Origin of the sequence: Curtobacterium poinsettiae (genome assembly GCF_047226435.1) — a bacterium.
GTDB lineage: Bacteria > Actinomycetota > Actinomycetes > Actinomycetales > Microbacteriaceae > Curtobacterium > Curtobacterium poinsettiae.
Genome location: NZ_CP178434.1, coordinates 1,703,523 through 1,931,629, shown reverse-complemented (window position 1 = coordinate 1,931,629; position 228,107 = coordinate 1,703,523). Strand labels below are relative to the sequence as shown.

Here is a 228,107-nt window from a genome sequence, read left to right as displayed (position 1 = left end):
CCGCGGTCGGCCGTTCCGGGGGCTGCGGCGTTGACGACGCTGCGGATCACCGCGCCGTGCGTCGCGACCGCCACGACGCCTCCGTCGAAGCGCACCGCGATCTCGCCGAGGGTCTCGGTGATCCGCGCGAGCAGGGCGGAGCGGGACTCCCGACCGGGGATGTCGTCGTGCGGGTACCGGGCGGACACCTCGTCGTCGGTCAGACCCTCGGCCTCGCCGTAGGACCGCTCGGCCAGGCCCGGGTACGTCGTCGGGGCGTCGAGTCCCAGGTGATCGGCGATGATCGCACCCGTCTCGGCGGCGCGGGACAGCGGGGAGGCGACCACGGCGTCGAACGGCCGGCGGGTCAGGAGTTCGGCGGCCTCGGCGGCCTGCCGTCGTCCGGTGTCGTTGAGCGGGATGTCGGTGGAGCCCTGGATGCGGCGCTGCGCGTTCCAGTCGGTCTCGCCGTGGCGGACGAGGTACAGGAGGGTCGTCACTCGTCGATCTTCGCAGACGCGACCGGCGGGCCCGTCCGGCTACTCGGACGAGCGCGAGTCCTCGCGCGACGCTGCGGGTGAGGCTGCGGGTGACGCCGCGGGTGACTCCGCGGGCGACTCCGCGCGCGACGCCCCCGCCGCACTGAGCCGCTCCGCCAGGTGCACGAGCGTCTCGGTGGTGCCGGCGTCGAGCTTCACGGCCGCCCGGCGGTCGCTGCGGGTCTCACCGCGGTTCACGATGACCACCGGGTTCTTCCGGCGTGCCGCGTGGTCGACCAGCCGCACGCCCGAGTTCACGGTGAGGGAGGACCCGACCACGAGCAGCGCGTCGGCGTCGGCGACGATCGACACGGCCTCGCGGAACTTCTCGGCCGGCACGAACTCGCCGAAGAAGACGACGTCGGGCTTCAGGTCGCCGCCGCAGACGGAGCACGCGGGCACGACGAACCGTTCGACCTCGGTGATCTCGACGTCACCGTCGGGCTGCAGCTGCACGGACCCGGGCTCGTCGATCCAGGGGTTCGCCCGGTCGATGGTGGTGGCGAGGTCGGAGCGGGAGAACACCTGCCCGCACCGCAGGCACACGGCGCGGTCCATCGACCCGTGGATCTCGACGACGCGACGGGACCCGGCGCGCAGGTGCAGGCCGTCGACGTTCTGCGTGATGACACCGGCGACGATCCCGGCGTCCTCGAGCGCGGCGAGCGCCCGGTGCCCGTCGTTCGGCGTGGCGGCCGCGAAGCTCCGCCAGCCCAGGTGCGATCCGGCCCAGTACCGCTGGCGCTTCGCGGGGTCGGCGAGGAACTCCTGGAACGTCATGGGCTTCCGCACGACGCGTCCGGCTCCGCGGTAGTCGGGGATGCCGGAGTCGGTGCTGAGACCGGCGCCGGAGAGCACGGCGATGCGCTTGCCCGCGAGCAGCTCGACGACACGGTCGAGGTCGTCGGCGCTCACCGACCCGGAGGTGGCCCCGGAGGCCGCTCCGGTGGTCGGTCCGGTCGTCGACGCAGCATCATCCAGCACCCTGTTCACGGTACCCTCAACACCCGACCGTCCCGGTCACTTCCCGAGCGGAGCACCGGGGACGCCATCGCCGCACCACACCGAAACGAGCCCCGTGCACCCCGTCCGCATCGACTCCCTCGACGATCCCCGCCTCGACGACTTCGCCCGGCTCACCGACGTGGCGCTCCGTCGGGTCTCGGAGCCCGAGGGCGGCCTGTACATCGCCGAGTCGAACACGGTCATCGAGCGGGCGGTCCGCGCCGGTCACGTGCCGCGCAGCATCCTGGTGCAGGAGAAGTGGCTCGACACCGTCCTGCCGCTGGTCGCGGAGCACGACGGTCCTGTCTTCGTCGGTGCGGACGCCCTGCTCGAGGAGCTCACCGGTTTCCGCATGCACCGCGGTGCGATCGCTGCGATGCAGCGTCCCGAGCTGCCGAGCGTCGCCGACGTGGTGCGGGACGCGAAGGTCGTCGTCGTGCTCGAGGACATCGTCGACCACACGAACGTCGGTGCCGTGTTCCGCAGCGTCGCCGGTCTCGGCGCCGACGCGGTGCTCGTCAGCCCGCGCTGCGCCGACCCGCTGTACCGCCGGAGCGTCCGGGTGAGCATGGGCACCGTCCTGCAGGTGCCGTGGACCCGCATCGGCGACTGGCCCGCGGCGGGTGAGGAACTCCGCGCACAGGGCTTCCACCTGGCCGCGATGGCACTGACGGACGAGTCCGTCGACCTCGACGCCTTCGTGGCGGACCTGCCCGACAGGGTCGCGCTCGTGATGGGGACCGAGGGGCAGGGACTGACGCCGGCCGCGATCGCGTCGGCTGACACGACCGTCCGCATCCCGATGGCACACGGCGTCGACTCGCTCAACGTGGCCGCGGCGAGCGCCGTCGGTCTGTGGGCGGTCACCCACGCCCGGCGGCTCGCCTCCTAGCGCACCACCGAGACGGTCGGGAGGCCCGGGGCGGGCTGGTCCGGCAGCATGCGCCCGGCACGGATCACGAGGGCACGGTCGGTGTCCGGTCCGCCGACCAGGCACACACCGACGGGAGCGCCGGCCACGGTCATCGCCGGTGCGCTCACCGCGGGGAGCCCGCCGACGCTCGCGAGCGCGGTGATCGCCGTGGTGGCGGTCCGCGTGCGCTCGAGTGCTCGGACGTCCGCGCCCAGCAGCGGTGCGGGCCCGGGGACGGTCGGGAACAGCAGGGTCCGACCGGCGAGGGCACCGCGGATCGTCGTGCGCACGGCGTCCAGGGCGGTGACGGCGTCGGCGGTCGCGTCGGGGTCGTTCGCCCCGGCCGCGCGGAACCGGTCACCGACCACGGCGCTCAGCGCTCCGGGGTGCGCGTCGATCCAGGGGCCGTGTGCTGCCAGGGCCTCGGCGGCCTGGACGAGCCGCAGCTGCTCCTGCAGGGCTCGGGGCTCCGGCATGCCGAGGTCGCGCAGTCGGACGGTGGCGACGGGTTCGTCGAGGGTCTCGACGAAGGCCGTGAAGGCCCGGGCGGTGTCCGGTTCGACGAGCGCGACGAGTTCCTCGGGGACGACGAGCACCGTCGCGTCGACCGCCTCGTCCGGCCCGGGCATCGGCGGGACGGTGGCGTCGAGGGCGGCGAGCAGCACCTCAGGGCTGCGGGTGAGCCACCCGACGGTGTCGAACGACGGCGCCAGGGGGAGCAGCCCGTCGCGGGACACCGTGCCGTGGGTCGTCCGGAGGCCCCAGAGTCCCTGGTACGAGGCGGGGACCCGCACCGAGCCCGCGGTGTCCGTGCCGATCCCGATCTCGACCATCCCGAGGCCGACGGCCGATGCGGATCCGCTGGACGAGCCTCCCGGCAGTCGGGTGGGGGCCGCGCTGTTCGGCGGTGTGCCGTGGTGCGCGTTCCGGCCGGTCAGGTTGTAGGCGAACTCGTCGGTGCGTGCGATCCCGCGGATCGACGCGCCGGCGGCGAGGAGCGCGGCGACCGCGGGGGCGGCCGTCGTCTCGACCGGTGCCTCGTGCAGGTACGTCGGGTTGCCCGCGCCGACCGGCTGGCCGGGCACGGCGTAGAGGTCCTTGACGGCGATGGTCAGGCCGTCGAGCGGCCCCACGGCGGTGGGTGCGACGAGCGGGTCGCCGACGGCCCGCCAGACGGTGGTGTCGACGGCTTTCGGGCGGCCGGTGACGTGGGCCGCTTCGATGCGCCAGCGGGGTCCGGCGCCGGGGTCGGTGTCGGTGTCGCCTTCGCCGTCGCGGCGCCAGAGCTGGGTCTGGAGGCCCTGCCCACCCGCGGCGAACCGGGACACCGACACGACGAGGGCGCGGTCCTCGGTCAGGGGGCGGACCTCGACGTGCGTCAGCGACCGGGTCGCGACCCCACCCCGTGCCCCGCGGAACGCGCTGATCGCGTCGTGCCCGACGAGCAGGCCGCGGTCGTCGCCGCGCATCGTGCCGGGGGAGTCGACGAAGGCGGCGTCGAGGGCGTCGAGGTCGTTCGCCAGCAGTGCCGTCTCGTAGGCGTGGATGGCTGCGAGCAGGCCGGCCGGGGCCTCGGGCGCGTCCGGCGTGGCCGGGGTGTGCGTCTTGGTCGACGTTCCGGGCGTGGTCATCGGGCAGGCTCCTCGAAGTCGGCCTTGCGGATGCGGGCGTGGACACCGGTCACCAGGTCCACCACCTGCGAGATGTTGAAGTCGGTCGCGGCGGACAGGTACGCGTACGCCAGGTGGCGTTCCATGCCCCAGCGGGCACCGAGGATCGCGACGGCGTGCCGGACGCACTGCCGGACGGCCTCGTCGAGGTCGGGGTCCATGCCGGTGGGCACCAGGAACTCCTGCGTCTCGGCGACGGGCCAGACCAGGTCGCCGAAGCGGGCGGCGGCCTCGGCTGCCGGGGTCAGGTCGAAGCGGATCGTGGCGCGGAGCGAGGCCTCCATCGCGGTGAGCGCCACCTCGCCGTCGCCCTGGGCGAAGTGCGGGTCGCCGACGTGGGCCAGCGCACCGGGGACGAGCACCGGCAGGTGCAGATGCGAACCGACCTGCAGCAGGTTGACGTCGATGTTCCCGCCGTGACGACCGGGCGGGACGGAGTGCAGCCGCTCGCCGGGGGTCGCGACGCCCATGATCCCGAGGAACGGTGCCAGGGGGAAGTGCGCGAAGCGGTCGCCCGCGGCGGTGAGCGGGATGCGGCCCCGTCGCCCCTGGGCGGTGTCGACGACGTCGGCGAAGACGCTCACCGTCGTGCCGTCGACCGGGAACTCGCCGTGCAGGGCACCGCGGCCGTGCCGGTTCGAGACCACGCCGTAGTGCACCCGGGGCAGGGTCTCGAGCACCGTCATGGTCAGGACGTCACCGGGGCGGGCGCCGCGCACCGCGATCGGACCGGACACCACGTGGGGGCCGTCCGCCGTGGGGTCGCGGTGTCCGGAGCGGGCGATCGCGACGGCGTCGGCGAGGACGTGCTCCGGGGCGACACCGTGGTCGCCGAACCAGGCGACGGGGTCGCTGCCCTGGTCGGGCAGGATCCCCTCGTGGCTGACGGTGTCGATGGTGACGGACTCCCCGGCACCGATCGTCAGGGCGGGGACGTCACCGTCGCTCGGCAGCCGACCCCACAGGACGGTCTCCGGGTCGACGTGCAGGGAGTGGTCGCCGCGGACGGGCCCGGCGCCGGGCTGCAGGGTCGGGACCGCGGGGGCGGTGTTCTGGTGTGCGGTGGTGCGGTGTGCGGTGGTGCGGTGTGCGCTGGTGTGGTGTGCGGTGGTCATCGGTCCGTCCTCCGTTCGACCAGGTGGGCCACGTCGGCGAGGTGGTCGGCCATCGCCCGGGCCGCGCCGTCGACGTCGTGCTGCCGGATCCGCTCGAGGATCCGCTCGTGCCACTCGAACGACGACCGCCGCCCCTCGCTGGTGCTGTGCGACCGGGCGCGGACGTCCTGCACCCATCCGCTGCTGAGCTCGCACAGGGACACGAGCAGGGGGTTGCCCGAGGTACGGGCGACCTGCACGTGGAAGGCGACGTCCTGCGCGAGCGACTCCTCCGGGCTGAGGCCCGCGTGCGTGGCGGCGAGGATGCGTTCCAGGGTGAGCAGGTCGGCCGCACCCGCCCGCGCCGCCGCGAGTCCCGCGACCTGCGGCTCCACGACCGTCCGGAACTCGGCGACGTGCTCGGCCCGGTGGTCCAGGTCGTCGCGGTGGTGGTCGAGCAGGGCCGACGCCTCCTCCGGCCTCGGCAGCACGACGGTGCCACGACCAGGGGTCCGGGAGACCAGGCGACGGCGCTCCAGCTCCTGCAACGCCTCGCGGATCGTCGTGCGGGACACGGCGAGGTCCTCGGCGAGGGTGCGTTCCGGCGGCAGCTTGTCGCCGGGCTGCAGGTCGTCGAGCACGAGCGTGCCGAGGTGGGCGGCGGTCGCCGCACTCAGGGTCCGTCCACGGTGCATGCCATCGACCGTAGGGCCCGTTGGTCTGCTTGGTTCATTGGTACGACCAACTTTTACACGGCCGTCACATCCGGCGTCGGAACCCGAAACACGGTGGGCGAATGGTGGAGCACACCCCGCCAGCACCGACCGGAAGAGAGGTCCGACGTGGACCTGGTCCTCACCAATGCACGGCTGACCGACGGCCGTTCCGTCGACCTCGTGATCACCGACGGCCTGATCGCCAGCATCTCCGACACGCTCCCCGGTGCCGCCGCTCCCGCTGGTTCCGCCCGCGTGGTCGACTGCGCCGGCCGCGTCGTCATCCCCGGACTCATCGAAGCGCACCTGCACGTCGACAAGGCCCTGCTCGACCGGGAACGCCCGAACCCCGACGGCACCCTCGCCGGAGCCATCGCCGTCACGGGCGAGCTCAAGCGCGGCTTCACCCACGCCACCGTCCGCGACCGCGCCCGCACCCTGCTCGACCAGGCCATCACGAACGGCACGACCCTCGTCCGCGCACACCCCGACGTCGACCCGATCGTCGGGCTCACCGGCGTCGAGGTCCTGCTCGACCTGCGCGACGAGTACCGGGACGCCCTCGACCTGCAGATCGTCGCCTTCCCCCAGGAGGGCATCGCGAAGGCACCGGGCACGCTGGCCCTGCTCCGCCGGGCGCTCGCCGCAGGGGCAGACGTCATCGGCGGCTGCACCTACAACGAGCGCACCCTCGCCGCGTGCCACGAGCACGTCGAGACCGTCCTGGACCTCGCCGAGGAGTTCGGCGTGCCGGCGGACCTGCACGCCGACTTCGCCGACGACACCTCCGACCCGCGGTACGCGCTCGCCGGCCACATCGCCGACCGTGTGGCCGCCCGCGGGCTGCAGGGGCGGGTGGCGCTCGGCCACGTGACCTCGGTCGCCAGCCTGCCCCGCGGCGAGCGCCGGGTGCTGTTCGACCGCCTGGCCGCCGCCGGGGTCGCCGTCGTGCCGCTGCCCGCGACCGACCTGCACCTCGGCGGCCGGTCCGACGACCACGATGTCCGCCGCGGGGTCGTGCCGGTCCGTGAGCTCTGGGACGCCGGCGTCACGAGCGCGTACGCGTCGAACAACGTCCGGAACGCCTTCACCCCGTTCGGGAACGCCGACCTGCTCGACGTCGGGCTCCTGCTGGCCCAGACCGGGCACCTGTCCGGACCGGACGACCTGCGACGGGTGCTCGCGATGGCCACCACCGGTGCCGCGCAGGTCGTCGGCGTCGCGGACACCCACGGCATCCGGCCCGGTGCCGCCGCCGACCTCGTCGTGCTCTCCACCACGGACCCGGACGGCGTGCTGCTCGACCGGCCGGACCGCGCCCTCGTCGTCAAGCGCGGCCGGGTCGTCGCCGAGACCACCAGGACCACCCGACTCACCACCAGCCGCACCACGAACCGATCGAAGGAACTCAGCCATGCGTGAACGGATCCCGCACGAGATCGTCGCCTCCGTCCTGGCCGGTGCCACGGCGTTCATCGGGGGCAACGCCCTGCACCTGCCGACCTGGGCGATCTTCATCAGCTGGGCGGGGATGTTCCTGCTCGGCAGCAAGCCGACGCTGCGGAACGCCACCCGGCTCTGGGCCGCGATGCCGATCGGGTCGGCGTTCGGTCTGGTCATCGTCCTGCTCGACCAGCGGTTCGGCACGCTCTTCGGCGAGGGGCAGGCGGCGCAGAACACCGTGCTGGCGCTGCTCATCCTCGTCGTGAACTGCGCGCTGATGTACACCGGTCGCACGAAGCTGTTCGGGCTCGTCCCCGGGATGTTCCTCGGGTTCGCCTCGTTCTTCGCGACGTGCTTCGGCGGGTTCGGCTTCGACCCGGGGAACGCCTGGGCCGCCTGGGTCTCGGTCGTGCTGATGAACGCGCTCGGCCCGGTGTTCGCGTACCTGTCCCGTCGCCTGACCTTCGCGCGGCCCGAGACGACCGGCGCGGCCGATGTGGCCGACCCGGCCGTGGGTGCGCACCCCGCCAGCCCGGCCGCCCAGGCCCCTGCTCCGGAACGGCAGCCCGACCAGCCGGTCGCAGCCTCGGCCTAGGAGCGGACCGGTACGCTCGGGTCCCGTGTCACGAGTCGTCCGCCGCCCCCGCTCCGCCGTCCGGAGGCCGGTCACGATCTCGGTGGTCGCCGTGCTGCTCCTGGTGGCCGGGTACCTCGTCGCCGCGGCCGTCGTGCCGTTCGGTCCGGCGAGCGCCAGCACCACCACCTACTCGGCACCGAGGACGACTGCCCCGGCACTGAGCTTCCCGGGCTACGGCGCGACCGCGGTCGAAGCGACTGACTTCCCCGAGAGCCTGCGTACCAGTGGCGACACGAAGCCCCGGTCCATCGCGAGCATTACGAAGGTCGTCACGGCGCTCGTGGTGCTCGACGAGAAGCCGATGGCGCCCGGACAGTCGGGCCCGGCCATCCGCTTCACGAAGCAGATGGAGGGCCTGTACGCGAAGTACGCGGCGCAGAACGGCGAGGTCGCCCCGATGCCGGCCGGCCTGAAGCTCACCGAGCACCAGGCGTTCCAGGTGATGCTCATGAAGTCGGCCAACAACTACGCCGGCGCGCTCGCCATCTGGGCCTTCGGATCCCTCGACGCCTACGAGCGAGCGGCCGCGAAGTGGCTCGACGAGCAGGGCCTCGACGACACGACGATCCACGAGCCGACCGGCCTCGACCCGGACAACACCTCGACCGCGACCGACCTGGTCGAGCTCGGGCAGCTGGCGCTCGCGAACCCGGTCGTCAAGGACATCGTCGGCACGCAGGACGTCACGATCCCGACGGTCGGCGCGATCGAGAACTCGAACAAGCTCCTCGGGCTCGACGGCGTCGAGGGGATCAAGACCGGCACGCTCGACGAGGCCGGGGCCTGCCTGCTGTTCGCGGCGACGTACGAGCGTGGCGGCAGGCAGGTCACCGTCGTCGGCGTGATGCTCGGTGGCGTGGACCACGACTCCCTCGACAACGACGTGCAGCGGTTGCTGCGGTCCGTCGCGGACAACTTCCAGGTGGTGACGCTCACCCACCAGGGGCAGACCTTCGGCACCTTCTCGACCCCGTGGCAGGACGAGGCGGACGCGGTCACGACGAAGGCCGCCGAGGTGCTCGTGTGGGGGAAGACCACGGTCACCGCGAAGGCGACGCTCGAGCGGGTGACCTTCGGCACGAAGGGCGAGCGGGTCGGGCAGGTCCGGTTCCGCATCTCCGACCACGACCCGGTCACGGTGCCGCTCGCGCTCGCGCGGACGATCGACGACCCCGGCGTCTGGTGGCGTTGGACGAACCCGTTCCAGGGGGCGTGACGCTCGTCGGTGCCCGACCGTAGAGTCGGTCGGGTGACGACGATGACGACGTTCCCCCGGACCACCCCCTCCGCCCTCGACGTCGACGCCCGCGGAGTCCTCGCGTTCGTCGACGCCCTCGAGTCGACACCCGGCGTCGAGCCGCACAGCTTCATGCTGCTCCGGCACGGCCAGGTCGCTGCCGGGGGGTGGTGGCAGCCGTACTCGGCCGACCGCGTGCACCTGCTCTACTCGCTGAGCAAGAGCTTCACCGCAGCGGCCGTCGGCATCGCCGTGCGCCAGGGACTGGTCGACCTCGACGCGACCGTGCTGTCGTACTTCCCGGAGCTCGACGCCGACGTCACCGATGAGCGCAGCCGCCGGATGCGGGTGCGGCACCTGCTCGCGATGGCGAGCGGGCACCGCGAGGAGACGCTCGAACGGGCGGAGGCCCTCGATCCGACGAACACGGTGCGCGGGTTCCTGCTGCTCCCGCCGGACGAGGAGCCCGGCTCGGTCTTCGCGTACAACCAGCCGTGCACGTACACGCTCGCGAGCATCGTCCGGCGCGTGACCGGCGGGTCGCTCGTGGCCTGGCTCCGCCCGCACCTGCTCGACCCGCTCGGCATCGACGACCTCGCGTGGCGCCGCGACGACACCGGCGCGGAGTTCGGGTTCAGCGGGTGCTACGCCACGACCGACGCGGTCGCGAAGCTCGGCCAGCTGTACCTGCAGGACGGCGTCTGGGACGGCGAGCGGATCCTCGACGCCGACTGGGTCGAACAGGCCACGAGCACGCAGGTCGCCAACCCGGACGAGGCCAACCCGGACTGGTCGAAGGGGTACGGCTTCCAGTTCTGGATGGCCCGCCACGGTTTCCGCGGCGACGGCGCCTACGGTCAGTTCTGCGTCGTCCTGCCGGAGCAGGACGTCGTGCTCGCGATCACCGGTCAGACCGTCGACATGCAGGCGGTCCTCGACGCGGCCTGGCAGCACCTCCTGCCCGCCGTCGACGGCACGACCGACACGGATGCGGACACCGCACTGGAGGCCCGGCTCGCCTCCCTCGGGCTGCCACCGGTGCAGGGTGGTCGCCTTCCGGAGCACCTCGCCGACGTCGAGCTGCGGTCGCGTCCCGGCGGGATCCTCGATGCCGCCACGTTCGCGCGCGGTGCAGACGGTGTCCGCCTGACGATCACCGACGACGGCCGGTCGGAGTCCGTGCCGCTCGGCGAAGGACGGTGGGCCGTCGAGGGCGCCCTCGCGGCGAGTGCGGCGACCGAGCCAGAGGGCACCGTGCTCGTCGCGGTCCGCTTCCTGGAGACCCCGCACCTGCTGCACCTGCGCGTCGACCTCGACGCGGGCACGGTCGGGGCGAAGTGGAAGACCGAGCCGCTGCACGACGGTCCGATGACGCTCCGTCGCCCCGCGGACTGACCGGTGCCGACGACGGGGTGCGCACGACCCCGTTCGCGGCGCGCACGACGCTGTTCGCGCCCCCGTGCCGTCATCGCGCCCCGGTGAGCCGGGGCGCGATGACCGTGGTGTGGCGCGGCTGCGGAGGCGTGCGGACTCGAAGGGGCGTCGTCGGCTACGGGGTGTCGGAAGGGTGCTCGGTGACGATCTGCAGCTCGGGCCGCTTCGCCGTCACCCCGTCGCCGGACGAGGTGTGCTTGATGCGGCGGACCACCCACGGCACCAGGTACTCCCTGGCCCACCCGAGGTCCTCGGCGCGGGCCTCGCGCCACGGCCGTGCCTCGAGCGGGTCCGGGTTGAACGGTTCGAGCCCGTGCGGCACACCGAGGGCGTCGAGCACCGCGGCGGCGATCGTGGAGTGGCCCATCGGGGAGTGGTGCAGCCGGTCCGGAGCCCACATCCGCGGGTCCCGGAGCACGCGGAGTGCCCACATGTTGGCCACCAGGGCACCGTGCTTCAGGGCGATGGCGTGCAGGTTCTCGTTGTAGATCGCCGTCTTGCCGCGGACCATCCCGAGCACCGGGGTCATCCCGACGTCCGGGCCGGTGAACAGCACGACGGTGGCTCCATCGCGGCGCAGGTCGGCGACGAGCCGGTCCACCCGTTCGGCGAGCTCGTCCGGGTCCGAGCCCGGGCGGATGATGTCGTTGCCGCCGGCCGACACCGTGATGAGGTCCGGGTGCAGGGCGACGGCGGCCTCGGCCTGCTCGTCGATGATCTGCTGGAGCAGCCGCCCGCGGATCGCGAGGTTGGCGTACGCGAAGTCGTCCGTCTGGTGTGCCAGCACCTCGGCGACGCGGTCCGCCCAGCCGCGGTTGCCGCCCGGGACGGTCGGGTCGGGGTCCCCGATCCCCTCGGTGAACGAGTCACCGATCGCGACGTACCTGGTCCAAGGATGACGATCTGACACGTCCCGGACCCTAGTCTCGTGGCATGACGAAGGCCAACACGGACGCCGTCGGCTGGTCGGTGCCCGACGAACTGCTCGACCGCATCGCCGGGCGCGCCTCCGGGTACGACGCCGCGAACGCGTTCTGCACCGAGGACCTCGACGAGCTCCGCGCCGCTGGCTACCTGCGGATCGGTGTCCCCGTCGAGCAGGGCGGGGCGGGCCTCGGCCTCCGCGCCACCGCCGGCGTGCAGCGCGCCCTCGCCCAGGCCGCGCCGGCGACGGCGCTCGGCCTCGGCATGCACCAGGTGTGGGTGCAGGCGGCGCGCGCCGTCCGTGCGCGAGGTGAGTCGTTCCTCCAGGCCGTCACCGACCACGCGGCGGACGACCAGCTGCTCGCCTTCGGGGTGAGCGAACCCGGCAACGACGCGGTGCTGTTCGACTCGTCGACGACGGCGGAGCCGGACGGCGACGGCGGGTACCGGTTCACCGGCACGAAGGTGTTCACCTCCCTCGCTCCGGCGTGGGACGTCATGAGCGTCTTCGGCAAGGACACCTCGGGGGCGGAACCCCGGCTCGTGCACGGCTTCGTGCTGCGGTCGGACGGCGACGTGGAACACCTGGACGACTGGGACACGCTCGGGATGCGCGCGACGCAGAGCCGCACCACGAACCTGCACGGCGTGCACGTCCCGGCGGGCCGCATCGTCCGGTCACTGCCGGTCGGGCCGAACCAGGACCCGCTCGTGTTCGGGATCTTCGCCTCGTTCGAGCTCCTCATCGCGTCGGTGTACGTCGGGATCGCCGAGCGGGGGGTCGCGCTCGCGGCGACCGCCGTGGCGCACCGCACCGCGGCCGACGGCACTCGGCGGTCGGAGGACCCCGACGTGCGCCGGGCGATCGCGGACCTGCGCGGCGCGGTCGACGCGATCACGCTGCAGGTCGACTCGTTGGCGCGGTCGGTCGACGAGGTCGACGACCTCGGAGCCCGGTGGTTCCCGCTGCTCGTCGGCACGAAGGCGCGGGCCGTGGACACGGCGCAGCACGTCGTGGACGAGGCCATGCGCGTCGTCGGTGGCTCGGCGTTCCGGGCGTCGAGTGAGCTGGCGCGGCTGGCGCGTGACGTCCGGGCGGGGCAGTACCACCCGTCGTCGCGCGACTCCGCGGCGCGGACGATCGCCGCGTCGGTGCTCGGCCCGCTCGGCTGAGCGCTGCGCTCCGGGGCGCTTCCGGTGCGCTTCCGGTGCGAGGGTGGCGTGGCCGCGCTCGGTGCCGAGTCCGTCGGCCGGTGCGGGGTTGGCGCGGCGGCGCACCGTGCGGGGTCCGTCGGCGGGTGCGGGGTTGGCGTGGCGGCGCTCGGTGCGGGGTCCGTCGGCCGGTGCGAGGTTGGCCGATCGGTGTTGCCTTGCGGCGCCGCACCGTGCGACCAACCCGGCACCGAGTTGCGAAGGGCGCGCGGTGCCGCGGGCGATGGCGTGGCGGCGCACCGTGCGGGGTCCGTCGGCGGGTGCGGGGTTGGCCGCTCGGTGCTGCCTTGTGGCGTCGCACCGTGCAACCAACCCGGCACCGAGTTGCGAAGGGCGCACGGTGCGATGACGGGCGAGCAACCGCGCACGACGGGACGAACCTCGCACCGTGCGGCCGTCGGCACGCCCGGCACGGCGATGTCGGTGGCGCCTGGCATCATCTCGGTGTGAGCAAGCAGGACGGACGGAACCGCCTCGTCTCCGACGCACCGGTGGACGACGTCTCGGCGACCGTGCTGCACGTCGACATGGACGCCTTCTTCGCCTCCGTCGAACTGCTCGACCGCCCCGACCTGCAGGGCCTGCCGGTCATCGTGGGCCACGACTCCGACCGCTCCGTCGTCACGGCGGCCACCTACGAAGCCCGTCGGTACGGCGTGAACTCCGCCATGCCGATGGCCGTCGCCAAACGCCGCTGCCCGAACGCCGTGATCGTCGAACCGCACTTCGAGAAGTACCGGGCGAAGTCCGCGGCGGTGATGGCGATCTTCGACCGGTTCACCCCGCGGGTCGAGCGGCTCGGCATCGACGAGGCGTTCCTCGACGTCGCCGGCGCGCTCCGGCTCTACGGCACGCCGTGGCAGATCGGCCAGGCGATCCGCCGCACGGTCTTCGCCGAGACCGGGCTGCACTGCTCGGTCGGTGCGGCATCGACCAAGTTCGTGGCGAAGCTCGCCTCCAGCCGGTCGAAGCCGGACGGCCTCCTCGTCGTGCCCGAAGCGGACACCGTGGCGTTCCTGCACCCGCAGCCGGTCTCCGCGCTCTGGGGCGTGGGCGGCAAGACGCAGGAGACGCTCGAACGCCGGGGCATCCGCACCGTCGGCGACCTGGCGAACACCCCGCTCGGCTCGCTCGTCTCGGCACTCGGCCCGGCTGGCGGGCAGCGGCTGCACGACCTGTCCTGGGGTCGCGACCCGCGCGTGGTCGACACCGGCGTCGGCGAGAAGTCGATCGGGCACGAGGTCACCTTCGGCCGCGACCTGACCGAGCGCGACGACGTCGCTCGCGAACTCCTCCGCCTGGCCGACAAGGTCGCGGTCCGCCTGCGCCAGGCCGACGTGCAGGCCCGGACGGTGGCGCTCAAGGTCCGCTACACCGACTTCACCACGCTGACCCGGTCGCGCACCTTGGCGGAACCGACCGACGTCGCGAAGCGCCTGCACCGCGAAGCCGTCGAGCTGTACGACGTGCTGCACCGACCCGGCAACCAGATCCGGCTGATCGGCGTGCGCGGCGAGAACCTCGTGCCCACGGCTGCCAGCAACGCCCTGTGGGACGACGACGCGCCGTGGCGTGACACCGAGACCACCGTGGACGCGGTCGCCGCTCGCTTCGGCGCCGGCGTCCTGCGACCGGCATCCCTGGTCCGTCGGACCCCTGACGGGGGCGTCCCGCACGCTCGGCAGGACTGACGGTGGCGGTAGAATCGGGTTCAGTGAGCGCAGCGGAGTACGAAGACCAGCAGCCCGCCACGCTGTGGGCGGAGTCGGGTGACGACCAGTCCGGCGCCGGCGGCACATCGCCGACGCTCGACACGGCGCAGGCCGACGGTGACGCCGCCCGTGACGAAGCCGACGCCGCGGCCCTGGCCGAAGCGGCCGGCAACTCGGCGGTCCAGCACCTGTCGCCGGCGTTCCCGGACCGGGCCGCGTGGGGCACGGCATCGAAGCTCCGTGCCTGGCAGATCGAAGCGCTCACGAAGTACTTCGAGAAGGAACCCCGCGACTTCCTGACGGCAGCGACCCCGGGTGCCGGCAAGACCACCTTCGCGCTCCGACTGGCGACCGAGCTCCTGGCCCGCGGCACCGTCGACCGCATCGTCGTCGTCGCACCGACCGAGCACCTGAAGCGCCAGTGGGCCGACTCCGCCGACCGCGTGGGCATCCGGATCGACCCGATGTTCAAGAACGGCGACGGCATGTTCGGCCGGCACTACCAGGGCGTCGCGATCACCTACGCCCAGGTCGGCATGAACCCCGAAGTGCACAAGCGCATCACCGAGGGCGGGCGCACCCTGGTCGTCCTCGACGAGGTCCACCACGGCGGCGACGCCCTGACGTGGGGCGACGGCATCAGGGAAGCGTTCTCCGGTGCCACCCGACGGCTCTCGCTGTCGGGGACCCCGTTCCGGTCCGACACCGCACCGATCCCGTTCGTGCAGTACGCCCCCGACGAGCAGGGCATCCGCACCTCGATCTCCGACTACAACTACGGCTACGGCCGCGCACTCAAGGACGGCGTCGTCCGCCCGGTGCTGTTCATGGCCTACGCCGGCCAGATGCGCTGGAAGACCCGGATGGGCGACGAGATGTCGGCCTCGTTGGGTGAGCAGGTCACGAAGGACATCACGGCCCAGGCCTGGCGCACCGCACTGTCGCCCGAGGGCGAGTGGATGCCGGCCGTGCTCTCCGCCGCCGACAAGCGCCTGACCGAGGTCCGCCGTGGTGTGCCCGACGCCGGCGGTCTGGTCATCGCCACGGACACCACCACGGCCCGCGCCTACGCCCGGATCCTGCAGCAGATCACGGGGGAGCGCCCGACCGTGGTGCTGTCCGACGAAGCCGCGGGGTCGAGCCGCATCAGCGCCTTCGCCGAGGACACCTCGCGCTGGATGGTCGCCGTCCGCATGGTCTCCGAAGGCGTCGACGTCCCACGGCTCTGCGTCGGCGTCTACGCCACGAGCGCGAGCACGCCGCTGTTCTTCGCACAGGTCATCGGCCGCTTCGTCCGTGCCCGTCGTCGTGGTGAGACCGCGAGTGTCTTCCTGCCGAGCGTCCCCGGCCTGATGGCCCTCGCCGCCACCCTCGAGCTCGAGCGCGACCACGCCCTCGACCGCCCGAAGGACGCCGACGACGGGATGTACAACCCCGAAGACGCCATGGTCGCCGAGGCCAACAAGGAAGACCGTGCGTCCGAGAGCCTGCTCGAGGTCCAGCCGTTCGAGGCGCTCGACTCGCAGGCGTCCTTCGACCGCGTCCTCTACGACGGCGGCGAGTTCGGTACCGGCGGCGAGGTCGGTTCCCTCGAAGAGCTCGACTTCATCGGCATCCCGGGGCTCCTCGAACCCGACCAGGTGCGCGACCTCCTGCGCGCCCGGCAGGCGACCCAGGCCAAGCGGTCCAAGGGCCGGACGGCCAAGGACGGCCTGCCCAAGGCGCCCGAGCCGGACCGCCCGATGTACATGACGATCAAGGAACAGCGGACCGAGCTCGCCCGGCTGGTGTCGATCTGGTCCCGTCACTCGAACGAGCCGCACGGATCGATCCACGCCGAACTCCGGCGCATCAGCGGTGGCCCGGCCGTGGCACAGGCGAGCATCGAGCAGATCCAGAAGCGCATCGACATCCTGCGCTCCCGCATCGGCGGACGTCGGTGACGGCCGCGTGATCGATCCGGTCGACGATCGCACCTGGTACGTCAAACGCGACCCCGAGGCGTCGCCCGAGGCGATCATCGACCGCTTCGGCGGCGGCTACCGGCTGCGCCGCTTCTCGCTCACCGAGTCCCGCCGCACCCCGCACGGAGTGTTCACGGGCCCCGAACTCGCCGAGACCGCGTGGTGGCGGCTCCGCGACAGGCCGCGGAACTCATGACGCGCCAAGCCAAAGTCCGGTAGACCGGAGGAATGGCAGACTCGACCCCTCACGTCCTCGTCCTCGGCGGCGGCTCCGCTGGCTACGCCACGGTCAAGCAGCTCCAGAAGCACGCGGCCACGGTGCCCATGCGGATCACGCTGGTGGACCAGAACACCTACTACACGTACCTGCCGTTCCTGCCCGAGGTCGCCGGTGGCCACATCGCGCCGAAGGACGTCACCGTTGAGCTGCGCCGTGCGCTGCGCAAGACCCGCGTGATCCAGGGCAAGGTCACCGCGATCTCCTCGGCCGACAAGACCGTGTCGATCGCGACCGCCGGCGGCGACGACCGCACCCTCGGCTACGACCAGCTCGTCGTCGCCCTCGGCTCCGTCACCCGCACGTTCCCGACCCCCGGACTCGAGGAGTACGGCGTCGGCTTCAAGAGCGTGGAAGAGGCCGCCTACGTGCGCGCCAAGCTCCTCGACAACATCGCGAAGGCTGCTGCCACGCGGGACGAGGACGAGCGCCGTCGTCTGCTGACCAGCGTGTTCGTCGGCGGTGGCTACACCGGCGTCGAGGCGATCGGTGAGCTGTTCGACGTGTCGCAGGCCGCCATCAAGACCTACCCGTCGCTCGCCGGCGAGCAGCCCCGCTGGGTGCTCATCGACGCGCTCGACCGCGTCGCGCCCGAGGTCGGCCCGGAGCTGTCCAAGTGGACGCTCGAGTCGCTCCGTGCCCGCGGCATCGACGTCCGCCTGAAGACCACCATGCCGAGCGCCGAGGGTGGTGTCGTCAAGTTCTCCGACGGCGACGAGTTCGCCACCGGACTGCTCGTCTGGACCGCAGGCGTCAAGCCGAACCCGCTCCTCGACGCCTCCGACCTGCCGCGCGGGCCGAAGGGCCACCTCGCCGCGAACGCGAAGCTCCAGGTCGAGGCCGAGGACACCCACCAGGTCGTCGAGGGCGTCTGGGGCCTGGGCGACGTCGCGCAGGTGCCCGACCTGACCGCCGACAAGCAGCCGGCGTTCTACCCGCCGAACGCGCAGAACGCCGTCCGTCAGGCCGTGGTCGCCGCCGACAACATCGTCGCGACCATCACCGGCAAGCCGCTCGAGGAGTACCGCCACCCCTCCATCGGCACCGTCGCGTCGTACGGTGTGGGCAAGGGTGCCGCGAACATCAAGGGCATCAAGATGACCAACCTGTTCGCGTGGCTCGCGCACCGCGCCTACCACGTGTACGCGATGCCGACCCTGAACCGGAAGGCGCGCATCATCATCGGCTGGATCACGGGCGCCGTGTCCGGTCGCGACGCGACCTCCCTGATCAAGGAGACCGACCCGCGACGCAACTTCGTCGAGGCGTCGAAGAGCTAGACGCACCCACGGACGCACGGGAGGCGCGGTGCCAGCTGGCACCGCGCCTCCCGTGCGTACGTGCTGCGTTCGCACCGTGCTGTGTTCACGATCTGGTGCGGTGTTGCGTGTTCGGTGCGCGCTTGCAGCGCCGCACGGAGCGCGGAACCTCGCACGGGTTGGGGAGGTGTGCGCGGAGGACGCCCTGAGCGCAGCGATGGCGGCACTCGCCGGGAAGACGCAACAGAAAATGCCCCCCGACCGAAAGGTCAGGGGGCACGCATTTCCTGTGTCCGAGAGGGGACTTGAACCCCTACGCCCTAATACGGGCACTAGCACCTCAAGCTAGCGCGTCTACCAATTCCGCCACCCGGACAGGGTGTCTGGTGTCTGTTTCCCGGGGCGAACCCGGCGTTCCTGCCGAGAGAAGACACTAGCACGGGTCTGAACGCGCGATGAACACGGGAGCGCATCCCGGGCGAGTCCTCGGTGTGCCGTCCCGGCGTCGGGGTCGGTGTCGACCGATACCGTGGAGCCATGACGAACCCGGAGCCGTCCGAGCACCAGTCCGTGTCCGAGCTCGAGGCGACCGCGGCGATCGCCCGCGACCTCATCCGCATCGACACGACGAACTGGGGCGAGGGGAAGTCGCGCGGCGAGGCCGAGGCGGCCCACTACGTCGAGGACAGGCTCCGAGCGCTGGGTCTCGAGCCGCAGTTGTTCGAGTCGGAGCCGGACCGGGTGAGCGTGGTTGCGCGTGTCCCCGGGCGGAACCGTGACAAGCCGGCGCTCGTGGTGCACGGGCACCTCGACGTGGTGCCGGCGGATCCGGCGAACTGGTCGGTCGACCCGTTCGGCGGCGTCGTCAAGGACGGTTCGCTGTGGGGCCGCGGTGCCGTGGACATGAAGAACATGGACGCGATGATGCTGACGTCGCTGGCCGACGTCATCGAGCAGCACGGTGCGCCCGAGCGTGACCTGGTCATCGCGTACTTCGCCGACGAAGAGGCCGGGGGAGTCCTGGGTTCGCACCACGTGGTCGACCAGCATCCGGAGGTCTTCGCGGGAGCGTCGGCGGCGATCAGCGAGGTCGGCGGGTACTCGATCACGCTCGGTGACCGTCGCGCCTACCTGCTGCAGACCGGTGAGAAGGCGCTGATGTGGGTGAAGCTCGTCGCGCGGGGCACTGCGGCGCACGGCTCGCACGTGATCCGCGACAACGCCGTCACGAAGCTCGCGGCGGCGGTCGCGCGGATCGGCAGCGAGGAGTGGCCGGTCCGGCTCTCGGCGACGACGGACGCGATGGTCGCCGAGGTGGCGCGGTTCCTCGGCGTCGACCCGACGGTGACCGGTCCGGACGAGGTCGCGCTGGCCACCGGGTCGGCGTCGCGGTTCATCCACGCCGCGCTGCACACCACGTCGAACCCGACCGTGCTGACCGCGGGCTACAAGCACAACGTCATCCCCGACACCGCCGAGGCGCTGGTCGACATCCGTTGCCTGCCGGGCGATGAGGAGTCCGTGCTGGAACGGGTGCGGGAGCTCGCCGGACCCGAGGTCGAGGTGGTCATGTCGTTCCGCGACATCGGCCTCGAGCAGGACTTCGGCGGCCCCCTGGTCGACGCGGTCCGCGATGTCCTGGGGCGGCACGACCCGGGAGCCCCGGTCCTGCCGTACCTGCTGTCCGGCGGCACCGACAACAAGGCGCTCTCGACGCTCGGCATCGCCGGGTACGGGTTCGTGCCGTTGCAGCTGCCCGCCGGTGTGGACTTCCCGGCGATGTTCCACGGGGTCGACGAGCGGGTGCCGCTCGACTCGCTCGCGTTCGGCCGGCGGGTGCTGGGCGACCTGCTCGCGACGTACTGATATTGTTCGTGGTCGCCGTCGTGGCGGTGCCCTGACCGACCTCCCCCCGAAAGGCCCGTGCGATGCACATCCTCGAGGCGATCTTCCTCGGCTTCGTCCAGGGGCTCACCGAGTTCCTGCCCGTGTCCTCCAGCGCGCACCTGCGCATCGTCGGGCTGTTCCTGCCCGACGCGAAGGACCCGGGTGCGGCCTTCACCGCCGTGACGCAGCTCGGCACCGAGACCGCGGTGCTCATCTACTTCTGGAAGGACATCACCCGGATCATCGGGCGGTGGTTCCGGTCGGTGGTCAAGCGTGACGTGCCGAAGGGCGACCCCGACGTCCGCGTCGGCTGGCTGGTGATCCTCGGAACGATCCCGATCGGGGTCGCCGGGCTCCTGCTCAAGGACTCCATCGAGACGACGTTCCGGTCGCTCTGGATCGTCGCGATCGTCCTCATCGTGTTCGGTGTCGTCCTCGGGGTGCTCGACCGGGTCGGCCGCAAGGAGCGCCGGATCGAGCAGATGACGTTCCGCGGCGGTCTGCTCATCGGCCTGGCGCAGATGCTCGCCCTGGTGCCCGGGGTGTCCCGTTCCGGTGCGACGGTGTCGATGGGGCTCGCCCTCGGCTACACCCGTCCGGCGGCCGCTCGGTTCGCGTTCCTGCTGGCGATCCCGGCGGTGTTCCTGTCCGGGTTCTACGAGGCCGCGACGAGCCTCGGTGACCACGGATCGCCGTTCGGACTCGCCGACACGCTCATCGCCACGGTCGTCGCGTTCGTGGTCGGGTTCGTCGTGATCGCAGCGTTCATGAACTACATCAGCAAGCGCAGCTTCATGCCCTTCGTCGTTTACCGGATCGCACTCGGTATCGTGCTCATCGTGTTGTTGTCGCTCGGAGTGATCCAGCCGTGAGGGCCTGGCAGGCCCCATCCGTCCCCGACGTCCCCGGCGCCGCGCCCAGACCGGTCGTCCACGACACCGCCACGGGCAAGCCGGTGGACCCCGCCCGCGACGAGGACCGTGCCGCGCTGTACGTCTGCGGCATCACACCGTACGACGCCACGCACCTCGGTCACGCGGCGACGTACCTGGCGTTCGACACCCTCGGCCGCGCCTGGCGCGACGCCGGACTCGACGTCGAGTACGCGCAGAACGTCACCGACGTCGACGACCCGCTGCTCGAGCGCGCCGCTCGCGACGGTGTCGACTGGCGCGAGCTCGCTGCGTCCCAGGTCGACCTGTTCCGTCGCGACATGGAGTCGCTGCGGATCCTGCCGCCGGACGACTTCGTGGCCGTGACCGACGAGGTCGAGCGGGTCGCCGAGGCCGTGTCGTTCCTGCAGGAGACCGGCTACGCGTACGAGGTCCCGACCGACGACGCCGAGGGCGACGACCTGTACTTCGACGTCAGCCGGCCCACCGACGCGTGGACCCTCGGCGACGAGAGCGGCCTCGACCGCGAGACCATGCTGACCCTCGCCGCCGAACGCGGCGGTGACCCCGACCGTCCGGGCAAGCGCGACCCGCTCGACCCGTTGCTGTGGCGCGCCGCGCGGGACGGCGAGCCGGCCTGGGACACCGAGATCGGCCCCGGACGCCCCGGCTGGCACATCGAGTGCAGCGTCATCGCCGGCGACCGCCTCGGGCTGCCGATCAGCGTGCAGGGCGGCGGGAGCGACCTCGTGTTCCCGCACCACGAGATGAGTGCCGGGCACGCTGCGGCCCTCGCCCACCAGCCCCTCGCGAACGCGTTCGTGCACACGGGGATGATCGCCTACCAGGGCACGAAGATCTCGAAGTCGCTCGGCAACCTGGTCACCGTGCGTGGCCTGCTCGACGACGGCGCCGACCCCCGGGCGATCCGGCTGGCGCTGCTGTCGCACAAGTACTCCGACGACTGGGAGTGGTTCGCCACCGAGCTGACGAGTGCCGAGACGCGGCTCGCGGGCTGGGACGCCTGGGCCTCCGGCGCCTCGGCCGGGCACGCCGACGACGCGGCCGACGTCGCCACGCGCATCCGTGCGCGGGTGTCGGACGACCTCGACACGCCGGGGGCGGTCGCAGCGGTGGACACGGCGATCGCGGGCGGCACGGCGTGCACTCCCGAGCTCGTCGACCTGATCGACGCGCTGCTCGGCATCCGCCTGGCCTGAGCTCGGTCGTCTGGCCGGCCGTCGGCCTGCGGCGCGTGGTCGCGACGCGACGCGTCGCGTGCGCGCCGCCGAGGGGTCAGGAACCGTCGCCGAGGCGGGCCGCAGCCGACAGTTCGCGACCAGTCGCCGGAGGTGAGTGGTGTGTCGTGACCGTTCGCGGCCGCCGGACGGGAGGCTCGTGGCGGGTCAGCCCCGTGCCTCCCGTCCGCGGAGTGGTCGCGACGCGTCGCGTGCGCGCCGCCGAGGGGTCAGGAACCGTCCCCCAGGCGGGCCGCAGCCGACAGTTCGCGACCACCCGGCGGACGCGAGCGGCGTGTCGTGACCGCACACCCCACGACGGACAGGAGGCACGGTGCCAGCCGGCACCGTGCCTCCTGTCCGTCAGCGGGTGACGGCTACTGCTGGGGTCGCCAGGGCCCCTCACCACCGGCGGTGCCGCCGTCCTTGCCGTCCTTGCGCTCCCGGCGACGGAGGTACTGCTCGAACTCCTGCGCGATGGCGTCGCCGGAGGCCTCGGGGGAGTCGACGGTGTCGCGTGCCTGCTCGAGCTGCCCGATGTACGACGCCATGTCCTCGTCGTCGGCGGCGAGGGCGTCGATGCCCTCCTCCCACTCGGTGGCGTCGTCGAGCAGCGACCCGCGGGGCACCGTGACGTCCGTGAGCTCCTCGATCTTGTCGAGCAGCGAGAGCGTGGCCTTCGGCGAGGGGGAGTTGTGCACGTAGTGCGGCACGGACGCCCAGAGCGAGAGCGTGGTCAGCCCCGCCTTGTCCATCGCGTCGGCGAGGACACCGAGGATGCCGGTCGGCCCCTCGTACGAGGACTTGTCGACGTCGAAGGCAGCGCGGACGCCGGCGTTCTCACTCGACACAAAGACCGAGATCGGTCGGGTGTGCGGGACGTCGGCGAGCATGGCGCCGACGAAGACGACGGCGTCGATCGAGTAGACGTCCGCCAGGTCGATGATCTCCGAGCAGAAGCCACGCCAGGTGCGCGAGGGCTCGGGGCCGACCAGCACGAACACGTCGCGGTCGGTGGGGGAGCCGGTGGCGCCGATGACCGGACGCCCTTCGGCTCCGGGGCCGTGCAGCACGATCCGGGGCCACTGCACGCCGCGGTTGCCGTCGTCGTCGGTGCCGACGGTGGGCCGGTTGAACTGGTAGTCGACGTACCGCTCGCCGTCGAGCTCGCGGAGTTCGTCGAGGCCGAGCGACTCGACGATGCGACGCGCCAGACCGCTCGCGGCCTCGCCGGCGTCGTTCCAGCCCTCGAAGGCGACGACGAGCAAGCGGCCGTCGCTGAAGGGGGAGTGCTGTGGCACGGAGCGGACCTCCTGGTGGTGGAGCGGAGCGGGGCGGGAGCGATGCCCCCGGCCGGACACGATTCAGGCATCCACTGTAGGCCCAGGGGGTGCCGGCGGACGTGCGCGTCCGCGCCCAGCGGAACGGCCCCGGTAGACTCGTCGCCCGTGACCGCGCATCCTCCTGCCCTCGTCCCGCCCGCAGCCGTGCTGTGGGACATGGACGGCACGATCATCGACACCGAGCCGATCTGGCAGCGGTCCCAGGTGGACCTGACGACCCGGTACGGCGCCGAGTGGACGGAAGCGGACGGCCTGTCCCTGGTGGGCAGCGGCCTCGAGCGCTCCGGCGAGCTCCTGCGCGCCAAGGGCGTCGACATGGAGGTCGAGGAGATCATCCAGTGGATGACCGACTACGTGATGGAGCACCTGCGCGACGGCGAGCTGCCGTGGCGTCCGGGTGCCCGTGAGCTCATCGAGGAGCTGCACGCCCGCGGCATCCCCACCGCCCTGGTGACGATGTCCCGGCGCAAGATGGCGCTCGTCGCCGCCGAGGCCCTGGGCGAGCGCGGCTTCCGCGTCGTCGTGGCCGGTGACGACGTCGACCGCCCGAAGCCGTTCCCCGACGCCTACCTGTCCGCCGCCGCGCAGCTCGGCGTCGAGCCCACCGCGTGCGTCGCGATCGAGGACTCCGCCACCGGAGTCGCGTCGGCCGTCGCCTCCGGCGCCGTCACGGTCGCCGTCGAGCACATCGTCCCGCTGTCCGAGATCGCCGGCGGCGACGTGCACCTGACCACCCTGGCGGGCGTCGACGTCGACCGGCTGGTCGAGTTGACGACGCCGGCACTGGCCGCACGGGCTGGAGGCGCGGTGCCGGACCCGGCGCACGCTGCGGACACCGAAGGGGTCACCCGATGAGCCACACCGACGACGCACGCGACTTAGCGGACGCGAGCAGCGCCTCCAGTCCGACTGCGGACCCGACCGCAGCCCTCCCGCACACCGCGGGCGGGGCACCACACACGCCGCCGCGCGGCCCGTTCCGGGCCGGCGACCGCGTGCAGCTCACCGGTCCGAAGGGCAAGCTCACGACGCTGTCCCTCGAGACCGCCGGTGAGTACCACACGCACCGCGGGGTGCTCCGGCACGACGACGTCATCGGCCAGCCCGACGGCTCGGTCATCCGGGCGAGCACCGGCGACGAGTACCTCGCGCTCCGTCCGCTGCTCAACGACTACGTGATGTCGATGCCGCGTGGTGCGGCGATCGTCTACCCGAAGGACGCCGCGCAGATCGTGGCCTTCGCGGACGTCTTCCCCGGGGCCCGCGTGGTCGAGGCCGGTGTCGGCTCGGGGGCGCTGTCGCTGTTCCTGCTCCGCGCGATCGGCCCGACCGGGCAGCTGCAGTCGTTCGAGCGCCGCGAGGAGTTCGCCGCGATCGCCAAGGGCAACGTCGGCACCTTCCTGGGTGCTGTCCCGGACAACTGGTCCGTCACCGTCGGTGACCTGGTCGAGTCGCTGCCCGACGCGACCGAGCCGCAGAGCGTCGACCGCGTCGTGCTCGACATGCTCGCGCCGTGGGAGTGCGTGGACGCCGCAGCCGACGCCCTCGTGCCCGGCGGACTCATCGTCTGCTACGTCGCGACCGTCACGCAGCTGTCCCGCACGGCCGAGGCGCTGCGCGACACCGGACGCTTCACCGACCCGATGCCGAGCGAGACCCTGGTGCGCACCTGGCACGTCGAGGGGCTCGCCGTCCGCCCGGACCACCGCATGGTCGGGCACACCGGGTTCCTGATCACGGCACGACGCCTGGCCGACGGCACGGTCCTGCCGAACCTGAAGCGCCGAGCGGGCAAGGCCGAGTTCTCGGACGAGGACATCGAGGCGTGGACCCCGGGAGCCGTGGGCGAGCGGGCGACGAGCGACAAGAAGCTCCGCAAGGTGGCCCGGCAGTCGGCGGCGCAGGCGCGCAAGGTCGCGGCGGCCGAGGCATCGTCGGCGGTGGTTCCGTCGGATGCCGCCGTGGCTCCGTCGGGGGCCGACGGGGTTCCGTCGGATGCCGCTGGGGCTCTGTCCGGGGCCGTCGAGGACGAACGGTAGGCTGACGGCGTGCCCGTCCTGCATCGAACGGAAAGAGGGTCCGTGCGCACCATCCCCGCACTCCTGGTCACCATCGGTCTCGCGGTGTCCCTCACCGCCTGCGCCTCGAACGGTGCCGGCACCACGCCCGCGAGCTGTGCCGCTCCCGGTGCCGCTTCCGAAGCGGTGACCGCCACCGGCAAGTTCGGCTCGGAGCCGAAGGTCACCGTGCCGAAGGGCCTCACCACCAAGGGCACCCAGGTGTCCGTGCTGAAGCAGGGCACCGGTCGCACCATCGACGACGGCACCCCCGTCCTGGTCGAGTACACCCTGGTCGACGGTTCCACCGGCCAGGTCGCCCAGACGAGCGGCTACTCGGGCCAGACCGCGCCGATCACCGCGGGCGCGAGCAACTACGGGGCCCTCGGCGACTCGCTGCAGTGCGCCCACGTCGGCGACCGCCTGGCGGTGGCCCTGCCGAAGAGCGCCCTGAGCAGCACCGGCGGCGCCGCTGGTACCGACTCGTCCAAGAAGACCGAGGACGCCGTGATCGCCGTCATCGACGTCAAGCGGGCGTTCGACGCCCGAGCCACCGGCACCCCGCAGCTCGCCGGCGACAAGATGCCCGCCGTCGTGCTCGCACCGTCCGGTGCCCCCGGCATCACGATCCCGTCGTGGAGCGCCCCGAAGTCGAACGAGACGCACCTGCTCCGCAAGGGCGACGGCCGCGAGCTCACCGCGAAGGACACCGCGGTCATCAAGTACACCGCCGTCACCTGGGGTGCCGACCCGTCCGTCGTCGGCTCCAGCTGGACCGACGGTTCCGGCGCACAGGCGGTCCCGCTCACCAAGGGCCAGGTCGACGAGGGCGTCCGGAACGCGATCGTCGGGCACCGCGTCGGTGACCAGGTCCTGGCGATCGTCAACCAGCAGGGGACCGCGAACGCCTACGTGATCGACGTCCTCGGAGCGATCTCGAACTGACCTCCTCCGACCGTCCACGGACCGCGGCGCGGGTGCACTCCGGTGCACCCGCGCTGCCGTAGGATCGGCTCGTGCCAGCGACCCGTGTGCCCCGTGTGCCCGCCGAGGAGCGGCTGTTCAGCCTCGTGCTCGCGCTGCTCTCGACGGAGTCCGGGCTGACCAAGGCCGAGATCCTGGCCAACGTGCAGGGGTACCGGCAGCGGTTCTCGACCGGTGGCGACAACGCCTCGCTCGAGCGTCAGTTCGAACGCGACAAGGACGACGTCCGCGAGCTCGGCATCCCGCTCGAGACCATCGAGACGCCGGGTGCCGCGGGCAACAACCAGACGCTCCGCTACCGGATCCCGAAGGGCGAGTACGACCTGCCCGTCGACGTCCGGTTCACCCCGGACGAATCCGCGCTGCTGTCCCTGGCCGCGATGGCGTGGCGCGAGGGCGCACTGTCCGCCGACTCCCGCCGCGGCCTGCTGAAGGTGCGCTCGGCGGGTGCCGAGGACGACGACGGTGCCCTGCAGCTCGGGGTCGACGCCTACGCCCCGCGGCTCCGCGCCCGGGACGCCTCGTTCGAACCGCTCCGCTCCGCGCTCGACCGCGGCGCAGCCGTCCGCTTCGACTACATCACGCCCGGGCAGCACGACGCCCGCCGGCGTGAGGTCGCCCCGCTCGCCCTCGTGCAGCACGGCGGTCGGTGGATGCTCGCCGCCCACGAGTTCGCGACCGACTCCGACAAGAACTACCTGCTGTCCCGGATCGTCGGACCCGTCACCCAGTACGCGGTCGGACAGCACACCGCGCCCGTCGGCGCGGGGGAGCGCACCCTCGCCGAGCTCGAGCGGATCTGGGCCGAGCGCACCGCACGCATCGCCGTGGCACCCGGGTCCGACGCCGAACGCCGACTCACCCGTCGCCGCGACACCGAGACCGACGCCGACGGCGGGCTCGTGCTGCACCACGTCGACCCACAGATCCTGGCCGAGGAACTCGCAGCATTCGGTCCCGAGGTCCGGGTGCTCGAGCCGGCCGACCTGCGGGCACGGGTCGAAGAGCGCCTCCGCGCGCTCGTGCGCGACCACACCGCCGACGACCGTGCCGCAGCCCCCGGAGAGGACCCCGTTCGTGGCTGACGCCCAACCCCTGCAGGCGCAGGACAAGCTCGCCTTCCTGCTCGCCCTGGTGCCGTACCTGATCGACCGCGAGCGTGTCTCGGTGGCCGAGGCCGCTCGGCACTTCGGGGTGCCAGAAGCCCGCATCCGCCGCGCCGTCGAACTCATCGCGGTGTCGGGGGTCCCGGGCGAGACGATGCAGTACCAGCACGGTGACCTGTTCGACATCGCGTGGGACGACTTCGACCAGAACGACATGATCGTCCTGACCAACCTGGTGGCGATCGACGACTCGCCCCGACTGTCCGCTCGCGAGGCCTCGGCACTCATCGCCGGCTTGCAGTACCTGTCCGCGCTGCCCGAGGCCGCAGACCGCGACGCCATCCGCGCCCTCATGGCCAAGCTGTCCCGCGGTGCCGGGGGAGCGGCGTCGACCGTCGCCGTCGGGCAGGACCTGCACGACGTCGCCCTCGCCACCATCCGCCGGGCCATGTCGGACGGCCGCGGTCTGGTCTTCGAGTACGCCGGACCGCGCACGCAGGGCAGCACCCGACGGGTCGACCCGCTCCGCGTCGAGTCGATCGACACCGACTGGTACCTGCGCGCGTGGGACCTCGACCGGCAGGCGCTCCGGACGTTCCGGCTCGACCGGATGTCCGAGGCCCGTGTCGACGACCGTCCCGCCGAGAAGACGATCGACCAGGTCGTCATCCCGGACACGCTCTTCCAGCAGGCCGCCGACGACGTCATCGTCACCGTGGAACTCGACTCCACGTCGCTGCCGTTGGTCGCCGACTTCCTGGCCGACACCGCCGACGCGCCCGACACCGACGGGCGTGTGCGCATCCGGCTCGCGGCGTCGCACGGGTTCGACGGGGTGGTCCGGCTCGTCGCGGGGTTGCCCGGCCGCGCGGTGGTGCTCGACCCGCCCGCTGCCCGTGACGCCGTGCGCGACTTCGCCGCCGCGGCCCTCGCCGCCGGCTGACGTCCGCCCCGGGGTCTCCGTCGGTCGCTTCTCGCCCGATCTCGCCAGGTGTGCCCGTTCCCGCTCGGTGGGCCGCGGGTGCCTGGTCGTTCCGGGCGTACCTGGTGCGTTGATCCGACCAGGTACGTCCGATCTCGCCAGGTACGCCCCGTTGCGCCCGCCCAACCGGCCACCCGCCGAACCCGCTCGGCCCGCCCGCACCCCGCCCACGCCGACCCCCGGCGGACTGTCGGTCCCGACCCCGTAAGATCGACCACATGGCTTCGACGACCGCGCGCGGGCGAGCGAAGCGGCAGGGGCGCCAGAAGACCGACGCCGAAGGCCGCATGTCGCTCGGGCAGCACCTCATCGAGCTGCGCAACCGCCTCTTCCGCGCAGTGGTGGCGATCGTCATCGGCGCGGTCGGTGGATGGTTCCTCACCCCGTGGGTGCTCGACTCGCTGCGGGCACCGGTGACCGAGCTCGCCAAGGTCGGCGGGCACACCGCCGAGCTGAACTTCCCGATGATCACCGGGGCGTTCGACCTCAAGCTGCAGATCGCGATCACCATCGGTGTCGTCATCGCGAGCCCCGTCTGGCTGTACCAGATCTGGGCGTTCATCGTGCCGGCGCTGATCCGGCGTGAGCGGCAGTACGTGTGGGGCTTCCTCGGCACCGCCATCCCGCTGTTCTTCGCCGGGTGCTACTTCGGGTGGTACATCCTGCCGCACGTGGTCGGCATCCTCGGCAGCTTCGTGTCCAGCCAGGACACCTCGATCGTCGATGCGAAGGCGTACTACGACTTCGTCATCAAGCTCATCGTCGCGGTGGGCATCGCCTTCGTCCTGCCGGTGTTCATCGTCCTGCTGAACTTCGTCGGCGTTCTGTCGGCCGCCGCGATCATCAAGAGCTGGCGCGTCGCGATCCTCTGCATCCTGGTCTTCTGCGCCATCGTGACCCCGAGCGCCGACGTCATCTCGATGTTCCTGCTCGCCGTCCCGATGGTGGTGCTCTACATCGCAGCGTGCTTCGTCGCCTGGATCCACGACCGCCGCGTGGCCAAGCGGCAGGCGAAGCTCGACGAGGAGTACGGCCTGTGAGCGGCACGAGCGCAGCCGAGCGCTTCGCCGCGGCCAAGGTGCGCAACCGGTCGCGCAACCTCGAGCTCTTCCGGACCGACCTGCGGTTCGACCTCGACCCGTTCCAGTTCGCGGCCTGTGACGCGCTCGACCAGGGCCGCAGCGTGCTGGTCGCCGCCCCGACCGGTGCAGGCAAGACGATCATCGCCGAGTTCGCCATCTGGCTCGCCATGCGGCAGCCGACGGCGAAGGTGTTCTACACGACCCCGATGAAGGCGCTCAGCAACCAGAAGTACGCCGAGCTCGTCGACGTCTACGGCGAGTCCGAGGTCGGCCTGCTCACCGGCGACACCAACGTCAACCCCCGCGCCCGCGTCGTCGTGATGACGACCGAGGTGCTGCGGAACATGATCTACGCCGATTCGGACCTGCTCGACGACCTCGCCTGGGTGGTCCTCGACGAGGTGCACTACCTGGCCGACCGGTTCCGCGGTGCCGTGTGGGAAGAAGTGATCCTGCACCTGCCGACCGAGGTCCGCCTGGTCTCGCTCAGTGCCACGGTGTCCAACGCCGAGGAGTTCGGCGACTGGCTGCAGACCGTCCGTGGCGACACCGACGTCATCGTCTCCGAAGACCGCCCGGTCCCGCTCGAGCAGCACGTCCTGGTCGGCTCGAAGATGGTCGACCTGTTCGACTCGAGCGGCGCAGCGGCGACGAACCGTGTCAACCCCGAACTGCTCCGCATGGTCGGCGGCGGCGCACGGAGCGAGCGGAACGGCGGCGGACACCGCGGTCGTCGTGGTCGCGGGGGCTACCCCGAGCGCCGTGGGCCGCGCACCGAGAAGGTGCACCGCGAGCAGATCGCGCACATGCTCGACGAGCGGATGCTGCTGCCCGCGATCTTCTTCGTGTTCAGCCGCAACGGTTGCGACCAAGGCGTCCGGAACGTCCTGCGGTCAGGGCTGTCGCTGACGACGGTGCCGGAGCGCAACGAGATCCGCGAGACCGCGGAGTACCACTGCCGCACCCTGCCGGACGAGGACCTCGCAGTGCTCGGCTACTGGGAGTTCCTGGAAGGCCTCGAGCGCGGGGTCGCGGCGCACCACGCCGGCATGCTCCCCGCATTCAAGGAGGTCGTGGAGAACCTCTTCCAGCGCAAGCTGCTGAAGGTCGTCTTCGCCACCGAGACCCTGGCGCTCGGCGTGAACATGCCGGCGCGCACCGTCGTGCTCGAGAAGCTCGAGAAGTTCAACGGCGAAGCGCGTGTGCCGATCACCCCGGGGGAGTACACCCAGCTCACCGGTCGTGCCGGTCGTCGCGGGATCGACGTCGAGGGGCACTCGGTCATCCAGTGGACCGACGGACTCGACCCGCAGGCCGTGGCGTCGCTGGCCAGCCGTCGCACGTACCCGCTCAACTCGTCGTTCAAGCCGACCTACAACATGGCGGTCAACCTGATCGACCAGTTCGGCCGGCAGCGCACGCGCGAGGTCCTCGAGACGTCGTTCGCCCAGTTCCAGGCCGACCGGTCGGTGGTCGACCTCGCCCGCAAGGTCCGCTCGCAGCAGGAGTCGCTCGACGGCTACCAGCAGGCGATGCAGTGCCACCTCGGCGACTTCACCGAGTACTCGGCGCTCCGCCGAGAACTCTCCGACCTCGAGCGCACGAACGTCCCTGGGGGTCGAGAGGCATCGCACGGCGCCCGCCAGGAACGCCAGGCCGCGATCACCGCGGTCCGCCGTCAGCTGCAGCGCCACCCCTGTCACACCTGCCCGGAACGCGAGGCCCACGCCCGCTGGTCCGAGCGCTGGTGGAAGCTCAAGCGCGCCAACGACAAGCTCGTCCAGCAGATCCGGTCCCGCACGGGCGCCGTCGCGACGACGTTCGACCGGGTCACCGAGGTCCTGCTCGAGCTCGGCTACCTGGTGGACGGCGGCAACGGTGAAGCCACCGTGGCAGCCGGCGGCCGTCGTCTGCAGCGGATCTACGGCGACCGCGACCTGCTCGTGGCCGAGTGCCTCGAGGCGGGTGTCTGGAAGGACCTCACCCCGGCGCAGCTCGCCGCCATGGCCGCGACGATCATCTACCAGCCCCGTCGCGAGGACGCGCCCGGCACCGAGCACGCGCTGCCCCGTGGTGCGTTCCGCCCGGCGCTCGACGAGACCCTGACGATCTGGTCACGCCTCGACGACATCGAGCGTGCGGCACGTCTGGCCGGCTCGCAGCCGCCCACCCCGGCGATGGCGGTCGGCATGTTCCGCTGGGCCTCGGGCTCGGCGCTCGACGACGTCCTCCGGACCCTCGACCTGCCCGCCGGCGACTTCGTGCGCTGGTCGAAGCAAGTCATCGACCTGCTCGACCAGATCCGGAACGCCGGCGACGACGACCTGGCCCAGACCGCGAGACGTGCGACGGACGCGGTCCGCCGCGGCATCGTCGCCTACGCAGCGGTCTGACAGGAGGCACGGTGCGGGTTCCGGAGACGACTGTGCGCGGGCTGCCCACGCGCGTCGGCCGCGGGGCGGCCGCGATCGGCCCGTTCGCCGCGTTGCCGCTGGGCACCGCGCTACCACTGGCCGTCATCGGCGGGATCCTGTTCGCCCTCGCGTTCCCGTCGCCCGGGTGGTGGTTCCTGGCCTACCCGGCGCTCGCCTGCATGCTGCTCGCGGTGATGGGGCAGCGTGCACGGCGCGCGGCGTGGATCGGCTACCTCGCCGGTGCGGCGTTCTGGATCCCCGCGATCTCGTGGGCCGGCCGCTACCTGGGCCCGGTCCCGTGGTTCGCGCTGGCGCTGTTGGAGGCCGCGTTCTTCGCCCTCGGCAGCGTGGCCATCGCCCTGGCGTACCGCTGGGTCGCGCGCGTGGTGCCGTCGACCGCCGGACGCGTGTGGGGCCTCCCGGCCGTCGTCGCCGCACTCTGGACCGGACGCGAGTGGTTCTCGGGGAGCTGGCCGTACGGCGGATTCGCCTGGGGGCGGGTCGGGCTGTCGCAGTCGCAGGGGCCGTTCGCGCACCTGGCCGCGTACGTCGGCGTCCTCGGACTCACCTTCGTCGTCGTGTACTGCGTCGCGGTCGTCGTGTCGCTCGCGCTCGTGGCGCCCCGCGCGCCGGGCGTCACCCTCCGCCTGCCCGTGCGGGTGGCGACGGCGGGCCTGCTCGTCGCGGCGGTCCTGGCGGTGCCGGCGTGGCCGACGGCGACGAGCGGCACCATCCGGGTCGAGTCGGTGCAGGGCAACGGACCGGCTGGCTACTTCGACCGCGCGCAGCCAGGCGACGTCCTGGCGGCGCAGGTCGCGGCGACGGACGTGGACGCGAAGGGTGTGGACCTGGTCGTCTGGCCCGAGGCAGGTGCGGAGTACGACCCGCGCCAGCAGCCCGTCATCGCCTCGGCGCTCGACTCCGTGGTCGACTCGCTCCACGCTCCGATCGTCGCGGGCGCCATCACGCAGACGCCGTCGGGGGTCCTGCACAACACGTCGTTCGTGTGGACCGCGGACGGTTGGCAGTCCTCGTACGACAAGAAGCGCCCGGTGCCGTTCGGTGAGTACGTGCCCGATCGCTGGTTCTTCTCGAAGCTCGCGCCGTCGCTCATCGGTCTGCTGCAGCGCGACTACACGCCGGGGACGAAGCCGAACGTGCTGTCCGTGGCGGGGGTCCGTGCCGGCATCTCGATCTGCTTCGACATCGTCGACGACTCTCTGACCGCCGACATGGTGCGCGGGGGAGCGCAGGTGATCCTCGCGCAGACGAACAACGCCGACTTCTCCGGCACCGACGAGAACCTGCAGCAGCTCGAGATCGCGCGGATGCGGGCCATCGAGACCGGACGCTCGCTCGTGAACATCTCGACCGTCGGAGCGTCGCAGGTCATCGACCCGAGCGGCCGCACGATCGACCGGGTTCCTGAGTACACCGCGACCTCGATGGTGACCGACGTGCCGCTCGGGACGTCCACCACCCCGGCATCGATCCTGTCCGGGTCGATCACACTCCTGCTCGCCCTCGGCGGGCTGCTCGTGCTCCTGGCCTGCGCCCCCTGGGGTCGTCGCGCTCGCTCCTGATCCGACCCGCCGCGCCCAGCCACTGGGAACGGACTGTGAATGCGCCGGTACGGGATTGATGGGGCGTGGGACAGTGTTGTGGAGGGCAGACGAGCGAGAGGAGCACACACATGGCTGATCGGAGTCTCCGCGGCATGCGGCTCGGGAGTCAGAGTCTCCAGAGCGAAGAGGGCGTCGAGCTCTCGGATCGCAAGCGCGCGGTCTACCAGACGGATTCGGGTGAGACGTTCGACATCGTCTTCTCGGCTGATGCGGACGTCCCCCAGACCTGGTCGGAGCCCCGCTCCGGCCGCGAGGGCCGACTGCTCGGCGACGACGGGATCCCCGTCGAGGTCGCCGAAGAGGACGTGAAGGCACCCCGCACCCACTGGGACATGCTGCTCGAGCGCCGCTCGCGCGAGGAACTCGAGGAGCTCCTCGAAGAGCGCCTGCAGGTCCTCCGCGCACGACGCGGCGCCTGACACCCCACGCACGAACGACGACGCCCGCCTCGGTTCCCCGGGGCGGGCGTCGTCGTTCGTTCGTGCCGACGTGTCAGCGCCGACCGGAGCCGTCGCTCGTCCGGTGACCGGAAGCGTCGTCGCCCGGCGTCGTCGGAGTGTCCTCGACCTGCTCGGCGGTCGCGTCATCGGCGGCCGCGATGTGGGCGTCGACGCTGCGGTTCGACTCGGCCAGACGCGCGTCGAGCTCGGACTCGGGGACGATGTCGGCGGCGGTGGCGTCCGCGCGCGGCATCGTCGTGTCGGCGGATCCGCCCGCGGCGGTGTTCGCCAGGCTCTCGTTCGCGAGCTTCGAGATACGGGACAGGAAGTCCGCGCCACCGGCAGCACCTGCAGCACCGGCGACCGGTCCGGCGCCGCCACCACCGCGGCTGGCGCTGAAGCCCTTGGCGATGCCGGACAGGGCCTCGGTGAACTCGCTCGGGATCATCCAGAGCTTGTTCGACGTGCCCTCCGCGATCTTCGGCAGGGTCTGCAGGTACTGGTAGGACAGCAGCTTCTCGTCGGGGTCACCGGTGTGGATCGCCTCGAACACGGTCGCGATGGCCTGGGCTTCACCTTCGGCACGCAGGACCTGCGCCTTGGCGTCACCCTCGGCCGCCAGGATCGCGGCCTGCCGCTGGCCCTCGGCCTCGAGGATCTGGGACTGCTTGGTGCCCTCGGCCTGCAGGATCGCGGCACGACGGCTGCGCTCGGCACGGAGCTGCTGTTCCATGGCGTCCTGGATGGACACGGGCGGCTCGATCGCCTTGAGCTCGACTCGGCCGACGCGGATGCCCCACTTGCCGGTCGCTTCGTCGAGGACGACGCGCAGCTGGCCGTTGATGTTGTCGCGGCTGGTCAGGGCCTCTTCGAGGTTCAGGCCACCGACCACGTTGCGGAGCGTCGTGGTGGTGAGCTGCTCGACGGCGCCGAGGTAGTTCGCGATCTCGTAGGTCGCCGCACGGGCGTCGGTCACCTGGAAGTAGACGACCGTGTCGATCGAGACCACCAGGTTGTCCTCGGTGATCACGGGCTGCGGCGGGAACGAGACGACCTGCTCGCGCATGTCGAGCAGCGGCCGCAGACGGTCGATGAACGGCACCAGGAGGTTCAACCCCGGATTGAGGGTCTTGTGGTACTTGCCGAGACGTTCGACGACGCCCGCGGTGGCCTGGGGGACGATGCGGATCGCCTTCGCCAGGACGACGATCACGAAGATGACGACGACGAGGATGAGGACGAGCAGTGCGATCGTCCCCGGGGAGATGCTGGTCACGAGGTGGCCCTTTCTGCGAGGCGTACGACCGCGGTCGACCCCTCAATCGACTCGACGACCACAGGGGTCCCGAGTGGCGGTGTGCGGTCGACGGAGTCCGCGGCGAACCGCGCGCTCCAGGTCTCGCCGTTGGCCAGGCGGACCTGGCCAGGGCTGGAAGCGGTGAAGGCGACCGCGACCGTGCCGGCGAGCCCGATGAGGCCCTCGACGTTGGTGCGGTGCGGGTCGGCGCCACGGCCGAGGGCGACGAGCAGTCGAGGTCGGACGAGCGACAGCAGCACCAGGGCGGCCACCGCGGCGACGATGGCGGACAGCCACCACGGTGCGCCCAGGAGCGCGGCGACCAACCCGCCGGCGGCGCCCGCCGCGAGCATGATGAAGATGAAGTCGAGAGTGAAGATCTCGACCACGCCCAGGAGCAACACCAGGCCGATCCAGACGATGCTCTGGATCCAATCGATTCCGTTCACGCGATCTCCCTCCCTCGGTCGCGCGCGGCGGCTCGCTGCGTCGCGACAGCCGGTACAACTCCGTTCAACATATCAAGGACGTCCGACGACCGTGCAGGCGATTGGTAGGCTCGGTGCGCCCGACCGGCCGGAACCAGACCTGGAGAACACGACTGTGAGCAACCCCCTCGCCCCCGGATCCCTCACCGACAAGCGCGCCGTCGTCACCGGTTCGTCCCGTGGCATCGGCGCCGACACCGTCGGGTACCTGGCCGAGGCCGGCGCGAAGGTCGTCGTGAACTACCGCAACAAGGCCAGGCGGGCCGAGCAGATCGCCGAGAAGATCGTCGAGTCCGGTGGCTCCGCCCTGGCCGTCGGCGCCGACCTCACCGAGCACGACTCCGTGCAGGCCCTGGTCGACACGGTCGTGCGGGAGTGGGGCGGCATCGACCTGCTCGTGCTCAACGCTTCGGGCGGCATGGAGTCCGGTGTCGGCGAGGACTACGCGCTCCGCCTGAACCGCGACGCCCAGGTCGACATGCTGCAGACCGCCGTGCCGCACATGCCTGCCGGGTCGCGCGTGGTCTTCGTCACGAGCCACCAGGCGCACTTCGTCGAGACCGCCGAGACGATGGACGAGTACGTCCCGGTCGCCAAGAGCAAGCGTGCCGGGGAACTCGCCCTCCGTGCGCTCATCCCGCAGCTCGAGGCCGCGGGCATCGAGTTCGTCGTCGTCTCCGGCGACATGATCGAGGGCACGATCACCGCGACGCTCCTGAACCGCCTGAACCCCGGCGCGATCGAGGGCCGTCGGCAAGAGGTCGGCAAACTATACAGCGTCTCCGAGTTCGCGGCCGAGATCGCCCTGGCCGCCGTCGAGCCGATCCCCGCCGACCACACCAAGCTGGTCGGCGACGTCAGCGGATTCGTCGGCTAACGTCGGGCGGGTGACCGCCAAGCCCGGCCTGCGCCGCACCTCCCGCATCCTGCTGCTCGACCCCCGGGGTCGCGTGTTCCTGATGGACACGAAGTCGCCCTCGTCCGACGGTGCGCACCGCTGGATCACGCCGGGTGGCGGCGTCGACCCGGGGGAGTCCCACCGCGACGCCGCGATCCGCGAGCTGCGCGAGGAGACCGGGATCGTCATCGACGAACCCGGCGAACCGGTCTGGTCGTGGGATTTCACCGTCGACTGGGACCTCGCTGACCACGACCGTGGGCACGCCGAGTTCTACGTCGTCCGCACGCCGGGCTTCGAGTTGTCCGACGCCGAGTGGACCGACGACGAACGCGTCGACATCCTCGCCTCGCGCTGGTGGACGGCGGACGAGCTCGAAGCGACCGACGAGGCGTTCGAACCCGCAGAGCTGCCGGACCTGGTGCGCCGTCACGGCGCCTGAGCACCCCACCACGGCCTGACGGCCGACCCATCAGCGGACGGGAGGCCCGTGGCGGCCCCGCCACGGGCCTCCCGTCGGTACGCTGACCCGCATGGACACCGATCCGGTCGACGACGACCCCGCCGGTCCCGTCGTGCACCCTGCCGACCGGCACGACCGGATCCGCGTGCGCGGAGCGCGCGCCAACAACCTGCGCGACGTCGACGTGGACCTGCCGAAGCGCCGGCTCACGGTGTTCACCGGGGTCTCCGGCTCGGGCAAGAGCTCGCTCGTGTTCGGCACCGTCGCCGCCGAGTCGCAGCGGATGATCAACGAGACCTACAGCGCGTTCGTGCAGGGGTTCATGCCCTCGCTCGCGCGTCCCGACGTCGACCTGCTCGACGGCCTGACCACCGCGATCGTCGTCGACCAGGAGCGCATCGGCGCCGACCCGCGCTCCACCGTCGGCACCGCGACGGACGCGAACGCGATGCTGCGCGTGCTGTTCAGCCGACTCGGTCAGCCGCACGTCGGCGGACCGAACGCGTTCTCGTTCAACCTCGCCACCGTGACGGCCGGGGGAGCGATCACGGTGCAGAAGGGTGCGGACGCGAAGGCCCAGAAGGTCTCGTTCACGCGGCTCGGCGGCATGTGCGCGGACTGCGAGGGTCGGGGCCTGGTGAACGACATCGACCTGACGCAGCTGTTCGACGAGACGAAGTCGCTCGGGGACGGCGCGCTCACGATCCCCGGGTACGGGACCGACGGGTGGAACGTGCGGCTGTACGCCGAGTCGGGCTACTTCGACCGGGACACCCCGATCCGCGACTTCACCGAGCAGGAGCGGCAGGACTTCCTGTACCGCGAGCCGACGAAGCAGAAGATCGCCGGCATCAACATGACCTACGAGGGGCTCGTGCACCGGGTCCGCAGATCGTTCCTGCAGAAGGACCGCGAGGCGATGCAGCCGCACATCCGGGCCTTCGTCGACCGTGCGGTGACCTTCACGACGTGTCCGGCCTGCGACGGCACCCGGTTGAACGACACCGCCCGCTCGTCGAAGGTCGCGGGCCGCAGCATCGCCGACGTCTGCGCGATGCAGGTCACCGACACCGTCACCTGGCTGCGGGGTCTGGACGACCCGGGGGTCGGGCCGTTGCTCGAGGGGCTCCGTGACCTGCTCGAGTCCTTCGTCGAGATCGGACTCGGCTACCTGTCGCTCGACCGTCCGACCGGCACGTTGTCCGGGGGAGAAGGGCAGCGCGTGAAGATGGTGAAGCACCTCGGCTCCTCACTCAGCGACGTCACGTACGTCTTCGACGAGCCGAGCACGGGGCTGCACCCGCACGACATCGAGCGGATGAACGAGCTGCTCGTCCGGTTGCGCGACAAGGGCAACACCGTCCTGGTCGTCGAGCACAAGCCCGAGGTCATCGCGATCGCCGACCACGTCGTCGACCTCGGACCCGGTGCCGGTTCCGGCGGTGGGACGCTCTGCTACCAGGGGTCCGTCGACGGGCTGCGCGCCAGCGGGACCGTGACCGGTCAGCACCTGGACGACCGCGTCACCGTGAAGTCCGACGTCCGTCGTCCGGACGGAGCGATCGCGATCCGCGGCGCGTCGGCCCACAACCTGCACGACGTCGACGTGGACGTCCCCACCGGGGTGCTCACCGTCGTCACTGGGGTCGCCGGTTCCGGCAAGAGCACACTCATCCACGGGTCGCTGGCTCGGCGCGACGACGTGGTCGCCATCGACCAGAGCGGTATCCGGGGCTCACGACGGAGCAACCCGGCGACCTACACCGGCCTGCTCGAACCGATCCGCAAGGCGTTCGCGAAGGCCAACGGCGTCAAGCCCGCACTGTTCAGCGCCAACTCCGAGGGCGCCTGCCCGGCGTGCAACGGTGCCGGTGTCGTGTACACCGACCTCGGCATGATGGCGGGCGTCGCGAGCCCCTGCGTCGAGTGCGACGGCAAGCGGTTCGACCAGGCCGTGCTCGGCTACCACCTGGGCGGGAAGGACATCAGCGAGGTGCTCGGCATGTCCGTCGCCGACGCGTTGGCGTTCTTCGCGGCGGGGGCGTCCGCACTGCCAGCCGCCCACACGATCCTCGCCCGGCTCGCAGACGTGGGGCTCGGCTACCTGACGATCGGACAGCCGCTCACCACGTTGTCCGGGGGAGAGCGGCAGCGGCTCAAGCTCGCGACGCACCTCGGTGACCGGGGCGGTGTGGTGGTGCTCGACGAGCCGACCGCGGGCCTGCACCTGGCCGACGTCGAGCAGCTGCTCGGCCTGCTCGACCGGCTCGTCGACGCCGGCCGTACGGTCGTCGTGATCGAGCACCACCAGGCCGTGATGGCGCACGCTGACTGGATCATCGACCTCGGGCCGGGCGCCGGGCACGACGGCGGGCGCATCGTGTTCGAGGGGACGCCCGCTGCACTCGTGGCGGCCCGGTCGACGCTGACCGGGCAGCACCTGGCGGCGTACGTCGGAACCTGAGCCGGGGGACAGGTTCGGACGGTGAATCTGGGCACCAGCCGTGTGCGAGGACTACTGTTCTGACCGACGCTCACGATCGGCTACCCGGCCTGGATCAGCGTCCTGACCAGAAGGAGCTCCACCATGTCCAACCCCGGCAACGCACCCGCGACCAACAGCGGCAACGGAATCGCCGTCGGTTCGCTCGTCCTCGGCATCGTCGGCGTCGTCTTCTCGTTCCTCTTCGTGTGGGTCGGACTCATCGCCAGCATCATCGGCCTGGTCCTGGGCTTCGTCGCCCGTCGTCGCAACGCCGGTACCCGAGGCATGGTGCTCGCCGGCATCATCCTGAGTGTCATCGGCCTCGTGCTCTCGATCATCTTCATCATCGTCGCTCTGACGATCGTCGTTCCCGCGATGAACAACTGAGGCTGATCGCCGCATGACAGCGGGCGCGTGGCGGAGTCGCCACGCGCCCGCTGTCGATCTCCGGCGCCGCTGGTACGTGTCCAGGAACCCGGGCGTACCGTCCGGCGCATGAGCTACAGCCAGCCTGACCCAGCCGAAGAGACCACCCAGAGCGAGTCGCCGGAGCAGCCCGACACCGACCAGGGGAACCTGGAGGAACAGGGCGGCGAGCCGGCAGCGCTCGAGATCGACGCCGACGACGTCCCGACGAAGCCCGCCGACTGACGCCGTCGTCATCCAGTGAGCAGAAGAGGTCGAGTCCGGAGAACGGACCCGACCTTTTCTGCTCACTCAGCGCCGATCGGGTGTCCATGTGCGCGCCGATAATGCATATTATGTCAACTCAGGTGGACCGGACTCCAGAACGCCCCGCCTCCACCGGTCACAGTTCCCGACAGACGGATGCGGCAAGGACCAGCATGTTGACCTTCGCATCCGGGTCGTCACCGGCGTAGCTGACGTACACGGTCGGCGAGGTCCGGCCTCCTGAGAACCGCACCTGGGTCCACGTGCTCCGGCCCCGGTCGTCGCCACGGCGGCTGATGTCGTACCGCGTCCAAACCCGCTCGGCGTTGTCGAGCACTGTCCGTGGCGTCACTGCAGACGTGCTCGACAGGTTCACTTCCCGGCGGATCCCAGCATCACCGGTGGTGAAGCCGAGGACGTCGGTGTTCGAGCAGACGGAGTCGCCGGTCAGTTCCCCGAACGGCGCAGGCCGGGACTCCCCCTCGTCGTAGTAGTCCTTCCACTGCGACAAGCCACCGTTCGCCTCCATGAACGCGTTCACGACAGCGACGGTCCGTTCGTCCTGCTGGGTGGCGACGGCATCGGACGCGATGTACGGCCGGTGGCCTTGGCAGGCGGCAACGATGAGCACGAACACCGTCATGAAGACCGTACCGATCACCAGGTTCTTCACGGTCCGTCGACGACGAGCGGCGCGTCCCTCGAGCGTGTCGTCTTCCATGGCGCCCCTTCCCCCGCGGTTCAGCATGCCAGACAGGACGCGGGGCCGGCGCACCGTCAGAACGTCGCGACGGTCATCCCCGGAGAAGTGGCTGGCCGGTCCATCGCGACGAGCGCCTCGGGCAGGTCGTCGAAGCCGATGGTGCGGCCGATCGTCTCCTCCGGCCGGAGCCGCCCACTGACGACGGCGTCGAGCATCGCGCCGTACTCCCCGACCGCTGCGCCGTGACTGCCGAGCAGTTCGAGCTCGTCGGCGATGACCCGTCCCATCGGGATCGCCGGCGTTGCTTCGTCGTCGAGCAGCAGCCCGACCTGCACGTGTCGGCCGCGCGGACGCAGGGATGCAACCGCCGCGACCGAGGTGGCACGGCTGCCGTAGGCGTCGATCGACAGGTGCGCTCCCCCGGCGGTGCGGGAGCGAACCGTGGTCACCGCACCGGCGTCCATCAGCACCGTGTCGGCACCCAGTGCTGCGGCCCGTTCGAGCGCCGCCGCGGAGACGTCCACGGCGAGCACGTGCGCGCCGGCGGCCACGGCGACCATGATCGCCGACAGCCCGACTCCCCCGCAGCCGTAGACCACGACCCACTCCCCTGCGCTCACCCGCCCGCGGGCGTGCAGGGCGTGGAACGCGGTGCCGAAGCGGCAGCCCAGTGCCGCTGCCACCGTGAACTCCACGGCATCGGGCAGGGCGACGAGGTTCAGATCGGCGTGCGGGACCACCAGTGACTCCGCGTAGGACCCCTGCAGGTCGAAGCCGGGCTGCTGCTGGGCGGTGCACACCTGGGTCGCGCCGTCGAGGCACTCGGCGCAGGTGCCGCAGGCGAACACGAACGGGGCCGTGACCCGGTCGCCGACGGCGAAGCGCTGCACGTCGGTGCCGATCGACGCGACGACGCCGGCGAACTCGTGGCCGGGCACGTGCGGCAGCCGGACCGAGTCGTCGTGGCCCTTCCACGCGTGCCAGTCACTTCGGCAGACACCGGTGGCAGCCACCCGCACGACGACACCGTGGTCCGGGGCGACGGGCTCCGGCAGGTCGACGATCGAGGGGACGGAACCGAACTGGGCGTACTGGACGGCGCGCATGCCGCCATCCTGACAGACGGCGTCGAAGGACGACGGAGCCCCGACCCCGGAGGTCAGGACTCCGCCGCATCGTCGTGCTGCCGGTGACGGATCAGCGCTGTCGCCGCTGGTTCCGGTTCGTTCCGAGCATCGCGGCCCCGAGCGCCAGCAGCAGGAGTGCGACGCCGAGGACGAGCGGCGTCCCCGACGTGCCGGTGAAGGCGAGCCCCTGGACGCCCCCGCGCGCTCCGGGCGACGGCGCCACAGTCGGAACGGCCGTCGATCCGGACCCGCCCCCGGGCCCGGAGCCGGGGCCCGTGCCGGCGCCGGGAACCGTTCCGGGGTCGGGCCCGGGTTCCGGTTCGGGATCCGACGGCGAGTCACCGAGCAGCAGCCCGGCATCGACGGTGCGGTCGCGGGTGATGGATTCCTTCGCGCCTTCGTCGGAGCGTTCCCACGCGATCGAGACCGCGGGCGTCTCGCCGTCCTGGCCGGCGTCCGAGTCGATGGTGCCGTCGGTGCCGACGTGCTCCTTCGTGAACCGACGGCCGTCCGGAGCCGTGAAGGCCACGACGTAGTCCCCCGGGCGGAGTCCGTCGAAGGAGTACTCCCCATCGGGTCCGGACCTGGTCGCGCGTGCGACGTCGGTTCCGCGGTCGTCGACGCCGGACAGTCGGATCGGCACGCCGTCGATGCCCGGTTCGTCGGAACCCTGGAGGCCGTCGTCGTTGCTGTCCGTCCACACCCGGTTTCCGATGCTGCCGGCGACCACCCGCACGGTGGCGCGGTTCGACAGCGCGGCGAGTTCGAGGTTCGAGGCGCGGAGCCCGAAGCGGTTCGTGTAGGTGTCGCCGTCCCGCTCCCCGTGGGTCCGCAGCACGACGTGGTGTCGGACCGTCTGTCCAGGCGCGACACCGCCGGTCCGTTCGATCCGCACGGCGGTGACGTCGGCGAGTTCCGCGGATCCGCACGCGGGGTCGCCGAGGTCTGCCGCCGCGCACCAGAGCGTGCTGCCGCCCGGCTGGTTGGACGCTGCCGTGCCGTCGAGCGAGATCGAGGCCGGATCGCTGGTGGTGTAGCGCACGGTCTCACCGGCGCCGGGCGCGACGTCGACGCGGTCGGCCAGCGAGACGGTCCCGTGGAAGGCGGAGCCCTGGGGGTCGCCTCGGTGCGGCAGGACGTCGATGACGTCGAGCCCGCTGATGCTCCGGGCGTCGCGGTTCGTGTAGAGCAGGTCCCACTCGAGCTGGTCCCCCGTCGCGACGACCGGTTCGGTCGCCACCTTCTCCACGCCGACACCGACTGCGGCGACGACCTGCACCGCTCGTTGGGTGTCGCGGCGGAACGCTTCGGAGCGGTCCGTCGGCGAGGCGATGGTCGCGTAGTTCTGCACCGGTCCGGCAGGCGCGAGACTCGACACCTGCAGCTCGTAGGTGATCGGCGGGATCCTCGTGTTCGGCTGCAGGCCGTCGAGCGTCCACGTGAGGCGCTGGCGGAGGTTGCCGGCGTTGTCCGTGATCGTGTCGCGCTCGGCCGGCCTGGACGCACTCTCGGGGATGTAGTCGGTGTGCATCGGCAGCACGTCGCGGACCGTCACGGTGGTCGCTTGCCCACCGGAGTGGCCGTTGGTGAGTGTCGGGTAGAGGGCGTACTCGAGGGTGCTCCCGGACCCGACGAAGCTCGTCTTGTCCGGTGTGTCCTCCGCGGTCGTGCCCGGGTCGACGATCTTCTTCCTGATGCGTGCCAGGTTCTCCGTGATCACGACGCTGTCGGCCATCGCTCCGGCACCGTTCTCCGGCCGGGCCGTGTCGTGGGTCCAGACGTCGGTGTGTTCGCCGAGCAGGGCGTGTCCGAAGTCGTACGCGCGGGTCCCCGAGGGTGCGTCGGCCACTGCGACGTACGTGTGCAGCACCGCTCTCGCCCCACCGTCGACGTCGCCGAGCGCGCGCACGGCGCCGACCGCGGCGCGACCGCCCGGAACCTCGTCCGGGCTGGCGAACCACGGTCCGTCGTCATCGCCGCACGTGTGGTCCTGCCCGGCCGCGGGGTTCGTCATGTCGTAGGCCGCGTACTCGATGCGCGGCCTGCTCAACCCGCTGGTCCACGCCGTCGCGCCCGGGGTGCCCCCGCGGGCGAGGCGCTGGGTCCCGCGATCGAAGGTGTCGCAGAGGATCGTGCCGGTCCAGCGGCTGTACCCGTCGTTGAGGACGGTGACGTCGCTCCGCAGGACCTGCCCCTGCGTCACCCATGGATCGCCCGCGCGGGCGGAACCCTCGACGGTGGTGCCGGCGCTGTCGATCACGCGCCAGAGTCGCTTGCCGGCGGTGCCGGACCCGACACCCACCAGGTTGCGCGACGTGCTGTTGTCGGCGAGGGGCTCCTCGCTGCCGGGGTAGTTCTGTGCGCCACTCGCCGACGTGGTCTGCAGAGCCGAGTACCGGTTGGTCGACAGGACCGAGCCCGGCGGGTAGGGCAGCCAGAGGCTCAGGTAGCCCGAGACGAAGTACGCCCTGGTGCCACCCGTGACCGGGCCGCCGCTGAGCGACTGGGTGGGGATGCGGCCCGGGTCGGTGACGGTGTCCGTGATCGTCACGTCGACGTCCGCGCCGGGCGAGGACTGCGCGCAGACGATGGTCCCCGAGTCGACCACGCTGCGCGGCCCGCCACCCCGTCCGCCCGGCAGGCCGTCGAAGCGCCAGGCGTTCGTTGCGTTCACGCCGCAGGCAGGCGCGGTCCCGTTCCACAGCACGGCGGTCGACGGCAGGTCGCCGAGGATCTCGGACACGTCGTCGGTGAAGGTCATCGGGCCGGTGCTCGCTTCGAACCCGAGCAGGCCCTGTCCGGCGACGACGGGCTCCCAGTTGACCGCGATCGGGTAGACGAGACGCAGGCCTCGCTCGCCGTCGGGACCGATGACGTCAGGGGTGAGCGAGGACCCGACGACGTCCTTGCTCAGGTTGTAGCGCGCGGCTGCCGAGACCGTCACGGTCGGCGCGACTGCCGTCACGACGCCGTTGTCCGCGTTGTCCGCCGTGGCTTCGACCGTGACCTCGATCTCGTCGCCGTGCCGCATGGTGCCGGAGACGTCGAGCACGACGGGGACCTCGACGAGGTTGCCCTCGGTCAGGTCACCGACCGAGCAGGTGAGTCGCTGCCCGTCGATGCGCGACGCTGGCCCGGTGCACGGCTTCGGCAGCCCCGCCCAGGTCGTGCCGGCCGGAGCGGTCACGACGAACCGTTGGTTGACGCTGTCGCCGTCGTTCACGCTCATCTCGACGCTGTACGTGATCGCGTCGAGTGTCCGCACGATGCCGTTCGTTCCGCTCGAGTCGCCCCCGGGCCGGTCGTCCGGGGTGAACGGGCCGTTGCCGTCCTTGGCGACCTTCGCAGCGAGACCGACCGTCCCTGCCGGACGGACGGTCGACGTCGCAGGGTCCGTCGTGGCCGTGCCCACCGCTCCCCCGGCCGGGGTCGCGCCCGCGGGGGCGGCGGCGGTGAGCGGGAGCGTCAGCGACAACGCCGTGGCGACGACAGCTCGGATCGGGATGCGTGTTCGCATGGGACTCCTCGTGCGGGCGGGTGCAGGGTGCACCCACTGCCCAGGAGTGTAGGAATCCATCTGGAATGCTGCAATGAATATTTCGTATTCGTTTTGGATCAGACTCGGGCGGCATCGAGGACCGGTCCACCGGATCCCGATCGGACGTCGCCCCGCGGCCGCGTCTCCGGTTGACTGGGACGATGACGGATCTGCGCTTCTCCACCGACCCCGCCGACCTCGACGTGGACCGCGTGCACCGCTGGCTCAGCGAGGAGTCGTACTGGGCGCGCGGGCGCGACCGGGCGACCCAGGACGCGATCATCGCCGGTTCCCGGAACTTCGGCGTCTACGACGCGGTGACCGGCGAGCAGCTCGGCTACGCGCGGGTGGTCACCGACGGTGTCACGTTCGGCTGGCTCTCGGACGTCTTCGTCGCCCCAGGGGCCCGGGGTCGGGGCGTCGGGGTCGCCCTGGTGCGCGGGGTGACCGAGGCGGTCGAGGCCCTCGGACTGAAGCGCTTCGCCCTGTTCACCGCGGACGCCCACGGCCTGTACGAGCGGTTCGGGTTCCGGCCGCTGCCCGATCCGGAGGGGTGGATGATGCGGCCCGGCCCGGGCTTCGGCGACGACGTGCACGACTGACGGAGCGCCGCCCTCAGTACTCGATGCGTCCCTCGCGGTTGTGGAACTCCCCCGTCGGCCCCTCGGTGCCGATCGTCGCGAGCGCGACCGTGGCGTCGGTGCCCTCGGTGATCGTCTGGTGCCCGCCGAACCCGTTGAACGCCGTCGCGGTGTAGCCCGGGTCGCTCGCGTTCACCCGGAACCCGGGCAGGTTCTTCGCGTACTGCACGGTCAACGCGATCACGGCCGCCTTCGACGCCGCGTACGGCACGGCCGGCACCCCGTACTCGTCGTGCCCGGGCGTGGTGAGCCAGCGTGGGAAGCCGACCCCCGACGCGACGTTCACGATGACGGGTGCTGCCGAGCGTCGCAGCAGGGGCAGCGCGGCCTGGGTCACCCGGACGATGCCGGTGACGTTGGTGTCGAGGACGGTCGCCATCGCGTCCGCGTCGAGGTCGTCGACCCCGAACGAGTCGCCGAGGATCCCGGCGTTGTTCACCAGCACGTCCAAGGACGGGATCGTGGCGATCGCCTCGTCGATGCTGGCCTGGTCGGTCACGTCCAGCTGCACGACGTGGGCGCCGAGCGCCCGGGCGTCGTCGCCGCTGGCCGGGTCGCGCATGCCGGCGTGGACGGTGTGGCCGGCTTCGATCAGTCGGCGTGCGGTCTCGAGTCCGAGGCTGCGGTTGGCCCCGGTGATCAGTGTCGTCGTCATGTGCCCAGCCTGCCCCAGCCGGCCCGGCTGCCCCAGGCACGGTGCGACGGTGGGACCGGCAGTACCAGGACGGACTGGAGGCGCGGGGCGATGATGGTGGACATGAGCGAGTTCGCGAACGTGTTGCGTTCCTGGCGTGACCGGGTGCGTCCCGAGGCGGTCGGCCTGCCGGCCGGCCCCGGCAGACGGACCCCGGGCCTCCGCCGCGAGGAACTCGCCGCCCTGGCGGGCGTGAGCGTGGACTACGTCGTCCGCCTCGAGCAAGGCCGGGCGACGAACCCGTCGCCGCAGCTGCTCGCGTCGCTCGCGACGGCGCTCCGGCTGTCGTCCGAGGAGCGGGACCACCTGTGCCGGGTGGCCGGCGTCGCCCCGCCGTCCCGTCAGGTGGTGCCGCGGCACGTCACGCCCGGCGTGCAGCGTCTGGTGGACCGACTCGGCGACGTGCCGCTCGCGGTGTTCACGGCGACGCACGACATCGCGCTCTGGAACGACCTGTGGGCCGCGGTGAACGGCGATCCGACGCGGTACGTCGGCCTCGACCGCAACCTGGTCTGGCGGCACTTCACCAAGGCGCGCGACGGGGTGGACTGGGACGAGGAGCACCAGGAGGAGTTCTCGAGTGACCTCGCCGCCGATCTGCGGCAGGCGTACGGGCGCTACCCCGGCGACCGTGACCTGGCAGCACTCGTCGACCGGCTGCTGCGGGAGTCGCCGGAGTTCGCCCGCCGGTGGGAGACCGGCCGGATCGCCGAGCACCGTGCGAGCCGCAAGGTCGTGCACACGCCGGTCGGTCCGGTGGAGATCGACTGCGACGTGCTGACCGTGCCGGGTGGCGACCTGCGCATCGTCGTCTACACGGTCGTACCGGGCTCCGAGTCGGCCGCGAAGCTCGACCTGCTCCGGGTCACCGGCCTGCAGGAGCTCACGCCGCGGTGAACACCAGCGACGCGTTCTGACCGCCGAACCCGAACGAGTTGTTCAACGCCGCACCGAGCGGAGCCGTCCGCGCGGTGCCGGAGACGACGTCGAGGTCCACCGCGGGGTCGAGCTGGTCGAGGTTCAGGGTCGGCGGCACGGTCCCGGTCTCGAGTGCCCGCAGGGTCAGGATCGCCTCGACCGCCCCGGCCGCGCCGAACATGTGCCCGATCGCGCTCTTCGGTGCGGTGACCAGCGCTCCGGTGCCCACCGCACGGCTGATCGCGGTCGCCTCGCCGACGTCGCCGACCGGGGTGCCGGTCGCGTGCGCGTTCACGTGGTCGATGTCGCCCCCGGTGAGGCCCGCCATCCGGATCGCGGACCGCATGGCCCGTTCCTGCTCGCTGCCGTCGGTGCGCGGCGCGGTGATGTGGTGCGCGTCCGAGGTGATCCCCCACCCGGCGAGCGTGCCGTGCGACCGCTGCCCGCGTGCGGCGGCGTGGTCGGCACGCTCGAGCACGACGATGCCGGCGCCCTCGCCGAGGACGAAGCCGCGGCGGTCGGCGTCGAACGGCCTGGACAGGGTCGTCGGGTCGTCGCCGTCGGGCTTCGCGAGCGCCTGCGACTGCGCGAACGACGCCATGGTCACCGGGCTCACCGCGGCCTCGGTGCCGCCCGTGATGACGACGTCGGCCTCACCGGTCACGATGAGTCGCGCGGCGGTCGCGATGGCCTCGGCACCGGAGGCGCACGCCGACACCGTCGTGTATGCACCGCCCCGCGCCCCGTACGCGATGCTGATCTGCGCCGCGGCGCCGTTCGCCATGAGCATCGGCACCGTGCGCGGGGAGACCCGTCGGGCACCGGATGCTCCGAGCACGTCGTGCGCGTCGAGGAGCGTCTCCACGCCCCCGATCCCGGTGCCGATCACCACGGCGAGGCGGTCGCCCTCGACCGCGGGGGCACCCGCGTCCGTCCATGCTTCCTCCGCGGCGACGAGCGCGAGCTGCTGACTGCGGTCGAGGCGGTTCGCGCGGACCCGGCCCAGTGCCCCGTCGGCGTCGAGTGCCGCCTCGGCACCGACCCGGATCGGCACCTGTCCCCAGAGCGCTCCGTCGCGGTGCAGGGAGCGGACGCCGGAGCGACCGGCCACCAGGGCGTCCCAGAGCGGTGCGACGCCGTGGCCGAAGGGTGAGACCGTGCCGTAGCCGGTGATGACGATGTCCACGGGAACTCCTCTTGTACGTTGAACAAGTTGAGTTGTACCACGTACAATTCGGACATGGCAACCACTGTGGACGGCTCCGGCACGGCACGCGGCGCGGCGACGCGGGCGAGGATCCTCGCGGCGACGGCCGGACTGCTCAGCGCGGGCGCACGCACCGTCACCGTCAGCGAGGTCGCTCGGGCCGCGGGCGTGTACCCGAACCAGATCACGCACCACTACGGCTCGAAGGACCGCCTGGTGCTCGACGCCGCGTTCGCGCTGTTCCTCCGCGACACGACTCGGCTGCAGGTGGCCGGTCGTCGCGCTCGGTCGTCGGAGTCGTTCCGCCAGGTCCTCGCCCGCACCGCCCTCGCGATGCCGTCGACACCCCTCGTGGTCCGCGCGCTGGCGGCTGCGGGTGACGACACCGCCCAGCGGGAGCGCGTCCGACTGCTGCTCGCGGTGCTGTTCCGGCAGTCCGAACGCTACCTGGAGCGCGTCGTCGCCGACCAGGGATGGACGAGCCCCGGCGGCGTCGCCCGTGACGCCCGCACGTTCTGGAGCGCCGTGTTCGGTGCCACCCTGCTCGCCGACGCCGGGGTCACCGGCGGTCCCTCGGACCTCGACCTGGCGGGCACGGTCTCGATCCGGTGACCGGGGCGCGCACCGCCGCCGGGGACTCCCCCGGCGGCGGTGTCACTCGCCGAAGCCGGACCGGACCAGTTCGACCAGGGCGTCGACCGCGGCCTGCGCGTCCTGACCGGTCGCGTCGATCGACACCGTCGCGCCCTTCGGCAGCGCCAGGGCCATGATCGCGAGCAGGCTCTTCGCGTCCACACCGTTGACGTGCACGCTCGCGTCGTACTTCGCCGCCGTCTTGACGAACTCCGCGGCGGGCCGGGCGTGCAGCCCGGTCTCGTTCACCAGCTCGACCGACGCGCTGACGCGGTCTGCGCCGGCTGCGTCGCCGACGGGACCTGCCCCGTCGGCCGGCCCCGTGCCTCCAGGCTGGTCACCGGACGGACGGGAGGCGGTGCTCGCGTCCGCCTCGGAACCCGCGGCTGACGCCGCAGCGGCCAGGACCGCGTCGGCGTCCCCGCCCGTCTGGGCGGCGACCGCCGCGGCGACCGTGCCCTCGACCAGCGGGGCCGGCGACACGTGCACCCGTGCGCGGACGTCGTCGTCGAGGAAGTCGAGCGCGGTGTCGGTCGTCAGGTAGGCGGAGCCGAGGTCGCACAGCACCACGACGCCGTCGGCCCCGGCGAGTTCCTCGATGCCGGCGGTGATCGCCTCGAACGAGGTGCCGATGCCGCCGTCGTCGGTGCCGCCCGCGGCGACGAGTGGCACGTCCGCGGCCATCTGCCGGGCGAGCTCGACGGTGCCCGTCGCGATCGCAGCGCTGTGCGAGACGACGAGGATGCCGACGGTCACGCGGCGTCCACAGCTGCGCGCAGGATGTACGCGGTCGACTGCGCACCGGGGTCTCGGTACCCGATCGCGCGGTCGCCGAGGTAGCTCGCGCGGCCCTTGTGCGCCACGAGCGGCTCGGTGTCGGCGGCCCCCTGCGCTGCGGCGTCGGCTGCGGCGGCGAGCACGGCCTCCGGGTCGGCGCCGGCGCCGGCAGCCGCTGCGGCGGCGTCGACCGCAGGGCTCCACGCGTCGACCATCGTCTTGTCGCCGACGGCGGCCTTGCCGCGGGAGACCACACCGTCACGCGCGGCGGTCAGGACCGCGACCAGCGTGTCCGCGTCGAGCTCGGACGCGTCCCCTGCAGCCTGCGCGGCCTTCAGGTAGGCGGTGCCGAACAGCGGACCGGCCGCGCCGCCCACCGTCGAGATGAGCTTCGTCGCGACGGCCTTGAGGACGGCGCCCGGGGTGTCGAAGGAGCCGGCGTCGACGGCTTCGAGCACGGCGCGGAAGCCGCGGTCGAGGTTCTCGCCGTGGTCACCGTCCCCGATCTCGCGGTCGAGCGTGACCAGCTCGGCACGGTGTTCGTCGATCGTCGCGGCGGTGCGACGGACCCAGTCGATGGCCCATGCGGTGTCGAGCGCCAATGCGGTTCCCTTCGTGTGTCCGGCCCGGTGGGGTCCGGTGTCGTGGTCCGGTGGTCGAGCGTCCGTGGTCGGTTGCGGTTGCGGTTGCGGTCGCAGGCGCGGTCGCTCAGCGTCCCCAGCGCAGGGCCGGGGTCTCCACCGGGGCGTCCCAGAGGGCCGTGAGTTCGTCGTCGAGCACCGTGACGGTGAGCGAGAACCCCTGCATCTCGAGGGACGTGACGTAGTCGCCGACCAAACTACGCGTGACCCGGTAGCCGCGGTCGGAGAGCACCTCGGCGGCGCGTCGGTAGGCGATGTACAGCTCGGAGAGCGGTGTGCCGCCCATGCCGTTGACCAGCAGCAGCAGTGCCGATCCGGCCGGGGCGTCCAGGTCCGTCAGGATCGGTTCGAGCACGCGGTCGACCAGCTGGTCCGCCGGCGCCATCGCGATCCGCTCGCGGCCCGGCTCGCCGTGGATGCCGATGCCGAGCTCGACCTCGTCGTCAGCGAGTACGAAGGACGGCTCCCCCGCGTGCGGGACGGTGCCCGAGGCGAGCGCGAGCCCCATCGAGCGCGTGACGTCGTTGACGTGCCGGGCCACGGCGGCGACCGCGTCCAGATCGTCCCCGCGTTCCGCGGCGGCACCGGCGCACTTCTCCACCACGACGGTCCCGGCGACACCGCGACGACCGGCGGTGAACAGGGAGTCCTGCACGGCGACGTCGTCGTCCACCACAACGGACTCGACCCGGACGTCGTCCATCGCGGCCAGCTCTGCGGCGGTCTCGAAGTTCAGCACGTCGCCGGTGTAGTTCTTCACGATGTGCAGCACGCCGGCACCGCCGTCGACGGCCTTCGTCGCGGCGACGATCGGGTCGGGGGTCGGGCTCGTGAACACCGGACCGGGGACGGCGGCGTCGAGCATGCCGTACCCGACGAAGCCGGCGTGCAGTGGCTCGTGCCCGCTGCCACCACCGCTGACGATGCCGACCTTGCCGGCCACGGGGGCGTCGGCGCGGTGCAGGTGGATCGGGTCCTCGACCAGCACGACGTGTCCGGCGTGTGCCCGGGCGAACCCCCGGACGGTCTCCTCGACCACGGCCTGCGGGTCGTTGATGAGCTTCTTCATGCGGTGCCTCCACGGGTACGGGGTCGAGCCGTGGCGGTCACACCGCGCGTCGTCGACCGGAGTGCGCCCAATCTACATCGGCGGCACGGCCAGCCGTCCGGCGGGGATGCACGTTCGTGCAGCACACCGAGGACGCGTCACCGGCTCCGGATCGTGCTGGGGACACTCGCCCTGCACGTTCGTGCACGATCCCGCTCTCCGCTCACGAATTCACCACCCGGCCGTGAGCGTCGTCACTATGGTTGGCCTCAATCACTCAACGGGGAGTGCGGCGCAGCACGGCCGGACCCCCACCTCACGCACTGGAGGTCACCGATGGACGACATCGGCGTCAAGTTCCTGTCCGAGCTCGTCGGTACGGCGATGCTCATCATCCTGGGTGGCGGCGTCGTCGCCGCCGTCTCGCTGGCGAAGTCCAAGGGCTTCGGAGCCGGCTTCCTCATGGTCACGATCGGCTGGGGCTTCGCGGTCTTCGCCGGTGCCACCGTCGCCTACAAGTCCGGTGGCCAGCTCAATCCGGCCGTCAGCCTCGCGCAGGCGATCCTCGGCAAGATCACCGTCGGCGAGATGTTCCTCTTCTGGATCGCCCAGGTGATCGGTGCGGTCATCGGTGCCGTCATCGTCTGGCTCGCGTACAAGCAGCACTTCGACGAGGAGCCCGACGCGGCCGCCAAGCTCGGTGTCTTCTCGACCGGCCCCGCGATCCGCTCGTACGGCTGGAACCTCGTCACCGAGATCATCGGCACCTTCGTCCTGGTCTTCGTCGTCCTCGCCTTCACCAACGGCGGGACCCCCACGGACCTCGGCGCCATCCCCGTCGCCTTCCTCGTGATCGCGATCGGTGTCAGCCTCGGTGGCCCCACCGGCTACGCCATCAACCCGGCCCGTGACCTCGGCCCGCGCATCGCGCACGCCTTCCTGCCCATCAAGGGCAAGGGCTCGAGCGACTGGGCCTACGCCTGGGTGCCGGTCGTCGGACCCCTGATCGGTGGCGCCCTCGCTGCCGGCCTGTCCGTCGCCCTGCTGCCCGTCGTCAGCTGACCCACCCCCACCCCGAAGGCGTGAGCGGCCGTTCCGCACGACCGACCACGCAACCGCACCGAACACACCCGTAAGGAGCACCAATGGCCGACTACATCGTCGCCATCGACCAGGGCACGACCTCGACCCGAGCAATCGTGTTCGACCACTCCGGTTCGATCATCTCGACCGGGCAGAAGGAACACGAGCAGATCTTCCCGCGCGCCGGGTGGGTCGAGCACGACCCCGCCGAGATCTGGGACAACACCCGCGAGGTGATCGGTCAGGCACTGTCGCGTGCCGACATCACGCGCCACGACGTCGCAGCCGTCGGCATCACCAACCAGCGCGAGACCGCCGTCGTCTGGGACAAGACCACCGGCAAGCCGATCTACAACGCGATCGTCTGGCAGGACACCCGCACGCAGGCCCTCGTCGACAAGCTCGCCGACGGCGACACGGACAAGTACAAGGCCATCGTCGGCCTGCCGCTCGCGACCTACTTCGCCGGCACCAAGATCATGTGGATCCTCGAGAACGTCGAGGGTGCGCGTGAGAAGGCCGAAGCGGGCGACCTGCTCTTCGGCACCACCGACACCTGGGTCCTCTGGAACCTGACCGGTGGCGTCGACGGCGGCGTGCACAAGACCGACGTCACGAACGCGTCCCGCACGCTCTTCATGGACCTTGAGACGCTGCAGTGGCGCGACGACATCCTCGCCGACTTCGGTGTGCCGAAGTCGATGCTCCCCGAGATCGTCAGCTCCTCCGAGGTCTACGGCCACGTCGAGTCCTCGAGCCTGCTGCGCGAGGTCCCGATCGCCGGCATCCTCGGCGACCAGCAGGCCGCGACCTTCGGCCAGGCCGCGTTCGACCAGGGCGAGTCGAAGAACACCTACGGCACCGGCAACTTCCTGATCTTCAACACCGGTACCGAGATCGTCCGCTCCGAGAACGGCCTGCTCACCACCGTCGGCTACAAGCTCGGCGACCAGGAGACGCACTACGCCCTCGAGGGTTCGATCGCCGTCACGGGCTCGCTCATCCAGTGGCTCCGCGACAACCTCGGCCTGATCGGCAGCGCCCCGGAGGTCGAGGCCCTGGCCAAGACCGTCGAGGACAACGGCGGCGTGTACTTCGTGCCCGCGTTCTCCGGGCTCTTCGCGCCGTACTGGCGTCCCGATGCCCGCGGCGCGATCGTCGGCCTGACCCGCTTCGTCAACAAGGGCCACATCGCGCGTGCTGCCCTCGAGGCGACGGCGCTGCAGACCCGCGAGGTGCTCGACGCGGTCAACGCCGACTCCGGTGTGGACCTGACCGAGCTCAAGGTCGACGGCGGCATGACCGCGAACAGCGAGCTCATGCAGTTCCAGGCCGACATGCTCAACGTGCCGGTCGTCCGCCCGGTCGTCGCGGAGACGACGGCGCTCGGTGCGGCCTACGCCGCCGGTCTCGCGGTCGGCTTCTGGGCCAACCTCGACGAGCTCCGTGCCAACTGGCAGGAGGACAAGCGCTGGGAGCCGCAGCTCGACGCCGCCGAGCGCGAGCGGACGCTCCGCCTGTGGAAGAAGGCCGTCACGAAGACCTTCGACTGGGTCGACGAGGACGTGCAGTAACACCGCACGCGCACGCTGACCGCGTGCACTGATCGCACCGACGGGAGGCCCGGTGCCGGTTCCAGGAACCGGCACCGGGCCTCCTGTGCGTTGCGTCTCCTGCGGGTCGGTCGCGGTCGGCCTGCCGGCCCGTCGGCCCGTCGGCCCGTCGGCGCGTCGTCGGGTGGTTGCCGGTACGGCACGGTGCGGGTTTGTCCACCGGGTGCAGCGGTGACCGCCGGGTGCGCGCTCGTGGCGCAGCACCGAGCCGCCAGGCTCGCACCGGCTGGCGCACCGCGCACGGTGCGGCTCTCGCGGAAGCGGCACGGGATCGCGGACCGCGCACGGTGCGGACTGGAGGCGCGGGGCGGGCACACCACGGCCCTCCGGTCCGGCGTGGGGTCGCCGGTACGGCACGGTGCGGGTTTGCTCACCGGGTGCAGCGGTGACCGCCGGGTGCGCGCTCGTGGCGCAGCACCGAGCCGTCAGGCTCGCACCGGCTGGCGCACCGCGCACGGTGCGGCTCTCGCGGAAGCGGCACGGGATCGCGGACCGCGCACGGTGCGGACTGGAGGCGCGGGGCGGGCACACCACGGCCCTCCGGTCCGGCGTGGGGTCGCCGGTACGGCACGGTGCGGGTTTGCTCACCGGGTGCAGCGGTGACCGTCAGGTGCGCGCTCATGGCGCAGCACCGAGCCGTCAGGCTCGCACCGGGTGACGCACCGCGCACGGTGCGCGGGGCGGCGTGGACTACGCGGCGGGAGCTGCGCCGACCCAATCAGCCAGTTTGCGCGCACCGGCGCCGGAGTCGATCGCCTCGGCGGCGACGACGAGCTGCTCGCGGAAGCGCTGCAGGATCGGGCGGTCGGCCTCGTTCGGGTCCTGTGCCAGTCGGAACGAGACGAGCCCGGCCGCGGCGTTCAGCAGGACGATGTCGCGGACGGGTCCGGTCTCCCCCGCCAGCAGTCGGTGGACGACGGCGGCGTTGTGCTCGGGGTCGCCACCGAGCAGGTCCTCCGTCCGGGCGCGGGCGATGCCGAGGTCCCGTGGGTCGAGGTCGTGTTCGGTCACACGGCCGCCGGTGACCTCCCAGATGTGGCTGTGCCCGGTGGTGGTCAGCTCGTCGAGTCCGTCGTCGCCTCGGAACACGAGTGCGGTCGCCCCGCGCGTCTGGAACACGCCCGTGATGATCGGCACGAGTTCGAGCTGGGCGACGCCGACGGCGTTGGCCTCGCACCGTGCGGGGTTGACGAGCGGACCGAGGAAGTTGAACACCGTCGGGACGCCGATCTCCCGCCGCACGGGGCCTGCGTGGGCGAAACCGGGGTGGAACGCGTTGGCGAAGGCGAAGGTCAGCCCGACACGCCGGAACGTGTCCGCGACACGCGCGGCGTCCATCGTGAGATCGAGTCCGAGGGCGGCGAGCACGTCGCTCGACCCGGACTTCGACGAGCTGGCCTTGTTGCCGTGCTTGACGACGGGGACCCCGGCAGCGGCGATCACGATCGCCGCCATCGTCGAGACGTTCACGGTGCCGACCACGTCGCCGCCGGTACCGACGATGTCGAGCGCCATCGGGTCGACGTCGAGCGGAACCGCGGCGTCGAGGATCGCGTCACGGAATCCGACGACCTCGTCGACGGTCTCGCCCTTCGCGCGGAGCGTCACGGCGAAGGCCGCGATCTGGGCCTGGGTGGCACGCCCGTGGACGATCTCCTCCATGGCCCATGTGGATTGCCTGATCGTCAGGTCCTCGCGCGCCATGAGCGCGCTGATCACTGCTGGCCAAGAAAGTGCGTCAGGCATGGATCGATCGTAGTGAATTCGAGAGACCCGCCAGTCTCCTGCGAAAACACTGTCGGGGGTTTCGGCCATAATGGAGGACGTGACTAGCACCTCTCTCTCCAGATCAGCCAGCGGTCCGGCCCTCAACAGGCCGAACGCCGTGGCCGTGGGGACGATCGTGTGGCTGGGCAGCGAGGTCATGTTCTTCGCCGGCCTGTTCGCGATCTACTTCACGCTCCGCAGCACGTCCCCTGAGCTCTGGGCGACCGAGACCACGAAGCTCGAGGTGCCCTTCGCCTCCGTGAACACGATCATCCTGGTGCTGTCCAGCTTCGCCTGCCAGTTCGCCGTGTTCGCCGCGGAGCGCTTCCAGGTGCACCGGACGAGCTGGAACCCGCGCCACTGGGGCATGACGGAGTGGTTCTTCGTCACCTACGCGATGGGTGCGATCTTCGTCTGCGGCCAGATCTTCGAATACGCCAACCTGTGGCACGAGGGCGTCACGCTCTCCTCCAGCGCGTACGGCTCGGCGTTCTACATGACCACCGGGTTCCACGGCCTCCACGTGACCGGTGGCCTCATCGCCTTCCTGCTGACGCTCGGCCGCGGCTTCGCCGCCAAGAACTTCGGCCACAAGGAAGCGACCACCGCCATCGTCGTGTCGTACTACTGGCACTTCGTCGACGTCGTGTGGATCTTCCTCTTCGCCGTCATCTACCTTCTCAAGTAGGAACTGGACACCCCCCAGCACATGTTCAACAGAACCAAGTCCAAGAAGGGCCGCCGTTCACCGATGGCGACCGTGTCGCTCATCGTCGTTGGTCTCATGACCACCGGTGGCGCGTACGCACTGTTCAGCTCCACGGCGAACGCCGACGACAGCACGAGCACCCTCGCCACCTCGAGCCAGTCGCAGGTGAACGAGGGCGAGAAGCTCTTCGCGTCGAACTGCGCCACCTGCCACGGTCTCTCCGCGCAGGGCACGAGCGAGGGTCCGTCCCTCATCGGTGTCGGCGCCGCGTCGGTCGACTTCCAGGTCGGCACCGGCCGCATGCCGATGGCCGCACAGGGTCCGCAGGCAGAAGAGAAGCCCGCGCAGTTCACGGACGAGCAGGTCGACGCGCTCGCGCAGTACGTCGCTTCCCTCGGCCCCGGCCCGTCGGTCCCGTCCACCGAACTCACCAACGGTGAGGACGGCGACGCCGCCGAAGGTGCCGAGCTGTTCCGCATCAACTGCGCCATGTGCCACAACGTGGCCGGCGCCGGCGGTGCCCTGACCGAGGGCAAGTACGCCCCGAACCTCGAGACGGTCTCCGGCAAGCACATCTACGAGGCCATGCTCACCGGCCCGCAGAACATGCCGGTCTTCAACGACCTGAACCTGACGCCGGAGCAGAAGGCCGACATCATCACGTACCTCAAGTACGTGCAGGACAACAAGTCCCCCGGTGGCTTCGCACTCGGCTCCCTGGGGCCGGTCGCCGAGGGTCTGTTCATCTGGATCTTCGGACTCGGGGCGGTCGTCGCGATGACCGTCTGGCTGACCGCGAAGTCCAACTGATCGTCCGTGTCGAACGACACTGAAGGGAACACCATGGCAGAGCACGACGACGAGACGCTGAACTCGTCCTCGGCTGTCGAGAAGCACGGCACGACCACCTCCCCCGGGATCGCGGTCCTCCCCGTCGACCCGTTCGAGAACCCGGGCGAGCCGCCGCACCGTCCGCGTCGCACCGACGTCGACCCGAAGAAGCAGCGTCTGGCCGAGCGCCAGGTCGCCGCCTACTTCTACCTGTCGATCGTCGGCAGCGTCCTGTCGATCGCCGCGTACATCGCCTTCCCGATCGACCCGAGCGACTTCGGGACGGTCCGCACCGCGAACCTCTTCCTTGGCCTGTCGATCGCCCTCGCGCTCCTCGCCCTCGGTCTCGGTGCCGTCTACTGGTCGAAGTCGCTCGTCGTCGACCGTGAGATCACGGAGCTCCGCCACGGCACCCGCGGCACCGACGAGACCCGCGCCAAGGCGGTCGAGGCGTTCCAGCTCGCCGACAAGGAGTCGGGCTTCAGCCGTCGCAAGCTGATCCGCAACTCGATGATCGGTGCTCTGGCCGCGTTCCCGCTCCCCGGTATCGTCCTGGTCCGTGACCTCGCTCCGGCCGAGGACCCGAACGAGCTGCTCCGTCACACCTTCTGGAAGCAGGGCCTGCGCCTGACGAAGGACCCGACGGGTCTTCCGATCAAGGCCTCCGACGTCACCATCGGTTCGGTGTTCCACGTCATCCCCGAGGGCATGCTCGAGTCCGAGCACATGCTCGAGGAGAAGGCGAAGGCCTCCGTTCTCCTGATGCGTCTCGACCCGAAGGACCTCAACCCGTCCAAGGGCCACGAGAACTGGGGCTACGACGGCATCGTCGCGTACTCCAAGATCTGCACCCACGTCGGGTGCCCTGTCGCGCTCTACGAACAGCAGACGCACCACCTGCTGTGCCCGTGCCACCAGTCCACCTTCGATGTCTCGAACAACTGCGAGGTCATCTTCGGTCCGGCAGCACGCCCCCTCCCCCAACTTCCTATCGCGATCGACGACGACGGCTACCTGGTTGCCCAGAGCGACTTCCACGAGCCGGTCGGACCGTCCTTCTGGGAGCGTGAACGCTGATGACCAGCACCACCACCACCGCACCGAACACGTCGACGAACAAGCCGGCACCGGAGCGCGGATCCCGCATCATCGGCGGGGTCTCGAACTACATCGACGAGCGCACCAGCATCTCGGGCCTCGTCAAGGAAGTCGGCCGGAAGATCTTCCCGGACCACTGGAGCTTCATGCTCGGCGAGGTGGCGCTGTACAGCTTCGTCGTCGTGCTGCTCTCCGGGACCTTCCTGACGTTCTTCTTCCAGGCGTCCATGACCGAGGTCATCTACAACGGCTCGTACGTCCCGCTCAAGGGTGTTGCGATGTCGACGGCGCTGCAGTCCACGCTCGACATCTCGTTCGACATCCGTGGCGGGCTCTTCGTCCGTCAGGTCCACCACTGGGCAGCCCTGCTGTTCGTGGCGTCGATCATGCTGCACATGGCCCGCGTGTTCTTCACCGGTGCCTTCCGCAAGCCGCGTGAGCTCAACTGGGTCTTCGGCTTCCTGCTCTGGGTCCTCGCCATGGCCGAGGGCTTCACCGGATACTCGCTCCCCGACGACCTGCTCTCCGGAAACGGCCTGCGGATCATCGTCGGCATGATCGAGGGTGTCCCGGTCATCGGCGTGTGGATCGCCTACCTGCTCTTCGGTGGCGAGTTCCCGGGTACCGACATCGTCGGCCGCCTGTACACGCTGCACATCCTGCTGCTGCCGGCGATCCTCGTCGCGGTGCTCGGTGTCCACCTCGTGCTCGTCGTGATCAACAAGCACACCCAGTTCGCCGGTCCGGGCAAGACCAACGAGAACGTCGTCGGCGTCCCGATCCTCCCGGCGTTCGCCGCGAAGGCCGGTGGCTTCTTCTTCATCGTCGCGGGCATCCTGGCCCTCATCGCGTCGCTGTTCACGATCAACCCGATCTGGAACTACGGCCCGTACGACCCCTCCCCGGTGTCCGCCGGTACCCAGCCCGACTGGTACATCGGCTTCGCCGACGGCGCGCTGCGTCTGGTGCCGCCGCACTGGGAGGTCGTGTGGTTCGGCTACACGGTGTCGTTCAACATCCTGGCGCCGATCGCGGTCCTGGTGCTGCTCATCCTGGCGATCCTGCTCTACCCCTTCATCGAGGCGTGGGTCACGGGCGACAAGCGTGAGCACCACATCCTCGATCGTCCGCGCAACGCCCCGACGCGCACCGCGTTCGGTGCCGCTGGCATCACGCTCTACGCGAGCCTCTGGGCAGCAGCCTCGTCGGACATCATCGCGACGCACTTCCTGGTGTCGATCGAACACGTGATCCACGTGATCCAGGCGACGACGGTCCTCGGTCCGTTCATCGCCTTCTGGATCACGAAGCGTGTCTGCCTCGCCCTCCAGAAGAAGGACCGCGAGATCGTCCTGCACGGGTACGAGTCGGGCCGCATCGTCCGACTCCCCCACGGTGAGTACATCGAGGTGCACGAGCAGCTCGACGAGTACGAGCGGTGGAAGCTCCTGCAGTTCAACGAGTACAAGCCGCTGATGATCCGCCCGAACGCCAAGGGCAAGATCACGGGTCTGCAGAAGGTCCGCGCCGGCGTCTCCCGCTTCTTCTTCGAGGACCGCATCGAGCCGGTCTCGAAGGCCGAGCTCGAGGCAGCGCACGCCGCGCACCACGGCCCGAACCTCGAGGGTGGCCACCAGGCTCCCCAGGTCGGCCCCGGGGATCACTGATCCGAGGCACACGAAGCAACCCCCGTCACCAAGTGGCGGGGGTTTCTTCGTGCACAGGGCAACACGCCGCCCCCAGTTCACGGCTGGTTCACCGTCACGTGCTGGACTCGTCCAGGACGGTGTGGCAACGTGTTGCACCACGCATCCGCCAACGGAATGAGACCCCGATGGACAGCCGGACGGCCGAACACCCCAGGCCGAACCACTTCCTCCTCCACCTCAGCGACACGCACCTCGTATCCGGGGATCGTGATCTCTACGGCGATGTCGACTCCGCCGCGCGGCTCACGCAGATCGTCGCGGACATCGAAGCCTCGGGCACGCGTCCCGAAGCGATCGTCGTCACCGGCGACGTCGCCGACAAGGGCGAGCCGGGTGCGTACGCCCGCGTCCGCGCTATCCTGGAGCCGGCGGCCGAGCGCATCGGTGCGCAGGTGATCTGGGCGATGGGCAACCACGACGAGCGCGGCGCCTTCCGCCAGGAGCTCTTCGGCCTGCAGCCCACCGACCGCCCGGTCGACTTCGTGTACGACGTCAACGGTCTCCGTGTGATCACCCTCGACACGAGTGTGCCCGGTCACCACCACGGCGAGGTCTCCCCCGAGCAGCTCGACTGGCTCGCCGAGGTCCTGTCCGAGGCGGCACCGCACGGCACCATCCTGGCGATGCACCACCCGCCCGTGCCGAGCGTGCAGGACCTCACCGTCCTCGTCGAACTGCGCGACCAGCAGGCCCTGGCCGAGGTCGTCGAGGGCAGTGACGTCCTCGCCATCATCGCCGGGCACCTGCACTACTCCACCAGCGCCGTGTTCGCCGGCATCCCGGTGTCCGTCGCCAGTGCGACCTGCTACACGCAGGACCTCACGGAGTACCAGGGCGGCACCCGCGGCCGGGACGGCGCGCAGTCGTTCAACCTCGTGCACGTGTACGGCCACAACGTCGTCCACTCCGTCGTGCCGATCGGGCACTACGCCACCGTCGGGCAGCCCGTCTCCGCTCTCGAGACCGAGGCGAAGCTCGCGGCACACGGCGTGACGATCCCCGCAGCCGTGGAGCCCGCACCGGTCACCTCGAGCATCCCGGTCTTCACGCTCGACTCGGTGCCCGTCTCCCCCGTGCACCGGTAGCACTCCGCACTTCGCGTGCAGAAGAGGTCGGGTCCGTCACGCGGACCCGACCTCTTCTGCTCACGAAGCGTGGGTGGGCGTGGGCGGTCATGACTCCCCGCGGGTGGTGCGTCGCGTGGTCACGTTCCGTCGTCTGGCGGCCCGGCAAGCGACGGGTCGTGACCGGTGGGCGGGCGGCCGACGGGGTCTCCTGACCGCGCGCGGGCACGCACGTCCGGACGGCACGCCGGACGGACTGGAGGCCCGTGGCGGGCGCGCCACGGGCCTCCAGGCTCGCGGGTGGTCGCGACCCACCGCACGTGGTGCGTCGCGTGGTCACGTTCCGTCGCGTGGTGGTCTCGCAAGCGACGGTTCGTGACCGCTGGGCGGGCGGCCGACGGGGTGTCCCGACCGCGCGCCACGGACGGGCTGGAGGCCCGTGGCGGGCGCGCCACGGGCCTCCAGGCTCGCGGGATGGTCGCGACCCACCGCACGTGGTGCGTCGCGTGGTCACGTTCCGTCGGCTGCCAACGGCGAGGCCGACGGCTAGTGACCAGTCGGCGCGCAGGTCGCGGGGTGTCGTGACCGGTCGGCGTGCGGCTGCGGCCGACACTCGTGGCCGGGTGTTCCGGCGCCGGGCTCGCAGGCTCGCCTGGAGCGCCCCAGCAGGCCGCTGGCGCGTCCTACGCGCACCGTGGGACCGGGCTCGCAGGCTCGCCCGGAGCGCCCCAGCAGGCCGCTGGCGCGTCCTACGCGCTGGGGCGCTCCCACGGCGCGGGGAACGGGAAGTACCGCTCCAGGAAGTCCGTCACGCGCTGCGTGCGCTCCTCGTCGCTGACCTCCGGGAAGCTGCCGTCGTTGAGGCAGAAGAAGTCCACGTTCCGCTTCTTCAGCAGGTCGTCGAGGGCCTTGAGTCCGGAGACCATGGTCGTGTCGATGTACCCGACGGAGGAGTTCTCCTGGATGATCGCCCGGCCGGTGAGCAGCGAGTAGTAGTGGTAGAGCGAGTTCGTCACCGAGATGTTGTCGGCGGCGCGGAAGCGTGACGCTGCAGTGGCCGCGAACTCGTCGGCGAACTCGTGCTCCATCTCGGTCATGATCGACGCACGCAGGGGCGTCGGCGCGTGCTCGAGGTGGCGGGTCGTCACCGCGCCGAAGCGCTGCTGCAGGAGGCCGCGGTTGACCCGGGCGGAGTTCTCGAAGCCGCTGCGTGCCGGGTTGTTGGAACCGAGGCCGATCCGGGTCGACGCGAGGATGAACTTCGTGACCGACCCCGGGCTGTAGAACACCGAGGGGTCGACCAGCCGGCCGAAGAACATGTCGTCGTTCGAGTAGATGAAGTGCTCGCTGATGCCCGGGATGTGGTGCAGCTGCGACTCGACGGCCTGCGAGTTGTGCGTCGGCAGCACGGACGGGTCGGCGAAGAACTCCTCGCTGCGGACGATCCGGACCTTCGGGTGGTCGGCGAGCCAGTGCGGCGCAGGCGAGTCCGTGGCGATGTAGATCTGGCGGATCCACGGCGCGAAGGTGTGGACCGAGCGCAGCGCGTACTTCAGTTCGTCGATCTGGCGGAAGCGGGCGGGAGCGTCGTCGCCCTCGCCCAGGACAGCGTTCGACTGTGCGGCCTGGCGGGCGCGCTGGTACTCGATGGCGTTGCCGTCGACCCACGAGAAGACGATGTCGATCGGGAACCGGATGTCCGAGACGTGGTCGTCGAACATGTGCTCGACGGTGCGCCAGGTGCGGCCGTAGCGCTCGATGTCGACGAGGACGAACTCGTCGATCGGCAGGCTGCGACGCATCAGGGCGTTCTCGACGGGTGCGAGGACCTCGGTGTCGGTGACGCGCCAGAACTCGAGCTGGACGCTGGTCTCGGCGCCGTAGCGCAGGCGTCCGAGGGGCTCGAGGCGCGGGCGGAACACACGGAGCACGGGTTCCTCGACGGAGCCGAGTCCGTCGTCCTGCACGAGCACTGCCGGCTTGCCCGGGGGCTTCGCGTAGAACGGCTCGTTGACGGCGGCCGACATCACGGCGCTCTCGGCTCGCTGGCGGTCACGCTCGTCCAGCGCGATCACCGGACGCTGGTCGTTCCCGCGGATGAGCAGGTGGTCGACGTCAGCCGCGGTGAGCGCGTCGTCGAGGAACAGCAGGTCCTCGATCATCGACTGCTGCGGCGTGAGGTGTCCGTTGATCAGGGTCAGTCGTCCCTTGCGGACGACGACGTCGGATCGGTCGAGACCGCCGGAGGACGGTCGAGGGTTCAGCAGAGGACTCTCGGTCACCGGCTCGGTCTCGTCGTTCATCCATGCCCTTCGGGTCGTGCGGCCGGGTCCTGTACCCGACCTGCCGATCCTACCGTCCGTCGGTCTCGCGGGGCACCTTGACCACGATGCCCACCACGATGAACAGCGCGGCGGCCACCAGCTGCAGGCCCGCCCACACCTGCCCCGGGATCGGCACCGTGACGAGCGGGTTCCAGCAGACCGCGACCGCGGCCATGAGCAGCGCGGCCCACCAGACCTTCCCCCGCACCGTGAAGACGAGCACGATCAACGCGAGGACGGTGACGCCCCAGCGGGCGAAGACGAACCCCGACGAGTCCACGATGGCGACGCACGCCAGGAGCACGATCGCAGCGATCAACCCGGGCGCCAGCGCCGGCCGGGTGAACGGCGGCGTCTCGCGTGCGCGGGCGGCCGGTGCGGCGGCCGCGGGTCGCGAGGATCCCGCGGGCACGCCGTGTTGCGACGACCCCACCGGGGGCCGCCCCTTGCGTGCGGCCATCAGTCCGAGTCGCCGTCGATGGTGATCGCCTGGATCGACCGCGACATCGGCGGCAGCTCACGGACCCGCTCGAGGGCCGGCACGAGTTCACCGACGAACGCGCGGTAGCCGTCCTCGGTCAGGTGCAGGCCGTCCTCGGTGAAGCGGGCGTCCAGGTGGTCGCCGTCTGCCAGGGCGGGCCAGGCGTCGAGGTACTGGGCGTGGCAGGTGGCGACGAACTGGCGCAGGTGCCGGTTCGCCTGCTCGATCTTCGCGGCGTACTCGGCCTGCCGCGGCAGGATCGAGACGAGCAGCAGGCGGACACCCGGCAGTTCACGGCGGAGCGTGACGAGCGCGGTCTCGACGTTGCGGACCACGTGCTCGGCGCTGGCGCGGTGGCCGCCGAAGTCGTTCGTGCCGATGAGCAGCACGATCACCTCGGGCTGCTCGGCGACGACGGCGTCGAGTCGCGTCAGCACGCCGTCGGTCGTGTCGCCACCGATGCCCTGGTTCAGCGTGTGCTCGTCGGGGAGCCAGGTGTCCCAGTCGCCCTGTTCGGTGATGCTGTCCCCCAGGAAGAGGACGGGGCTGCGGTCGTCGGTCATGCTGCCTCCTCGTGCGCCGGCTCGGGGGTCCCGGTCTGCTGCGTCCGGTTGCGCTGCGTGGACTCGGTCTGGTCGGACTCCCGCTCGGCGGCGGCGGTGATGCGCTCGACCATACCGGGGAAGATGATGCCGTGGAACGGCAGGATGCCGTACCAGTACAGGCGTCCGGCGAGTCCCTGCGGGAAGTAGATCGCCCGCTGGCGGTAGTCGCTGCCGCCTTCGGGGTTCGGCGTGACGGTCATCTCGAGCCACGCGCGGCCCGGCGACTTGAACTCGGCACGGAGCCGCAGGTACCGGCCGCGCTCGAGCCGTTCGACGCGCCACCAGTCGAGCGCGTCGCCCTGCTCGAGGCGCTGTTGGTCGCGACGGCCACGGTTCAGTCCGACGCCACCGGCGATCTTGTCCATCCAGCCGCGGGCGACCCAGGCGAGCGGGAACGAGTACCAGCCGTTGTCGCCACCGATCGACTCGACGACACGCCAGACGTCCGCGGCGGAGGCACTCGAGTGCCGCTTGCGGTCGTCGACGTAGACGGTGTGCCCGGCCCAGTCGGGGTCGTTCGGCATCGGGTCGGCGGAGGCGCTGGAGAGCGTCGCGCTCCGCCAGCTGGTCTGCACCTGGCCGGTGCGCATCTTGTTGAGCGCGAGGCGGACGGCCCGACGGTACGAGGTGAGCCCGCCCTCGGGCTTCGGTACGACGTCGTCGATGTCGTGCTCGCGCTGGACGCACTCGAACTGCAGCGACTCGATGATGGGCGTCGCGAGCTTGCGCGGGATCGGGGTGACGACGTTGAACCAGTGCGCGGCGAGCCGCGGGGTGAGCACCGGCAGCACGGTGATCGGGCGCTGCGGCAGCTTCGCCTCGACCGCGTAGCCGTTCAGCATCTGGCCGTACCGCAGGACGTCGGGGCCACCGATGTCGAAGGTGCGGTTGACGTCGGCGGGGACGTCCAGGGCGGCCACCAGGTAGTAGAGGACGTCGCGCACCGCGATCGGCTGGATGCGGTTGCGGACCCAGCGCGGCGCAGGCATCCACGGCAGGACGTCGGTGAGGTGCCGGATCATCTCGAACGAGGTGCTGCCCGAGCCGATCACGACGCCGGCCTGGTACGCCACGGTGGGCACACCGGAGCCGAGGAGGATCTCCCCCACCTCCTTGCGGCTGCGGAGGTGCTTGGACAGCTCGCCGTCGGGGTGCAGCCCGCCCAGGTAGACGAACCGGCTGACCCCCGCCGTCTTCGCCTCGTGCGCCATGGTCTCGGCGGCCTCGTGTTCGGCCGACTCGAAGTCGCCGTCGGCGCCCATCGCGTGGGCCAGGTAGTAGACCGCCTCGACCCCGTCGACGGCGGCGCGGACCGCGTCGGCGTCCTGGAGGTCGCCTTCCGCGACGTCCACGTCGCTGCTCCACGGGACGTCCTGGAGCTTCCGGGGGTTGCGCACGAACACCCGGACGGAGTGGCCGGCTTCGAGGAGACGAGGGACGAGACGACCACCGATGTACCCGGTGGCGCCGGTGACGAGGACCTGCATGCCCTGCACGCTACGCGGCACGCCTGACGGGTAGGCTTGCCGGGTGGACAACGCAGCCTTCCCCGTCACCGCCGATGCCGTCCGCGGCCTCATCGACCACGCGATCCTGAAGCCCGAACTCACCCGCGCGGACGTCGACGCCCAGCTCGACGAAGCCGCCGCCCACCGCGTCTTCAGCGTCTGTGTCCGTCCGAGCGACGTTGCGCACGCCGTCGAGCGCCTGACGGGCACCGGCGTCGGTGTCGGCACCGTGATCGGGTTCCCGCACGGCACCACGTCGACCGCGGCGAAGGTCGCCGAGTCGCTGCAGGCCCTGGCCGACGGCGCCTTCGAGCTGGACATGGTGCAGAACATCGGCGCCGCGAAGTCGGGCGACTGGCAGCGCGTCGAGCAGGACGTCCGCGCGGTCGTCGACGCCGCCGGGGACACCGTCGTCAAGGTGATCCTCGAGACCGCCTTCCTGACCGACGACGAGATCGTCGCTGCCTCGCGTGCGGCGCAGACCGCCGGTGCCGCGTTCGTGAAGACCTCGACCGGGTTCGCCGGCGGCGGCGCGACCGCAGAGCACATCGCCCTGATGCGCCGCACGGTCGGTGCCGACACCGGCGTGAAGGCCTCCGGCGGCGTCCGCGGCCTCGACACCCTGCTCGAGATGGTCGAGGCGGGCGCGAACCGCATCGGCACGAGCGCCTCGGCCCGCATCCTCGACGAGGTCGCGCACCGCGCCGAGACGGGCGCCGCGTCGGCGCTCGGCGACGACACGACGTCCTACTGAGCGGACACGGCTGAGCCCACCCGGCTGAGTCCATCCCACCCAGCCCGACCCACCACGACCAGGCCGGCGCCCACCGGACGCGACGACGCGTCGGTGACGCGCACCGGGCCTCCAGACCGCCGCATCGGAGCGCGCATGTCCAGCACCGCACCCCAGTCCCCCGCCCTCGCCCTGGCCGTCGACCTCGGCGGCACGAAGGTCGAGGCCGCGCTCGTCACCGACCAGGGGGTCGTGCTGCCCGCGACGCGGTTCCGCAGCCCCACGGGGCCGCAGCGCACCTCGGACGAGCTGCAGGCCGCCGTCGACGAGGTCGTCACGGCCGCGCTCGGCGCACTGCCCGCGGACACGACGCTCGTCGGCGTCGGCGTCGGCTCCGCCGGCCCGGTCGACGAGGAACACGGTCTGGTCTCGCCGCTCAACATGCCCGTGTGGCGGGGCCACCCGCTGCGCGACCGGATCGCGGCCCTCGTGCCGGAGAACGTGCCGGTGACGCTCCGCATGGACGGCCTGGCGATCACGCTCGCCGAGCACTGGGTCGGGGCTGCCCAGGGCTCCGACCACGTGATGGGCATGATCGTCTCCACCGGTGTCGGCGGCGGGCTCATCCTGCACGGCCGCACGGTCAGCGGCCCGACGGGGAACGCCGGGCACATCGGCCACGTCGAGTGTGGCGGCTACGACGACCCCTGCGCCTGCGGCGGGACCGGCTGCCTCGAGGCGATCGCCAGCGGCCCCAAGACCGTGGCCTGGGCTCGTCGGCAGGGCTTCGCGGGCACCACCGGCGAAGAGCTCTCGGCCGCGTACGCCGCCGGCGACGAGATCGCGGTCGCCGCGGTCAAGCGCAGCGGCCGTGCCCTGGGCCAGGCCATCGCCGCCGCCACCAGCCTGGTCGACCTCGAGGTCGTCGCGATCGGTGGCGGGTTCTCGCACGTCACGCCCGACCTGTTCGAGTACGCCCGGCAGGCCGTGGCGGAGCGTGTCGAGTTCGGCTTCGTCACGAAGGTGCGGATCGTGCCGACGGGACTGTCGCAGGACGGCCCGCTCATCGGCGCCGCGGCGCTCGTTCACCGCGCCGACGTCCTGCGCTGAGCGCGCACGCCGCGTCGCGGCCTCCCGGCAGGCTGCCGTCAGGTGGCAGCGTCATCGACGCGCTTCGCGCTCTTGACGTGACCGGTGACCGCCTGGAGGCGCGGTGCGGGCCCGCCATGGGCCTCCCGGCCGGTCCGGGGCTTGTCCACAGGCCTGTCGGTCGCGACCGCAGGTCGGGCAGGATGTGCGGGTGCCCCGCCCGCGACTGCTGACCAGTGACGACTGGCCGGAACACGAACTGCGCGCGGCGGTCCTGGCCGGCGAACTGGTTGCCATCGGGCCGTGCTGGGCCTCCCCCGCCGAACCGCAGACGCCGTCGTTGCGTGCCGCCGCGGCTGGCTGGGTGCTGCGCGACGCACGCTTGATCGCCTGCACGCTGACCGCCGCGTGGATCTGGGGTGCGGTGTCCCGTCCGCCGGCGCCGCTCGAGGCGTGCATCCCGCCGCAGGTCCGCGTGCACGTCGGCCCGGAGGTGCGCCTGCGCGAGGTCCGGATCGACGTCGACGACACCGTCGTCCTGGCGCGGCTCCGGGTCGCACTGCCGGCGCGGACCGCGATCGACCTGCTGCGGATGCCGGGGCCGACTGCGGGTGCGTTCGGCGCCGCTGAAGCGTCGGCCGTCCACGGGTTGCTCGCGATCGGAGCGGTCAGCGCCGCCGAGCTGCGGACACGCCTGACCGCTCTTGGCACGATCCCCATGGTGCGACAGGCCGAGCGGCGGTTGCGTGCGGTGCAGGACGGTGCCGGGGGTGCTGGGGGTGCTGTCCGGTAGTGCGTGGGGGTGGGGTCGTCGGTGGCGGGTGCAGGTGGTCAGGACACCCCGCTCACGTCCGCCGAGTGGTCACGGACTGTCGGTTGGCAGGGCCGCAATCGACGGTTCGTGACCGGTGGACGGTGCCCGCGCGACGAGTCGTGACCGGCGATGGGCGGAAGGAGCGGGTCGGGGCTGCCGCGGGCCTCCGGTCCGGCGGGTGCGGGCGGTCAGGACACCCCGCTCACGTTCGCCGAGTGGTCAAGGACTGTCGGTTGGCGGGGCCGCAGTCGACGAGTCGTGACCGGTCGACGGTGCCCGCGCGACGAGTCGTGACCGGCGATGGGCGGAAGGAGCGGGTCGGTGCCGCCGCGCGCCTCCGGTCCGGTGCCTGCGGGCGGTCAGGACGCCCCGCTCGCGTCCGCCGAGTGGTCACGATCTGTCGGTCGGCAGGGCCGCAATCGACGAGTCGTGACCGACCGAGAAACGGACCGGGAGGCGCTGGGCCCTGCTCCGGTACTAGCCGGCGCTGACGCGGTAGACGTCGTAGACGGCGTCGATGCGACGCACCGCGTTGAGCACACGGTCGAGGTGGATGGTGTCCCCCATCTCGAAAACGAACCGGCTGAGCGCCAGGCGGTCGGACGAGGTCGACACCGTCGCGGACAGTATGTTCACGTGGTGATCCGTCAGCACTCGGGTGACGTCGCTGAGCAGGCCAGACCGATCGAGCGCCTCGATCTGGATCTGCACCAGGAACACCGACTTCGACGACGGGGCCCACTCGACCTCGATCATCCGGTCGGGCTCGTTCATGAGCGACTTCACGTTGGTGCACGACGACTGGTGCACGGAGACGCCCTGGCCACGGGTGATGAAGCCCACGATCTGGTCGCCCGGCACCGGGGTGCAGCACTTCGCGAGCTTGACGAGGATGTCGGGCGCCCCGCGGACCAGCACGCCGCTGTCGCTGGTGCGCAGCTGGCGACTGGTGACCTGGCGGGGGAACGCGAGTTCGGGTTCGTCGGCCTCGGTCTCGGTCTGGACGTTCCCGAGGACCTTCTCGATCACCGACTGGGTCGAGACGTGGCCCTCGCCGATGGCGGCGTACAGCGCGGAGACGTCCTCGTAGCGCATCGACGAGGCGACCTCGGCGATGCTGTCCTGGCTCATGATGCGCTGGAGCGGCAGGTTCTGCTTGCGCATCGCACGCGCGATGGCGTCGCGGCCCTGCTCGATCGCCTCTTCGCGGCGCTCCTTGGTGAACCACTGCTTGATCTTGTTGCGCGCGCGGGGGCTGCGGACGAACTGCAGCCAGTCCTGCGAGGGGCCGGAGTCGGGGTTCTTCGACGTGAAGATCTCGACCACGTCACCGCTGGAGAGCTGGCTCTCGAGCGGGACCAGGCGACCGTTGACCTTCGCACCCATCGTGCGGTGGCCGATCTCGGTGTGGACGGCGTAGGCGAAGTCGACCGGGGTGGCTCCGGCGGGCAGACCGATGACCTTGCCCTGCGGCGTGAAGACGTACGTCTCCTTGGCGCCGATCTCGTACCGGAGCGAATCGAGGAACTCGCCCGGATCGCTGGTCTCTGCCTGCCAGTCGGTGATGTGGGCGAGCCACGCCATGTCCTGGTCGTCCGTCGTGGACGAGGTGCCGGCGTCACGGCCGGCAGCGCGCTGCTTGTACTTCCAGTGGGCGGCGACACCGAACTCGGCACGCTGGTGCATCTCGTGCGTGCGGATCTGGATCTCGACCGCGCGGCCCTGCGGTCCGAGCACCGTGGTGTGCAGCGACTGGTACAGGTTGAACTTGGGGGTCGCGATGTAGTCCTTGAAGCGACCGGGCAGCGGGGTCCACCGCGCGTGCACCGAGCCGAGCATGGCGTAGCAGTCGCGGACGGTCGGCACGAGGACGCGGATGCCGACGAGGTCGTAGATCTCGTCGAACTCACGACCCCGCACGATCATCTTCTGGTAGATCGAGTAGTACTGCTTCGGCCGACCCATCACGTCACCGCGGACCTTGGCGGCCTTCAGGTCCTTCTTGAGGGTGCCGATGACGTTCTGGACGAACTGCTCGCGCTTCGGTTGGCGTTCCTTGACCAGGCTGTCGATCTCGACGTAGAGCTTCGGGTGCAGGACCGCGAACGACAGGTCCTCGAGCTCGAGCTTGATCATCTGGATGCCGAGCCGGTGCGCGAGGGGCGCGTAGATCTCGAGCGTCTCCTTCGCCTTGCGCGTGGCAGACGCGGACTCGACGAAGCCCCAGGTGCGGGCGTTGTGCAGGCGGTCGGCGAGCTTGATGACGAGGACTCGGATGTCCTTCGACATCGCGATGACCATCTTGCGGACGGTCTCGGCCTGTGCGCTGTCGCCGTACTTGACCTTGTCGAGCTTGGTGACGCCGTCGACGAGCATCGCGATCTCGTCGCCGAAGTCCACCCGCAGCTGGTCGAGCTGGTAGTCGGTGTCCTCGACGGTGTCGTGCAGGAGCGCTGCAGCGATGGTGATCGTCCCGATGCCGAGGTCGGCCAGGATCTGCGCGACCGCGACGGGGTGCGTGATGTACGGCTCACCGGACTTGCGCTTCTGCCCGTCGTGCGCGCGCTCGGCGACCGAGTAGGCGCGCTCGATGAGGGTCACGTCGGCCTTGGGGTGGTGCGACCGGACCGTGCGGATCAGGGTGTCCACCGCACCGGCCGGCTGCGCGCGCGAGAACAGGCGTGGCAGCAGTGAGCGGAGGGAACCGAGGTTGCCGGTGGTGTTCGGACCGATCGGGCTCGCGGGCTGCGGGGCGGAGCCCGGGCGGCTCGGCGCGGACGGCTCTTCGCGGGTGTCCGTCATGATGCGCCTCCCAGGACTCGGTCCGAGAGCTCGATCCGAGCTCGATCCGACAAGACTACGCGTCCCCGGTCAGTGCCCGTGACGAGGTTCGCCCTGGGCGTCGCGCTCCACCGGTGCCCCCGCCTGCTCCCAGGCGAGCATGCCGCCGGACAGGTTGACGGCCGGGACACCCGACTGCTCGAGCGCCGCGACGATGCGCGAGGACCGGCCGCCGGAGTGGCAGACGATGATGGCCGGCTGGTCGCCGCCGTCGATCTCCTGCCAGCGGTCCACGAACTCGGACATCGGCACGAGCGTGGCCTGCGGAGCGTGGACCTCGTCCCACTCCCCCTGCTCACGCACGTCGTAGAGCCGGGCCCCGGCGTCGATGCGGCGCTGGGCCTCGGCGACGTCGATCTGCTGGATCTCGATGGGCATCAGGCGTTCGCCTCTGCCGCGTCGACCTCGCGCCGGCGCTTCTCGGCCGCCGCGGTCTTCTTGGCGTCGGACTCCTTGATCTTCGGCTCGTTCTCGCGCAGCTGCGCGTACATCGGCGACGCGATGAAGATCGTCGAGTAGGTGCCGACGATGATGCCGATGAACAGTGCGAGCGAGATGTCACGCAGGGTGCCGGCGCCGAGCACGTACGACCCGATGAAGAGGATCGCCGCCACCGGCAGCAGTGCCACGACCGAGGTGTTGATCGATCGGACGAGCGTCTGGTTGACCGCGAGGTTGACCGACTGCTTGAAGGTGCGGATCGACTCCTGCGCGGTGTTCTCGCGCACCTTGTCGAAGACCACCACGGTGTCGTAGAGCGAGTACCCGAGGATCGTCAGGAAGCCGATCACCGCCGCGGGCGTCACCTCGAGCCCGACGATGCCGTACACGCCCGCCGTGATGAGCAGGTCGTGCAGCAGCGCCGCCATCGCGGAGAGTGACATCTTCCAGGTGCGGAAGTACAGCGTCATGAAGACCGCGGCGAGGGCCAGGAAGATCACCAGACCACGGATGGCCTGCGCGAGGACGTCGGCACCCCACGTCGCGCCGATGAAGGTCGCGGCGACCTGGCGCTCCGGGACGTCGTAGGCCTTGGCCAGGGCGTCCTGCACGTCGGTCGTCTGGGCGTCGGTGAGCTGCCCGGTCTGCACGCGGATGCCGTGCGTGCCGAGCTGCGAGACACGAGGGATGGTGTCGGCGACGACGCTCTCGACCGTGTCGGTCGCGATGCTCTGGTCGAGCGACTTGACGTCGGAGATCGTGAACTCCGAGCCGCCGGTGAACTCGATGCCGAGCTGGTACCCGCCACGCAGCCACGGCGTGACGAGCGAGATCACGATCATCGCCAGGGCGATGAGGTACCAGGTCTTCCGGCGCCCGATGATGTCGTACGACCGCTTCCCCGTGTAGAGGTCGCTGCCGAACTGGCTGAAGCTGGCCATCAGTCGTCCTTCCCGTCCGGCGTCGAGCCGTTGTCGCCGGAGGCCTGCTGGGCCTTCCGCTCCGCGATCGTCTGTCGGCGCTGCGCCTCACCGGCACTGCGCTGGCGCTTGCCGTCCACGACGGGTGCGCGGAACTGCGCACGCCCCCGGTAGACGGCACCGAGTGCTGCCGGGTCGAGCCCGCTGAACCGGTGGCCGTCCCCGAAGAACCGGGTCCGGGCGATGAGCTGCATCATCGGGTGGGTGAAGAGTGCGACCACCACGATGTCGATGAGGGTCGTGAGGAGCAGCGTGAACGCGAAGCCCTTCACGTCGGCGACCGCGAGCACGTACAGCGTGACGGCGGCGAGGAAGTTCACCGCGTCGGACGCCAGGATCGTGCGCAGCGCGCGCTTCCAGCCGGACTCGACCGCGCTCTCGAGGGCACGGCCGTCACGGAGTTCGTCACGGATGCGCTCGAAGTAGACGATGAACGAGTCCGCCGTGATGCCGATCGCGACGATCAGGCCCGCCACACCTGCCAACGACAGACGGTAGTCGACGCGCCACGACATGATCGCGATCACGAGGTACGTGATCACGGCGGCGATCCCGAGCGACAGCACGGTGACGAACGCCAGGGCGCGGTACTGGATCACGGAGTAGATGATCACGAGGATCAGACCGATCAGACCGGCGACGAGGCCACCGATGAGCTGCGCGGTACCGAGTGTCGCCGAGATGTTCTCGTTCGACTGCACCTGGAAGTTGATCGGCAGCGCACCGTACTTGAGCTGGTCGGCGAGGGTCTTGGCGGACTCGGCGGTGAAGTTGCCGCTGATCTGCGCCTTGCCGTTCGTGATCGCGGAGTTCGTCGTCGGTGCGGTGATGACCGAACCGTCGAGCACGATCGCGAACTGGTTCTGCGGCTGCTGGAGCGAGACGAGACGGTTGGTGACCGTGCGGAAGTCCTTCGAGCCCTCACCGTTGAAGGTCAGGTTGACGGCCCACTGGCCGGTCGACGTGCCCTGCGAGTCGGTGGCGAGCCCCGAGGTGGCGTTGCTGATGTCGGCGCCGGACACCTCGACCGGGCCGAGGATGTACTTGCCAGCGCCGTCCTGGTCGCAGGTGACCAGGGGCTCGTCGTCGGGCGCGGTGGTGACGTCGCCCGGTGCTGCGCAGTTGTAGTTGGTGTACAGGTCCTGCAGCTTCGGCGTGACCCAGTTCAGGTCGCTCGCGTTCGTGGGCTTCGCGCTGGGCGTCGCCGCGAGCGAGGCGGGCGGCGAGTACGGCGTCGGCGATGCGGTGCCCTTGCCGTCGTCACCGACAGCGGAGTTGGTCGCAGCCTCGGTGTACAGGACGGGCCGGAACGTCAGCTTGGCCGCGGCCTCGATGCGGTCGATGGTGGCCTTGTCGGGGCGACCCGGGATCGAGACGACGATGTTGTTCGCGCCCTGCGTGTTGATCTCCGACTCGGAGACACCGGTGGCGTCGATGCGCTGGCGGATGATGTTCACCGCCTGCTGCAGCTGCTGCGAGGTGACGGAGTCGCCCTCGGTGTTCTGCGCCGCGAGGGTCAGCTGCGTGCCGCCCTGCAGGTCCAGAGCCAGCTCGGGTACCCAGCTCGCGCCCTGGTACCACTTGTCGGTGTCGTCCTTCGAAGAGCCGGCGAGGATCGACGCGGCGGTGTTCAGGCCGGCGAGGATCGCCATCAGGATCACCAACCAGGTGAGCGAGCGCAGCGCCTTCTTGACGGGTGTCGATCGTGCCACCGGTCGTCTCGTCTTTCTGTTCAGGACCGTCGGCACACCGTGCGACGGCAAGAGGAAGCCGCCGGATCAGACGACCCGGCGGCCGAGGGCGTCAGTCGTCGGACTTGCGCTTCGTGGCGTCGGTCTCGTCGGCACGCTCGCCGTAGACCGGCTCACCGTTGAGTTCGGCCACGGGCTTCGGCTCGTCCTCGGTGGTCGTGGTGGTCTCGACGTCGGACGCGTTGTCGTCGACGACGCGCGACAGGGTCTGACGGTGCACGGTGACGACGGTCCCCGGTGCGATCTCGACGTCAGCGGTGACCTTCTCCTCGTTCACGGAGAGGAGCGTGCCGTACAGGCCGAAGGACAGCATGACCTTGGCGCCGGGGACCATCTTGTCCACGAGCTCGGCCTGCTGCTTCTTACGCTTGCGGCTGTTGTAGAACATGAAGGCTGCGAACGCCACGACGATGACGATGAGGATGACTTCTTGACCCATGATGCGTTGCCTTCTCTGGTTGCTCGGTTTCGGGCCGTAGCAGTCTAGGGCACGCCGGTGTCCGTGGCATGTCACTCGACTGATCGGCGTTCAGTCGTCGGTGTCCGGGTCGTCGAAGAGCCCCGGCTGCCCGCCGTCGGCCTGCCCCGGGGTGAGGCCGAGGTGCCGCCAGGCACGTGGTGTGGCGATGCGCCCACGGGGCGTGCGGGTCACGAGACCGACCCGGACCAGGAACGGTTCGACGACCGACTCGATCGTCTCGGACTCCTCGCCGACGGAGACGGCGAGGGTGTTCAGACCGACCGGTCCGCCGTCGAACCGGGTCAGCATGGTCTCGACCACGGCGCGGTCGAGCCGGTCGAGCCCGAGTTCGTCGACGTCGTACAGGTCGAGGGCGCCCTGGACCGCCGCCATGCCGTCGGTGGTGCGGTGCACGAGCGCGTAGTCGCGCACCCGACGGAGCAGGCGGTTCGCGATGCGCGGGGTGCCGCGGGAACGCCCGGCGATCTCGCGCAGGGCGGTCCGGTCGATGTCGAGCTCGAGCAGGTGCGCCGCGCGGATCAGGACCTGTTCGAGCTCGTCCTTCTCGTAGAACTCCAGGTGGGCGGTGAACCCGAAGCGGTCCCGCAGCGGGTTCGGCAGCAGGCCGGCCCGGGTGGTGGCCCCGACGAGCGTGAAGGGCGCGAGGTCGAGCGGGATGCTCGTGGCACCCGCGCCCTTGCCCACCATCACGTCGATGCGGAAGTCCTCCATCGCCAGGTAGAGCATCTCTTCTGCCGAGCGGGCCATCCGGTGGATCTCGTCGATGAACAGGACCTCGCCGGGGACGAGCGACGAGAGCACGGCCGCCAGGTCACCGGCGTGCTGGATCGCCGGGCCGCTCGACATCCGCAGCGGGCGCCCCGTCTCGTGCGCGACGATCATCGCGAGCGTGGTCTTGCCGAGGCCGGGAGGACCCGCCATCAGGATGTGGTCGGGCGTGCGCTCCTGCATGCCGGCGGCCTTGAGGAGCAGGTCGAGTTGCCCGCGGACCTTGCGCTGCCCGACGAACTCGTCGAGCGAGCGCGGACGGAGCGCGCCTTCGAACGCGAGTTCCTCCTGCGACTCGGCACCGGCGGACGTGATGCCGCTCATCGGCCGGCTGCCGCGGGTCGCAGGGCGCCGAGTGCGGCGCGGAGCAGCGCCTGGGTGCCCATCGCGGCGGCGCCTGGCTCGTTGGCGACGGCGTCGTCGACGGCGGCCTGTGCAGCGTCTTCACGCCAGCCGAGGCCGATGAGCGCCGAGACGACGTCGACCGCTGCGGGGTGCACTGCGGTCCCTCGCGCCGCGGCGACGACGGCGGCCTGTTCGAAGGCCACGAGCTTGCCGGAGAGCGCGACGATGATGAGCTTGGCGGTCTTCGGGCCGATGCCGGAGACCTTGCGGAACGCGCCGTCGTCCTCGTTCGCGACGGCGTTCGCGATCTGCGCCGGGTCCATGTGGGCCAGGACGCCCATCGCGGACTTCGGGCCGACGCCGGACACCCCGCGGAGCAGGTCGAACACCTGCAACGCGTCGGTCGACTCGAAGCCGAAGAGCAGGTGCTCGTCTTCGCGCACGATCATCGCGGTCCGCACGAACACCTCGGACCCGTGGCGCATGGTCAGTGCGTGCGCAGGGGTCACGGTGACGGCGTACCCGACTCCCCCGACCTCGACCACCACGGCCGAGCCGGCGATGTCGATGCAGGTGCCCCGGAGACTCGCGATCATGCTCCGAGCCTAGGGCCGCCCACCGACGACGCGGACCTGCCACGCTGCGGGCGGGCCGCGGCTGCGGCCGCGCGGGCGAGCGGCGAGTCGGTGGTGCCGCCCTGGGCGTCCCGCCAGGCACGCTGTGCCGGGGTGAGGTTCGTGGCACGCGAGCCGGCGGCGTCGGGTGATCCGAGCCTCCAGGCATGGCACACGGCCAACGCGAGCGCATCGGCGGCGTCGGCCGGCTTCGGGGCCTCGTCGAGTCCGAGCACGCGCGCGATCATCGTCTGGACCTGCCGCTTGTCGGCGTTGCCGTAGCCGGTGACGGCGGCCTTGACCTCGGACGGGGTGTGCAGCCCGACGGGCAGGCCGCGGGCCGCCGCGGCGTGCAGCGCCAGGCCGGCCGCCTGCGCGGTGCCCATCACCGTGCGGACGTTCGCCTGCGCGAACACCCGCTCGACCGCGACCGCGTCGGGGTGGTGCTCGTCGATCTCGGCGGCGATGCCGTCAGCGATCCGGAGCAGCCGCTGCTCGAGCGGCATGTCCGGCGGGGTGCGCACGACCGTCACGTGGACGAGTCGTGCGCGCCGGTTCGGTGCGACCTCGACGACGCCGACGCCGCACCGGGTGAGCCCGGGGTCCACCCCGAGCACACGGAGCACGGCTACTCGCCCTCGTCCTCGTCGAGCTCGGCCTGGACGTCCGCGGGGATGTCGAAGTTCGAGTAGACGTTCTGCACGTCGTCCGAGTCCTCGAGCGCGTCGATCAGACGGAACACCTTGCGGGCGGTCTCGGCGTCGACCGGGACCTTCAGGCCGGGCACGAACTCGGCGTCGGCGGAGTCGTAGTCGATCCCGGCGTCCTGCAGTGCCGTGCGGGCTGCGACCAGGTCGCTCGCCTCGGTGATGATCTCGAAGCCACCGCCCTGGTCGATGACGTCCTCGACGCCGGCGTCCAGCACCGCGGTCATCACGGTGTCCTCGTCCAGGCCGTCGGTCTTCGTGACCGAGATGACGCCCTTGCGCGAGAAGTTGTAGGCGACGCTGCCCGGGTCGGCCATGGTGCCGCCGTTGCGCGACATCGCGGTCCGGACCTCGGCCGCCGCACGGTTCTTGTTGTCCGTGAGGCACTCGATCAGCATCGCGACGCCGTTCGGACCGTAGCCCTCGTACATGATCGTCGTGTACTCGATGGTCTCGCCCGTGAGACCCGCACCGCGCTTGACGGCGCGGTCGATGTTGTCGTTGGGGACCGAGGTCTTCTTCGCCTTCTGCACGGCGTCGACCAGGGTCGGGTTGCCGGACATGTCGGCACCGCCCATCTTCGCGGCGACCTCGATGTTCTTGATCAGCTTGGCGAACGACTTGGCACGGCGCTGGTCGATGACGGCCTTCTTGTGCTTGGTCGTTGCCCACTTGGAATGCCCGGACACGGTTCTCCTTGCGTATTGCGGAAAGTCCCGCTCAGTTTAGCGGCCCACCGGCCGTCCACCGGCCTGGAGGCACGGCGCGGCTCCGTCATGCCGGCGCGGATCCGGTGGGCGGTCGCGTCCACCGCCCTACGATGGTCCGGCAGGGAACGAACCACCAGGGGGACGCATGACCGATCCGTTGTCCGCACTCGCCGCGGCCGTCACCGCGCTGCCCGAGGACCGCGCGCTGCGCCTGCGGTACGCCGAACTGCTCGCCGACGCCGGGCGGCACGGCGAGGCGATCGAGCAGGCGGGTACCGTGCTGCAGCAGGCACCGGACGACGAGCAGGCCGCCGGGATCGTGCGGGCGTCTGCCCTCGCCGCCGCGGCCTCACCAGCTGTCGGTCCGCAGAGCCCCGGCGAGGACGGGAGCGGCGAGGACGGCGGGGGCGAGGACGGCAGCGGCGAGCCGACGGCAGCCCCGGCGACACCGACGCACGGCGACGGGATCGACTGGTCGGCGCTGGAGCGGTCGATCGCCGACCCGACCGAAGCGCCGTTCCTCGAGCGGGCGGTGACCGAGGACGGCGAGACGGTCGCGGCCGTGCCCGAGGACGCCGACCCCGTGGTCGAGGTCCGGCGCGAGACCGTCCGACTCGCCGACGTCGGTGGACTCGAGGCCGTGAAGCGCCGGATCGACGAGTCCTTCCTGCAGCCGATGGCGCACCCGGAGATCGCGGCCGCGTTCGGCAAGCATCTCCGCGGGGGCCTGCTCCTGTACGGGCCGCCCGGGTGCGGCAAGACGTTCCTGGCCCGCGCGATCGCCGGCGAGCTCGGTGCGCACTTCCTGTCCGTGACGCTGACGGACGTGCTCGACAAGTTCATCGGCGAGAGCGAGAAGAACGTCCACCGCGTCTTCCGTGAGGCACGGCGCCACGCCCCCGCGGTGCTGTTCTTCGACGAGATGGACGCGATCGGCGGGAAGCGCAGCGGCAACACGTCGTCGTCGTTCCGGAACGTGGTGAACCAGCTCCTCGTCGAGATGGACGGCGTCGACTCGCAGAACGACGGCGTCTACGTGCTCGCCGCGACGAACCACCCGTGGGACGTCGACGCCGCGCTGAAGCGCCCCGGCCGGTTCGACCGGATGGTCCTGGTCCGCCCACCGGACCAGGACGCCCGCGAGGCGATCCTCCGTGGACACCTGCAGAAGCGCCCGATCGAGGGCATCGACCTCCAGGACCTCGTCCGACGGACCCGTGGATTCTCCGGCGCCGACCTCGAGCACCTCGTCACGACCGCTGCCGAGAAGGCGATGACCGACTCGATCCGGTCCGGTGCCGTGCGACCGGTGCGGATGCCCGACCTGCGCGACGCCCTCAAGGAGGTCAAGCCCTCCATCGGCCCCTGGGTGCAGGCCGCCCGGAACGTGGCCGAGTACTCGAACAGCAGCGGCGAGTACGACGACATGGCCGAGTGGTTGCGCGAGGAGCGCGAGCTCTGATGGTGGACGCCGTCGACGTCGTCGTCGAACGCGCGGACGCCCTGCTCGGGTTCGGGCGTCCCGACGAGGCCAGGACGGTGCTCACGGCGGCGGTCGCCGACGCACCGGACGACGTGCGGCTCTGGGCGAGCCTCGCCCGAGCCGAACGGGCGCGGCACGACCACGCGTCCAGCCGGGTCGCGGCGGAACGCGCGCTGGCGATCGACCCCGAGCACGCCGGCGCGATGTGGACCCGGATCAACGCACTCCTCGAGACCAAGGAGCGGGTCGAGGCCAAGCGCGCCGCCGACCGCCTGCTCGAACGCAGCCCCGACTGGGCGCAGGCGCACCTGCTCTGGGCCTTCGCGTACACCCGGTGGTCCCGGGCCAAACGCACCATCACCGAGGAGCAGATCTGGCCCCTCGCCGACGTGCCGCGGGCCGCGGCCGCCCTCGACCGGGCACTCGAACTGGCCCCGCACGACGCCGTTCTCCTCGCTGACGCCGCCGGTTGTTACCGTGCCCTGGCCTGGACGGACGAGACCTACCGGGCGCGGGCGACCGCCGCACTGGATCGCGCCCTCGAACTCGATCCGAACGACGAGTGGGTGATGCTCGCGGCGGGATCGGTGCTGTCTGCGCCGGGGCGGGTCGCCAACGCGGCGCAGGTGCTCGCGCAGCACCCGAGGTCGTGGGAGGCCCTCCGCCGCGTGGACCACGGGGTCTGGAACCTCGTGTCCATCCCGGTGGCGGTCGTCACCTGGCTGCTGCTCGCCTCGGTCCTCGGCGCCCACGTCGCGGCGGGCGGCGGCGCGAACGTCGTGACGAAGACGCTCGGCTGGGGCGTGACCGGAGTCGGGGCCCTCTGGGTGCTGGTGGTCGAGGTGGGCTCGTTCGTGGCGTTCCCCCGCGGCCTCCTCCGCCGGACCGTGCGCCGCATCCCGCTCGTCCCGGTCGTCCTCGTGCTGACGGCCGTCACCTGGATCGTCGGCACCGTCGTCGCGGTGGTGCTGCTCACCGGCACCGTGCCACCGGACGGCGACGCTGCCGCCGCGCTCGTCGCGGTCCTCGCCGTCGCCCTCCTGCTCGAGTCGGCCGCGCGGAGCGCGATCACGATCGCCCTGCGGCGGACGCAGGTGCGATCGGGGCTGTGGGCCGGACCGGTCGCCGATCGGGGACGCCGCAGAGAAGACGACAGCGACCGGACCGGAGCGCTCCTCGGGGGCCTGGCTGCCCTCGCCGCCTGGCTCCACGTCGCACTGTCGGCGCCGTCCGTCGCCACCTGGGCAGCCTGGTCGGTACCGCTCCTGCTCGCCGCGCGGGTGTTCGTGTTCCGGTACTCGGCGGAGCTCCTGCGCGCGGACGACGGACGACGCCGACCGCGGGCCGTGGTGGATGCCGTGCTCGCGGGCGTGTTCGCCACCGGGGCGGTGGGCGCCGTCGGCCTGCAGGTCGCGACGGCACTCGGCGTCGTCTGACCGACGGGCAGGGTTCTTCGCTCGGTGCTCCGTGGTCGGTGCTCGGCGTCGCCGTGCTCCGACGTCGCCGTGCTCCGACGTCGCCGTGCCCCGCGGTCAGGCGGTGCGGACCAGGTCCAGGAACCGGCGGTGGAAGCGGTCCTCGCCAGCGACCTCGGGGTGGAACGCACTCGCGATGACGTTGCCCTGCTGCACTGCGACGACCTGCCCGTCCGGCAGGGCGCCGAGGACGTGGACGTCGTCACCGCGCTGCTCGACCACCGGGGCGCGGATGAACACCGCGTGCACCGGTGCCTCGCCCAGGTCGGGCATCGGGATGTCGATCTCGAACGAGTCGTTCTGCGCACCGAACGCGTTGCGCCGCACCGTGGTGTCGAGCACGTCGAGAGTTTGCTGCCCGCTGATGCCGTCGGTGATCCGCGACGACAGCATGATCATCCCGGCGCAGGTGCCGTAGGTGGGAAGCCCGGCACGGATCGCGTCGGCGAGGGGCTCGGCGACCCCGAAGGCGCGGGACAGCTTGTCCATCACGCTCGACTCGCCGCCGGGGATCACGACACCGTCGAGGGTCTCGATCTCCTCCGGACGACGGAGTGGCACCACGTCGGCGCCGAGCTCGGTCAGCGAGGCGATGTGCTCCCGGAAGTCACCCTGCAGCGCCAGGACCCCGACGCGGGGCCGAGCACCGCTCGTCGGACTACCAGCCACGCTCGGCGAGGCGGTGCGGTGCGGGGACGTCGGCGACGTTGATGCCGACCATCGCCTCGCCCAGACCTCGGGAGACCTCGGCGATGACCTTCGGGTCGTCGTGGAAGGTCGTGGCCTTGACGATCGCAGCGGCACGGGCCGCCGGGTCGCCGGACTTGAAGATGCCGGAACCGACGAACACGCCGTCGGCGCCGAGCTGCATCATCATCGCGGCGTCGGCCGGGGTGGCGACACCACCGGCGGTGAACAGGACGACGGGGAGCTTGCCGGTGCGGGCGACTTCCTGCACGACGTCGATCGGGGCCTGGAGCTCCTTGGCGGCGACGTAGAGCTCGTCGTCGCGCAGGTTGCGGAGCGCCGCGATCTCCTTGGTGATGGTGCGGATGTGCTTGGTGGCCTCGGACACGTCACCCGTGCCGGCCTCGCCCTTGGAGCGGATCATGGCTGCGCCCTCGGTGATGCGGCGGAGCGCTTCGCCCAGGTTGGTGGCACCACAGACGAAGGGGGTGGTGAACTTCCACTTGTCGATGTGGTTGACGTAGTCGGCCGGGGACAGCACCTCGGACTCGTCGATGTAGTCGACGCCGAGCTCCTGCAGCACCTGCGCCTCGACGAAGTGGCCGATGCGGGCCTTCGCCATGACGGGGATCGACACCGCGGCGATGATCTCCTCGATCATCGAGGGGTCGGACATGCGGGCGACGCCGCCCTGCGCACGGATGTCCGCGGGGACGCGCTCGAGGGCCATGACGGCGGTCGCACCGGCTTCTTCCGCGATGCGGGCCTGCTCGGCGTCGACGACGTCCATGATCACGCCGCCCTTGAGCATCTCGGCCAGGCCGCGCTTGACGCGGTCGGAGCCGGTGATCGAGGTGCCAGGGGTGCCGGAGGTGCTGGTGCTGTCGCTCATGATGCCGACCAGTCTAGTGCGCCCCGGGCCACCCGTCGGCGACGAGTCGACGGGTCTCGCCGAGCATCTGCGACATCGACTTCGTCCGGGCGATGATCGGGAAGAAGTTCGCGTCGGACTGCCACCGCGGAACGATGTGCTGGTGCAGGTGTGCGGCCACCCCGGCGCCGGCGACCTCGCCCTGGTTCATGCCGATGTTGAAGCCGTCGCAGTGCGAGACCTCGCGCAGGACCCGCATCGCGGTCTGGGTCAGCTCGCCGATCTCGCGCAGTTCGTCCGGCGTCGCCTCGTCGTAGAGCGGGACGTGCCGGTACGGGCAGACCAGCAGGTGCCCGTTGTTGTACGGGAACAGGTTGAGCAGCACGTAGGCGTGCTCACCCCGGGCGACGATCAGGGCGTCCTCGTCGGACTTCCGCGTGGCTTCGCAGAACGGGCAGTCGTCGTCGTGCCCGCGACCCCGGCCCTCGCGGCCGGCGTCGATGTACGCCATCCGGTGCGGGTTCCACAGCCGCTGGAAGGCGTCCGGGACGGCCGCGCCGGTCGCGGCGTCCCGGATGACGAGCGGATCGTCGTCGGACCCGGAACCCGCTGCACCGGAACCCGCGGCACCGGACCCGAGCGGGCCCGAGGAGCCGGCCACGTCGTCGACGTGACCGATCCCCGCGAGGCGATCCGGGCCTCCCGGCAGATCCGTCTGCTCCCGCTGGTCCGTCATCAGACCTGCGTGCGCTCGCGGATCGCGGTGAGGATGCGGTCCACGGCCTCGTCGACGGGCACCGCGTTGTCCTGGCGACCGTCGCGGAAGCGGAAGCTGACGGCGCCGGCGTCGCGGTCGTCGCCACCGGCGATGAGCTGGAACGGCACCTTCGCCTTGGTGTGCGTGCGGATCTTCTTCTGCATGCGGTCGTCCGAGTGGTCGACCTCGGCGCGGACGCCCTGCGTGCGGAGCTTCGCGATGACCTCGTCGAGGTAGTCGCCGTACTCGGCCGCGACCGGGATGCCGACGACCTGGACGGGCGACAGCCACGCCGGGAACGCACCCGCGTAGTGCTCGGTGAGGACACCGAAGAAGCGCTCGATCGAGCCGAACAGCGCGCGGTGGATCATCACCGGACGCTGGCGCGAGCCGTCGGCGGCGGTGTAGTCGATGCCGAACCGCTCGGGCAGGTTGAAGTCGAGCTGCACGGTCGACATCTGCCAGGTGCGGCCGATGGCGTCACGCGCCTGCACGGAGATCTTCGGGCCGTAGAACGCCGCACCCGCCGGGTCCGGCACGAGCTCGAGCCCGGACTCCTCGGCGACCTGGCGCAGGGTCTCCGTCGCGACGTCCCAGACCTCGTCGTCACCGACGTACTTCTCCGGGTCCTTCGTGGAGAGCTCGAGGTAGAAGTCGTCGAGGCCGTAGTCGCGCAGGAGCGAGAGCACGAACGCGAGGGTCGTGGTCAGCTCCTCCTTCATCTTCTCCTGCGTGGTGAAGATGTGCGCGTCGTCCTGGGTCAGGCCGCGCACGCGGGTGAGGCCGTGGATGACGCCGGACTTCTCGTTGCGATACACCGTGCCGAACTCGAACATCCGGAGCGGCAGGTCGCGGTAGGAGCGGGGCTGCGACCGGTACGCCAGGATGTGCATCGGGCAGTTCATCGGCTTGAGGTAGTAGTCGGCGCCCTGGCGGGTGACGTTGCCGTCCTCGTCGCGTGCCTCGTCCATGTGCATGGCCGGGAACATGCCGTCCTTGTACCAGCCGAGGTGCCCGGAGGTCTCGAACAGGTCGCCCTTGGTGATGTGGGGCGTGTAGACGAACGAGTAGCCGTTCTCCTCGTGCCGACGGCGCGAGTAGTCCTCCATCTCGCGACGGATGATGCCGCCCTTCGGGTGGAAGATCGCCAGGCCGGAACCGATCTCGTCGGGAAACGAGAACAGGTCGAGTTCGGCGCCGAGCTTGCGGTGGTCACGCTTGGCGGCTTCTTCGAGGCGCACCAGGTACGCCTTGAGCTGGTCCTTGTCGGGCCAGGCGGTGCCGTAGATGCGCTGCAGCTGCGGGTTCTTCTCGGAGCCGCGCCAGTAGGCAGCGGCGACGCGCATGAGCTTCGCGGCGTTGCCGATCCAACGGGTGTGCGGGACGTGCGGGCCGCGGCAGAGGTCCTGCCACAGCACCTCGCCCGACTTCGGGTCGACGTTCTCGTACACCGTCAGCTCGCCGGCACCGACCTCGACGCTCTCGCCGGAGTCGCCGTCGCTCGCTGCGCCCTTGAGGCCGATGAGCTCCTGCTTGTACGGCTCCCCCGCCATCAGCTCGCGTGCCTGCTCGTCGGTGACGACGACGCGACGGAAGCGCTGGGCCTGCTTGACGATGCGGTCCATGCCCTTCTCGATCGCCTTGAGGTCTTCGGGGGTGAACGGCTCGGCGACGTCGAAGTCGTAGTAGAAGCCGTCGGTGACGGGCGGACCGATGCCGAGCTTGGCGTCCGGGTTGATCTGCTGCACGGCCTGCGCCAGCACGTGGGCGGCCGAGTGGCGGAGGATGTCGAGCCCGTCCTGCTCCTGCAGGGTGACGGGCTCGGCCGTCTCGCCCGCCTGCACGTCCGCCGCGAGGTCCTTCAGGACTCCGTCGACGCGGATGGCGACGATGCCGCGCTCACCGTCGAAGAGCTCGGTGCCGGTCGTGGTCGTCGTCGCGGTCCGGGGCTCGGGTGCCTGGGGAAGCTCGGCGGGCGCGGGTGCGACTGACTCGGTCACGATGATGGGACTCCTCGATCGAAATGGTGCGTCAAGACTAGTGCGAGACGTGCTCGCGTGCGGACGGCCGCGGGCGCTGCTCGGCCGTCGGCGCTCAGGCTGGGACGGCGCCGAGCGTCGCGACGGGCAGCCGCGGCTCGAGGCGCTCGCGTCCGTTCAGGCCGTCGAGCTCGAGCAGCGCTGCGAAGCCGATCGCCTGGTAGCCGGCGCGCTCGAGCAGCGTGATGGTCGCGGCTCCGGTCCCCCCGGTGGCCAGGACGTCGTCGACGACGAGCACCCGCGTGCCTGCGGGCAGCTGACCCGGTCGCAGTTCGAGTTCGGCCTCGCCGTACTCGAGCGCGTACTGCTCGCTCAGGACCTCGCCGGGGAGCTTGCCCGCCTTGCGCACCGTGAGCACACCGACCTGGTGCTGGGCGGCGATGCCCCCGGCCAGTGCGAAGCCACGGGCCTCGATGCCGGCGACGGCGTCGAAGCCGGCCCCGACCGCGAACGGTGCCGCGAGTGCTTCACACACCCGACCGAAGGCGACGGCGTCCGAGAACACCGGCGTCACGTCGCGGAACAGCACCCCCGGCTTCGGGAAGTCCGGCACGAGGGCGGTGAGGCGTTCGACGAGTGCAGCTGCGGTTTCGGTCACCCGCCAACGGTACGGGAGGCCCGGGCTGCGTCCGACACGTCGGCGCATGGTGCGAGGCTGGTCGCCTCGTGCGGGCCCCACCGTTCGCTGCACGGCGTGGGTCCCGTCGGACGGTTCACCGAAGATGGCTCGGTGCGAGGTTGTTTCCTCGCACCGAGCCGTTCAGGCCGCACGGGCTCCGGAAGGACGCACCGTGCGTGCGTGACGCCGACGACAGTGCCGACGACAGTGCTGGCGACAGCGCCTGCGGTCAGCGCCACATCCGCATCGCGGCGCCCTGGGTGATCCAGTCGGTCTCGCGCTGTCGGCGTTCCCGCTCGAGGCGGGCCAGCGTGGCGAGGTCGATCTCGGGCCGCTCCTTGCGGGTGCGTCGGCTCCAGATGATGAGCGACATCCCGACGCGGAGTGCGATGCGGTCGGCGAGTGAGACCCGGCGGCGCACCGCGCGGGTATCGGGTGGACGGGTGGTGGTCTTCGTGGACACGGTGATCCCCTTCAGGGCATGGCAGAGCTGCCCGGGTGCCGGGCATGACGAAACCGCCCGGATCGCGGGCAGCGAGAATTGAATGCGTGAGAATGCACTCCGGGATGGTCCGGAAATGTACGGACAACGATCGCGGAATGCGCGTCGACACCGAGAGCGTCGCACTGCCCACCGACATTCTTCCGGCGTCGTCCGTACAGATCGGACGGGACGCATCGACGTGCCGTCGAGCCGTTCGGTGGACGAACGAACCGGTGCTGCACGAGCCAGATCGGCTCAGCGCAGGGTGCCCGGAGGCACAGATGTCAGGAGAGTGGGACGCTCCGGGTCAGCGGACGCGGGACGGGGAACCGACGCGTCCACGGATTCCACGGAACGGAGTGGTCGTTGCGATCATCATGGTCGGCCCCCTTTCGGTCTCGAGCTGGTGGAGTCGTCCGGGTCGAATGTTCGACCCTTCGCGACGAGTGAACACTATCGGCACCGCAAATCGGAGCGCAACCCCTTTGTCGGAAAACGTCTGGAATTGCATTCCCGAACAGGCCGATCACGGTGCGAGGTTCGTGTTCTCGTGGCGACTCGCCGGCTGCGTGCAGAGTTCCCGTCGTGCACCGGAGACGGGCCTGTCGGCTGCACCGTGCGCTTTCGGCGGACCGGTGGCAGCCTGCGCGCTCGGTGCGGGATCGCAGGCCTGCACGGTGCCGGCAACCTCGCACCGTGTGACGGAGCACGCACGGAGCACGTACGGAGCACGCCGGAGGCCCGGTACCGAATCGGTACCGGGCCTCCGGCGTGCGTGCGAGCGGACTAGACCGCGGCGTGCTCCGCGACGCTCGCCGTCAGGGAGTCACCCTCGACGTCGATCCGCACGGTGTCACCCGCGGTCACCCCGCCCTCGACCACGAGTGTCGCGATGCGGTCGTCGACCTCGCGCTGGATGAGCCGACGGAGCGGACGGGCGCCGTACTCCGGCTCGTACCCGTGCTCGGCGAGCCAGGCGACCGCGGCGTCGGACACCGACAGGACCATGTCCTGTGCGACCAGCCGGAGCGCCGTGTCCTGCAGCAGCAGGGACACGATCGACGCGATCTGGGACCGGTCGAGCTTGCGGAACAGCACGATCTCGTCGATGCGGTTGATGAACTCGGGCCGCATCGCCTCGCGCAGCTTGCCCATGACGCGGGCCCGCAGGTCGTCCTCGGCGAAGCCGTCCGTGGCACCGACCGGGGAGAACCCGAGCGCTCCCGAGCGGGAGGCCAGGAACTCCGAGCCGATGTTCGACGTCATGATGACGACGGTGTTCCGGAAGTCGACCGTCCGTCCCTGCCCGTCGGTGAGCCGGCCGTCGTCGAGCACCTGCAGCAGCAGGTTGAAGACGTCCGGGTGGGCCTTCTCGACCTCGTCGAGCAGGATCACCGAGTACGGGTTGCGACGGACACGCTCGGTGAGCTGGCCGGCCTCGTCGTGGCCGACGTACCCGGGAGGGGCACCGACCAGGCGCGACACGGTGTGGCGTTCGCCGAACTCGCTCATGTCGAAGCGGAGCATGGCGGACTCGTCACCGAACAGCGACGACGCCAGGGCCTTCGCGAGTTCGGTCTTGCCGACGCCGGTCGGTCCGAGGAACAGGAAGCTGCCCACCGGACGACGCGGGTCGCCCATGCCGGTCCGGCTGCGCCGAACCGCCTTGGCGATCGCCCGCACGGCGTCGTCCTGGCCGACGACGCGGTCGTGCAGCTCGGACTCGAGCGCGGCGAGCCGCGTCTTGTCGGCCGAGCCGAGTCGGGTCACCGGGATCCCGGTGGCACGGGACACCACGGCGGCGATGTCGGCTTCCGTAATCGACGTGTCCGCGGATTCCGGACGGGAGGTCTGGCTGGCGTCCGCCGACGAGGCGGCGGTGATCCGGGCCTCCAGTCCGACGATCTCGTCACGCAGGTCGGACGCTTCCTCGTAGTGCTCCTCCGCGACCGCGCTGTCCTTGCGGGCGGTCAGGTCGGCGACCTGGGCCCGCAGTGCCTCGACGTCGACGTCGCCCGACAGGGCGAGGCGGCGGCGTGCACCGGCCTGGTCGACGAGGTCGATGGCCTTGTCCGGCAGGTGCCGGTCGGTCACGTAGCGGTGCGAGAGCTCGACCGCGGCGCGGAGTGCCTCGGGCGTGTAGGCGACGCCGTGGTGCTCCTCGTAGCGCGGGGCGAGGCCGGTTAGGATCGCGACGGCGTCCTCGACGTTCGGCTCCCCCACCGTGACGGGCTGGAACCGGCGCTCGAGCGCGGCGTCCTTCTCGATCCGGCGGTACTCGTCGAGCGTCGTCGCGCCGACCAGGTGCAGGTCGCCGCGGGCGAGCCGGGGCTTGAGGATGTTGCCGGCGTCCATCGAGCCGCCCTCGCCGCCGCCACCGGCGCCGACGACGGTGTGGAGTTCGTCGACGAAGACGATGAGCTCGTCGGCGTACGCCGCGATCTCGTCCATCGCCGTGGTGAGGCGCTCCTCGAAGTCGCCGCGGTACCGGGTGCCGGAGAGCATGCCGGGCAGGTCGAGCGCGACGACCCGCTTGCCCTGCAGCAGGGCGGGGACGTCGCCGTCGACGATGCGCTGGGCGAGGCCCTCGACGATCGCGGTCTTGCCGACGCCGGGCGCACCGATCAGCACCGGGTTGTTCTTGGTGCGGCGGAGCAGGATCTCGACGGTCTGCTCGATCTCGTCGGCGCGGCCGATCACCGGGTCGACGTGCCCGTCACGGGCGCGCTCGGTCAGGTCGGTGCCGAATTGGTCGAGCGTCGGGGTGTCGCTGTCGGAACCGGACTCGGCCGTTCCGGTCGTCGCAGCGGTTCCTGGCATGGAGCGCCCCGCTCGTGCTGCTGCCGCGGCCTGCTGGGCGTAGTCCTGCATGACCTGCGGGGTGATCCCGGCGCTGGCGAGCAGCTGGCCGGTCACGGTTTCCTGGTCCGTCACGAGCGCGAAGAAGACGTGCTCGGGGTCGGTGTAGGTGCTGCCGAAGCCCCGCGCAGCCTGCGTCGCCTCGACGAGGATGCGCTGGGCGGTGCCGGTCAGTGCCGGGCGGCCGGGCTGCTCGGCGAGCGGTTCGTGCGCCATCGGCAGGCGCTGCTCGATCTCGTCGGCGAGGCGCTGGGGGTCGACCCCGGCAGAACGCACGACGGCGTCGAACGGTTCGGTGCGGACGAGCACGTGCAGGATGTGCAGTGCGTCGATCTCGCGCTGCCCCTGCGCGAGCGCGAACTCGGCGGTGTGCTGGAGCAGCTCGTGGGTCCGGCGGCTGAGCAGCCGGGTGATGTCGACCGGTCGACCGAACGCGCGGACGCGCTGCTGGTCACCGGTGCGTTGTGCCGCAAGCAGGCGGGCGAGGAACTCGTCGAACGAGTCGTTGCCGCCGGTCGGGCCGAACGTCTCTGGCAAAGGGACCTCCTGGGAACTTGAGTGCCTTCGACTCAATGCAACGCAGGAGGGCCCGGGTCATTCCCGGTTCCGGAATGAACTTGCGGCGACTCGACTCAGGTCCGCGCGATGGGTGCGGAGACCGCCTCGGTGATCCGCGCGAGGTCCGTCGGCGCCACCTCGACGTCGAAGCCGCGACGTCCGCCGGACACGAAGATGCTCGCGTACGACAGTGCTGACTCGTCGAGCACGGTGCGGAGCCGGGTCTTCTGGCCGACCGGACTGATGCCGCCGACCACGTAGCCCGTGCGCTTCTCGGCGAGGGCGGGATCGGCCAACGTCGCCTTCTTGCCCCCGACCGCCGCGGCGATGGCCTTGAGGTCGAGCCGGTTCGCCACCGGCACGATCGCCACCGCCAGTGCGCCGTCGACCGAGACGACCAGGGTCTTGAAGACCTGCTCCTCGCGGAGGCCGAGGGCGGCGGCCGCCTCTTCGCCGAAGTTGGTGGCACTCTCGTGGTGCTCGTACACGTGCGGCGTGTACGGGACCCCGGCCGCCTCGAGCGCGACGGTCGCTGGGGTGCTCGGCGAACCTGCGGTCATGCCGTGATCCTCCCCCGCCGCACCTTCCGGTCCTCGACGGCACGCGGGCGTTACGCTGAACGGACCATGACCGCCGTCCTGCTCGTGCTCCGCGCCACCGCCGCGCTGGTGCTCGGTGACCCCGCCGCGGGGGTCCTGCCCCTGCTGGCGGTGGCGGCGCTCGGACTGACCGCGGTCGCCGTGACCGTGGTGGTCGCGCGCCTGCTCGTCGCGGTGCTGGCGGCCGTCCTCGGCGTCGGATCGACGTCGATGTCCGATCGGACCGCCGTGCCCGACCTGGTCACCCGCATCGGGTGGAGCCACCCCGACGCCGACGGACACGTCCGCTCGCGGGCACCGGGGGCCGCGACCCCGGCCTGACCACCGACCGGTGGCCGGGCCGCACGCGCACCCCGCTGACCCACCACCGATCGGAACCGTCATGGACCTGTCCACCCTGCCCCTCGTCGGCCCGCTGCTGCACGGCGGCGCGGACCTCGTCGCCGCGCTCACCGCGGCGCTGTCCCCCGTCGCCGGCTCGTTCGCCGCGGCGATCGCCGTCGTGCTCCTCACCCTCGCCTCCCGCCTGGTGCTCGTGCCGCTGTCCGTGCTGCAGGTGCGGGCCGAACGGGACCGCCGGCGTCTCGCGCCACAGCTCGCGGCGCTCCGGGAGCGGTACGGCCGCGACACCCAGCGCCTGCAGCGGGCGATGCAGCAGCTCTACACCGACGAGAAGGTCTCGCCGCTGGCCGGCTGCCTGCCGGTCCTCGCGCAGGCACCCGTGGTGTCGCTCGTCTACGCCCTGTTCACGCACGCCTCGATCGGCGGCACCGCGAACGCCCTGCTGGACGCCACCTTCGTCGGGGTCCCGCTCGGGCACTCCCTGATCGTCACGCTCACGTCGCCGCTGTGGGTGCACGCCTGGGTGGTGCTGGTGTTGTTGGCGGTGCTCGCGGTCGTCGTCGAACTGAGCCGCCGGTCGAACCTGCACTGGAACCCGGTGGCGGCGCCGGAGCCCGGCACGCCCGGGGCCGCCGCGACGGTCGCCGTCGGCCGGTACGTGCCGTTCGTCACGGTCGTGTTCGCGGCGATCGCACCGCTCGCCGCCGCGCTCTACGTCGTGACGAGTGCGGCCTGGACGTACGGGGAACGCGCCGTACTGCGCCGGGTGGTCCGCTAGCCGCCCTGGCCCTCCTGCTGCGGACCCTGGTCGACCGGGTCGTACTCGGTGCCGCGACCCTGTTCCTCGTCGGCGGTCGGCACGTGGCGTTCCGTGCCGGTCCCGCCGGGGCTGGTCGCGATGTAGTCGGCCTCGCCGGACTGGGTGTCGTGGCTCAGCGGCTCGAGGGTCTCGGCGTCGGCGTCGTGCTGCGGCGTGGGGTCGGTGCTCATGCACCACGCCTACTCCCTCGTTCTGGGTGCGCGCGCACGGCCGGCCGGTGCCACGATGGACCTGTCCACGCGACCGGCAGAGCGGGAGTGCGCATGGCCCACGACGACGTGGCAGCGGAACGGGCACGGCTCGAAGCCGTCGCCTGGGGAGCAGGGTCGAGCCCGGCGGACGCGGCGCGCGCCCGGATCGCGCTGCAGGACCTGGAGCGCGGACAGCGACCGCGCAGGCGCCCGGTCGCGACGGCACGGGATCCACTGCCGGGAGGCCCGGGACCGGCCCGCACGTCGGCCCCGTCCGCAGCGCGGTCGGGTCCAGGGCCCGTGGCCGGGCCAGTGCCGGCGGCCGTGCCCGCGCCCGCCGGCGCGCCGGAGCCGACCGACGGCGGTGGGGGCGACCACGTCGACGAGGCGCGGGGTGACGGCGGAGGCGAGCCGGGCCTCCAGGCCGTGCCGACCGCTCGCACCCGGTGGCGTCGGTGGCTGTGGACGGAGCGACCACGCGCCTGGATCGCCGGCGGCGCGGCGGCGGCGGTGGGCGTGGCGTTCGCGGCCGGGACACTCGTCGGGACCGCGCAGCCCGACGTCGCAGCCGCGCCGAGCGTCACGCCGACGCCGGGGACGGTGACCCTCGAGCAGCTGCTCGACGTGCCGCAGACGTACGCCGACCAGCTGCCGGGGCCGGTCGCGGCGCCCGTGAGCCTGCACACGACGCGACTGGTCTTCACGAACCGGGCGCTCGACGGCGGGACCGCCGAGACCCCATGGAACGTCTGGGCCGGCATCGGGACGGACCGGTCGACGATCTGCCTGGTGGCGACGGCGGACCGCATCGAGTCGTCGACGGCGTGCTTCCCGCGGCAGGCGGCGTTGCACGGTTCAGTGTCGATGTCGGCGCAGTCCAGGAGCGGCACGTTGACGATCGAGCTGCGCGGGGGCGGGGTCCAGGGTCGGGTGACGAACGAGTACTGAGCGAGCGGTCGGGAGCTGAGTGTTTCGTTGGAGCGCTCCGACAAATGTGCTGGATGCCCTCGCGAGAGACGTTCCATCGTGCAACACTGGGTGAGCGCACTCGTCGTGGAGTCGTACCCACATCATCCACATCCGCCAGCGAGCGCGCCCCGCAGACCCTCCAGGTCACCGCCGTCAGAACGATCGGCACCGTCGCGCGCTCCACCGTGCCTCGGAGGAGGTCAGCAGCGTGTCCACCAACACCACCACCTCGGCCGTGTCGACCCACACGCGGCCGATCACCGTCACCAGCCAGTCGATCGTCGGCATCGCCGTCCTCGGACTGGCCACGTTCTTCGCCATCACCACCGAGCTCATGCCCGTCGGGCTGCTCGGCACGATGAGCGCCGACCTCGGCGTCAGCGAGGCCACCATGGGCATCGTCATCACCGTGTACGCCGCCGCCGTCGCGATCCTCGCGCTGCCGCTCACCGCGTTCACCGCGAAGCTGCCGCGCAAGACCGTGCTCGTCGCCACGCTCGTCGGCTACACCGTGTCGAACCTGATGGTCGCGCTCGCCCCGTCCTTCGCCGTGGTGTGCGCCGGACGCGTCGTCGGCGGCATCGCGCACGCGCTGTTCTTCTCGGTCGCCTCGGCGTACGCCACCCGGATCGTGCCGCCGCGGCTGGCCGGCCGCGCGATCGCGTTCGTGTACTCCGGTAGCTCGCTCGGGTTCGTGCTCGGCGTGCCCCTCGCGACCTGGGTCGCGCAGCACATCGGCTGGCGCCAGGCCGTGTTCTCCGTCGGGGTCGCCGCAGCGGCACTCGCGATCGTCGCCCTGCTGTTCCTGCCCGCCGTCCGCGGTGCCTCGTCGCCGCACATCGGATCGCCGAAGGCCTGGGCACGCACCGGGCTGCTGTCCGTCGTGATCGCCGACATGCTGCTCTTCGCCGGGCACTACGTCGTCTACACCTACATCGGGCCGTACGCGATCGACGCCGGGCTCGATGCCGGCATGGTGAGCGGGGCGCTGCTCGTGCTCGGTGGCACCGGTGTCGTCGGGCTCTGGCTCGCCGGCATGTTCGTGGACCGTGCGCCCCGGCAGACCCTGATCGCCTCGGTCGCCGTGATGGCCGTGGCCTTCGCGACGATGCCGTTCGTGCACGGCTCCCTGATCGGGACGATGGTCGTCGCGGGCGTCTGGATGGCCGCGAACGGCACCACGGGCACGCTCTTCATGGCCGCGGCGATCCGCGCCGGAGGCGTCTCCCCCGACATCGCCGGCGCACTGGTCAACGGCGCGTCCAACATCGGCATCGCCGGTGGTGCGGCGTTCGGCGGGCAGGCGCTCGGGATCGTCGGGCTGCAGTACCTGCCGTTCGCCGGCGCCGCGGTGCTGGTCGGGGCGCTCGGGGTCGTCGTGCTGGCTCGGCGTGGGTTCCCGGTGCACTCGCACGCGCAGGAGCACCTGTCGACCTCGTCCATCGAGGCCATCACGTCGTCGCTCGCGGTCGTCACCACGTCGGTGCCGGTCGTCGGGCGGGCGATCCAGACGGTCACGGGATCGATCGGCGTCGTCACCGGGTCGGTGCAGCGGCAGCGGACGCGTTAGGGGCTGGCGCGGGCGGCGGGCGGTCGGCGCCCGAGCGGCGTGTCGGCCCGCCGAGTGGTCACGACATGCCGCGCGCCGATCGTCGAGTGGTCGAGAAGTGTCGGCTGGAGGCTCGGCGGGCGACGGTTTGCGACCACTCGGTGGACGCCGGCGGCGTGTTGTGCGACCGCTGCGACGGCGGAAGGCCTGGCGCCGAGTGGTCACGACATGCCGTTGGTGGGGCGTCGGGGGTGCTTGAACTGTCGTCTTGCGGGTCGGCGGGCGACGGTTTGCGACCACTCGGTGGACGCCGGCGGCGTGTTGTGCGGCCACCGCCACCGCCACCGCCACTGCGCCCGCCGCTCGGTCAGTCCAGCAGGTGGTCCGTGCGGCGGCGGTTGCGCACCGCGCGGTAGACCAGCAGCGCCGCACCGAGCAGCACCAGCACCCCGGCGGCGATGAGTCCCGGACCGAGGTCCGCCCCCGTGTACGCCAACGGTCCACCGTCCCCCGCGTCGCCCTGGCCCGACACCGGTGCCGAGCCCGATCCGGCAGCGGGGCCGGTCGGAGCCGCTGAAGGAGCGCCACTCGGCGACGGTGACGGCGACGGAGCGGGAGCCGGACCCACCGCGGCCCGCACGACGAACGCCAGCGGCGTCGCGGCCCCGGACTCCGGGGTGACGACGGTCGCCGCCTCGGCCCCCTCGACGTCGACCGAGACGACGTACTCGGTCGTGGGCTCCAGGCCGGTCAGGTCGAACGCACCGTCGTCGTCCGTGACGACCGACACGGGATCGCCGGACTGCGTGTCCGTCGGAGCCGCGACGACCTCGACGTCCGGAACGGGCTCGCCGTTCGTGTCGACGACCGTGCCGGGCTGGTCGGTCGTGACCTCGGCTGCGGTTGCTGCGGCGGCGAACGGCAGGTCGGACGAAGCACGCTCGCCGGCGACGGCCGTCACACCGGTGTTCGACGTCGCCCCGGTCGCCCCCGGCTCGGGACGTTCGGTCCGGACGGTGTACGTGCCCGCTGCGGTGGCGAAGACGTAGCGACCGTCGGCATCGGTCTCCGTCGATGCGACCACGGCGCCCGTGCCGTCGACGAGCTCGACCACCGCGCCGGCGGGCACGGATGCACCGTCGAGCGAGACCGCACCCGCTACCGTCGCGACGACGGCGGCCGGCACATCGATCTCGTCGGGGACTGCCGGTGCCGCGTCGACGTCGCCGGTCGTGATGGTCACGGGCGGCTCGTCGGCGACGGACACGTCGAGGTCGGTGTCCGCCGGCAGGTCCGAGCCGATGTAGACGCCGTCGCTGTTCGTCGTGGTGTCGACGAGGACGTCCCCGGAGTCCGGGTCGGTGATGACGACCTCGAGGTTCGAGACCGGTCGGCCGTCCTCGTCGACCACGGTGCCGATGACCGACACGGTGTCCTCCGGCGACGTGAACGCGAAGTCGGCCTGCTGGTCCACGCCGCCCGGCGAGCCTGCCTGGGCGAGGGAGACCCTGGTCGGCTGGTCCGGGCCCTCGGCGCCGTCCGGCGGGGTGATCTCGACGCGGTAGTTCGCGATGACCGGCAGCTGCGGGAACGCGTAGGTGCCGTCGGGGTCGGTGGTCGTCGTGGAGACGGTGCCGCGCGGAGCGGTGACGCGGACGATCGCCCCGGGGATGGGGGCGCCGTCGAGGGTCGCCGTGCCGGTGATCGCGGCGGTGCGGTTGGCGAACCAGGTCTGGTACACGGGGAACCCGCTGCGCTGCTGGTACGTGATCGTCCGGCTGGTGAGTGACACGGTCGGCGTGAACCAGGTCGTGGCACCGGCGGTGTCGACCGCGCCGGTGTTGCCCCTCAGGGTCCGGGTGGCCGGGTCCCAGGTGGGCCGGTCCTGGCCGGTCGTGCCGTCGGGGTCGGCGGTGCACGACGGCCCTCCGGCGACGGCGGCCGAGCACGAGTTGTAGGAGCTCACGTAGCCGAGCTGCTCCGCGGTCGCGGCGCCACCCCCGGAGACGGTGGCCGAGATGGTCGCCCGATCGGCGTCGACGTCGCCGAGCACGAACGACCAGCTCTGGGCACCCGGCGTCGGCTCGGCGAACGTGTAGGTGGTCGTCGATGCCCCGGTCGTGGGCGAGTCGACGTTCGGCCGCTGGTTCATGTAGGTCGTGCCGCGGCTCGTCCCGTAGACCGCGCCCGACGGGGTCGACGCTGACTGCCAGGTCGATGCCCCGCTGACGACGGTCGACTGCCGGGAGTCCGACGTGAAGGTCGTCTCGGGGAACCCGGCGAGCGTCATCGTGCCGGTGTAGGCCCGGCTCGCTCCGCTGAGGGTGAAGGTCCCCCAGTTGCCGACCGGCTCCGCCGACGCACTGGTCGCGCCGCCGATCGCGAGTCCTGTTCCGAGTGCGAGGGCCGTCAGCCCTGCCGTGACCGCGCGCCAGCGCCGCATGTGTGCTCCCCCGCTGTGGCGCCGGAGAACCCGACACCCCCTCAGACTATCCAGCGGGCGCGGCTCGTGTCCGGGGCACGACACAAGCAAGAAGGTCCCGCCGAGTGGTCACGACATGCCGCGCGCCGATCGTCGAGTGGCCGAGAAGTGTCGGCTGGAGGCCCGCCGGACGACGGTTCGTGACCCCTCGACGAACACGAGCGGCGCGTCAGGAACCGAGCTCCACGAGGGCGTCGAGCGCCGGCACCTGCCCGGCCACCACGAGCTCCCGCGCCTGGTCGACACCGACCCACCGCGCGTCGTCCACCTCGGGCACCTCGACGAACCGCCCCGACCCGCGCGGCAGTTCGAGCCGCACGGTGTTGCTCCGCACGGTGTCGACCGAGAACCCCGACGCCGCGGCCGCGAAGACGCGCACGCGCTTGCCGGATGCCTGCCGGAACTCCCCCAGGTCGGTCAGGTCTGCGGCGCCCACCGGTGCGGGCACGCCGATCTCCTCGGCGAACTCGCGCAACGCGGTCACGTCGGGCTGCTCACTGACCTCGACCAGGCCCTTCGGGATCGACCAGGCACGCGGCCGGTTCCGCCAGAACGGCCCACCCATGTGGGCGAGGAAGACCTCGGGCCCGGACGGACCGGTCCGGTGCAGCAACAGTCCGGCGCTCACGACCACGGCCCGAGACTACGCAAGGACCTGCCGGGAGGCCCGGGTCACCGCCGCCGCGCCGCGCACCACCCGGCGTGGCCGGGCCCACCGCCGGTTTCCCCGGCCCGCGCCGGGAGTACCGTGTGGCGCACGGAGCGCCGTGTGACGCCCCCGGAGGACCTGCGATGGAGGAGGCCGATCGGGATGGACGAACGATGGACGACGGTGACGCTGGCCGCGGACGCCGCGATGCCGCACGACGAGGCCCTGCGGTGGATCGCGTCGCGTGCGGGCAACGGCATCGAGCGGATCCGGATCATCGGTGCGGACCCGGCGATCGAGGGACCTCGACCGGTCGCCGACCGTCTGGCCGAGGCCGCCCGCGCCGCCCTGCCCGGGGTCACCGTCGAGGTGCACCGGCACGCGGGGCCGTTCGCCACCGCCCTGGTCGAGGAGTCGGACGGGGGCGACCTCCTGGTCATCGGCACGTTCCGGAGCCGGCGGGGTTCGACCGCCGGTGGCGACCCGGCACGCGTGGCGGTCCGGGCCGCCGTGCCGACGGTGATCGTCCCCGAGGGGCCGCACCCGATCGACGGCGACGTGGTGCTGGCCGTCGAGGAACCGATCGACGAACGCGCCGTCTCGATCGCCGTCGGCGAGGCCGTCCGGCTGCACCGCCGACTGACGCTGCTGCGGGCGTGGGAGATGCCCGTGCTGACCAGGACCGGGCTCACAGACTTCGCTGAGGACCCCCTGCGGTGGCGCGCCCGGAACGCCGAACTGCTGCAGCGGGTCACCGAGGACCTGACCGCGCGGTTCCCGGCGGTGCGGATCCGGCCGCTGCTCGTCGAGGGACACCCGGGGCACGCCATCGCATCGCGCACCCGGCGGGCGTCGCTCGTGGTGCTCGGACGGGGGCACGTGCGGGTGCTGTCCGGCGCACTGCTGCACGACGTGGTGCGTGAGACGGCCGCACCGGTCTGCGTCGTCCCGCCGGCCGCGCACCCGGACAGCGCGGTGCCGGAAGGGGTCAGCCGACGAGTTCCCGGATCGCGTCGGCCATCTGGTCGGTGAGGTACGCGACTCCACGGCCGTTCGGGTGCAGGGCGCCGGCCCGCAGGTCGATGCGTCGCAGGTCGCTCGAGCCGGTCAGGCTGACACCGGCGACGTAGCGCTCGTCCCGCGGGGCGCAGGCCGAGTGGGCCTCGGTGCGGTCGAGGACGTCGACGAACCGGACTCCGGCGGCGTCCGCGGCGGAAGCGGAAACGGTGTCGAGCTCCTCCTGCACGCCGTGCAGGTACGCGACGTCGTCGTCGGTGAAGGGGAAGGTGTCCGACGGGAAGGACCCGGCGAGGGTGCCGAGGTCGAGCGCCGAGCGGAAGCAGCCCTTCGCCGGGGTGTGCTCGGTGTCCGGGAAGATCGCCGGGTACCCGAGGAACACCACGACGGCGTTCGGTGCTGCCCGTTTCACTGCTGCCAGGGTGTCGGCGATCCCGAGCGCGACCCGGGACTGGATCTTGGCGCTGAGTTGGTCCTCACCGTCCTGCACGAGCGTGCTCTCGCACGACGGCGCGTCACGTCCGGAGAACACCGGGCCGTCGGCCGAGATCGCCAGGCACGACGCGGCGGTGCCGAACAGGTCGGCGTCGTTGCCGCCGATCGTCAGGGTCACGAGCCGGGTGCGCGACGACAGTGACTCGATCTGCGGTGGGACGCCGTTGAACTGGTGCCCGGTCGTGACGTCCTCGCTCGTGGCGCCGGCGCACGTGACGTCGGTCAGGTCGAGGCCGAACCGTGCCGCGAGCCGGTGCGGGTAGTCGCGGGCCGACTGCACGCACGCGCTCGTGGGCAGCCGGGTGCGATCGCCGAGCCCGTACCCGGCGGAGTAGGAGTCACCGAGCGCGACGTACTCGCTGCCGGGCGGCAGGTCGGCAAGCGATTCGGCGGGGTCGTCCGGCACCGGGTAGGGCTGCGGGACGGGCCACATCGGGGCAGCCGAGGCGGGCTGCACCGAGCCCGGAGCTGCGACCCCCGCCACCACCAGCCCGACGACGGCCACCGCTGCCAGGGCGGCGAGCAGCGTCGTACGGGCGGTGCGGAGCAGTTGCGGCCTCCGGGCGGGTGCGGCGGATCGGTCGGTCGGGTCGGGCGGTGGCGCGGGACGGTGTCAGCGGCGTCCGAGTCGGCGTTCGCCACCGCTGCCGGTGCGGTACTCCAGCCCGTAGTGCTGGAACAGCACCGGCTCGGTGGCGGCGTCGAGCTCCCCGTCGGTCGGGATCGACGGTGCGTCCTTGACGAGCTTCTTCGGGAACGTCACGCGCAGGTGCTTCGGGGCGACGGTCGCGCCGAACAGCGGGACGAAGACGAGCTTGTGGAACCCGACCATGCCGGTCGTGAGTGCTCCGAACGCCGGCTCGGACGTGGCGGTGTCGTAGTAGATGCTCTCGAGCGTGCCGACCTTGTCGTCGGCCTCGTCGACGACGGGCAGACCGATCCAGTCACGGATGTTCGCGGCTTCGAACACGAAGGACTCCCTCCGAGCAACCGGCAGGTCCGGGTGGCTCTCGGTCGACGCTACCGCTCGGTCGCCTGAGCGGTCACCCGGAGCCGGTCGACTGCGCCGAGCACGTCGTCCGCGGTGACGGCGAGGATGGCCGGGTCCGGGTCCTCGGCGAAGACGTCGCCGCGGCGCACCGATGCGTCGGTGAGCACGATGTGCGGGCCGGTTGCCGGCGGACCCCACGCCTCGGGCGGTGCCGGTCCGAACAGCACCACCGAGGGCACCCCGTACGCGGTCGCCAGGTGCGCAGCACCGGTGTCGACCGTGACGACGAGCCGCGCCGCGGCGATCACCGCGGCGAACGCCTGCAGGTCCAGCGTGCCGGCCAGGACCGCCTCCGGCGCCAGGCCGGCCGCGTCGGCGACGGCACGGGCGCGCACGACGTCGTCCGAGCCTCCCGTCAGGACCACGTCGGCACCGCGCGCCCGGAGCCCGCGCACCACGTCGGCGAAGCGGTCGGTCGGCCAGTGCCGCGCACCGTGGAAGGCCCCCACGTGCACGACGGCCGCGCCGGCGACCACCGGGGGCGCGGCGGGGCGGTCGATGTGCACCTCGGTCGCGTCCGCGGGGATGCCGTGCCACGTGAGCAGGTCCGCCCAGCGGTCGCGCTCGTGCACGCCGTCGGGCCACTCCGGGCCCTCGTAGTCGTGGGTGCGGTCGGCGTGTCCGATCACCCGGCGCGGGCCGAGCGCGGCGACGAGGTCCGAGGACTCCGGGCCGGCGCCGTGCAGGTTGACGGCGACGTCGACGGCTCCGTGCGGCACCCCGATCGGGTGGTCGAGACCGTGCTGGGCCAGGTGCACGTCCACCGCCGGGACGAGTTCGACGACCGGCGCCAGCCACGCCGTGGTGGCCAGGGTGATGCGGTGGTCGGGGAAGGCCCGGCGGAGCGCGTGCAGTGCGGGGACGGCGACGAGCAGGTCGCCGAGCTTGATGGCACGGAGGACGAGCAGTTCCGGGCGTCCGTCGGAGTCGGGCAGGCGTTCGAGGGCGGTCACCGCCGTGACGGTAGACCCGCCACGCTGACGGGCCTGCCGGGACCGCGCTCCGTGGCGCTTCCTGGGGCGGTGCCCGGCCGTCGACCGGTAGTCACGGAGCATGCCCCTCGCACCGGACCGCGTCATCCGCGGCCTGCTCCTCGACCGCGACGACACCCTCGTGGTGGACGTCCCGTACAACGCCGACCCGCACCTGGTCGTCCCCGTCCCCGGAGCCCGCCGCGCCGTCGAACGGGCACGCGCCGCCGGGATGCTGCTCGGGGTCGTCACGAACCAGTCGGTGATCGCCAAGGGCATGGCCACCCGCGAGCAGGTCGACGCCACCAACGCCCGGGTCGACGAGCTCGTCGGCCCGTTCGACGTCTGGTGCGTCTGCCCGCACGACGCCGGCGACGACTGCGCCTGCCGGAAGCCCCGGCCCGGGATGGTCCTCGACGCCGCCGACCGGCTCGGCATCCCGCCGGAGTCGATCGTCGTCGTCGGCGACATCGGTGCCGACGTGCAGGCCGGCCGGAACGCCGGTGCGCAGGGCATCCTCGTGCCCACCCCGCGCACCCGCCGCCAGGAAGTGGACGCCGCCGAGACCGTCGCCGCCGACCTGGACGAGGCCGTCACCCTGGTGCTCGAACACGTCGGCAGCGTGGCGGACCGGGCGTGAGCGCCGCTCGACGCGTCCTCGTCGCCCGGCTCGACTCGTTCGGCGACGTCCTGGTCGCCGGGCCCGCGGTCCGCGCGGTCGCCGCCGGGGCCGCGCACGTGACGATGCTGTGCGGACCGCAGGGTGCCCCGGCCGCCGACCTGCTGCCCGGCATCGACCGGGTGCGGGTGTGGGCGGCGCCGTGGGTGACCGAGACCGCACGCCCGATCGACGACACCCTGCTCGCCGGGTTCCGCGCGTTGATCGCCGAGGAACAGCCCGACGAGGCCGTCGTCCTGACGTCCTTCCACCAGTCGCCCCTGCCCCTCGCGCTGCTCCTGCGCCTGGCCGGGGTCCCCCGGGTCTCCGGGGCCTCGGTCGACCACCCCGGGTCCCTGCTCGACGTGCGGCTGCGCCCCGGCGAGGACCTGCCCGAGGACCTCCCCGAACCCGAGCGCGCGCTGCGGATCGCCCAGGCGGCCGGGTTCCGGCTGCCGCCGGACGACGACGGGAGGCTCGCGGTGCGCCACGACGCCGTCCTGCCCCCGCCCGTGGCCGGCCTCGACCGCTACGTGGTCGTCCACCCCGGAGCCAGCGTCCCGGCACGGTCGTGGCCGGAGTCGCACCACCGTGCGCTCGTCGCCGCCTACGCCGAGCGCGGCGTGCCCGTCCTCGTCACCGGCTCCCCCGGCGAACGCACGCTCACCGCAGCCGTGGCGGGCGACACCGGCATCGACCTCGGCGGACGCACCACGCCGGCCGAACTCGCCGCCGTGCTGGCCGGAGCCGAGGTCGTCGTGGTCGGGAACACCGGCCCGGCACACCTCGCCGCCGCCGTCGGGGCGCCCATCGTCAGCCTGTTCTCGCCCGTCGTCCCCGCCGTCAAGTGGGCGCCGTACGCACCGCTCGTCGAACTGCTCGGCGACCAGGCCGCACCGTGCCGTCTGAGCCGTGCCCGGGAGTGCCCCGTCCCCGGCCACCCCTGCCTGTCCGGAGTGCGCATCGAGGACGTCCTGGCGGCCCACGAACGGCTGCTCGACCGCGTTTCGCGGACTGATCGGAGAAGTCTGCGGTGCGGCCCAGAAGGCGCTGCGTAGCGTGCGCCACTGCTTCTCCTGCTCCTTCTGCTGCTGCTCCGGCAGCGGCCCGGAGTGACCTGTTCGACCCGACCGGAAGGCCCCGCATGCGGATCCTCGTGTGGCACGTGCACGGCGGCTGGATGGACGCCTTCGTCCGCGGCCAGCACGAGTACCTCATCCCGACCACCCCGGCGCGCGACGCCTGGGGACTCGGCCGCGGCGGGCGCGCCTGGCCGGACTCCGCGATCGAGATCGACCCGGCCGAGGTCGCCGAGGCAGAGGTCGACGTGGTCGTCCTGCAGCGCACCGAGGAGCTCGAGGAAGCCCGCCGCCTGCTCGGTGGCCGCGACGTCCCGATTGTCTTCTTGGAGCACAACGCGCCCCGGGCCGACGTGCCGGACAGCCTGCACCCGATGCGCGACCGCGACGACCTGACGATCGCGCACGTGACGCACTGGAACGCCCTGATGTGGGACTGCGGCACCACCCGGACCACCGTCGTCGAGCACGGCGTCGTCGACCCCGGCCCGCTGTACACCGGATCGCTCGAACGGCTCGGCGTCGTCATCAACGAACCCGTCCGGCGCAACCGTGTCGTCGGCACCGACCTGCTCCCCCGCTTCGCCGAGGTCGCCCCGGTCGACGTCTGGGGCATCGGCACCGAACGGCTGCTGGAGCTCGGCTTCGGTGACCGTGTGGTCGCGCGGGGCGACGTCCAAGCCGACCCCATGCACGCGGCCCTGGCCGAACGGCGGGCCTACGTGCACCCGAACCGCTGGACCTCGCTCGGCCTGTCGCTCATCGAGTCGATGCACATGGCCATGCCGGTCCTGGTGCTGGCGACGACGGACGCGGCCCGCACTGTCCCTGGTGAGGCCGGGGCGATCGCGACCGACGTCGAGGAGCTGGTGCGGGCCTCCAGGCTGCTGCTGGAGGACCCGGACGAAGCGCGTCGACGGGGACTCGTGGCGCGGGAGGCCGTGCTCGCACGGCACGCGCTCGGTCGGTTCCTCGCCGACTGGGACGACCTGCTCGACGACGCCGTCGCGCGCGGTGCGCGACGGGACCGTGCGGCGGCAGCCGCGCTCGAAGGGAGCCTCGGATGAAGATCGCCATGGTGTCCGAGCACGCGAGTCCACTCGCCGTGCTCGGCGGGGTCGACGCCGGTGGACAGAACGTCCACGTCGCCGAACTGTCCGCTGCGTTGGCCGACCGCGGCCAACACGTGACCGTCTACACGCGGCGCGACGACCCGTCGCAGCCGGTCCGCGTGCCCCTGCGTCCCGGCGTGGACGTCGTGCACGTCGACGCCGGGCCCGCCCGAGCCGTCCCGAAGGACGAGCTGTTCCCGTTCATGGGGACGTTCGCGTCGGTGCTCGCCGCCGAGTGGTTCCTCGACCGTCCCGACGTGGTGCACGCGCACTTCTGGATGTCGGGCCACGCCGCGCTCGACGCGGTGACCCAGGTGCAGGCGCGGACCGGCGGGGTGCGGATCCCGGTGGTGCAGACCTTCCACGCCCTGGGCGTCGTGAAGCGCCGGCACCAGGGCGCCGCGGACACCAGCCCGACCGAGCGCGAATGGGTCGAACCCGCCGTCGGGCGCAGCGTCGACCAGGTCGTCGCCACCTGCTCGGACGAGGCGTTCGAACTCAAGACCCTCGGCGTCCCGCTGCACCGCATCTCCGTCGTGCCGTGCGGGGTCGACGTGTCGCTCTTCCGTCCGGACGGCCCCGTCGAGGAGCGCGACCGTCCGCTCCGGGTGCTCACCGCGTCACGACTCGTGCAGCGGAAGGGCGTCGGGACGACGATCGCCGCACTCGCAGCGCTGGTCGAACAGGGCCGTAACGTCGAACTGGTCGTCGTCGGCGGGGCCGGTGTCGCCGGTGCCGACCTGGTGGACGACCCCGAGTACCAGCGCCTCGACGCGCTCGCCCGGTCACTCGGCGTGCGCGACCACGTCACGTTCCGCGGGCAGCTCGGGCAGCAGGACATGCCGCCCGTCTACCGGAGCGCCGACGTCGTCGTCTGCGCCCCCTGGTACGAGCCGTTCGGCATCGTGCCGCTCGAGGCGATGGCCTGCGGCCGCCCCGTGGTCGCGTCGAGTGTCGGTGGGCTCATCGACACCGTCGTCGAGGACGCCACCGGTCTGCACGTGCCGCCGCGCGACGAGCGCGCGGTCGCCGAGGCCGTCGGTGCCCTGCTCGACGACCCCGAGCGCCGCGAGGGGTACGGCCGCGCCGGACGGCAGCGCGCCGAGTCCCGCTACACGTGGCAGAAGGTCGCGGCCGACAGCGAGCGCGTCTACGAGCGGCTGCTCGCGGGTGCGACGTCGTCCGCCAGTACCACCGGGCCCGCCGCCGCCCGCTCGCGCACCACCCACGCCGGCCGGGTCACCCGTGCCGCGCAGCCGACGGAGAGGACCGCACGATGACCATCGACCAGCAGACCGGGGTCGAGGACCGCGCGGTCACCGACAGCGCACGCGTCGTCGTCGACCACGTCGCGGCGTCGGTCCCCGTGATCGCCTCCCTCGTCGACCACAAGGACCACGTCGCCGCCTGGGCGGACGACATCGCCGGGCGGCTCGTCGCCGGTCGACGGTTGCTCGCCGCGGGCAACGGCGGCTCGGCTGCCGAGGCCCAGCACCTGACGTCCGAGCTCACCGGCCGGTTCGAGGGCGACCGGCCCGCGTACTCGGCCATCTCGCTGCACGCCGAGACCTCGGCCGTGACGGCGATCGGGAACGACTACGGCTACGACCAGGTCTTCGCACGCCAGGTGTCAGCGCACGCCCGGGCCGGTGACGTCCTCGTCCTGCTGTCGACGAGCGGCAAGAGCCCGAACCTGCTCCGCGCCGTCGAGGCCGCACGGGCCGTCGGCGCGCGGTCACTCGCACTGACCGGATCCGGGCCGAACCCGCTCGCCGACCTGGTCGACGACGCGATCTGCATCGAGGGGCCGTCCGCCAACGTGCAGGAGGCGCAGCTCGTCCTGGTGCACGCGCTGTGCAAGGCGATGGAGCCGGCGCTGCGTCGCGGGGGTCGTCGATGAGCGGGGCCGCTCCACCCGTCGGCGGTCGGGGTGCCGGCGGTGCCGCTGGCCGTGCCGCCGCCCCGCGGTTCCGCATCGCCGTCGTCGGGGACACCCTGCTCGACGTCGACGTGTCCGGCACGAGCGAGCGGCTGAGCCCGGACGCGCCCGTGCCCGTCGTGGACGTCGCCACCGACGACCGCCGCGCCGGTGGCGCAGGACTCGTCGCGACGATGCTCGCCCGCGACGGCCACGACGTCACCCTGGTCACCGTCCTGAGCGACGACGGTCGTGCCCAGGAGATCCGCGACCTGCTGCCCGACGTCACGATCGTCGCCGGGCCGTCGGGTGTCCCCACCCCCGTGAAGACCCGCGTGCGCGTCGTCGACCATGCCCTCGTGCGCATCGACGAGGGCTGCGCGACCCCGCCCGTCCCCGGGGCCACCGAGACGATGACCGCCGCGCTCGACGGTGTCGACGCGATCGTCGTCGCCGACTACGGCCGCGGGGTCGCCGCCGCGCCGGCCCTCCGCGATGCGCTCACCCGTGCGGCCGAGCACCTACCGGTGGTCTGGGACCCGCACCCCAAGGGCGCAGCCCCCGTCCCCGGCACCACCGTCGCCACCCCCAACGCGGCCGAGGCGCGACGCTTCACCGACGTCGAGGGACACGGTGTGCCCTTCGCGACCGTCGCCGCCGCCCGGCTCGTCGAACAGTGGCAGGCCGGTGCCGTCGCCGTGACGATGGGTGACCGCGGTGCGCTCCTCGCCGACGCCCAGGGCGACAGCCGCTTCGTGCCCGCGCCGTCCGTCAGCGCCGGGGACCCCTGCGGAGCCGGCGACCGGCTCGCCGCGGGCGTCGCCGTCGCACTGGCCTCGGGGGCGGACGTCCCCGACGCGGTCTCCGCCGGTGTGGTCGCCGCGTCCGAGTACCTGGCAGCCGGTGGCGTCACCGCGCTCTTCGCCGATGACGGCCCCGCGCCGCTCGCCGTGCCCGGGGCCGACCGGGACGCGATGCGCCTGGTGCACGACGTCCGGAGTGCCGGTGGCACCGTCGTCGCGACCGGAGGCTGCTTCGACCTGCTGCACGCCGGGCACGCCCGCACCCTGTCGGCCGCCCGTGCACTCGGCGACTGCCTGGTCGTGTGCCTCAACTCGGACTCGTCGGTCCGCGGTCTGAAGGGCCCCGACCGGCCGATCATGACCCAGGACGACCGGGTCGAGCTGCTCCTGGCGCTCGACTGCGTCGACGCCGTCGTCGTGTTCGACGAGTCGACCCCCGACGAGGCACTGCGCCGCTTCCGCCCGGACGTCTGGGCGAAGGGCGGCGACTACACCGCGAGCGAACTGCCCGAGACGGCGACCCTCGCCGAGTGGGGTGGCCGCGTCGTCACCGTGCCGTTCCACCCGGGCCGGTCGACCACCCGACTCGCCGCCGCGATCGAACGCGTCGGCTGAGCGTCCGCTCGCCTTCCCGCACCTGCTCGACCACTTCCCGCTCCACTACGCAAAGGACATCCATGCCCGTCCCCACCACCCCCATCGGCCGCGTCCTCGTCACCGGCGGCGCCTCCGGACTCGGCGCCGCCGTCGTGGCCGCCGTCACCGAGGCCGGCGGCACCCCGATCGTCCTCGACCTGCGGATCGACGCGGTGCCCGAGGGCGTCGACGCCGTCGCCGTGGACGTCTCGGACACCGACGCCGTCGAGCAGGCGGTCCGTGACGCCGCCGAGCGGCACGGCGGCCTCGACGCCGTCGTCACCGCCGCGGGCATCGACACCCCCGCCCCGATCGACGCGATCTCGTCCGGCAAGTGGGAGCAGATCGTCGGCGTCAACCTGATCGGCACCGCCTCGACCGTTCGCGCCGCCCTGCCCGCCCTCGAGGCCACGCACGGCCGCGTCGTCACCATCTCCTCATCGCTCGCCCTGCGCGGCGTCGGCGACGGCACCGCGTACTCGGCGTCGAAGTTCGGCGTCCGCGGGTTCTCGCAGGCGCTGGCCGCCGAGACCGCCGGTCGCATCGGCGTCACCAACATCATCCCCGCCGGGATGCGCACGAACTTCTTCGCCGACCGCACCGAGCAGTACAAGCCCGGTCCGGACGCGCAGCTCATCGAGCCGGAGTACGTCGCGAACTCGATCGTCTTCGCGCTGTCGCAGCCGGCCGGCTGCGAGATCCGCGAGCTGTCGATCATGCCGGCGACGGAGCCGAGCTGGCCGTAGCCGCTTGCCGACGGTCGCGGGTGCCGGGTTCTGTGTTCCGGGTCCTGTGCGCGGTGCGTCGCCTGGTGCAGCGTTGACGGCTGGGTGCGCGCTTGCAGCGCCGCACGCAGCGGGCAACCGCGCACGGGGTGACGGCGCGCGCACGGTGCGGCCGGGAGGCGCGTTGCGGGCTGGCAGCGGGCCTCCCGTCCGGCGTCCGGTCGCGTTCCGTGCACGGTGCACGGTGCGCGGTGCGTCGCGTGGTGCAGCGTTGACGGCTGGGTGCGCGCTTGCAGCGCCGCACGCAGCGGGCAACCGCGCACGGGGTGACGGCGCGCGCACGGTGCGGCCGGGAGGCGCGTTGCGGGCTGGCAGCCGGCCTCCCGTCCGACGTCCGGTCGCGTTCCGTGCACCGTGCGCGGTGCGTCGCCTGGTGCAGCGTTGACGGCGGGGTGCGCGCTTCCAGCGCCGCACGCAGCGGTGAACCGCGCACGGGGCGACGGCGTGCGCACGGTGCGGCCGGGAGGCGCGTTGCGGGCTGGCAGCGGGCCTCCCGTCCGGCGTCCGGTCGCGTTCCGTGCACGGTGCGCGGTGCGTCGCCTGGTGCAGCGTTGACGGCTGGGTGCGCGCTTGCAGCGCCGCACGCAGCGGGCAACCGCGCACGGGGCGACGGCGTGCGCACGGTGCGGCCGGGAGGCGCGTTGCGGGCTGGCAGCGGGCCTCCCGTCCGGCGTCCGGTCGCGTTCCGTGCACGGTGCACGGTGCACGGTGCACGGTGCGCGGTGCGTCGCCTGGTGCAGCGTTGACGGCTGGGTGCGCGCTTCCAGCGCCGCACGCAGCGGGCAACCGCGCACGGGGCGACGGCGTGCGCACGGGACCGAAGCTCGCACGGTGCGAGGCTCGTCAGGTCGTGCGGAGCAGGTCCTCCACGTCGGCGAGGACGGCCTCGGGCTCGACCTGGTCGACGTAGGACGGGTCGTGCTCGCACCGCTCGGCGGTCCAGCCGACCTGCGTGACGTCGATGCCGCACACCGGGCACCGCGTCACGAAGGACAGGTGCACCCGGTGCCGACCGCGGTCGAAGGGTCCGGCGTTGATGACGTTGCCGAACCAGAACACCCCGACGGTCGGCGTGCCGACGGCCACGGCGAGGTGGCGCGGACCGGAGTCGTCGCCGACCATGACGTCGGCGGCGGCCAGGACGTCGGGGAGTTCCCGCAGCGGCAGTGACCCGGTGCGGTCGTGGACGCGCTCCCGAAGCTCCAGCGGCAGCGACGCGACGATGGCGGACGACGCCGGCACGTCCGAGTCGTCACCCATGAGCACCACGTCGTCCCCGGCGGCGAGCCGGGCACGGGCGACCTCGGCGAAGCGCGAGGGGCTCCAGCGGCGACGTGGGTCGGTGGCGCCGGGGTGGATCGCGACGAGTCGTGCCCCGCTCCCGACGCCGAGGCGCTGCCGAACGTCGGCCCGTGCGGCTCCGGAAACGTGCAGTCGCGGGTCGAGGGTGACCGGCTCGGCGCCCGCGAGCGAGGCCACCTCGAGCGCCCGGACGACCTCGTGCTGGTAGTACACGTAGCGGACCCAGCGCTCCAGCACCCGTGCGTCCTCGGTGGCGGTGCCCACGGTGTGACGCGCACCGAGCCGGAGCAGGAACGGGTTCGAGTTCCGACCGCCGCCGTGCAGCTGCACCGCGAGGTCGAAGCGCCCGTGCATTCGGTCGAAGAAGTCCTGCTCGGTCGGCGCTCCCCGGCCCGAGTCCCGGACACCGGGCACGACGGGGAGCTCCTCGAAGGCGTGGACCGCGTCGGTGCGTCCCTCGAGCACCGGGCGCGCCGACGGTGCCCCGAGCAGCGTGATCCGGGCCCCGGGGTAGGCGGCGGCGAGGGCCTCGACCGCCGGCAGGGCGAACATCAGGTCGCCCAGTCCCCCGCCGCGGAGCACCGCGATCTCGCCGACACCGTCGAACCGTTCTCCGCCCACACCGATCTGTTGCACGGCTCCACGTCTACCGGTCGGACCCGGTCGGACGTCCAGCAGCGACCCCGGATGGACGAGAAGCGCGATGCCGTGACCGCACACAGCGGAGCCCGAGCACCGTGTGAGGCCCCGCCCGCTCCGGAAGGACCCCATGACGATCGCACCCCCCGCCGCCGACGACCTCGTGGTGACCGACCCCGTCAACGGGTCGATCGCGTCCACCGTGCGCCGCTCGACCGAGGACGACGTCCGCAACGCCGTCGCTCGCGCCCGAGCCGCTGCCGGCGCGTGGGCCCGGACGGCACCGGCCGAGCGTGGCGCCCTGCTGCACGCTGCGGCCGAGCACCTCCGTGCCCACGCGCAGGAGCTGGCGGACCTGAACACCCGCGAGACCGGCAAGGTGCCCGGCGACGCGATCGGCGGGGTCGAGGCCGGCATCGGGACGCTCGTGCAGTACGCCGAGCTCGGGCCGGTGCACCGCGGCGAAGCGCTGCGCGGGCAGTTCGGTGCTGCCGACTGGTCGGTGCCGCACCCGCGCGGCGTGGTGCTCGCGCTGACGCCGTGGAACGACCCGGTCGCCGTGGCGTGCGGGATGCTCGGTGCGGCGATCGTGACCGGCAACACCGTCGTGCACAAGGGCAGCGAGCGGTGCCCGGCGACCTTCGCCCGCCTGAACGCCCTGTTCGCCGAGGTCCTGCCGGACGGCGTGCTCATCGGTGTCGACGGCGACGCGACCACCGGCGAGCTGCTCCTGGCGCAGGAGGGCATCGACGTCTACGCGCACGTCGGCTCGACCGCGACCGGTGACCGCCTGAGCGAGGTGGCCGCGACCACCCGCGCCCACGTCATCCGTGAGAACGGCGGCAACGACCCGGTGATCGTCGACGCCGACGTCGACCCGGAGTGGGCCGCCGCACAGGTGGCCCTCGGCGCCTTCGCGAACACCGGCCAGATCTGCACCAGCGTCGAGCGGGTGTACGTGCACCAGGACGTCGCCGAGCCCTTCGTCGCAGCGCTCGTCGCCGAGGCGGAGCGCCGCACCGCAGCACCCGCCGCCGAGTTCGGGCCGCTCGTGGACGACCGGCTGCGCGAGCTCGTCCAGACCCACGTGGACGACGCGATCGCCCGCGGTGCCTCCGCACGAACGGGCGGTGTCACGCCCGGCGGGCTCGGCTCGTTCTACCCGGCGACCGTCCTGACCGGCTGCACGGACGACATGCTCGTGCTGACCGAGGAGACCTTCGGCCCGATCGCCCCGGTGCGCATCGTGTCGGACTTCGCGGAGGGGCTCCGGCTCGCCGCGACCGACCGCTACGGGCTCGCCGCCACCGTCCTGACGAACGACACCGCGCACGCGCTCCGTGCCGCGGCCGAGCTGCCCGTCGGCACCGTGAAGGTGAACGCGGTGTTCGGTGGTGCTCCGGGCGGCAGCGCCCAGCCCCGCGGTGCCTCGGGTGCCGGGTTCGGCTACGGCCCGCACCTGCTCGACGAGATGACGACCACGACGGTCGTGCACCTGGAGGCAGCCCCGCCGCGGCGCACCGTCGAGCCGGCGACCGCAGCAGCCGGCAGCACCGCAGCAGCCGGCAACACCGCAGCCACCAGCAGCACCACCGCCGACACCGGCGCCGCCGCAGGTGCCACCGGCCCCGCAGCCGCTGCCGGCGCCACCGCCGGCAGCGCCGACACCGTGGGAGGCACCCGATGACCGCCGACGTCCGCCTGGTGCGCGACCTCGTCGCCACCGTCGACGACCGCGAACCCCTGGTCGTCGTCATCGGCGACTGCATCCTGGACCGCTGGACCGTCGGCGAGGCCGAGCGGGTCTCGCGCGAGGCCCCGGCCCCCGTCGTCCGCGTGACCGAGACCATCGCGGTGCCCGGTGGTGCTGCGAACACCGCCGTGAACGCCCGCGCCCTCGGCGCCCGGGTCCGCATGGTCGGGCTCATCGGCGACGACGAGGCCGGCGACGTCCTGCGCCAGCGGCTCGAGGCAGCAGGCGTCGACACGTCGTTCCTGGTCGAGATCCCCGGCGCCCGCACCACGACGAAGTCGCGCGTCGTCGGCGGTGACCGCGTCGTGGTCCGGGTCGACGAACTGGCTGCGACCCCGACCGCCGAACACGGCGAACGCCTCGCCCGCTCGGTCGCCCGAGCCGTCCGGTGCGCCGACGCCGCCGTGGTGTGCGACTACGGTCTGGGCGTCCGCGCCGAGGACGTCGTGCCGATGCTCGACCGCGACCGCCCCGGTGCCGTCGTGGTGGACGCGCACGACCTGACACGGTGGGCCGCACTGCACCCGGACCTCGTCACACCGAACGCCGGCGAGACGGCCGCGCTGCTCGGCACGGACCTCGGCACCGGTGCCGACCGGGTCGGCACCGTCGTCGCCGCGCGCGCCGACGTGCTCGCCCGCAGCGGTGCGCGCGCCGCCGTGGTGACGCTCGACCGTGACGGTACCGTGCTGCTCGAGCCCGGCTCCGACCAGGGCTTCCGCACGCGTGCGACGCCCGCCTCGGAGCAGCAGGCCTCCGGCGCCGGAGACACCTTCTGCGCCGCCGCGACGGTCGCCCTCGCCGTGCAGGCGCCCCTGCGCGACGCCGTGGCGGTCGCGCAGGCCGCCGCCGACGTCGTCGTCCGCGAGGCCGGCACATCGGTCTGCACCGCCGCCGCCCTGCTGGACTCGGTGACCGCACCGGCGGCGACCGTGGTGGACCACGACGAACTCGCCACCGCGGTCGAGGCTGCACGGCAGGCCGGGCGTCGGGTGGTCTTCACGAACGGTTGCTTCGACGTCGTGCACCGCGGCCACACCACCTACCTGCGGCAGGCCCGGGATCTGGGCGACCTGCTCGTCGTCGCGCTGAACGACGACGACTCGGTGCGCCGCTTGAAGGGCCCGGAGCGGCCGATCATCCCGGCCGAGGACCGCGCCGGCGTGCTCGCCGCACTCGCCTGCGTCGACCTGGTCACGGTGTTCGCGACGGACACCCCGATCCCGCTCATCGAACGGCTGCGCCCCGAGGTCTACGTCAAGGGTGGCGACTACTCCCCCGAGATGCTGTCCGAGACCGAGGTCGTCCGCGGCTACGGCGGCGAGGTCGTCATGGTCGACTACGTTCCCGAGCACTCCACCAGCGCCGTGGTGCGCCGGATCCGCGAAGCCGCCGCGCGGCCCGAACCGGACCCCGCACCGTGACCGCCCGCTGGTCCGGGTCCTGGGCGAAGGCCCCCGATCCAGCGGACACGAGCACGGTCGACGTCGACGTGCTCATCCCGACCGTCGGCCGGCCGGCCGAGCTCGCCACGACGCTCGCCGGCCTCGCCGCCCAGACCGACGTGGACATGCGCGTCGTGCTGAGCGACCAGTCCGCAAACGGGGACGCCGCCAGCGCGCCGGCGGTCGCCGCGATGCTCCGCGTCCTGGAGGCCCAGGGCCGGCCCGTCACGCTCCTCACCCACCCGGAACGGCGTGGCCTGGCCGAGCACCGGCAGTTCCTGCTCGACCACGCCGAGGCAGCCGCGGTGCTGTTCCTCGACGACGACGTCTGGCTCGAACCGGGCTCGGTCGCGCGGATGCTCGACGCGCTGCGGACCCTGGGTTGCGGGTTCGTCGGCAGCGCCGTGCAGGGGCTGTCGTACTGCAGGACCGTCGCCCGCACGAGACCGCCGTGTTCGAGCGGTGGGACGGCCCCGTGGTGCCCGAAGTGGTGCGCCGAGGGACCCCGGGGTTCGACCGGTGGTCGCTCCACAACGCCGCGAACCCGACGCACGTCGCCGCGGAGCTCGACCTGCACCACGGCGAGTGGGTGCCCTACCGGGTCGCCTGGGTCGGCGCGTGCGCCCTGTACGACCGCCGTGCACTCGAGGAGGTCGGCGGCTTCCGGTTCTGGGACGCCCTGCCGCCCGAGCACGCCGGCGAGGACGTCGTCGCCCAGTGGCGGGTGATGGAGCGGTTCGGCGGCGCCGGCATCCTGCCCTCCGGCGCGGTGCACCTGGAGGCACCGACCACCGTCGTCGACCGTCGGGTGGACGCGCCCGACGTGCTGTTCGACCACGGTGGAGTCATACCGCGGTAGGGGGTGGTCGAGACCGCAGCGGGATGGCAGCGGCGCCGCGGCTCCGTAGCGTCGTCCTCGTCGACGAACGCCGTCGGCGGGAGGGAACACCCCGTGTTCGACCAGATCACCCCGCTCGTCGTCGAGTTGGCCGCGAGTCCGCTCGTCTACGTCATCTTGTTCGCCCTGTGCCTGCTCGACGGCTTCTTCCCGCCGGTGCCGAGCGAGTCCGCCCTGGTCGCGGTCGCCGCGATCGCTGCGACGTCGGGGCAGCCCGTGCTCGCGGTGGTGCTCGTCGCCGCCGCCCTCGGTGCGATCGCGGGGGACTCGATCGCGTACTGGATCGGCCGCCGGATCGGGTTCGCCCGGTTGGCCCGGTCGAAGCGACCACGGATCGCGGCGGCGTTCGCCTTCGCGGAACGGCAGATGCAGCGCCGGTCCGCCAGCCTCATCCTGACCGGTCGTTTCATCCCGGTCGGCCGGGTCGCGGTCAACATGACGGCCGGTGCCACCGGCCTGCCCTACCGCCGGTTCCTCGCGATCAGCGCGATCGCGGGGCTCGCGTGGTCGGCGGTGTCGATCGGGATCGCGCTGGCCGCATCGAGCGTGCTGCACGAACCGATCGTCGCGGCCCTGGTGTCGATGGTGGTCGCCGCCGGGCTCGGGGTCGTCGTCGACCGGTTGCTCGGGAGCATCAGCCGCAGGCGCGACGCACGTGCCGAAGCCCGAGCAGCAGCCCCGAGCACCCCGAGCACCCCGACGGCGACGAAGCCTGCCACGATGGCTTCGACGAAGGCCGTCACGAAGGCCGTGCAGTCGTCGTCCCCCTCCCCCGCACCTCGCCTCGCCCGAACCGGAGAGATCGCCCGCCCGTGACCATCGTCCCCGATCCACCCCGGCCCGACGGACCGACCCGGGGCACCCTGGCGCTCCGGATCGGGTTCGTGCTCGTCGCGGTCTCCCTGTTCGCCGTCGCGGCCCCGGTCACCGCCGTGCACGACGGCGTCCCGGTGCCGCTCGCCCTGCTCGTCACCGCCGTGCTGTCGGCGAGCATCGGCCTCGCGCCCCTCTTCCCCCGGACCGCGTCGGTCGTGCACCTCGCCGCCCTCGCCGGCCTCGGGGTCCTGACGGCGGACGGGTCCGTCGGACCCTGGCCGATCTCGGTGACGAGCATCATCGGACTCAGCCTGTTGCTCGTGGTGCTGGGCGTCCGCACCACCTGGCGGCTGACCGCCGTGGTCTGGGTCGCGGCGACGCTGCTCCCCCTGGTGCTCATCGGTGTGACGCCCGGCCGGTGGGGTCAGGTCGACGTCTGGGCGACGAGCTTCGTGGTGAGCGCCGGCGACACCCTCGTCCTGGCCGCCGCGGCGGTCGTCATCGGACAGCGCCGGTCCGTGCGCGAGGAACTCGCAGCGGCCCGCCGTGACACCGAGCTCGAGCAGGCGCGACGCCGGACGGTCGAGGAGCGCTCCCGGATCGCCCGTGAACTGCACGACGTCGTCGCACACAGCATGTCCGTCGTGCACATGCAGGCCGAGTCCGCCCCGTACCGCCTGGCCGACCTGCCGCCGGCGGCCCGGGCGGAGTTCGCGGCGATCGCCGAGACGTCGCGCACGGCCCTGCGGGAGATGCGGCAGCTGCTCGGCACCCTGCGCGGCGACGCGGACGCCGAGCGTGCGCCGCAGCCGCGGCTCGCCGACCTGCCGGCACTGGTGCAGGCCACCCGCGCGGCCGGCATCCCCGTCGAGCTCCTGCTCGGCGACGACCTCAGCCTCGCCGACGACGACGACATCGACCACGTCGGGCGGCTCGCGCAGCTCACCGTGTACCGGGTCGTGCAGGAGGCGCTCGGCAACGTGGCCCGGCACGCGCCCGGTGCGGCAACCGTCGTGACGGTCGACAGGCACGGGTCGGCCCTCACGGTCGAGGTCGCCAACACCGCACCCCCGGCCGGCAGCGTGGCCGGTGCGCCGCCGGACGACGGCGGCTTCGGTCTGGCGGGCATGCGCGAGCGGGTCGCCGCGCTGGGCGGCACCATCGACCACGGACCGGACCCGGACGGCGGCTTCCACGTCGCGGTCAGCCTGCCCGCCCAGCCCACCGCGACCACGTCGCAGCCGACGGCCGAAGGAGGATCGCGATGACGCGGGTGATGGTGGTGGACGACCAGCAGATGTTCCGTGTCGGACTGCGGGCGATCCTCCAGGCCCAGGACGACGTCGACGTCGTCGGCGAGGCAGCGAACGGCGCCGAAGCGGTCGCGATGGTGACCGTGCTGCGGCCCGACGTGATCCTGATGGACGTGCGGATGCCGGAACTCGACGGCATCGAGGCGACCCGCCGGATCACCGCGGCGCCCACGGCGTCGCCGGTCCGCGTGGTGATGCTCACGACGTTCGACATCGACGACTACGTGTTCGACGCGCTCCGTGCCGGGGCGAGCGGGTTCCTGCTCAAGGACGCCAGCGCCGAGGAGCTCGTGCAGGCCGTCCGGACCGTGGCGGCCGGCGACTCCCTGCTCGCTCCGCGGGTGACCCGGCACCTGGTGGAGGCGTTCGTCGCCGGTCCGCAGCCGGCGGCACCCCGGACCGAGGTGCTCGACGTGCTGACCGACCGTGAGCGTGACGTGTTCCTGCTGATGGCGCGGGGGCGGTCGAACGGCGAGATCGCGGCGGAGCTGTTCATCGCCGAGCAGACCGTGAAGACCCACGTCGGTCGGGTCCTGGCGAAGCTGCAGCTGCGGGACCGGGTGCACGCCGTCGTGCTGGCCTACGAGAGCGGGTTGGTCACGCCGTCGGCGTGATGTGCGGGCGCGGGACGCGACCGCAGACGGACGGGAGGCCCGGTGCCAGCTGGCACCGGGCCTCCCGTCAGCGCTGTGGTCGCGACTCAGGCGGCGAGGTGCGCCTGCAGGAACCAGCGGTCCTTGGTCAGTGCGCGCTCGATCTCGATCGCGACGTCCTGGCTGTTGAGGTCGACCTCGTCGAGGCCGTCGACGGCACGGCGGACCTGCAGCAGTGCCGCGTCGATCTGGGCGATCACCTCGGTGACGGTGACGTCGGAGTTCTGGAAGCCCTGCGACAGCGGCGGCAGGGTGGTGTTCGCTGCGACGGTCGCGATGCGCGAGTCGACCGGCAGGCCGAGGGCGACGATGCGCTCCGCAGCCTTGTCCGCGTAGTCCTGCGCGTGCTCGACGATCTCGTCGAGGAGCTCGTGCACGCCGACGAAGTTGCGGCCACGGACGTGCCAGTGCGCCTGCTTGCCGTTGACGACGAGTGCCTCGAGGTCGATGACGACGGGGGCGAGGAACTGGGCGACCCCGGCAGCGAGCTCCGGCGTGGTCGAGAACGGGGACGTGGTGCTCGTGGTGGTCGTGCTCTGCGTGGTCATGGGACAACCATGCCCCCGTCTTTTGCACACCGCAAGGAAGAGCAGGCTGCCCTTACCCGCCGTACTCGACCTGGACCTGCTGGCCGGCGTCGGTGAGTTCGAGCTGCACCATGGACCGTGCGCGCTCGATCCACGGGCTGTCGGCGCACCCGATCCAGACCGAGGTGCGGGGCTCGCAGTCCGTCACGCACCACTCGGCGGCCCACCCGGTCAGGGCGTGTGCCAGCGCTTCACCGTGGTCGGCGAAGACCAGCGGGGCGACGGCCGAGCTGCGGGCGCTCCGGACCAGCCACGTCACGGTGACGCGCGGCGGGGCCGGCAGCAGGCGGATCTGCTCGGCGAGGGCGACCTCGACGAAGACCTGTCCGTACGCGTTCTCGGGGAGTTCCGCGAGCTGGCGGTGGATCTCGACCAGGTCTTCGGCACCGCCCGCGATGAGGATGCGTTCGCTGGGCTGTCGCCGGGTCCGTGCCATGTGCCCACGGTAAGGGAAGCCTTACCTCATCACAAGGGGGAACGGCCGGTTCCGGCGATGTCCACAGCGGGCACACCGAGTTCGTGCGACAGGAACCGCCACATCCACGACAGGGCGACCGTGTTGGTGAGGCCAGGCACGCCCTGGGCGATCTGCGTCGCGACGCCGTCGCTGTACGCGGCGAGCTGCAGCGCGACGGTGTCGGCGTCGACCGGGTCGGCGCTGCCCGTGCTGTCGCGCGCGCCCCCGAACACGCCGGCGTCCACCCCGCGCCGGATGACCCGCACCAGGCAGGCCTCCCAGACGCGGATCCGTTCGGCGTACTCGGCGGCGACCTCGGGCCGACGCACCACCGCGGTCCAGTAGTCGGACCAGATCCGCCAGTGCTGCCGGACCTGCTCGGTGTCGCCGAACAGCGGCGCCACGAGCATCCGGAGTCCCACCAGCACGTCGGGTTCGGCGTCGACGGCCGTGACGATCGCGCCGTAGAAGCGCTCCGTCTCGAGCACCACGACCTCGTTGAGGATCTCCGCCACACTGCCGAAGTGGTACGTCACGGTGCCGACCGAGACCCCTGCCTCGGCCGCGATGTCCCGGAGTCCCGTGGCACCGACGCCGTTCCGGACGATCACCGCGCGGGCGGCCTCGACGATCATCGCGCGTCGGACCTCCGGCCGCTGCCGGACCCGTGCTGCCGCGGTCACGCCGAGGTCCTCGGCACGTCGTCGACGAAGGTGCGCTCGGTGACGAGCACCTCGGGTTCGTCGGGTCCGCCGTCGCGGGCCCAGGCGCGCACGGCGTTGACGACGTGGAAGGCGTCGGCGTCGGCGGTGACCTCGGACGTGGTCTCGAGGCGCGCGGCCCACGCGGGCTTCATCAGCCCGATCGCCCAGCGGGAACTCGCCCGTGCGCTGGTCGGGTCGTCGGAGCGGATCCGGTAGGTCTCACGGGCGTCCTCGGTGAACACCAGGCCGTCCGGGTAGACGCGCCCGCCGCCGTACCCGGGGTCGACGTCGAGCGTCCACTCCCCCGTCTCCACGTCGTGCGTCACCGTGCGCTGCGGCAGCGGATCGGCGGGGGCGACGCGCTCGATCACCAGGGGCTCGGACCGTTCGGGCTCGGCGAAGGCCACGCCGTCGTCGGTCGTCCGGGTCCAGGTGGGCAGGGTGACGCTCGAGGCGGTCGGGTCGATCGTCACCGTGGCCTCGACGCCGTGCGGCCACACCCACGGCCAGTAGGACGACGAGACGGCGATGCGCAGCCGGTGTCCGGCGGCGAACCGGTGGCCGGTCGAGACCAGGCGCACGGGCAGCTCGGCCGGCGTCCCGGGCACGAGCACGTCGTCGCGGTCCATGCCGTCGCGTTTCGCGGCGTTCAGCACCCCGCGGGTGACGAGCGTCGACGAGCCGTCCGGGGCGACGTCGCAGAGCCGGACGGTCAGGGTGGCCCGGGGCTGGTCGCTCGTGACCGACAACCGCACGAGCACGTTGCCGAGCAGGTCGAACGCCTTGCCGACGGGCAGGTCGAACGTGACCGACCGGCCGTCCTCGGCGCGCTGGTCCGGCGGCAGGTCGGTGGCGTTGCCGAACGGGAAGAACCGGCCTGCGTCCATCCCGGTGTGCTGCGGGGACCGCACGACGACGGGCCCGAGGTCCCCGCCCCGGAGTGCGGCGAGGGGCAGGACGCGCTCGTGGGTCGCGGCGGAGGGCCATGCCTCGGCACCGATCCAGCGACCGCGGCGACCGGCGTAGTACGGCGCGGGGGCCTCGCCCTCGTTGATCCAGGCCCGCAGCGCGGGGTCGTCCTCGACACCGGTGTCCACCCCGAGCAGCCAGCGGTCCCACCAGCGCAGGGTCTCCTGCAGGAACCCGATCGACGGACCCGGCGCCAGCCCACGGTCCGGGTACTGGTGCGACCACGGGCCGACGATGCCCTTCACGGGGGCGCTGACGTGGTCGACGAGCCGGAGCACGGCGTCCCGGTAGGGGTCCGCCCAGCCACCGACGGCGAGCACCGCGGCGCGGATGCCGTCGTAGTCCTCGGCCGCGCTGCCGTGCCGCCAGTAGTCGTCGCGCTCCTGGTGCGCCAGCCACACCGGCGTCATCGGTCGGTTCGCCTCGAGCCGTTCCCGCCAGCGGTCGACCCAGCCGGAGCCGACGACCTCGGGCCGGGGCGGGCGAGAGTTGAAGGCGAACATCGTCGCACCCCAGGCCGCCATGTCGATGCCGAGCACGGCGCCGCCGACGTAGTGCACGTCGTTGTCGTACCGGTCGTCGGTCGAGCAGACGGTCACGATGGCTTTGAGCGCGGCGGGTGCCCGGGCCGCGAGCTGCAGCGCGTTGAAGCCGCCCCACGAGATGCCGAACATGCCGACCGCACCGGTCGACCAGGGTTGCTCAGCGAGCCACGCGATCACGGACTCGCCGTCGAGCAGCTCCTGCTCGCTGTACTCGTCGTCGAAGAACCCGTCGGACGAGCCGGTCCCGCGGATGTCCACGCGGACCGAGGCGTACCCGTGCTGGGCGTACCAGGGGTGCCGCTCCGAGTCGCGCGGCGCGGTCCAGTCGTCGAGCCGGTACGGCAGGTACTCGAGCAGCACCGGGGTCGGGTCGCTCGGCGCCCCGGGCTGCGACTGCGCCGGCGCCCAGATCCGGGCGTGCAGCCGCACGCCGTCGGGCATCGGGATCCACTCGTCGCGGACCGTCACGCCCGCGGGCAGCGAGCCGGGGTCGCCGATGGCGGTGAAGGTGGCGGCGGCGGTGCCGTGGTGGGTGCCGTCGTCGGTGGTCATGCGTCCTCCCAGTTGCGGGTGCGGTGTCCGTCGCCGTGGTCGGTCCAGCCGTCGGCGTGCCGCCAGCGCGGCACGCCGTCACCGACGTCGGGCAGGGTCGTGCTGCCGGGTTCGAGCGTCGCCGCGAGCAACGTCGACGTGTACGGGTGGTTCGGGCCGGTGAACACCCGCTCGGTCGGTCCGATCTCGACGATCCGGCCACCGGTCATCACCGCGACCCGGTCCGCCACGCCCCGCACCACGGCGAGGTCGTGGCTGATGAACAGGCAGGCGAGGCCCCGCTCGCGCTGCAGGTCGGCCAGCAGCGCGAGGATCCCCGCCTGCACCTGCACGTCGAGCGCGGTGGTGATCTCGTCGGCGATCACGAGCGACGGCTCCGCTGCCAGTGCGCGCGCGATCCCGACGCGCTGCCGCTGCCCGCCGGACAGCTGCGCGGGCAGTCGGTCGGCGAACTCCGGCCCGAGCCCGACCTGCGTCAGGAGCGTCCCGACCCGCTCTCGAGAGGACGAGCCGCTGAACAACCGGAGTGGCCGTGCGATCGCGGCGCCCACGGTGCGCCGCGGGTTGAGCGACGTGTCCGCGTTCTGGAACACGAGCTGCACCGCGCGCCGCAGGTCGGCCGTACGACCGGCGATCGGCACGCGCAGGTCGCCGTGGGTCGTGCCGTCGTCGTAGGTGAAGGTCCCCGACTCGGCGGGCACCAGCCCGGCCAGCGCCGTTGCCAGTGTCGACTTGCCGCTGCCGGACTCGCCGACGACGGCGAGCGTCTCGTGCGCGGCGATCGTGAACGAGACGCCGTCGACGGCGGCCGGCAGGCCGCGGCCGTAGCGGATCACCAGGTCGTCCGCGGTCACCACGGGGCGGGCTGCACGCTCGGGAGGCGCGGTGCGGGTCGCCGTGGAGCCGACCGTCCCCGGGACGGTCGCGTCGTCGGGCACGTGGCCCGCTCCTCCCGGCCGTCGCCCGTCCGGCACCGCGGCCAGCAGGGCGCGCGTGTAGTCGTGCTGCGGCGCGGCGAAGAGCGCCGCCGTGGCGGCGTGCTCGACGACCTCGCCGTCGCGCATCACGGCGATCTCGTCCGCCATGGCGGACACGACCCCGAGGTCGTGGCTGACGAGCAGGACGGCCATGCCGAGCTGCTCGCCGAGGTCGGCGACCAGGTCGAGGACCGCAGCCTGCGTGACGACGTCGAGGGCGGTGGTCGGTTCGTCGAGGACGAGCACGCGCGGCCGGGCGGCGACGGCCATCGCGATGGCGATGCGCTGCTGCTGCCCACCGGACAGCTGGTGCGGGTACCGGCGGACGATCGCGTCGGGGTCCGGCAGCCGGACCAGCCGGACCAGCTCGGCGACGCGTTCGGGCCCGTCGGGCTCGCCGTGCGCGCGGAGGGCTTCGCGGATCTGCTCCCCGACGCGCATCGACGGGGTGAGCGCCTGGCCGGCGTTCTGGGCGACGACCGAGGCGGTGCCGCCGCGGAGCGCCCGGCGGCCGGCCGGCGACAGGGCGAACACGTCGGCGCCGTCGACGCGGACCGTCCCGCCGTCGATCGCCGACCCGGCCCGCAGGTGCGCGAGCAGCGTCCGCGCGACGGTGGACTTGCCGCTGCCGGACTCGCCGACCAGGCCCAGGGTGCGACCGGCCTCGATCACGAACGAGACTCCCCGGACGACGGAGACGCGTCGCTTGCCGGCGGCGTACGAGATGGACAGGTCGTCCACGCGGACGATCGCGTCGGGCACGGTCGCTGTCGCTGCGGACGTCGAACCGGTGTCGGTGCGGGTCATGCGCTGACTCCCTGCTTGGCGCGGTCGACACCGAGCGACTTGCTCAGGCCGTCGGCCGCGAGGTTCAGTCCGATCACCAGCGTGGCGAGTGCCACGATCGGGGCGAGGGTGCCGAGCGGCACCACGGTGAGCGCGGTGCGGTTCTCCTGCACCATCAGGCCCCAGTCCGGGGTCGGGGGGTTCGCGCCGAAGCCCAGGAAGGACAGCGACGCGACGAGCAGCACGATCCACGAGGCCCGCATCGCGTACTCGACGAGCACGACGTCGAGCACGTTCGGCAGGATCTCGCGGAACACGATCGACAGCGATCGCTCGCCCCGGGCACGTGCCGCGGTGACGTAGTCCTGGGTGATCACGGTGCGGGCGGCGCCGCGGACGACCCGGGTCACCGCGGGGGCGTAGACGACGGTGACGGCGAGGACGATGACCCACAGGCCGGCGTCGAACACCGTGACGACGACCAGGAGCGCCAGGATCGACGGCACACTGAGCAGGGCGTCGACGACGCGCATGACGACCTCGTCGAACCAGTTGTCGGCGTACGCCGTGACGCAGCCGAGCACGGTGCCGACCGCGACGGCGATCGTGGTGGCGAGGAACGTCACCGACAGCGCGTACCGGCCGCCGTTCAGGGTGCGGGAGAGCACGTCGCGCCCGTACTGGTCGGTGCCGAGCCAGTGCGTCCACGTCGGACCGGCGAGCACGTCGCCGGCGTTCGTGGCGACCGGGTCGTGCCCGGCGATGACCGGTGCGAGCAGGGCGAGGACGACGTGCAGGGCGATGAGGCCGAGCCCGATGCTCAGCGCCGTCGACCCGCGCAGGGGTGCGAGCGCGCCGGCGAGGACGTCGCGTCCGGTGCGGCGGCGGGGTGCGGTGGCGGTCATGCGGCGGCCTTCCTGGTGCTGCGGGCGCTGCGGGTGCGCGTGCGCGGGCGCCGCTGGCGGGTCCGCAGCTTCGGGTCGAGTGCGAGCGCGACGAGGTCGGCGGCCAGGTTGCACACGACGTAGATCAGGGCGCTCAGCAGGGCGATCGCCTCGATCGTGGGCAGGTCGCGGTTGAACACCGACTCGAGCATGAGCTTGCCCATGCCCGGGTAGTTGAAGACGTTCTCGACCACCACGACACCGCCGAGCAGCCACGCGACGTTGAGCGCGACGACGTTGAGTGTCGGCAGCAGGGCGCTCGGCACCGCGTGCTTCCAGACCACTCGGCGCATGGTCAGGCCCTTGAGCTCGGCCGTCGTGACGAACTCCGACGCCATCACGTCGATGGTCGACGAGCGGGCCGTCCGCACGATGTAGGCGGCCATCGCGAGCGTCAGCACGATGATCGGCAGCCAGATCGTGGGCAGCAGCTCGGCGACGGTGGCGTCGCTCCCCCGCAGCACGACGGCGGGGAAGACCGGCAGGCCGATCGCGAACAGCAGCACCAGGACGGTGGCGACCATGAACTCCGGCACGCTCATCACGACCAGGCTGACGATCGAGATGACCCTGTCGCTCGGACGGCCGCGGCGGACACCGGCGACGACACCGAGCGTCAGGGACACCGTGACGCCGACGAGCATCGCGGGCACGGCGATGAGCATGCTGTTCCGGAACGCCGTGAACAGGGTCGGGGCGACCGGTTCGCCGCTGACGAGCGAGGTGCCGAAGTCGCCGTGCACGGCGCCGCCGAGCCACTGCAGGTAGCGGAGCCAGACGTTCTGGTCGAGGCCGAGCGTCTCGCGGAGTTGCTTGACGGCGTCGGGGGTGGCGTTCTGGCCGAGCAGCTGCTGGGCGACGTCACCGGGGAGGGCCTGCACCGCCAGGAACACGAAGAGCGAGGCGAGCACCACGGTCAGCAGGGCGATGCCGACGCGGCGGAGGACGGGGACGAGGACGTCCGACGGTGTGTTCGTGGTCGTCATCGGCGCAGTCCGATCCGCAGGTAGTCGAACTCGAAGCCGTACTCCGAGTAGTTCACGACGTCGCGGGACAACCCCACGAGCCGGTCGCCGAACATCGGCGTCATGTCCGCTCCCTGCTCGACGACGAGCCGCTGGGCGTCCTGGTACAGGGTGAGCCGCTTGGCGTTGTCCATCTCGGCTCGGGCGTCGTCGAGCAGCCCGTCGAAGGTCTCGTTCGACCACGCGCTCTCGTTGTACGACGAGCCCGAGCGGAAGATCTGGTTGAGCAGCTGGTCGATCGGCCGCCCCGTGAACCAGTAGCTCACCATGAGCGGCTTCTGCATCCAGATCTGCGTGTAGTACGAGTCGGAGCTCGCGTTGCGGACGGTCAGGCGGATGCCCGCGTCGGCGACAGCGTCGCGGTAGGCCACGGCCATCGGGGTGAACACCGACTCGTAGCTCGACGTGTAGATCTCGGCGCGGAAGTCCGCACGCCCGGCCTGCTTGAGCAGCGCCCGGGCCTTGTCCGGGTCGTACTCGCGGTGGTCGTCGACGAACGCGGCGAGCTGCGGCGGCACGGGGTTGTCCCAGCCCGCCGAACCGGTCCCCTGCAGCGCGGTGTCGACGATCTTCCGGGGGTCGTAGGCGAGCTTCATCGCCTGCCGCACCCGTGGGTCGCGGAACTCGTCGCTCGTGGCGAGCATCGGGATCGTGTACCACTGGGCGTTCTTCGACCGGGCGACGGTGGCCCGGCCGGACGCCGACACCACCCGGGCGGTCGCGAAGTCCAGGTTCGTCTGCGAGATGAGGTCGATCTGCCCGGCGAGCAGGGCGTTCACCCGCGCCGTGGTGTCCTGGATCGAGTAGAAGTCGATGCCGTCGAGTGCCGGGCGGCCGGCGAAGTGGTCCGCGAAGGCCTCGACGCTGCCCGCGCCGGCCGGGGTGAAGGACGACAGCCGGAACGGCCCCGTCCCGATCCCGGTGCGGCCGATGTCGGCGACGGCGTCTGCCGGCACGATGTAGCACTGGTACGCGGTGAGCAGCGAGGGGAACTCGGCGTTCGGCTTCGTCAGCGAGAAGCGGAGCGTGTACGGGTCGACGGCGCGCATCGAGTCGGCGTCCATGACCTCGCCGAGCACCCCGGCCTGCGGGCTGCCGGTCTTCTCGTCGAGGATGTGCCGGATGCTCGCGATGGCGTCGTCGGCGGTGAACCGGGACCCGTCGTGGAAGACCACGCCCCGGCGGAGCGCGAAGGTCCACTCGGTGCCGTCGGCGTTCGCGGACCACTCCTCGGCCAGGTCCGGCACCGGTGTGCCCTGCTGGTCGAGCTTGACGAGCCGGTTGTACAGCGCACCGAGGTACTCGTAGGCCGACAGCGAGCTGGCGGAGTCGAGGGTCTCGGCGGCCGAGGCCGCCGGCCGGGCGATGCGCAGGCGCCCGCCGCGGCGTGCGACACCGGTGGCTGCGGTCTCGGGGATCGTGGGGGTGCCGGCGGACGCGCCGGAGCTGCACCCGGCGAGCGTGAGCAGGCCGAGGCCGGCCAGACCGGCGGCGCCGGTGATGAGCGCCCGACGGCTCGGACCGTGGGCTCCTCGGGGTTCGGGGACGATGGGCTGCATTCGGGGTGACCCCTCCTGTAATCGTTCCGGTGAACGATAGAGGTCCCCGGCCGATCCCCCAAGCCCGCTCCCGGCGGTCGACGCGGGACCAGGGGCGCCGGGAACGGCGGACCGGTGCGGATCCGCCCCCGAGGACGACCGTTCCGTGCACGGGTGGAACGTTTACCAACCCGTTACACGGCGCGCTCCGGCACGCGGCATGATCGGGAACGCACCGACGTCCCCGAGGAGGACCATGGCCACGTTCACCCGCGGGTTCGGCGGTCGCCGTGCCGACCGCGACGACACCCGCATCCCGCCCGGGCAGACCCTGGTCCGTGACTGGCCCGTCCTGTCCGCCGGCGCGACGCCCGACATCGAGCCGACCGACTGGGCCTTCTCGATCCGCACCGAGTCCGGCCTGCACCAGTGGACCTGGGACGAGGTGCACGCGCTCGGCGTCGAGGACGTCACCGTCGACATCCACTGCGTCACGCACTGGACCAAGCTCGACATGCCGTGGCGGGGCGTCCCGCTGGACCGCCTGTTCGCGGAGGTCGAGACCGAACTCGACTACTGCATGGTGCACAGCCACGGCGGCTACACGACCAACGTGCCGCTCGACGAGCTGCTCGACGGCAAGTCCTGGATCGCGTTCGAGGCCGACGGTGCGCCCCTGACGCCCGAGCACGGCGGGCCGGCCCGCCTGCTGGTCCCCCACCTGTACTTCTGGAAGAGCGCCAAGTGGGTACGCGGCATCGTCATGCAGTCCGACGACGAGCCCGGCTTCTGGGAGAACGCGGGCTACAACCTGCACGGCGACCCGTGGAAGGAAGAGCGGTACTGGTGACGCTCCCCGACACCGGCCTGGAGGCACGGATCACCCCCGCCACGCGACCCGCCGCACGCAGGCGGCCGGCCTGGCACGCCGCCACCGTCGCGTCCGTCGTCCGCGAGACGACGAACGCGCGCCGGATCGTCCTCGACGTCCCCACCTGGCCGGGCAACGACCCCGGGCAGCACCTGGACCTGCGGCTGACCGCCGAGGACGGCTACCAGGCCCAGCGCTCGTACTCCATCGCGTCGGCCGGCCCCACGACCGATGTCGTGCTCGCGGTCGACCGCGTGGACGGCGGCGAGGTCTCCCCGTTCCTCGTCGACGCCGTCGAGGTCGGCGACGCGCTCGATGTCCACGGACCCCTGGGCGGCTGGTTCGTCTGGCGGCCGGGCGAGTCCACCAGGCCCGTGCAGCTCATCGCCGGCGGCTCCGGCATCGTGCCGCTCGTCGCGATGGTGACCGCCCACGCCGAGGCGGACGACCCGGCGCCCTTCCGGCTCCTCGCAGCCGTCCGCACACCGGACGACGTGTTCTTCCGCACGGAACTCGACCAGGCGCTCACGAGCCGGGCACCGCTCGAGGTGACCCACGTCTACAGCCGCAGCGCGCCTCCAGGCTCGACCGTGCCGGCCGGACGGCTGACGCGGGACGCGCTCGCTGCGGCGGTGTTCCCGCCGGACGCGGGTGCCCTGGTCTACGTGTGCGGGTCGACGCCGTTCGTCGAGCAGGTGCTGCGCTGGCTCACCGAGCTCGGGCACGACACCGGTGACGTCCGCGCCGAACGGTTCGGGGGCAACTGATGGTCGTCGTGGACGGCAACGCGCTGGCGGGGATGCTGGCCGACAGTCTGGGGCCCGAGCCGACCGTGGTCGCCCTGCGCTGCGCCGGGTGCGGGTCGCTCGGGGTGCTCGGGCAGACCACCGTCCACCGCACCGCGATGGGGGCGGTGGCGCGCTGCCGCGGGTGCGACGCGGTGCTCGTCACGGTCGTCGAGTCCGGTGCCCGGCGGTGGGTGGGGTTGCCCGGTGCTCGCACGATGTCGGCGTCGCTACCGGACGGCATCGAGTAGCACAAGGCTCGCGCGGCGGGTCGTGCGGGGTTCTTGCGGGTTCCCGCAACCCTGGATCCGGTCCCCACCCGAACGGGGGTCGGCTCCGGATACATCCTCGGAACTGCGCCGGGCCACCCACCCGGTGCGTGCCGGTGGGGGCAGGGTCGCCTCCGCGCCCGGTGGGCGCGGGTGCCCGAAGCCTGCGCCCACTGGGCCCCCACGCCTTCGGCCACGGTGATCCCGCCCGCCTTCGGTGCTGCGCCGCCCCGCGACGACGGAACCCCCGCCGCTCTTCCGAGCGACGGGGGTTCCGGTCTTCCTGTTCTGAGCGGATGACGAGATTCGAACTCGCGACCCTCACCTTGGCAAGGTGATGCGCTACCACTGCGCCACATCCGCATTCCACACGCCGTGCTGGCCGTGCGGAGATGACTCTACCCGATGACGGGCGGCATCACCGGTTCCACCCTGGTTCCCGGCGTGTCCGGCGCGGCGCGGGCGGTCCGTCAGGTCGACGGAGTTCGATCAGACCATGAGCTACGTGCACGACAACCCGGGCGGGACCGAGGCCCACGGCGTCGACCTGGTCGACGGCGACGCCCCCGCCATCCGGATCCTGGTGCACGGCGACCTGCCGACCACGATCGAGCACGAGGGCCGCACCTGGCTCGCCACGGGTGACGCCCACGACGCCGGCACCGACGACACCCCGCCGATCGCGATCTACCGCCCGGTCTGAACCGACCCAGGGCGGCCCGGTCAGTGACCGCGGACGTCGCCCGTCAGGATCGCGTGCTCGACACCCGCTGACAGCTCGTCGTGCAGGGCGTCCGCGAAGAACTCGCCGGCACCCAGGCTGATGAGGTGCGCGACCGCGGCCTCCGCCGCCGGGAACCCGGGCTCCCACTCGTCGTGCAGGAACGCGCGGACGTGTCCGGACTCGTGCACGACGACCACGCCAATGTGCTCGTGCCGGGTCCCGTCCTCGAGTACGGCGTCGAAGACGATGGGTTCGGTGTCCTCGCCGAGTTCCTCGAGCAGGACGGTGCCGGTGCCCGGCCACTCCGTCCGGTACGGCGGCAGGTCGGGGGCGTGCAGGTGCCCGGCGAGCTCGTCCGACGCCGACTCGATGTGCCCGGTGGACAGGTACTCGTCGACGACGTCGTGGATGCGGGCGTGCAGGTCCGGCTCGTACTGCCACCAGCGCTGGTGCACGGTGCGGAGCCACTCCTGGGTCGCGGGGTCGGCCGATGCCGAGATCCCCACGAGCTGCGGTGCGGTGCCCGGCGAACCGACGACCTCGAGCTGTTCGTCGTGGGTCTCGACCGTGATCGACCCCGTGGTCTCGTCGGGGTGCACGCCGTGGACGTCCTCGGGCGCGGCGGCCCAGATGCTGGCGGGGAGCTTCGGTGGCAGGTCGAAGGGCACCGCGATCGCCGGCTGCGTCATCGCATGGTCGATGGCGTCGCCGAGGTGCACCTCGTCCGCCCGGGACCCCATCACGATGCCCCCGGCCGGTGGCACCAGCGACAGGCGTTCCAGGTCGTCCGGCGCCGCGTTCATCGACGTGAACACCACGGTGTCCGCCCACTGGACGAACGCACCGGCCGACCGGTCGTCCTCGCCGAACGGCACGTCCCACGCCGTCGGGTCGGCGAGCACCCACGATGCGGTGCGGCCGGCCGGTCCGTGGCGGACGGCGTCGACGATCGCCGGCACCAGTCCGGGCAGCTGCCGGTACGCCGGGCGGACCGTGAGCCGGTCGACGGCGAGCAGGTCGGGCTTGCCGAGCATCTCGGCTGCGTGGGTCTGCAGCGAGAAGAACGTCTCCCCCGTCGCGTCCTGCGCAGCGACGGCAGAGGCGAACGCCCCGGCGACGTCGGAGACCTGGTAGCCGAGCACCAGCGCCTCGAGCGACTCCGGCGCCCGGCTCGTGAACGCGGTGACCTCGGCGACGGAGACCGCCTCGGTCTCGTCGTCGTCGGTGATCGGGACGCGGACGTCGATCACCCACCGGTCGACGTCCTGCCCGGGGTAGGCGTCACCGTCCTCGTCCGAGATCGTGATGTGCACCACGCGCAGGGAACCGTCCCAGGCGTCGTGGACGTGCTGGGCGATGGCGGCATCGGGGTCGTCGTTCACGGATGCAACGGTACCGGTGCGATCGGCAGCGCCACGCGGACGGCGACCAGCGGCATCGACCCGCAGCCTCGCCGTCGGGGGCTGGCGAGGGGGGCGATGCGCACCACGTTGCCGACGGCCGCAGTGCTCGCTGCGGCGACGCTGCTCACGGCGACGGGCTGTTCTTCGTCGTTCTTCGAGCCGATGGCCGACCCGGTCGGGACCTGGACCCTGACGCCGGACGGGGGCAGCACCATCGTCCTGCGGCGGCAGGAGCCTCGGCTTCCGGGTCGGGGATCGTGAACGCCCCGACCCGACGTACGAGTACCGGCACGACTGAAGCGTCCGAGGACCCTGAGCGAGCGCGGGCAGCGTCGGGCACTGACGGTGCGGCTCTGCGACGCGACCCCGGGACGGACGGGAGGCCCGGTGCCGGCTGGAACCGGGCCTCCCGTCCGTCTCGCTGCCGTCACCTGCCACAGCACTCCGATCGGTCGGTCGTCAGCCCGGAGCGCTCGGCGCGCTCGGCGCGTTCGGCGCGCTTCGCGACGAACACCGCGACCTCGTCGGCCACCGCGACGGGCGCGTCGATAACCGGGAGCCGCGGCCTTCACCGGCGACCGACATCCCCGCCGTTGAACGGTCAGCGCATCACGGACAATCCCGGGACGGCGCCAGGGAGGCCACGCTCATCGTGGATCGACAGGAGCGACTCCGCGACCCGACCGGCACGATCGCGCGGTCGTCGCTCCCGTCCCGTGATCCGCACCGATGCGACTCAAGGAGGCCGCGATGGAACACACGAACCCCCGGCGGTGGGGCGCGAACGCGCCCGCTGCTGACCGACTCTTCGCTGGGACACCACGATGAGGGCCCGGAACCTCGCCGCCGCTGCGATGGTGACGGCTGCTGTCGGCATCGTGGTCTCGCGCCGCCGACGCGGCGCACCCGGGCCCGCACGGAAGGTGCTGGCCGAACCGCGTTCCGGCTGGCACGCGGTCACGGTGAACCGCGGTCGGGACGCGGTGCTGCCAGGCGGACGAGTCCCCGCGCCGCTCACGGCGTTCGGGCAGGACGTCGAGGTGGAGGCCCGTCCCGCGCCCGGCGATCGCGGCACCGAGCTCCGTGCCCGGTTCCGAGGCGGCGCCCCGGATGCACGAGGCCGGTTGCGGGCCGCGCTGCGCGAGGCGAAGCAACTCATCGAGGTCGGCGAGGTGCTCCGGGTGGATCCGGTCCCCCACGGCCGACGGAAGGCCACACCCACCGGCGCGTTGGTGGACGTGGCGACGAGACGGAGCAACGAGGAGGGTGTGCTGTGAAGGCGCTCTGTTGGACCGGGGTCAACGAGACCGCGGTGGAGACGGTGGAGGACCCGAAGATCCTCAACGATCACGACGTGATCCTGAAGGTGCGTCTGAGCACCACCTGCGGGTCGGACCTGCACCTGCTCGGCGGGTACATCCCGACCATGCGATCCGGTGACGTCCTGGGGCACGAGTTCATGGGCGAGGTCGTCGAGACGGGATCGGCCGTCACGAAGCACAAGGTGGGCGACCGGGTCGTCGTCTGCTCGTTCATCGCCTGCGGGCAGTGCTGGTACTGCACCCACGGGCAGTTCTCACTCTGCGACGACGGCAACCCGAACCCGGGCTTGACCGAGGCGATGTGGGGATCGTCGATCGGCGGATGCTTCGCCTACAGCCACGCGCTCGGCGGGTTCGCGGGCAGCCACGCCGAGTACGTCCGCGTGCCCTACGCCGATCAGGGGGCGTTCACGGTCCCCGACGGCGTGTCCGACACGGCCGCCCTGTTCGCCTCCGATGCCGCACCCACCGGGTGGACCGGAGCCGACCTGGCCGGGATCACCCCGGGTGACACCGTCGCAGTGTGGGGCGCCGGAGGTGTGGGCCAGATGGCCGCTCGTGCGGCGATGCTCCTCGGCGTCGAGCAGGTGATCGTGATCGACCGCCTGCCCGAACGGCTGCGACAGGTGCGCGAGCACATCGGTGCCGAGATGCTCGACTACACGAGCGACGCCGTGCTCCCGGAACTCAAGGAACGCACCGGCGGTCGGGGTCCCGACGTCTGCATCGAGGCCGTCGGCATGGAAGCGCACGGTACCGGACCGCTGTACCTGTCCGACCAGGCCAAGCAGCAGCTTCGGTTGCAGACCGACCGGCCGACCGCCCTGCGCGAGGCGATCTACGCCTGCCGGAAGGGCGGCAGCCTGTTCTCGCTCGGGGTCTTCGGTGGGCTCGTCGACAAGTTCCCGTTCGGCGCGATCATGAACAAGGGCATGACGGTCCGCGGCGCCCAGCAGCACGGGCACCGCTACATCCCGATGATCCTCGACCGCATCGCCGCGGGAGAGCTCAGCACCGAGCACCTCGCCACGCACGTGATGCCACTGTCGCAAGGGCCGCGCGGGTACGAGATGTTCAAGAACAAGGACGACGGTTGCGTCCGCGCCGTCTTCACCCCCGGCATGTGATGACCGACCACGCAACGGAGCGGAGGAAGGAACGATCATGAGGGCACGACGATGAACGATCGGATTCTCTCCACGCGCCGGGCGCTCGTCACCGTGGGGATCGGGGTCCTGGTCGGGGTCGCGTTGACCCTCACCGGGACTCCGTCCCTCGGGCCGCTCGCGGCCTGGTGCACGGCCGGCCTGATCGCGCTGGTCCAGGTCTGGCACAAGTGCTGGCGCCAGGACGCCGACGGCACCGAGCGTCTCGCCCGCGAGGAGTCCGAGACACGGGTCAGTGACAACGCGATCATCGTGGCCTGTTTCGCGAGTCTCGCCGCCGTTGTGCTGGCGCTGAGCGAAGCCAGCCAGGCGCGAGATCCGGCTTCGGTCGCGGCGGTCATCCTGGGTGTGCTCGGCACGATGGTCGCGTGGGCGTTGGTCAACACGGTCTACGCCCTGAAGTACGCCCGGACCTTCTTCCTCGACCACCGGGGCGGCGGGTTCGACGTCAAGCAGGACGGGCGACCGACCTCCAGCGACTTCGCCTACTTCGCCTTCACGATCGGCATGTCGTACGCGGCACCAGAGGTCGAGCCGGACGACAGTGAGACCCGGCGGAAGGCGTTGCCGCACGCGCTGCTGTCGTACTTCTTCGGAACGGCGCTCATCGCGGTGGCCATCAACCTGGTGACGAACCTCGGTCAGGGGTGAGCGGAGGGATCCTCGTCGACCCTAGGCTGACCGACGTGACCGACCTCGCTCCTGACCAGACCGCGCCGAACGCCGCAGGGTTCCCCGCATCGGCAGCCGTGCCGCTACCGCCCCTCAGCCTGCTTGCGGTGGTGGCGATCGCTCTCGCGTTCGTCGCGCCGATCGGCGGTCTCGTCGTCGGGTTCATCGCGCGGCGCGACGTGCGGCTGACCGGTGAGCGGGGTGACGGCATCGCGTTCGCGGCGATCCTGATCGGGGCGACGCTGACGTTGTTCGGGATCATCGTGCCGCTGTTCCTCGGCGGCGCGGGGATCCTCGACCTGGACCTGCGGCTCTGATCGCTAGCCTTCCGGCATGGGGAACCACGACGGCGCGATGCCCATCCGATCGGCGACGGTCCACGATGCCGGGGCGATCGCCCACGTGCACGCGGCCTCGTGGCGTGAGACGTACGGCCGGTTCGTCGACGATCCGGACACGAACCCGTGGTTCGACGTGGGTCGGCGGAACGACATGTGGCGGTCGATGCTCGCCGACCCCTCGACGTGCCGGGGCGTGCGTGTTGCGCTCGACGACACCGGCGTCATCGGCTTCGCTGCCGTGCAGCCGACGCCCGGACCCGAGGCCGCCCCACCCGAGGAACTGACGATGCTGTACGTCCTCGCCCGCGCGCACGGAACCGGCACCGGCCAGGCGCTGCTCGACGACCTGCTCGCCGATCGTCCGGCGTCGCTGTGGGTGGCCGCGGACAACCCTCGGGCACACGCCTTCTACCAGCGGAACGGCTTCACGCCCGACGGCGCGGAATCGGCGTTCGGACCGATCCCGCTGACGGTCCGGCTGGCGCGCTGAGGATCAGTCCGCCACGGGAGCCGACAGGTCCCAGACGGTGTCGGCCTCGTACTGCTCGGACCAACCGCGCCGCATCCGGGCGGCGGCGCGGTCGAAGGCGTCGACGACGTCGGTGTCCGGCGTCAGGAGCGCCTGCAGGCGGAGCCCGTCGAACAGTGCGACGAGCTGCTGCGCGCCGCGGATCGGGTCCATGGTCGCGGGCTCACGGCCGGCGTGGACGTCTCGCTGCAGCGCGGTCCGGACCGTCTCGCGGAACTGCAGGTAGGCCGACCGGTAGTAGTCGGCACCGTCGGTGGACGGGTCGGTGGAGACGGCCAGCGTGGCGGCGATCAAGCGCATGAGGGCCGGATCCTCGGCGTGGGCCGCGAGCAGCGCGTGCAGGAACGCCACCGTCCCCTTTTCGCCGGCGAGCGGGAGCAGCGGGGCCGACACTGCCCGGGTCCACCGCATCACGGCGGCAGCGAGCAGCGCGGGCTCGGACGGGAACAGCTCGAGGATCTCCGCCTGCCCCATCCCCGACCGAGACGCGACGTCCCCGAGCGAGAAGCGTGAGAGTCCACCGTCGTGCAGGACGGCGATCGCGCCGTTGATCGCCCGGGTGCGCGGGACTTCCTCGTCCGCGGCGTTCTGGTTCGTCAGCGGTGCCAGCGGGTGCTTCCGGAACCAGTCCAGCAGCGCACGTGCGCGGGACGCCCCGAACGCAGGGTCGGTCGGACGACCGGCGGTGAACAGGTCGCTGAACCCGGGAACGTCCTGCATCAGCGGGTCGAGCGACTGGAACGCCATCGACCAGTCCGGGAACGAGCGCCGGGCGATCGGCTCGTCGAGCAGCACCCGGACGTTCGTGTGCCGCGGGTCGGCCTGGACCTGGTCGAAGCGCTGCCGGACGACGTCGTCCTCGCCCTCGATGATCCCGATGCAGTTGTCGTCGCGGTGCGCGAGCATGCCCGTGACACCGAGTCGTGTGTTCTTCTCGCGGCCGACCGCCAGGATCTGGGCGAGTTCGGAATCCGTGATCGGACGGGTCTGGGTGCTGGTGTAGACGAGCGATCGCATGGTGCTGCTTCCTGGTCGGACGGTCCCCCGGTGTGTGGGAGGCGCCGCCGTGTCGAACCCGAATCGACTCGACGGCACCTCGTGGTCACCGTAACCAGCGGCGACCACCTTCACTGCGACGCAAGACGGTCCGTGGCTGTCCGGCACCCGGAGGATGCCGACCTCTGAATGGAACCATCCGACGGTCCTCGGCGGTACCCCCACTACGGGGAACGCTCGTTCTCGGGCGGTCGCTCGTGGCGCACGTGGCGCACGTGGCGCATGTCAGGTTGCGCGGTCGCCTGTTCCAGGCGTCTCGACGATGCGGTCACCCGTCGTCGGGTCCCATCCGACCGTGCGGGGTTCGGCTGCTCGAGGACGCCGTGCAGCCCGCGGGAAGAACGGTCGTGCGCTCGGCAGGTAGCTGAGCACCGCCGCGACGACGATGCAGACGGCGTCGACGAGGCTCCGGTCCATGCCGTCGGTGGCGATGGTGATCACCGCGCTGCAGGCGGTCAGCCCGGCGATGATCGCGAGCCAGAGTCGCGCGTTCCCGGAGCCTCGTCCCATCAGCGTCGCAAGCCACAGGAACAGTGCCGACCAGGCGAGGACGAAGAGGAGCCCGAGCGACGCCCCGATGATCGCGCCGCCGGCTTCGCGCATGGACACGACGATGCCGGGCGCCGCGGCCGCGAGGCTGATGACGACGGAAACCCACCAGAGCGCCACGGCGACCGTGACGACCCGCGGTCGCGTGCGCTGTTCGGTGCGCTGTTCCATCAGGTGCTCCCCCGTCGTGCCGGATCCGGCGCGACGATCCTACGGTGACGGCTGACGCACTCCGGCCATGCGCGATCGGCGGAGGATGACCAGTCCCACGGTCAGTCCGGCTGCGAGTAAGGCGAAGGTCAGGAACGACGCGAACCCGATCGTCACCAGCCGGTCGTGCGGCGCACCGACACCCAGGAGCAGCCGAAGCGTGAGCAACGGCACCACGACGGCGGCCGTCCACGAGGCGATCACCAACACCGAGAGCAAGATGACCGAGCCCCGGTGCGGAGCCGTTCCGGGGGCGTTGGTCATGCGACCATCCAACCAGTGGCCTGGTGCGAGCCCCTAGGGGCGGTAGTCCTCACGACGCGGCAGGAGCTCGGCCGCGTGGGAATCGATGTACGGCTTCGCGCCCAGCATCCCGCCGATCGTCTTCGCGACCGTCGTGAGCAACGCTCCGAGCCCCCGTGCCACGATGCTCAAGATCCTCATGGTGCCCCCTCGTCGGACCGACCTGCGGTGTCGGACTCTTCCCGTCACACCGTACGCGGAAGGCCGTGCCCCCGCCAGGGACGGCAGACTCTCGGGCCCGTCGTCGATCGTCGTCGCGCATAGGCTGGACGCCCGACCGGGGAGGAGCCGCGATGCCGGTGGTCCGCGAGCGAGTGCCGTTGTGGCGCACGCCCTGGTGGCACCCTCGCCGCTGGGAAGCGCGCATGTGGGTGCTGCTCGTCGCTGCTGCTGCTGGCGGCGTCCTCCGCGAAGTGGCGCATCCGTTCTACGACGACGGGGTCGAGGCGATCGTGAACTGGCTCGGCCTCTGCATCCCGGGATGTGTGATCGCGTACGTCGTGGTCGGTCGGTGGAAGAAGGGTCTCACCACGCTGTGGAAGCCGTCCTGGCGCGAGCTCCGACGGATCCTGGTCGCGGCACCGCTCGGGGTGCTGGCCCTGCGGCTGCTCATCGAGGACGACGACGCGTGGTTGTGGCTGCTCGCCGGGGTGTCCGCCGCGCTGCTCGCGCTCGCAGTGGCTCGCTGGGGCGCTGCCCACCGCGATCGTCGACGTCGGACGAATGCGTACGGGACGGTGTCCGCTGACCCCTACGCGTAGCTCCCGATGGGGTTCGTCGATCCCTACGCGTCCTGTGCCGAGTCGGTCTTCGACGGCAACCGCGATGCCACGAGCGTCCCGACCAGCGCCACCACCGCGAAGGCCGCGAACCCGAACGGCAGCCCGATCGCGCTGCCGACACCACCGACGACGAGCGGTCCGACGGCGTCCCCGGTCTCGCGCCCGAGCTCCGCGGAGCCCATGGTGCGACCGAACCGATCCGGCGGAGTCGTCCCGGCGAGGTGCGCGAACGCGACGGGCGTCAGCGTGGCGACACCGGCCCCGGCGAGCAGGGCCGCGATGAAGACGGCCACCACCGAGGGTGCCACGGCGACCACCAGGAAGGCCGCGGCAACCGCGGCCGTCCCGGCCACACCCGCGACCCCGGTACCGAGGCCCCCGGCGTCGTGCAGTCGACCGGCGACGGGCTGCACGAGCGACGACGTCACGGCGAGGACGGCGACCGCGAGCGTCGACACCAGGAGCGGGATGCCGGCCTCGGTGCCGAGCGCCGGGAGCATCCCGGTCAGCGCGCCGATCGCAGCGCTGCCGACGGCCAGCACGACGACCGGGATCAGGAACTGGCGGTCCGTGGCCGCTCGGACCATCACGGCGAGCGTGGCCCGCTGCCGGGGCAGGGGCACGATCGGCTCGACGGCGACGAACACCGCCACCGCGGTCACCAGGGCCATCACGACGAGGATCCCGAAGAGCCACTGCGTGCTGCCGAACTGCACCACGAGTGCACCGATGACCGGTCCCCCGGCGTAGCCGAGACCCTTCCACGAGCCGTACCGACCGAAGTACGTCCCCCGACGGTTCGCCGGCACGAGACGGGCGACCGCGGCGGACGATGCCGGTGAGAACGCGGAGGCGCCGGCACCCTGCAGCAGACGCGCGAGGCCGAGCCAGAACGGTCCGGTCCCGAAGACGCCGATGAGTGAGGCCGCTGCGAACACGACGAGTCCGCCGACGATCACCGGTCGCGGCCCGATGCGGTCGGACAGTGCGCCGAAGACCGGCTTGAGGACGAGTTCGGCGACGTCGTAGAGCGCCAGGAAGAGCCCGAGCCACGCCAGCGTCAGACCGAGTTCGAGGTGCTCGCCGCCGACCGCTGCGGCGATGCTGTTTGCCCCGAAGGCGGTCACGAAGCCCGCGGCGTACAGCGGCGCGAGCCAAGGGACAGTGGTCGTCGACGGGGCGGTCACGTGCTCACCTTGGCCGACCACGGGCCGGACCGCCAACGCTCACGATCATTCCTCGTGACTGCGTGACGCTCTGCCTCGTCCACGATCGGCCATCCCTTCGCCGGTGTGTCTGCGGTGTCCACGGGGTGGTGCAGCCTCGGATCAAGCGTGTCGAAACCCTCACTGTTCGGCCTCGATCGACATGGCGTTGACGAATCGTCAGCGACCGCGACGCATGATGGGTGGCATGAAACAGTGGACTTCCGCAGAGACCACCGAGCTCATCGTCAAGAGCTGGTTGTGGATGACGCTCCTCACCGCGCCGGTCGCCACCGTCATCGCCGTCGCGTGGTGGAACCCCATCGCCCTCTCCCTCTTCGTGCCGGCCTCGCTCATCTTCACCGGCATCGGAGCAGCCATCGGCGGCATCGCCTCCATCCCCTTCTCCCACGGACTCAGTCGAGCCCTGATGCGAGTCCGGAGCCGCCTCGTCCATGCCATCGCACACTCCCTGCTCGCCGGCGCGCTCGCGGCAGCCTGCCTCGCGCTCTTCCTCGTCATGAACGATGGGGACGACCTCTCGACGTGGCCGCTCATCGCGTCCGTAGCCGCCGGCATCGCCGCGGCGATCGCACGGTGGCGGCTCGACCGCACCAGGACGACGGCAGAGCCGACAGCAGCGGACGTCGTCGACGACGCCGGGGCCTAGCCGGACCACGACCAGCGCCCGTCGGGACTGTCAACGGGAAAGAGGGGTGTCGGCGCCGGTGCCGGGGGATGTACTCGAGTTCGTCTGAGGTGGCGACGGCCACGTCCGACCGGTCGATAGGGTCGGTTCGTGGGGAACTCCGTGACGCTGAACGTGCTGGCCGCTTCGTCGCCGATGGTGGGCGCCGATCCGGCTGTCCGCGCCGGCGAGGTCGACCTGGATGCGGTCACCGGTGAGTGGGAAGTGCAGTGGCTCCTGCCGTTCCTGTGGATGGGGCTCGTTCCCGAACCCTGGTTTGCAGCGCACGCTGGCCGGCTCCTCGCAGCGCTTGCAGCTGGTGAAGACGAGAGCCCGGGCCTCACCGATGTCGTCGTGCCCTGGCCCACCGCTGCTGAGGCGTTCCGAACGCGGCTGCCAGCGGTGGTCGCCGTGTGGCCGGAGTTCGCTGAGCCCGCGAACCGGTTCCTCTCGGATGTCACCTCGGTGGCGGAGCGGACGACGAACCCCGTCATCCGACTGCGGCTCGACGAGCTGGTCACGGCGTCGTGGGGCGATGAAACGGAACTCAGCCGGTACGTCGCCGACGTCCTCGCTGACGCGGACCAATGGGACGACCCTCGACGGACCGCTGAGGGTCGGGTGTCCGACTTCCACCGGGCAGCGACAGCAGACGAGCCAGGCCGGTCGTTCCTGCTCGGTGGTGAATGGATGTACGGCGGGTCTTCGTTGCCGCGTGACGAACCGGCGCCGTTGCCGGCTCCGAGCCGGGCGGCATCATCGGCTCCGCAGGATGCGCGCGTCGACCGTCAGGCGGAGACGCCTCGGGTGCCGAGACCTTCGTGGATCAACGAGCGGCAGTGGGCCGGCCGCTACGGGATCCATGGTGAGGACCTCTGGCAGGTCGCGGCCTTGGCCGCAGCTCGGAAGGCCCGAGCGCAGGCGAACGTGTGGCCGTGGCACTGGATGGTGGCGATCGCGGTGACGTTCGCAGTCGTGACGTGGCTCATCGTCGGCATGTTCTCCGACAGCATGCTGTGGGCGACCATCGCTGGAGCAGTCGTCCTCGTCAGCGTTGCTGCGATGTGGGGGCGTGCTGCTGGTCGAGCTCGCCGAAGCTAGCGCAGCGGACGTCGCTGGGTCGACCGGGCGGTGCTGATGAACCGGTCGAGTGCGTCGCCGACGTCGTCGTGCCAGGAGCCGTCGGACCAGGCGCCGGCTTTCTCGTCGGTTGCCCAGACGTGCCAGCGGTCACCCTCTTCGTCAAGCGCTGTCGCGTCGGCGGTTCCCCGCTCGCCGGGCCAGAGGACCCGCAGGCGTTCGTCGGCGACCACCGCGCGGGCTTCGTCCAGGTCGGTGAACGGCAGCGGTTTCCGCCAATGGTCGATGACGACGCCGATGCGCTTGCTGGGGGTGCCGTCCCAGTCGATGTCGAGTCCTCGGTCGGAGAGGACGCTGGCGACCCGTTCCCCTGCGGTGAGCTGGGAGCGTTCGTTGACGGCTGCTTCACCGCGGGTGGAGAGCATCGACTTCGCGACCAGGTCGGGGTCGATGTCAGGCGCTGGGCGGAACGACCCGTACGCGAGGCGCAGAACGCACCGTTCCAGGGCGAGCCCGTCCGTGTCCTGCTCATGGAAGAACACGTACGCCCACTCTCGCTGTCCGTCGGGCGCTGTCTGGTCCGGTGTTCGCCGGTCACGCGCTTCCAGGAACCCGTCGCTCTGGTCGACGCCGAGGTTCATCCCGGTGACGAAGCCGTCACGGGCGAGCTCCGCGAAGGCGAACTGGAGACGGTCGTACTGGCTGCTGCGCCAGTCCCAGGTTGCCTCCTCCTGCCGGCGTGCATCCCAGATGAGCCGGGTGCGCGCGAGGACGGTGCGGCGGAGCTCGTCAACGTCCGGTACGTCGTCCTCGTACCATTCGACGACTGTCTCGACGACGTCGTCGAAGCGGCGGAACCCGGGCAGCATCTGCTCGGTGACCGTTTCGTCGATCATCTGCTCGTCGGGTTCGACCTCGTCGAGGATGTCGGAGTCGGTCTGGTCGATGCTGTCGTCCGGCTTCCGCCGCCGCCACTTGTCGAAGATCCCCACGGACGGATCCTATGCGGCGCTGGTGTCGCGCCGCCGGGACGCGGACCGGTCCGGGAGTCTGGTGCAGCAGCTCGAGGTCCTGCACCGCCAGGCCGGTGACGCTGGCTCGAGACGGTCGACCGGAGCGGAATCTTGCGGTTCGCGGTCTACGTCTGAGTGAGGACCTTCGCGTGACCGTGGCCGTCGGCGAAGACGTACGCGGATCCGCCGCCGAAGTTCACGCCGAGGGGGTCCTCGTCGAGCATCGCGACGAACCGGTATCCGTCCGGAGTCTCGTCGTTCTGGATCCACGCCGGTCTCCCGCCCCACTGGCCGGCGACGGTGACACCGTCGGCGCGCGCCTCGGCCAACGCGTCGGAGTAGTCGTCCGCGGCTGCCTGATGCACGCCGAGGAGCCACGGTGCACCGGCCATCACGGCGGTGCCGGACGATGATGCCGGCCGTCCGGCCGGGTGCAGGTCGCGTCCACCGACGACGATGGCAGCGTTGCACCCGGCGTACGGGTCCCAGGACGGGCAGGAGCCCGGGTCTGCCTGGCAGATGAAGACGAGGATGAGGCTGCCGTCGTGCTCGAGCTGCGCGGTGAACTGCATCGGCTCGTGGTGTTCAGCGCACGTCGGCCAGTCGAAGCCGTCGGGAACGCTGGGCTGCCCGCCGAGTCGTGAGGACACCAACGGTGCGGTGAGGCCCGACCGGTACGCGCCGAGGAGCCGAACACCGGCTCGGGTTCGACGTACTGCGACAGCGTCGTGACTCCGGGTCGACGACGACGCGGCGCTGAGGCGGATGCTCTCCGGCGTGCCGCTGCGGATGGCGGCGACGACGAAGGACGGGTCGTCGGTGGGGAGGTCCCATCGCAGGAGGCACTGGTAGGGCTCCTTCCCTGTCCCGGTGTACGGGGCAGGGCCGTTGTCCTCCGCCAGGAGCATCCGCTCGACCTGCCAGGCGTCCAGGAGTGGGTACCCGGCGCCAGTTGCCTCGGAGACGATCCGGGTTGCGGTTCGCCGAGCGATCGCCTGCCGGCGCTGGCGGCCGCTCCGGTACAGGACGAAATGGAGCAGGTGCGCGACGATGGGGAACGGGAGCACCCACACGGCCGCGAGGAGGGACGACTGGCTCTGACTGCGGTAGTCGAACGCGTCGTAGTACACGGAGAGGGCGATGTAGGCGATGACGCCGAGGGTGTACACGAGTGTGTACACGGCGCCGAACACCCGCAGGCCCGGCGGGGTGCGCACCGCAGCAGCAGCGCTGGTGTCGATGATGACGTCCGGCGGCAGATCCGCTGTCAACGGCGGGGACCGAGCGTGTGACGCGAGACGACGGCGGAGACTGCCACGCCGACGAACGATGCGGCGGCGTCTGCACCGGTGAGGACACCCGCGGACGGACGGTGTCGGTGTGGACGGTACGTGCTCATGCTGCTCCCCCGAGAGTGCTGTCCCTCCACGCTACCGCCATGCCGGTGGTCGCCTGCCCACCCCACTCGAGCGCTCCACCCACGCAGCCGCTGATCAGATGTCGGGAAGCAACGGGCCGACACGAGCACAACAGCTCGAGTCAGACCGATGCAGCGAAGACCGCCGACGGAGTCGCCGTCGCCGGATCCGTGCCGGGTCCGCGGACCGGCCCATCCGGCCACCCTTGGAACGACAAAAGCCCCCGACCGGACCTGGTGGTCCTGCCGGGGGCTCCGTGGTGGTGGGCGATACTGGGATCGAACCAGTGACCTCTTCCGTGTCAGGGAAGCGCGCTACCGCTGCGCCAATCGCCCAAGTCCCTGTGTGGACCGGAGTCCATCAAGGTCTTGGAGGGTGGATCTGGAGGTGGGGACGGGATTCGAACCCGCGTGGACGGCTTTGCAGGCCGCTGCCTAGCCTCTCGGCCACCCCACCATCGAGGTTCACGTCTCCGTGAGTACCCGAACGGTGGGATACCCTCTGGTGAGTCACGGGCCTTCGAGAAGACCCACACTCGAGCGGATGACGAGATTCGAACTCGCGACCCTCACCTTGGCAAGGTGATGCGCTACCACTGCGCCACATCCGCACTTGTCGTTCCGCTGTCGCGGCGACGACGTAAACTCTATACGCACCGGGGCACTTCCACCAAAATCCTTCCCGTTCACCGGGCGTGTCCCCCGAGTTCATGCGGATCGGGGCGGTTCGGCGCCCCCTGCGGACAGCGCGCCACACCCGGGCCGCGCGATGTGTTCGATGCGTCGCCGGACTTCCGCTAGTATCGATCCGCACGAACAGTGCAGGGGGCGATTGGCGCAGTTGGTAGCGCGCTTCGTTCACACCGAAGAGGTCATCAGTTCGAGTCTGGTATCGCCCACACAGCAACACGAACACCACTGACAAGAGCCCGACGCAGCAGCGTCGGGCTCTTGTCATCTCATCAGGCCGCAGCACGCGGGCCAGACCACCAGCACGATCGGACGAAGGGGCGCATGACCGACGTCGACCTCGAGTTCGCCCGGGTCCGAGCGGTCCTCGACCGTCCGACCCTGCGGCTCATGTCCCGGCCGACCAGCGCCACGGTCCTCGCCGTGTTCCGCACGGTCTTCGACCGCGACGTGCAGTACGTCCCCGCCGACCGCATGCACCTGCAGGTCGAGGAGCACGTTGCGCGCCTGCAGGCAGCGGGTGCCCGCGTGCCCGCCAGCGACCAGGCGGTGCCGACGGCCAGTAAACAAGCCGACACCGAACAGTCCGACGGTGAGCAGGAGGCCCGCCCGAACGGCCGCGCCCTGTGCCGCGAGTGGGTCGGCGCCCAGTGGCTCGTCCGCTCGAACTCCCCCGACGGCGACGAGCAGTACTCCCTGACGAGCCACGCGCTCGAAGCGCTGAGCCTCGTCGACGCCCTGTCGGCCGACCGCGCCCTGATCAGCGAGAGCCGGCTGGCGATGATCGTCGACGCGGTGCACCGGTGGGCGGCCCGTGCCGAGCCGGACCCCGACGTGCAGATCCGACGGATCGACGCCCAGATCGCCGAGCTGCAGTCCGAGCGTGCACGCCTGGAGCACGGTGACGACGTCGTGGCGGTGGACGACGACCGGATGCGCGACGGGTACACCAACATCTCCGACCTGATCCGGCAGCTCCCGAGCGACTTCAAGCGCGTGGAAGAGGCGGTCGCGACGATGCACCGCTCGATCGTCGAGGACTTCCGGCAAGAGGTCCGCCCGATCGGCGAGATCCTCGACGACTACCTGGCCCGCACCGACAACCTGATGGAGGCAACACCCGAGGGCCGTGCCTTCGAGGGCGCCTTCGAACTGCTGCGCGACGACGCACTGCTCCTGCGGCTCCGCGATGACATCGCGACGATCCTGGCGCACCCGTTCGCGCAGGGCCTCGGAGCTAGCGAGCGTCGGGCCTTCCGCAACACCGTGACGATCCTGCGCCAGGGCATCGAGGACGTGCTCGCCCAGCGCCGTCAGCTCACCGCCACGCTCCGCGACCAGATCGTCGCCCACGACGTGGTGCGCGACCGCGAGCTCGACGCCGTGCTCCGCTCGATAAACCGCGGCCTCGCCACCCTGATGGACCAGGGCGGCGCGCGTGACCGGATCCCGCTGCCGCTCCTGCCGGCTGCCGCCGAGGTCGGCACGCTGCGCGAGCGCTTCTACGATCCGGACGCCGAGTCCGTACCGCCGCCCATCGAGGAGCCCGACGACGACGTCTTCGAGGACCTCGACGTCGAGATGCTCCGCAAGCACGGCGGGCCGCTGCTGACCGAGCTGCGCGCGGCGCTGCGCTTCGCCGAGGCTGACTCCAGCGTCGACGCGTTCCACGGGCTGCCACCGGAGCAGCGCCGGCCGGTCGAGCTGTTCGGCCTCGCGCACCTGCTGACGGGGCACGAGGACTTCGAGTCGGCCGCCCACGTCGCCGAGCACCGGACGGTGCGTCCCGACGGCACCGCGATCACCTTCCAGATGCCCACCGCTGCGCTCGACGACGAGCGCACTCCGGTCGGCGACGCACACGACGAGAACGCACAGGAGGCACGGTGAGCGACACGACGCCGGCACCGGTCGACGACACGGTCCCCTACGACGACCCCGCATCCGTGATGCAGGACGACGAGCGTGACGAGTCCAGCTTCGCCCTCTTCGAGGGCGACGAGGGCCGGCTCGACGAGCACCAGCGGCGCGCCCTGGTGGCGCTGCTCCGGCACTCGTACGTCAGCTCCCGCACGCACCCCGACGAGTGGCGTGCCGTGCTCGACGCCGAGTACCAGCTGCGGTCGCGCCTGAACGACCTGTTCCTCGAGCTGCACGTCGACCGTGACCGCGAGGTCGCCTGGAAGCGCCAGGCCCGCTCGGAGAGCCAGCGCCGCACGTTCCCGACCCTGCTCCGCGACCTGCCGTACACCCGCGAGGAGACGATCGTCCTCGTCTACCTGCGGATGCGTCTGCGCGCCGACGCCCGACCGGGCCCGGACCAGGTCGTCGTCGACCGCTCCGAGATCCTCGGGCACGTGGCGGGCTTCCGTCCGGCGACCGCGACCGACCGCACCCGCGACGAGGGCCGGGTCGCGAAGGCGATCGAGCGGCTCGTGACGGCGCGCATCCTGATCCGCACGTCAGACCCGGACCGCTTCCGGGTGGCGAGCGTCGTCGAGGTGCTGCTCCCCCTGGAGCGCCTGCTCGAACTGGACGCCTGGTTGCGGACCACCACCGCGCAGGACGAGGCGACCGCCCCGGGCGGCGAGCCGACCGACGGGGACGACCCGGGCCTCCCGGCAGACGGCGAAGCCGAGACCGACACCGACGACGAAGGCGAGACGGAAGCGTGACCGACACGTTCGAGATCCCGGCGCTCTTCGACACGGTCGCGCAGTGGCGCGCCGAGTCGATGCAGGTCGTCAACTGGGGTGGGTTCCACGGCCACCGGCAGGTCGAACTGTCCGGCACGGCGACGCTCATCTCCGGTGCCTCGGGCACCGGCAAGTCCACGCTGATGGACGCCTACCTGGCCGTGATGATGCCGTCCGACGTGCCGTTCAACGGCGCCTCGAACGACGCCACCACCGGCCGCGCCCGCAGCGCCGACCAGCGCAACCTGCTCACGTACCTGCGCGGCAAGGTCGACACCCGGCGCGACCCGGAGACCGGCAGCCTGCGCGACGTGAACCTGCGCGGCGACGACCAGACCACGTGGGGCGCGGCGGCGGTCACGTTCCGGAACGACGACGAGCGACGCTTCACGGTGCTGCGCGCGTACATCGTGCCGAAGCGTGCCCGCGGGGTCGGTGACATCCAGATGACCATGGCGACCGTCGACGACACCTTCGACCTGCGCCGGCTCGAGGAGTTCGTGCCGTCGCGGTTCCACCACCTCGAGCTGACCGGCCGCGTGCCGGGGCTCGTCATCCGCGACACCTACCAGGAGCTCGCGTACACGCTGCAGACGCGGCTCGGCATCGGTGACTCCGGTGGCGGCAACCGGGCGATGCGCCTGCTCGCGCGGATCCAGGCCGGCCAGCACCTGCCGACGGTCGACGCGCTGTACAAGTCGCTCGTGCTCGAGACCCCCGGCACGTACGAGGCGGCCGACCGGGCGCTCGCGCACTTCTCCGCCCTCGACGAGGCGTACGAGGCGATGGACACCGAGGAGCGCAAGGTCCGCATCCTCTCCCCCATCACCGACCTGCACGACGAGATCTCGCGCGCGACCGAGGCCGCAGCGGCCCTGGACGGCATCGCCACCGGTGCCGAGGTGTCGCCGTTCGCGCACTGGACGGCCTCGCGGAAGCGTGACCTGCTCGACGCCGAGGTGTCGCGCAACGCTCGCGAGCGCACGGCATCGCGCGCCGAGGTGGCCGCGGCTGAAGCCCGGCACGCCGCCGTCGAGATCGAGCTGCGCGACGCCGAGGCCCGACTCCGCGACCAGGGCGGCAACGCGCTCGCCCAGCTCGAGGACCGCATCGAGCGGCTCACCCGGGAGCGCGACGGGGTCGTCCGGACCCGGGCGACGTTCGACGAACGGACCGCCGTGCTGGGCACGTCCGTCGCGACCGAGGCCGACTTCACTGCCGCGCAGCGCAGCTCGCACGAGTTCCTCGGGTCGTACGCCGACGCCCGCACCGCGCTCGATGAGCGGCGCGACGCCCTGACCCGCGAGGAGTACCCGCTCCTCGACCGCGAACGGTCCCTGCGGCAGGAGCGCCAGTCGCTCGAGCACCGGCAGGGCGCCATGCCGCTGCCGATGCACGAGGCCCGGCTCGCGATGGCGCGTGCCGCCGGCATCGACCCGGCCGAGCTGCCCTTCGTGGCGGAGCTGCTCGACGTGCTGCCCGGCGAGGAGCGCTGGCGCACGGCCATCGAGTCCGTCCTGGCGCCCGTCGCCCGCACGCTGCTCGTCGACCAGGACCGCCTCGGCGACTTCAGCGAGGCGATCGACGCACTTCGCCTGCCCGTTCGCGTGCAGTTCGAGGGTGTGCCGACCGGCCCGCACCTCGACCTCGACGGCGACCCGGCCATGGTCTCCGGCAAGCTCGCGATCAAGCCGTCGCCGTTCAGCACGTGGGTGCGCGAGCGGATCGAGTCGGACCGCACCGATGCCCGCTGTGTCGCCTCGGCATCGGACCTGGGCGGTGGTGGCCGCCGGGTCACCGAGTCCGGGCAGCTGCGCGACGGCCGTCGTGGCGCGCACGGTGACCGCCGGCAGTCGAACGTCATCGGGTTCACGAACGAGGCCCGCGTCGCCGCGGTCGAGCAGGAGCTCGCCTCGATCGCCGAGGACCTCGCGACGCTCGAGGCACGCCGCACCGACGTCGCACAGGACCTCACCGCGCTCGACGTGCTCCGCGCCGCCCACCAGCACGTGGTCGACGCCACGTGGGCGGCGATCGACGTCGACGGGTTGGGCGCCTCCCTCGCCCGGCTCGACGAGGAACGGCAGGCACTGCTCGCCGCCGACGACGGCCTCCGGACGCTCCGGGCCTCGGTCGCCCGGCTGCGCAAGTCGCTGGACGAGGCTGCCGACCGCCGCTCCGCCGCACGGCTGTCCGTGCAGCGGCTCGAGGAGCGCCACGCGGTGCTCGTCGACGGCCAGGACGCCGCCGCCGAGATCCTGGAGCGCTTCGAGTCCTCGCCCGGTTCGCTGCCGGACGACCAGCAGGCCCGCCTGCTCGAGGAGACCTTCGAGGAGATCGGTGCGCCGGACGGCGTCGACGGGTTCGACGACGCCACGCGACGGCTGAAGCGTCGGCTCGAGGAGCGGCTCTCCCAGGCCCTCGACGGCGCTGCGGCGGCCTCGACCTCGTTGACGCTGACGTTCCAGCGGTACCAGGATGCCTGGCCCGACCCGAACCTCGGCACCGGCGTCGCGTCGTACCCCGATTACCACGCGATCCTCGAACAGATCGTGGCGACCGGCCTGCACGCGCGTCGGAGCGAATGGCGTCGGCGCCTGTCGCAGTGGAGCGGCGAGGACCTCGTCCCGCTCGCCGGCGCCTTCGACCGCGCCGTCGTCGAGATCGAGGAGCGCCTCGAGCCGGTCAACGAGATCCTGCGGGAGCTGCCGTTCGGCGCGAACCGGGACCGCCTGAAGATCCAGATCCGCCGGGTCACCCGCGAGGACGTCACCGCGTTCCGCCGCGAGCTCCGCGCCCTGTCCGCCTCGGTCGACACCGAGCTGACCGACGACGTGCTCGAGACCCGGTTCCGACGGCTCCGGCGCTTCATGGCCGTCATCCGGCCCGACCCGGACGCCGCCCGTGGCCGCACCACCCAGCGCGACGCGGTGCTCGACGTCCGGCGGCACATGGAGATCACGGCGGTCCGGTACGACACCGACGGCAACGACCTCGGCGTGTACTCGTCGCTCGGTGACAAGTCCGGTGGTGAGACGCAGGAGCTCGTGGCGTTCATCGTCGGCGCCGCGCTGCGCTACCAGCTCGGTGACGAGACCCGTCCCCGGCCCCGGTTCGCGCCGGTGTTCCTCGACGAGGCGTTCATCAAGGCGGACTCGGAGTTCGCCGGCCGTGCCGTCACCGCGTGGCTCCGGCTCGGGTTCCAGCTCGTCGTGAGCGCGCCGCTCGACAAGGTCACGGCGCTCGAACCGTCGATGGAGCGGCTGCTGTCGATGCGGAAGCACCCCGAGACGGGCCACTCGTCCATCACCGAGATCGCCCGGGTGGAGCCGGCAGCCGTCTGACGCGGGCGGGGGTGGTCGCGGGGTGGTCGCGGGCTGGTCGCAACACCCCGCTCAGGTTGGCCGAGTGGTCACGAACCGTCGCCTGGCGGCGCCGCAGCCGACACTTCGTGACCGGCCGACGCGCTCCAGGCGGGGTGTCCTGACCACCCGGGCCGCGCTCTGGACGCGCCCAACAGTGGCCCGGAGGCGCGGCGCGGGCCCGCCACGCGCCTCCCGACCGTCGTCCCGCCGGTCGCAACACCCCGCTCACCTTCGCGCGCTGGTCACGAAGTGACGCCTCGCTGCGCCACCGCCGACACTTCGTGACCACCCGACGCGATGCCGACGGGGTGTCCTGACCACCCGGCGGGGTGTCCTGGGGTCACGATGACGGTCTGGAGGCGCGGCGCGGGCCCGCGCCGCACCTCCCGGCCGCTGGTGGGCAGGTCACAACACCCCGCTCACCTTCGCGCGCTGGTCACGAAGTGACGCCTGGCGGCGCCGCCGCCGACAGTTGGTGACCAATCGCCGCGATGCCGACGGGGTGTCCTGACCACCCGGCGGGGTGTCCTGGGGTGACCGACGGCGGCCGGGAGGCGCGGCGCGGGCCCGCCACGCACCTCCCGGCCGTCGTCCCGCAGGTCGCAACACCCCGCTCACCTTCGCGCGCTGGTCACGAACCGTCGGATGGAGGCCGCGTCGCCGACGGTCTGCGACCGCTCGGCGCTCGCACGGCGGGGTGTCCTGACCACCCGGCAGCGGGGCCGTCAGCGTGTCGGCAGGCGCCGCACAGACGTTCCCTGACCGCCCGACGCTACGGTGATGGCGTGTTCGGACGCCGCCGCTCCCCCAGTCCCCGCCCCGACGACGCTGCCGGTCTCGGCATCGGTGCCCTCGTGCAGGTCGTCGACACCGATCGGGGTGGCGAGCAGTGGGCCGACGAGCCGATCGGGGTGATCGTGGCTCCCGGCGGGAGCCAGATCGGCGGGACACAGCGCACGTGGACCGTCGCGTTCGAGGAGCCCGTGTACACGAAGGACGGCCGCGGCCCCTTCGAGCGCGCGACCGTCCTGAGTCGTCAGCTGGTGCCGGTCACGACCGACAGCGGCGAGTAGTCCGGGTCAGGGACTCAGTACTCTTCGGAGCCGCTCTTCATCATGGCTGCGACGGCCATGCAGCACCCGACGCCGCCGAGGACGCCGACGCCGATGATGATCCCTGCGATGAGTTCGAGCATGGGTGGTGACTCCTTGGTTGCTTCGGCGTGTGGCTCCGCTCAGGTTACCGGATGCCGCGCATGAGCCGCAGCACCGGCTTGGCCAGGATCAGCAGGACCACGCCCACCGCGACGGCGACCAGGCCGAGGATCGTGAAGTACGGGGCCTCGTTCGACGGGTCGTAGTACCGGGACAGCACCCCGGTGACGGCGGTGCCGAGCGACACCGACAGGAAGAACAGCGCGACCATCTGGGTCTGGAACTTCGGCGGCGCGAGCTTCGTGGCGACGGACTGACCGACGGGCGAGAGCAGCAGTTCGGCGAGGGTGAACACCAGCAGGATGCCGACGAGTGCGAGCAGCGGCGTGCCGTTCTCGCCCGAGCCGACGAACGGCAGGAACAGCAGGAACGCGAGCCCCATGATCCCGGTGCCGAGCGCGAACTTCGTCGGGGTGGACGGCTGGCGGTCGCCGAGCTTGGTCCACAGGGCCGCGAAGACGCCGGACAGCACGATGATGAAGATCGGGTTGATCGACTGCACCCAGGACACCGGCATCTCCCAGCCGAACAGGGAGCGGTCGAGCCGCTGGTCGGAGTAGACCGTCACGACGGTGAACTGCTGCTGGTACAGCGACCAGAACACGGCGCTGCCGATGAACAGCGGGATGAACGCGAAGACGCGCGACCGCTCGTCGCGGGTGATGCCGCTCGACAGGATGACGACGAAGTACCCGATGGTGGCCAGCACGACGACGACCACGACGACGGTGGGCAGGTTGCCGACGTTCAGCAGGCCGGTCAGCACGGCGATGACGATGACGACGAGTGCGACGATGACGCCCGCACCGATCAGGGGCAGCCGGCGGCGGTCGACGGGGTTGGCGACGTGCCGGACCACCTCGGGCAGCTTCCTCCGCCGGATCGCGTACTGCACCAGGCCGGCGGCCATGCCGACCGCGGCCAGGCCGAAGCCCCAGTGGAAGCCGAGCGAGCTCTGCAGCAGCCCGGTGAGCAGCGGCCCGAAGAACGCGCCGAGGTTCACGCCGAGGTAGTAGAGCGAGAAGCCGGCGTCGCGTCGGGGGTCCTCGCGGCTGTACAGACCGCCGACGATCGTGGTGGCGGTGGCCTTGAGCCCGCCGGAGCCCAGCGCGATCAGCACGAGGCCGACCCCGACCCCGGCCACCCCGGGGATGAGCGCGAGGGCGATGTGTCCGAGCATCACGACGATCGCGCTGCCGAACAGGGTGCGGTCCGCGCCGATCAGCCGGTCGGCGATCCACGCCCCGATGATCGTGAACAGGTAGACCGCGCCGCCGTAGGCACCCATGATGCCGGTGGCGATGCCCTTGTCGATCCCCAGACCGCCCTGCGTCAGGGAGTAGTACATGTAGATGAGGACGATGCCCTGCATCCCGTAGAACGAGAACCGCTCCCAGAGCTCCACCGCGAACGGTGTCGACAGCTCGAACGGTTGCCCGAAGAAGGTGCGTCCGGGACGGGCTTCGCGGTCCGCGGGGGTGGTACGTGACATGGCGGCAAGTCTGCCCCCGGGCGGCCGGGCGCGCCCAATCGTCGAACACGCCTCATCTCTTTGGAGGGTTCCCACGACGCCGTGACGGCACCGACGACACGGGGTTGTGCGGCCCGCACGGCGTTCCCGCCACTGTCGGCAGGGGTGTCTAGCGTGGACGGTGCAACACGGACACCGCAGTTCAGGAGGACTCCGCCCATGGTCGACACCGCACCCGCCCAGCGCACCACCCCCGCCAGCGGCAGCGACACCGCGCCGGACGTCGACGCGAAGAACGCCGCGCAGCACGCCGCGCCGAACGCCGACGCCGCCGGCGACCCGGCAGCGGGCACCCCGACCGCCGGCACCGACACCGATGTCCACATCGACGTCGAACTGGTGCAGGAGCTCCTGCTCGGACGCTGGGCCGAGGACCGCCGGATCTCCCGCCGCCTGGCGCTCGACCCCGCGATGCAGAAGATCGAGGGCCAGCCGATCCCCGAGCACCGGGCACGCGTGCTCGAGCAGCTCCGCACCCTGGTCGACGCCGGTGCCATCCAGCGCCCCTACCCCGCCGAGTTCGGCGGCCAGGACAACCACGGCGGCAACATCGCGGCATTCGAGGAACTCGTCGTCGCCGACCCGTCGATGCAGATCAAGGCCGGGGTGCAGTGGGGACTGTTCGGCTCCGCCGTGCACCACCTGGGCACCGAGGCGAACCACCGTGAGTTCCTGCCGGGCATCGTCTCGTTCGAGGTCCCCGGCTGCTTCGCGATGACCGAGACCGGCCACGGCTCGGACGTCCAGAGCATCGCGACGACGGCCACGTACGACCCCGCGACCCAGGAGTTCGAGATCCACACGCCGTTCCGTGGCGCGTGGAAGGACTACATCGGCAACGCGGCCTTGCACGGTCACGCCGCCGTCGTGTTCGCGAAGCTCGTGACCGCGGGTGTCGACCACGGCGTGCACGCGTTCTACGTGCCGCTCCGCGACGTCGAGGGGGCGTTCCTGCCCGGTGTGAGCGGTGAGGACGACGGGCCGAAGGGCGGCCTGAACGGCATCGACAACGGCCGGCTCGCGTTCGATCACGTCCGGGTCCCCCGCACGAACCTGCTGAACCGCTACGGCGACGTCGCCGCGGACGGTACTTACTCGTCACCGATCGCCTCGCCCGGTCGCCGGTTCTTCACGATGCTCGGCACCCTGGTGCAGGGCCGGGTCTCGCTCGACGGCGCCGCGGTCGTCGCGCAGAAGATCGCGCTGCAGATCGCCCTGACCTACGCGATGCAGCGCCGCCAGTTCCCGACCGGCGACGGCACCGAGGGCGTCCTGCTCGACTACGGCCGGCACCAGCGTCGTCTGATCCCGCGCCTGGCGACGGTGTTCGCGCAGTCGTTCGCGCACGAGAAGCTCCTGCGCACCTTCGACGACGTCTTCAGCGGGCGGAAGGACACCCCGGAGCGACGCGAGGACCTGGAGACCCAGGCGGCCGCGTTCAAGTCGATGTCGACCTGGTCGGCGCTCGACACCCTGCAGGAAGCCCGTGAGGCCTGCGGCGGTGCCGGGTTCCTCGCCGAGAACCGTCTGACCGGGCTCCGCGCCGACCTCGACGTCTACGTGACGTTCGAGGGCGACAACACCGTGCTGCTGCAGCTCGTCGGCAAGCGCCTGCTCACCGAGTTCCGCGCGAAGGCCCCGAAGGACCCGGCGTCCACCGCGAAGTTCGTGGCGGCCGTCGCCGCGTCGAAGCTCGCCGACGCGTCGGGCATCCGTCGGCTCGGCCAGACCGTGGCCGACCGCGGCTCGCTGGCCGCGAGCGTCGCCGACCTGCAGGACCCCCGGACGCAGCGGGAACTGCTCGCCGGTCGGGTCGACACCATGGTCGCCGAGATCGGGATGCGCCTGGCGTCGGCCGGCAAGGACCGCGCCCGCGCGGCCAGACTGCTCAACCGCTCGCAGCACGAGCTCATCGAGGCGTCCAAGGCCCACGCCGAACTCATGCAGTGGGACGCCTTCACCGAGGCGCTCGACGAGGTGACCGAGGGCGACACCCGCCGCGTGCTCGTCTGGCTGCGGGACCTGTTCGCGCTCGGCCTGCTCGAGCAGCACCTGGACTGGTACCTGCTGCACGGCCGGCTGTCGGCGCAGCGTGCCCGTGCGGTGTCGGCGTACGTCGACCGGCTCGTCGCCCGGGTGCGTCCGATCGTGCCGCAGCTGCTCGAGACCTTCGGCTACGAGCCGGGTCACGTCCGTGCGCCGATCGCGCTCGGTGCCGAGCAGGCCCGACAGGACGAGGCTCGTGCCTGGTTCGCCGCCGAGGCCGCCGCCGGCCGCCTGCCGGAGCAGGAGAAGAAGCCCCGTCCGTGACGGACGCGCAGCCGCGCCCGTATCGGAGGAGCGGCCGCGCCCGTGACGGGCGTGGCTGCTCCGGACGACTAGGAGTCGGTCGGCGCGGAGTCGGACGGCGCGGACGAGGCCGGGCCGTCGGCGGCAGCCCCGCCACGTGCCCCGAGCGCCGCGCGCAGCTGCGCCTCGGCGTCGTCGCCGGCGGCAGCGGCCTCGGCGTTCGCCTCGGCGACCGCACGCACGACCTCTTCCCGCTGGATCTTCACGCCGCGCGGGGCGTCGATGCCGATCCGGACGCCGTCGCCCCGGGAGTCGAGCACCGTGATGACGATGTCGTCGCCGACGAGGATCCGCTCGCCGACCTTCCGCGTGAGTACCAGCACCCGTTCAGCCTAGCGACACGACGGGGAGCCCCAGCAGGTCCGCCGACTCGGGCGTGGCGGTCTCCCCCGCACCGATCGCGACCACCCCGACCACGGGCAGCCGCGACGCCACCGCGGACACCATCGCGGCCGAGTCCTCGGGCTTGCGCCCGACGTCGACCACGACCCACACCTGGTCGGCCTGCAGCCCGTCGCTCGTCGCGAGGTCGTCCCACGCGGCGACCGCGAGCACGGCGTGCCCGTCACGGACGCCGTCCGCCCGGGCCAAGATGGCTGCCCGGCGTTCGGCGGCGTCCGTCGGCCGGAGCGCGTGCCGCACCGCGAAGAGTCCGGCGGCCGCGTCGACGTCGTTCGGCCGCCCGACCAGGAGCACCAGGTCGCCGTCCGCGGACCGCACCGCCGGTGCGGTGGGCCGGGCCACCGGTGCCGGCGAGGGCGTGTCGAGGACGCGGGACGGGCCTCCCGACCGGGTCTCGGTGACCGCGTCGACGGCGGCCTGGAGGCGCGGGTCGACCCCCGCGGGCACGTCCGGCTCGGACGGGGCGCGCGTCGGGCGCGGGGCGCTCGTCGTGATGCCGTCCGCCTGGAACCCGTCGAGCACCGACGCGAACGCGTCGGCCCGCGTCGCCCTGGTGCCGTCGGTGCCGGCGATGCGTGCCTCGGCCGCCTCGGCGTCGGCGAGCAGCGCGGCGATGCCGACGCGCTGCTCGGGCGAGTCGGCGATGACCACCCGGGCGGTGGGCTGGTCCCCCGGTTCCGGCACCTCGACGGTGGCCTCGACGTGCGCCTTGCGGAACAGCCCGCCGAAGCCCGGCGTGGTCACGCGTTCGGCCGCGACGATCCGTGCACCCGCGCCGAACTCGGTCCGGACCGCGTCGCGGAGGGACTCGAGCGTGGCGCCGCTACGCTGCAATCGGGTCGGCGGCACGGACCACTCCCACGGTCTCGATGGTGGAGCCCGCGGCGGTGGCCTCCTGGTACGACAGCACCGGGAGCCCGTTCGACTGGGCGGCGACCATGCGGTGCACGGCCGGGCGGAGCTGCGGGGCGCAGACCAGGACGGCGGAGAGCCCCTGGTCCTCCACCGAGCGCACGGCGTCGCGGACGGAGCCCAGGACCTGCTCGATGCGGTGGGCGTCGAGGACGATCTGGCTGCCCTGCTCGGACGGCCGGAGCCCCTCGAGCATCGACTGCTCGAGCATCGGGTCGATCATGATGACGCGCAGCGTGCCGGCGTCGGTGTGGCGGGCGGCGAGGGCCGGTCCGAGGGCCGCGCGGGCGGACTCGACGAGCCCCTCGGGGTCGGTCGACACCTTGGCGCGGAGCGTGAGGGCTTCGCAGATCCGGCCGAGGTCGTTGATCGGCACGCGCTCGGCGAGCAGGCCCTGCAGCACCCGCTGCAGTTCGGCCATCGAGAGCATGCCGGGGACGAGTTCCTCGACGGCGGCGGGGTTGACCTGCTTGACGCCCTCGGTGAGGACCTTGACGTCCTCGCGGGTGAGCAGGCGTGCGGCGTTGTCGCCGATGACGGCCTGCAGGTAGGTGACGAGCACGGAGACACGGTCGATCACGGTCGCGCCGGTCATCTCGGCGGCGTGCCGGAGTTCGGCGGGCACCCACTTGCCGGTCAGGCCGAACACCGGCTCGACGGTCGAGGTGCCGGGCAGGCCGTCCAGGTGGTCGCCGAGCGCCAGGACGCTGCGGGCGGGGGCGGTGCCCCGACCGGCCTCGACACCGGCGATGCGGATGGCGTAGGTCGACGGCGGCAGGTCGATCGAGTCGCGGGTCCGGACCGGCGGGACGACGATGCCCATGTCGATCGCGATCTTGCGGCGGAGTGCCCGCACGCGGCCGAGCAGGTCGTCGGACGCGCCGGACACCATGTCGACCAGGTCGGGGGCGAGCAGGATCTCGAGGGCGTGGACGCGCATCTGCTCGAGCAGGTCCTCGGGGGTGTCACCGGTCGGTGCCGCCGCCTCGAGCGCCTGCTGCTGGGCGGCGTCGGCCTCGGCGCGGGCGGCGTTCCGGCCGATGCGCCAGCCCGTGAACAGCAGGGTGGCGCCGACGAGCAGGAAGGGCAGGATCGGCATGCCGGGGATGAAGCCCATCGCGATCGCGGCGACGCCGGCGATCATCAGGGCGTTCCGCGACTGCGACAGCTGGGTCGCGGCCGAGGACCCCATCTCGGACTCCGCGCCGGAACGGGTGACGATCATGCCCGTCGAGACCGCCATGAGCAGCGCCGGGATCTGTGTGACCAGGCCGTCGCCGATCGTCAGGATGCCGTACTTCGACAGGGCGTCGGTGGCGGACAGTCCGTTCTGCAGCATGCCGATGGCGATGCCGCCGATCAGGTTGATGATGATGATGAGGATGCCGGCGATCGCGTCGCCCTTGACGAACTTCGACGCACCGTCCATCGCGCCGTAGAAGTCGGCCTCGGCGGAGACGGCGGCGCGGCGCTCCTTGGCTTCCTGGTCGGTGATCAGCCCGGCGTTGAGGTCGGCGTCGATCGCCATCTGCTTGCCCGGCATCGCGTCGAGGGTGAACCGTGCCCCGACCTCGGCGACGCGCTCGGCGCCCTTCGTCACGACGACGAACTGGATGACGATGAGGATCAGGAAGATGACCGCGCCGATGATGATCGACCCGGAGACGGCGACGTGGCCGAACGCCTGGATGACGTCGCCGGCGAAGCCCTCGCCGAGCACCAGCCGGGTCGACGCGACGTTGAGGCCGAGTCGGAACAGCGTCGCGACGAGCAGCAGCGACGGGAACACCGAGAAGTCGAGCGGCTTCTTCACGAACAGCGTCGTGAGCAGGATCACCAGCGCCAGCAGGATGTTGATGATGATCAGGAAGTCGAGCAGGAACGACGGCACCGGCAGGATCAGCAGCAGGATGATGCCGACGATGAACACCGGGACGACGAGCTTCGGCAGGTCCTTGCGGTTCATGCGGGGAGTCCTTCGGTCTGGTTCTCTGCGATGCGCGGTGGGCGGAGCTTGCGGGGGCGGAGGTCACCGGTCAGGGTGGCCGGGTCGATGACGCTCGCGACCTCGTCCGGGGTGGTCGGCCGCGGCGGTGCGTGCGTGCCGGCGGCGGTGCCGCGGGCCTTGAGCGCCATCACGAAGGACAGGACGCGGGCCACCGGGGTGTACAGGTTGACGGGGATCTCGTGTCCGAGCTCGCAGGCGGCGTGCAGCGCTCGGGTGAGCGGGACGTCGCGGACGATCGGCACCCGCTCTTCCTCGGCACGCGCACGGATGACGTCGGCGACCGGGCCGGCGCCCTTCGCGACCACCCGGGGCGCGGACTTGCCCGGCTCGTACTTGATCGCGACGGCGTAGTGGGTCGGGTTCGTCATCACGACGTCCGCGGTGCCGATGGCCTGGATCATCCGGTTGCGGCTCATCGCGAGCTGGCGGGAGCGGCGCTGCGACTTCACCAGGGGGTCGCCGTCGCTCCGCTTGTTCTCGTCCTTGACCTCGCGCTTGGTCATCATCGTGCGCTTCCGGTTGCGGCGGATGACGACGAACACGTCGAGTGCCGCGAGGACGAGCCCGGCGACGATCGCAGCGCGCAGCAGCGTGCCCGAACCGGCTGCGGCGGCCTCGAGCACGGCCGACAGCGGCAGCGAGCCGCTCGACATCAGGACCGGCATGAGTCCCTGCACCGCGAACCAGAGGACGAGCCCGACGACGGCGGTCTTCAGCAGCGCCTTCGCGCCGTTCCAGAGCGCCTGGGTACCGAACACGCGCTTCAGTCCGGCCACGGGATCGAAGTGGTCGGGCTGCGGTGTCATCTTCCGGAAGTGCACCCCGCCCTGCGTGACGGCGGCGGCCAGCACGGCGACCGCGACCACGGCGAGCATCGGGCCGAGGGTCGCACCCATCGAACCGAGGGCGTCCGCGAGCAGGGCCCGCACGGCGCCGAGCTCCGGGTCCTCGATGACCCGCTGCACGGCGAGCAGCTGGTCCTGCCCGGCGGCGGCGGCGTTGCCGATCGCGGCGGGGATCATGAGCGCCGCGACGGCGATGCCGATCCACGCGCCGAGGTCCTGCGAACGGCCGACCTGGCCCTTCTCGTGGACCTCGCGCATCCGCTGTTGGGTCGCCTGTTCGGAGCGTTCTCCGCTGTCGGACACGTCGTCACCCCCGTCCGGTGATCGCCTCGACGGCGTCGCCGGTCAGCGACGACACCACCGACGGCAGGGCCATGAAGAGCGCGCCGGCGAACAGGACGGTCAGACCGATCTTGATCGGGAACCCCATCTGGAACGCGTTGAGGGCCGGTGCGACGCGGGTGAGCAGCCCGAGGCCGACGTCCGCCAGGAACAGCACGACGACGAGCGGCCCGGCGATCTGCAGGGTGGCGAGGAACATCTGGGACATCGCCGCGACGAGCATCGAGGCGAGCCCGTCGACCGCGAACGTGCCGGTGAGCGGCACGGCGTCGAACGACCGCACCAGCCCACCGACGATGAGCTGGTAGCCGCCCGAGGTGAAGAGCAGTGCGAGTGCGGTCATCTGGAACAGGCGGGTGAACTGGGCGCCGTTGACCTGCGACTGCGGGTCGAACGCCTGCGCGAGCGTGAACCCGCCGAACAGGTCGATGAGCGCACCCGCCGACTGCACGGCGGCGAACACCAGGAACACCAGGAACCCGAGGGACAGCCCGACCACGAGCTGGGTGAGCAGGGCGAGCAGGAACGGCCCCGCGTCGAGCGCTTCGTAGCCGACGGCGACGCGCGGCGCGACGCCGATGGCGAGCCCCAGGCCGAGGATCACCTTCACGGTGCCCGGGAACGCCCGGTACGAGAACGGCGGCGCGATAACGAAGAACGCGACGAGCCGGACGCCGGCGAGCATGGTCGCCTCCAGACGGTCGGCGTCGATGGCGAGCTCCATCAACCGGCCCCGAGCAGCTTCGGGATCATGTCGAAGGCGACGTGCGTGAAGGCGATCATCTCCGAGATCATCCAGTTGCCGCAGACCACCATGGCGATCGCGACGGCGACGGCCTTCGGCACGAACGACAGGGTGACCTCCTGGATCTGCGTCACCGACTGGAACAGCGAGATCGCGAAGCCGACGACGAGCGAGGTCACCAGGACCGGGGCGGCGAGCTTGCCGGACACCAGGAGCGCCTGGAGCACGAGGTCGATGACGGCCTGCTGGTTCATGCGTGCCCCCTAGACAACGTGGTAGCTCTCGATGAGCGACGTGATGATGAGGCCCCAACCGTCGACCAGCACGAAGAGCAGGATCTTGAACGGCAGCGAGATCATGACCGGCGGGAGCATCATCATGCCCATCGACATCAGGGCCGCGGAGACGACGAGGTCGATCACCAGGAACGGGATGAAGATGACGAACCCGATGATGAACGCGCTGCGCAGCTCCGAGATGATGAACGCCGGGATCACCGTCGTCATCGGCACGTCCGCCATCGACTTCGGGTTGTCGAGCCCGGCGGCGCGGGTGATCAGGGCGACGTCCTCGTCGCGGGTCTGGTGGAGCATGAAGGTCCGCAGCGGCTTCGTGCCGATCTCGACGGCCTGGTTGAAGTCGAGGTGGCCGGCCAGGTAGGGCTGCAGGGCGTCGTCGTTGATGTGCCCGAGCACCGGTGCCATCACGAACAACGACAGGAACAGTGCCAGTCCGGCGATGACCTGGTTCGGCGGGATCGACTGCAGCCCGAGCGCGTTCCGGGTCATCGCGAGCACGACGAAGATCTTGGTGAACGACGTCATCATGAGCATCAGCGCGGGCGCGACGCTCAGCAGCGTGATGCCGATGAGGGTCACCACGGCGGACGACGGCGTGCCGTCCGGGCCGTTCACGCTGACGCTGAAGTCACCGGTCGCGGGGGCTGTCGGGGTCGCCGGGGCGGTGGGTTCGACGACGCCGGCGGCGTGCGCACCGGTGGTCGTGAGCATCAAGAACCCGGCGACGACCGCCAGGCCGAGCAGGACGAGGGCGACGAGTCGACCCGACCGTGCCAGCCGGTGCTGCCCTGCCGCCGTCACCCGGCCCGCCGGTTCCGCAGCGCGGCCGCGGCCTGGCGCCAGGTGTCGACCGACAGGATCGAGCCCTGCAGCTGCTGCGCGCTCGGCACGGCACGCTGCGGACGACGGTTGCGCGGGCGCATCGGCAACGGCGCGACGGCGCCGGCCACCGCGGGCGCGTCGGTCGCGTCGACAGCGGCTGCCGGGAGGCCGGCCCCACCAGCCGGTTCCGGATCGACGCGCCCGCGGCGCTCCGGCCGTGCCTGGAGGGACGTGGTGGCGTCCGACTGCAGCGCGAGTTCCTGACCGAACACGTCGGCCGACGGTGCGGGGCGCACCGGCAGCGCGACCGGTCCGGTCACGATCGTGAGTTCCGGCGCGGGCGCCTGCCCGCTGGTGAGCAGGGCGACCCCGTGCTCGGAGACGCCGAGCACGAGCCGCTCCCCTTCGACGTCGACCACGACGACGCTCGCCTTGCCGCCGATGCCCTGCCGACCGACGACCTCGACGGTCGCGGCGCGACGGCCCGACGGCTTGCCCGAGAAGCGCTTGCGGCTCGCGCGGTGCAGCACCCACATCAGGGCGAGCACGACGCCGAGCGAGAGCGCGACGCGGAGGGTGACGACGAGGGTGTCCACGTGCGGGTCAGACCGTTTCGGCGACGTCGAGGATGCGGGTGATCCGGACCGCGTAGTCCTGGTCGACGACGACGACCTCGCCGTGCGCGATGAGGCGGCCGTTCAGCAGGACGTCGGCGGGGGCACCGGCACTGCGGTCGAGCTCGACGACGGCGCCGGGCTCCATGCCGAGCACGTCACGGACCGACATCCGGGTGCGGCCGATCTCGACCGTCAGGGTCATCTCGACGTTGTTGATCCGGCCGAGGTTGCCCGCGGGCAGGTTCGCCACGACGGGCGCCGACACCGTGCCGTTCTCGCGGATCCGGATGCCGAACCACCCGGCGGGCAGCCCACCGGCGGTCAGTTCGAACACGACCGTGTCCGGGTCGGCCAGCAGCGACGCCGCCGACTCGCGGCCCGCCTCGCCGAGCACCCCGACGCCGAGGACCCCGGCCGCGGCCTCGAGCGACGGACGCAACACGTCCGTGACGGCCACGATCCCGTGGTCGGTGCCGCCTGCGGCCGTGATCGCCTCGAGGTCGGTGAGCACGAGTGCCAGATCGGCCGACAGGCCGCCGACGAACGACGCGACCACGGCGTCGGTCGCCGCGTCGAGCACGACCGGTGTCGCGCCTCCAGGCAGGAGCACCGCGGTCAAGGGGGCGGCCGTCGGGAGCTGCGCCGCGAGCGACTCGGCCGCTGCGGTGTGGAGGGTGGTCGTTTCGGTCATCAGTGCTGCTCCGTGCTCGTGGTGGTGACGACGATGCCGGCGAGGCGCGAGCCGTTCGCGCCGACCGCGGCGGTGCCGACGGGTTCGCCGTCGACCGCGATGGTGAGGGGCCGGTGCTGCGGGTGCGGCAGCGGCAGGACGTCGCCGACGGCGAGCCGCAAGACCTGCGTCGGCAGGACCGCGGCCGGGGCGAAGCGCAGGCTGACGCCGACCGGCACGCTCTCGAGCTGCGCGTCGAGCAGGGCGCGGGCGTCGGCGGGCGACACGTGCGCGGCGGCCTCGCCGAGCTGCGGCAGGACGGCCTCGGCCGGCAGGGCCAGCGTGCCCGGAGCGATGCGGTCGCCGACCCGGATCGAGAACGAGGCGACGATCATCAGGTCGCCCTTCTGAGCGGCCTGGGCGAACTGGCTGTTGAACTGGAACCCGCCGACCGTGACGTCCTGCGCGAGCAGCCCGCCGAACGAGTACCGCAGGTCGTCGAGGGCGTCCTCGACGATCTTGCGCACCAGGGCCTGCTCGATGGGCGTGAAGGTGCGGTCCGGGGTCGGCAGCGGCTTCGAGGCGCCCAGCGCGTGCGACACCCACGTCAGGGCGGCGTCGAGCGGGAGCTGCAGCACGCCCTTCGAGGTGAGCTCGGTGATCGGCAGCAGCACCATGCCGGTGAGCGCGGGCAGCGACGCGGCGTACTCGTCGTACGTCGTCATCTGCACCTGCTCGCAGGTGACCTGGCTGACCGCACGGACCTTCGCCGTCAGCTGCGTGCCCCACTGGCGCGCGAAGGTCTCGAAAGCGAGCTCAAGCACCCGGGCGTGCTCACGGGCCAGCGTCGACGGGCGCGCGAAGTCGTACACCTCGGGCGCTGGCAGGGTCTCGGTCACGGCTGCGTCTATCGGTCACCTGTGGGGCACCCGTCAGTGCTGTACCCCGTAGTGGGGCGGTGGGGGCAGCGCTGGTGCGCTCCGCGCGGTGTGTGTCTCAGCCCTGCTGCGCTCCGTGCGGTGTGTGTCTCAGCCCTGCTGCGCTCCGTCCTGCGCCTTCGCCAGCGCCGGCATCAGGGCGCTGACGTCCTGGTCGGCGTTCGACAGGACCACGATGTCGACCCGCCGGTTCAGGGCGAGGTCCTGGTCGGTGCCGCCCTTCGCCAGCGGCCGGCTCGACCCGAACCCGACGCTCTGCACGTGGTCGCCGGGCATCCCGCCCCGCTCGACCAGGTCGCGCAGGACCCCGGTCGCCCGTGCCGCGCTGAGCTCCCAGTTCGTCGCGTACGGGGCGGTCGAGTTCCGCTGGTCGGCGTGCCCCTCGACGCTGACGTCGTGGTGGCTCGTCCGCAGGACCGGGGCGATCGCGTCCATGATCCGGCGCGCCTGGTCGGACAGGTCGGCGCTGTTCGTCCCGAAGTAGGTCTCGCTGCCGACCAGCCGGACGATCAGACCGCGGGCATCGACGGTGAACTGCACGTTGGCGGTCTGGCCGGCCTCGGTCAGGTTCTCCTGGATCGCGCTCTTGATCGCCGTCAGGTCGTCGAGCTCACGCTTCGCCTCGGTGAGGTCCCGCTTCGACGCGGTCGTCGGCACCACGGTCGACGCGGGATCGACGTTCGTGTCCTTCGTGCCCGACGAGGCGGTGGAGTGGTCGGCCTGCGACTTGTCGGTCGAGTAGCCGGAGCCGTCCTCGACCTGGTCCTTCGTCACGACGGTGCCGCTCGCGGTGTCGATCTTCTGCGAGTCGACCTCGCCGAAGCCGGTCGCGAGCGACTGCTTCAGCTGGATGTACTTCTGCTGGTCGACGGTGGACATCGCGAACAGCACGAGGAACATGCACATCAGCACCGTGATCATGTCCATGTACGACGCCATCCAGCGCTCGTCGGGGTGCTCAGCCTCGTCGTGGGACTTCTTCGCGCGACCTCGGCCGCGGCCACGGGGGTTGGCGCTCACCGTCAGGCCGCCAGCTGCTGGTCGTCGGCCGCGTCGGCCTTGCCACCGGCCTTGGCGCCCTTGCCGCCCTTGCCGCCGGTGTCGGCGCGGGCGCCGGGCGGCACCATGGCCTTCAGGCGCTCACCGAGCAGACGAGGCTGGCTGCCCGCCTGCACCGCGAGCAGCCCCTCCATCAGGAGCGTCTGGCGGTCCGACTCGAGCTGGGCGAGCTTGCGGAGCTTGCCGCCGATCGGCAACCACATGAAGTTCGCGGTGAGCAGGCCCCACAGGGTGGCGACGAACGCGCTGGCGATCAGGGGTCCGAGCTCGTCGGGCTTGCCGAGGTTCGCGAGCACGTGGGTCAGCGAGACGACGGTGCCGATGATGCCGACGGTCGGGGCGAAGCCGCCCAGGCCCATGAAGAACGCGCTCGCGCTCCGGGTCGGGGCCGCGTTCGACTCGATCTCGTCCTCGAGCAGGATCCGCAACTCGTCGCCGTCGGTGCCGTCCGCGATGTTCTGCAGCGCCTTCTTCATGAACGGGTCGTCGTGCTTGTCGGCCTCCTGCTCGAGGGCGAGCAGGCCGTTCGCACGCGCCGTCTCAGCGAGCCCCACGACGTCGTCGATGACCGACGCCGGCGGGGTGACCTTGCCGGTGAACGCCTTCGGCACGGCCTTGAAGCTGGCGATCGCGTCCTTCAGGGTGGTGCTGGCGATGCCGCAGCCGATGGTGGCACCGAACACGAGCAGCATCGGAGCGGGCAGGAAGAGCCCACCGAGCTCGACGTGCTCCATCTGGACCATGCCGAACAGGGCGCCGAAGGCGAGCAGGATCCCGACGATCGTTGCGATGTCCACGTCAGCGACCCCCGTCCAGCGCGCGACCGTGCTGCGTGGAGCGGAGGGCGGCGACCGGGGCGAGCGTCGGCTGCGAACCGGTGTTCGTGCTCGCGCGCGGGGCCTGGTCGGTGCCGTAGGCCATGCCCACGATGCGTGCGCGGTACGCGGCGATCAGGTCGATGACGTCGGCCATCGACTCCCGCACGATGTACTTCGCACCGTCGACCATGATCAGCGTCGTGTCCGGCGTCTCCTGGATGCGCTCCACGAGATCGGGGTTCACAGCGAATCCGCTGCCGTTCAGTCGTGTGACGACGATCATGGCCCGTCCTGGTTCTCGATCGTCCCGCCGCCGTCCGTGGGGCGGGATGCGGGCCCGTCCGTGGGCCTGCACCCAGGGCTATCGGCGGATGCGGCGCGTGCGTTAGTGGCCGTCAGTAGCCTGGTTCCGTGATCGATGCCTCGGACCTGCTCGCGCACCCGCGTGGCCGGCGTTTCTGCCTCGAGCTCGTCAGCGGTGTCCAGGACTCCGACGACCCGGCCGCCGTGCAGCTCGGCCACCTGCTCTTCTGGGCGGACTACCACCTCGGCGTCGAACGCGGCGACGACCGAACGCTCTTCGGCATCGGTGCCGCGATCGAACCCGAGCCGGCTCCGGACCTGGCAGCGGTGGCGAGCGCACTCGCGGCGGTGCCCCTGCCGTCCGTGGGCGAGGACGACGTCGTGGTCGCGCTCGAGTCGACTGCGGACAGCGCGCTGTGGTGGCAGCAACCCGATGCGCTGGACGCGCTCCTCGCTCGGACGGAACTGCAGGCCGCGCTCCGGCGGCTCGCTCGGTGGGCGGTCGACAGCCCGGTCGTGCGCCGGCTCTTCGACCCGCAGGGCGGAGCATGGACCGTCGAGTTCGACCAGGACGAGCAGCCCCGACGCCCGGGAGCGGCAGAGGCGCTCGCCGACTGGTCCCGGGAGCTGCGCCGCGAGGACGCCGAGGGGAACCCGGGGGTGACCAGCGGGGTGTGGTGGACGACTCCGCCGTGGCCGCTCGCGCAGCACACGCGAGCGCCGTTCCCGTCCGCCGGGCCGCTGGCGCTCTGGGCAGTCGAGGACTCCTTCGGGCAGGAACGCGCCGTCGTCTCGGCCGTGCCCGCAGATGTCGCCGCGCGGGTGTGCACCGTCGACGGGCCCGACGACTGGGCTGCGCTGTGCCGCCGCTGGCCGCTCGACGTGACACGGACCACCCGGCGGAACGACTGGGCCCTGGCGACCGGACGGCAGGGCGACTGGGTGCTGCCGGACTGGTCCGCGGTGGCCACCGAGTTCGACGTCGTGCACCTGACCGTCGCTGGTTGGTTCCGCACGTCCGGGCTCGCGGTGCGGGTCGACGACGACCGGGCGAGTGTCGTCGCCGGGTGGACGCCGGACTCCGCGTACCGGCTCACCGACCGGGGCGCCGGGGACGACGCCGTCACGGGCGATCCGGAGACCTGGTCGCGTCCCGGCAACGCCGGGGTCTGGCGCCGTCTCAGCTGATCCCCAGCAAACCGCTGCATCCGATCGAGGTGCTCCACCGGTAGTGGGGGTGCGACGTCGAGGACGACGCCGGTGGCAACTCCACCGCGGTCGCACGACTGCCGTCCTCCGACGACCTCAACCATCGTGAGATCGCCGAACGGCTCGAGAGCCACATCCACCGAAGCCTCGCTCGGCTCCGAACACGTCTCGAGGTGATCGAATGAAGCACGTCGACGACGAGACGCTGGCGATGCTCGCGGTCTCCGATCAGGTGGCCTCGGACGGGGTCGCCGAGCACCTGGCGTCCTGCGACCGGTGCCGCGACGAGGTGGCCGCGCTGCAGCGGGTCGCCGCGGTGACCCGGGCGTCCGAGGGCGTCGGGCTGATCGCGCCCCCGGAGCACGTGTGGGAGTGGATCGCGGCCGAGATCGCACGGACGCCGCAACAGGCAGCGCGGGCCACCGAACCCGGACCCGGAGCAGGGCGAGCGCCGGGGGCACACGAGCGGCGCGCCAGGGTCCCAGGCGCAGCGCCGTGCGGTGCCTCGCCGTCCGCGTCGTCGCCGTCCGCTCGCGGTCGTGCTCGCTGGCGTCGGCGTGCTCGCCGTGGTCCTCGGCGTCGGTGTGGCGACCGGTGTCGTGCCCGGACTCCCCCGCGGTGACGCCGAGACCGTCGCCGCGCCGCCCCGCTCGTCCGGGACGACCGGCCGCGCCGAACTCGAATGCGCGCTCCGGCGACTCGATCGTCCGTGGCACCCTCAGCGATCCCTGACCTGACCGGACCGTGCGGTCACTCGGACGTGCCGTGTCGCTCGACGCGCGCGAGCAGGTGCCCGTGGAGGAAGTCGTAGGTCCTGGTGAGGGCATCGGTCCGCGTGCTCATCTCGGCGAAGTCGTGGTGGCCACCGTCGACGAGCATGAACTCGTGGGGAACACCCTGTTCTGCGAGCGTCGCGGCGAGGGACACGCTCTGCTCGACGGGCACGACCCGGTCGTCGGTCCCGTGGAGGAGGAACGTCGGCGCAGACTCGGCCGTGATGTGGTCTGCGGGTCGGAACCACCGACTGCCGTCCGCACCGGGTGCCCCGAACGCGGTGTACAGGGGCGACCCGGGGGCACGGAGCTCCGGTGAGCGGAGCGGATCGTGCATGCCGTACCAGCTGGCGACCGCGCACACCCGCTCCGGTTCCGAGGGAGCGGAGGCGCCGACGATCGTCGCGATGGTCGCGCCGGCGGAGTTGCCCCAGAGCGCGACCGCACCCGGATCCAGGTTGAACGCGTCCGCGTGTGCGCGGAGGAAACGGAGCGCTTCCCGCACGTCGTCGACCGGGGCAGGGAACCGCGCCTCGTTGCTGGTCCGGTACTCGACACTGGCGACGGCGACCCCGCGCTCGGCCAGGGCCACCAGCGCGGGGACGTACCGGGCTCGGTGGACGTTCCGGAACCCGCCGCCCTTGATGAACACGACCAGGGGCGTCGGTGTCGCGGTCACGGGCTTCAGGAGGTCGAAGTGCAGCTGTCGTCCGCCCGCGAACAGGGCTCCGTCGCGGAACTGCGAGTACACGAGGTCCGTGTACTGCTCCACGAAGCAGTGCGTGGGACTGCCGAGCGCGACGGTGGAGGAGTGTGTCATGCGGTCCGTTCGGGTCGAGTCGGAGAACCGCGGCGACCGCTGGTTGCTCGGTCGTCCGGTCCGGGTGCCAGGACACACCATCTCCCTCGGACGAACCTCCGACCGCCGTCCGACCACCGTCCGACCACCCTCTGTTCGCCCTCTGTTCGCCCGCGGTCCGCACCGACGCCCCGGCACCGTCGCAGCTCCCGGACCTGCGTCTCTACTCGCCCCCGTACTCGCGGATGGTGATGCCGGAGAAGGTCGCGGTGCCGCCGTCGGAGAACAACGAGATGCCCGTGTCGCCCGTGTCGAAGTTCACCTGGTTCGAGAGGACCGTCTCGCCGTCGTCGACGAACACCTCCACGCTCTGCGTGTCCACGAGGATCCGCAGGTGCGAGGACCGTGTCGCAGGATCGACGGGAGCCGCGGCGCGGGTGTACGGCGAGAGCGCGAACCCGGCACGATCGGAGCGCGCGCGGTCGACGTAGAGGTCGCCACCGGCCTTGCCGATGTTCGTGGACCGAGTGGCGTCAGCGGAGCGTCCGACCGACACCCCGACGTTCGTGGCGTCGGACCACGTCACGTCGAGTTCGATCTCGTAGGCCCGCCCGTCGTAGGGCAGGACCGTGGATCCGTTGACCGACTGGTCAGCGATCGGGACGGTCCGGGTCGCCGCGCTCCGGAGCGCTGCGACGGGCTCGCTGATGAGCGCGTAGCCGCCAGCGGACCGACGGCGCAGCGTGATCTCGCGGACGATCGAGTTCTGACCGTTGTACCCGTCCGAGGCGTCGGTCGGGACCTGCCGGTCGGCGTACTTCCAGTTGTTCATCCACCCGATGCCGTAGCGCTTCGTGTCCGGCGCTTCGACCGCAGGCCACGTGACGGCCGCGTACCAGTCCCAGCCCCAGTCGAGCCACTGCGGTGTGAGGTCGTCAGCGGTGAAGAAGGTGCCGTCCCACGAGCCGGTCCAGTAGGCGTAGGTGCAGGGCAGACCCACGTTGTAGGCGTCCATGCTGCCGGCCAGGACCCAGTGCGTCGTCCCGTCGTCGGCGGTGATCTGGAACAGGTCGGGGCACTCGATGCCTCCGAGGTCGTGGTCGGGGTAGTCGAAGTTCCGTTGGAGGGTCCAGTCGACGAGGTTCTTCGACGTGTAGAACGCGGCGTACCGCTGCCGCCCGATGACGCAGACCCATTCGCTGCGGGCGGCGTCCCAGGCGACCTTCGGGTCACGGAACCACTCGGCGTTCGAGACCTCTGCGTCGGTGGTCGCTGCGCGGCCGTCGGTGTTGACGATGACGGGATCCGGTCGGGCGGTGAAGGAGAAGCCGCCGTCGGTGGAGAAGAACAGGTACTGCTCCTGGTACTTCCGCACGCCCCCTGTCGGGCGGGTCGCGAGGGCGATGACGGCACCGGCACCGTAGCCGGCGGTGTCGTCGGTGTCGATCAGGGTGCAACCCGTCCACGTGGGCAGGTTGGTCTGCAGCGGGATGACCGTTCCCTCGAAGGTGAAGTCGACACCGTCGGTGGTGGAGACGTGGTCCCAGCCGCCGTCGCCGTTGTCCACGTCGGAGTGCAGGTAGTACAGCTGGTACGCGCCCCTGGTGAACACCGGACGCTGCGGATCGGACAGCCATCCGGCAGGCGGTGTCATGTGGTACCTGGCACGGAGCGAGGTGCCGGTCACTGCGGATGCTGCGGACGGAGCCCCGGGTCGGGACAACGATGCGGCGCGTGCTGCTTCGCCTGGCGCGGTCGCGGCGAACAGTGCGAGCGCACTGATGCCTGCACCCTGGAGGAGTGCGCGTCGTCGGAATTCAGAGGTCATGGTCCACTCCGGTTCGAGGTCGGGATTGCGTCGGATCGTGCGCTTCGGGAGTCGCTCCCCGCACGGGGATCAGGTCGGTGGCACTCGGCAGATCGGCTCCCCGCCGGGCGACGGTGATCGCCGCGGCACGGGTGCAGACACGTCCGAGTTCCGTGAGGGTCGGTTCGCCGAGCGAGTCGAGAACGGTGGCGTGGTCCCGCAGCTGCCAGACGAGCGTTGCCATGTAGGTGTCGCCCGCTCCGACGGTGTCGACGACGTCGACGCGTTCACCGGGGACCCGTACCCGCTCGGTCGCGGTCGCCAGGAGCGAGCCGGTGGCGCCCGTGGTGAGGACCGCGAGCTGGGCGCCGCAGCCGAGCACGCGATCGAGGACGGCGTCCTCGGACAGCCCCGGGTAGAGCCACGCACCGTCTTCGTCGGAGAGCTTCACGACGTTCGCCGTCGCTGCACGGTGCTCGAAGGTGAGTCGCTCGTCGGCAGCCGCGCCGAGGAGTGCGGGACGGATGTTCGGGTCGAACGAGACGACTCCCCCGGCCGCCGCGGTGCGTCGCGCGAGTTCCGACACCTTGCTCGCCCCGGGTTCGAGGAAGACGCCGATCGATCCGACGTGCAGCCAGCTCGGCGTGCGTGGCAGCTCCGGCAGGTCCCACTCGACGTCGAACTCGTACGTCGGCTGGCCGTCCGCGTCGAGCCGGACAGAGGCGGAGGACGTCCGGCTGGCTCGGAACGTCCCGTCGACGAGTCGGACGCCGGAGGCCCGGAGGTGATCGGCGATGCGGTGTCCTCGGACGTCGTCCCCGAGCCACGTCGCGAACTCGACCGGTGCACCGAGCCTCCCCAACCCGAGTGCCACGTTCGCCGGGCTCCCACCGGGTACCTCACGCTGTGATCCGTCGTGCACGACGTCGACCAACGACTCGCCGGCAACGGTGATCAGGGGCCGGGTCATCTCGGACCCGCCACCGTCACAGCGCTCCGCAGGTCCCAGACCGACGCCTCGGGAGGAGCTTCCACAGTCCAGGGTGGTGCCTGCTCGGGGTAGACGCGCGTCGTGACGGATCGGCCGACGCTGGTGAAGACCTCGACGACGGACCCGTCCACGAACACCCGCACCGCCGGCAGCTCGCTCCGCGGTCCGAACGGCGCCCGGACCACGGCAGGGCTCGTGTCCGCGCGAGTGTCCCCGCTGGCACGACTCCGATCGACGGTGAGGGTGTCGGCCTCCAGGTCGACACGGACGTCGAGGTACTCGGCCTCCGAGAACCGGAGACGGACGACGCCGGTGACCGGGGTCGGGAGCACGATCTCCACCTGCGCGCCGATCGTCGCCCCGTGGCCCGGACGCGACGTGCCTGCTCGCAGTGACTCCACCGCGGGGTGCGGTGCACTCGCGAGTCGTCCGTCGGTGAGCCACACCCTCCTGGGCAGGGAGACGGCACCGGACCAGCCCGCCTGCGCGGTCGCCTCCAGAGGACGACCTTCCGTGACCCACCCGAAGAGCACCGCACCCCACGACCCGGTCCGCATCACGGACGGCGCGTAGAAGTGCTGCCCGTGGTCGACCCGGTCGGGGTGCAGCGTGCCGGTCAACGGGACCGCGATGACCTCGCCCGGTCCGTCCTCGTGTGACCAGGACGCCATGAGGGCGACGTCGGTGCCGTCGACCGTGAGGATCTGCGGGCACTCCCAGCCTGCGCCGGTGTCGATGCCCTCGACCGTGGCACGGGTCATCGCGACCAGGTCGCCGGCGGACGCCCAGGTGACGCCGTCGGCGGATCGGTAGTGACGGACCGCCGCGGTCTGGTTCGCAGCCGCTGCTCCGACAACCATCGACCAGCCGTCCTCGTCCTGCCAGACGAACGGGTCGCGGAACATCGTGATCCCCTCGTCGGCCGCCGGGTCTGCCACGACCTGGACGGGTGGACCGAAGCTGGTGCCGCCGTCGGAGGACTCGGCGAGGAGCACCGACTGGAACGGGCTGTGGTCGACCTTGCCGGAGTAGTACGCGCGGACGACGTCGTCGTGGAGCACCGTGTTGCCCGACCACGCGCCCCCGGAGTCCGCGCCCCCGGGGACGGGGACGATCGCGGGCCGGTGCAGGCTCCAGTGCACCAGGTCCTCGCTGGTGGCGTGTCCCCACTCGACCGGGATCTCGAGGTCGACGAGCGGCCTCGACTGGAAGTACAGGTGCGCCCGTCCGCCGATGTCGATCGGTCCGTTCGGGTCGTTGAGGTAGCCACGGGGCAGCCGGACGTGGAACTGCGGGAGGTGGTGGTCGGTCATCGGGAGGACCCAGCCGTGACGCCCTCGATGAAGTACCGCTGGGCGAAGACGAAGAGCAGGACACTCGGGATCATCGTCAGCACCACGCCCGCGAGGACGACCGAGATGGACCCGGTCCCGAGGTTGCCCTGCAGACCGACCAACCCCAGCGGCAGGGTGAACGTGTCCTGCTGGTTGAGGAAGATCAACGGCCGGTAGTACTCGGCCCAGAAGCCGGAGAAGTTCAGGATCGCGAGCGTCGCGATCGCGGGGCTGGCCATCCTGGAGTAGACGTGCCAGAACACGCCGAACTGGCTGGCACCGTCGATGCGCGCTGCTTCGCCGAGCTCCTTGGGCATCTGCATGAAGTACTGCCGCATCAGGAACGTGCCGAACGCGCTCCCGAGGGCGGGGACGATCAGGGACGCGATCGACCCCGTCAGCCCGATGTCCTTGAGGATGACGAAGACCGGGATGATGATCGTCTGGATCGGGACCATCATCGTGGCGAGGAAGATCCCGAAGACGGTGTTCTTCCCCGGGAAGCTGATCATGGCGAACGCGTAGCCGGACAGGGTGCAGGTGACGGTCTGGCCGACGACGATCAGCAGTGTGACGACGACGCTGTTGAGGAAGAACTGGCCGATCGGGATCTGGTCGAAGACGGCCGCGTAGTTGCTGAAGTCCCAGGACAGCGGGAGCCACTGCGGCGGGTTGTCGAAGGACTCAGCCGGCGTTCGGAGGGACGTCGTGAGCGTCCACAGCAGCGGCCCGAGGGCGAACACGGCAGCGACGATCAGGATGACCAGGCCGACGATGCTCCCGACGGTGGTGACCGGACGTCGCCGGCGCACGATGTGGTCGATGCTCGGTTGCGCCACGGTTTCCGGGCTGTGCAGTGGATCGAACGTCTGTGTGGTCGTCATTGGTAGAACACCAGCTTTCGTGCGGCGATGAACTGGACGGCGGTGATGATGCCGATGATGACCAGCAGCAGGATCGCGATGGCGGAGGCGAATCCGAACTGCAGGTTCTGGAACCCGGCCTGGTACATCGAGATGGTGGCCGTCGTCGTCGCTGTACCGGGCCCGCCCTTGGTCATGATGAACGGTTGGTCGAACAGCTGCATGGCGTTGATCATCGCGATGACGGTCGCGAACAGGATCGTCGGGCTGATCAGGGGGATCTTGATCTGGAAGAGTGTCCGCCACGGGCCGGCGCCGTCGATCGAGGCGGCTTCCTGGACGTCCACCGGGACCGCCAGCAGCGCGGCGACGAACAACACGAACGTGAAGCCGACCTGTTGCCAGACCACGACCATCACGATCGTGACCTTGGCCCAGAACGGGTCGTTCAGCCAGTGCGCCCCGGGGAGGCCGATCTCGTTGAGGTAGTAGTTGATGAGGCCGAACTTCGTGTCGAAGATGTAGCCCATGAAGATCGACACGGCTGCTGTGGACGCCAGCAGCGGCAGGTAGAACGCGGTGCGGAAGAACACGCGGGTGGTGTTGCGCTTCCGGTTGTTCGCCAGCACCGCCAGCAGCAAGCCGAGCGAGATCTGCAGGACGACGATGGCGAGAGCGAGTCCGATGGTGACCCCGAAGGACGCCAGGACCGGCCCGTCGGTGAACAGTCGGACGTAGTTGTCCAGGCCGACCCACTCGGGACTGCTGATCACGTCCCACGAGGTGAACGACAGGCCGAGTGAGGCGAGGATCGGGACGAGGGTGAACACGGCGACGAACACCACCGCGAGCCCGATCATGAGGAAGCCGAACGTGGACTCACGCCGACGGACACGTTTCGCCGCCGGCCGGCGGGCTGCGACCTCGGCCGCGCGCTGGGTGCGTCGTTCTGTCGTCGCGGTCATCACGATGCCTGCGCTGCGGCCTGCTCGATGTCAGCCTGTAGACCGTCGAGCGCCTTCTTCGCGTTCCCCGACGAGATGGCCTGCGTGGTCCGCTGGTTGAGGGCCGTCGCGAGGGCGTTGTAGTACGGCGGTGCGGAGATGGGCACCGAGTTGTCGAGCTGGTCGTAGAACACCGACCAGTGCTCCGGCCCCGTCGTGGAGTACCGCTCCGCGGTCATCAGCGACTTCTGCGCGGGTGTGGTCACGTTGCCCGGCCACAGCGCGTCGAAGCTCTCCGGCTGCACCATGAGCTTGATGACCTCGAACGCGAGGTCCTTCTGCTTCGACGAGTTGAAGATGCCGTACCCGCCGGCGCCGAAGAGCGACTTGTTGCTCTTCCAGGTCGGGAACTCGACGACGTCGAAGCTGCCGTTCCGCATCCCTGCGTTGTGGAGACCGCCGGCCCAGAAGCCGCCGCCGATCGTCATGCCGATCCGGCCGGAGGACATCAGGCCCTGGAGGGTGGCACCACCGCCGACGTCCGGCGAAGGGGACGCGCCGGACTTCTGCAGCTCGATGACGTACTCGAGTGCTTCGACCGCTGCGTCGGAGTTGGCGGTCGGGTCACCCCACTTCCAGCCGCCCTTGCGACCGGTGACGCCGAGCGGGTTGTCGGCGAACGCCTTGCTCTTCCACAACCAGTCGCCACCGGAGTACTTGCCCTCCTGCAGCAGGTTGCCGTCGTTGGCGTACAGGAACGAGGTCCAGCTGCCCCAGAGGCGCACGACCCAGTCGAACGCGTACGTGCCGGAACCGATCTTCGCGAGCCGTTCGGCGGAGGAGTGGAAGTCGTCCATCGACCAGTCGGCCGCGGGGCGCGCGAGGCCGGCCTTGTCGAAGAGTTCGGTCGAGTAGAACATGCTGCCCGCGTTGAAACTGTCGGGCAGCGTGTAGAGGTGGCCCTGGTACATCGTCGACTCGATCAGCGCCGGATGGGCACCGCTGAAGTACGCGTGCAGATCCGACAGGTTCTTCGTGACGAGCTCGTCGAGCGGGGCGAGCAGGTTCTTCGACGCCAGGAGCTGCTGGCCTTCGGTCGCCACGCTGACGATGTCCGGGACGTCGCCCGACGCGACCTGCGTCAGCACCTTGGCGAGGAAGTCGTTCCAGTCCGTGCCGTTGATCGCCGTGACCTCGAGACTCGCCTTCTTGTCCAGTTGCTTGATCTTCGGCTCGATCGCCTTCTGCAGCGCGGTAGCGGCGCTCTGCTCCCCGAAGTAGAGCATCTTCACCGTCCCCGTGTCGCTGCCTCCGCCAGCCGTCGAGCACGCCGCCAACGACCCGATGCCGGCCAGCGCGAGCCCGGCCCCACCGAACTTGAACAGCGTGCGCCGGTTGATGGGAGTGCTGAATCCATTCGTCACGGTCGCTCCTCTCTGAGCGATGATGACCCCGCTCCACGCCGGGCCAATACGTATTTGTGAGGCGAGCGTACACAGCGGGCACCGGGGAGGCAATACGTATTTGCTTCTGGCATGATGAGCGGGACGAAGGAGATCCGATGGCGAGCCGAGAACGCACAGCGCAGTCGCACCGCGTCACGATGAAGGACGTCGCACGCCGTGCAGGGGTGTCGCAGCCGACCGTGTCGTTCGTGCTCAACGACCGTCGGGACGTCTCGATCGCTGACGAGACCCGTGCCCGTGTGCTCCAGGCCGCGAAGGAACTGGACTTCCAACCGAACCGGGCTGCGCAGTCGTTGCGCTCGAACCGCTCGTACACGGTCGGCGTCATCGCCGACCGGCTCGTGTCCCAGCCGTACGCCGGGCACATCGTGCTCGGTGTGCAGCAGGCGGTGCAGGAGGCCGGGTACGTCTGCTTCGTGGTCGAGACCGCCCAGACCACCGACGGCGGCAAGGCAGCGGTCGAGAACCTCGTCCGGCAGGGTGTCGCCGGCCTCGTCTACGCGGCGCCCGGACCGGAGTACGTCACCCCGGTCGCAGGTCTCGACCGTGTGCCCACCGTGTTCGTCAACTGCTTCCCGCCCGGCGACACCGACGCCGTGACCGTCCTGGCCGACGAGTTCCAAGGCGGCCGTGACGTCGCCGCCGCGGTCTTCGCCGCCGGCCACACCAGGGTCGCGTTCCTCGGAGGCCCCGAGGACGACTACGCCTGCCAGGAGCGCAAGCGTGGCCTCGAGCGCGCCGCCGCGGATGCAGGGATCGCTCCGAACTCCATCCGCGTCGAGTTCGGGACCTTCCAGGTGGGTTCGGGCTACGACCTCGCGATGGAGGTCCTGACGACCGAGCGGCCGACCGGGATCATCTGCGGGAACGACCGCATGGCGGTTGGCGCACTGATGGCGGCGCAGTCGCTCGGCATGCGCTGTCCCGAGGACGTCAGCATCGTGGGGTTCGACGACCAGCCGGACCTCGCCGATCAGATGCACCCACCGTTGACCACCGTCGCGCTCCCCCACCAGCAGATGGGTTTCGACGCCGGAACCCTGCTGCTGGCGGAGACGGAGCAGCCCGGTCGGCACCTCGTGCCGTGCGGGTACGTCCCCCGGAGCTCACTCGCAGCTCCCCGACCCGAAGGAACCTGATTGGCCGCCACACCCAGCACCCACTTCCGGCCCCCGAACGGCTTCGTCGGGGACGTGATCCCGTTCGAGCACGACGGCACGGCGTGGTTGTTCTACCTGCTCGACGAGCGTCCGGGTGTCCCCCCGCTCGAGCGAGCGACCGGGATGCCGTGGGGAGCCGTGACCACGACCGACTTCGTCGGGTTCGAGAGCAAGGGCGTGGTCCTGCCTTCGGGCGGCGCCGATGCCAGCGACTTCGACTGCTACACCGGAAGCGTCGTGCAGGACGACGCCGGCACCCTGCACCTGTTCTACACCGGGCACAACCCGCGGATCACGACCGAGGTCGACGGCGTCACCAAGGATGCCCAGGTCGTCTGCCACGCGACGTCCTCGGGTGATCTCACGGACTGGACGAAGCACCCCGGATGGGATCTCCCCGCACTCGCCGGGTACTCGCCCGAGGACTGGCGCGACCCCTTCGTGTTCCGTCCGTCTGCCGAGGGGCCGTGGCAGATGCTCCTGGCAGCGCGTCGACGCGACGAACCGTACCGACGATCCGGTCTGGTCGCGCGACTCGAGTCCGACGACCTCGTGACCTGGCGCGACGCGTCACCGCTCTGGGAACCCCACCGCTTCATCACCCAGGAGTGCCCCGACGTCTTCCAGTGGGGCGGATGGTGGTACCTCGTGTACTCGGAGTTCTCGGACGCGTTCTGCACGCGCTACCGCATCGCGACGTCCCCGGACGGGCCGTGGCTCGCTCCGGCGGACGACACCGTCGACGGGCGCGCGTTCTACGCCTCGAAGACGCTGGCGCTCGACGGCGAGCGGTACTTCGTCGGTTGGATCGCGTCGAAGGAGGGCGACCGCGACGACGGGGCCTGGCAGTGGGCCGGCGCCATGGCCACCCTCCAGGCACACCAGCGGGTGGACGGGTCGTTGCGCTTCGACCTGCCCGAAGCCGTGAAGGCCGCCTACTCCGACGAGGACGACGTGACCTCGGCCTTCCGACCGCGCAACGGCGCAGATCCGACGGTCGGTGCCGGCGCCGCCACGCGGTACGCGTCGTGGGTCGGTCCGGAACTCCCCACGGAGGCGCTGGTCAGCATGGACATCGACCTCGCGGCGGACACGAAGTCGCTCGGACTGCTCCTGCGCACCAGCGACGACACCGAGGACGGCTACGCGCTGCGTCTCGAACCCGATCGGAACCGGCTCGTCCTGGACCGGTGGCCGCGCGGCAGCACCGGCACCGAGCAGTGGCAGATCCTCGGTGACGTGCCGCACGCCGTGGAACTGGAACGTGCCGTGCAGCTCGCCCCGGGCAGGCACCGGGTCGACGTCCACCTCGACGGCGACGTCTGCGTGGCCGTGGTGGACGGCAGCGTCGCTCTGAGCACGCGGCTCTACGACCGGGCCGCCGGTCGGGTGGGGCTGTTCGTGCAGGACGGCGCCTTCGCCCTCGAGCGGTTGACGATCCGGACGCGCTGACCCCGGCACGAGCACCGGAGCGCGCACCGGCACCGGAACCAGCGGGCACCGGCACCGGCACCAGCGCGAGCACGGGCCGTCAGCGCAGGATGCCGAGCGCCCGGGCCTCGGACACCGCGGCGGTGCGGGAACCGACGCCGAGCTTGGAGAACACGTGCACCAGGTGTGACTTCACGGTGGCGTCGGTGATGTGCAGGCGTGCCGCAACATCGACGTTCGAGGCGCCCTCGGCGACGAGCCCGAGGACCTCGATCTCGCGAGCGGACAGGCTGACCCGTGGCGCACGCATCCGTGCCATCAGGCGGCTCGCGACCGCCGGTGCGAGGGCGCTCTCACCGGCGGCTGCGGCGCGGATCGCGGCGAGCAACTCGTCGGGTGGCGTGTCCTTGAGCAGGTACCCGCTGGCCCCCGCTTCGACGGCGCCCAGGATGTCGCCGTCGCTGTCGTAGTTGGTGAGGACCAGGACGTACGGCGCGGCGTCGGTCGACCGGATCTGCCGGGTGGCGTCGGCACCGGTGCGGTCCTGCCCGAACTGCAGGTCCATGAGCACGAGGTCCGGGTCCACGGACGCCACGAGGGCGGCGGCTTCGTCGGGGGTCGCGGCCTCCCCGACGACGTCGATGTCGACGGCCCCGTCGAGGAGTGCGCGCAGGCCGGCGCGGACGACGGGGTGGTCATCGGCGATGAGGAGTCGGATCACGGCTCACCGACCTCCACGGTCGCGGTGATGGTGGTGCCGTGCCCGGGTGCGCTGTCGATGGTGAGACGGCCACCGAGCTGGTCGACGCGTTCACCCATCGCGCGGAGCCCGAACGCGTCGGACGTGCCGGAGCGGGTGCCGGTGTGGTCGGGGTCGAACCCGGTGCCGTCGTCCTGCACCCGCAGGGACGCGTGCGTCGCGGTGACGTCGAGGGTGATGTCGACGGTCGTGGCGCCGGCGTGCTGGGCGACGTTCGCCACGGCACCCTGGGCGATGCGCAGCAGAGCGGTCTGCACGTCCATCGTCAACTCCGACGATTCGGGTGCTGCGGTCACGGTGATGCCGAGTCCCTCGCGGTGCCACTGGTCGCTGAGGCGGCGCAGCGCCGCGGGGAGTCCCGCGTCGAGGGACGGCGGTGCGAGCTCCCGGATGAACCGCCGGGTGTCTGCGAGACCGTCGGCCGCGGTGGCGCGTGCGAGGCGGATGTGCTCGATGCCCGGGCGGTCGCTGTCGGCTGCTTCGGCGGCGTGGAGGAGCATCTGGATGCTCGAGAGGTCCTGCGCGACGGTGTCGTGGATCTCGCGTGCCAGGCGGGCGCGTTCGGTGAGGACACCCTGCTGCCGTTCGGTCGCGGCGAGTCGGTCGCGGGTGGCGAGCAGTTCCGCCAGGAGTGCCTCCCGCTCGACGGACTCACGGGCGAGCGCGCGGTAGCCGAGGCCGATGAGCAACGCGACCCCGGCACCGACGAGGGGGCCGATCACCCCGCCCACGGTGAATCCGCCGTGCAGGCCCAGGGCGAGGACCGCGATCAGGGTGGCTGCGACCACTGCGGCCGGCCCGACGATCCTTGGCAGGACGTGCAGGTAGAGGAAGAACAGCGGGAACACCAGGTACGCCGCTTCCGGCACCAGGACGAGCAAGGCCACCCACACGGCGGTCAAGGCGGTGATCCAAGCCGCACCCACCACGGCTCGGCGTGTCTCCGGCGCGGCGGCGACACCGGCACCGAGCAGGTAGAGGACCGCGAACCCGACCACCAGGGCGATCGCCGCCCACATGGTCGGGTCGCGGACGACGAGGACGCGGACGACCACGAGCGCCACGAGCGCGGCGAACAGCACGTGCAGTCCGGTGCGGAGCCCGACGAACACGGGCGTGAGGGTGCTGTGTGCCATGTCCGTTGCAGCGTACGGCGGCCACGGCCCACCTGGCATCAACCAGAAGTCGGACGAGAGCAGTCAACCTCCCGGCGATGGCACCGCGACCGGCGACGGCGAGGCTCGTCTGGACGGCGGGGAGCGTCCCTGCTGTCGGGAAGGAACCATCGTGTTCGTCGCTTGGCGTGACCTCCGAGCCGCCCGTGGCAGGTTCGTGCTGATCGGGTCCGTGGTGTCGTTGATCACCCTGCTCGTCGGTTTCCTCGCCGGTCTGACCGGAGGGCTCGGCGCACAGGACGTGTCCGCGGTCCTCGGCCTCCCCGGGAACCGCCTCGTCCTGCAGGAGCCCTCGACCGGACAGCCGTCGTTCTCGCAGTCGACGATCGACGCCGCGACGGTCTCCGCGTGGCGGCAGTCCTCGGGCGTCGAGCACGTCACGCCGATCGGGATCGCACAGGGGCGGGCCGAAGCGCACGCCGAGACCGCACCAGCGGTGGCCGTCGCCCTGTTCGGCGTGCCGCGGGGAGCCCCCGCGTCGACGGTCACCGACCTGGCTCCGCGGTCCGACGACACGGTGGGCCTGTCCGCCGGCGCAGCGAAGGACCTCGACGTCGCCGTCGGGGACGCCGTCACGATCGCCGCAAGGACCTACCGGGTCGCCACCGTCGGCGGAGACGCCTGGTACAGCCACACCCCCGTCGTCGCGCTCTCCCCGACGGCGTGGGCGTCGACCGACCGGCGCCTCGGCGGGGACGGCGAAGCGACCGTGCTCGCCGTCTCCGGTGCGCCGGACTGGGGCAGCACGGCGGACCGCACGCACACCGTCGCCGCGTCGCCGCTCGCCAGCCTCACCGCGCTCGACACGTTCAAGTCGGAGGTCGGGTCACTCGGACTCATGATCGTGATGCTCTTCGGAGTCTCCGCACTCGTCGTCGGGGCGTTCTTCACCGTGTGGACGCTGCAGCGTGCCGACGACATCGCCGTCCTGAAGGCCCTCGGCGCCTCCGACGCGTCGCTCGTCGGCGATGCCCTCGGCCAGGCACTCGTCGTCCTGGCCGTGGGCGTCGGGGTCGGGATCGGTCTCGTGTCGGTCCTGGGGACGCTCGCGAACGATGTCCTGCCGTTCCTGCTCAGCCCGCTCACCACCCTGCTGCCGGCCGCCGTGATGGTCGTCCTCGGCCTCGCCGGTGCCGCTGTCGCACTCCGCACCGTCACCAAGGCCGACCCCCTCACCGCACTCGGGAGCAACCGATGATCACCCTCGACGACGTCACCCTCACCTTCCCCGACGGCGACTCCCGCATCACGGCGGTGGACCGCGTGTCCCTGACCGCTCCGAACGGCGTGGTCACGGGCATCACCGGGCCCTCCGGCTCCGGGAAGTCCTCGCTCCTCGCCGTCGCTGCGACCCTGATCCGCCCGGACTCCGGGCACGTGTGGATCGACGACGTCGACGCAGCGACCCTGAGCCGGAACGAGGCGACGACGCTCCGCCGCGACCAGGTCGGCATCGTGTTCCAGCAGTCGAACCTCATCGAGTCGCTCACCGCGCGGGAACAGCTGCTCGTCATGGCGGAGCTCGGTGGCGGCCGCCGAGACCGGACCGCGGTGCACACCCGTGCCGATGCGCTGCTGGCAGCGGTCGGTCTCGCCGAGCACCGCGGCAAACGTCCCGCGCAGCTCTCCGGTGGCCAGCGGCAACGGGTCGCCATCGCCCGCGCCCTGGTGAACACCCCGTCCGTCCTGCTGGTCGACGAACCCACCAGCGCACTCGACCAGGAGCGGGGCGCCGAGATCATGGCGCTGATCGCGCGTCTCACGCACGAGCAGGGCACGGCGACGATGCTCGTCACGCACGACCTCGTCCACCGCGACGCGCTCGACCGCCTGGTCACCGTCGTCGACGGCCGCCTGACCGATGCCTGAGCGTTCGTCCCCCGAAATTCCCAACTGTGACGTATTCGAGACCTCGAGGCGCGCAAAGGGTGCCGATCTTCCACTGGTTTATCTCATGAGCGTGTTAGCGTGGCGCACATGACCGACACCACCACCGTCGTCTCGCCGGCATCTCCGGCGACCGCAGCACCCCTCCGTGAGGTCGGCGCCCTGATCCGGGGCGCCCGCAAGGGCCGCAGCATGACGCAGGCCCAGCTCGCCGAACGCGTCGGCACCAGCCAGAGCGCGATCAACCGCATCGAGCAGGGTGGGCAGAACCTGTCCCTCGAGATGCTCACCCGCATCAGCGACGCCCTCGACCAGCAGATCGTCTCGATCGGCGGCGCTCCGCAGCGTGCCCACCTTCGGGTGCAGGGCGGCCGGAAGCTCAGTGGCTCCATCGCGGTGAACTCGAGCAAGAACGCCGCCGTGGCACTGCTCTGCGCCTCGCTGCTGAACCGCGGCGTGACCCGTCTGCACAAGGTCGCCCGGATCGTCGAGGTCGACCGCATCATCGACGTGCTCCGCAGCCTCGGCGCGAGCGTCACGTGGTCCGAGGACGGTGAGACCCTCGAGATCGTCGCCCCCGAGGACCTGCGCCTCGACGCGATCGACGCCGACGCCGCCCGTCGCACCCGCAGCGTGCTCATGTTCCTCGGCCCGCTCAGCGGCCGGTTCGAGTCCTTCCGCCTGCCCTACGCCGGCGGTTGTGACCTCGGCACCCGCACGGTCGAGCCGCACCTCATCGCGCTGCGTCCGTTCGGCGTCGACGTCGAAGCGACGTCCGGCTGGTACGAGGTCGACGTCGCCAACCAGGCCGTCCCCACCAAGTCGGTCGTGCTGACCGAGCGCGGCGACACCGTGACCGAGAACGCGATCCTCGCCGCCGCCGCCCGCGACGGTGAGACCGTCATCCGGAACGCCAGCCCCAACTACATGGTGCAGGACCTCTGCTTCTTCCTCGAGCTGCTCGGGGTGCAGATCGACGGCATCGGCACCACCACGCTCCGCATCGCGGGCAAGAGCCGCATCGACGAGGTCGTGGACTACTGGCCGAGCGAGGACCCGGTCGAGGCCATGAGCCTGCTGACCGCCGGCATCGTCACCGCCTCGACCCTCACCGTGACCCGGGCGCCGATCGAGTTCCTCGAGATCGAGCTCGCGACCCTGGCCGAGATGGGCCTGCGCTTCGACGTCACCGACGAGTACCCCGCCGCCAACGGTCGCACCCGCCTCGTCGACATCACGGTCCACCCGTCCGAACTGCACGCGCCGATCGACAAGATCCACGCGATGCCGTTCCCGGGCCTGAACATCGACAACCTGCCCTTCTTCGTCGTGATCGCTGCCATGGCCGAGGGCACCACGCTCGTGCACGACTGGGTGTACGAGGGCCGGGCGATCCACCTGCTCGACCTCACCCGCCTGGGCGCCAGCGTCACCCTGCGTGACCCGCACCGCCTCGACGTGACCGGTCCGACGCACTTCTCCGGCGCCGAGATCAGCTGCCCGCCGGCACTGCGGCCCGCCGTCGTGATCCTGCTGGCGATGCTCGCGGCCAAGGGTGAGAGCGTCCTGCGCAACGTGGGCATCATCGCCCGTGGCTACGAGCAGCTGCAGGAGCGCCTCAACTCGCTCGGCGCGTCCATCGAGACGTTCCACGACTGACGCGGGCCCCCGCAAGACACCGGTGTTCGCCGGTCGAACACGCGCAGACCGCGGTTCGGCACGCGAACACCGGTGTTCTGCGAGCGCGACCTGACGACCCGTCCCCGCAAGTGGGGACGGGCCGTCACCCGTCTGACGGGGTCCCCACGGGCCTCCAGGCCGATGCCCAGGAACGCTCCATGTGCCGCCCAGCCCGGACGGGCTGGATGGGCAGATGGCCACGAGATCGCTCCTGACCGTCCCCCTGCTCATCACCGTCGCGGCCGCCGCGGCGGCCTGGCTCGTGCTCGGCCCCGCCGCCGCGCTCGCCTTCGTCGCCCTCGCGTTCCTCGAGATCGCGATGGCTGCGGACTCGTCCGTGCCGATGGCCGGCATCGCCGGACGCCTGCACTCCCCCGCCCGCCGCCTGTTCCTGTCCCTCGGGATCGTCGCGGGCGTGCTCGCGATGCGGCTGCTGCTGCCGCCGGCCGCCGTCGCGGTCGGTGACGCGACCGACCCGGCGAGCTCCGTCGAGGAGGCCGTCTTCGCGCCCGGCTCGTTCTCCGCGCACCTGGCCGAGGTGCGTCCCGCCCTGGCCGCCTTCGGCGCCGCGTTCATCTGGCAGGTCTTCGCCGAGTACCTGTTCAACACCGACCGCGCGTCCCGCAGGTCGTGGCTGGGCAGCCTGGAGGCGCGACTCGCCTCCGTCGCGCGACCGCGCGTCTGGTCGCTGGTCACCGCCACGACGGGGGTCGTCGTCACGTCCGTCCTCGTCGGGTCGCGTGCCGGGTGGGCGCCCGGTGTGCTGTTGCCGGTCGCGATCGGCGGGGCTGCCGGGATCGCCGCGTACCTCGTGTCGAAGTGGACCGCGGCGTGGGCGCTGCGCCCCGGGTCCGGGGGTGGCCCGTCGGACACGGAGTCGATCGGGATCGGCCGCGGTGCCTGGCGGATCCACCTGTACGCGTCGACCGTCGTGTTCGAGCGGGGGCTCGTGGTGTTCATGCTCTTCGAGATCCTCGACGGCGTGTACAGCCTGTCGGGGTCCGGGCCGCTCGGGTCGGACGGGCTCGGGGCGCTCGAGCAGGCCGCCGTGGCGGTCGGGGCGATCGGGGTCGGCGCGGTGTTCCTGGCCCGCCTGACGTCGCGGGTCGACCAGGCCGCGGGGCTGAAGCGGTTGCGGTACCTGAAGGCCGGGGCGGCGTACGTCCTCGGGGTGCTGTCGGTCCTGCTCTGGGCGAGCCTGCTCGTGCCGATCCCGGGCGTGGTCGTCGGGTGGTTCGGGACCGTCGTGATCGGGTCCGCGCTGGTGAGCAGCCTGCCGTGGCGCGCGTGGTGGCGACGGGTGGTGCGTCGGCCGCGGACGGTCTGACGCGGACGCGGCTGGCTCTGAGCGCGTCGTCCCGTCCCGTCCCGGTGCGATCGGTACCGCGCAGCGGTGCGGCGCGTCGTTCGGCTGTTCTGGAAGGATCCACCGTGGATCGGCGTTGACTTGCGGGTCGGACGACGATCGGAGTGCACGTGCTGGGACCGGAACTGGTGGTCGTGCTCGGCCTCGCCATCGCGCTGACGGCGGCGGTCGCCGACCGGATCCGGATCGCGCCGCCCGTGCTGCTCCTGGTCTTCGGCGCGCTGCTGGGGCTCGTCCCCGAGTTCGCGGACGTCGAGCTCCCTGCCGAGGCGGTCCTGCTGCTGTTCCTGCCGGCGCTGCTGTACTGGGAGAGCCTGACGACGTCGCTCCGCGAGATCCGGAAGAACCTGCGCGGCATCGTCCTGATGGGCACCCTGCTCGTCGTGGTCACCGCCGGTGCCGTCGCCACCCTGCTGCACCTGCTCGGCATGCCCTGGGGCCCCGCATGGGTGCTCGGCGCCGCGGTCGCGCCGACCGACGCGACCGCGGTCGGCGTGCTCACCAAGATGCTGCCGCGCCGGAACGTCACGGTGCTCCGCGCCGAGAGCCTGGTGAACGACGGCACGACGCTGGTGGTCTACGGCATCGCGGTGGCCGTCACCGTCGGCACGCAGGAGCTCACGTTCTGGGGTGTTTCTGGCATGCTCGCGCTGTCGTACGTCGGCGGGGTCGCCGCCGGGCTCGCCGCCGCCTGGATCGGCACGATGGTGCTGCGCCGGGTCGACACCGTCGTGCTCGAGAACCTCGTCACCCTGCTCGTGCCGTTCGCGGCCTTCCTGGCCGCCGAGGCGATCGGCGCCTCCGGCGTGCTGGCCGTCGTCGCAGCGGGCATCGTCGTCAGCCAGGTCGGGCCGAAGCTCGACCGCGCCGAGACCCGGCAGCAGGTCCGGGCCTTCTGGTCGTTCCTGACCTTCCTGCTCAACGGGGCACTGTTCGTCCTGGTCGGCATCGAGGCGATGGTCGCGGCACGCGCGCTCGACCCCGCGGACCTGCTGCGCGGGACGGGGATCGTCTTCGCGGTCGCGGTGCTGCTGGTGATCGTGCGCTTCGCGTTCCTGAACGCTGCGGGTGGGACGATCTGGCTCGTCACCCGACGCACCGGCGGAGAACCCCGTGAGGGACACCGTGACCGGCTGGTCAGCGGCTTCGCCGGGTTCCGCGGCGCCGTGTCGCTCGCCATGGCCGTGGCCGTGCCGCGCACCCTCGAGTCCGGCGGGGGCTTCCCCGAGCGCGACCTCATCGTCTTCGTCACCGCCGGGGTGGTCATCGTCACGATCGTCGGGCAGGCCCTGGTGCTGCCGGCCGTCCTGCGCCGCGCCGCGCTGCCCGAGGACGAGTCCGTCAGCGACGAACGTCGCTACGCCGAACGCACCGCGATCGAGGAGGCCCTCGACGCACTCCCCCGCCTCGCACGGTCGACAGGCGCCGACCGTGCGACGGTCGCTCGTCTGCGGAAGGACTACGAGGCCCACCTCGACGTGATCGAGGCCCGCGAGGGGGACGACGACGACCACCCCGCACTCCAGCGGCACGACAACGCGGTCGCCCTCGAGCTCGCACTGGTGCAGCACAAGGCGAAGACCCTGCTGCGCCTGCGCGACGCCGACGAGATCGACGACCTGGTGCTGCGGCAGGTGCGCGCCGGGTACGACGCGGAGGAGGCGCGGTTGGACGGCATCGAGTCGGTGGCGTCACCGCCCGCGTCGTCGTAGGGCGCCCCCGGGCACACCTGGTCGAAGCGGGCGTACCCGGTCTGTTGTGCTCACCAGGGACGCCCGTTTCCGGTTCCCGTCGCAGCGGGAACGCTAGCCTGGCCACAGTGATCCTCCGTCTCTCTCGGTGACCCACTGGTCGCCCAGCACCACCGGTTCGCCCCGCCGACGCGCGGGGGTGGTCTCGTGCGCCCGGACGGGGAACTCCATCAGGAGCTCCCCCACACCCGGCACACCATCCAGACCACCAGAGGAAGACCACTCCATGACGACCACCGACCGGTCCGCCCTGCGCGCGGACTGCGGCAACTGCTTCGCGCTCTGCTGCACCGCCTTCGGGTTCCAGCGTTCCGCCGACTTCCCGATCGACAAGCCCGCCGGCACCCCGTGCGGGAACCTCGCTGACGACTTCTCCTGCACCATCCACCAGACGCTCCGGCCGCGGGGGTTCCGGGGGTGCACCGTCTTCGACTGCTCCGGTGCGGGCCAGTACGTGTCGCAGACCCTCTACGACGGGGTCAGTTGGCGTGACCACCCTGACTCCCGCGCGGAGATGTTCCGGGTGTTCCCGATCGTCCGCCTGCTGCACGAGATGCTCTGGCACCTCGCCGAGGCGCAGGACCGTGCGGTCACGCCCGACTCGGCGGAGGACGCCGGGCTCCTGACGCGGGAGATCCGGCGCGTGCTCGTCGCAGGTCGCCCGACGCTCCTGGCGCTCGACGTCGAGCCGCTGCACGAACGCGTCCGGGACGTCCTGGTCGAGGTGAGCGGCGAGGTCCGGGCCAGGTACCGCGCCGGCCAGGACGATTCACGGGCCGGACTGCTGCGACCGGGGGCCGACCTCGCCGGTCGTGATCTGCGGGGCCGGCCGATGGCCGGCGCCGACCTGCGGGGTGCCACCGCGATCGGGGCGGACCTGCGCGGCGTGGACCTGTCCGGCGTCGACTTGCTCGGGGTCGATCTGCGGGACGCCCGGCTCGACGGAGCGGATCTGTCCACCGCGCTGTTCCTCACGCAGGCGCAGGTGAACGCGGCAGGCGGTGACACCGCCACGATGCTGCCCGACGGGATCGACCGACCGTCACACTGGGTATCGGAGGTGGTCGAGCGGACCGTGCACCGGATCCCCCGGAACTGACATCCGTTCTCATCTATAAATGTATTGCAACTTCTGCATGCGTGACCTACGCTGAGGGCATCCCAACCGTCGATCAGCAGGAGGTCACCATGGCCGAGCACGAGAACAGCGCAGAGCACACCGTCGCCGAGCACACCCACCAGGACGGCTGCGGCCACGAGACGGTCCAGCACGAGGACCACGTGGACTTCGTCCACGACGGCCACAAGCACGCCCAGCACGGCGACCACTACGACGAGCACTGATCTCCTGATCAGCGCAGGCCCGTGATCAGCACCGATCAACGGACCTGCACGACGGCCCCGACGCACCGCGCCGGGGCCGTCGTGTTGCATGCACGTATGCGCGTGCGCTTACATGAGTCCATGTCAGACGGGATCGAAGCAGCGGCGGACCTCTTCAAGGCGCTCTCCTCGCCGGCGCGACTGCGGATCCTCTCCGCGTTGATCGCCGGACCGTCCGACGTCGGCTCGCTCGCCGACGCGACCGAGCTCTCGCAGCCGCTCGTCTCCCAGCACCTGCGCACGCTGCGGCTCGCAGGCATCGTGCAGGTCGAGCGCATCGGGCGGAACGCCGTCTACTCGCTCCACGACGAGCACATCGCCCACATCGTCGGCGACGCGGTCAGTCACGTCAGCGAAGCCGGAACCGACACCGACTGAACCGGCTGCTGCTGCCAGACACCGCTCAGCAGCACTCGCAACCGACAGCTGCACGCTCCCCCGTCAGCGCGACGACGGGCTGCTTGCACGCGTCGCCGCGCCAGGCTTCGAGCCCCTCACGCACGGCGAACCCGACCACGACGAGGCCGGCGAGCGGATCGGCCCACCACCAGCCGAACAGCGTGTTCGCCAGCAGGCCGAGCAGCACCGCCGCCGACAGGTAACTGCAGATCAGCGTCTGCTTCGAGTCGGCGATCGCGGAGGCCGAACCGAGCTCACGTCCGGTCCGCCGTTCGACCAGGCTCAGGAACGGCATGACCGCCAGGCTCACCGCGGCGAGGACGATGCCGACCGGGCTGTGCTCCGGTGAGCGGACACCCGTGAACGTCAGGACGGCGTCGAGGCTGACCACGGCAGCGAGCCCGAAGAACGAGACCGCGATCACCCGGAGCGCCGTCCGCTCCCGCGCCTCCGGGTCCCGCGCGGCGAACTGCCACGCGACGGCCGCTGCCGACAGGACCTCGACGATCGAGTCGAGCCCGAAGCCGATCAGCGCGGTGGACGACGCCACCGAACCGGCGGCGATCGCCACGACGGCCTCGAGCACGTTGTAGGCGATGGTCGCCGCGACGATCCAGCGGATCCGTCGCCGGAGGACGCCAGCACGGACCGGCGTGAGCGAAACCACGGCGGCGGTCACCGCTCGGCCCCGCAGCCGACGTCCACGGCGCAGCCGTCACCGTCACCATCGCCGTCGACTGCCAGCACCACGTCGACCAGAGACTCGAGCGCGCGGGTGATGTTGCCGTCCGCGATCTCGTAGCGGGTCCGCCGTCCCTCGGGCACGGCGACGACGATCCCGCAGCCGCGCAGGCACGCCAGGTGGTTCGACACGTTGGTCCGGGTCAGCTCGAGTTCCTCGGACAGCCGCGCCGGGTAGCCGGGGTCGTCGAGCAGTCGGAGCAGGATCCGCGCTCGGGTCGGGTCGGACAGTGCCCGTCCGAGCCGGTTCAGGACATCGAGCCGCGGGGCAATGGTCAGCATGCGCTGACCATACATCGGGCCGCGCCCAGACCGCCACAAGTCCGGACGACACGTCTCGCCCTCGGACATCGCGCGAGCTCAGACGTCCCCGAGCCGCCGCCCGGTCAGCCCGTCGTTCCAGCTCGTGCGTCCGCCGGGAGCACGCGACTCGTGCACGCCGTCGTGGCCGCTCGGTCGGTCGCAGCGCCAGCGGTCGAAGACGCTGCAGCAGCGGTGGTCGGGTCGGTGGTCGGTGTCGTGGTTCTCGTGCATCGCACCGATGAGACGTCACGACGCAGCGTTTCGTCACGAACCGGCGCCGAACTCCCTGCACCACGAACGATGGTGAGCAGGAACGGTCGAGTCCCCCTTCAGCACCCGACCGTTCCTGCTCACCAACCGCTCGCGACGCGAGCGAAGCCCGCGCCCGCGACCCCGCGCCTAGCGCCTAGCGCTTGAGGTTCGTGAGCTCCTGCAGCACCTCGTCCGAGGTCGTGATGATGCGGGCGTTCGCCTGGAACCCACGCTGCGCCACGATCAGGTTCGTGAACTCCTGCGACAGGTCGACGTTCGACATCTCGAGCGTCCCCGCCGCGAGCGAACCGACGCCGGCCGAACCGGGGCCCCCGACCGTCGCACCGCCCGAGTTCGCGGTCGCGCGGTAGCCCGACGCCCCGGTCTTCTCCAGGCCGGCGGGGTTGGCGAAGGTGGCCAGCGCGATGCGGCCGAGCGCGAGCGACGCACCGTTCGAGAACGTGCCGGTCACGGTGCCGTCCTTCGAGATCGAGTAGCCCTGCAGCGCCCCGGCCTCGCGGCCGTTCTGCGAGCCGATCGCCGCAGTGTTGAGCGAGGCGAACCCGGTCAGGTCACCCATGTCGACCCGGATGCCGCCGACGGCGAGGGTCCCGCCGGCGGTCAGCTTGCCGTCGGTGCCGAAGGTCAGCGAGGTGGTCGCCGTGGTGCCCTGTCCGTTGCGCCCGGTGACGTCCCAGCCGCCGGCGGTGCGCGTGTAGGCGAGCGACATCGTGTGCTTGGCACCGGAGGCGTCGTACACGGTGGCCTCGCGCGTGATGGTCTGGCCGACGGCGGTCTCGGACGGCAGGTTGCCCGCGACGGTGGCGGCGGTGGTGCGGACCGCCGGGGCTGCTGCTTCGAGCGGCAGCGTGATGTCGGACAGCTGCCCGTTCTCGTTGACGACGCCGTTCGTGGCCGGGTAGCCCTGCACGATCTTGCCGTCGGCGGTGACCAGGCGGCCGTTCGCGTCGAAGTCGAACGCCCCGGCGCGGGTGTAGACGGTGTCGTTGCCCAGGCGGGTGACGAAGAACCCGTCGCCCGAGATCATCAGGTCGGTGGCCTTGCCGGTGGCCTGCGCCGAGCCCTGCGAGAAGTTCGTGGAGACCCCGGCGACCTGCACGCCCAGGCCGATCTGGGCCGGGTTCGTGCCGCCGATGCCGGTCTGCGGTCCGCCGGCACCCTGGGTCATCTGCGACAGGGTGTCCTGGAACACGGTGGTCGACGACTTGAAGCCGACGGTGTTGACGTTGGCGATGTTGTTGCCGGTGACGTCGAGCATCTGCTGGTGGGAGCGGAGGCCGGAGATCCCGGAGTAGAGCGAGCGGAGCATGGTGCGTCCTTTCGGAGAGGCAGGGAGATCGAGGGAGAACGAGGAAGAGCGAAGAACGGAGCAGCGGGCGTCAGGACGCCGGAGCGGTGGTGGTGATGCCGGAGATCACGTCGAGAGCGACCTCCTTCCCGTTCACGGTGACCGTGGGCACGCTCTTCGCGTACGACACGGCCGAGGCGGTCCCGGTGACGGATTTGCCCGAGTCGGCGTCGGTGTAACTGACCTGCTTGCCGACGAGGTTCGCCGCGGCGATGCGCATCTGGAGCGAGAAGTTCTCGTTCCCCGTCGTGGTCTGGTTGGTGATCTGCTCCATCATCGCGAGCTGCGTCTGCTGGCCGATCATCTGGTTGGTGTCCATCGGCGACGACGGGTCCTGGTTGCGCAGCTGCGTGACGAGCAGCTTCATGAAGACCTCGGAGTCCATCGTCTGGGACTTCTGTGCGGTGGAGTTCGCGGCGAGGGCCGCGGCCTGCGCGGTCGGGTCCACGCTGCCGGTGATGCCGTCGATGGGCATGGTGCGTTCCTGTTCGTGAGCCGGATCAGGCGAGGACGTCGAGTCCCGCGGTGCGGATGGAGGGCGTGTGGGTGGCGGGCTGCGTGCGCGCGGTGACCCGCGCCTCCAGTCCGGGGTCGCCAGGCAGCACACGTGCGGCCGGGCGCTCGTCGCGACCCGGCGCGTCCTGCGGCTGGTTCTGCGACGACAGGTCGAGCGTGGTGCTCACACCGGTGCCGCCGGCGTCGCGTCGCAGGTCCGGCAGGACCTGGCGGACGGCCTCGCGGCCGGCGTCCGACGCGGCGAACAGCTCGACGTGCATGCCGTGCGCGGTGACGTGCGCGCGCACCGTGACCGGGCCGAGGCTGTCCGGCACGACCTGCACGGTGACGACGTGCTCGCCGGGGCCGGCCTGTGCGAGCGTGAACACCGGTCGCGCCAGCTGCTGGGCGAGCGGCGCCGGGGCCGGCGCGGTCGCCGCGGCGGGCGCGGCGGTCGGCGTCGTCGACATGACGAACGGGGTCTCGCCACCGCGGCTGGGGACGACGGCCGGGAGGCCCGGATCGCCCGGCGTCGACGCCTGCTGCTGGGTCCCGTGGCCGGCTCGGGAGCCGGTGCCGGCTGCCGGGGCGGCACCCGCTGCGACGGCCGGCAGCGGGGCCGGGGTGCCGGTGGAGGTCGCTTCGTCGGTCCGCGTCGGTGCCGCGGCCGGGATCGCCGCCGCCGGGACAGCGACGGAGGCGCCGCCGACCGCGGTCGGCGCGGGGGCGGTGCCCGGAACGACCTCGGAGGCAGCTGCCGGCGACGCGGTGCCCCTCGGCGGCACAGCGGGCGCCGACGGAGCGGTCGCCGTCACCGCGGGCACGGCCGGCACCGTCGCCGGTGCCTGCTGCGGGGCGACGGAAGCGGTTCCGCTCGTCGGCGTCGGGGCGGACGAGGTCTGTGACGCCGTGTCCGCGGCCGGCACCGGCATCCGCTTCGGTGTGGTCGTCGGGATCGCAGCGGTCCCGTCGGTTGCGTGCGGGCCCGCCACGGACGGCTCCCCCGTGCGGACGGCGGCCTGGCCCGCCGTCGTGCTCGTGGCGACGGCAGCCGGAGCGGCTGGCGCGGCTGGCGTGGCCGTGAGCCCGACGGCGAGCAGCGACTGCGCGTCGACGGACGTGGGATCGGTCGCCGGCACCGACTGGTCCGACGCCGAGGTCGAGGTCGACGCGGACGGCGTGACAGCGGTGCTCGGCGTCGCGGCCGAACCGTCCGCCGTGCGACCGTCGGTGTCGTCCCGCTCGGCAGCGCCGTCGTCGGCGCGCCGCTCGGTCGCGGAGGCGGCGGTCAGTGCCGCCCCGAAGGACCCGGCAGCAGCTGAGTCGGACGGCGCACCCCGGGTGGGGCTCGGTGCGGTGGGCACGGACGACTGGGTGGCGATGGTCAGGCTCATGCGGCGCTCCCGGACTGCATCATGGACAGCAGCGCGGCGGTCTGCAGGTCGGTCGCGGAACGCGCAGCCGAGGCGCTCGGCGGGGTGACGGCCGCCGGGGCCGCCTGCGCGGGGACGATCCGCCGGATGGTCGCGATGTCGCCGTCGGAGTACCAGTTGTCGACGATCCGGACGTCCTTGCCGGGGCGCGGCGCGTGCAGCACCTTGCCGTCGCCGACGTAGATGACGACGTGGCCCTCGCCCTTCGGGATGATCAGGTCCCCGGGCTGGGCGTCCTTGAGGGAGCCGACCTCGACGCCCATCTTCGCCTGGTCCGGCACAACCCGGGGCATCGTGACCCCGAGGTCCTTGAAGACCGTCTGCACCAGGCCCGAGCAGTCCATGCCCGCGGTCGTCTCCCCGCCGAACACGTACGGCACGCCGAGGTACTTCTTCGCGTCGGCCACGACGTCAGCCCCGGTGGCACCGCTGCCGGTGGCGAGGGTGCCGGCCCCGGCGTCGACCGAGGTCGCGGGGGCACGGGTGGCCGTCGGGGTGGCCGAGGCCGTCGCACCGGCAGCGGTCGCGGCGCCGGTCGTGCCGTCGGCGGTGGCGAGGGCGTCCGCGAAGGCCGCGGACCCCGCGGCACCGCTGGCGGCGGAGGCGCTCGGGGCAGCCGTGGCCGTCCCGCCGCGCAGCGTGTCGATTTGGGACCGGATCTCCGAGATCCGGGAGAGCACCGCTTCGACACTCATCGGGCACCACCTTCCGTGCGGCGTCGTGCCGCGATCTCGTCGAGGGCGTTCTGTTCGGTCCGGAGTTCCTCGGCCGCCTGCTGCTCGGTGTGCTTGCCCTCGAGCTTCTCGAGTCCGACGGCGGCACGGCGGGCGGCGGTGTAGTCCTGCTGCGCCCGGTCGGCGTCCGCGCGGCGGTTCTGCACGACGGCGTCGAGCTCCTCGAGCATCCCGCGCGTCGCGGCACGTGCTGCGGCGACGGCGCTCAGGGTGGCGGCGTCCTGGATCGGTTGGGCGTCCTCGCTGTCGGCGAGGCTCCGGCGTGCGGCGATCCGGGCGTCGGCCGCGTCACGCACACGCTCGTTCGCGGTGGCGAGCGTGGCGGCGGCACGGTCCTGCTGGGTGTGCCACAGGCGCAGGAGCCCGGCGAGCGGGAAACGGCGGGCCATCACGACACCCCCAGCTGCTGCACGAGGCCGCCGAGGCGCTGCCAGGACGCATCTGCGGTGGCACGCTCGTCCATGCCCTGGCGCAGGAAGGCGTCGATCGATCCCTGGTGGTCGACCGCGGCGTCCACCAGGGGGTTCGATCCGCGCTGGTAGGCGCCGACGTCGAGCAGGTCCTGGGCACCGGCGCGCGCGGCCATCACCTTCCGCAGCACGGTGGCCGCGGCTCGCTGCTCGGGTCGGGTGACCTTCGAGGCGACACGGGAGACCGAGCCGAGGGCGTCGACCGACGGGAAGTGCCCGGTGATCGCGAGCTTGCGGTCGAGCACGACGTGACCGTCCAGGATGCTGCGGGCGGCGTCCGCGATCGGCTCGTTGTGGTCGTCGCCGTCGACCAGCACGGTGTACATGCCGGTGATGCTGCCGACGCGGTCGGTCCCGGCGCGCTCGAGCAGGCCGGCGAGCACCGAGAACGTCGACGGCGGGTAGCCCCGGGTGGCCGGCGGTTCCCCCACCGACAGGCCGATCTCGCGCTGCGCCATGGCGACGCGGGTGAGCGAGTCCATCATGAGCACGACGTCCTGGCCGGCGTCGCGGAACGACTCCGCGATGCGGGTGGCCACGAACGCGGCACGCAGGCGCATGAGCGCGGGTTCGTCCGAGGTCGACACGACGACGATCGAACGCGCCAGCCCCTCGGGTCCCAGGTCGTCCTCCAGGAACTCGCGGACCTCGCGCCCGCGCTCCCCCACCAGGGCGATGACGTTGACGGCCGCGTCGCTGCCCCGCGCGATCATCGAGAGCAGCGAGGACTTGCCCACGCCGGACCCGGCGAACAGGCCCATGCGCTGCCCACGGCCGACGGTGGTCAGGGTGTCGAGGACCCGCACGCCGAGCTGCATGGGGGTGTCGATGCGGGTCCGGGCCATCGCGCTCGGGGTGTCGTGGTCGAGCGGGACCCAGGTGACTGGTTCGCCCCCGGGGCCTTCGAGCGGGCCGCGGTCGTCGATCGGCCGGCCGAGCCCGTCGAGCACCCGGCCGAACAGTCCGGAACCGGTCGGCACGAGCACCGGACGGCCGGTCGGACGCGCCGGTGTGCCGGCGGTGACCCCGATCAGACGGCCGAGCGGCATGCAACGGATGCCCGAGGCATCCGTGGCGACGACCTCGACCGCGGTCTGTTCGCCGTCCTCGGCGCCCACCGTGACGACGTCGCCGATGCGGGCGTCGAGCCCGGCGATCGTCAGCCCCAGGCCGACGGCGCTCGTCACGACGCCCACCCGCTGGGGTGCGGCGCGCAGCAGCGCCTCGTCGAGGCCGCGCGGGCGGAGCAGGGTGGCGGTCACCGGTCGGCTCCCGTCGCGTCGACTCCGAGCGCGGTGCGTGCGCGGTCGAGCGCCGTCGCGATGCGCGCGTCGAGGATGCCGTCCGGCAGATCGACGACGGCGTCGCCGTCGAGCAGGGTGCCGTCCGCCATCACCGGGACCGGCAGGTCGAGTCCGGCGACGCGCGCAGCGTCCGCCGGGCTGAGCCGGACGACCACCGGGACCGTGCGGTCGACGGACGCGAGCGCCCGCCGGACGGTGGCCTCGGCGCCGGAGGTGATCCGGGCCTCCCGACTGCCCGGTCCGTCCGGACCGTCGAGGACGGTCGCGTCGTGTGCGGGCCTGGAGGCGCGGACCACGTTGCCGACGATCGCCTCGGCCAGGTCGACTGCCGCGCTCGCGACCGACGCCTCGGCGTCCGCCAGGACGGGTGCGACCGTGGACAGCAGGGCGTTCGTGGCGGCGTCGAGGACCGTGATCCGGCGTGCCGTGTCGGCCTGCGACGCGGTGACCCGGGCGGCGTGCTCGGCGTCGAGCCGGGCGCGCAGGGCCTCGGTCTCGGCCTGCGCAGCACGCAGCCCGGCGGTGTAGCCGGCCGCGTGCCCGCGGACGTCGGCGCTCGACGCGCGGTCGCGTCCGGCGGTGGCGGTGATCGCCGGGAAGGCGACGCGGTGCACGACGGTGTCAGTCAACGAGCTCGTCCTCCTCGGCGCGGTGCACGGTGACGATGCCCTGGGCCTCGAGCTCCCGCACGGAACGGACGACCTCGGCACGCGCTTCCTCGACCTGCGAGACCCGCACCGGGCCCATGGCCTGCAGCTCGTCGTCGAGCAGTTCGCGGTTGCGCTCGGACACGTTCGCGCGGATGGTCTCGACGACCGGCCCGGCGGCGCCCTTCATGGCGGTCGCGAGGATCTTGGAGTCGATGCCGCGCAGCACCTGCTGGATGTCGCGGGACTCGAGCTTCACGATGTCCTCGAAGGTGAGCATGCGGGAGCGGATGTCCTCGGCGAGCTCCGGGTCACGGGCTTCGAGTCCCTCGAGCACGGCCTTCTCGGTCGCGACGTCAGAGCGGTTGATGATGTCGACCAGGGGTGCGATGCCGCCGACGACCTCGACGCTCTCGCGCGGCGAGACGACCGCACCCGCACGCTGGCGCAGCACCCCGGCCACGATGCCGACGGCCTCGGGCGTCGCGCTGCCCATGGTGGCGAACGCCTGGGCGACGTCGGTGCGGACACGCTCGTCGACGCCGGCGAGCACGGCGCTGGCCTGCCCCGGGCCCAGGTGCGCCAGCACGAGGGCGATGGTCTGCGGCAGCTCGCCCTCGAGCAGGGTGACGACCTGGCCGGGTTCGGCGTCGTCGAGGAAGTCGAACGACTGCCCGGCGAGGTTCGAGGCCAGACGGTCCATCACGCCGGCGGCCCGCTCGGCGCCGAACGACGCCTCGAGCAGCCCGAGGGCGGTCTCCTTGCCGCCGCGCTTCTGCGTGCGGCCGCTCATCGTGAGGCGGTGGAACTCGCTCATGGTCTGGTCGACGACGGTGTCCTCGAGGCGGCGCATCCGGACGATCTCGGCGGAGATCTCCTCGGCCTCCATCTCGGTGAACTGCTTCATCACCGCGCTCGCGCGCTCGGTCTCCATCTGCATGAGGATGAGCGCGACCTTCTGCGCGCCGGTCAGGGCACGGTCGCTCGGGCCGGTTCCGCCGCCGGGGCTCGGCATCAGCGCGCTCACACCGGCGCCCGGTCGTCCAGCAGCCCGCGCAGGAGCTCGGCGGTGCGCTTCGGGTCGCGCTCGGCCAGGGCGGAGATGTCCTGACGGCGGCGCTCTGCCGTGATCTCCTCGGTGGTCAGCACCTCGGTCGGGGCGTCGCCAGCGGGCATCGCCGAGAGCACGGCGGTCGGGGCGTCACCGGCACCGAGCGTCGCCCGGTCGTCGAGCCCGTCCATCGCGAGGGGCAGCTGGAACGTCTCGCCGGCGAAGGCGTCGAGCTCGCCGAGGTCGACGGCCTCGCGCTCCTGCTTGCGGTTGCGGCGGGCGACGAAGAACATGATCGCGATGACGGCCAGGACGATGCCGATCACGATGCCGGCGGTGCGGATCGACGACCACAGTGCTTCCTGCTGGTCGGCCTTCTGCTGCTCCTCGAGCGCCTTCGCGGCCTGGTCGGAAGCACTCGTGTCGAAGTCCATCATCGCCACCTTGACCTGGTCGCCACGGGCCTGGTCGACTCCTGCAGCGGCGGACACCAGGTCGTTGATGCTCTGCAGGTTCGCGTTCTGCACGGCGTCGGCCTTCGAGTTCAGCGCGACCGAGATGGTCTGCCGGTCGAGCCCGCCCGAGGGGATCTGCGTGGTCTCGGTGGTGTGGTCGACGGCGTTGTTCTTCGTCGCCGACTCGTTCTTGTACCCGTCGTCGCCGGCGCCGCTCGTGGCGGTGCCGTTCGGGACGGCGATGTTGTCCGGGCCGAGGACGCCGGTGGCACCGTTCCCTGCGCCGGCACCGGCGCCGTACTCCTCGGTGGTGCTCGACTCGTTCAGCGCGACCGGGCCCGAGGTCGGGCTCGTGTAGCTCTCGGACGTCCGGGTGCCGGACTCCTGGTTCATCGTCCCCGAGACCACGACGGTCGCGTTGCCGGCCCCGAGCGTGGTGTCGAGGAGGTCCTGGATCTTCTTGCTCGTCGCCGCGTCGTAGTCGGCGGCCTGGTCCGCGCCGCTGCCGGTCGCACCGGTGCCCACCGCCGACAGGGTCTGGCCCTTCGCGTCGACGACGGAGACGTCGGTGGGCTGCATGCCCTCGACCGAGGCGCTCGTCAGGTGCACGACGGCCTGCACCTGGTCGGTGCTGAGCTGCGTGCCGTTCTCGGTCGCGATGAACACCGACGCGGTCGGGTCCTTCTCCTCGGACACGAACACGGACTTCTCCGGGATCGCGAGCTGCACGGTGGCGGTCTGCACGCCGTCCATCGCGCCGATGGTCTTGGCGAGCTCACCCTCCATCGCACGCTTGTACGTGACGTCCTGCTGGAACTCCGAGCTCGTCACGCCCATCTTGTCGAGCAGCGAGTAGCCGCCCTCGTTCGACGACGGCAGGCCGTTCGACGCCGCCTTGAGCCGCTCGGAGTACACCTGCGCCTGCGGCACGAGGATCGTCGCACCGCCGTCGGTGAGCTGGAACGGCACGCCGTCGGTCTGCAGCTGATCTGTGATGGAGCTCGCGTCGGCCGCGGCGAGCCCGGTGAAGAGCGGCGCGTAGGACGCCTTGCCGAGCCAGGACGCCAGGGCGATCCCGCCGAGCACGAGTGCCGCGATCGCCAGGATCGCGATGGTGCGCTGGGCGGCGGAGAAGCCCTTGAAGTACGCGGACAGGCGCGCGAGGACGTTCTTGACGGCGACGGGCATCAGGCCTGCATCCTCATGATCTCGTTGAAGGCGTCGACGCCCTTGTTGCGGACGGCGGAGACGAGCTCGAGCGTGACCTGCGCGCGGGTGGCGGCGATCGTGGCGTCGTGGATGTCGTCGAGGTTGCCGGTGACGGCCTTGAGCGCGAGGGTCTTCGAGTCGCTCTGCAGCGACTGCAGCCCGTCGACGGCGTTGCCGAGGCTCGCGGCGAACCCGCTGCCGTCGGTGCTCGTCGCGCCCGCAGCGCCGGCGACGTCGCCGGACGTGCCGGACACACCGGTCAGTGCGTTCGTCATCGCGTTGGTGGTCACACCGTTGACGGCGTCGATGGGCATCAGTTCTTCCCGATCTGCAGTGCCGCCTCGTAGGCGGTCTTGGCACGGTCGACCACGGCGGCGTTCGCCTGGTAGCCGCGCTGGGCCATGATGAGGTCCGCCATCTGCGTGCCGAGGTCGATGTCGGGCATGCGGACGTAGCCCTCCTCGTTCGCGAGCGGGTTGTCCGGGTCGTAGGTGACACGGCCGGCGGCGCTGCCGAACGCGGCGCCCTTGACGTAGGCACCGGAGACGCCGGCGCCTTCCTGCACCTCGACGTACCGCGCCTGGAACGCGGTGTCGTCCATCGACTTCACGGTGTTCGCGTTGGCGATGTTGTCCGAGACGGCGTCGAGCCACTTCCGGTGCACGGTCAGACCGGTGCTCGCGATGCCGATCGCGTCGAAGGTCGTCACGAGTTCGTCCGCATCGCCGCACGGACGCTGGTGAGCTCGGAGTTCATCGCCTGCGTCGCGAACTGGTACCGCAGCACCGTGTCGATGTTCGACAGCGTCTCCTCGTCGAGGTTGACGTTGTTGCCGTTCGTGTTCGTCGGCTCGAGGCTGCGCGCCATCGTCGGCGTGGTGGCGCCGTCGCCGTCCACGATCGACTTCGCCAGGGCGTCCTCGAACTGGACCTTCTCGGCGTGGTAGTTCGTCGTGTTGATGTTCGCGATGTTGTTCGCGATCACCTTCTGACGCATCGACAGGCCGTCGAGTGCACTCTGCAGCGCGACGCTCGTCACGGAATCGAACACGGAAGGGTCCCCCTCGTCAGGGCGTGTCGTCGTGCTGACGACGTCGCCGTGCGGTGGTGGCCGATCCCTGGCCGAACTGGTGAGCGATCCGTGCTCGTGGGGCGCTATCGGAGCCCGTCGTCGGCCGCGTTAGACGTCGCCCCGAACGGGGGGGGCGGTCGGCGCTGCGCGGGGCGGAGCACCCGAGATGCGACAGAGCACCCGTCGATTGACGGGTGCTCTGTCGCAGAACTGGTGCGGGGGTGCGGGTCAGGCGGACGCGTCGAGGTACACGGATCCGCGGGGCTCGCGCGTGGCGTCGACGGCGCGCAGGGCGCCGAGGTGCTCCAGCGTCGAGCGGCGGTCCGCCTCGAGCGCCGTCATGCGGTCCCGCTGCGCGGCGAGCAGCCGGGAGGCCCGTCCCACCAGGTCGCGCGGCAGCGGTCCCAGCCCGGCTGGCTCCGACCACCCGGCCACGGCCGTGGAACCGGCCGCCTGCCCGGCGGCGTCGCGTTCCAGGGACGTGAGCAGGGCCTCCCAGACGGCTCGCCCGTCGGGCTGCTCAGGCGACACCGAGGGCTCCCCCGGTCGGCTGCTGCGTGGCGGGCGTCGCTGGCAGCGACGCGGCCGCCTCGTGCCACGACTGACGCAGCGGCTCGAGGATCCGGATGCAGTCGCGGGTCGCCTGCACGTCGCGGTGCACGTTGGCGGTGATGAGCGAGGTGGACGCGTAGTTGTACACGGCGAGCAGGCCCTCGCCGCCGTCCCAGACGTCGATCCGGAGCGTGCTGGACAGCTCCCCCACGATGGCCTGGGCGTGCAGGAGCTGTTCGCGTGCCGCCGCCCAGTCGGCGGCGACCTGCGCAGCCTCGGCCCGGTGCAGGTCGAGCAGCAGTCGGTCGTAGAGCATCGTCACGAGCTGGGCCGGGGTCGCCGAGAGCACGGCCTCGTTCGTGTACTGGGCACGTCGCTGGTCGGTGACGGTGCGGGGCTGGGCAGCCTGGCGGAAGGCGGCGGCCTGGAAGTCGAAGGTCATGGTCGTTCCCGTCAGCTCGACGTCGAGGCGAGCTGGCTGGCGAGCCAGCTCGACTGCGACTGGAGCTTGCTGAGGCTGGTCTCGAGTGATGCGTAGAGGGTCTGCAGCGAGGCCCGGCGCATCGCCAACCGGTCGGTCCAGCTGTCGATCTGGGTGGTCAGGTCCTTCGCGACGGCCTGCTGGCCGGTGATGGAGGTCGTGACGGAGCCGTCGTACTTGTCGGACGCGGCGGTGGCTGCGGCGCCGACGTTGGCGGCCACGCCGGAGAGCATCGCCTGGGTGGCCTTCGGGTCGGTCGCGAGGGCTTTCTGGAAGACCTCGGGGTCGAAGGTGAAGGTGCCGTCCTTCATGATCACGATGCCGATGGTCGACGGCGACTTGCCGTCGACGGGGGCGGACATCGTGCTCGTCAGGCGCTGCACCGCGTCGCGGGAGGCGCCGTCGCCGGTCAGGACACCGGCTTTGGTCGTCGTGGTGCCGGACGTGGCACTGGTCGTGCTCGACACCGTGGTGTTGGTCTTGTAGTAGGCCGCGATCGCGTTCATGGCGTCAACGAGCCCGGAGGCCACGGACTGGGCCTTCGTGGTGTCCTGCGCGACGGTGACGGTGACCGGCTCGGCGGTGGTCTTCGACACCGTGACGTCGACCCCGGGGACGAGGCCCGTGAAGGTGTTGGTGGCGCTCGTGACCGTCTGCGCGGCGGCGGTGCCGGCCCAGAGGGTGACACTGGCATCGGTCGCCGCGGTCACGACCGCGGCACCGGTCTCGGTCAGGACGTTCGTCGCGGTGCCTGCTGCCACGGCGTCCGCGCCACCCCGGTACACCTGGAACCCGCCGGCCGCCCCGGTCTTCGCGGACGTGAGCTGCAGGCGGGAGAGCTTGGTGCCGTCGGCGTCGGTACCGGCGGAGACCTTCGTCGCGGTGACGCCCGCACCGGCCTTGTTCAGGGCGGACACGACGTCGTCGAGGGAGCCGGACGCCGGCGTCACCGTGGTCGACTTGCCGTCCGCGCCGACGATCGTGATCGGCTGCGCATCGCTGGCCCACGTCGACATCGCAGCCGTGACACCGACCTGGGCCGAGGCGGTCGATCCGACGGTGAAGCTGATGGACCCGGCGGTCGCGCCGGTGCCGGTGAGGGCCGTGACGCCGGCAGCGCTGCTCGTCGCGGCGAAGAGGTCCAGCGACGAGGCCTTCGCGGCGTCCGCGGCCTTGGTGGCGAGCCCCTGGATCAACCCGTTGAGCGTCTGCAGTGACGAGATGAACGAGTTGGTGGTGGTGAGCTTGTTCTTGAGCAGGGTCTGCGGGACGCCCTCGACGCTCATCAGCGAGTTGATGAGGTCGGTCGTCTTGAGACCGCTGACCAGACCGTCGATCGCGAGGCTGGTGCTCGAGGACACGGACGAGGACATCGTCGACACTCCCTGGCGTCGTGGAGGTGGTCAGGACGGCGAGGTCCGCCCTCCGTGCCCGCAGGGGGCCCGGAGGGCGGACCGCGTGATGGCTAGCGCAGGAGCGAGAGCACGCCCTGGGTGCTCTGGTTCGCCTGCGCGAGCATCGAGGTGCCGGCCTGGCTCAGGATGTTGTCGCGCGTGTACTTGACCATCTCCTGTGCCATGTCGACGTCGGTGATGCGCGAACCGGCAGCCGTCAGGTTCTCCTTGGCCACGTTCGTCACGTTGATGGCGTGGTCGAAGCGGTTCTGGATGGCACCGATGGTCGAACGAGCGGAGGAGACGTACTTGATCTGCTCGTCGATCGCGGTGATGGCAGCCTGAGCGTTCGTGGCCGAGTCGAAGGTGAGCGCGCCGACCGCGGTCGACACGGACTCCACGTTCGACTTCGACAGGTCCACGTCGATCTGGCTCGCCGCGTCACCGTTCGCGCCGACCTGGAACTTCAGCACCCCTGCGGCGCCGGCGGAGCCGTCGAGCAGCTTGATGCCGTTGAAGTTGGTCGACGCCGAGATGCGGGTGAGCTCCTTGGTGAGCTCGCCGACCTCGGTGGTGATCGCCTTCCGCGAGTCCTCGTTGTTCGAGTCGTTGCCGGCCTGGACGGCCAGGTCGCGCATGCGCTGGAGGATCGAGTGGGTCTCGGTGAGGCCACCTTCAGCGGTCTGCACGACGGAGATGCCGTCCTGCGCGTTGCGGGCGGCGACCGTGAGGCCACCGACCTGGGACTTCAGCCCCTCGGAGATCGTCAGACCGGAAGCGTCGTCGGCAGCACGGTTGATGCGGAGGCCGCTCGAGAGCTTCTCGAGGGACTTCGACAGGTCGTTCTGCGTCGAGTTCAGGTTCCGGTACGTGTTGAGTGCCGAGAGGTTGGTGTTGATGGACATACCCATGGTGGTTTCCTCCGTGAACGTGGGTCGTGCGTCTGCCCGTCCGTGGGCTGACATGGATGACTCTCGGCCGGTCGCCGGGAGTCGTTAGGGGATCGGCGGAGAAGTTTCCGCCGACGTCTCAACTCGCCGCGACGGCCGGTCCTGCTGCAGCGTCGTGCACCGCGCGGGCGACACCGGCGGCGGCGTTCGTGGCGACACGGGCCAGGTACGCACTGCGACGGGCCGCGGTGGTGCGGCTGGCGGGCTCGACGGTGGTGCCGTCGCCGTAGTGGGCGGCGAGACCGTCGTGGAGCAGCCGCATCGCCTCGGAGCGCTGCTGCGAGACGGCGGAGTGCGTGATGCCGAGCTCGGCGGCGACGTCGGTGACCGATCGGTCGCCGAAGTACACGGCCTCGACGATGAAGCGCATCCGCTCGGGCAGGGCCTCGACCGCGGCGCGGAGGTACCGGCGTTTCTCGGTCTCGAGCAGGTCGTCCCCCGGGAGCGGCAGGTCGGCCGCGACCAGGTCGTGCACGGTCTCGTCGAGGGGCGCGACGGTGCGGGCGGCGTCGCTCATCGCGTCCACCGCGGTCTGCTTGTCGACGCCCATCGCGTCGGCGATCTCCTGCGCACCGACGGTCCGGCCGAGTCGCGCCGACAGGGCCTCCTGCGTGGCCAGGGTCTCGCGGATGCGCTTGCGGGTGCCGCGGGAGGCCCAGTCGGCCGAGCGCATGTCGTCGGCCAGTGCCCCGGTGATCCGGGTGCGGGCGTAGGCGCCGAACGGGACGCCGAGGGTGGGGTCGAACGCATCGGCCGCGGCGACGAGGGCGAGGGACCCGACGGCGGCGAGGTCGTCGCGGTCCAGGTGCGTCGCCCGGGAGCGGACGTCGGCCACGATGTAGCCCACGAGCGGGAGGTGCTCCACGATCATCGCGTTGCGTTCGGTGCGGTCCATGCTCATCCCCTGGTCGACCTGACGTGTGTCGGCTCACCCGTCCGTGGGCGCGACGAGCGCCGGCCTCGGATGGCCGGTGCGTACGCCGAAGAACCGCCCGGGTCCCTCCGAGCGGAGCACCCCGTGTCGTTCCCGAGCAGTTCCGGGCGTCCCCCGGGGTGCGTTCTGAATGTATCGGCTGGCAATGGGCTGAGTGGGTCCACATGCGTCCCCAGTGCGGGGGTGTCAGGGCCCGGATCCGGTCGGCATTTCTGGGGACTCCGGGTGGGGAACGACCGTTCTTGTCCCCCGACAGGGCTCATCGGGTCACAGTCTCGGCGAGTACTGAGTCGGCACTCGGCCGCCGGGGCTTACGGTCGCGACCACCGAGTCGATAGGTCCCGGTGTCCGCAGGATGACGGACCGGGGGCCACCCCGACGAACCACCACCTGGGAGGAGCTGATGAGCGTGAACGACCTGTCCGCCGTGCTCTGGCGCGAACGCGAGCTGCTCGAACTGCTCACCTTCAAGCTCGAGGAGGAGCAGCTCCTGCTCACCGCGGGCCGCTCCCGCTGGGTGTCGCACGCCAGCCGCGAGGTCGAGCAGGTCCTCGACCGGCTCCGCAGCACCGGACTCGAGCGCGCCGCGCAGAGTGCCGAGGTCGCCGAGGAGTGGGGCGTGCCCGCCGACGCTCCCCTGCGGGACGTCGTCGCCGCGGCGCCGAACGGCCCGTGGGGCGAGATCCTGTCGTCGCACCTCACCGCGATGGTCGAGCTGACCACCCAGATCGGCGCGCTGCGCGACGAGAACGACCGGTTCCTCCGTGCCGCCGCCCAGGCCACCGAGGAGACCTTGGCCGGGACCGTCACCGGCGCCGCCACCTACGACGCCACCGGCACGTCGGGTGCCGGCGCGGACGGCGCCCGCCTGTTCGAGGGGACGCTGTAACACCGTGGTCAGCACCTTCGGATCCCTCGCGACGGCGTACTCCGGCCTCGCCGCGGCCCGGGCCGGCATCGACGTCACCGGCCAGAACATCGCCAACGCCGGCACCGCCGGGTACACGCGGCAGCGCGTCACGCAGAACTCGGTCCCCGCGACCCAGACCGGCTTCATGCGGGGCACCGCGGCCCTCGCCGGCCAGGGCGTCTCCGTCGACGGCATCGCCCGCCTGGCGTCCCTGACGCTCGACGCCGGCGTCCGCGTCGCCGCCGGTTCGTCGGCGTACGCCGACGCCCGCGCCAGCGCACTCTCCGCCCTCGAGACCGGATTGCACGAGCCCGGCAAGGACGGTCTGAGCGCCAAGCTGGATGCGTTCTGGTCGTCCTGGAGCGAGCTCGCCAGCCACCCCGACGACCCCGGTGCCGCGAGCGCGGTGCTCGGGGCCGCGGGCACCGTCGTCTCCGCCCTGGCCGCCGGATCGAAGGCCGTCGATGCGCAGTGGTCGTCGGTGCGCGGCTCCCTGACCGGCCAGGTCGCCCAGCTGAACGGCGCCGCGGAGCAGGTCGCGGACCTGAACGGCCGGATCCGCACCGCACTGGCGTCGGGCGGCACCGCCAACGAGCTGCTCGACCAGCGCGACCAGCTCACGCAGCAGATCGCCACGCTCGCCGGCGGCACCACCCGGACCAACGCCGACGGCACGGTCGACGTGCTCCTCGGTGGCAACCCGCTCGTGCAGGGCACCGACGCCCGCTCGGTCGCCCTCGGCGGCGGCGAGCGTCTGGCCGACGGCACCGCGGTCACCCTGACCTGGACCACCGGCACGGCCGGGGCCGTCGGGCTGAGCGGCGGGTCGATCGGCGGAGCCCTCGCCGTCCTGGCGCCCGCGTCCGGCACCGGCACCGGCGGGGCACTCGCCGAGGCGTCCGTGTCCTACGACGCCGTGGCCACCCGACTCGCCACCACCGTGAACGCCCTGCACGCCACCGGGACCACCCCGGCCGGCGCCACGGGCGCACCGTTCTTCTCACTCGCGACCGGTGTGCCCGCCGCCCAGGCGCTCGGCGTCGTCCCCACGGACGCCGGCGGCCTGGCGACGCGGAACGCGGCGGGCGAACTCGACGACTCGTTCGCCGACGCGCTCGCGCGACTCGGGGCGTCGTCCGACGGTGCCGACCAGGTCTGGGCGACGTTCGTGACGGGGGTGGGCACCGCCTCCAGGTCGGCGACGTCGGAATCGACGCTGACCGGACTCGCGCTCACCAACGCACGCACCCAGCAGCAGTCGAGCGCCGGCGTCGACCTCGACGAGGAGAACGTGAACCTGCTGAGCTACCAGCACGCGTACCAGGGCGCCGCGCGCGTCCTGACCGCCGTCGACGAGATGCTCGACACCATCATCAACCGAGTCGGACTCGTCGGGAGGGGCTGATCGTGATCACCCGTGTGACCACCCAGATGTCGATGGCGGCCGCCTCGGCCCGGCTGCAGGCCGGTGCCGCGAAGGTCGCCGAGCTCACCGACCAGGCCACGACGCTGCGCGCCATCCAGAAGCCGTCCGACGACCCCGTCGGCACCGCGTCGTCGATGCAGGTGCGCAAGGAGCAGGCCGCTGCGGCGCAGTACTCGCGGAACGCAGACGACGCCGCGGCGTGGCTCGCGACCACCGACAGTGCACTGTCGAGCGTGTACGGGGTGCTCAACAACGTCCGCGACCTCACGGTCCAGGCCGCGAACTCGGGCACCATGAGCGAGACGAACCGCGACGCCTTCGTCACGCAGTTCCGGTCGCTCAAGGCCGACCTCGAGGCACGAGCCAACACCACCTACGGCACCCGTTCGGTGTTCGCGGGGTCGTCGACCGCCGCTGCCGCCCACGACCCGGCCACGGGTTGGGCGGCCTCGGGCACCGACGTGTCCCGGCGGATCGGTGACGGCACGACCGTCCGCGTCGACACCACCGGCACCGCGGTCTTCGGATCCGGTGACGACTCGGTGTTCGCCGTGATCGACTCCATCGTCAGCGACCTGCAGAACGGGGTGAACGTGAACGCGCGGATCAACGACGTGGACGGCGCGCTCGGGACCGTCCGCGGCGCCCAGGCCGACGTCGGGGTCCGGCACGCCGCCGCGCTCGCGGCGCAGGACTCACTGAAGTCCGCGACCGTCTCGCTCGAGAGCCGCCGCGCCGGCATCGAGGACGTGGACCTCGCCAAGGCCGTCCTCGACCTGCAGGTGCAGCAGACCAACTACCAGGCAGCCCTCGCCGTCACCGCGAAGGTCCTGCAGCCGACCCTGATGGACTACCTCCGATGAGCATCTCCCTGACCTTCGCCGTCCCGCCGTTCGGACTCGCTGCCGCGCCGGCCTTCGCCCTGTCGCCCGTCGACGGCGCCGAGGGGCTGTTCACGCTCGTCGGCGACGACGCGCGGCTGTTCCTGCTCGACGCCGCGGTGCACCTGCCGTCGTACGCGCCCGAGCTCACCGACGAGCAGGCCGCCGCGCTCGGGCTGACCGACCCCGCGGACGCGATGCTGCTGGTGGTCGCGAACCCCGGGGCGTCCGGCACCACGGTCAACCTGCTCGCGCCGATCGTCGTGAACGCCCGCACCGCCGTGGGCGCGCAGATCATCCTCGAGGAGCAGGACCTGCCGCTGCGGGCGGAGCTCGCGCGGGTGTAGCGCGCGCGGTCGCGCCGGGCGCACCCGTTCTGCGACATTCCACCAGTCGTTCGCGTCGTGCATCGTCGGAACATGCACACGCAGTAGTTGCGCGCACATCAGGCGACAACACACGAGTCGTTCGACGCGTGGATCGTCGGAACATGCACACGCACTGCAGGCGGTCAGTCCTCCACAGGGCGCTGTTACCGCCAGAGTCTCCACAGATCGGCGTCCGGAGCGTGCTGGATCTCCGCGTTCGGCGAGCCTGGTGTCATGTCCAGAGCGAACGACGTCGAACTGATCCGCACATCGGGCGCGACCTCCGCCGAACGCCGTGCCCTCGAACGCGACGTTCACCGCGGACGCTTCGAACGCCTCCGTCCGGGCGTCCTCGTCCACCCGGGTGCCCTCGACGGGCTGCACCCCGGCGAGCAGCACCATGTGCTCGTCCGGGCCTCGGCGCACCGGATCCGTGACACGGACGTCGTCTCACACCAGTCTGCCTGCGCCGTCCTCGGTCTGCCGTTGGTCGCAGCGGCACCGCCGAAGGTGCACCTCTCCGATCCGACCACGACGCACACTCGTGTCACGGCGTGGTTCGTCCGGCACGGCTCGCAGATGCGGCCGCCCGCGGTCAGGATCGACGAGGACTCGATACCCACGACGACCCCGGCGAGGACCGCGATCGACGTCGCTGCGACGCGCGCGTTGTTCGAGGCGCTGCCCGTCGTCGACTCCGTGCTCTCGCGTCGGCTCAGCGATCGCGCGACGCTCGAGGCGGAGTTCGCAGCGCTGACAGCAGCCCGCAGCAAGGCGGGCCTCGCGATCGCGATGGGGTCGGCACTGTCGGGGTCGCCGGCCGAGTCGGTGTGCCGGGTGCGGTTCCGCGAGCTCGGCGTGCCCGAGCCGGTGCAGCAGCACGTGTTCGCCCGGGCAGGATCGGAGACGGCGGTGGTGGACTTCTGGTTCCCGGACCAGGGCGTCGTGGTCGAGGTCGACGGCCGCGCGAAGTACGAGGACCCGGTGATGCTCGACGGGCGTTCGACCGCCGACGCGCACTGGCGCGAGAAACGACGTGAGGACTTCATCCGGTCGTGCCCCGGTGTCCGCGCGGTCATCCGGCTCTCCTGGTCCGACCTGATGCAGCCCGACCGGGTGCGGGCTGCGCTCCGGCGCGCAGGTGTGCCGTGCGGGTGACCCACCACGGACGGTCAGCGCGGGCGGTGCGGTGCCTCGGGGTGGTACTCCCGCTGGCGCTCCACCGTCGGCGAACCGGAGACTCCCCGGCCGTTCAGCACCCCGCCGACCACGACCTCGCCGACCCCCACGCGCACACCACGGACGGGCCCCGTGCCCTTGACCACACCGCCGCGGTGGTCCGGGTCGGGTTCGCGGTGGTCGCCGCCGTCCGCCAGTTCGACGTCCCGGACGGACACTGGCCCGAGCACCTGCGCGCCGGAGCCGATGCGCGCCGGCCCCTCGACGAGACACCCGGCCGTCAGGCGGGCGCGACCACCCACCACCACGTCGGATCCCGTCGCGATGATCGTCACCGGTCCGGGCCCGAGTTCGGCGTCCTCGCCGACGTGCACGGTCACCGCGGACGCGACGATGGTCACCGGCCCGGGGCCGAGTCGTGCTCCGGAAGCGACCGAGATCAGGCCGCCGTCGCGGGTCTCCAGGGTCGTGGACGGGTACAGCACGGCTCCGGGCAGAACGGTCACGCCGGCCCCGATCAGGACGGACCCGGGGTCGAGCACGCGGACGTCCGGTGCGAGGGCGGCGACCTCGTGGACGGGCAGGAACCCGGCCGCGCGGCGAGCCACGTCGAGGGGTCGCGCTGTCCGGTCGCCGTCCATCCAGCGAGCCTCCCACATGCCCGGCGTACGGTGAGCGCATGGCCCGCTCCCCGAAGGACCAGGCGATCGTGCCCCTGCCGAACGCCCAGGTCTCCCCCACGTCAGACGACTCCAGAACCCCGCAACCGCAACAACCCGCCGGATGGGTCAAGTTGCTCGACCGCGCCATCAGTGTGCAGCGGCCGGCGGTCGTGGCGCACGTCAAGGCGATCCGCCGCCGCAAGCCCGACGCCACGCCGGCCGAGGTCATCCAGATCCTCGAGCGGCAGTACCTCACGGCCGTGACGACCGGTGGTGCCGCGGTCGGTGCGAGCGCCGTGATCCCGGGCGTCGGGATGGTTGCCGCGCTCGGACTGAGCGGTGCGGAGACGATCGGGTTCCTCGAGACCACGGCGCTGTTCGCCCAGTCGGTGACCGAGGTGCACGGGATCGCCCTGGACGACCCCGAGCGCGCTCGCACCCTGGTGATGGCGATGATCCTCGGCGCCCCGGGGACGCAGCTGATCAAGCAACTCGGTGGACAGATCGCCGGTGGCCAGGTCCGGACCGCGTTCTGGGGCGAGATGGTGACCTCGTCCCTCCCGAAGCAGATGGTGAACGGCATCGGCGGACAGGTCCGAGACCAGTTCATCAAGCGCTTCGCCATCCGACAGGGCGGGTCGGTGCTCGGTCGGGCCCTGCCGTTCGGCATCGGCGCGGCCGTCGGTGGCCTCGGTAACCACGCGCTGGGCCGCAAGGTCATCCAGGCGTCGCGGACGGGCTTCGGCATGCCGCCGGCGCAGTTCCCGATCGTCCTGACCGTGACCCCCGCGGCCGAGAAGACCCGGCGTGCCCTGCCGTGGAAGCGTGGCGCGGGCAAGGACCAGGACCTCTGGACCGAGCCGGGCAACGACGACCACGGCACGAAACGCTGAACCCCGGCACGACGCGCTCAACCCCGGCACGACGCCCTGAACCCCGGCACGAAGCGCCGGACCAGGACACCAAGCGCTGACACAGGAACGGCCCGGGCAGCGTGCCCGGGCCGTTCCTGCGTCTGTGTCTGTGTCTGTTGCAGGCCGTGTCCTAGAAGGACCGCACGGGCGTCGTCACGACCTGTCCAGCGTGCGCGAACCCGCCCCCGAAGCCGAACAGCAGCGCCGGCACACCCTCGGGCAGGTCACCACGCTCCCACGCCTTCGACAGCCCGAGCGGCACACTCGCCGCCGAGGTGTTCCCGGACTCGACGACGTCGCGGATGACGAACTTGGACTCCCCGCCGAGCGCGGTCACGAGCGGCTCGATGATCCGCAGGTTCGCCTGGTGGAACGCGAACACCTCGATGTCGTCCATCGAGAGCCCCGCGGCTTCGACGACCTTGCGGGCGTGTCTCTCCGCCTCGGTGATGGCCCAGCGGTAGATCGAGCGACCCTCCTGGTTGAAGCGCCCCGGCGACCCCTCCACGCGGACGGCATCGAGCAGGTGCGGCACGCTCCCCCACGACACCGGCCCGATCTCGGGCGTCTCGGCGACACCTAACACGGCGGCGCCGGCTCCGTCACCGACGAGCACACAGGTCGACCGGTCGGTCCAGTCGGCGATGCCGGACAGCACCTCGGACCCGATCACGAGCGCGACGTCGGCCGAACCGGTCCGGATGGACTGGTCGGCGAGCCCGAGCGCGTACTCGAAGCCACTGCACGCGGTGTTGATGTCGATCGGCGCGGGGCCGTTCGTCATGCCGAGTGCGGCGGCGACCCGGCCGGCCGTGTACGGAGCGCGGTCCTGGTGCGTGGTGGACGCGACGATGACGAGTCCGACGGCCGAGGGCGACACCCCGGCGTCGGCGAGGGCACGGCGGCCGGCCTCGATCGCCATCGACGTGACGGTGTCGTCGGGCCCGGCGATCCGTCGGGTCTGGATGCCGGTGCGGGTGCGGATCCACTCGTCGTTCGTGTCGACCATCGTCGACAGTTCGTCGTTGGTCAGGATGCGTTCGGGCTGGTGGTGTCCGAACCCGAGGATCCGGCTGCCACGGAGTGCTGGGATGTTCACCGTCGGCACGTTACCCCCTCACCCCGAGCCAGCATGCCTGCCGAGGAATGCAGGCCCCGCCTCGCACCGTCACTTCCGCGCGGCGGCGGTCGCACGGTCGTTGGCCTTGCCGATCGCGTCGACCAGCTCGTCCTTGTTCATCTTCGACCGGCCGCGCACGTCGAGCCGCTTCGCGACGTCCATCAGGTGTGCCTTCGAGGCGTTCGCGTCGACACCGCCCTCGGTCTTCCCGGATGAGTCCGAGCCAGCACCACGCGAACCCGCGGCACCGGAGTCGGACGGGCCGGAGGACTCCTTCTCCTCCCAGTGGTCGCCGACCTTCTCGTACTCGTGCTTCACCGCGGCGAACGCGGTGCGGTGCGCGCGCTCGCCCGGTCCGTACGACTCGTTCGCCGAGTCGAGCGCCTTCTCGAAGATCTCCTGCGCGTGCTCCGGGGACCGCTGCAGGGTGCTGGGGATCTCGTCCTTGGCTGGCATGGCTGCTCCTCTCGAGTGGTCCTCCCTGACTACTCCCCACCCCTCGACCGGTACTCCCAGGGCCTGGCGCCACCAGCGCGTCACGAGTAGACCCGTCTCATGGACTACACACACCTCGGACGGACAGGGCTGTCGGTTTCACGAGCAGTGCTCGGCACGATGAACTTCGGCCCGGAGACCAGCGAGGACGACTCGCACGCGATCATGGACCGGGCCCACGAGCTCGGCGTCAACTTCTTCGACACCGCCAACGGGTACGGCGGCTCGGTGGGCAAGGGTGCCACCGAGGAGATCATCGGCCGCTGGTTCGCCGAGGGCGGCGGGCGTCGCGAGAAGACCGTCCTCGCCACGAAGGTCTACGGCGAGATGATCGACTGGCCGAACGGCGGCAAGCTCAGCGCCCTGAACATCCGGCAGTCGCTCGACGCGAGTCTGCAGCGGCTGCAGACCGACCACATCGACCTGTACCAGTTCCACCACGTCGACCGTGCGACGCCGTGGGACGAGATCTGGCAGGCGATCGACGTCGCCGTGCAGCAGGGCAAGGTGCTCTACGTCGGCTCGTCGAACTTCGCCGGCTGGCACATCGCCCAGGCGCAGGAGGCCGCGAAGCGCCGCAACACCTTCGGCCTGGTCAGCGAGCAGTCGATCTACAACCTCGTGGTCCGCGACGTCGAGCGCGAGGTCCTGCCCGCCGCCCGTGCGTACGGCCTCGGCGTGATCCCGTGGTCGCCGCTGCAGGGCGGCCTGCTCGGCGGCGTCATCGAGAAGACGGAGAACGGCTCGCGTCGCCTGTCCGGCCGCAGCGCCGAGTACGTCGATTCGCACCGTGACCAGCTCACCGCGTACGAGTCCTTCGCGAAGGAACTCGGGCACACCCCCGGGGAGCTCGCCCTCGCTTGGCTGCTGCACCAGCCCGGCGTCACCGCGCCGATCACCGGCCCGCGCACGATGGAGCAGTGGGAGTCCGCGGTCCGCGCTGTCGACATCCGCCTCGACCAGCGTGCACTCGACCGGCTCGACGAGATCTTCCCGGGGCACACGACCTCGCCGGAGGACTACGCCTGGTGACGGAACCAACGGAACCAACGGATCGCTGACGCGACCATCTGCCTGGAGGCGCGGTGTGAGTCCGACCCGCACCGCGCCTCCGAAGCCGCTTCCGTGCCGACGCGCCAGCGGCGGACCGACCGTGACCGGTGGAGAGCCTCCCGTCCGTGGTCACGTCGAACACGCGACCCAGCGACACGACGACGGGCCCCGCGCTGCTGTGTGCGCGGGGCCCGTCGTCGTACGGGTGGTGCCTGGTGACTAGCGGACGCTGACCGGGCTGTCGTCGGTCTGCTCGTACAGGACGTAGCCCTCCTCGCCGTGGACGGCGGTGTCGATGCCCGCGACCTCGTCCTCGGTCTTGACGCGGAAGCCCATGGTCTTCTCGATGATCCAGCCGATGAGGAAGGCCAGGACGAACGAGTAGGCGCCGACGGCACCGGCTGCGGCCGCCTGCTTGCCGAGCTGCTCGAACGAGCCGGAGTAGATCAGGCCGGTGTCGTTGGCGAAGAACCCGAGGAACAGGGTGCCGAAGATGCCGCCGACCAGGTGCACGCCGACCACGTCGAGCGAGTCGTCGAAGCCCAGGCGGTACTTCCAGTCGATGGCGAAGCAGCAGACGATGCCGGCGAGGAAGCCGAGCAGGATGCCCCAGCCCGGGGTCAGGTTGGCGCAGGCCGGGGTGATCGCGACCAGGCCGGTGACGGCACCCGAGGCGGCACCGACAGAGGTGGCCTTGCCGTCCTTGAGCTTCTCGACGAGCAACCAGCCGAGGACCGCGGCTGCGGGAGCGGCGAGCGTGTTGATCCAGGCGAGCGACGCGACGCCGTTCGCGGCACCGGCGGAGCCGGCGTTGAAGCCGAACCAGCCGAACCACAGGATGGCGGCACCGAGCAGGACGAAGGGCGGGTTGTGCGGCTTGTGCGCGCCCTTGGCGAAGCCGACGCGCTTGCCGAGGACGATCGCCAGGGCGAGACCCGCCGCACCGGCGTTGATGTGCACCGCGGTGCCACCGGCGAAGTCGATGACGCCCCACGTGGCGGCCCAACCGGAGGTCAGGTTGAAGACCCACGAGGCGACCGGGAAGTAGACGACCGTGACCCAGATGCCGGCGAAGACCATCCACGCGCCGAACTTGGCGCGGTCGGCGATGGCGCCGGAGATGAGCGCGACGGTGATGATCGCGAAGGTGGCCTGGAAGCCGACGAAGGCGAGGTCGGGGTAGGTGGCGGCGAGCGTGGTGGCCTGGGACTGTTCGAACGCCTGGCCGAGGCCGATCTGGTTCCAGTCGATGCTGAAGAACCCGACGACGCCGCTGACGGCTGTGTGCGGCCCCGTGTTGGCGAAGGCGATCGCGTAGCCGTACAGCACCCAGAGGACGCCGACGAGCGCGATCGCACCGAAGGACATCATCATCATGGAGATGACGGACTTCGCCTTCACCAAACCGCCGTAGAAGAAGGCCAGGCCGGGTGTCATGAACAACACCAGCGCAGCCATGATCATGATGAAGCCTGTCTGGCCCTGATCAAGCATCTGTTCACCTCTCGATTGCACGAGCGGCTCTTGGACCGCCTCGGGTGTCACCGAGTCTGGCGAGGCGAGGTTTCACGAGGGAGCACGAACTGTTTCGCGGATGTAACGCGAGCACGCCGTTTGTAAACGTCGTGTTTCCAGCGGCCCGATGTCCCCTGCGCGAGGGGCACGAGACCGCCGTGGACAGATCGGTCCGGGCAGGGAGCGACGTTCAGGCGCGGGTGAGCGCCACGACGCGGGACGCCGCGCGCAGGTACTTCTTGCGGTAGCCGCCCTCGAGCATCACGTCGGGGTACACCTGGTCGAGCGGGGTCCCCGAGGCGACGATCCGCACCTGCGCGTCGTACAGCCGGTCCACCAGAGCGACCCAGCGCAGCGCGTCGGTCTGGTCGGTGAACGCCCGGACGTCGGTCAGTCCGACGGCGTCCAGGTCCTCGACCAGCGCGACGTACTTCGACGGGTGCACGGAACCCAGGTGCGCCACCACCGCTCCGAAGTCGTCGAGCGTGACCGCGCCCGTGGGCAGCAACCCGGCGACGTCGTCGACGACGGCAGCGGACTCGTCCACCGCACGTCGGCGGTAGTCGAGGCCGTCGATGCGCATGGTGTCGAAGCGGTCGGACATCGCCTGGATCTCGCGCAGGAAGTCCTGCGCGGCGAAGCGTCCTTCGCCGAGCGCCCCCGGCGGCGTGTTCGACGTCGCGGCGAAGCGGGTGCCCGTCTCGGTCAGTTCCTTGATGAGCCGGGTCATCACCATCGTGTCGCCCGGGTCGTCGAGCTCGAACTCGTCGATGCACACCAGGTCGGTGCCGCGGAGCAGGTCGACCGTCCCCTGGAACCCCAGTGCCCCGACGAGCGCGGTGTACTCGATGAAGGTGCCGAAGGTCTTCCGCCCGGTGGCCGCGTGGTACGCCGCCGCGAGCAGGTGGGTCTTGCCGACACCGAAGCCGCCGTCCAGGTAGACCCCGGACTTGGCCGCCGGTTCTGCCGACTGCTTGCGCCTCCCGAACAGCCCGCGCCGTGGGGCCTCGGCGGGCCCTGCGGCCACGAAGGCGGCGACGGCATCGCGGACCGAGGCCTGCGAGGCGTAGTCCGGGTCCGGCCGGTACGAGTCGAACGACGCGTCCGTGAACTGCGGCGGGGGCACGAGCGCCGCGGCCATCTGCTGCGGGGTCACCCGTGGATCACGGTCGACGAGGTGAGCGGGCAATCGGGGGACCCTTCCGGGAAGCATGTCGTTGGGTGTCACGTTGCGTCAGGGGCACGGTACGTCCGCGTACCGTTGCCCACAGGCACCGACGCCCGATCCTAGTCCGGCGCCAGCAGCACGCTCCCCAGCACCACGCTCCCCCGCACCCCCTGGAGGTACCCCCGATGACCGCACCGGTCGACCCGTCCGAGCAGTTCGCCGCCTACGCGCACCCGGAGCGCCTCGTCTCCACCGAGTGGCTGCAGGAGCAACTGGACTCCGGTGCCGGCGCGCCCGACCTGGTGGTCGTCGAGTCCGACGAGGACGTCCTGCTCTACGAGACCGGACACATCCCAGGCGCTGTGAAGGTCGACTGGCACACCGACCTCAACGACCCGGTGCAGCGCGACTACATCGACGGCGCCGCGTTCGCCGAGCTCCTCGGTGGCAAGGGCATCGGCCGCGACACCACCGTCGTGATCTACGGCGACAAGAACAACTGGTGGGCCGCGTACGCCCTCTGGGTGTTCACCCTGTTCGGCCACCAGGACGTGCGCCTGCTCGACGGCGGCCGCGCCAAGTGGATCGCCGAGGACCGTGCACTGACCACCGAGGAGACCCCCGTCACTCCCGTCGACTACCCCGTCGTCGAGCGCCACGACGAGCCCGTCCGTGCCTTCAAGGACGACGTCCTCGCGCACCTCGGCAAGCCGCTCATCGACGTCCGGAGCGCCCCGGAGTACAGCGGGGAGCGCACGACCGCGCCCGACTACCCGGAGGAGGGCGCGCTGCGCGGCGGGCACGTCCCCACCGCGGTGAACATCCCCTGGGCCACGGCGGCGGCGCCCGACGGCACCTTCCGGTCGCGCGCTGAACTCGACGCGATCTACCGCGAGGGCGCCGGCATCGGTGACGCCGACCAGGTCATCGCGTACTGCCGCATCGGTGAGCGTTCGAGCCACACCTGGTTCGTCCTGCAGCACCTGCTCGGCTACGCCGACGTCCGCAACTACGACGGTTCGTGGACCGAGTGGGGCAGCGCCGTCCGCGTCCCCATCGTGCAGGGATCCGAGCCGGGTACGGTTCCGAACCGATGAACGCCAGCACCGACGCCACGCTCCCCGCCACCCTCGCCGAGATCCGCGACGACTTCCTCGCCCTGGGCCAGAAGGACCGCCTGCAGCTCCTCCTCGAGTTCTCGAACGAGCTCCCGGTGCTGCCCGAGCGCCTGCAGGGGCACGAGGACGAACTCGAACGCGTCGAGGAGTGCCAGTCCCCCGTCTTCATCACCGTCACGGTGGGCGAGGACGGCGACGACCCGGACGTCGTCCGGATGCACGCCACCGCACCGCGCGAAGCACCGACCACCCGCGGCTTCGCCTCGATCCTGGCGCAGGGCCTGTCCGGCCTGACCGTCGAGCAGGTGCTCGCCGTCCCGACGGACTACCCGTTGACCATCGGCCTGTCCGAGGCGGTCAGCCCGCTGCGGATCCGCGGCATGGTGGGCATGCTCGGTCGCGTCCAGCGGCAGGTGCAGGCGGCGGTCGCGTAGACGCGGACCCACTGACGGACGGGAGGCCCGTGGCGACACCGCCACGGGCCTCCCGTCCGTCGGTTCAGCCAGTTCTCTGGCATCGCACTCGCTGACCGTGACAGGCTTCGGGTCAGCACCACAGGGGGGAGATCGACGATGAACACGCTCGACTGCATCGGCGTCGGACCAGCCGTCACGATCCGGTCCTCGAGCGGTGCGACGCTGCGGTTCGAGGACGAGTTCGCCCCTGCCGACTCCGATGGTGAGCACGCCTTCATCGAACCGGGCGGCAGACCGTTGCTCCTCGGAGTGCTCGCGCTGCACACGGAGGTCGTCGCCGACCGGAACGTCTCCGGCGCACGGATCACCACCCGGTTCGTCCCGCGTGCGTTGCTCGGAGGCTGGCCGAACCGCCGAGGCCCGTCCTGGCACTCCAGCGAACCAGGGCGTGCACGGGTCGACATCGACGTCCTGCCCGACGGCGAGGCCCGGTACCGACACGGCCCGTCGTCCGCGGGTGTCCGACGGTGACGGGCGCGCCCTCGGACGTCTCGGTGCCGCATCTCCGAGCGCTCACCAACGAGTCGACGGTGGAGCTGCCGGAGCGTGTCGTCGAGGTCCTCGCCGCAGTCGGGTCGGACGCGCAGGTGTTCGTCTCCGACGTGTCCGCGCGCTCGTTCGCGGGGGTCGTCCGGCGGACCTCCTCGAAGCAGTCGCCGAACCTCGTGCCGTTCATCGGGCCCCTCGAAGCCCTCGGCGACGAGCTCGTCCTCATCTGTCAGGTCGATCACGGCGATGAACTCGTGACGGTCGTGCTCCGTGCGACGGACCGAACGCTCGTGGCGGCCACGGCGATCGACCGGTCCGTCGGACTCGTCCACATCACCGTCCAGGAACTGTGCTCGCGCCTCCGCGCATCAGACGCCCCGGGGGCGGAACTGGCACTCGAAGTGGCATCGCAGTGTCCGGCCGAGGAACGGCTGCGGATCTTCGAGCAGGGCGCGCTGGCGACGGCACGGACCTTCCTGACGAAGTACACGATGGCAGCCGAGCGTGGCTTTGACGTCCGCGGGCTCGACGGGTTCGCACGTGCGCTCGTGCCGCTCGGCGACGCGCAGCCGGGGTTCTGCACCGTGCAGGCTGACACCGTGGTCGCGATCACCGCGTTCACACCCGGCAGGACCGACGTCCTCGCTGCCGTCCGCGTGGGCGGCCTCTCGCCACGGACCGGGACGACAGAGGAGACCGGATGACCACGACGGTGCCGGACAGAACGATTGCCGCGCCACCCGCTCGGTGAGCAGAAGAGGTCGCGTGCGCGTCGGCGACCCGACCAATCCTGCTCACGAAGCGACCGAACGGGAGCAACGACGGACGGGAGGCGCGGTTCCAGCTGGCACCGCGCCTCCCGTCCGTCGTTCGGTCGTCTCTACCGCGCGCTGGCCGCGCCGCGCCGCTGGACCACCTCGGTGAGCCACGCGAGGATCCGGGCGTCGAACCAGTCGGCGTCGTGGTTCCACAGCTTCGTGTGCCGGGCCGTGGTCTGGATCTCGAGCCGGACCAGGTCGGGCCGCGCGCGGGCCAGGTCGTGCGAGGCCGAGGACGGCACGAAGCCGTCGTCGTCGCTGTGCAGCAGCAGGATCGGCACCGTGAGTTCGTCCGCACGGGTGACCATGTCGAGCTCGCGCAGGTCGACGGGCCGCTGCAGCCCGGCCAACCGGTACAGCACGGGCGTGCGGAGCAGGCGCTGTGCGACCTTGCGGACCGGCCGCGGCAGGCGCAGGAGCTGGCTCTGCGACTTCAGGACGGCGTGCCAGTCGACCACGGGTGACTCGAGCACGACCCCGTCGACCAGCCCGGCGAACCGCGAGCGGAGCAGGGTCTGCAACACGACGGCGCCACCCATCGACCAGCCCATCAGCACGACGCTCTGGGCGTCCTGCGCGGTGAGCCAGCGGAGCACGGAGTCGACGTCCTCCCACTCGGTGCTGCCGAGGCCGTAGCGACCGTCGACACTGGGCGGGGCGACGCCGTCGTTCCGCCACGAGGCGAGGACGACCGAGTAGCCGGCGGCGCGGAAGACCGGGACGGCGCGGATGGTCTCGGCGCGGGTGACACCACGGCCGTGCACCAGCACGGCCCACGGGGCGTCCGGATCGTCGGCGCGGACGACCCATGCCGGGGCAGGGCCGTTCGGGGTGGGGATGTCGACGTCCTCGACGGGCACGTCGAGTTCGCCGGGTGTCAGGTAGAACCAGCCGCCCCAGCGACCGCGACGGGCGGCGGTCGGGTCGCCGGCGTCGATGGCGATGATGCGGCGGGTGACGGTGGTGTCGGTCGTGCCGAGCACTTCGCCGACGCGCATGTGTCCGGTGCCGCCGCCGAACCAGAGCGAGTAGCGGCCCTGCAGTTCCGTGTCCGCGGTGCGCTCGATCGTGACGGTCTTCCGGACCGGGTCGACGGCGTGGATCGGCACGCGCTCGTTGCGCTTGCGGTCAGGCGTGACGACGGCGCGGGCGACGGCGGCGACGAAGCCACCGATGACGGCCGTCCCCACCGCTGCTGCTGCCAGACCGGCGCCGAGTGCGATGAACCCGGCCGATCGAGCGGTCTCCTGGACGACGTCCTCGGCGGGTCGCGCGGATCGGGACATGGCCCGGAGCCTAGTCTGCATGTGTGTCCGAAACCCGAGAGCCCGACGCCTTCGCGCGGCTCCGCGCGTTCGTGTCCGGCGGCAGCGGCCGTGCCGAGACCACCGTCACCGAGATCCCCTCGCCGACCCGGATCGCACCGTTCTCGATCGCCCTGGCGGCGGACGTGTCCGGCACCGCGCACGGGGTCGAGTCGGACCTGGGCACCGGGCGCTTCATCGCCCTGTACGACCCGGAAGAACCCGAGGGCTGGGGTGGCGCGTTCCGCGTCGTCTCGTTCGCCCAGGCGCCGCTCGAACCGGAGATCGGCGTCGACGAGTTCGTCGCGGACGTGACGTGGAGCTGGCTCGTCGACGCGCTCGAATCGCACGGTGCGACGTACGACCACGCCTCGGGCACGGCCACCAAGATCATCTCGCGCGGGTACGGCGACCTCGCCGCACAGGGCGACGGCGCCCAGCTGGAACTCCGCGCGTCGTGGACACCACGCGGCGACGACCTCACCGCACACGTCCGGGCCTGGCAGGACATCGTCGCCATGCTCGCCGGTCTGCCTCCCGCATCGGACGGCGTGACCCTGCTGGCCCCGAGGAGGCTCGCCAAGTGACCGATCCCGCTCCCCAGGACGCCGCCAGCCCCGCTGCCGGCTCGGCTGCTCCGGCTGCCGCTGCCGGTTCGACTGCTCCGGCCGCCGCTGCCGGCTCGGCTGCTCCGGCCGCCGCTGCCGGCCCCGCCTTCGAGGCGTCGCACGACGCCGTCAAGGTCATCGACACGCACGACGAGTACCTCGACGCGGTCGCCGCCATCGCCGCCGGGCACGGCCCCGTCGCGGTCGACGCCGAACGCGCCAGCGGCTACCGCTACTCGCAGCGCGCGTACCTGATCCAGGTGTTCCGCCGTGGTGCCGGTGCGTACCTGTTCGACCCGATCCCGATCGGCGACTTCTCCGCCCTGCAGGCCGCCATCGTCGACGAGGAGTGGCTGTTCCACGCCGCCTCGCAGGACCTGCCGTGCCTGCAGGAGGTCGGCCTCGTCCCGACCCGCATCTTCGACACCGAACTCGGCGCCCGCATCGCCGGCTTCCCCCGTGTCGGCCTCGGTGCCGTCGTCGAGCAGTTGCTCGGCATCACCCTGGCGAAGGCGCACTCGGCCGCCGACTGGTCCACCCGTCCCCTGCCCCAGTCGTGGCTCGTCTACGCATCGCTCGACGTCGAGCTGTTGCCCGACCTGCGCGACGCCCTCGCCGAGAAGCTCGACGAGGCCGGCAAGTCCCGCATCGCGGCCGAGGAGTTCGACGCGGTGCTGCACCGTGCACCGAAGCCGGCCCGCGCCGAGCCGTGGCGTCGGTTGTCGGGCATGCACGCGCTCCGTGGTGCCCGCGCCCTGGCGATCGCCCGGTCGCTGTGGCTCGCCCGTGACGAGTACGCCCGACAGGCGGACATCGCCCCGGGCCGCACCATCCCCGACGCCGCGATCGTCGCCGCTGCGGCCGCCGCACCCGAGTCGCGCGCCGAGCTGGGGGCGCTGAAGGCCTTCACGGGCCGCGCCAGCCGTTCCGAGCTCGACCGCTGGTGGGCCGCCGTCGACGAGGGCCGCACCACCGAGGACCTCCCCCGCCTGCGTGGTGCCGGCGAGGCGACGCTCCCGCCGCCGCGCGCCTGGGCCGACCGCAACCCCGCGGCCGACCGCCGGTACAAGGCCGCGCGCGCCGCGGTGACGAAGCGTGCCGAGGAGCTCGACATCCCGCTCGAGAACCTGCTCACGCCGGAGACACTCCGGCTCGTGTCGTGGGCACCGCCGTCGCCGGTGTCGACCGAACTGGTCGGAGCCGCCCTCGCCGAGCACGATGCGCGCCCGTGGCAGGTCGAGGAACTCTCGTCGATCATCGCGTCGGCCTTTGTCGTTGCTGCACAGCGGCCCGCCGCGACGGACGACGACGAGTCGTAGGAACTGCCCAACCGGCATGCGGCCGCCCAGGGTGGGGGCATAGCGTCGGCAGGGTCGCCGGGCGAGGCCCGGCCAGGCCGGAGCGACCTGCGTTCCGGCCCGATCGAAGAGGATCTGGGAGGCCCGGATTGCCAAAGGCATCAGACGTCGTGTTCGTGGACGGCGTTCGCACACCGTTCGGACGAGCCGGCGAGAAGGGGGTGTTCTGGAAGACGCGGTCCGACGACCTCGCGGTGCACGCGATGCGCGGACTGCTCGACCGGAACGACTCCCTCGACACCGCAGCGGTGGACGACGTCGCCGTCGCCGCGACCACGCAGCAGGGTGACCAGGGCCTGACGCTCGGGCGCACGGTCGGCATGCTCGCAGGCCTGCCGAAGTCGGTGCCCGGCTACGCGATCGACCGCATGTGCGCTGGCGCCATGACGAGTGTCACGACGCTCGCGGGTGCCATCGCCTTCGGTGCCGCCGACGTCGCGATCGCCGGTGGGGTCGAGCACATGGGCCGCCACCCGATGGGCTTCAACGCCGACCCCAACCCGCGTTTCGTCGCGGAGCGCATGGTGTCGAGCGACGCCCTCGTCATGGGCGCCACCGCCGAGCGCCTGCACGACCGCTTCCCCGCGATCACGAAGGACCGCACGGACGCCTACGCCGTGCAGTCCCAGCAGCGCTACGCCGCCGCCTGGGCGAACGGCAAGCTGCAGCCCGACGTCATCCCGGTCGAGGTCAACAAGGGCGACGGCTGGGACGTCATCAGCACCGACGAGCCGCCCCGGCCGGGTACCACCCTGGAGGCGCTGGCCGCCTTGAAGACGCCGTTCCGGCCCCACGGACGGGTCACCGCCGGCAACGCAGCCGGACTCAACGACGGCGCGACCATGAGCCTGCTCGCGTCCGAGGACGGTGCGAAGCAGCACGGCCTGTCGACGAAGATGCGCATGGTGTCGTTCGCCTTCGCCGGCGTCGAGCCCGAGGTCATGGGCGTCGGCCCGGTCCCCGCCACCGACAAGGCACTGTCGAAGGCCGGGCTGTCGATCGACGACATCGGCCTGTTCGAGATCAACGAGGCGTTCGCCGTCCAGGTGCTCGCCTTCCTCGACAACTACGGCATCGCCCAGGACTCCCCGAACGTGAACGCGTGGGGCGGCGCCATCGCCGTCGGCCACCCGCTCGCGTCGAGCGGTGTCCGACTCATGAACCAGCTCGCGGCGCAGTTCGCCGAGCGACCGGACGTCAAGTACGGCATCACCACGATGTGCATCGGGCTCGGCCAGGGCGGCACCGTCATCTGGGAGAACCCGAACCACAGCAAGTCGGCCGAGCGCTCCGCTCGGAAGGGGGCGTGACCATGACCATCGTCGACAACGACCGACTGGCCGAACTCAGCGAGGACGAGGTCGTCACGCACTCGTTCGTGAAGCACGTGACCATGCCATCGGGCGGCACGCTGGCACTCATCACGCTCGACAACGGCAAGGACTACAAGCGGCCGAACACCCTCGGGCCCCGCACGCTCCGTGAACTGTCCGGGGTGCTCGACACCCTGCGGACCGAGGCCGCCGCCGGCACGATCCAGGGCGTCGCGATCACCGGCAAGGAGTACTGCTTCGCGGCGGGGGCCGACCTGTCCCAGGCCGCAGCGGTCCCGTCGCGCGAGGCCGCGCACGACCTCGCCGCCCTCGGGCACGCCACACTCCGCAAGTTCGCCGACCTCGGAGTGCCGTCGTTCGCGTTCGTGAACACCCTGGCGCTCGGGGGCGGGCTCGAGATCGCCCTGCACTGCACGTACCGGGCCTTCTCGTCCGCCGCGCAGGGCATCGGCCTGCCCGAGGTGTTCCTCGGCATCATCCCCGGCTGGGGTGGCGCGACACTGCTCCCCCGCCTGATCGGCCCGGAGCGCGCGCTCCGCGTCATCGTCGAGAACCCGCTCAAGAACAACCGCCTGATGGACGGTCCGGCCGCGGTCGAGATCGGCATCGGCGACGTCCTGGTGCCGTCCGTCACGTTCCTGCCCTCGTCCGTTGCCTGGGCCGATCGTGTCATCACCGGCGCGACCAAGGTGGTGCGGAAGAACGAGCCGGGCATGCTCGAGAAGGCGGCATGGGGCACCGTCGTCAAGGTCGCGCGTGGCCAGGTGGCGTCGAAGATCGGCACCGTGCCGAAGTCGCCGTTCCGAGCACTCGACCTGGTGGCCACAGCCAAGTCGGGTTCGCTCGACGAACGGTTCGCCGACGAGGACGACGCCCTCGCCGACCTGCTGTCCGGCGACCAGTTCGCCGCGTCGATGTACGCCTTCGACCTCGTGCAGAAGCGCGCGAGGAAGCCCGTCGGCGCTCCGGAAGGTGTCGAACCGAAGAAGATCACCAAGGTCGGTGTGCTCGGCGCCGGGCTGATGGCCTCCCAGTTCGCGCTGCTCTTCGCCCGCCGTCTCGGGGTCCCCGTGGTCATCACCGACGTCGACCAGTCCCGTGTGGACGCCGGTGTCGAGCGGATCCGCGGCGAGGTCACGAAGCTGCTCGACAGGGGCCGGATCTCCCCCGACGACGCCAACCGCATCACCGCACTCGTCAGCGGGTCGGTGTCGTACGACGACTTCGCCGACGCCGACTGGGTGATCGAGGCCGTCTTCGAGGAGATGACCGTCAAACAAGAGGTCTTCCGGAAGATCGAGCGGGTCATCGCCCCGGACGCCATCCTCGCCACGAACACGTCGTCGCTCTCCGTCGACGAGATGGCGTCGGTCCTGACGAACCCGGAGCGGCTCGTCGGCTTCCACTTCTTCAACCCGGTCGCGGTCATGCCGCTGCTCGAGGTGGTGCGCGCGGCGAAGACCTCGGACGAGGCCCTCGTCACCGCCCTCGCCGTCGCGAAGACCCTGAAGAAGACCGCGGTCATCACCGCGGACCAGCCCGGCTTCGTCGTCAACCGGGTGCTCGCCCGGGTGCTCGGCGAGGCGATGCGCGGCGTCGAGGAAGGCACCTCGTTCGACACCGTCGCCCAGGGTGCCGCACCGCTCGGCCTGCCGATGTCGCCGTTCGAGCTGCTCGAGCTCGTCGGGCTGCCGGTCGGTGCGCACGTGCTCGACTCGCACCACGCCGCCTGGCCGGAGCGCTTCTACCCCGGCGACGGCCTGAAGAAGATCGCTGAGCACGGGACGATCCTGACCCGCGACAAGAAGGGCAACGCGACCGGGTACGACCCCGCCGCCGTGAAGCTCGTCGCACCGTCCAAGATGGACGCGAAGCCCGTCGACGCCGCCGAGATGCAGCGCCGGTTCGAGGACGCCCTGGCCGACGAGCTGCACCGCATGCTCGAGGACAAGGTCGTCGAGCACGTCGAGGAGATCGACCTCGGGCTCATCCTCGGCGCTGGCTACCCGTTCCAGGCCGGTGGGATCAGCCCGTACCTCGACCGCTCCGGTGCCTCCGAGCGTGTCTTCGGCGGCACGTTCCACGAGCCCCGGATCGTCGGCCCCGCTTCCCGCTAGGCCCAGTACGCAAAACACCGGTGTTCGCGCACCGAACACCCGCAAACCGCGGAGTGCAGCGCGAACACCGGTGTTTTGCTGACCGGACCCGGACCCGGACCCGGACCGGACCCGGGCCGAGCGGTCAGCGGTCGGACGCGGCCGACTCGCGGGAGCGCGCGGGCTTCGCCTGCGGCAGCTTCGTCCCGACGACCTGGTCGATGACGTCGCGGGCGATGGCCTGCGCCGTCAGCCCAGCGTCGGCGAGGATCTGGGACCGCGTCGCGTGGTCGATGAACGCGTCGGGCAGCCCGAGCTCGTTCACCCCGGTGTCGCCCCCAGCGGCACGCAGGTCCTGCCGCAGCCGGGTCCCGACGCCGCCGACGCGCACACCGTCCTCGATCGTGATGACGAGCCGGTGTGAGCGCGACAGTTCGATGAGCGAACCCGGGATCGGGACCACCCAGCGCGGGTCCACGACGGTGACGCCGATGCCCTGCGCCTCGAGCAGCGCCGCGGCCTCGAGTGCCACCGGCACCATGGACCCGACGGCGACGAAGAGGACGTCCTCGACGTCGTCCGCGGCGGCGTGCAGCACGTCCACACCGTCGGGGAGACGACGGACCGCGGGGATGTCCGGCCCGACCTGCCCCTTCGACCACCGCAGCACGGTGGGGGCATCGTCGACGGCGATCGCCTCGCGGAACTCCTCACGCAGTGTCGCGGCGTCGCGTGGTGCGGCGATCCGGATCCCCGGCACGACCTGCAGCAGTGCGAGGTCCCACATGCCGTGGTGCGACGGGCCGTCCGGACCGGTGATGCCGGCACGGTCGAGCACGAACGTCACGCCGGCCCTGTGCAGGGCGACGTCCATCAGCACCTGGTCGAACGCCCGGTTCAGGAACGTCGCGTAGAGCGCCACGACCGGGTGGAGTCCCCCGTACGCCAGGCCCGCGGCGGTCGTCACGGCGTGCTGCTCGGCGATGCCGACGTCGTACACGCGGTCGGGGTGCTGCTCCTGGAACAGGTGCAGCCCGGTCGGCCGGAGCATCGCCGCCGTGATCGCGACGATCCGAGGGTCCGAGGCGCCGGCCTCGGCCAGGGAGGACGCGAACACCGAGGTCCACGAGGGGCCCGACGCGGCGTCGAGCGACTCGCCCGTCTCCGGGTCGATGTGGCCGACGGCGTGGAACTGGTCGGCCTGGTCGCGCAGGGCGGGCTCGAAGCCGTGGCCCTTCTCCGTGATGACGTGCACGATCACGGGAGCGCCGTACTCCTTGGCCTGCCGGAGCGCAGCCTCCATCGCCTGCTGGTCGTGCCCGTTCACCGGGCCGATGTACTTGATGTCGAGGTTCGAGTACAGCGCCTCGTTGTTCGTCAGTCGCGACAGGAAGCCGTGCAGGCCCCCGCGCATGCCGCGGTACACCGCACGACCCGGAGCACCGAACCGCGCCGCCACGGCCTGCGTGCTCTCGTACAGGGCCCGGTACTCGCGGCGGGTGCGCACGGAACTCAGGAACCGCGCCATGCCACCGATGGTCGGGGCGTACGAGCGGCCG

At 71.5% G+C, this 228,107-nt stretch carries 217 protein-coding genes, 6 tRNA genes and 1 pseudogene (2 of these 224 cut by a window edge); 107 read left to right on the top strand and 117 right to left on the bottom strand.

All coding sequences use genetic code 11. The annotated features are described in order from the left end of the window. Both ACL00U_RS09180 and ACL00U_RS09175 read right to left on the bottom strand, forming a co-directional pair. On the bottom strand, positions 1-479 hold the 5' portion of the coding sequence (locus ACL00U_RS09180; protein ID WP_412873318.1) for a histidine phosphatase family protein. It extends 160 nt beyond the left edge of the window; 479 of the gene's 639 nt are visible here — the first part of the coding sequence; it begins with the start codon at positions 477-479; the stop codon falls past the left edge of the window. Between the two features lie 39 nt (positions 480-518). Further along, positions 519-1,433 (bottom strand): Sir2 family NAD-dependent protein deacetylase, encoded by a 915-nt coding sequence (locus tag ACL00U_RS09175; protein ID WP_254783328.1) that lies wholly within the window; start codon positions 1,431-1,433, stop codon positions 519-521. A gap of 163 nt (positions 1,434-1,596) precedes the next feature. On the opposite strand from ACL00U_RS09175, the gene ACL00U_RS09170 reads away from it, so the two are divergent. Continuing rightward, positions 1,597-2,415 carry a TrmH family RNA methyltransferase gene (locus tag ACL00U_RS09170; RefSeq protein WP_017887288.1) on the top strand — a complete coding sequence of 273 codons (819 nt, stop codon included), beginning with the start codon at positions 1,597-1,599 and terminating at the stop codon, positions 2,413-2,415. Here ACL00U_RS09170 and ACL00U_RS09165 read toward each other — a convergent pair. From ACL00U_RS09165 to ACL00U_RS09155, 3 genes are read right to left on the bottom strand one after another with little or no spacing between them, the layout of a single operon-like run. Further along, the gene (locus ACL00U_RS09165) at positions 2,412-4,067 is read right to left on the bottom strand and encodes an AtzH-like domain-containing protein (RefSeq protein ID WP_412873317.1); all 1,656 of its coding nucleotides are present in this window, start codon (positions 4,065-4,067) and stop codon (positions 2,412-2,414) included. The genes ACL00U_RS09170 and ACL00U_RS09165 overlap by 4 nt on opposite strands. Beyond that, entirely contained in the window at positions 4,064-5,221 is a 1,158-nt protein-coding gene (locus ACL00U_RS09160; protein WP_412873316.1) for an acetamidase/formamidase family protein, read from the bottom strand. The genes ACL00U_RS09165 and ACL00U_RS09160 overlap by 4 nt, the downstream gene beginning before the upstream one ends. After that, a complete protein-coding gene (locus ACL00U_RS09155) occupies positions 5,218-5,895 on the bottom strand; it encodes a FadR/GntR family transcriptional regulator (RefSeq protein ID WP_042540895.1) in 678 nt (225 codons plus the stop codon). The genes ACL00U_RS09160 and ACL00U_RS09155 overlap by 4 nt, the downstream gene beginning before the upstream one ends. A 147-nt stretch (positions 5,896-6,042) precedes the next feature. Between ACL00U_RS09155 and ACL00U_RS09150 the strand changes: the two genes are divergently transcribed. Genes ACL00U_RS09150 through ACL00U_RS09135 form a run of 4 tightly spaced genes read left to right on the top strand, consistent with a single transcriptional unit; the run spans position 6,043 to position 10,628 of the window. Then, positions 6,043-7,338 (top strand): amidohydrolase family protein, encoded by a 1,296-nt coding sequence (locus ACL00U_RS09150; RefSeq protein ID WP_017887292.1) that lies wholly within the window; start codon positions 6,043-6,045, stop codon positions 7,336-7,338. Next, on the top strand, positions 7,331-7,954 hold the full coding sequence (locus ACL00U_RS09145) for a DUF1097 domain-containing protein (RefSeq protein WP_056068696.1): 624 nt from the start codon (positions 7,331-7,333) through the stop codon (positions 7,952-7,954). Before ACL00U_RS09150 ends, ACL00U_RS09145 begins: the two co-directional genes overlap by 8 nt. A gap of 25 nt (positions 7,955-7,979) precedes the next feature. Then, a complete protein-coding gene (locus ACL00U_RS09140; RefSeq protein WP_162243000.1) occupies positions 7,980-9,212 on the top strand; it encodes a D-alanyl-D-alanine carboxypeptidase family protein in 1,233 nt (410 codons plus the stop codon). Between the two features lie 42 nt (positions 9,213-9,254). Beyond that, positions 9,255-10,628 (top strand): serine hydrolase domain-containing protein, encoded by a 1,374-nt coding sequence (locus ACL00U_RS09135; RefSeq protein ID WP_031259803.1) that lies wholly within the window; start codon positions 9,255-9,257, stop codon positions 10,626-10,628. A gap of 154 nt (positions 10,629-10,782) precedes the next feature. On the opposite strand, the gene ACL00U_RS09130 is transcribed toward ACL00U_RS09135, so the two are convergent. Continuing rightward, the gene (locus tag ACL00U_RS09130) at positions 10,783-11,577 is read right to left on the bottom strand and encodes an SGNH/GDSL hydrolase family protein (protein ID WP_017887296.1); all 795 of its coding nucleotides are present in this window, start codon (positions 11,575-11,577) and stop codon (positions 10,783-10,785) included. Between the two features lie 23 nt (positions 11,578-11,600). On the opposite strand from ACL00U_RS09130, the gene ACL00U_RS09125 reads away from it, so the two are divergent. The 5 genes from ACL00U_RS09125 (at position 11,601) to ACL00U_RS09105 (ending at position 18,036) form a co-directional block, all read left to right on the top strand. Further along, positions 11,601-12,764: an acyl-CoA dehydrogenase family protein gene (locus ACL00U_RS09125; RefSeq protein ID WP_017887297.1), complete on the top strand. Its 1,164-nt coding sequence runs from the start codon at positions 11,601-11,603 to the stop codon at positions 12,762-12,764. A 485-nt stretch (positions 12,765-13,249) separates the two neighbouring features. After that, positions 13,250-14,494 carry a DNA polymerase IV gene (dinB, locus tag ACL00U_RS09120; RefSeq protein WP_071251616.1) on the top strand — a complete coding sequence of 415 codons (1,245 nt, stop codon included), beginning with the start codon at positions 13,250-13,252 and terminating at the stop codon, positions 14,492-14,494. Positions 14,495-14,667: 173 nt separating this feature from the next. Further along, positions 14,668-16,458, top strand: a complete 1,791-nt coding sequence (locus ACL00U_RS09115; RefSeq protein WP_042540322.1) for a DEAD/DEAH box helicase — start codon at positions 14,668-14,670, stop codon at positions 16,456-16,458. Between the two features lie 7 nt (positions 16,459-16,465). Then, the gene (locus ACL00U_RS09110; protein WP_214519677.1) at positions 16,466-16,675 is read left to right on the top strand and encodes a hypothetical protein; all 210 of its coding nucleotides are present in this window, start codon (positions 16,466-16,468) and stop codon (positions 16,673-16,675) included. A 32-nt stretch (positions 16,676-16,707) separates the two neighbouring features. Further along, positions 16,708-18,036 (top strand): NAD(P)/FAD-dependent oxidoreductase, encoded by a 1,329-nt coding sequence (locus ACL00U_RS09105; RefSeq protein WP_412873315.1) that lies wholly within the window; start codon positions 16,708-16,710, stop codon positions 18,034-18,036. A 269-nt stretch (positions 18,037-18,305) separates the two neighbouring features. Here the strand turns inward: ACL00U_RS09105 and ACL00U_RS09100 are convergent. Then, positions 18,306-18,391: transfer RNA gene (locus ACL00U_RS09100), tRNA-Leu, on the bottom strand. A 161-nt stretch (positions 18,392-18,552) separates the two neighbouring features. Here ACL00U_RS09100 and ACL00U_RS09095 point away from each other — a divergent pair. The 3 genes from ACL00U_RS09095 (at position 18,553) to mshC (ending at position 22,015) form a co-directional block, all read left to right on the top strand. Further along, a complete protein-coding gene (locus ACL00U_RS09095) occupies positions 18,553-19,881 on the top strand; it encodes a M20/M25/M40 family metallo-hydrolase (protein ID WP_071251615.1) in 1,329 nt (442 codons plus the stop codon). Positions 19,882-19,943: 62 nt separating this feature from the next. Beyond that, complete coding sequence (locus ACL00U_RS09090; protein WP_017887304.1) at positions 19,944-20,774, top strand: undecaprenyl-diphosphate phosphatase; 831 nt, start codon at positions 19,944-19,946, stop codon at positions 20,772-20,774. Beyond that, positions 20,771-22,015, top strand: coding sequence for a cysteine--1-D-myo-inosityl 2-amino-2-deoxy-alpha-D-glucopyranoside ligase (gene mshC / locus ACL00U_RS09085; RefSeq protein WP_056068689.1), 1,245 nt, complete (start codon positions 20,771-20,773; stop codon positions 22,013-22,015). The genes ACL00U_RS09090 and mshC overlap by 4 nt, the downstream gene beginning before the upstream one ends. Positions 22,016-22,410: 395 nt before the next feature. Here the strand turns inward: mshC and ACL00U_RS09080 are convergent, their stop codons facing one another. Further along, entirely contained in the window at positions 22,411-23,334 is a 924-nt protein-coding gene (locus ACL00U_RS09080) for a proteasome assembly chaperone family protein (protein WP_017887306.1), read from the bottom strand. A 147-nt stretch (positions 23,335-23,481) separates the two neighbouring features. Here ACL00U_RS09080 and ACL00U_RS09075 point away from each other — a divergent pair, with 147 nt between their 5' ends. The 9 genes from ACL00U_RS09075 to ACL00U_RS09035 all read left to right on the top strand — a co-directional run bounded on the left by ACL00U_RS09075 (position 23,482) and on the right by ACL00U_RS09035 (position 34,045). Further along, on the top strand, positions 23,482-24,231 hold the full coding sequence (locus ACL00U_RS09075; protein WP_159556241.1) for an HAD family hydrolase: 750 nt from the start codon (positions 23,482-23,484) through the stop codon (positions 24,229-24,231). Beyond that, a complete protein-coding gene (locus tag ACL00U_RS09070; protein WP_307359690.1) occupies positions 24,228-25,415 on the top strand; it encodes a tRNA (adenine-N1)-methyltransferase in 1,188 nt (395 codons plus the stop codon). Before ACL00U_RS09075 ends, ACL00U_RS09070 begins: the two co-directional genes overlap by 4 nt. Positions 25,416-25,457: 42 nt before the next feature. Then, a complete protein-coding gene (locus tag ACL00U_RS09065; RefSeq protein ID WP_052481627.1) occupies positions 25,458-26,378 on the top strand; it encodes an FKBP-type peptidyl-prolyl cis-trans isomerase in 921 nt (306 codons plus the stop codon). A 71-nt stretch (positions 26,379-26,449) separates the two neighbouring features. Then, the gene (locus ACL00U_RS09060; RefSeq protein ID WP_040419687.1) at positions 26,450-27,502 is read left to right on the top strand and encodes a helix-turn-helix transcriptional regulator; all 1,053 of its coding nucleotides are present in this window, start codon (positions 26,450-26,452) and stop codon (positions 27,500-27,502) included. Then, positions 27,495-28,466 carry a helix-turn-helix transcriptional regulator gene (locus ACL00U_RS09055; RefSeq protein WP_042537297.1) on the top strand — a complete coding sequence of 324 codons (972 nt, stop codon included), beginning with the start codon at positions 27,495-27,497 and terminating at the stop codon, positions 28,464-28,466. Before ACL00U_RS09060 ends, ACL00U_RS09055 begins: the two co-directional genes overlap by 8 nt. A 326-nt stretch (positions 28,467-28,792) precedes the next feature. After that, positions 28,793-29,545, top strand: a complete 753-nt coding sequence (gene tatC / locus ACL00U_RS09050; RefSeq protein WP_031259811.1) for a twin-arginine translocase subunit TatC — start codon at positions 28,793-28,795, stop codon at positions 29,543-29,545. Continuing rightward, positions 29,542-31,980 (top strand): DEAD/DEAH box helicase, encoded by a 2,439-nt coding sequence (locus tag ACL00U_RS09045; protein WP_042537229.1) that lies wholly within the window; start codon positions 29,542-29,544, stop codon positions 31,978-31,980. Before tatC ends, ACL00U_RS09045 begins: the two co-directional genes overlap by 4 nt. A gap of 11 nt (positions 31,981-31,991) precedes the next feature. After that, positions 31,992-33,584, top strand: coding sequence for an apolipoprotein N-acyltransferase (gene lnt, locus ACL00U_RS09040; protein WP_236559498.1), 1,593 nt, complete (start codon positions 31,992-31,994; stop codon positions 33,582-33,584). 110 nt (positions 33,585-33,694) lie between these two features. After that, the gene (locus ACL00U_RS09035) at positions 33,695-34,045 is read left to right on the top strand and encodes an RNA polymerase-binding protein RbpA (RefSeq protein ID WP_027465636.1); all 351 of its coding nucleotides are present in this window, start codon (positions 33,695-33,697) and stop codon (positions 34,043-34,045) included. Positions 34,046-34,118: 73 nt separating this feature from the next. Here ACL00U_RS09035 and ACL00U_RS09030 read toward each other — a convergent pair whose 3' ends face one another. Both ACL00U_RS09030 and ACL00U_RS09025 read right to left on the bottom strand, forming a co-directional pair. Continuing rightward, positions 34,119-35,342 (bottom strand): SPFH domain-containing protein, encoded by a 1,224-nt coding sequence (locus ACL00U_RS09030; RefSeq protein WP_017887316.1) that lies wholly within the window; start codon positions 35,340-35,342, stop codon positions 34,119-34,121. After that, positions 35,339-35,812, bottom strand: a complete 474-nt coding sequence (locus tag ACL00U_RS09025) for an NfeD family protein (protein WP_017887317.1) — start codon at positions 35,810-35,812, stop codon at positions 35,339-35,341. Before ACL00U_RS09025 ends, ACL00U_RS09030 begins: the two co-directional genes overlap by 4 nt. 154 nt (positions 35,813-35,966) lie before the next feature. On the opposite strand from ACL00U_RS09025, the gene ACL00U_RS09020 reads away from it, so the two are divergent. From ACL00U_RS09020 to ACL00U_RS09000, 5 genes are all read left to right on the top strand, one after another. Then, complete coding sequence (locus ACL00U_RS09020) at positions 35,967-36,728, top strand: SDR family oxidoreductase (RefSeq protein ID WP_056068678.1); 762 nt, start codon at positions 35,967-35,969, stop codon at positions 36,726-36,728. A gap of 10 nt (positions 36,729-36,738) precedes the next feature. Continuing rightward, positions 36,739-37,191: an NUDIX hydrolase gene (locus tag ACL00U_RS09015; protein ID WP_412873314.1), complete on the top strand. Its 453-nt coding sequence runs from the start codon at positions 36,739-36,741 to the stop codon at positions 37,189-37,191. Positions 37,192-37,282: 91 nt separating this feature from the next. Continuing rightward, complete coding sequence (locus ACL00U_RS09010) at positions 37,283-39,676, top strand: ATP-binding cassette domain-containing protein (protein WP_412873313.1); 2,394 nt, start codon at positions 37,283-37,285, stop codon at positions 39,674-39,676. A gap of 123 nt (positions 39,677-39,799) precedes the next feature. Beyond that, a complete protein-coding gene (locus ACL00U_RS09005; RefSeq protein WP_017887321.1) occupies positions 39,800-40,084 on the top strand; it encodes a DUF4190 domain-containing protein in 285 nt (94 codons plus the stop codon). Between the two features lie 108 nt (positions 40,085-40,192). After that, on the top strand, positions 40,193-40,348 hold the full coding sequence (locus tag ACL00U_RS09000) for a hypothetical protein (protein WP_017887322.1): 156 nt from the start codon (positions 40,193-40,195) through the stop codon (positions 40,346-40,348). A gap of 157 nt (positions 40,349-40,505) precedes the next feature. Here ACL00U_RS09000 and ACL00U_RS08995 read toward each other — a convergent pair whose 3' ends face one another. From ACL00U_RS08995 to ACL00U_RS08985, 3 genes are all read right to left on the bottom strand, one after another. Continuing rightward, positions 40,506-41,090, bottom strand: a complete 585-nt coding sequence (locus ACL00U_RS08995) for a hypothetical protein (protein ID WP_017887323.1) — start codon at positions 41,088-41,090, stop codon at positions 40,506-40,508. A 56-nt stretch (positions 41,091-41,146) separates the two neighbouring features. Beyond that, positions 41,147-42,178: an alcohol dehydrogenase catalytic domain-containing protein gene (locus ACL00U_RS08990; RefSeq protein WP_140448058.1), complete on the bottom strand. Its 1,032-nt coding sequence runs from the start codon at positions 42,176-42,178 to the stop codon at positions 41,147-41,149. Positions 42,179-42,269: 91 nt separating this feature from the next. Then, positions 42,270-45,716 (bottom strand): SdrD B-like domain-containing protein, encoded by a 3,447-nt coding sequence (locus tag ACL00U_RS08985; RefSeq protein WP_412873312.1) that lies wholly within the window; start codon positions 45,714-45,716, stop codon positions 42,270-42,272. 182 nt (positions 45,717-45,898) lie between these two features. Between ACL00U_RS08985 and ACL00U_RS08980 the strand changes: the two genes are divergently transcribed. Further along, the gene (locus tag ACL00U_RS08980; protein WP_017887325.1) at positions 45,899-46,339 is read left to right on the top strand and encodes a GNAT family N-acetyltransferase; all 441 of its coding nucleotides are present in this window, start codon (positions 45,899-45,901) and stop codon (positions 46,337-46,339) included. A 13-nt stretch (positions 46,340-46,352) separates the two neighbouring features. On the opposite strand, the gene ACL00U_RS08975 is transcribed toward ACL00U_RS08980, so the two are convergent. Continuing rightward, complete coding sequence (locus ACL00U_RS08975; protein ID WP_017887326.1) at positions 46,353-47,033, bottom strand: SDR family NAD(P)-dependent oxidoreductase; 681 nt, start codon at positions 47,031-47,033, stop codon at positions 46,353-46,355. A 102-nt stretch (positions 47,034-47,135) separates the two neighbouring features. Here ACL00U_RS08975 and ACL00U_RS08970 point away from each other — a divergent pair, with 102 nt between their 5' ends. Then, on the top strand, positions 47,136-47,969 hold the full coding sequence (locus tag ACL00U_RS08970) for a helix-turn-helix domain-containing protein (RefSeq protein WP_031259816.1): 834 nt from the start codon (positions 47,136-47,138) through the stop codon (positions 47,967-47,969). On the opposite strand, the gene ACL00U_RS08965 is transcribed toward ACL00U_RS08970, so the two are convergent. Further along, positions 47,956-49,176, bottom strand: a complete 1,221-nt coding sequence (locus tag ACL00U_RS08965) for a beta-ketoacyl-[acyl-carrier-protein] synthase family protein (protein WP_017887328.1) — start codon at positions 49,174-49,176, stop codon at positions 47,956-47,958. The genes ACL00U_RS08970 and ACL00U_RS08965 overlap by 14 nt on opposite strands. Before the next feature lie 54 nt (positions 49,177-49,230). On the opposite strand from ACL00U_RS08965, the gene ACL00U_RS08960 reads away from it, so the two are divergent. Continuing rightward, entirely contained in the window at positions 49,231-49,809 is a 579-nt protein-coding gene (locus tag ACL00U_RS08960; protein ID WP_042537217.1) for a TetR/AcrR family transcriptional regulator C-terminal domain-containing protein, read from the top strand. Between the two features lie 42 nt (positions 49,810-49,851). Here the strand turns inward: ACL00U_RS08960 and dhaM are convergent, their stop codons facing one another. The 3 genes from dhaM to dhaK form a co-directional block, all read right to left on the bottom strand. Then, positions 49,852-50,586: a dihydroxyacetone kinase phosphoryl donor subunit DhaM gene (dhaM, locus tag ACL00U_RS08955; RefSeq protein ID WP_017887330.1), complete on the bottom strand. Its 735-nt coding sequence runs from the start codon at positions 50,584-50,586 to the stop codon at positions 49,852-49,854. Further along, positions 50,583-51,209, bottom strand: coding sequence for a dihydroxyacetone kinase subunit DhaL (dhaL, locus tag ACL00U_RS08950; RefSeq protein WP_214519663.1), 627 nt, complete (start codon positions 51,207-51,209; stop codon positions 50,583-50,585). The genes dhaM and dhaL overlap by 4 nt, the downstream gene beginning before the upstream one ends. 106 nt (positions 51,210-51,315) lie before the next feature. After that, complete coding sequence (gene dhaK, locus ACL00U_RS08945) at positions 51,316-52,317, bottom strand: dihydroxyacetone kinase subunit DhaK (RefSeq protein WP_071251603.1); 1,002 nt, start codon at positions 52,315-52,317, stop codon at positions 51,316-51,318. Between the two features lie 315 nt (positions 52,318-52,632). On the opposite strand from dhaK, the gene ACL00U_RS08940 reads away from it, so the two are divergent. Together ACL00U_RS08940 and glpK are read left to right on the top strand one after the other, a co-directional pair. Beyond that, entirely contained in the window at positions 52,633-53,358 is a 726-nt protein-coding gene (locus tag ACL00U_RS08940; protein WP_017887333.1) for an MIP/aquaporin family protein, read from the top strand. An 83-nt stretch (positions 53,359-53,441) separates the two neighbouring features. Further along, positions 53,442-54,953, top strand: coding sequence for a glycerol kinase GlpK (gene glpK / locus ACL00U_RS08935; protein WP_017887334.1), 1,512 nt, complete (start codon positions 53,442-53,444; stop codon positions 54,951-54,953). Between the two features lie 729 nt (positions 54,954-55,682). Here glpK and trpD read toward each other — a convergent pair. Then, on the bottom strand, positions 55,683-56,738 hold the full coding sequence (gene trpD, locus ACL00U_RS08930) for an anthranilate phosphoribosyltransferase (RefSeq protein WP_031259819.1): 1,056 nt from the start codon (positions 56,736-56,738) through the stop codon (positions 55,683-55,685). A gap of 70 nt (positions 56,739-56,808) precedes the next feature. On the opposite strand from trpD, the gene ACL00U_RS08925 reads away from it, so the two are divergent. From ACL00U_RS08925 to ACL00U_RS08905, 5 genes are all read left to right on the top strand, one after another. Next, positions 56,809-57,447, top strand: coding sequence for a cytochrome c oxidase subunit 3 (locus ACL00U_RS08925; RefSeq protein WP_031259820.1), 639 nt, complete (start codon positions 56,809-56,811; stop codon positions 57,445-57,447). Between the two features lie 21 nt (positions 57,448-57,468). Continuing rightward, positions 57,469-58,278 (top strand): cytochrome c, encoded by an 810-nt coding sequence (locus tag ACL00U_RS08920; protein WP_042537210.1) that lies wholly within the window; start codon positions 57,469-57,471, stop codon positions 58,276-58,278. Between the two features lie 33 nt (positions 58,279-58,311). After that, positions 58,312-59,376 carry a ubiquinol-cytochrome c reductase iron-sulfur subunit gene (locus ACL00U_RS08915; RefSeq protein WP_017887338.1) on the top strand — a complete coding sequence of 355 codons (1,065 nt, stop codon included), beginning with the start codon at positions 58,312-58,314 and terminating at the stop codon, positions 59,374-59,376. Continuing rightward, positions 59,376-61,064, top strand: a complete 1,689-nt coding sequence (locus ACL00U_RS08910; RefSeq protein ID WP_042537208.1) for a cytochrome b — start codon at positions 59,376-59,378, stop codon at positions 61,062-61,064. The genes ACL00U_RS08915 and ACL00U_RS08910 overlap by 1 nt, the downstream gene beginning before the upstream one ends. Positions 61,065-61,231: 167 nt before the next feature. After that, the gene (locus ACL00U_RS08905; RefSeq protein WP_017887340.1) at positions 61,232-62,191 is read left to right on the top strand and encodes a phosphodiesterase; all 960 of its coding nucleotides are present in this window, start codon (positions 61,232-61,234) and stop codon (positions 62,189-62,191) included. A 728-nt stretch (positions 62,192-62,919) separates the two neighbouring features. Here the strand turns inward: ACL00U_RS08905 and ACL00U_RS08900 are convergent. Genes ACL00U_RS08900 through ACL00U_RS08885 form a run of 4 tightly spaced genes read right to left on the bottom strand, consistent with a single transcriptional unit; the run spans position 62,920 to position 67,067 of the window. Continuing rightward, positions 62,920-64,473 carry a stealth conserved region 3 domain-containing protein gene (locus ACL00U_RS08900; protein WP_017887341.1) on the bottom strand — a complete coding sequence of 518 codons (1,554 nt, stop codon included), beginning with the start codon at positions 64,471-64,473 and terminating at the stop codon, positions 62,920-62,922. Positions 64,474-64,522: 49 nt separating this feature from the next. Continuing rightward, positions 64,523-64,906 carry a DUF6804 family protein gene (locus ACL00U_RS08895; RefSeq protein WP_071251795.1) on the bottom strand — a complete coding sequence of 128 codons (384 nt, stop codon included), beginning with the start codon at positions 64,904-64,906 and terminating at the stop codon, positions 64,523-64,525. 47 nt (positions 64,907-64,953) lie between these two features. Then, positions 64,954-65,538, bottom strand: coding sequence for a GDSL-type esterase/lipase family protein (locus ACL00U_RS08890; RefSeq protein WP_042537205.1), 585 nt, complete (start codon positions 65,536-65,538; stop codon positions 64,954-64,956). Further along, positions 65,535-67,067, bottom strand: coding sequence for an SDR family oxidoreductase (locus tag ACL00U_RS08885; protein WP_031259825.1), 1,533 nt, complete (start codon positions 67,065-67,067; stop codon positions 65,535-65,537). The genes ACL00U_RS08890 and ACL00U_RS08885 overlap by 4 nt, the downstream gene beginning before the upstream one ends. 43 nt (positions 67,068-67,110) lie before the next feature. On the opposite strand from ACL00U_RS08885, the gene deoC reads away from it, so the two are divergent. The 3 genes from deoC (at position 67,111) to ACL00U_RS08870 (ending at position 69,703) form a co-directional block, all read left to right on the top strand. Further along, positions 67,111-67,842, top strand: a complete 732-nt coding sequence (gene deoC / locus ACL00U_RS08880; RefSeq protein WP_082046801.1) for a deoxyribose-phosphate aldolase — start codon at positions 67,111-67,113, stop codon at positions 67,840-67,842. 135 nt (positions 67,843-67,977) lie between these two features. Next, positions 67,978-68,931 (top strand): ROK family protein, encoded by a 954-nt coding sequence (locus tag ACL00U_RS08875; protein WP_071251793.1) that lies wholly within the window; start codon positions 67,978-67,980, stop codon positions 68,929-68,931. A 190-nt stretch (positions 68,932-69,121) separates the two neighbouring features. Beyond that, positions 69,122-69,703, top strand: coding sequence for a hypothetical protein (locus ACL00U_RS08870; RefSeq protein ID WP_412873311.1), 582 nt, complete (start codon positions 69,122-69,124; stop codon positions 69,701-69,703). Positions 69,704-70,201: 498 nt separating this feature from the next. On the opposite strand, the gene ACL00U_RS08865 is transcribed toward ACL00U_RS08870, so the two are convergent. From ACL00U_RS08865 to ACL00U_RS08825, 9 genes are all read right to left on the bottom strand, one after another. Beyond that, complete coding sequence (locus tag ACL00U_RS08865) at positions 70,202-72,526, bottom strand: RelA/SpoT family protein (protein WP_017887349.1); 2,325 nt, start codon at positions 72,524-72,526, stop codon at positions 70,202-70,204. Between the two features lie 69 nt (positions 72,527-72,595). Next, entirely contained in the window at positions 72,596-72,943 is a 348-nt protein-coding gene (locus ACL00U_RS08860; RefSeq protein WP_017887350.1) for a rhodanese-like domain-containing protein, read from the bottom strand. Then, positions 72,943-73,947 (bottom strand): protein translocase subunit SecF, encoded by a 1,005-nt coding sequence (gene secF, locus ACL00U_RS08855; protein WP_412873310.1) that lies wholly within the window; start codon positions 73,945-73,947, stop codon positions 72,943-72,945. Before secF ends, ACL00U_RS08860 begins: the two co-directional genes overlap by 1 nt. After that, the gene (gene secD / locus ACL00U_RS08850; protein ID WP_017887352.1) at positions 73,947-75,698 is read right to left on the bottom strand and encodes a protein translocase subunit SecD; all 1,752 of its coding nucleotides are present in this window, start codon (positions 75,696-75,698) and stop codon (positions 73,947-73,949) included. The genes secF and secD overlap by 1 nt, the downstream gene beginning before the upstream one ends. Positions 75,699-75,789: 91 nt before the next feature. Then, positions 75,790-76,176: a preprotein translocase subunit YajC gene (locus tag ACL00U_RS08845; RefSeq protein ID WP_071250717.1), complete on the bottom strand. Its 387-nt coding sequence runs from the start codon at positions 76,174-76,176 to the stop codon at positions 75,790-75,792. 90 nt (positions 76,177-76,266) lie between these two features. Beyond that, positions 76,267-77,310 (bottom strand): Holliday junction branch migration DNA helicase RuvB, encoded by a 1,044-nt coding sequence (ruvB, locus tag ACL00U_RS08840; RefSeq protein ID WP_017887354.1) that lies wholly within the window; start codon positions 77,308-77,310, stop codon positions 76,267-76,269. Beyond that, complete coding sequence (ruvA, locus tag ACL00U_RS08835; RefSeq protein ID WP_017887355.1) at positions 77,307-77,927, bottom strand: Holliday junction branch migration protein RuvA; 621 nt, start codon at positions 77,925-77,927, stop codon at positions 77,307-77,309. The genes ruvB and ruvA overlap by 4 nt, the downstream gene beginning before the upstream one ends. After that, positions 77,924-78,571, bottom strand: coding sequence for a crossover junction endodeoxyribonuclease RuvC (gene ruvC, locus ACL00U_RS08830; RefSeq protein WP_017887356.1), 648 nt, complete (start codon positions 78,569-78,571; stop codon positions 77,924-77,926). Before ruvC ends, ruvA begins: the two co-directional genes overlap by 4 nt. Before the next feature lie 2 nt (positions 78,572-78,573). Further along, on the bottom strand, positions 78,574-79,341 hold the full coding sequence (locus ACL00U_RS08825; protein WP_017887357.1) for a YebC/PmpR family DNA-binding transcriptional regulator: 768 nt from the start codon (positions 79,339-79,341) through the stop codon (positions 78,574-78,576). Positions 79,342-79,507: 166 nt separating this feature from the next. Here ACL00U_RS08825 and ACL00U_RS08820 point away from each other — a divergent pair, with 166 nt between their 5' ends. Together ACL00U_RS08820 and ACL00U_RS08815 are read left to right on the top strand one after the other, a co-directional pair. After that, on the top strand, positions 79,508-80,824 hold the full coding sequence (locus tag ACL00U_RS08820) for an AAA family ATPase (protein WP_412873309.1): 1,317 nt from the start codon (positions 79,508-79,510) through the stop codon (positions 80,822-80,824). Further along, positions 80,824-82,281: a tetratricopeptide repeat protein gene (locus tag ACL00U_RS08815; protein ID WP_263136338.1), complete on the top strand. Its 1,458-nt coding sequence runs from the start codon at positions 80,824-80,826 to the stop codon at positions 82,279-82,281. Before ACL00U_RS08820 ends, ACL00U_RS08815 begins: the two co-directional genes overlap by 1 nt. 96 nt (positions 82,282-82,377) lie before the next feature. On the opposite strand, the gene pdxT is transcribed toward ACL00U_RS08815, so the two are convergent. The 8 genes from pdxT to ybaK all read right to left on the bottom strand — a co-directional run bounded on the left by pdxT (position 82,378) and on the right by ybaK (position 91,754). Next, entirely contained in the window at positions 82,378-82,989 is a 612-nt protein-coding gene (gene pdxT / locus ACL00U_RS08810; protein ID WP_017887360.1) for a pyridoxal 5'-phosphate synthase glutaminase subunit PdxT, read from the bottom strand. Continuing rightward, positions 82,979-83,899: a pyridoxal 5'-phosphate synthase lyase subunit PdxS gene (gene pdxS / locus ACL00U_RS08805; RefSeq protein ID WP_017887361.1), complete on the bottom strand. Its 921-nt coding sequence runs from the start codon at positions 83,897-83,899 to the stop codon at positions 82,979-82,981. The genes pdxT and pdxS overlap by 11 nt, the downstream gene beginning before the upstream one ends. A gap of 13 nt (positions 83,900-83,912) precedes the next feature. Further along, positions 83,913-84,614 carry an HIT family protein gene (locus ACL00U_RS08800; protein ID WP_231564024.1) on the bottom strand — a complete coding sequence of 234 codons (702 nt, stop codon included), beginning with the start codon at positions 84,612-84,614 and terminating at the stop codon, positions 83,913-83,915. Further along, entirely contained in the window at positions 84,614-86,635 is a 2,022-nt protein-coding gene (gene thrS, locus ACL00U_RS08795; protein ID WP_412873308.1) for a threonine--tRNA ligase, read from the bottom strand. The genes ACL00U_RS08800 and thrS overlap by 1 nt, the downstream gene beginning before the upstream one ends. A 94-nt stretch (positions 86,636-86,729) precedes the next feature. After that, positions 86,730-87,272, bottom strand: coding sequence for an adenine phosphoribosyltransferase (locus ACL00U_RS08790; RefSeq protein ID WP_017887364.1), 543 nt, complete (start codon positions 87,270-87,272; stop codon positions 86,730-86,732). 250 nt (positions 87,273-87,522) lie between these two features. Further along, positions 87,523-87,756 carry a hypothetical protein gene (locus ACL00U_RS08785; protein WP_140448051.1) on the bottom strand — a complete coding sequence of 78 codons (234 nt, stop codon included), beginning with the start codon at positions 87,754-87,756 and terminating at the stop codon, positions 87,523-87,525. Between the two features lie 807 nt (positions 87,757-88,563). Next, positions 88,564-91,173, bottom strand: coding sequence for an ATP-dependent Clp protease ATP-binding subunit (locus tag ACL00U_RS08780; protein ID WP_412873307.1), 2,610 nt, complete (start codon positions 91,171-91,173; stop codon positions 88,564-88,566). 95 nt (positions 91,174-91,268) lie between these two features. Continuing rightward, positions 91,269-91,754, bottom strand: a complete 486-nt coding sequence (ybaK, locus tag ACL00U_RS08775; protein ID WP_042537191.1) for a Cys-tRNA(Pro) deacylase — start codon at positions 91,752-91,754, stop codon at positions 91,269-91,271. A gap of 66 nt (positions 91,755-91,820) precedes the next feature. Between ybaK and ACL00U_RS08770 the strand changes: the two genes are divergently transcribed. Both ACL00U_RS08770 and ACL00U_RS08765 read left to right on the top strand, forming a co-directional pair. Continuing rightward, the gene (locus ACL00U_RS08770) at positions 91,821-92,114 is read left to right on the top strand and encodes a hypothetical protein (RefSeq protein ID WP_412873306.1); all 294 of its coding nucleotides are present in this window, start codon (positions 91,821-91,823) and stop codon (positions 92,112-92,114) included. Positions 92,115-92,175: 61 nt separating this feature from the next. After that, on the top strand, positions 92,176-92,913 hold the full coding sequence (locus ACL00U_RS08765) for a YidC/Oxa1 family membrane protein insertase (RefSeq protein ID WP_194590921.1): 738 nt from the start codon (positions 92,176-92,178) through the stop codon (positions 92,911-92,913). On the opposite strand, the gene ACL00U_RS08760 is transcribed toward ACL00U_RS08765, so the two are convergent. Beyond that, positions 92,910-93,125, bottom strand: a complete 216-nt coding sequence (locus ACL00U_RS08760; protein ID WP_071250731.1) for a hypothetical protein — start codon at positions 93,123-93,125, stop codon at positions 92,910-92,912. The two genes, ACL00U_RS08765 and ACL00U_RS08760, sit on opposite strands and share 4 nt — an antisense overlap. 321 nt (positions 93,126-93,446) lie before the next feature. Between ACL00U_RS08760 and ACL00U_RS08755 the strand changes: the two genes are divergently transcribed. Beyond that, positions 93,447-94,094 (top strand): hypothetical protein, encoded by a 648-nt coding sequence (locus ACL00U_RS08755; protein WP_412873305.1) that lies wholly within the window; start codon positions 93,447-93,449, stop codon positions 94,092-94,094. Positions 94,095-94,323: 229 nt separating this feature from the next. Further along, positions 94,324-95,685, top strand: coding sequence for an MFS transporter (locus tag ACL00U_RS08750; protein ID WP_412873304.1), 1,362 nt, complete (start codon positions 94,324-94,326; stop codon positions 95,683-95,685). A gap of 346 nt (positions 95,686-96,031) precedes the next feature. Here the strand turns inward: ACL00U_RS08750 and ACL00U_RS08745 are convergent, their stop codons facing one another. Then, positions 96,032-98,107, bottom strand: coding sequence for a collagen binding domain-containing protein (locus tag ACL00U_RS08745; RefSeq protein ID WP_412873303.1), 2,076 nt, complete (start codon positions 98,105-98,107; stop codon positions 96,032-96,034). 208 nt (positions 98,108-98,315) lie between these two features. Then, entirely contained in the window at positions 98,316-98,780 is a 465-nt protein-coding gene (locus tag ACL00U_RS08740; RefSeq protein WP_017887374.1) for an NUDIX domain-containing protein, read from the bottom strand. A gap of 177 nt (positions 98,781-98,957) precedes the next feature. Between ACL00U_RS08740 and ACL00U_RS08735 the strand changes: the two genes are divergently transcribed. Continuing rightward, positions 98,958-99,827 carry a universal stress protein gene (locus ACL00U_RS08735; RefSeq protein ID WP_412873302.1) on the top strand — a complete coding sequence of 290 codons (870 nt, stop codon included), beginning with the start codon at positions 98,958-98,960 and terminating at the stop codon, positions 99,825-99,827. Here ACL00U_RS08735 and ACL00U_RS08730 read toward each other — a convergent pair. From ACL00U_RS08730 to ACL00U_RS08720, 3 genes are all read right to left on the bottom strand, one after another. After that, on the bottom strand, positions 99,784-100,812 hold the full coding sequence (locus tag ACL00U_RS08730) for an SGNH/GDSL hydrolase family protein (RefSeq protein WP_412873301.1): 1,029 nt from the start codon (positions 100,810-100,812) through the stop codon (positions 99,784-99,786). The genes ACL00U_RS08735 and ACL00U_RS08730 overlap by 44 nt on opposite strands. A 108-nt stretch (positions 100,813-100,920) precedes the next feature. After that, positions 100,921-101,277, bottom strand: coding sequence for a PRC-barrel domain-containing protein (locus ACL00U_RS08725; protein WP_042537177.1), 357 nt, complete (start codon positions 101,275-101,277; stop codon positions 100,921-100,923). Between the two features lie 50 nt (positions 101,278-101,327). After that, the gene (locus ACL00U_RS08720; protein WP_259495755.1) at positions 101,328-102,311 is read right to left on the bottom strand and encodes a glycosyltransferase family 9 protein; all 984 of its coding nucleotides are present in this window, start codon (positions 102,309-102,311) and stop codon (positions 101,328-101,330) included. A gap of 100 nt (positions 102,312-102,411) precedes the next feature. Here ACL00U_RS08720 and ACL00U_RS08715 point away from each other — a divergent pair, with 100 nt between their 5' ends. The 7 genes from ACL00U_RS08715 to ACL00U_RS08685 all read left to right on the top strand — a co-directional run bounded on the left by ACL00U_RS08715 (position 102,412) and on the right by ACL00U_RS08685 (position 109,281). Continuing rightward, positions 102,412-102,969, top strand: coding sequence for a D-glycero-alpha-D-manno-heptose-1,7-bisphosphate 7-phosphatase (locus ACL00U_RS08715; protein WP_412873300.1), 558 nt, complete (start codon positions 102,412-102,414; stop codon positions 102,967-102,969). Beyond that, positions 102,966-104,045 carry a glycosyltransferase family 9 protein gene (locus ACL00U_RS08710; protein WP_159556274.1) on the top strand — a complete coding sequence of 360 codons (1,080 nt, stop codon included), beginning with the start codon at positions 102,966-102,968 and terminating at the stop codon, positions 104,043-104,045. Before ACL00U_RS08715 ends, ACL00U_RS08710 begins: the two co-directional genes overlap by 4 nt. Before the next feature lie 86 nt (positions 104,046-104,131). Continuing rightward, positions 104,132-105,133 carry a glycosyltransferase gene (locus ACL00U_RS08705; protein WP_412873299.1) on the top strand — a complete coding sequence of 334 codons (1,002 nt, stop codon included), beginning with the start codon at positions 104,132-104,134 and terminating at the stop codon, positions 105,131-105,133. Beyond that, on the top strand, positions 105,130-106,458 hold the full coding sequence (locus ACL00U_RS08700; protein ID WP_412873298.1) for a glycosyltransferase: 1,329 nt from the start codon (positions 105,130-105,132) through the stop codon (positions 106,456-106,458). The genes ACL00U_RS08705 and ACL00U_RS08700 overlap by 4 nt, the downstream gene beginning before the upstream one ends. Then, positions 106,455-107,078, top strand: a complete 624-nt coding sequence (locus ACL00U_RS08695; protein WP_412873297.1) for an SIS domain-containing protein — start codon at positions 106,455-106,457, stop codon at positions 107,076-107,078. Before ACL00U_RS08700 ends, ACL00U_RS08695 begins: the two co-directional genes overlap by 4 nt. Further along, on the top strand, positions 107,075-108,514 hold the full coding sequence (locus tag ACL00U_RS08690; protein ID WP_412873296.1) for a PfkB family carbohydrate kinase: 1,440 nt from the start codon (positions 107,075-107,077) through the stop codon (positions 108,512-108,514). Before ACL00U_RS08695 ends, ACL00U_RS08690 begins: the two co-directional genes overlap by 4 nt. Positions 108,515-108,576: 62 nt before the next feature. Beyond that, entirely contained in the window at positions 108,577-109,281 is a 705-nt protein-coding gene (locus tag ACL00U_RS08685) for an SDR family oxidoreductase (protein WP_056068617.1), read from the top strand. Positions 109,282-110,163: 882 nt separating this feature from the next. Here ACL00U_RS08685 and ACL00U_RS08680 read toward each other — a convergent pair. Continuing rightward, positions 110,164-111,258: a glycosyltransferase family 9 protein gene (locus ACL00U_RS08680; protein ID WP_412873295.1), complete on the bottom strand. Its 1,095-nt coding sequence runs from the start codon at positions 111,256-111,258 to the stop codon at positions 110,164-110,166. A 133-nt stretch (positions 111,259-111,391) separates the two neighbouring features. Here ACL00U_RS08680 and ACL00U_RS08675 point away from each other — a divergent pair, with 133 nt between their 5' ends. The 7 genes and pseudogenes from ACL00U_RS08675 (at position 111,392) to ACL00U_RS08645 (ending at position 118,100) form a co-directional block, all read left to right on the top strand. Next, positions 111,392-112,948 carry an aldehyde dehydrogenase family protein gene (locus ACL00U_RS08675; RefSeq protein WP_412873294.1) on the top strand — a complete coding sequence of 519 codons (1,557 nt, stop codon included), beginning with the start codon at positions 111,392-111,394 and terminating at the stop codon, positions 112,946-112,948. Next, positions 112,945-114,438, top strand: coding sequence for a D-glycero-beta-D-manno-heptose 1-phosphate adenylyltransferase (rfaE2, locus tag ACL00U_RS08670; RefSeq protein ID WP_412873293.1), 1,494 nt, complete (start codon positions 112,945-112,947; stop codon positions 114,436-114,438). Before ACL00U_RS08675 ends, rfaE2 begins: the two co-directional genes overlap by 4 nt. Continuing rightward, positions 114,435-114,806, top strand: a pseudogene (locus tag ACL00U_RS08665) (glycosyltransferase family 2 protein); the annotation flags it as partial. The gene rfaE2 and the pseudogene ACL00U_RS08665, both read left to right, overlap by 4 nt. A 104-nt stretch (positions 114,807-114,910) precedes the next feature. Beyond that, positions 114,911-115,318, top strand: coding sequence for a hypothetical protein (locus tag ACL00U_RS08660; RefSeq protein ID WP_412874079.1), 408 nt, complete (start codon positions 114,911-114,913; stop codon positions 115,316-115,318). Between the two features lie 93 nt (positions 115,319-115,411). Beyond that, complete coding sequence (locus ACL00U_RS08655) at positions 115,412-116,173, top strand: DedA family protein (RefSeq protein WP_194590909.1); 762 nt, start codon at positions 115,412-115,414, stop codon at positions 116,171-116,173. After that, on the top strand, positions 116,170-117,441 hold the full coding sequence (locus ACL00U_RS08650) for a sensor histidine kinase (RefSeq protein ID WP_412873292.1): 1,272 nt from the start codon (positions 116,170-116,172) through the stop codon (positions 117,439-117,441). Before ACL00U_RS08655 ends, ACL00U_RS08650 begins: the two co-directional genes overlap by 4 nt. Continuing rightward, a complete protein-coding gene (locus ACL00U_RS08645) occupies positions 117,438-118,100 on the top strand; it encodes a response regulator (RefSeq protein WP_042537158.1) in 663 nt (220 codons plus the stop codon). Before ACL00U_RS08650 ends, ACL00U_RS08645 begins: the two co-directional genes overlap by 4 nt. An 86-nt stretch (positions 118,101-118,186) precedes the next feature. Here ACL00U_RS08645 and ACL00U_RS08640 read toward each other — a convergent pair whose 3' ends face one another. From ACL00U_RS08640 to ACL00U_RS08605, 8 genes are read right to left on the bottom strand one after another with little or no spacing between them, the layout of a single operon-like run. Beyond that, positions 118,187-118,687 carry a Dps family protein gene (locus ACL00U_RS08640; protein ID WP_056068605.1) on the bottom strand — a complete coding sequence of 167 codons (501 nt, stop codon included), beginning with the start codon at positions 118,685-118,687 and terminating at the stop codon, positions 118,187-118,189. Positions 118,688-118,739: 52 nt separating this feature from the next. Next, positions 118,740-119,162 carry an SIP domain-containing protein gene (locus ACL00U_RS08635; RefSeq protein WP_017887393.1) on the bottom strand — a complete coding sequence of 141 codons (423 nt, stop codon included), beginning with the start codon at positions 119,160-119,162 and terminating at the stop codon, positions 118,740-118,742. A 29-nt stretch (positions 119,163-119,191) separates the two neighbouring features. Beyond that, positions 119,192-119,866 (bottom strand): TetR/AcrR family transcriptional regulator, encoded by a 675-nt coding sequence (locus ACL00U_RS08630; RefSeq protein WP_071250759.1) that lies wholly within the window; start codon positions 119,864-119,866, stop codon positions 119,192-119,194. Next, positions 119,863-121,953 (bottom strand): CocE/NonD family hydrolase, encoded by a 2,091-nt coding sequence (locus ACL00U_RS08625; protein ID WP_412873291.1) that lies wholly within the window; start codon positions 121,951-121,953, stop codon positions 119,863-119,865. The genes ACL00U_RS08630 and ACL00U_RS08625 overlap by 4 nt, the downstream gene beginning before the upstream one ends. Continuing rightward, the gene (locus ACL00U_RS08620; protein WP_412873290.1) at positions 121,950-123,737 is read right to left on the bottom strand and encodes a dipeptide ABC transporter ATP-binding protein; all 1,788 of its coding nucleotides are present in this window, start codon (positions 123,735-123,737) and stop codon (positions 121,950-121,952) included. The genes ACL00U_RS08625 and ACL00U_RS08620 overlap by 4 nt, the downstream gene beginning before the upstream one ends. After that, positions 123,734-124,621: an ABC transporter permease gene (locus ACL00U_RS08615; RefSeq protein WP_017887397.1), complete on the bottom strand. Its 888-nt coding sequence runs from the start codon at positions 124,619-124,621 to the stop codon at positions 123,734-123,736. The genes ACL00U_RS08620 and ACL00U_RS08615 overlap by 4 nt, the downstream gene beginning before the upstream one ends. Next, positions 124,618-125,646, bottom strand: a complete 1,029-nt coding sequence (locus ACL00U_RS08610) for an ABC transporter permease (protein ID WP_159556298.1) — start codon at positions 125,644-125,646, stop codon at positions 124,618-124,620. The genes ACL00U_RS08615 and ACL00U_RS08610 overlap by 4 nt, the downstream gene beginning before the upstream one ends. Further along, complete coding sequence (locus tag ACL00U_RS08605) at positions 125,643-127,244, bottom strand: ABC transporter substrate-binding protein (RefSeq protein ID WP_412873289.1); 1,602 nt, start codon at positions 127,242-127,244, stop codon at positions 125,643-125,645. The genes ACL00U_RS08610 and ACL00U_RS08605 overlap by 4 nt, the downstream gene beginning before the upstream one ends. 235 nt (positions 127,245-127,479) lie before the next feature. On the opposite strand from ACL00U_RS08605, the gene ACL00U_RS08600 reads away from it, so the two are divergent. Genes ACL00U_RS08600 through ACL00U_RS08590 form a run of 3 tightly spaced genes read left to right on the top strand, consistent with a single transcriptional unit; the run spans position 127,480 to position 129,130 of the window. Then, positions 127,480-128,073 carry a molybdopterin-dependent oxidoreductase gene (locus ACL00U_RS08600; protein ID WP_262159823.1) on the top strand — a complete coding sequence of 198 codons (594 nt, stop codon included), beginning with the start codon at positions 127,480-127,482 and terminating at the stop codon, positions 128,071-128,073. Continuing rightward, entirely contained in the window at positions 128,070-128,861 is a 792-nt protein-coding gene (locus ACL00U_RS08595) for a ferredoxin reductase (RefSeq protein WP_262159825.1), read from the top strand. Before ACL00U_RS08600 ends, ACL00U_RS08595 begins: the two co-directional genes overlap by 4 nt. After that, a complete protein-coding gene (locus tag ACL00U_RS08590; RefSeq protein ID WP_412873288.1) occupies positions 128,861-129,130 on the top strand; it encodes a DUF6510 family protein in 270 nt (89 codons plus the stop codon). The genes ACL00U_RS08595 and ACL00U_RS08590 overlap by 1 nt, the downstream gene beginning before the upstream one ends. A 309-nt stretch (positions 129,131-129,439) precedes the next feature. Here the strand turns inward: ACL00U_RS08590 and ACL00U_RS08585 are convergent. Further along, positions 129,440-129,511, bottom strand: a tRNA-Gly gene (locus ACL00U_RS08585). Between the two features lie 133 nt (positions 129,512-129,644). On the opposite strand from ACL00U_RS08585, the gene ACL00U_RS08580 reads away from it, so the two are divergent. After that, the gene (locus ACL00U_RS08580) at positions 129,645-129,851 is read left to right on the top strand and encodes a hypothetical protein (RefSeq protein ID WP_017887403.1); all 207 of its coding nucleotides are present in this window, start codon (positions 129,645-129,647) and stop codon (positions 129,849-129,851) included. A 20-nt stretch (positions 129,852-129,871) separates the two neighbouring features. Here ACL00U_RS08580 and ACL00U_RS08575 read toward each other — a convergent pair whose 3' ends face one another. Beyond that, positions 129,872-131,254, bottom strand: a complete 1,383-nt coding sequence (locus tag ACL00U_RS08575) for a hypothetical protein (RefSeq protein WP_412873287.1) — start codon at positions 131,252-131,254, stop codon at positions 129,872-129,874. Between the two features lie 96 nt (positions 131,255-131,350). Here ACL00U_RS08575 and ACL00U_RS08570 point away from each other — a divergent pair, with 96 nt between their 5' ends. The 6 genes from ACL00U_RS08570 (at position 131,351) to ACL00U_RS08545 (ending at position 135,266) form a co-directional block, all read left to right on the top strand. Then, complete coding sequence (locus ACL00U_RS08570; RefSeq protein ID WP_139179664.1) at positions 131,351-131,536, top strand: hypothetical protein; 186 nt, start codon at positions 131,351-131,353, stop codon at positions 131,534-131,536. 563 nt (positions 131,537-132,099) lie between these two features. Further along, positions 132,100-132,552, top strand: coding sequence for a hypothetical protein (locus ACL00U_RS08565; protein ID WP_156463747.1), 453 nt, complete (start codon positions 132,100-132,102; stop codon positions 132,550-132,552). Further along, complete coding sequence (locus ACL00U_RS08560) at positions 132,549-133,724, top strand: zinc-dependent alcohol dehydrogenase (RefSeq protein ID WP_412873286.1); 1,176 nt, start codon at positions 132,549-132,551, stop codon at positions 133,722-133,724. Before ACL00U_RS08565 ends, ACL00U_RS08560 begins: the two co-directional genes overlap by 4 nt. A gap of 51 nt (positions 133,725-133,775) precedes the next feature. Further along, positions 133,776-134,414 carry a DUF1345 domain-containing protein gene (locus ACL00U_RS08555; protein WP_307359553.1) on the top strand — a complete coding sequence of 213 codons (639 nt, stop codon included), beginning with the start codon at positions 133,776-133,778 and terminating at the stop codon, positions 134,412-134,414. Between the two features lie 35 nt (positions 134,415-134,449). Beyond that, positions 134,450-134,752, top strand: a complete 303-nt coding sequence (locus ACL00U_RS08550) for a DUF4190 domain-containing protein (protein ID WP_017887409.1) — start codon at positions 134,450-134,452, stop codon at positions 134,750-134,752. A 16-nt stretch (positions 134,753-134,768) separates the two neighbouring features. Continuing rightward, positions 134,769-135,266 (top strand): GNAT family N-acetyltransferase, encoded by a 498-nt coding sequence (locus ACL00U_RS08545; RefSeq protein ID WP_262159830.1) that lies wholly within the window; start codon positions 134,769-134,771, stop codon positions 135,264-135,266. Positions 135,267-135,269: 3 nt separating this feature from the next. Here ACL00U_RS08545 and ACL00U_RS08540 read toward each other — a convergent pair whose 3' ends face one another. The 4 genes from ACL00U_RS08540 to ACL00U_RS08525 form a co-directional block, all read right to left on the bottom strand. Then, a complete protein-coding gene (locus ACL00U_RS08540; protein WP_214532431.1) occupies positions 135,270-136,322 on the bottom strand; it encodes a BLUF domain-containing protein in 1,053 nt (350 codons plus the stop codon). A 264-nt stretch (positions 136,323-136,586) separates the two neighbouring features. Then, on the bottom strand, positions 136,587-137,081 hold the full coding sequence (locus ACL00U_RS08535; RefSeq protein WP_262117548.1) for a hypothetical protein: 495 nt from the start codon (positions 137,079-137,081) through the stop codon (positions 136,587-136,589). 39 nt (positions 137,082-137,120) lie between these two features. Further along, on the bottom strand, positions 137,121-137,384 hold the full coding sequence (locus tag ACL00U_RS08530; RefSeq protein ID WP_042537130.1) for a hypothetical protein: 264 nt from the start codon (positions 137,382-137,384) through the stop codon (positions 137,121-137,123). A 33-nt stretch (positions 137,385-137,417) separates the two neighbouring features. Then, positions 137,418-137,555, bottom strand: a complete 138-nt coding sequence (locus ACL00U_RS08525) for a hypothetical protein (protein WP_156155266.1) — start codon at positions 137,553-137,555, stop codon at positions 137,418-137,420. 233 nt (positions 137,556-137,788) lie between these two features. Between ACL00U_RS08525 and ACL00U_RS08520 the strand changes: the two genes are divergently transcribed. After that, the gene (locus tag ACL00U_RS08520; RefSeq protein ID WP_042537128.1) at positions 137,789-138,184 is read left to right on the top strand and encodes a hypothetical protein; all 396 of its coding nucleotides are present in this window, start codon (positions 137,789-137,791) and stop codon (positions 138,182-138,184) included. 23 nt (positions 138,185-138,207) lie between these two features. Here ACL00U_RS08520 and ACL00U_RS08515 read toward each other — a convergent pair whose 3' ends face one another. Beyond that, on the bottom strand, positions 138,208-139,392 hold the full coding sequence (locus ACL00U_RS08515) for an MFS transporter (protein ID WP_412873285.1): 1,185 nt from the start codon (positions 139,390-139,392) through the stop codon (positions 138,208-138,210). A gap of 226 nt (positions 139,393-139,618) precedes the next feature. On the opposite strand from ACL00U_RS08515, the gene ACL00U_RS08510 reads away from it, so the two are divergent. Together ACL00U_RS08510 and ACL00U_RS08505 are read left to right on the top strand one after the other, a co-directional pair. Continuing rightward, complete coding sequence (locus ACL00U_RS08510; RefSeq protein ID WP_139179665.1) at positions 139,619-140,080, top strand: hypothetical protein; 462 nt, start codon at positions 139,619-139,621, stop codon at positions 140,078-140,080. Positions 140,081-140,209: 129 nt separating this feature from the next. Next, positions 140,210-141,199, top strand: a complete 990-nt coding sequence (locus tag ACL00U_RS08505; RefSeq protein ID WP_262117544.1) for a hypothetical protein — start codon at positions 140,210-140,212, stop codon at positions 141,197-141,199. On the opposite strand, the gene ACL00U_RS08500 is transcribed toward ACL00U_RS08505, so the two are convergent. The 5 genes from ACL00U_RS08500 to ACL00U_RS08480 form a co-directional block, all read right to left on the bottom strand. Then, complete coding sequence (locus ACL00U_RS08500; RefSeq protein ID WP_262117543.1) at positions 141,196-142,170, bottom strand: DUF6891 domain-containing protein; 975 nt, start codon at positions 142,168-142,170, stop codon at positions 141,196-141,198. The genes ACL00U_RS08505 and ACL00U_RS08500 overlap by 4 nt on opposite strands. Before the next feature lie 146 nt (positions 142,171-142,316). Further along, positions 142,317-143,462: a hypothetical protein gene (locus tag ACL00U_RS08495; protein ID WP_412873284.1), complete on the bottom strand. Its 1,146-nt coding sequence runs from the start codon at positions 143,460-143,462 to the stop codon at positions 142,317-142,319. A gap of 407 nt (positions 143,463-143,869) precedes the next feature. Then, positions 143,870-143,944 (bottom strand) — tRNA-Val (locus ACL00U_RS08490). A gap of 47 nt (positions 143,945-143,991) precedes the next feature. Continuing rightward, positions 143,992-144,065 (bottom strand) — tRNA-Cys (locus ACL00U_RS08485). Between the two features lie 82 nt (positions 144,066-144,147). After that, positions 144,148-144,219 (bottom strand) — tRNA-Gly (locus tag ACL00U_RS08480). Positions 144,220-144,434: 215 nt separating this feature from the next. Here ACL00U_RS08480 and ACL00U_RS08475 point away from each other — a divergent pair. The 5 genes from ACL00U_RS08475 (at position 144,435) to ACL00U_RS08455 (ending at position 151,432) form a co-directional block, all read left to right on the top strand. Next, positions 144,435-144,507 (top strand) — tRNA-Val (locus tag ACL00U_RS08475). Positions 144,508-144,622: 115 nt separating this feature from the next. Continuing rightward, entirely contained in the window at positions 144,623-146,188 is a 1,566-nt protein-coding gene (locus tag ACL00U_RS08470; protein WP_194590895.1) for a DUF3375 family protein, read from the top strand. Beyond that, positions 146,185-146,973, top strand: a complete 789-nt coding sequence (locus tag ACL00U_RS08465; protein ID WP_017887423.1) for a DUF4194 domain-containing protein — start codon at positions 146,185-146,187, stop codon at positions 146,971-146,973. Before ACL00U_RS08470 ends, ACL00U_RS08465 begins: the two co-directional genes overlap by 4 nt. Continuing rightward, positions 146,970-150,338, top strand: a complete 3,369-nt coding sequence (locus tag ACL00U_RS08460) for an ATP-binding protein (protein ID WP_194590894.1) — start codon at positions 146,970-146,972, stop codon at positions 150,336-150,338. Before ACL00U_RS08465 ends, ACL00U_RS08460 begins: the two co-directional genes overlap by 4 nt. 806 nt (positions 150,339-151,144) lie before the next feature. Beyond that, positions 151,145-151,432 (top strand): hypothetical protein, encoded by a 288-nt coding sequence (locus ACL00U_RS08455; protein ID WP_412874060.1) that lies wholly within the window; start codon positions 151,145-151,147, stop codon positions 151,430-151,432. Between the two features lie 166 nt (positions 151,433-151,598). Here ACL00U_RS08455 and ACL00U_RS08450 read toward each other — a convergent pair whose 3' ends face one another. Continuing rightward, positions 151,599-153,065, bottom strand: a complete 1,467-nt coding sequence (locus ACL00U_RS08450) for a peptide MFS transporter (RefSeq protein WP_017887427.1) — start codon at positions 153,063-153,065, stop codon at positions 151,599-151,601. A 198-nt stretch (positions 153,066-153,263) separates the two neighbouring features. Here ACL00U_RS08450 and ACL00U_RS08445 point away from each other — a divergent pair, with 198 nt between their 5' ends. Continuing rightward, positions 153,264-155,414, top strand: coding sequence for an acyl-CoA dehydrogenase (locus tag ACL00U_RS08445; RefSeq protein WP_071250795.1), 2,151 nt, complete (start codon positions 153,264-153,266; stop codon positions 155,412-155,414). A gap of 68 nt (positions 155,415-155,482) precedes the next feature. On the opposite strand, the gene csrA is transcribed toward ACL00U_RS08445, so the two are convergent. The 13 genes from csrA to ACL00U_RS08380 form a co-directional block, all read right to left on the bottom strand. After that, a complete protein-coding gene (gene csrA, locus ACL00U_RS08440) occupies positions 155,483-155,776 on the bottom strand; it encodes a carbon storage regulator CsrA (protein WP_056068561.1) in 294 nt (97 codons plus the stop codon). 4 nt (positions 155,777-155,780) lie between these two features. Next, positions 155,781-156,704: a hypothetical protein gene (locus tag ACL00U_RS08435; protein ID WP_412874059.1), complete on the bottom strand. Its 924-nt coding sequence runs from the start codon at positions 156,702-156,704 to the stop codon at positions 155,781-155,783. Continuing rightward, positions 156,679-158,733 (bottom strand): flagellar biosynthesis protein FlhA, encoded by a 2,055-nt coding sequence (locus tag ACL00U_RS08430; RefSeq protein ID WP_412874058.1) that lies wholly within the window; start codon positions 158,731-158,733, stop codon positions 156,679-156,681. The genes ACL00U_RS08435 and ACL00U_RS08430 overlap by 26 nt, the downstream gene beginning before the upstream one ends. After that, positions 158,730-159,923, bottom strand: coding sequence for a flagellar biosynthesis protein FlhB (locus ACL00U_RS08425; protein ID WP_412874057.1), 1,194 nt, complete (start codon positions 159,921-159,923; stop codon positions 158,730-158,732). The genes ACL00U_RS08430 and ACL00U_RS08425 overlap by 4 nt, the downstream gene beginning before the upstream one ends. Before the next feature lie 4 nt (positions 159,924-159,927). Next, positions 159,928-160,686: a flagellar biosynthetic protein FliR gene (locus ACL00U_RS08420; RefSeq protein WP_259495826.1), complete on the bottom strand. Its 759-nt coding sequence runs from the start codon at positions 160,684-160,686 to the stop codon at positions 159,928-159,930. After that, positions 160,686-160,961 carry a flagellar biosynthetic protein FliQ gene (locus tag ACL00U_RS08415; RefSeq protein WP_214518958.1) on the bottom strand — a complete coding sequence of 92 codons (276 nt, stop codon included), beginning with the start codon at positions 160,959-160,961 and terminating at the stop codon, positions 160,686-160,688. The genes ACL00U_RS08420 and ACL00U_RS08415 overlap by 1 nt, the downstream gene beginning before the upstream one ends. A 9-nt stretch (positions 160,962-160,970) precedes the next feature. Next, positions 160,971-161,807, bottom strand: a complete 837-nt coding sequence (gene fliP / locus ACL00U_RS08410; protein ID WP_017887434.1) for a flagellar type III secretion system pore protein FliP — start codon at positions 161,805-161,807, stop codon at positions 160,971-160,973. Next, positions 161,804-162,424, bottom strand: coding sequence for a FliO/MopB family protein (locus ACL00U_RS08405; protein WP_071250800.1), 621 nt, complete (start codon positions 162,422-162,424; stop codon positions 161,804-161,806). The genes fliP and ACL00U_RS08405 overlap by 4 nt, the downstream gene beginning before the upstream one ends. 7 nt (positions 162,425-162,431) lie before the next feature. Next, on the bottom strand, positions 162,432-163,136 hold the full coding sequence (fliN, locus tag ACL00U_RS08400) for a flagellar motor switch protein FliN (protein ID WP_017887436.1): 705 nt from the start codon (positions 163,134-163,136) through the stop codon (positions 162,432-162,434). Then, positions 163,136-164,014, bottom strand: a complete 879-nt coding sequence (locus ACL00U_RS08395) for a flagellar motor switch protein FliM (RefSeq protein ID WP_017887437.1) — start codon at positions 164,012-164,014, stop codon at positions 163,136-163,138. The genes fliN and ACL00U_RS08395 overlap by 1 nt, the downstream gene beginning before the upstream one ends. Positions 164,015-164,143: 129 nt before the next feature. Then, entirely contained in the window at positions 164,144-165,073 is a 930-nt protein-coding gene (locus tag ACL00U_RS08390) for an OmpA/MotB family protein (protein WP_017887438.1), read from the bottom strand. A 2-nt stretch (positions 165,074-165,075) separates the two neighbouring features. Beyond that, positions 165,076-165,909: a motility protein A gene (locus ACL00U_RS08385; RefSeq protein WP_042537107.1), complete on the bottom strand. Its 834-nt coding sequence runs from the start codon at positions 165,907-165,909 to the stop codon at positions 165,076-165,078. Position 165,910: 1 nt separating this feature from the next. After that, positions 165,911-166,213, bottom strand: coding sequence for a flagellar FlbD family protein (locus ACL00U_RS08380; protein ID WP_056068540.1), 303 nt, complete (start codon positions 166,211-166,213; stop codon positions 165,911-165,913). A 128-nt stretch (positions 166,214-166,341) separates the two neighbouring features. On the opposite strand from ACL00U_RS08380, the gene ACL00U_RS08375 reads away from it, so the two are divergent. Then, entirely contained in the window at positions 166,342-167,421 is a 1,080-nt protein-coding gene (locus ACL00U_RS08375) for a hypothetical protein (RefSeq protein WP_284761350.1), read from the top strand. A 560-nt stretch (positions 167,422-167,981) separates the two neighbouring features. Then, positions 167,982-168,179: a hypothetical protein gene (locus tag ACL00U_RS08370; protein ID WP_139179668.1), complete on the top strand. Its 198-nt coding sequence runs from the start codon at positions 167,982-167,984 to the stop codon at positions 168,177-168,179. A 13-nt stretch (positions 168,180-168,192) separates the two neighbouring features. Here ACL00U_RS08370 and ACL00U_RS08365 read toward each other — a convergent pair whose 3' ends face one another. The 7 genes from ACL00U_RS08365 to ACL00U_RS08335 all read right to left on the bottom strand — a co-directional run bounded on the left by ACL00U_RS08365 (position 168,193) and on the right by ACL00U_RS08335 (position 176,377). Continuing rightward, complete coding sequence (locus ACL00U_RS08365; protein WP_412874056.1) at positions 168,193-169,035, bottom strand: alpha/beta hydrolase fold domain-containing protein; 843 nt, start codon at positions 169,033-169,035, stop codon at positions 168,193-168,195. A 202-nt stretch (positions 169,036-169,237) separates the two neighbouring features. Beyond that, entirely contained in the window at positions 169,238-170,842 is a 1,605-nt protein-coding gene (locus tag ACL00U_RS08360) for a glycoside hydrolase family 32 protein (protein ID WP_412874055.1), read from the bottom strand. Beyond that, positions 170,832-171,791, bottom strand: coding sequence for a carbohydrate kinase family protein (locus ACL00U_RS08355; protein ID WP_042537100.1), 960 nt, complete (start codon positions 171,789-171,791; stop codon positions 170,832-170,834). The genes ACL00U_RS08360 and ACL00U_RS08355 overlap by 11 nt, the downstream gene beginning before the upstream one ends. Continuing rightward, positions 171,788-173,125: a glycoside hydrolase family 32 protein gene (locus ACL00U_RS08350; RefSeq protein ID WP_412874054.1), complete on the bottom strand. Its 1,338-nt coding sequence runs from the start codon at positions 173,123-173,125 to the stop codon at positions 171,788-171,790. The genes ACL00U_RS08355 and ACL00U_RS08350 overlap by 4 nt, the downstream gene beginning before the upstream one ends. Further along, on the bottom strand, positions 173,122-174,030 hold the full coding sequence (locus ACL00U_RS08345) for a carbohydrate ABC transporter permease (RefSeq protein ID WP_214562094.1): 909 nt from the start codon (positions 174,028-174,030) through the stop codon (positions 173,122-173,124). Before ACL00U_RS08345 ends, ACL00U_RS08350 begins: the two co-directional genes overlap by 4 nt. Continuing rightward, positions 174,027-174,974, bottom strand: a complete 948-nt coding sequence (locus tag ACL00U_RS08340) for a carbohydrate ABC transporter permease (protein ID WP_259476330.1) — start codon at positions 174,972-174,974, stop codon at positions 174,027-174,029. The genes ACL00U_RS08345 and ACL00U_RS08340 overlap by 4 nt, the downstream gene beginning before the upstream one ends. After that, the gene (locus ACL00U_RS08335; protein ID WP_412874053.1) at positions 174,974-176,377 is read right to left on the bottom strand and encodes an ABC transporter substrate-binding protein; all 1,404 of its coding nucleotides are present in this window, start codon (positions 176,375-176,377) and stop codon (positions 174,974-174,976) included. Before ACL00U_RS08335 ends, ACL00U_RS08340 begins: the two co-directional genes overlap by 1 nt. Before the next feature lie 137 nt (positions 176,378-176,514). Here ACL00U_RS08335 and ACL00U_RS08330 point away from each other — a divergent pair, with 137 nt between their 5' ends. After that, positions 176,515-177,558 (top strand): LacI family DNA-binding transcriptional regulator, encoded by a 1,044-nt coding sequence (locus tag ACL00U_RS08330; protein WP_412874052.1) that lies wholly within the window; start codon positions 176,515-176,517, stop codon positions 177,556-177,558. Beyond that, the gene (locus ACL00U_RS08325; protein ID WP_262159853.1) at positions 177,559-179,031 is read left to right on the top strand and encodes a GH32 C-terminal domain-containing protein; all 1,473 of its coding nucleotides are present in this window, start codon (positions 177,559-177,561) and stop codon (positions 179,029-179,031) included. A 79-nt stretch (positions 179,032-179,110) separates the two neighbouring features. Here the strand turns inward: ACL00U_RS08325 and ACL00U_RS08320 are convergent, their stop codons facing one another. Together ACL00U_RS08320 and ACL00U_RS08315 are read right to left on the bottom strand one after the other, a co-directional pair. Beyond that, entirely contained in the window at positions 179,111-179,731 is a 621-nt protein-coding gene (locus ACL00U_RS08320; protein ID WP_042537093.1) for a response regulator, read from the bottom strand. Further along, positions 179,728-180,906: a sensor histidine kinase gene (locus ACL00U_RS08315; protein WP_017887453.1), complete on the bottom strand. Its 1,179-nt coding sequence runs from the start codon at positions 180,904-180,906 to the stop codon at positions 179,728-179,730. Before ACL00U_RS08315 ends, ACL00U_RS08320 begins: the two co-directional genes overlap by 4 nt. Positions 180,907-181,057: 151 nt before the next feature. On the opposite strand from ACL00U_RS08315, the gene ACL00U_RS08310 reads away from it, so the two are divergent. From ACL00U_RS08310 to ACL00U_RS08275, 8 genes are all read left to right on the top strand, one after another. Then, a complete protein-coding gene (locus ACL00U_RS08310; protein ID WP_017887454.1) occupies positions 181,058-182,143 on the top strand; it encodes an FtsX-like permease family protein in 1,086 nt (361 codons plus the stop codon). Beyond that, complete coding sequence (locus ACL00U_RS08305; protein ID WP_017887455.1) at positions 182,140-182,814, top strand: ABC transporter ATP-binding protein; 675 nt, start codon at positions 182,140-182,142, stop codon at positions 182,812-182,814. The genes ACL00U_RS08310 and ACL00U_RS08305 overlap by 4 nt, the downstream gene beginning before the upstream one ends. A 108-nt stretch (positions 182,815-182,922) precedes the next feature. Beyond that, on the top strand, positions 182,923-184,491 hold the full coding sequence (locus tag ACL00U_RS08300) for a helix-turn-helix domain-containing protein (RefSeq protein ID WP_262159857.1): 1,569 nt from the start codon (positions 182,923-182,925) through the stop codon (positions 184,489-184,491). A 214-nt stretch (positions 184,492-184,705) separates the two neighbouring features. After that, positions 184,706-185,839: a DUF475 domain-containing protein gene (locus ACL00U_RS08295; RefSeq protein ID WP_214518936.1), complete on the top strand. Its 1,134-nt coding sequence runs from the start codon at positions 184,706-184,708 to the stop codon at positions 185,837-185,839. 149 nt (positions 185,840-185,988) lie between these two features. Next, positions 185,989-187,590, top strand: coding sequence for a Na+/H+ antiporter (locus tag ACL00U_RS08290; RefSeq protein ID WP_031259878.1), 1,602 nt, complete (start codon positions 185,989-185,991; stop codon positions 187,588-187,590). Positions 187,591-187,855: 265 nt separating this feature from the next. Beyond that, complete coding sequence (locus tag ACL00U_RS08285) at positions 187,856-188,728, top strand: pentapeptide repeat-containing protein (RefSeq protein WP_159556350.1); 873 nt, start codon at positions 187,856-187,858, stop codon at positions 188,726-188,728. An 89-nt stretch (positions 188,729-188,817) separates the two neighbouring features. Beyond that, entirely contained in the window at positions 188,818-188,973 is a 156-nt protein-coding gene (locus ACL00U_RS08280; RefSeq protein ID WP_017887460.1) for a hypothetical protein, read from the top strand. Between the two features lie 120 nt (positions 188,974-189,093). Next, entirely contained in the window at positions 189,094-189,390 is a 297-nt protein-coding gene (locus tag ACL00U_RS08275; protein ID WP_017887461.1) for an ArsR/SmtB family transcription factor, read from the top strand. A 25-nt stretch (positions 189,391-189,415) separates the two neighbouring features. Here the strand turns inward: ACL00U_RS08275 and ACL00U_RS08270 are convergent, their stop codons facing one another. The 20 genes from ACL00U_RS08270 to ACL00U_RS08175 form a co-directional block, all read right to left on the bottom strand. Continuing rightward, positions 189,416-190,090 carry a cation transporter gene (locus ACL00U_RS08270; protein WP_159556352.1) on the bottom strand — a complete coding sequence of 225 codons (675 nt, stop codon included), beginning with the start codon at positions 190,088-190,090 and terminating at the stop codon, positions 189,416-189,418. Beyond that, entirely contained in the window at positions 190,087-190,434 is a 348-nt protein-coding gene (cmtR, locus tag ACL00U_RS08265; protein WP_042537088.1) for a Cd(II)/Pb(II)-sensing metalloregulatory transcriptional regulator CmtR, read from the bottom strand. Before cmtR ends, ACL00U_RS08270 begins: the two co-directional genes overlap by 4 nt. 78 nt (positions 190,435-190,512) lie before the next feature. Then, positions 190,513-190,686 carry a hypothetical protein gene (locus tag ACL00U_RS08260; RefSeq protein WP_156155264.1) on the bottom strand — a complete coding sequence of 58 codons (174 nt, stop codon included), beginning with the start codon at positions 190,684-190,686 and terminating at the stop codon, positions 190,513-190,515. Between the two features lie 175 nt (positions 190,687-190,861). Further along, positions 190,862-192,037 (bottom strand): flagellar hook protein FlgE, encoded by a 1,176-nt coding sequence (locus tag ACL00U_RS08255; protein WP_017887465.1) that lies wholly within the window; start codon positions 192,035-192,037, stop codon positions 190,862-190,864. Between the two features lie 70 nt (positions 192,038-192,107). Then, positions 192,108-192,551: a flagellar hook assembly protein FlgD gene (locus tag ACL00U_RS08250; protein ID WP_017887466.1), complete on the bottom strand. Its 444-nt coding sequence runs from the start codon at positions 192,549-192,551 to the stop codon at positions 192,108-192,110. Positions 192,552-192,576: 25 nt separating this feature from the next. Then, on the bottom strand, positions 192,577-193,965 hold the full coding sequence (locus tag ACL00U_RS08245) for a flagellar hook-length control protein FliK (RefSeq protein WP_412874051.1): 1,389 nt from the start codon (positions 193,963-193,965) through the stop codon (positions 192,577-192,579). Beyond that, entirely contained in the window at positions 193,962-194,699 is a 738-nt protein-coding gene (locus tag ACL00U_RS08240) for a C40 family peptidase (RefSeq protein ID WP_214532400.1), read from the bottom strand. The genes ACL00U_RS08245 and ACL00U_RS08240 overlap by 4 nt, the downstream gene beginning before the upstream one ends. Then, positions 194,696-195,127 (bottom strand): flagellar FliJ family protein, encoded by a 432-nt coding sequence (locus ACL00U_RS08235; RefSeq protein WP_412874050.1) that lies wholly within the window; start codon positions 195,125-195,127, stop codon positions 194,696-194,698. Before ACL00U_RS08235 ends, ACL00U_RS08240 begins: the two co-directional genes overlap by 4 nt. Next, the gene (locus ACL00U_RS08230; RefSeq protein ID WP_017886141.1) at positions 195,127-196,470 is read right to left on the bottom strand and encodes a FliI/YscN family ATPase; all 1,344 of its coding nucleotides are present in this window, start codon (positions 196,468-196,470) and stop codon (positions 195,127-195,129) included. The genes ACL00U_RS08235 and ACL00U_RS08230 overlap by 1 nt, the downstream gene beginning before the upstream one ends. After that, the gene (locus ACL00U_RS08225) at positions 196,467-197,141 is read right to left on the bottom strand and encodes a hypothetical protein (protein WP_412874049.1); all 675 of its coding nucleotides are present in this window, start codon (positions 197,139-197,141) and stop codon (positions 196,467-196,469) included. Before ACL00U_RS08225 ends, ACL00U_RS08230 begins: the two co-directional genes overlap by 4 nt. Beyond that, entirely contained in the window at positions 197,134-198,174 is a 1,041-nt protein-coding gene (fliG, locus tag ACL00U_RS08220) for a flagellar motor switch protein FliG (protein ID WP_042537259.1), read from the bottom strand. Before fliG ends, ACL00U_RS08225 begins: the two co-directional genes overlap by 8 nt. Before the next feature lie 8 nt (positions 198,175-198,182). Beyond that, positions 198,183-199,853, bottom strand: coding sequence for a flagellar basal-body MS-ring/collar protein FliF (fliF, locus tag ACL00U_RS08215; protein WP_262117522.1), 1,671 nt, complete (start codon positions 199,851-199,853; stop codon positions 198,183-198,185). Further along, positions 199,853-200,188: a flagellar hook-basal body complex protein FliE gene (gene fliE / locus ACL00U_RS08210; RefSeq protein ID WP_017886137.1), complete on the bottom strand. Its 336-nt coding sequence runs from the start codon at positions 200,186-200,188 to the stop codon at positions 199,853-199,855. The genes fliF and fliE overlap by 1 nt, the downstream gene beginning before the upstream one ends. Beyond that, positions 200,188-200,583 (bottom strand): flagellar basal body rod protein FlgC, encoded by a 396-nt coding sequence (locus tag ACL00U_RS08205; protein ID WP_017886136.1) that lies wholly within the window; start codon positions 200,581-200,583, stop codon positions 200,188-200,190. The genes fliE and ACL00U_RS08205 overlap by 1 nt, the downstream gene beginning before the upstream one ends. After that, positions 200,580-200,924 carry a flagellar basal body protein gene (locus tag ACL00U_RS08200; protein ID WP_017886135.1) on the bottom strand — a complete coding sequence of 115 codons (345 nt, stop codon included), beginning with the start codon at positions 200,922-200,924 and terminating at the stop codon, positions 200,580-200,582. The genes ACL00U_RS08205 and ACL00U_RS08200 overlap by 4 nt, the downstream gene beginning before the upstream one ends. Before the next feature lie 249 nt (positions 200,925-201,173). Continuing rightward, positions 201,174-201,476 carry a hypothetical protein gene (locus ACL00U_RS08195; RefSeq protein ID WP_017886134.1) on the bottom strand — a complete coding sequence of 101 codons (303 nt, stop codon included), beginning with the start codon at positions 201,474-201,476 and terminating at the stop codon, positions 201,174-201,176. Continuing rightward, a complete protein-coding gene (fliS, locus tag ACL00U_RS08190) occupies positions 201,466-201,939 on the bottom strand; it encodes a flagellar export chaperone FliS (RefSeq protein ID WP_017886133.1) in 474 nt (157 codons plus the stop codon). The genes ACL00U_RS08195 and fliS overlap by 11 nt, the downstream gene beginning before the upstream one ends. A gap of 11 nt (positions 201,940-201,950) precedes the next feature. Beyond that, entirely contained in the window at positions 201,951-203,339 is a 1,389-nt protein-coding gene (gene fliD / locus ACL00U_RS08185) for a flagellar filament capping protein FliD (protein WP_235045654.1), read from the bottom strand. 104 nt (positions 203,340-203,443) lie between these two features. Next, positions 203,444-204,283 (bottom strand): flagellin, encoded by an 840-nt coding sequence (locus ACL00U_RS08180; RefSeq protein WP_031259268.1) that lies wholly within the window; start codon positions 204,281-204,283, stop codon positions 203,444-203,446. Between the two features lie 118 nt (positions 204,284-204,401). Next, entirely contained in the window at positions 204,402-205,217 is an 816-nt protein-coding gene (locus ACL00U_RS08175) for a sigma-70 family RNA polymerase sigma factor (protein ID WP_040419087.1), read from the bottom strand. A gap of 442 nt (positions 205,218-205,659) precedes the next feature. Between ACL00U_RS08175 and ACL00U_RS08170 the strand changes: the two genes are divergently transcribed. From ACL00U_RS08170 to ACL00U_RS08150, 5 genes are all read left to right on the top strand, one after another. Then, complete coding sequence (locus ACL00U_RS08170; protein WP_017886129.1) at positions 205,660-206,145, top strand: flagellar protein FlgN; 486 nt, start codon at positions 205,660-205,662, stop codon at positions 206,143-206,145. A gap of 4 nt (positions 206,146-206,149) precedes the next feature. Continuing rightward, a complete protein-coding gene (gene flgK, locus ACL00U_RS08165; RefSeq protein ID WP_412874048.1) occupies positions 206,150-207,571 on the top strand; it encodes a flagellar hook-associated protein FlgK in 1,422 nt (473 codons plus the stop codon). A 2-nt stretch (positions 207,572-207,573) separates the two neighbouring features. Further along, positions 207,574-208,455: a flagellin gene (locus tag ACL00U_RS08160; protein WP_017886127.1), complete on the top strand. Its 882-nt coding sequence runs from the start codon at positions 207,574-207,576 to the stop codon at positions 208,453-208,455. Then, on the top strand, positions 208,452-208,820 hold the full coding sequence (gene fliW, locus ACL00U_RS08155) for a flagellar assembly protein FliW (protein ID WP_017886126.1): 369 nt from the start codon (positions 208,452-208,454) through the stop codon (positions 208,818-208,820). Before ACL00U_RS08160 ends, fliW begins: the two co-directional genes overlap by 4 nt. A 255-nt stretch (positions 208,821-209,075) precedes the next feature. Further along, positions 209,076-209,999, top strand: a complete 924-nt coding sequence (locus ACL00U_RS08150) for a hypothetical protein (RefSeq protein ID WP_017886125.1) — start codon at positions 209,076-209,078, stop codon at positions 209,997-209,999. A gap of 14 nt (positions 210,000-210,013) precedes the next feature. Here the strand turns inward: ACL00U_RS08150 and ACL00U_RS08145 are convergent, their stop codons facing one another. After that, positions 210,014-210,661, bottom strand: coding sequence for a hypothetical protein (locus ACL00U_RS08145; protein ID WP_031259267.1), 648 nt, complete (start codon positions 210,659-210,661; stop codon positions 210,014-210,016). Between the two features lie 38 nt (positions 210,662-210,699). On the opposite strand from ACL00U_RS08145, the gene ACL00U_RS08140 reads away from it, so the two are divergent. Next, positions 210,700-211,575 carry a hypothetical protein gene (locus ACL00U_RS08140; protein ID WP_152427158.1) on the top strand — a complete coding sequence of 292 codons (876 nt, stop codon included), beginning with the start codon at positions 210,700-210,702 and terminating at the stop codon, positions 211,573-211,575. Positions 211,576-211,726: 151 nt separating this feature from the next. Here ACL00U_RS08140 and ACL00U_RS08135 read toward each other — a convergent pair whose 3' ends face one another. Together ACL00U_RS08135 and ACL00U_RS08130 are read right to left on the bottom strand one after the other, a co-directional pair. Continuing rightward, positions 211,727-212,695, bottom strand: coding sequence for a beta-ketoacyl-ACP synthase III (locus ACL00U_RS08135; RefSeq protein WP_214562110.1), 969 nt, complete (start codon positions 212,693-212,695; stop codon positions 211,727-211,729). Between the two features lie 69 nt (positions 212,696-212,764). Next, the gene (locus ACL00U_RS08130) at positions 212,765-213,172 is read right to left on the bottom strand and encodes a ChaB family protein (RefSeq protein WP_042537067.1); all 408 of its coding nucleotides are present in this window, start codon (positions 213,170-213,172) and stop codon (positions 212,765-212,767) included. A 99-nt stretch (positions 213,173-213,271) separates the two neighbouring features. Here ACL00U_RS08130 and ACL00U_RS08125 point away from each other — a divergent pair, with 99 nt between their 5' ends. Then, on the top strand, positions 213,272-214,243 hold the full coding sequence (locus ACL00U_RS08125) for an aldo/keto reductase (RefSeq protein ID WP_031259266.1): 972 nt from the start codon (positions 213,272-213,274) through the stop codon (positions 214,241-214,243). 240 nt (positions 214,244-214,483) lie between these two features. Here ACL00U_RS08125 and ACL00U_RS08120 read toward each other — a convergent pair whose 3' ends face one another. Continuing rightward, positions 214,484-215,728, bottom strand: coding sequence for an ammonium transporter (locus ACL00U_RS08120; RefSeq protein WP_017886119.1), 1,245 nt, complete (start codon positions 215,726-215,728; stop codon positions 214,484-214,486). Positions 215,729-215,969: 241 nt separating this feature from the next. Next, on the bottom strand, positions 215,970-216,992 hold the full coding sequence (gene zapE / locus ACL00U_RS08115) for a cell division protein ZapE (RefSeq protein WP_412874047.1): 1,023 nt from the start codon (positions 216,990-216,992) through the stop codon (positions 215,970-215,972). Positions 216,993-217,132: 140 nt separating this feature from the next. Here zapE and ACL00U_RS08110 point away from each other — a divergent pair, with 140 nt between their 5' ends. From ACL00U_RS08110 to ACL00U_RS08095, 4 genes are all read left to right on the top strand, one after another. Continuing rightward, a complete protein-coding gene (locus ACL00U_RS08110; protein WP_412874046.1) occupies positions 217,133-218,044 on the top strand; it encodes a sulfurtransferase in 912 nt (303 codons plus the stop codon). Next, positions 218,041-218,499: a SufE family protein gene (locus ACL00U_RS08105; protein ID WP_412874045.1), complete on the top strand. Its 459-nt coding sequence runs from the start codon at positions 218,041-218,043 to the stop codon at positions 218,497-218,499. Before ACL00U_RS08110 ends, ACL00U_RS08105 begins: the two co-directional genes overlap by 4 nt. Positions 218,500-218,637: 138 nt before the next feature. Beyond that, positions 218,638-219,012 carry a hypothetical protein gene (locus tag ACL00U_RS08100; protein ID WP_412874044.1) on the top strand — a complete coding sequence of 125 codons (375 nt, stop codon included), beginning with the start codon at positions 218,638-218,640 and terminating at the stop codon, positions 219,010-219,012. Between the two features lie 23 nt (positions 219,013-219,035). Beyond that, positions 219,036-219,734, top strand: a complete 699-nt coding sequence (locus ACL00U_RS08095; protein WP_412874043.1) for a hypothetical protein — start codon at positions 219,036-219,038, stop codon at positions 219,732-219,734. A 176-nt stretch (positions 219,735-219,910) separates the two neighbouring features. Here the strand turns inward: ACL00U_RS08095 and ACL00U_RS08090 are convergent, their stop codons facing one another. After that, positions 219,911-221,134: an alpha/beta fold hydrolase gene (locus tag ACL00U_RS08090; RefSeq protein ID WP_017886109.1), complete on the bottom strand. Its 1,224-nt coding sequence runs from the start codon at positions 221,132-221,134 to the stop codon at positions 219,911-219,913. Between the two features lie 23 nt (positions 221,135-221,157). Here ACL00U_RS08090 and ACL00U_RS08085 point away from each other — a divergent pair, with 23 nt between their 5' ends. The 4 genes from ACL00U_RS08085 (at position 221,158) to ACL00U_RS08070 (ending at position 226,569) form a co-directional block, all read left to right on the top strand. Next, positions 221,158-221,739, top strand: coding sequence for a DUF3000 domain-containing protein (locus ACL00U_RS08085; RefSeq protein ID WP_017886108.1), 582 nt, complete (start codon positions 221,158-221,160; stop codon positions 221,737-221,739). After that, complete coding sequence (locus ACL00U_RS08080; RefSeq protein WP_412874042.1) at positions 221,736-223,079, top strand: HRDC domain-containing protein; 1,344 nt, start codon at positions 221,736-221,738, stop codon at positions 223,077-223,079. Before ACL00U_RS08085 ends, ACL00U_RS08080 begins: the two co-directional genes overlap by 4 nt. Positions 223,080-223,207: 128 nt before the next feature. Next, positions 223,208-224,428, top strand: a complete 1,221-nt coding sequence (locus ACL00U_RS08075) for a thiolase family protein (RefSeq protein WP_081612195.1) — start codon at positions 223,208-223,210, stop codon at positions 224,426-224,428. Positions 224,429-224,430: 2 nt separating this feature from the next. Further along, positions 224,431-226,569 carry a 3-hydroxyacyl-CoA dehydrogenase NAD-binding domain-containing protein gene (locus ACL00U_RS08070; protein WP_412874041.1) on the top strand — a complete coding sequence of 713 codons (2,139 nt, stop codon included), beginning with the start codon at positions 224,431-224,433 and terminating at the stop codon, positions 226,567-226,569. A 124-nt stretch (positions 226,570-226,693) separates the two neighbouring features. On the opposite strand, the gene dxs is transcribed toward ACL00U_RS08070, so the two are convergent. Next, positions 226,694-228,107, bottom strand: partial view of a 1-deoxy-D-xylulose-5-phosphate synthase gene (gene dxs, locus ACL00U_RS08065; protein WP_412874040.1) — the 3' portion only. The gene runs 524 nt beyond the window's last position; only the last 1,414 of its 1,938 coding nucleotides appear in the window; its start codon lies beyond the right edge, outside the window; it ends in the stop codon at positions 226,694-226,696.

What these genes read in the sequence shown, in the direction of transcription:
- trpD (WP_031259819.1), bottom strand. Translation starts at nt 56,738, where the DNA reads ATGCCTGACGCACTTTCTTGGCCAGCAGTGATCAGCGCGCTCATGGCG.
- ACL00U_RS08875 (WP_071251793.1), top strand. Translation starts at nt 67,978, where the DNA reads ATGTCCAGCACCGCACCCCAGTCCCCCGCCCTCGCCCTGGCCGTCGAC.
- fliN (WP_017887436.1), bottom strand. Translation starts at nt 163,136, where the DNA reads ATGACCGAAACGACCACCCTCCACACCGCAGCGGCCGAGTCGCTCGCG.
- ACL00U_RS08865 (WP_017887349.1), bottom strand. Translation starts at nt 72,526, where the DNA reads ATGACGGACACCCGCGAAGAGCCGTCCGCGCCGAGCCGCCCGGGCTCC.
- ACL00U_RS08695 (WP_412873297.1), top strand. Translation starts at nt 106,455, where the DNA reads ATGACCATCGACCAGCAGACCGGGGTCGAGGACCGCGCGGTCACCGAC.
- ACL00U_RS08360 (WP_412874055.1), bottom strand. Translation starts at nt 170,842, where the DNA reads ATGACCTCTGAATTCCGACGACGCGCACTCCTCCAGGGTGCAGGCATC.
- ACL00U_RS08145 (WP_031259267.1), bottom strand. Translation starts at nt 210,661, where the DNA reads ATGGACGGCGACCGGACAGCGCGACCCCTCGACGTGGCTCGCCGCGCG.
- ACL00U_RS08315 (WP_017887453.1), bottom strand. Translation starts at nt 180,906, where the DNA reads ATGGCACACAGCACCCTCACGCCCGTGTTCGTCGGGCTCCGCACCGGA.
- ACL00U_RS08140 (WP_152427158.1), top strand. Translation starts at nt 210,700, where the DNA reads ATGGCCCGCTCCCCGAAGGACCAGGCGATCGTGCCCCTGCCGAACGCC.
- ACL00U_RS08100 (WP_412874044.1), top strand. Translation starts at nt 218,638, where the DNA reads ATGAACACGCTCGACTGCATCGGCGTCGGACCAGCCGTCACGATCCGG.
- ACL00U_RS08090 (WP_017886109.1), bottom strand. Translation starts at nt 221,134, where the DNA reads ATGTCCCGATCCGCGCGACCCGCCGAGGACGTCGTCCAGGAGACCGCT.
- ACL00U_RS08365 (WP_412874056.1), bottom strand. Translation starts at nt 169,035, where the DNA reads ATGACACACTCCTCCACCGTCGCGCTCGGCAGTCCCACGCACTGCTTC.
- ACL00U_RS08070 (WP_412874041.1), top strand. Translation starts at nt 224,431, where the DNA reads ATGACCATCGTCGACAACGACCGACTGGCCGAACTCAGCGAGGACGAG.
- ACL00U_RS08640 (WP_056068605.1), bottom strand. Translation starts at nt 118,687, where the DNA reads ATGACCACGCAGAGCACGACCACCACGAGCACCACGTCCCCGTTCTCG.
- ACL00U_RS09090 (WP_017887304.1), top strand. Translation starts at nt 19,944, where the DNA reads ATGCACATCCTCGAGGCGATCTTCCTCGGCTTCGTCCAGGGGCTCACC.
- ACL00U_RS08995 (WP_017887323.1), bottom strand. Translation starts at nt 41,090, where the DNA reads ATGGAAGACGACACGCTCGAGGGACGCGCCGCTCGTCGTCGACGGACC.
- ACL00U_RS09165 (WP_412873317.1), bottom strand. Translation starts at nt 4,067, where the DNA reads ATGACCACGCCCGGAACGTCGACCAAGACGCACACCCCGGCCACGCCG.
- ACL00U_RS08760 (WP_071250731.1), bottom strand. Translation starts at nt 93,125, where the DNA reads ATGAGCACCGACCCCACGCCGCAGCACGACGCCGACGCCGAGACCCTC.
- ACL00U_RS08330 (WP_412874052.1), top strand. Translation starts at nt 176,515, where the DNA reads ATGGCGAGCCGAGAACGCACAGCGCAGTCGCACCGCGTCACGATGAAG.
- ACL00U_RS09155 (WP_042540895.1), bottom strand. Translation starts at nt 5,895, where the DNA reads ATGCACCGTGGACGGACCCTGAGTGCGGCGACCGCCGCCCACCTCGGC.
- ACL00U_RS08845 (WP_071250717.1), bottom strand. Translation starts at nt 76,176, where the DNA reads ATGGGTCAAGAAGTCATCCTCATCGTCATCGTCGTGGCGTTCGCAGCC.
- ACL00U_RS08470 (WP_194590895.1), top strand. Translation starts at nt 144,623, where the DNA reads ATGACCGACGTCGACCTCGAGTTCGCCCGGGTCCGAGCGGTCCTCGAC.
- ACL00U_RS09070 (WP_307359690.1), top strand. Translation starts at nt 24,228, where the DNA reads ATGAGCCACACCGACGACGCACGCGACTTAGCGGACGCGAGCAGCGCC.
- ACL00U_RS08520 (WP_042537128.1), top strand. Translation starts at nt 137,789, where the DNA reads ATGTGGGTGCTGCTCGTCGCTGCTGCTGCTGGCGGCGTCCTCCGCGAA.
- fliF (WP_262117522.1), bottom strand. Translation starts at nt 199,853, where the DNA reads ATGCCCGTCGCCGTCAAGAACGTCCTCGCGCGCCTGTCCGCGTACTTC.
- ACL00U_RS08990 (WP_140448058.1), bottom strand. Translation starts at nt 42,178, where the DNA reads ATGCGCGCCGTCCAGTACGCCCAGTTCGGTTCCGTCCCCTCGATCGTC.
- ACL00U_RS08110 (WP_412874046.1), top strand. Translation starts at nt 217,133, where the DNA reads ATGACCGCACCGGTCGACCCGTCCGAGCAGTTCGCCGCCTACGCGCAC.
- ACL00U_RS08255 (WP_017887465.1), bottom strand. Translation starts at nt 192,037, where the DNA reads ATGCTCCGCTCGCTCTACTCCGGGATCTCCGGCCTCCGCTCCCACCAG.
- ACL00U_RS08280 (WP_017887460.1), top strand. Translation starts at nt 188,818, where the DNA reads ATGGCCGAGCACGAGAACAGCGCAGAGCACACCGTCGCCGAGCACACC.
- ACL00U_RS08235 (WP_412874050.1), bottom strand. Translation starts at nt 195,127, where the DNA reads ATGGCCCGCCGTTTCCCGCTCGCCGGGCTCCTGCGCCTGTGGCACACC.
- ACL00U_RS09035 (WP_027465636.1), top strand. Translation starts at nt 33,695, where the DNA reads ATGGCTGATCGGAGTCTCCGCGGCATGCGGCTCGGGAGTCAGAGTCTC.
- ACL00U_RS08445 (WP_071250795.1), top strand. Translation starts at nt 153,264, where the DNA reads ATGGTCGACACCGCACCCGCCCAGCGCACCACCCCCGCCAGCGGCAGC.
- ACL00U_RS08715 (WP_412873300.1), top strand. Translation starts at nt 102,412, where the DNA reads ATGCCCCTCGCACCGGACCGCGTCATCCGCGGCCTGCTCCTCGACCGC.
- ACL00U_RS09010 (WP_412873313.1), top strand. Translation starts at nt 37,283, where the DNA reads ATGGACACCGATCCGGTCGACGACGACCCCGCCGGTCCCGTCGTGCAC.
- glpK (WP_017887334.1), top strand. Translation starts at nt 53,442, where the DNA reads ATGGCCGACTACATCGTCGCCATCGACCAGGGCACGACCTCGACCCGA.
- ACL00U_RS08815 (WP_263136338.1), top strand. Translation starts at nt 80,824, where the DNA reads ATGGTGGACGCCGTCGACGTCGTCGTCGAACGCGCGGACGCCCTGCTC.
- ACL00U_RS09160 (WP_412873316.1), bottom strand. Translation starts at nt 5,221, where the DNA reads ATGACCACCGCACACCACACCAGCGCACACCGCACCACCGCACACCGC.
- ACL00U_RS08545 (WP_262159830.1), top strand. Translation starts at nt 134,769, where the DNA reads ATGGGGAACCACGACGGCGCGATGCCCATCCGATCGGCGACGGTCCAC.
- fliG (WP_042537259.1), bottom strand. Translation starts at nt 198,174, where the DNA reads ATGCCGAGCCCCGGCGGCGGAACCGGCCCGAGCGACCGTGCCCTGACC.
- ACL00U_RS08530 (WP_042537130.1), bottom strand. Translation starts at nt 137,384, where the DNA reads ATGACCAACGCCCCCGGAACGGCTCCGCACCGGGGCTCGGTCATCTTG.
- ACL00U_RS08735 (WP_412873302.1), top strand. Translation starts at nt 98,958, where the DNA reads ATGGACGAACGATGGACGACGGTGACGCTGGCCGCGGACGCCGCGATG.
- ACL00U_RS08240 (WP_214532400.1), bottom strand. Translation starts at nt 194,699, where the DNA reads ATGAGTGTCGAAGCGGTGCTCTCCCGGATCTCGGAGATCCGGTCCCAA.
- ACL00U_RS08970 (WP_031259816.1), top strand. Translation starts at nt 47,136, where the DNA reads ATGAGCGAGTTCGCGAACGTGTTGCGTTCCTGGCGTGACCGGGTGCGT.
- ACL00U_RS09105 (WP_412873315.1), top strand. Translation starts at nt 16,708, where the DNA reads ATGGCAGACTCGACCCCTCACGTCCTCGTCCTCGGCGGCGGCTCCGCT.
- ACL00U_RS08745 (WP_412873303.1), bottom strand. Translation starts at nt 98,107, where the DNA reads ATGCGGCGCTGGCGCGCGGTCACGGCAGGGCTGACGGCCCTCGCACTC.
- tatC (WP_031259811.1), top strand. Translation starts at nt 28,793, where the DNA reads ATGTCGCTCGGGCAGCACCTCATCGAGCTGCGCAACCGCCTCTTCCGC.
- ACL00U_RS08565 (WP_156463747.1), top strand. Translation starts at nt 132,100, where the DNA reads ATGAGGGCCCGGAACCTCGCCGCCGCTGCGATGGTGACGGCTGCTGTC.
- ACL00U_RS08800 (WP_231564024.1), bottom strand. Translation starts at nt 84,614, where the DNA reads ATGACGGACCAGCGGGAGCAGACGGATCTGCCGGGAGGCCCGGATCGC.
- ybaK (WP_042537191.1), bottom strand. Translation starts at nt 91,754, where the DNA reads ATGACCGCAGGTTCGCCGAGCACCCCAGCGACCGTCGCGCTCGAGGCG.
- ACL00U_RS08925 (WP_031259820.1), top strand. Translation starts at nt 56,809, where the DNA reads ATGGAGGACGTGACTAGCACCTCTCTCTCCAGATCAGCCAGCGGTCCG.
- fliW (WP_017886126.1), top strand. Translation starts at nt 208,452, where the DNA reads ATGAGCATCTCCCTGACCTTCGCCGTCCCGCCGTTCGGACTCGCTGCC.
- fliS (WP_017886133.1), bottom strand. Translation starts at nt 201,939, where the DNA reads ATGACCTTCGACTTCCAGGCCGCCGCCTTCCGCCAGGCTGCCCAGCCC.
- ACL00U_RS08415 (WP_214518958.1), bottom strand. Translation starts at nt 160,961, where the DNA reads ATGAACCAGCAGGCCGTCATCGACCTCGTGCTCCAGGCGCTCCTGGTG.
- ACL00U_RS08645 (WP_042537158.1), top strand. Translation starts at nt 117,438, where the DNA reads ATGACGCGGGTGATGGTGGTGGACGACCAGCAGATGTTCCGTGTCGGA.
- ACL00U_RS08285 (WP_159556350.1), top strand. Translation starts at nt 187,856, where the DNA reads ATGACGACCACCGACCGGTCCGCCCTGCGCGCGGACTGCGGCAACTGC.
- ACL00U_RS08960 (WP_042537217.1), top strand. Translation starts at nt 49,231, where the DNA reads ATGGCAACCACTGTGGACGGCTCCGGCACGGCACGCGGCGCGGCGACG.
- ACL00U_RS09000 (WP_017887322.1), top strand. Translation starts at nt 40,193, where the DNA reads ATGAGCTACAGCCAGCCTGACCCAGCCGAAGAGACCACCCAGAGCGAG.
- ACL00U_RS08580 (WP_017887403.1), top strand. Translation starts at nt 129,645, where the DNA reads ATGAGCTACGTGCACGACAACCCGGGCGGGACCGAGGCCCACGGCGTC.
- ACL00U_RS08890 (WP_042537205.1), bottom strand. Translation starts at nt 65,538, where the DNA reads ATGACCGACGACCGCAGCCCCGTCCTCTTCCTGGGGGACAGCATCACC.
- ACL00U_RS08685 (WP_056068617.1), top strand. Translation starts at nt 108,577, where the DNA reads ATGCCCGTCCCCACCACCCCCATCGGCCGCGTCCTCGTCACCGGCGGC.
- ACL00U_RS09135 (WP_031259803.1), top strand. Translation starts at nt 9,255, where the DNA reads ATGACGACGTTCCCCCGGACCACCCCCTCCGCCCTCGACGTCGACGCC.
- ACL00U_RS08380 (WP_056068540.1), bottom strand. Translation starts at nt 166,213, where the DNA reads ATGATCGTCGTCACACGACTGAACGGCAGCGGATTCGCTGTGAACCCC.
- ACL00U_RS08900 (WP_017887341.1), bottom strand. Translation starts at nt 64,473, where the DNA reads ATGAACGACGAGACCGAGCCGGTGACCGAGAGTCCTCTGCTGAACCCT.
- ACL00U_RS08535 (WP_262117548.1), bottom strand. Translation starts at nt 137,081, where the DNA reads ATGGAACAGCGCACCGAACAGCGCACGCGACCGCGGGTCGTCACGGTC.
- rfaE2 (WP_412873293.1), top strand. Translation starts at nt 112,945, where the DNA reads ATGACCGCCGACGTCCGCCTGGTGCGCGACCTCGTCGCCACCGTCGAC.
- ACL00U_RS08770 (WP_412873306.1), top strand. Translation starts at nt 91,821, where the DNA reads ATGACCGCCGTCCTGCTCGTGCTCCGCGCCACCGCCGCGCTGGTGCTC.
- ACL00U_RS09005 (WP_017887321.1), top strand. Translation starts at nt 39,800, where the DNA reads ATGTCCAACCCCGGCAACGCACCCGCGACCAACAGCGGCAACGGAATC.
- ACL00U_RS08700 (WP_412873298.1), top strand. Translation starts at nt 105,130, where the DNA reads ATGAAGATCGCCATGGTGTCCGAGCACGCGAGTCCACTCGCCGTGCTC.
- ACL00U_RS08910 (WP_042537208.1), top strand. Translation starts at nt 59,376, where the DNA reads ATGACCAGCACCACCACCACCGCACCGAACACGTCGACGAACAAGCCG.
- ACL00U_RS08980 (WP_017887325.1), top strand. Translation starts at nt 45,899, where the DNA reads ATGACGGATCTGCGCTTCTCCACCGACCCCGCCGACCTCGACGTGGAC.
- fliE (WP_017886137.1), bottom strand. Translation starts at nt 200,188, where the DNA reads ATGCCCATCGACGCCGTCAACGGTGTGACCACCAACGCGATGACGAAC.
- ACL00U_RS08350 (WP_412874054.1), bottom strand. Translation starts at nt 173,125, where the DNA reads ATGACCGACCACCACCTCCCGCAGTTCCACGTCCGGCTGCCCCGTGGC.
- ACL00U_RS08250 (WP_017887466.1), bottom strand. Translation starts at nt 192,551, where the DNA reads ATGCCCATCGACGGCATCACCGGCAGCGTGGACCCGACCGCGCAGGCC.
- ACL00U_RS08510 (WP_139179665.1), top strand. Translation starts at nt 139,619, where the DNA reads ATGAAACAGTGGACTTCCGCAGAGACCACCGAGCTCATCGTCAAGAGC.
- ACL00U_RS08820 (WP_412873309.1), top strand. Translation starts at nt 79,508, where the DNA reads ATGACCGATCCGTTGTCCGCACTCGCCGCGGCCGTCACCGCGCTGCCC.
- ACL00U_RS08860 (WP_017887350.1), bottom strand. Translation starts at nt 72,943, where the DNA reads ATGCCCATCGAGATCCAGCAGATCGACGTCGCCGAGGCCCAGCGCCGC.
- ACL00U_RS08150 (WP_017886125.1), top strand. Translation starts at nt 209,076, where the DNA reads ATGTCCAGAGCGAACGACGTCGAACTGATCCGCACATCGGGCGCGACC.
- dhaK (WP_071251603.1), bottom strand. Translation starts at nt 52,317, where the DNA reads ATGAAGAAGCTCATCAACGACCCGCAGGCCGTGGTCGAGGAGACCGTC.
- cmtR (WP_042537088.1), bottom strand. Translation starts at nt 190,434, where the DNA reads ATGCTGACCATTGCCCCGCGGCTCGATGTCCTGAACCGGCTCGGACGG.
- ACL00U_RS08705 (WP_412873299.1), top strand. Translation starts at nt 104,132, where the DNA reads ATGCGGATCCTCGTGTGGCACGTGCACGGCGGCTGGATGGACGCCTTC.
- ACL00U_RS08555 (WP_307359553.1), top strand. Translation starts at nt 133,776, where the DNA reads ATGAACGATCGGATTCTCTCCACGCGCCGGGCGCTCGTCACCGTGGGG.
- ACL00U_RS08885 (WP_031259825.1), bottom strand. Translation starts at nt 67,067, where the DNA reads ATGCAGGTCCTCGTCACCGGCGCCACCGGGTACATCGGTGGTCGTCTC.
- ACL00U_RS08275 (WP_017887461.1), top strand. Translation starts at nt 189,094, where the DNA reads ATGTCAGACGGGATCGAAGCAGCGGCGGACCTCTTCAAGGCGCTCTCC.
- ACL00U_RS08130 (WP_042537067.1), bottom strand. Translation starts at nt 213,172, where the DNA reads ATGCCAGCCAAGGACGAGATCCCCAGCACCCTGCAGCGGTCCCCGGAG.
- ACL00U_RS08355 (WP_042537100.1), bottom strand. Translation starts at nt 171,791, where the DNA reads ATGACCCGGCCCCTGATCACCGTTGCCGGCGAGTCGTTGGTCGACGTC.
- ACL00U_RS08625 (WP_412873291.1), bottom strand. Translation starts at nt 121,953, where the DNA reads ATGACCACCGACGACGGCACCCACCACGGCACCGCCGCCGCCACCTTC.
- ACL00U_RS08600 (WP_262159823.1), top strand. Translation starts at nt 127,480, where the DNA reads ATGGCCACGTTCACCCGCGGGTTCGGCGGTCGCCGTGCCGACCGCGAC.
- ACL00U_RS08340 (WP_259476330.1), bottom strand. Translation starts at nt 174,974, where the DNA reads ATGACCGCGACGACAGAACGACGCACCCAGCGCGCGGCCGAGGTCGCA.
- ACL00U_RS08620 (WP_412873290.1), bottom strand. Translation starts at nt 123,737, where the DNA reads ATGACCCGCACCGACACCGGTTCGACGTCCGCAGCGACAGCGACCGTG.
- ACL00U_RS08920 (WP_042537210.1), top strand. Translation starts at nt 57,469, where the DNA reads ATGTTCAACAGAACCAAGTCCAAGAAGGGCCGCCGTTCACCGATGGCG.
- zapE (WP_412874047.1), bottom strand. Translation starts at nt 216,992, where the DNA reads ATGCTTCCCGGAAGGGTCCCCCGATTGCCCGCTCACCTCGTCGACCGT.
- ACL00U_RS08915 (WP_017887338.1), top strand. Translation starts at nt 58,312, where the DNA reads ATGGCAGAGCACGACGACGAGACGCTGAACTCGTCCTCGGCTGTCGAG.
- ACL00U_RS08300 (WP_262159857.1), top strand. Translation starts at nt 182,923, where the DNA reads ATGACCGACACCACCACCGTCGTCTCGCCGGCATCTCCGGCGACCGCA.
- ACL00U_RS08690 (WP_412873296.1), top strand. Translation starts at nt 107,075, where the DNA reads ATGAGCGGGGCCGCTCCACCCGTCGGCGGTCGGGGTGCCGGCGGTGCC.
- ACL00U_RS09095 (WP_071251615.1), top strand. Translation starts at nt 18,553, where the DNA reads ATGACGAACCCGGAGCCGTCCGAGCACCAGTCCGTGTCCGAGCTCGAG.
- ACL00U_RS08175 (WP_040419087.1), bottom strand. Translation starts at nt 205,217, where the DNA reads ATGGACCGCACCGAACGCAACGCGATGATCGTGGAGCACCTCCCGCTC.
- ACL00U_RS08975 (WP_017887326.1), bottom strand. Translation starts at nt 47,033, where the DNA reads ATGACGACGACACTGATCACCGGGGCCAACCGCAGCCTCGGACTCGAG.
- ACL00U_RS08180 (WP_031259268.1), bottom strand. Translation starts at nt 204,283, where the DNA reads ATGGGTATGTCCATCAACACCAACCTCTCGGCACTCAACACGTACCGG.
- ACL00U_RS08105 (WP_412874045.1), top strand. Translation starts at nt 218,041, where the DNA reads ATGAACGCCAGCACCGACGCCACGCTCCCCGCCACCCTCGCCGAGATC.
- ACL00U_RS08905 (WP_017887340.1), top strand. Translation starts at nt 61,232, where the DNA reads ATGGACAGCCGGACGGCCGAACACCCCAGGCCGAACCACTTCCTCCTC.
- ACL00U_RS08540 (WP_214532431.1), bottom strand. Translation starts at nt 136,322, where the DNA reads ATGCGATCGCTCGTCTACACCAGCACCCAGACCCGTCCGATCACGGAT.
- ACL00U_RS08635 (WP_017887393.1), bottom strand. Translation starts at nt 119,162, where the DNA reads ATGGCACGGACCCGGCGACAGCCCAGCGAACGCATCCTCATCGCGGGC.
- ACL00U_RS08345 (WP_214562094.1), bottom strand. Translation starts at nt 174,030, where the DNA reads ATGACGACCACACAGACGTTCGATCCACTGCACAGCCCGGAAACCGTG.
- ruvB (WP_017887354.1), bottom strand. Translation starts at nt 77,310, where the DNA reads ATGAGCGGCATCACGTCCGCCGGTGCCGAGTCGCAGGAGGAACTCGCG.
- pdxS (WP_017887361.1), bottom strand. Translation starts at nt 83,899, where the DNA reads ATGAGCGACAGCACCAGCACCTCCGGCACCCCTGGCACCTCGATCACC.
- ACL00U_RS09125 (WP_017887297.1), top strand. Translation starts at nt 11,601, where the DNA reads ATGACGAAGGCCAACACGGACGCCGTCGGCTGGTCGGTGCCCGACGAA.
- ACL00U_RS08605 (WP_412873289.1), bottom strand. Translation starts at nt 127,244, where the DNA reads ATGCAGCCCATCGTCCCCGAACCCCGAGGAGCCCACGGTCCGAGCCGT.
- ACL00U_RS08570 (WP_139179664.1), top strand. Translation starts at nt 131,351, where the DNA reads ATGCGCACCACGTTGCCGACGGCCGCAGTGCTCGCTGCGGCGACGCTG.
- ACL00U_RS08985 (WP_412873312.1), bottom strand. Translation starts at nt 45,716, where the DNA reads ATGCGAACACGCATCCCGATCCGAGCTGTCGTCGCCACGGCGTTGTCG.
- ACL00U_RS08430 (WP_412874058.1), bottom strand. Translation starts at nt 158,733, where the DNA reads ATGAACCGCAAGGACCTGCCGAAGCTCGTCGTCCCGGTGTTCATCGTC.
- ACL00U_RS08305 (WP_017887455.1), top strand. Translation starts at nt 182,140, where the DNA reads ATGATCACCCTCGACGACGTCACCCTCACCTTCCCCGACGGCGACTCC.
- ACL00U_RS08120 (WP_017886119.1), bottom strand. Translation starts at nt 215,728, where the DNA reads ATGATCATGGCTGCGCTGGTGTTGTTCATGACACCCGGCCTGGCCTTC.
- ACL00U_RS08420 (WP_259495826.1), bottom strand. Translation starts at nt 160,686, where the DNA reads ATGGAGCTCGCCATCGACGCCGACCGTCTGGAGGCGACCATGCTCGCC.
- ACL00U_RS08940 (WP_017887333.1), top strand. Translation starts at nt 52,633, where the DNA reads ATGGACGACATCGGCGTCAAGTTCCTGTCCGAGCTCGTCGGTACGGCG.
- ACL00U_RS08765 (WP_194590921.1), top strand. Translation starts at nt 92,176, where the DNA reads ATGGACCTGTCCACCCTGCCCCTCGTCGGCCCGCTGCTGCACGGCGGC.
- ACL00U_RS08125 (WP_031259266.1), top strand. Translation starts at nt 213,272, where the DNA reads ATGGACTACACACACCTCGGACGGACAGGGCTGTCGGTTTCACGAGCA.
- ACL00U_RS08590 (WP_412873288.1), top strand. Translation starts at nt 128,861, where the DNA reads ATGGTCGTCGTGGACGGCAACGCGCTGGCGGGGATGCTGGCCGACAGT.
- ACL00U_RS08295 (WP_214518936.1), top strand. Translation starts at nt 184,706, where the DNA reads ATGGCCACGAGATCGCTCCTGACCGTCCCCCTGCTCATCACCGTCGCG.
- ACL00U_RS09145 (WP_056068696.1), top strand. Translation starts at nt 7,331, where the DNA reads ATGCGTGAACGGATCCCGCACGAGATCGTCGCCTCCGTCCTGGCCGGT.
- ruvA (WP_017887355.1), bottom strand. Translation starts at nt 77,927, where the DNA reads ATGATCGCGAGTCTCCGGGGCACCTGCATCGACATCGCCGGCTCGGCC.
- ACL00U_RS08260 (WP_156155264.1), bottom strand. Translation starts at nt 190,686, where the DNA reads ATGCACGAGAACCACGACACCGACCACCGACCCGACCACCGCTGCTGC.
- ACL00U_RS08245 (WP_412874051.1), bottom strand. Translation starts at nt 193,965, where the DNA reads ATGAGCCTGACCATCGCCACCCAGTCGTCCGTGCCCACCGCACCGAGC.
- ACL00U_RS08450 (WP_017887427.1), bottom strand. Translation starts at nt 153,065, where the DNA reads ATGTCACGTACCACCCCCGCGGACCGCGAAGCCCGTCCCGGACGCACC.
- secF (WP_412873310.1), bottom strand. Translation starts at nt 73,947, where the DNA reads ATGGCCAGCTTCAGCCAGTTCGGCAGCGACCTCTACACGGGGAAGCGG.
- ACL00U_RS08615 (WP_017887397.1), bottom strand. Translation starts at nt 124,621, where the DNA reads ATGACCGCCACCGCACCCCGCCGCCGCACCGGACGCGACGTCCTCGCC.
- ACL00U_RS08170 (WP_017886129.1), top strand. Translation starts at nt 205,660, where the DNA reads ATGAGCGTGAACGACCTGTCCGCCGTGCTCTGGCGCGAACGCGAGCTG.
- ACL00U_RS08675 (WP_412873294.1), top strand. Translation starts at nt 111,392, where the DNA reads ATGACGATCGCACCCCCCGCCGCCGACGACCTCGTGGTGACCGACCCC.
- ACL00U_RS08610 (WP_159556298.1), bottom strand. Translation starts at nt 125,646, where the DNA reads ATGACGACCACGAACACACCGTCGGACGTCCTCGTCCCCGTCCTCCGC.